This window comes from Pedobacter sp. (assembly GCF_037719805.1).
In the GTDB taxonomy this organism is placed as follows: Bacteria; Bacteroidota; Bacteroidia; order Sphingobacteriales; family Sphingobacteriaceae; genus Pedobacter.
In genome coordinates this window covers 865074-1056569 of the sequence record NZ_JBBJLZ010000002.1, presented here as the reverse complement: position 1 = coordinate 1056569, position 191496 = coordinate 865074, and the positions used below count along the sequence as shown (strand labels likewise).

Genomic DNA, 191496 nt, shown 5'->3' with positions numbered 1-191496 from the left:
ATCAAAATACCCTTCAGATTTCTCTGAAGGGTATTCTTGTTTATAAGCAGTTTTCTGTTTAACACCCCGTCATTCCGGCGAAGGCCGGAACGCCGGCAAATATTTACATGATATCTATAAGCTTTTCATTAGTTTAATGCTATTAGGCACAAGGTTTGTAGGGAATTTTGGTATATTCGAGACAAATTAAAACGACAAGCTAATGACTTTTTATGCAGAGAGAAGAAAGGAAGTAATGCTACATATAGAGAGCTATATGCTTGATATGATGGGTACTTACTTAAAACCAATTGACACTAATTGGCAGCCTTCTGATTTCTTACCTGATTCTACCAGTGAAACATTTTACCAGGATATTAAAATACTGCGTGAGAATGCAAAAGATCTTTCCTATGACTTGGTAGCCGTTTTGATTGGAGATACCATTACAGAAGAAGCATTACCAACGTATGAATCATGGTTGTCCATGGTTGATGGAATTACAAGAAATGAAGAGGGTGGTTGGATGAAATGGGTACGTCATTGGACTGCTGAAGAAAACCGCCATGGAGATTTACTAAATAGATATTTATACTTGTCTGGTCGTGTTGATATGAGACAAATGGAGATATCTACACAATATCTTATTGCAGACGGTTTTGACATTGGTACTGGTCACGATCCATACAGAAACTTTATTTATACGTCTTTTCAGGAGCTAGCTACAAATATCTCACACAGACGAGTGGCTTCACTAGCTAAGAGAGACGGTGATGCATTGCTTTCGAAAATGTGTGGTGTAATTGCGTCAGATGAGGCTAGACATGCTAAAGCGTATAAAGACTTTATGTCCAAGATATTCGAAGTAGATCCAAATGAGGCAATGATGGCTTTTGAAGATATGATGAGAAAGAAGATCGTTATGCCTGCTCATTTCCTTAGAGAAATGGGTATGAAGATTGGACAAACGTTTGGTCACTTTACAGATGCTGCACAGCGCCTAGGTGTATACACGGCTATTGACTATGTCGAAATTATGCAACAACTAATAGAAGAGTGGAAGCTTGAAAGTATGCGTGACTTAAACGAGACAGGTGAAAAGGCTCGTGATTATATTATGAAACTTCCCAACAGGCTTCTACGTGTTGCTGAACGTATGAACAATCCAACTATGGATTATAAATTCAGCTGGATACACGGTTAATTTTTTAATAGATAGTTATACAAAAGGCCTACTTAACGCAAGTTAAGTAGGCCTTTTAGTGTCTATACGTTATTGACTTGTGAGTTCTGTAATGGGCTCCCCAATGCAGCCACTCGGCATCTGGATATGTAGCATTGCAGCTAAAGTCGCAGAAATATCTGTCATATGATGCGTTTTATTTGTTTTACCAGCTTTTACATTCCATCCCATAAATATACAAGGGATATGAGAATCATAAGGATTCCAGGAACCATGAGTAGTTCCAGTTTTGCCACCTCCAAAATAGTTTGACTTTAGGATATAGTAAATGTCTCCACTTCTCTTTGAATTGTAACCATAGGTGACCATTTTTTTGATCTCGTCAGGAAGTGTCTCTTGGCTTAATTTATTTAGGTCTACGGCATCCAGTACCTGATCTTGCTGCTTTAAGGCCTCAATTGCCATCATTTTAATCGCATCAAAGCTCACCTTAGCGTCTGTAATTGCTTTATGATCAAAGTAAAACTGGTTGTTACTTGATGCGATAATGGCTGATTTAACCTTGAATTTATCTTCGATAGCTATGTTTAATGATTTAGCCACTTGATTATCGTTAAACAATCCCCCAGGCAGCTTATTTTCTTCCATAAAGCCTGGAACGTGTGCAGCACCATGATCTGAGGAGAGAAAGAACAAATAGTTGCCTTTGCCAATAGTCTTATCCAAATAAGTTAAAAATTCTTCCAGGTCTTTATCTAATCTCAAATAGGTGTCCTCAATTTCAATTGAGTTTGGTCCGTACTGGTGTCCAACATAATCGGTGGATGAGCAACTCACTGCAAGGAAATCAGTTGATGGACCTTTACCGAGGTCTTCTGATAGAATCGCTAGTTTTGCAAGGTCCAGAGTCATCGTGTTTCCATAGGGCGTGCTTCTGATCATATCATAGTTTTTACCAGCATACAATTTCAATGGATGAGGAAAAGTTGGAGTTGCTTCTCCTCTTGCCTTACCTTCATATGGCTTGTTATCTCCCGTACTTTGTGTATATGTATTTATTGGATATAAAGTATTCCAGTTCTTGTCATAAAACTTATTAGCTAACTTGATTTTGTTATAGTCTTCCAGCCAAGTTGGAAGTTTTGACATATAATGAGTACTTGTAATCCAATCTCCCGTTCCACCATCATACCAGTATGCGGCATTAGCAGAATGCCCTGCGGGCATTATCGAACCACGGTCTTTAAGAGAAATGCCAATTACTTTGCTCTGGAAGTTAGTGGCTAGGCGGAGTTCATCGGTAATGGTTGTCACTAAAAGATTCTTGGGAGACATCTTTCCCGCTGTTGTATTACTTCCAACAGTGCTGACAGATGTGTCTTCTGCACAATACATATTCCTATTCACGCTACGGTCATACCAGTCGTTACCAACGATGCCGTTTATCGCAGGCACTGAACCTGTATATATACTCGCATGACCACAAGCAGTATATGTCGGCGTGTATGGAATAAAGGTATTCTCGGCAGAGAAACCTTCATTAATTAATCGCTTAAATCCTCCGGCAGAATATCTACTATAGTATCTGTATAAATAATCCCAGCGCATTTGGTCGATAACCATTCCCACGACTAGTTTCGGTCGGCTGACCTGGGATGGAGAGATCCCGTTCAATGGAAGTTTTGATTTCTTGGTCTGTGCTACTGTCGCTAAACTTACAAGACAACCTAATGCAAACAGTTTTAAAGCTTTCTTTATCATCTAAATAATTGTTCCTAATTGTGTTTAAAGGTAGAGAGATCAGAATTACTATTGTGTAAAGTTTTTATAAAACTTCGGCTACCACAAAAGTACTTCCACCAACAAAAATCGCATCATTTATAGATGCAGCTTTTTTAGCCATGGAGAAGGCTTCTGCAACGGTGGGATAACTGCCACCTTTTAAATCTTGAAGTACCGCTTGCAATCTAAGTTCCTCTGCGGGCAATGCACGTTCCAGATCAGGATTACAGAAATAATAAAGTGCATCTTTTGGTAGTTTTTTTAGTACTGATGAAATGTCTTTGTCTCTAACCATTCCCAATACAATATGTAGCTTGTTATAAGCTAATCTATTCAAGTTGGCTATGACTTCTTTAATGCCTGCCTCATTATGGCCAGTATCGCAAATTATTAAAGGGTTATGACCTAATGTGTGCCATCGCCCTTGTAAGCCCGTAAGTCTCGTTACATTGTTTAGCCCTGAATACACGTGTTCAGCTTTAATCTCAAACCCTTGCTTAACTAGGCTTTCAACCGCTTCTACCACTGACAGCACATTTTTAAGCTGGTAAGAACCAGTTAGATCTAGCTTGAGATCGTCAAAAATGTTCTTACTGCCGTTATGAATTGTAAGTACTAGCGTGTCGTTCTCATAGCGTACTTCTTTAACGTTATTAATCTGATCAGCAAAACTGATTTCACTGCAAGTTTGCCTGGCTTTCTGTAAAAATATAACTGCTGTTTCTTCATCGAATTCTCCGATGATTACCGGAACTTTGTCTTTAATTATACCTGCTTTTTCTAAGGCGATTTCTTTTAAGGTATTGCCAAGGAGGTTGGTGTGATCAAGACTTATATTGGTTATTATAGATAGCAAAGGAGTGATAACGTTAGTAGAATCAAGTCTACCACCGAGGCCAACTTCTATGATGGCAATATCTACTTCATTTTCGGCAAAGTACTTAAAGGCCATTCCTACGGTAACTTCAAAGAAAGATGGGTCAAGCTTCTCTACAACTGGCTTTATTTGTTCAGTAAAAGTTTGAACAAACTCCTTTTGTATCATTTGACCGTTGATGCGAATTCGTTCTCGAAAGTCAAGAAGGTGAGGGGAGGTGTAAAGACCAACCTTGTATCCAGCTTCTTGTAAGATTGATGCAAGCATGTGAGAGGTAGATCCCTTGCCATTTGTACCACCAATATGGACAGAGTTAAATTTGAGTTGTGGATTGCCAAGATGTTCGCATAAGGCGATAGTATTGTGAAGGTCTTTCTTATACGCTGATGCTCCTATACGCGTAAACATGGGTAATCTGGAGTATAAATAATCCAGAGTTTGTTGGTAGTCCATTGTTTAGTAACTAAAAATTTTGGAAAGCTATTTCACTTTGAAATTGAATACCACAACACCGATTTGCACATCCGGCGCTGATTCTGACTGTGTTAATCTGGCGCCCATTACTGCATCTCTGCACTTTTGCCATAATTCTCTATCATTAAGTGTTGTTCCTTTGACCCCCGGAGTTGCGTCAATTACGACCCCACTCTTGTTGATTTTAATTCTTACAGCGATTTTCCCAGTCTTTTGTCCGTCATCTTGCGGAGTAACCAGGTTGGTGAACTTTCTTAGAGCAATTGGAGTTTCCCCAAAACCTGAACCACCCTCACCATAATTAGTTGCCAATGGATCACCATCTTTATCTCCCTGATTACCTGCAGTTGTTCCGGTGCCATCGCCACCTCCAGTTCCTTTATTGGTTTTACCTTTATACAAGGCATTTTGGTTAACCACCGGTTTAGCAGGCTTGTTGTTAGAGGTAGCAGTGGGAGTGGTGTTCTTGCTAGTTGTTTTACTATTCACCTTTACCGCATCTTCGGTATTTTGAGTCATTATTTCCTTGTCGCTTGATTCCTTCGTCGGCTGCTCCTTGGTTGGCTCCGTTGGAACTACCTTATCTGGTGGCTGATTGTTAGCGTTAGGGTCGGCCGAGGGTTCTTCTATACTGGTATAGTCATCGCCCATACCTTCAGCGGAAGTTCCATAATTAACAATCATTCCTCCCATGCCTGTATCTACAGGTTCAAATTTTCCAATGATTATAAAAAAGCTCAATATCAATAAAGCGCCCATGATACCTGTAGATATCGCAATGGCTTTAGGATAATTGTTTTCTTCGTTTGAATGTGTCATTGCTTTTTAGGTTCTACTGCTAACACAAGTTTTAGTCCTAACTTATTGGCTACATCATATACTACAAAGGTGTTTTCAATTGAAACCTGGCCATCTGCATAAAGCACTACGGATAAGTCTGGAGCTGAAGCTTTGTAACTCTCTAATGTTTTTTGCAGATTCTCCAGAGTGGTTGGCTGCTTGTCAACAAAATAATTTAAGTCTTTATCAATGGATATCGTTACTGTTTTTTGAGCTGTAGATTGCTGTCCTGATTCCGATCTCGGGAGTAGTAGTTTTACAACTTTGGGGTTGACTACAGCTGATGCCAACAGGAAAAACAACATCAGGAAAAACATGATGTCATTCAACGCTGAGGTGTGGACCTCAACAGTACCTTTTTGTCGTTTGCGTAAATTCATTATTTTCCTGGCTCCTCAAGTAGATCTATGAATTCAATTGAATCTGTCTCCATTCTTAGAATAATACGTTCTACCATGTTGTTTAGTATATGATATAAAACATATGCGATGATACCTACGATTAATCCAGTTGCTGAGGTGATCATTTTTGTATATAAGCCACCAGAAATTGTACCTATTTCAATCGCACCTTTTATAGATACATCATGGAAGATAGTGATAACCCCTATAATTGTACCTACGAATCCCAGCATTGGTGCAATACCCGCAATAATTCCAAGTATGCTTATATTTTTTTCCAACTTGGACACTTCTAACTTTCCATTATTTTCAATAGCTGCTTCTATGTCCTTAATTGGACGACCGATACGTTTCAATCCCTTCTCTAACATGCGGGCAAGCGGAGAATTATTGTTTTTGCAGAGTGCGATCGCATTGTCCAATCTGCCATCATGAATGTATTGCTTAATTTGAAGCATTAGATTTGACTCTGTTTTAGTAGCTTTTCTTATGGTGATGTAACGCTCGACAAATATAATAAGACCGGCGAAGGCAAGTAATGCCAATGGGATCATTACCCAGCCACCTTTAAATAGCAAATCTATGAAATGTAATTCTTCTGGCGCTACTGCAACGGGTTGCGCTAGATTATTGGCTGTGTCGACAAGTTGATTGGCCGTATCGGTTACGCCTTGTAATAATGTAATCATGTTTATTTAGGTTTTTGTATGTGTTTGTTTTGGAAAATGTAAAGGTCCTTATTCTTTAACTTCTGAATAAGCAATTTGCGACCCTCTTTAGCACTTTCTTCATCATTAAAAGTTGCTATACTCATCTTAGTTCTCTTGCCTGGCAAGGCAGGCATAGGCTTCGCTATATAGCCTCTCGACTTCATATCCTTGATATACCAATTCACCTCTTTCTTTGTCAATGAGGCGCCAATAATTTCCCATGTAATAGCCGGTGATGATGTGCTGGGAGGTGGTACTACGCTTGAAATCACTCCAGCTGTATCTTTTGCAGTAAGTGGGATAGCCATTTTACTTGAATCAATAACAGCTGCTGTGTCGATTTTTATGGGTGCAACTGGAGGAATTGCTGGTTTTTTAGTTGTCGTTTGAACTGCGGTAACAGGGCTTTCGTTAAACCACTCAGGTCGGATAAAATATGCGACGGCACCAAGTGTGACCAGTAAGATCACAGCGAGAGCCAGTCCTTTAATCCAGGCAGGGATTCCCCGGCCGGTATCTTCTGATGTATCATTAGATTTTTCGCTAGTCGAAGACGTCGATCTTTCCCGGTCAAAGTGCCAAATGTTTGCGGTTCCATTATCAGAACTTGCTGAGTTAGTATTAGGGCGAGCCTTAACATCTACAGGTTCTGACGCAGTTTCTTTTGAAGCTGATTGTTCTACAAAACCCTGAGGGGTTGGCGATGGCTTAGGCTCCTGGACTTCATCACTCACTTTCGAAACTACCTGTTCTTGGTCAATTTCCTCTTGGATCAGCGTTTCTGGAGTCTCAATTTCTATCTGTGGCTCTGAAGTCGTTATTGGTGAAAGTTCAGTAATTTCGTCATAAACGTCTTGGTTATCATTAACAGTGCTCGTAGCTGGGAGATCAACTAAGCTACTGGTTTCGGCGTCCGACGATGAAGTCTCCTTTTCGGTTGTGCTTAGTTTAGGAAGGCCATAATAGTCCGAGCCTAAATCGGGACTGCCTTGTTCTTTCAATATTAAACTGTTCTCTCTATAGGTGAGTATACCTAAGGAATCCAGATCTGCTTCGTTAGAAACTGCCAACTGCCTTCTGATGTCTTCTTTAAACAGACCGATATAGTGTTTCGCTGATTCCGCTGCTATGTTTCCCCGCTCGGAAAGGTAGATGATCAAATTCGAGGTTTCTGATACCTCATCTTTAAAACTCAAGGTGTGCTTAGGTGGTATAAACGAGTGGCTTTCCATGTCATACCGCCCTGGTACTTTCACTTTAACAAACGTGCCCAGTCCCTCGATTCCAACTTCCTTTTTCGTTTTTAATAAATCTGTCAGGTATGATAAGATATCCATTTTTGTAAAAATAAATTTAAATTCCGTATCAACCAATTAATAATTGAAAAGCTACTAGAATGAGTAACTGATGCCACCAAATACGTTAAGGCCGATTGTTTCGTAATACAAAAATCTGCTATACGATGAATTCAGTAAGTTGTTAACCTTGGCAAATGCAGAAAACTTGTTGTTGATCCTGTAGTTAGCTCCGGCGCCCAGATCGACAAATCCCTTCACTGTAACTACCCTTTCTTGGGTTGGATCTGGGATAAAATATGGGTTTGCGGGTGCTGATGTGTATACTTTTGCTTTACTGTCGTCTTGAATAATAACAGAACCCGTTAATGAAAGCTCGTCCGTAACATTTAGCCAGAAGTCTGAACTTATTCTCAGTAGCGGTTTATACCAGCTTTGAGTTTCTGAAGCTGGACTATAGTCATCAAAGTTTACTTTCCCTGTCCATTTCAATGCATCGCTAACCTGAACTGAAAGTTCTCCTTCAAGGCCTATAAGCTTCATTGACCCGAAGTCATAGATGACATCAAATTTATTGAACTGATTGAAGCTGTTTACGAATAATGGCATATCTTCAATCTTTTTGTGGTAGAAACGTGCTTTATAGCCAAATCCGGGTCCTGCGGTTCCTTTTATACCTCCGCTGATACTTAGCTTTTCAATTGAATTTTTGATAGTGATATTATTATTAAGGAACGGGTTTTCATCAGTGAGCTGCTTTAATGAATTTCTGTTTACGTCACCTTTAACTTCCCCAAAGATCTGTAAGTAATCGGGTATCAGGGTGAAATCAGCAGTAATGGCTGGGAAAATACGAGTCGAAGAAAATGTTCCAAATTCTTGTGCAAAATTTATCCCTGCATTAATTTTTACACCGTTAGCTTGAAGTCTTATATACGGGTTTAGTTTAAATAGGTTGTTTCCTACAGAGGTAAGCGAATCTTTTGTGTTTCCAAATTCAGCAGAACTTGACAGACCTACATTAAAGCTACTAATCCTCTTGTTTAAAGAGCCGGTTAATAGTATTGACTTCTCGGTTGCATTGTATTTATCACTCCACACATATCCATTCACCTTGGCTGCATAACTCAGCGCATCAGGATCTTCCACAAATTTGCTTACGATTTCTCCCTCTGCTTCCACGAAATTCAACACTTGTTTTTCCGGGTTAGGATTTAGAGCAGAATTTTCCTTATCAATACCATAAAAGTATAATCCGTTACGTTGAAAATTGATACGGCCATTTAGAGTATATTGATCTCCAATAGTCCTCCCAAAAGCACTTAGTCTTTGTTGATCAGCCTTTTGTTTATTAAGTTTTCCTGACTGACTAAAATGCTGAAAAAACGCACCAGCTTGCAACCCCGGATCATCGCCAATATTAATATAAGCTTCGCCCAAGAGCGTCTTGGCGGTCCCGAATCCACCTTTAACATAATTATTGATGAACTCATGCTGTTTTTCATCTGCCACCTGCTGAGCCTGTAACTTATTGATATCTGAGTTAAGTTCAAGCTTACGGTCTGTAAGGCTATAATTGAATTTTGCTTTAAACGTTTTTAGATCATTTAAATCGGGACTTCGTCTAAGTTTTACAGCTTCAGCTAACACAGGCTTGTAAGGCCTTACCACTTCAATTTCTTCAGTTACGGCTTTGTCATCTGTCTTTTTTTCAGTAGTCTTGGTATCTTGAGCCTTCAACTCGAAGACGCCCATAGTAAGTAAAATGATAGTAGTATATAATATTTTTTGTAATCTCATGTCTTGTTCTTTATTTGATTTTTAGCAATTTTTCTTTAGCCGTTGGAACGATATCGTCTTTCCCGTCATAGTTGTCAATGATACTTAGTAGTGTACTCTTAGCTTGTAAATTGTCTTTGAGTGCAACATAATTATCCGACAACAGAATGAACGACTTTGCTACCCAATAATCATAGGATGGCATATTATTTATCAAATCAAAACAAGTTTTAGTTGATGTCTTGTAATCTCTTTTTGCATACTGCACAACTGCGAGATTATACTTAGCTTCAGCAGCGGCAACGGTTTTTGTTTTATTAACTACGTTGTTGAACGCTTTTACAGCCATTGCGGTATCGGCTTTAAGTAGGTAAGCTTTACCTGCATATAAGTCAGCACTGTTTTTTTCTTCCTCAGACCCTTTCTCAGATTCCTTGATCAGGTTTACATATTTAACAACGTCGTCTGGCATATTTAACGCGTCATAAGCCTTTAACAAGTTATTCAGCGCGAAACTATAGTGTGCTTTATAGTCTGCAGTAGTTTCTAATCTTTTAAGATAAACGATAGCTTCGTTGTACTTTTTCTGGTCAAGGAATAGCTTAGATATGCTCACTAAAGACCTTTCAGTATAGTCACTGGTCCAGTCAGTTAATATAAATTCATAGTCCGGCACTGCCTCCAGCGGCCTGTCCAGTTTAACTAAGGACTCTGCCCTAACAAACTTTGCTTCTTTATCATGTATTGCTTTCGGGAACTTATCGAAATAAGCATTAACCGCTTCAAAAGCACCCTTGAAATCTCCTTTCAAGTACCTGTTGTTCGCAGCCTGGAATACGATATGGTCTTGTTCTGCAACTGAATAATTACCTAGTGGAGTAGAATTGGCGTAGGTAATAAACCCTTCAGAGTCACCTCTGTCTACGTAAATATTTTTTATGGATTCTAGCGCTTGTTTGGCTTCTTCAGTGCTTGCATACTCTCTGATAACCTTTTTGAACGATTCCAGTGCCTCGTCATCTTTGTCTTGATTATACTGAACCAACCCAATTGTAACCAAGGCTCTGGGTACATAGCTACTATTAGGATATTTGCTTACCAAACTAATTAGATCGGATTTAGATTTGTCAAAGTCGCCTTTATTGAAGTAGGTGTATGCAGTTTCAAATCCTGCATCATCGGCGTAATTTGAATTTGGGAATTTATTCAAAAGCCCCTGCATAGTGGCGATTTTTGCATCATTTGCGTTTTCCAAACCTTGGATCATACCTCGTTGAAAAAGCGCATAATCTTCTCCTGTAGCGCCAGCGGCTATTATTCTATTATAATTAGTTAGCGCATTGCCATAACTTTTACTTACGAAATAAGAATCAGCGAGTCGAATGATTGCATCGTTTACTGTTTTTTGATCTTTGTCATTTCCGTTCAAAAACCTTTCAAAGTAATTTGCTGCTTTGCTATATTTTTCATCTTCAAAGGCAGAATAGGCGAGGGCGTAGTTAGCAAAATTGTATACACCAGTCTTTTTAGCTCCTGGCATCTCCAGGAAAGTCTCAAAATGGTTAACGGCCTCTCCAAATTTCCGTAACTCATAGGAGGCCTCAGCCTTCCAATACGTGTTCAAAGCGAGTACTTCTTCATCTTCAGGAAACTTCTCTGATCTAAGGAACATAGAAAGTGCATTGGGAAATGCACGTTCATTATAAAATTCTAATCCCCTAAAATAAGTTACTTTCTGATAGGCTTCTTTTGCTTCGGGCGACTTATTTTGAATAGGCTCAAGGATATCTATTGCTGCCTGATAATTTTTGCTGGTAAGCAAGATCTCACCAAGTAGCGTTTTGGCTTCATTGATCTTTTTTGAATTTGGAAACTGTTTTAGGAAGTTCTGTGTCGACTCCAAGGCCTGTTGATTGAAATCCAGTTCGTAGCTTAATCGCGCATAGTTAATCCATGACTCTTCCTGTACGACCTTATCAAAGTCTAGTCTGGAAGCCCTAAAAAAAGCGCTTCTTGCTTTTTCTTTGCTTTTAAGCTCAATAAATGAACGACCCAGGGTATACATTCCGCTTTGTAAATAAACATCATCGGTATTAAGTTTCTCAAGTACAGAGATTGACTGCGTATACTTTTTTAGTTGGAAAAGTGAATAACCGTATTGATAGGTAAATAGATTGTTCTGAACATTTGACTTATCCTTCGAATAGAATTCAGCAAAGTATTTTTCTGCGTTCGGATAGTCAGACTTTGCGAAGTATGATGCAGCGATTAAACTCAACATCTCTGCTTCATATTGCTGCTTAGAAGACTTTAGAATTGGAATGGCATAACTTAGAACATCATCATATCTTTCATCGAGATAGTACATTGAGGTGATGTAATAAGGATAACTAGCTTCGTAAGTTGGTGATCCCTTCAGTTTTTCGAAATTACTTAATGCTGTTTTATATTCTTTATTAAGGTAATTGATGTAGGCAAAGTAGTAGGTAGCACTTTCTTGAAAAGGTGATTCTTCTTTCTTTACGGCTTCAAAAAGTGGCTCTGCTTTTTCAATATCTTTCAGTTCAAAATAAGAATAGCCTTGCTTGAATTGGTATTCCAGACGTTGTTTTGCAGAAAGAGAAGATGGATCTGTTTTTTCAAACCACTCGAGAGCCTTCGGGTAATTCTTCTGAGCGAAATACGACTTCCCAACATGGAAATAGGCAAGCTTTGCATTTGAATTTAGTGGATATTCTTTAATAAAATTTTGAAAAAGACTTTCCGCATCACTATTTCCAAGCTCTAAAGCACACACTGCAGCATAAAACTTTGCATTTTCTTTCAGTAAGGAAAGTTCTGCATTACTTTCTTGTTGGATACTTGGTTTTTCACGTATTTGTTCGACAAGCCGAAACTGTTGTGCTGCAGCAACATATTTCTCGTTGTGTAAAAGCTCAAGTCCTGTTTGATAGTTTTTATTAAGATTTACTAACCTGCTGCTCTGGGCATAAGTAGCCGTAAAGCCGCCTGCTAATAACAGCGGAATAAAAAGGTAATTTTTCTGCATTTGATTTCAAATATGGTTGGTACTAATATAAAAATAGTATAATGGCTTATTAACAGAAGTAATTAACAACTGTGGATAACATCAGTTTAACGATAAGAAAATCGAATTGTTGTAAGATGGACTAAACCCGTTGTGAAGCCAGAAGATACAAAACGGCCATTCTTACGGCGACACCGTTCTCAACCTGCTCAAGGATAATCGATTGTTTACTATCGGCTACATCGCTGGTAATCTCAACGCCTCTATTTATTGGACCAGGATGCATAATAATAATTTCCTTATCTAGACGATCAAGGATTTGCTTATTCAAACCATACATCATTGCATACTCTCTTAACGACGGAAAGTATTTGATGTCTTGTCGTTCAAGCTGAATTCTAAGCATATTGGCAACATCGCACCAGTTGAGCGCCTTGACCAGATCATGTTCTACTTTAACCCCTAATGATTCAATGTGCTTTGGTATTAAGGTTGTAGGTCCGCAAACCATCACTTCTGCACCAAGTTTTTGTAGGCATAGAATATTAGAAATAGCTACTCTTGAGTGAAGTATGTCGCCAACAATGACAATTTTCTTTCCTGCTACTTCTCCAAGTTTCTGACGAATCGAGTAGGCGTCCAACAATGCTTGCGTAGGATGCTCATGCGCACCGTCACCTGCATTTATTATTTGTGCATTGATATGTTTGCTAAGAAATACGCCTGCGCCCGCATATGGATGACGCATCACTACCATATCCACTTTCATCGCGAGAATATTGTTCACAGTATCAACAAGCGTTTCTCCTTTGCTTACTGACGACGAGGAAGCTGCAAAGTTGACAACGTCAGCAGAGAGTCGCTTTTCAGCAAGCTCAAATGAAAGTTTGGTACGAGTAGAGTTTTCAAAGAAGATATTTGCAATTGTAACGTCTCGTAAAGAGGGAACTCGCTTAATCGGTCTGTTGATTACATCTTTGAAATTGTCAGCAGTTTCAAAGATCAAATCTATATCGTTTCGGTTTATGTCTTTTATACCCAAAAGATGTCGTGTTGATAATTGTTCTACTGCCATACTATTTATTTGTTTCTGAAATCAAAATCACTTTATCTTCTCCCTCGGTTTCCTTCCAGCTCACTTTTACATGCTGAGAGTTTAGGCTGTCAACCTGCTGACCGATATAGTCCGGCTCAATAGGTAACTGTCTAGAAAATCTCCTGTCGATCAGTACTAGAAGCTCGACTTTAGCAGGTCGGCCATAGGCAAGTAGTGCATCCATTGCAGACCTAATTGTTCTTCCTGTCCAAAGTACATCATCAATAAGAATTACTTTCTTTCCTTCAATAATGAAATCGATTGTATTACTGCTAGCAGACACCAAGCTATCTTTCCGCCTAAAATCGTCCCTAAAAAATGTAATGTCGAGATTTCCTTTTTTGATGGTTTGATCGTCGATAATTGCTGAGAGCTCTTGCTGAATCCTATCAGCAAAAAAGCTGCCTCTTGGCTGAATGCCAATCAAAACAGTATTAGAAAAGTCATTATGATTCTCAATTAATTGGTGACACAGTCTCTTAATTGTGATTTGGAATTTATTTCCGTCTAGCAGAGTTCTTTTTTGCATTGACTAATTATTAAGCAAATATAAAAAATCGAATCGAATAAAACTTACTGTTACCAGCTTTTATGCATGGAGCTTTCACATTAACTTTCTGAGTACAGCGCATAAAAAAAGCCCCTCTAAAGAGGAGCTTTTCAATATATTGACTTAAAGATTAGCTCTTTTTAGCTTTGCTTTCTTCACCTTCCATTTGTTGTTTTAGTTGTGCAAGCACGCTTAAATCACCTAATGTAGATTTTTCAACAGAATCTTTAACTTTTTTCACTGCACTGCTAGAAGCCTTAGCTTCTTTTTTCTTACTAGCTCTTTCTTCAGCAACTGCTTCAGCTTTAGCCTCTTCCCAAATACGGGCGTGAGAAACTACGATACGTTTTGCATCCTTGTTAAATTCAATGATTTTAAAATCATTGGTTTCTTCAGCTTTGATCGTTGAACCGTCTTCCTTAGTCATGTGTTTAGTCGGTACGAAACCTTCTACGCCGTATGGTAAAGCAATAACAGCACCTTTATCAGTTACTTTAACAACTGTTCCTTGATGGATTGAATCTACAGTAAAGATAGTCTCAAAAGTGTCCCAAGGATTTTCTTCCAGTTGTTTGTGTCCTAAGCTTAATTTACGACTCTCAACGTCTAATTCAAGTACAACTACATCTAAAGTTTCACCAACTTTAGTGAACTCATTAGGATGGTTTACTTTTTTAGACCATGAAAGATCAGAGATGTGGATCAAACCGTCAATACCTTCCTCAATTTCAACAAATACACCGAAGTTGGTCATGTTTTTAACCACAGCTGTATGTTTGCTTCCGATTGGATATCTTTCAGCAACATTTTGCCAAGGATCTTGAGTCAGTTGTTTGATTCCCAAGCTCATTTTGCGCTCGTCTCTGTCTAAAGTTAAAACTTCAGCTTCGATTTCATCACTAACTTTCAAGAATTCTTGAGGACTGCGTAAGTTTTGTGACCATGACATTTCTGAAACATGGATCAAACCTTCAACTCCTGGGATAATTTCTAAGAAAGCACCGTAATCTGCGACAGTAACAATTTTACCTTTAACTTTAGAGCCAATTGCAAGATTTGGATCTAACGATTCCCAAGGGTGAGGAGTCAATTGTTTTAAGCCTAAAGCAATACGTTTTTTCTCATCATCGAAATCAAGAACAACAACGTTGATTTTCTCGTCTAAGCTTAGCACTTCTTTTGGATGCTCTATGCGGCCCCAAGAGATATCAGTGATGTGAAGAAGTCCGTCAACACCTCCCAAATCGATGAATACACCGAAGTCAGTAATGTTCTTAACGGTACCTTCCAATACCTGACCTTTCTCAAGCTTAGATACGATTTCAACTTTTTGGCTTTCCAAGTCATCCTCAATAAGGATTTTGTGAGATACAACAACGTTTTTAAATTCGTGGTTAATCTTAACAACTTTGAATTCCATTGTTTTACCCACGTACACATCGTAATCGCGGATAGGTTTGATGTCAATTTGAGAACCTGGTAAGAAAGCCTCAACGCCCATGATGTCAACAATAAGACCACCTTTTGTACGGCTTTTAACAAATCCGTTGATGATTCTATCGTTATCAAGAGCTTCATTAATAGTCTCCCATGATCTCTGAGTTTTAGCTCTTTTACGAGATAAAATCAATTGGCCATTTGCATCTTCAGGAGCCTCCACGAAAACGTCAACGGTATCGCCAACTTTTAAATCAGGTGTATCGCGGAACTCAGACGTAGAGACTAAGCCATCAGATTTAAATCCAACATTTAATACTACATCCTTGTTGTTTATTGAAACAACAATACCGCTAATGATTTCACCTTGAGTGATTTGATTGAAAGTATCGGTATACATGTCTTCAAACTTTTTACGGTCTGCGTCACTGTAATTTCCGAATGCTTTGTCGTCTGCATCCCAGTCAAAATCTTGATCTGGAATTGCTAATGATGATTTGATCTGTTCGATCGATACTGAATCAGCTTCTGATTCGATCGTTTCTTTCTCAGCCAGACGAGCGTCTGCGCCTTGTAGTTCGGCTGTTTTAGCCTCTAGTTCTTTTTCTGCTACTTGTTTTTTAGCCATTAAAATTAAATCTCCTTTGTTCCCGTTAGGGATGTCAAAGATAGAAAATTTATATTTTAATAGAAATCTTTTTTTTTTAAATGTTATTGATATTGAACCGATTGTCAAAGTGTTTAGCCTGTCCTGGCTGTAAAATCACAATTCGCCAAATATTCTTCTGCCTAAGTTGCAAAAAACGAAGGAAAGCGTCGAAGTTCGCAAAAAGTAGTTAACTGTCATATGTGTTTATAGATTTGCTAACTAACCAATATAACATGAAGAAAATAAAAATTACCGACTCCATTACAACAAGAGATGAGTCACTTACAAAGTTTTTACGGGAAACTAGCAAGTATCCTTTGCTTCTTGCTGAGGAGGAATTTATTCTACTCCAAAAATCTAAACAAGGAGATACCAAAGCAAAGGATAAACTCATTTTGTCTAATGCACGATTCCTCGTATCAATCGCTAAAAAATATCAGTCAACCGGCCTCCCTCTGATGGATTTAATTTCCGAAGGTCAGTTCGGACTTATTGACGCTGTTAACCGTTTTGATGAAACCAGAGGATTTAAATTAATTACGTTTGCAGTTTGGCATATTAGACAACACATACATAAATATGTTAATGCCCAATTGCGCCAGATTAGGCTTCCTGCAAATCAAATTATCATCGGGTCAAGGATCAACCGCCTGACCCAGGAGTTGGAACAAATACTAGAGCGTATGCCAACTGAAGCAGAATTATTAGAAGCTTCTGATCTGACAATTGCTCAAATCAAAGATATTACTACAAATCCAAGTTGTGTTTTATCTATTGATAAAGTATCCAACCTGGATAACGGTGGTCGGTTGTTGGATGTTCTCGAAAATAAAAATGCGCCAAAGACAGATTATTATTTGGACTTGGAGTCTAATCAAATCAACCTAGACAGGTTATTCAGAATTCTTCCGCAAAGACAAATGAAAATTGTTCAGCATTTCTTTGGAACGAACGGTTACAACCATCTTACGCTTGAAGAGATTGCTCAGACAGTTGGATTAAGTAAGGAGCGTACGCGGCAAATCAAGGATGATGGTATGAAACGCCTCTCCGCTGCGGTCAAAATCACGGGGTTGCTTCGCGATTAAGATCTAAAATATAAGCCGTTTGTGTATCCCAGTGGTATCTGCAAAGGAAAAAGAAGATGGCAGATTGTTAACTTCTTTTTCAATTGCTTATTCCTATGATCTTCAAGACGTCCCTAAAAAATCTGTCCTTTAAGACCCGCTAGCAAAAAACGCTTCCAATTAATGTTTTAGATGTTCACTTACCTCATTCATCGCAAAGGCTAGTTGTTCTGCTGGACTTAGATCTGTATTGTCCAATATGATGGCGTCATCTGCTCTAACTAGTGGACTTTCAGTTCGGGTTGTATCTGCATAGTCCCTATGAGCTATATTTTCAAAAACTTCTTCCAAGGAAGTACTAAAGTCTCCTTTACTTTGCAGTTCTTTAAACCGCCTTTCCGCTCTTATTTTTGGATCAGCAGTCATAAACAGTTTGACCTGTGCATCTTTAAAAACGGTAGTGCCAATATCGCGTCCATCCATTACAATATCTTTGGATTTCCCCATTCGTTGTTGCTGCTTAACCATTTCCTTACGTACAAATCTGTTTGCGGACACAATACTAACGCTATCCGATACAGGCATCTTACGAATTTCGTCAGATACCTCCTCGGCATTCAAGGTAATATGAGACTCGTAATCTCTAGAGTGGAAATTAAGTTCTATATGATGCATAGCATCACAAACTTGTTCATCATTTTGAGCATCGACGCCATTTCTAAGAAAGTAAAGTGTCACTGCGCGATACATCGCACCAGAATCGACGTAAATAAAGCCAAGTTGCTTTGCCAAAGCCTTAGCCAAAGTACTTTTCCCACAAGATGAATATCCGTCGATAGCTATTACGATGTTCTTTCTCATTAACCAAAGATAAAAGTTTATTTTTACGAAATGTTACCCAGTAGAGAAGATATCATTAAGTCTGTAATTTTTAAAACTTCAAGAAGTGGTGGAAAGGGCGGACAAAACGTAAACAAAGTTTCCAGCAAGGTCGAGCTTGTTTTGCACATTCCCTCAGTACCGTTTTTTACTGAACAAGAGAAAATTATATTACTCGAAAAGCTATCTACGAGACTAGACACTGAAAATTATCTTCATACTGTTTCTCAAGAGGATAGAAGTCAGTTGCTTAACAAGGAAAGGTGCATTGTAAAAATGATTTCTCTGCTAAAGGCTGCTTTGAAAGTACAAAAAAAGCGTATGGTTACTAAAATCCCGAAGTCCGTCATAAGAAAACGTCTTGAGACTAAATCCATCGTGTCTGGTAAAAAGGTTTTAAGAAAGAAGCCCCAAATTGATCATTAAGGTTAATTAAATCTATAATTCATACTAATAACACCCCATTGATGTGCTCTTGCGGTACTTTCGATCTCTTTAGTTTGTAAGATTACTCCAAAATCAAAAGTAAAGCGCTTTGAACTGTAATTGAAACCTAGTTGCTGGGCAAATACAATTGGTTTCACATCAAACGTCACGGGACTAGTGTTATTAAACATGCTGCCCTGTACTGTGGCGTCATACCCTACAAAATTTAGTTGCGGCTTAGCATAAAAGAAGATTTCTCTTGCAACAATCCCTTTGGTTTTGGCATTATGCTCAACAGTCGCGTTTAGGTATGAAGAATTGAATAACTGATTGATACTTCCTGCCCTCAGCAAAATACCTGCACCTGCTCCGCTAAATGTCGTACCCACGTTGGCGTAACCTTCAAAAGACAGGTCTGCAGCGTTGTCGACTAGACGGTGAATAAGTTTTGTATATTGAACGGATAAGTTGATTGCGGCTTCATTTCTGATTTGGTATTCCCAGCCTGCAAGTTCGTAAAAGCCAACGGTATTGTGGAGCAATTCCTGACCATCCTCTGCAAGCGAGCCAGGACCTACTGTACCAATCTCCGCAGAAACTCTTAAAACACTTTCGTTAGATTTAAACCAGCTAAGTGCTCCCCCGGCATACAAATACCCGGCAAAGGGTCTGTCATGCCTGGCGGGATCAGGAGCGTAACCAGAGATTGGGTTGTACATTTTTTGACCTAAAGATATTTCATAGATCTTTTTCTCCAGGCCAGCTTTAAGTTTTGACTGATCTAAAGCTCTCCTAAAGTTCAAAAATAATCCATTAGTGTAATACCGGTCAGATCCCTGTGCTAAATAAGCATCATTTTCACTTCTAAAGCCGAACTCGTTTTTATAATCTTGTGAGTAGCCATAATTTGTTACAAGTAAAAAGAAGACCAAAAGTATAAAGTTAGTCTTCTTCATATTAAATGGAGTTTTAAGCATATCACGCTGAAATTAGGCATAAAGAACATTATTAACAACAGTTACCTTTAACCAACAACATGGAACGCTTACTTTTATCTCAAAAGTACCTCTAGTCTGCCTTTATGCCTTGTGTTACAGAAAGATCTTGTGCATTATTAACCTTGTCCTCAGTTAAGGCCAATTCAATTACTTCTTTCATTTCGGTCACATAGTGAAAACGTAGATCTTTAACATAGCTCTCCTTAATCTCCAGTATATCTTTCCTGTTTGATTTGCAAAGTATGATATCTTTAATATCTGCGCGTTTCGCAGCTAGGATCTTTTCTTTTATGCCCCCTACAGGAAGTACTTTACCCCGTAGCGTTATCTCACCTGTCATTGCCAGGTTCGATTTTACCTTTCGTTGTGTAAATGCAGATGTTAAAGCAGTAAGCATAGTTATGCCAGCGGAAGGGCCATCTTTTGGCGTAGCACCAGCAGGAACATGGATATGTATATCACGCTGATCGAAAAGCAAATGGTCGATATTGAATAGGGCAGCATGCGCTCGTAAATATGCAAGTGCAATGATAGCCGACTCTTTCATAACATCTCCGAGATTTCCGGTGAGCGTAAGTTTTCCTTTGCCAGGACTTAAACTTGCTTCAATAAACAAGATATCTCCGCCAACTGAAGTCCAAGCTAAGCCTGTAACGACTCCGGCTACTTCATTACCTTCATAAAGGTCCTTGTCGTAAATGGGCGCTCCTAAAATGCGTTCAACATCATCGTTTGTTAGGGTAGGATCGTAGGTTTCATCCATTGCTATCTTTGTAGCCACTCCGCGGACAAGAGAACCTATCTTTTTCTCTAAACCACGTACACCTGACTCCCTTGTATAGTCTTCAATGACTTTTTCGATAAGATTATTTTTTAGTACAATATCTTTAGTCTTTATGCCGTGTTGTTCCTTCTGCTTTGGCAACAGGTATTTCTTGGCAATTTCTATCTTTTCCTCTATCGTATAGCCATTTACCTCAATAATTTCCATGCGGTCCAGTAAAGCTGGTTGAATAGAACTTAAAGAATTTGCAGTAGCGATAAAAAGAACGCTGGACAAATCATAATCAGTTTCCACATAGTGGTCATTGAATGCACTGTTTTGTTCCGGATCCAAAACTTCTAATAAGGCAGATGATGGGTCGCCACGCTGATCGGAAGCAACTTTATCAATCTCATCTAAGACGAATACTGGATTAGCGGCTCCAGCTTTTTTAATAGACTGAATAATTCTTCCTGGCATTGCGCCGATATAAGTTTTTCGATGCCCTCTAATTTCTGCTTCATCTCTAATCCCGCCAAGGGCCATTCTGACGTACTTTCGATTTAACGCTTTTGCTATCGACTTACCCAAAGATGTCTTCCCTACCCCTGGAGGACCAACCAGGCAAATAATAGGCGCCTTCATGTCCCGTTTAAGTTTCAAAACAGCAAGGTATTCAATTATACGTCTTTTTACCTTTTCCAAGCCAAAGTGGTCTTTATCAAGTATCCGCTGAGCTCGCTTAAGATCGAAATTATCTTTTGTGAAATCACCCCAGGGTAGATCCAGTAACAACTCCAAATAGTTAATTTGGAGGGAATAATCTGGGGCAGCAGGATTCATTCGGCCAAGCTTGTCCAATTCCTTACTAAAATGCTCCTTAACGTCTACTCCCCATTTCTTTTTACGAGAGCGTAATTGTAAAGCTTCATATTCAAGGTCAGATGAGTTTCCACCTAGTTCTTCTTGTATAGTTTTAAGTTGCTGGTTTAAAAAGTAATCGCGCTGTTGTTTGTCTAGATCAGTACGTACTTTTGACTGAATTTGATTTTTCAACTCCAGCATTTGTAATTCAAGTGTAAGTAACTCCATTACCATAGTTGCACGTCCACGTAGATTCGTCATCTCCAGCATTTTCTGCTTGTCAGAAACGTCAGAATTCATGTTCGACGAAATGAAGTTGATTAAAAAAGAAGTGCTCTCAATATTCTTTAATGCAATTCCAGCCTCACTTGGAATGTTTGGCGAAAGTTGAATAATCTGAGAAGACATCTCCTTGATAGAAGCAACTAGAGCTTTAAATTCTTTGTCAACTTTGTTTTTGGACTCGGTGAACTTAGTAATACTCACTTTAATATAGGGCTCAGATTGCACCTCCTCAATAAGCCGGAAGCGTTGTTTTCCCTGAATAATAACAGTAGTGTTCCCATCTGGCATCTGGAGCATCTTGATAATATGAGCGACCGTACCAACGCTATTTAGTTGATCGAAGGTGGGATCTTCTACAGAGACGTCTTTTTGAGAGACCACACCGATGATCTTATCGCCTTTGTAGGCCTCTTTAATTAATTTGATCGATTTATCCCTGCCAACTGTTATTGGAATAACAACTCCTGGAAAAAGTACGGTATTTCTTAAGGGAAGAATCGGTAGTATTTCAGGAGTATCCTCACTATTCATTTCATCTTCATCCTGTTGAGACATTAATGGGAAGAATTCTGTATCTTCATTTATGATTGGTAATGCGGTGTTAAAAACAAATTGATCTTGTTTGCTCATTAAGTATTTCTTTAATTTTCTAACGACAATGTGACAGCCGTGATTTTCCAGATTGGCATTTAATATATATTCAACACAATTTCAACTCCTGTGCCAAAAACGACATTGCCTTTTTTTGTATGTTAAAAAGTCCGAATAAAATATTTATTTCATTTATAATCATATTTTGTCACCTTCAGCGTTGATATGAAAAGATAATGCTGGTACGATAGTTGACAACTTCCAGTTTTTCCAGTAACTTAAAAATAGTTGTAAGGATTATTAAGGAATTAGGTCAAAACTAAATATATTTATTTCTTATTAAGTAAAATTTAATGAACTATTTCAAACAGACTGCTTTATTACTTCTTGTCTTAATCGCTGGGCAGACAATTGCGCAAACTAATAATTACGACAAATTAGGCTTCCAAGCCTTGATGATGAAAGGAGATTTTAAAGCTGCGGTTTCTCAACTAGAGAAGGCTGACGTAAAAGACCCTAACAATGCTAATGTTTTAAAAATGTTAGGCTACTCTTATTATCAATCCGGTAACTTTGAAAATGCCATATCTACATACAGTAGATACATTACCTTAAAACCTGCAGATTATTCCGCCTATTACTATAGAGGAAAAGCCCGGTTGAATGTCGCGAACGATCCGCGTGAATCACTTAGCCAAATGAGAGATAATTTTTACCTGTCCTCAATTAAGGACTTCACAAAAGCGATTGAATTAAACGGTGAGGAAGATTCGCAGTTGCTTCAAAATCGTGCACTGGCCTACAAGGACTACGCAATTTATAAGTCGTATAAGATTAAGAAGTCCCTAGATAAGACAGCATGTATCGCACTGTTTAATAACTCAGTAGTCGACTTTCAGAAGATCTTAGTACAACAGCCCCAACGTTCTGATATTATCAGCTTAGTCTCTTATGTTAAAGCACAGATAGCGAGCTTGAAGTAGTTATCTAAATTTCCCTTCAACCAGAAAATTCTTATCTGAAAAAAATCTAATACTTTGACGTTTCTTAATCAAATAAGATCTGTTTGGGACATAAATTAAACTATCAACTGAGGTGTATAGTAGATTGGCGTTACGTATGACGATTAGAATCTTGTTGACCTTTCCATTACTAAGGCTCACTTCGATTGCCTTAACTGGGACCTTCTCGTTATTGGATAAATAAGTTTGTTTTGTGTCGTTCTTTGATACGGTAAACAATCCCTTCCACGAGACTCTGTTGATTTCCGCATCACTAAAAATACTAAGTTCTTGTTTCCAATTGGTAACCAGTACTGTTTTTTTTTCCAGCACCCCGTTAACTTCAACACTCTTTATGATCCTCGGCTTCACTTTGCTGAGCCTGGCAATTTCTGTTTCGAAATATCCCTTAATATCAAAATAATTTGCTTGTCCAATTTGTTCTTCATTTATAGCCGGTTTACAGCTGCAGACAAGCAAAAATATTAAGAGCAACCATTTAATGTCTCTTGTCATACCAATACGTTTCCAGTCATTATTTCTGGAATTTCGATATCCATAATAGCTAAGATGGTCGGTGCAACATCACCTAATTTTCCGTTTTTAATAGATTTATGATCATTATCTATTAATATGCAAGGAACTAAGTTTGTGGTGTGGGCAGTATTTGCCGATCCATCTTTATTTACCATGAACTCAGAGTTTCCATGGTCTGCCAGGATGATGAATGAATATCCATTTTCTACCCCCGCTTCAACAACTTGTTTAGCGCAATAGTCAGCGGTTTCCACAGCCTTTACCACGGCAGCAAATACACCGGTATGGCCAACCATGTCTGGGTTCGCGAAATTCAGGCATACAAAATCTGGCCAACCAGATTTTAGTTCCTTAACTATGGCCTCTGTAATTCCAGCAGCACTCATTTCAGGTTGAAGATCGTAAGTTGCTACTTTTGGAGAAGGGACTAGAATTCTCTTTTCATCTTTAAATTGTAGCTCCCTACCTCCAGAAAAGAAGAAAGTTACATGTGGGTATTTTTCAGTTTCGGCAATACGGATTTGCTTTCTATGATTGGTTTCAAGTACCTCGCCTAATGTCTGGGACAGATCATCTTTTGTAAAAACTACTTTAACACCCTTAAAACTCTCATCATAAGTCGTCATTGTCACAAAGTACAAAGGAAGTTTATGCATGTTAAATTCAGGGTAATCGCTCTGACTCAATACCGAAGTGATTTCTCTTCCGCGATCCGTACGGTAATTGAAACAGAAAACTACGTCGTCAGGTTGAATCATCGCAGTGGGCGCCCCGGTCGCATTAGTTACAACTATTGGTCTGATAAATTCATCTGTTATGCCCTCCTTATAAGATTTTTGAATAGCAGAAATTGGATCCGTGACATACTCTCCGATACCTTTTGTAAGGAGGTCATATGCCAATTTCACTCTTTCCCAACGTGTATCACGATCCATAGCATAGTACCTTCCTATCAAGCTTGCTATCTTTGCCGTAGAGCCTTCAATGTGCTGGCTAAGTTCTTTTATGAATCCCAAACCAGAATTAGGATCTGTATCCCGACCATCGAGGAATGCATGTATAAACACATCTTGTAATTCTTGCTCACTGGCAGAATCACACAGTGCTTTCAAATGATTAATATGGGCATGAACGCCTCCGTTAGAGACTAGTCCAATAAAGTGAACTGCTTTTTTGTTTTCCTTAGCATATTTAAAAGCCTCTAAAATTACTTCATTATTGTGAAGAGTTCTGTCTGTTATGGCCTTATTTATTCTTCCTAACTCCTGATAAACTACTCGCCCAGCGCCGAGGTTCATATGACCTACTTCGCTATTTCCCATCTGACCTACAGGCAAACCTACCGCTTCACCAGAGGCTTCTAGTTTTGAGTTCGGATAATTTACCAAAAGTTCATCAAAAAATGGAGTTTCCGCTTGGTATGCAGCATCAGAACTATCTTTGTTGCCATATCCCCAACCATCAAGAATAAGCAGGACTACCTTTTTATTATTCATTTGTGTCTTAAAGTTTCATTTACTAGTACAAAGATAAGTCTATTATGTTTTTTAGCGAAACGATTTGCCGATAAAGAAATCTAACTGTGGCATAATTTATGTGCAATTGCTAAGTTAGTTAAGCTTAATTATGAAGTCATTCTTGTTGTCCGTTGTCTTGCTATTCCATCTTCCTACGTTCATGGCTGCTCAAGGGGACATTATTGATGACTTAAGCAGTCAATTTCGGAATGGGAACTCAAAAGAAATTGCCGCTAATTTTTCTTCAACTGTAGACTTAATCATCATAGATGAAGAAGATGTCTATTCTAAAGCACAGGCGGAACAGATAATAAGAAGTTTTTTTTCCAAATATATTCCTGTAAAATCAACTGTTATACACCGTTTGAATACAAACCCTAATTTCAGATATGGTGCACTCTCTTTGGTAACTAAGAACGGGTCATTCAGAGTTTCGATTACCTTAAAGAAAAACGCAAATGCTTTTTTGATTACCGAATTAAAAATAGAAACTGAGAAATAGTTGCAAAATGCTACTTTTGAGTTTAATTTCAAGTTTTGGATAAGCAAATAATAGATCTATTCATAAAAAATGCCGTTGCCGAGGATCTCGGCGATGGTGATCACACTTCACTCTCTACTATCCCCTCCAATGCTCAGGGTAAAGCAAAGCTAATAATTAAAGAAAATGGTGTTCTAGCGGGCATTGAATTAGCACTTGACATATTTGACTATATAGATTCGAAACTTATTGTTAAAACGCTTTTAACTGATGGACAGCAAGTAAATTTTAATGATATCGCTTTAACGGTCTCCGGGAACACGCATAGTATTCTGTTAGCAGAGCGTCTCGTTCTTAACTGCATGCAAAGAATGAGCGGTATAGCTACTAAAACACACAATATAACCACACTTCTTGCTGGGTATAAAACTAAATTACTTGACACTCGCAAAACTAGCCCAGGGTTAAGGTTTCTTGAAAAATGGGCCGTGCGCATTGGCGGTGGTGTGAATCATAGGATGGGGCTGTATGATATGATCTTAATCAAAGATAATCACGTCGATTACGCCGGCGGCATCGCTAATGCCATCAATGCAGCTAATATTTATCGTCAGACAAATGCCAAGGCACTTCAGATTGAGATCGAAGTCAGAAACCTTTCTGAGCTATCTGCTGTAGTGTTAACAGGGAATGTTGATCGTATTATGTTAGATAACTTTGAAATTGAGAATTTAAAAAAAGCTATTGATCTTATAAATGGTCGTTTTGTTACTGAGGCTTCTGGAGGCATCACTGAACTTAATATCGTTGACTATGCTGCATGTGGGGTGGATTATATATCTATGGGCGCATTAACTCATTCCGTTAAAAGTTTAGATATGAGTTTAAAGGCCTTTTAGGTATGATATCAATATTTTCAATCTCAGCGCTCCTGTTCGCGTATCTGTTTGGCTCTATACCTACCGCGGTATGGCTTGGACAGGCTTTTTATGGCGTTGATGTTAGGGAATATGGCAGTGGAAATGCTGGAGCTACTAATACGTTCAGGGTGCTTGGAAAGAAGGCGGGCATTGCTGTAATGATTATCGACATTGCCAAAGGTTACACTGCAACAAACCTTGCTTATTTTATAGGTCTCTCCGTTACGGGTCCCCAACATACTTCTCAGTTCGTAAATTATCAGCTTGCGCTTGGTGTCACAGCGGTGATGGGCCATCTATTTCCAATATTTGCAGGGTTTAGAGGTGGAAAAGGAGTCGCTACTCTTTTTGGAATGATTTTGGCAGTTAACCTACCGGCAGCTATGTTTTGCGTTCTTGTCTTTGTTGTAGTTTTGTTGGCAACTAAATATGTTTCGTTAGGCTCTATATGTGCGGGTTTTACTTTTCCGCTGAGCACTATTTTCATATTACAGTCCACAATTCGATCAGAAGTGTTATACGGTATGTGTGTATGTGTTTTAATACTGGTGACGCACCAAAAGAATCTAGAGCGACTCCTCAAAGGCAAAGAATCAAAAGTTTATCTGTTCAAGAAAAAAACCAGTTAAATCAAGAAATTTATGAGAAAGTTATTAGTTATCGGTGCAGCCATCATGGGCCTCACTATTTCGTCTTGCACAACAGTCCCGTTGACGGGTAGGAGCAGATTAAATTTAGTCAGCGATTCACAAGTGTTGCCAATGGCGTTTCAGGCGTATGGGGAGTTTTTAACCGAGAACAAGGGCGCAGTCCTTTCAACATCCAATGCTCAGGCACAACAAGTAAAACGTGTAGGAAACAATATAATTGCCTCTGTCAAGTCGTATATGAATAATAATGGTTACGCAGAGTTGATTAAAGATTATCAATGGGAGGTTAATGTTGTTCAAAGTAAAGACTTGAATGCCTGGTGTATGCCTGGAGGAAAGATTGTAGTCTACACAGGTATTCTTCCGGTAACAAAAGATGACGCCGGATTAGCTACCGTAATGGGTCACGAGATCGCTCATGCTATTGCAGGCCACTCTGCTGAACGTATGTCTAAGGAAATGGTATCACAAGGTATCGGAGCTGCAGGTAACGTAGCTCTTTCTAAAAATGCTAAAACTCAATCTGTATTCAATACACTCTATGGAGTAGGCACGCCTTTGGTAATGTTAAAATATGGACGTGATCAAGAACTTGAGGCTGACAGATTAGGACTAATCTTTATGGCGATGGCGGGTTACAATCCCCAAAGTGCTACAGCCTTTTGGCAAAGAATGGCTTCAGCTTCGGAAGGAAGTCAGAAACCACCTGAATTCTTAAGTACACACCCAAGTGATGCAACAAGAATAGGACGAATTCAAAATGCACTTCCTGAAGCGCAGAAATACTATAAGTCTACAACAGGAAAACCTATAAAATAATTAGATGCTACCTCAGGGTAGCATTTTTAATTTCCAAGCGTTTGTAAAATGGCGGTTGCCTTTAACATACACTCTTCATATTCATGGCCTGCGTCAGAGGAATAGGTGATCGCTCCACCAACCTGGAATGAGAGATACTTCTTTTCAGCGCTGTACAAAATACTTCGAATAATAACATTCAAATCAAAGTCACCGGAGGGATCAACATATCCCATTGCTCCCGCATAGACTCCCCGCTTTGTCATCTCCAATGACTCGATCAGTTGCATCGCCCTTACCTTTGGTGCACCAGTCATAGAGCCCATTGGAAACGTATTCCTAATCGCCTCAATAAAGTGCAATGCCGGATCAAGATCACAACTTATGGTGGAAATCATTTGATAAACCTGTGGAAACCCATATATGCCAAATAGTTCCTCAACTTTTACCGTACCTTTCACTGCGCTTTTCGAAAGGTCATTTCTAACCAAATCAACAATCATTACGTTTTCAGCCCGTTCTTTAGTACTGTTTTGGAGACTGGTTTTATTCAGTTCATCCTGCAAGGGATTTTCGCTTCGTTTAGCGGTACCCTTAATAGGTTGTGATATTAGTTTCGTTCCTCGTTTACAGAGGAATCGTTCAGGAGTAGCAGATAAAATGTAATTATTATACTGTTTGAAGTACCCTGAAAACGGAGTAGGGGATAGCTTTTTAAGTTTTAAATAAACAGACAAAGGATCGATAGAAGCATGTGTGGCAAAAAATTCCTGACAGAATGTGGCTTCATAAATATCTCCACGTTGGATATATTCGTGCATCTCTGCAACCGAAATCATATAATCTTTTTGCTCCATCCGTACTTTTACTGCTAACGATGCAAGCTCTACAGTATCTTTTATTTGGACTTCATGGATCGTCTCGATGACGTCTGCATTTCCTATAATAACATGAACCTCATTAGCTAATCCAATTATCAAATATTCAGGGATAAAAAAGAAGAGGTCCGGCAATTGCAGCCCATCCGGATTTTGAGAATCAAGTTGTTCAATCTCGTTTTTTAAGTCATAACTTAAAAATCCGAACATCCATGTTTTATGTAGTTCGTAAAACGCTTTCCATGTATCAAAAGCGTTTCCAACAATGCAGCTGATCTCCGCTCTAGCTCCTGCGGCTATGAGAAAGTCATATTTGCCGTATTGGTCGCTATATTCATTTGAATCGAGATAACAACAAACATCAAACCCATCAGCCCAGGTGAGTGCCTTTTGTTTGAATACTTGTATCTCTTCGGCCTTCATAACTTCACTAGATGTATGGATGTGTTTTTAAGTCTATTCAACAAAAAAGGCGACACTATGCCGCCTTTGTATGATCAAAATAAATTAACTAATTCAACGCTAAGGTTTGGGTCCGATCCGGTCCAACCGATAAGTATTTTACAGGTACTTTAAGTTCTTCCTCAAGAAAAGAAATATATTCTGCTAGTTGCTTAGGAATCTCATCTATAGCCGTAATCTTAGTTACATCTGTTTTCCATCCATCAATCTCTTTTAAAATAGGGGTAGGCTGAACGGTGATGATGTCATATGGCATGTAGTCAATAACTTCGCCATTGTGTTCATAGTGCGTGCATACATAAATGGAATCAAATCCATCCAGTACATCTGCCTTCATCATGATCAAATCAGTAACGCCATTTAGCATAATTGCATATTTCAATGCAGGAAGATCAATCCAGCCACAACGACGAGCGCGACCAGTAGTTGCGCCAAACTCATGGCCAACCGAGCGCAGTTTTTCTCCTACTTCATTGTCCAGTTCTGTAGGGAATGGACCTCCGCCTACACGTGTGCAATAGGCTTTGAAAATTCCGTAAACATTGCCAATCTTATTTGGAGCAATACCTAGCCCAGTACAGGCGCCAGCAGTTGTTGTATTTGAAGAAGTAACGAAAGGATAAGAGCCAAAATCCACGTCTAACAAGGTACCTTGCGCCCCTTCGGCTAATACGGTCTTTCCTTCGCTTAAAAAGCCATTTACATAATGCTCGCTATCAACGTGAGGAATACTCTTTATAAATTCGATCGCTTCAAAAAATGCAGCTTCCTTCTCAGATAAATCGTATTCAAATTCATAATGAGATAACAGATCTTTATGCTTTTGAACCAGCTTGTTATAGCGTTCCTTAAAATCAGGAAGGGTGGTATCACCAATTCTCAAACCGTTACGACCAGTTTTGTCCATGTAAGTAGGACCAATGCCTTTTAAGGTTGACCCTATCTTATCTTTACCCATCTTTTGTTCGTTCGCTGCATCAAGCAGCTGATGAGTAGGAAGAATAAGATGTGCCTTCCGGGCAATTACTAATTTACCTTTACCAACAGGGTCATGACCTGCTGCTTTAAGGTTATCTAACTCCCTTTTTAGAATGATCGGGTCTATAACCACGCCATTGCCAATAAGGTTCATTGTTTTTTCGTTAAATATACCTGATGGAATAGTGTTTAAAACAAACTTTTTGCCATCAAATTCTAAAGTATGTCCGGCATTCGGACCGCCTTGAAAACGAGCTATCAAATCATATTGAGGACTTAATACATCAACAATTTTTCCTTTGCCTTCATCGCCCCATTGCAGGCCTAGAAGCACGTCTACTTGCGTCATTCTTAATTTTTAATAAAAATAATTATAATTCGATTTCTAACTCGCATTCTTAATTGCTGTAGTCTGACTGTTCATTGATGCCTTAGCAGCACAATCAAAACAGACACCATATAAGTTAAGGGAATGGTGCTTGATCTCAAACTTCAAAAGATCGCCAACCATGCTTTGTATTTGATGTACACGTGGGTCGCAAAACTCCACAACTTTACCGCAATCAATACATATAATGTGATCATGCTGGTGGTAGCCATAAGATTTTTCAAATTGAGCCATGTTCTTACCAAATTGATGCTTGGTAACAAGGTCACAAGAAACCAACAGCTCTAAAGTATTATATACCGTTGCTCTACTCACCCGGTATTTTTGATTTTTCATGTGGATATATAACGTTTCAACGTCAAAATGATCATCCCTTGAATAAATTTCTTCTAAAATAGCGAAACGCTCAGGTGTTTTTCTAAGACTTTTGTTTTCGAGGTAGGCTTCAAATATTTTTCTTACCAGCTCGCTGTTATGGTTTGTAGACATAGTATTAAACTCCTTTCAAAGGTATCAATTTTTATATTAAACGCTAATCATTTGTTGGTATTTTAAGCATCGAAGCGCGTTACTGCCGTGACTCCTTTTACCAGCAACAGGTTTTCAATCAAGTGGTCCAGATGCTCTTTGTCATTCACGTAAATCATGATCGACCCATCAAAAATACCATTGTCTGTATCTACTGTGATCGAACGCATGTTTACTTTGAAATCATTAGAAATTACTTTCGTGATGTTATTGATTAATCCTACATCGTCAATGCCAATGATATGAAGTCCTGTTAAAAACGTAAGTTCCTGTTGCTTATTCCATTTGGCTTTAACTACCCGATAGCCGTAATTGGCCATAAGCTGCGCGGCATTAGGGCAACTTGTTCTATGAATTTTTATTCCTTCATTTACAGTCACAAAACCAAATACATCATCACCTGGAATCGGATTGCAACATGCAGCTAACGTGTAATCAATTTTTTGCAGGTCTTCACCAATCAACAAAGTATCAGATTCTTTACCCTTAACCTTATTTAGGATCGCATCGATTTTCTGATCTTCGTTTTTTTCTGTCCCTCTATTTTCAATCTCTTTCTCGCTCGCAAGATAGTCTTTGAGGTCTTTCAGTTCTACCTTGCCATGAGCAACAGCTATGAAAAGCTCCTGGGTAGATTGCAGTTTGAAGAAATAACTAATCTTGTTTAGATTATCGGTGTTATAGGTGATTTTAAGTGATTTGAGTTTGCGTTCCAAAGCTTCCTTACCCATCTCTGCAATCTTCCTCTTCTCTTCTTTCAAAGAAGACTTAATCTTTGATTTTGCCTTTGCAGTGACAACGGTATTTAGCCAGTCCTCTTTAGGAGTTTGTTTGCTGGATGTGATAATCTCTACCTGATCCCCGTTTTGAAGCTTATAGGAAAGCGGAACTAATTTGTGATTAACCTTCGCGCCTATACACTTTGCGCCTACATCCGTATGAATTTCAAAAGCAAAGTCAAGGGCCGTAGCGCCCAGAGGTAGTTGTATTAATGCCCCTTTAGGTGTGAAAATAAAAATCTCATCAGAGAACAGATTCATTTTAAAATCATCAAGGAAATCCAATGCATTCGCTTCTGGATTATTAAGCATCTCCCTAACTTTCGATATCCATTGGTCGAGTCCATTATCATTACTGGACTCTTTATATTTCCAGTGCGCGGCAAACCCTTTTTCAGCAATTTCATTCATTCGCTGGGTTCTGATCTGTACTTCTACCCACTGACCCTTCGGGCCCATCACAGTGGTATGTAAAGACTCATAACCATTTCCTTTAGGTGAAGAGACCCAATCCCGTAGCCTGTCTGGATTTGGACGATAAAGATCGGTAACAATGGAGTAGGCTTTCCAGCAATCTGCTTTTTCATGCTCAGGTAAACTATCCAAAATAATCCTCACCGCAAATAAGTCATATACTTCCTCAAATGGGATGTTCTTACTTTTCATCTTATTCCAAATCGAATGGATGGATTTTGGACGACCATAAATATTAGCTGTTAAACCCTGTTCGGCAAGAATCTCATCAATCGGATCTACAAACCTTTTTATGAATAATGAACGCTCCGCTTTTTTTTCATTTAGCTGCGTAGCAATATATTTATACGTATCGGGTTCCAGATATTTCATGGAAAGGTCTTCTAGTTCGGACTTTATTGTATAAAGACCCAATCTGTGAGCCAAAGGTGCATACAGGTAGATTGTTTCAGAAGCGATCTTTAATTGCTTTTGGCGTGGCATGAAATCCATTGTGCGCATATTATGCAACCTGTCAGCCAGCTTAATCAAAATCACCCTAACGTCGTCCGCTAGCGTCAGCAACATCTTTCTGAAGTTTTCCGCCTGCAATGAACTGTTGTAGTCGAATACTCCTGAAATTTTGGTTAAGCCATCAATGATCTTTGCAGTCTTCTTACCAAATTCACGCTCGATGTCCTCTAATGTTATGTCGGTGTCTTCAACCACATCATGTAGCAATGCACAAACAATGGAAGTGGTCCCCAGGCCTATTTCTTCAGCTGCAATTTGCGCTACTGCAATCGGATGATAGATATAGGGCTCGCCAGATTTACGTCGCATGTTTTTATGGCTTTCAAGTGCCATATCAAAAGCTTTTCTTATTTCCTTCTTATCTCCACGTTGCATCGTTGGTTTACAAGCACGTAAAAGGGCCCGGTATCTTTTTAAGATCTCCCGCTTTTCTACTTCTAAATCAATTACTAATGCGTTTTTCATCAACATCTTGTCTTATGTTAGTCAATATAAGTTTTTTATTCGCTGCCCTGCTGACCCACACAATAAAAGTTCGTCTTAGCTGTTCTTTTAGGTAGTCCCGCTAACATATTATTTAAACAAAAAATAAGTTATTTATTTTATTATTAATTACATTAGAGTTCAAATCAAAAGCTTAATATAAATTAGCCTTATCTTTACAGGGTTATAAATTTATGAAATTTTATAGGTTATTTATTCTGTCAATTGTCATTATTAGCAGCATATCCGCGACTGCTCAAGTCTCCGGTTTGCCAGCCAAGATGCCTGTTTTGGGCAAGAATGATACTATTCGTGTGGCTGGAACAAATGACAACGGAGAGATGATTCCTTGGATACCTCTACACGAGGTGGTTATTTATGGCTATAGGATATTTAAGACCCCTGCTGATCAGGTTGCGTTTAATAGGTTAAGATACAACGTCATGAAGGTAATGCCTTATGCTTTATTTGCCAAAAGAAGGTATGAGCAATTAGAGCGGGAAGTAGCCTCCACAGAAGACAAGAAAGAACGAAAGAAATTTGTAAAGCAATGTGATAAGGAGATTAAAGATATGTTCAACCGTGAAATCAAAGAGTTAACGATCACGCAAGGGCAAATTTTAACAAAATTAATAGATAGGGAGCTTGGACGTACAACTTATGATATAGTAAAAGAAACAAAAGGTGGCATCACCGCGTTTCTTTACCAATCTGTTGCCAGGGTTGTTGGTCATAACTTAAAAAGTACCTATGATCCTCAACAAGACAGAGACATTGAATCAATTATTGTCTCTTCTGGCTTTTATCAATAAACCTATGTCTAATCCCTCCAAAAGCATTCATCAATTTAAGGTTAAACGTATCGACGGTGTAGAAACCAATTTTTCATCTTACAAAAACAAAGTCCTTCTCATTGTTAATATAGCCACCGGCTGTGGCTTCGCTCCGCAACTTAAGGAACTTCAGCAATTGAGAGAAGAATTGAATGACAGTGACTTTGAAGTTCTGGCATTTCCTTCAAACGATTTCGGCCGACAGGAACCATTAGACGGTCAGGCAATAGGTGTTTTTTGCCAGCTTAACCATGGGGTGCAGTTCCCCATATTTCAAAAAATCATGGTTAGAGGAGAAGCAGCACACCCCTTGTTTAAATTCCTGTCTCAAACCTCCACCCCGAGGTGGAACTTCCATAAATACCTGATCAACCGAGACGGTGAAGTGGTCGACTACTTTTACCCCTTTACTACTCCGCTTTCCGCGAAAGTGAAAAAGAAAATCCTCAAATTAATATAACGCTCGAAAAATTCATATGAAATTAGATTTATTGGTGCTTGCTGTACATCCCGACGATGCAGAACTCGGTTGTTCAGGTACCATCCTGAAGCACATTGCGGAAGGAAAAAAGGTAGGTGTTGTTGATTTTACACGAGGAGAATTAGGTACACGTGGCACCGCCGAAACGCGTGATGAAGAAGCTAAAGCCTCTTCGAAAATAATGGGACTTGTAGCCAGAGAAAACCTGAGTTTTCGGGACGGCTTTTTCCTTAATGATGAAACTCACCAACTTGAGGTGATCAAGATGATTCGGAAGTACCAGCCGGAGATAGTGCTGAGCAACGCATTACATGATAGGCATCCCGATCATGGGAGGGCTGGTGATCTGGCTAATGATGCTTGTTTTTACTCAGGTTTATCAAAGGTTAAAACCAGCTTGTTAGGTGTACGGCAGCAAGCCTGGAGGCCTTCGTTGGTACTTCAGTACATTCAAGACCGATATATAAAACCAGACATCATCATAGATATCACTCCTTATATGGAACAAAAGATTGCTTGTATTCAAGCATTCAAAACGCAATTTTTTAATCCGGATCAAGAAGACGGACCGGGTACCTATATATCATCTCCGGAGTTTTTCGACAGCATTATAGGAAGGGCCAGGGAAATGGGTAAGTCAATAGGCACTACTTATGCCGAAGGCTTCACTTCGAGGAAACTGTTAGGAGTTAATAGTTTATTTGATCTAAGGTAATAACGCTTAGTTGTAACTATATTGAACTTTACAATGAATTAAGTATTTTATCCATAACAAACAGTCCCTCATCTATATGTTTCGGCTCCATACACAGTGCAGGTCTAAATCGTATGGTCCGATCTCCACAACCTAAAAACATTACATTCCTATCCATGCCTTCTTTAAGAAAGGCATTCCGCATGTCTTTATTGGGTAAGTCAAATGCACACATCAGACCTTTTCCCCGCACATTACTTATCTTTTCAAACCTGCTTGCAAGTTGTTGAAGGCCAGTGTGCAGATAGGAACCTACATTAGCGGCATTTTCGCATAGCCTGTCCTCTTCAATAATTCGTAATATTTGAGAGGATCTAACCATGTCGACCAGATTTCCTCCCCAGGTGGAATTTATCCGGGAAGAAACAGTAAATACATTCCGTTCAATCTCATCCACTTTATTTCCTACCAATATTCCGCAAACCTGCATTTTCTTGCCAAAGGCCAATATATCAGGCTGGGCTTCTTCACTGTAATGTTGATGACACCAGAATTTCCCTGTTAATCCAACACCTGTCTGAACTTCATCATAAATAAGAAAGGCATCGTTTTCATCAGCAAGAGTTTTCAGTTGGATTAAAAACTCTTCCCTTAAATGTTTATCCCCACCTTCAGATTGAATGGGTTCGATAATGATCGCACAAATGTCATCCTTGTGATCAGCAAAAGCCTTTTTAACCTGGCTGATGGAGATCGCTTCAGAATCAATCGCAGTTTGTAAATTCTCACCTATTAAAGGATAGGTTACCATTGGAGTAGCCACTCGCGGCCAATCGAACTTAGCATACCATTTCGTTTTCTCAGGAGAAGTATTGGTCAAGCTTAAAGTATAACCGGTTCTACCGTGAAACGCATTTTCAAAATGCAAAACTTTGAAGCCCTTTTCATGCTGATAACCTTTTTCAAAATTCTTCTGCACTTTCCAGTCCATTGCTACCTTTATTGCGTTTTCTATTGCCAAACCCCCACCAGCAATGAAAAAGGCATGTGGAAGATAGTTTGGGATACCAACCCTTGAAAAGGTATCTACAAATTCAGCATAGTGCTGCGTATAAACGTCAGAATTTGATGGATTAGCAAGTGCTGCCTGCAATAAATGTTTCTTAAAACTGTCGTCGCCAATCATCTTTGGATGGTTATAACCAAGAGGAACAGAAGCGAAGCAAGTGAAAAAATCCAAAAGTCTACGATTGTACTTTGAATCATGAATGTAGACACCCTCACTTTTTTCGATGTCATAGGTTAAGTCGAAGCCATCCGCTAAAACGTGTTTGCTTAAGCTTTGATTAACGTCTGCAGGAGCTATGGTCAGTTTATACATGATCCTTTCGTTTATAACCAAACTTAGAGAAAAATAAGCACACCCTTCTTGTTTAAGCGATCATTTTACACGGTCACGTCAAAGTAAAGACTCTTTTGCAAACTTTTCTTTCCAATACAAGTTTCTAATTTGGACTAAATTTATTTGATGAAAGTATTACTTGTTGAAGATACGCCAGATCTCGTTTCAATAATTTTAAGGGGATTAAGTGAAGAGGGAATGGAGGTGAGTGTAGCAGGCGACGGTGATACGGCTCTTGGAATGGCCTTGAAACATAAATTTGACGTGATCATTCTGGATATTATGCTTCCTGGCATTAATGGTATCCAAGTTTGTAGAGAAATAAGGAAGAAAGATGAAAATGTGGCTATCATAATGCTTACCGCATTAGGTAGTACTGAAAATATCGTCACAGGCCTTGAAAGCGGTGCTGACGATTATTTAGTAAAGCCTTTCAAACTAATGGAGCTTTCTGCAAGAATGCGTACCCTTGTAAGAAGGAGCAGATCAACCGCCGCCCCTCAAGAAAAACTATCAGTTGCAAATCTCGAAATAAACATTTCATCCAAGACAGTCGCCAGAGCAGGAAAATCCATTAGTTTAACCGCAACAGAATATCGTCTTTTGGAGTATCTGATGCGCAATCACAATCGAGTACTTTCAAGAATTCAGATCTTAGAAAACGTGTGGGATATAGATTTCAATATGGGCACTAATGTAGTAGATGTTTACATAAATTATGTCCGTAAGAAGATAGACCTCCCTGATTCTGGCAAACTGATTCATACTGTTTTTGGTATGGGCTATATTTTAAAGGAAGAGGTGATTAATGAAAATTCAAAATAAGATAACTTTATTGTTTTTCGGATTGGGCACCGTAGGTTTAATTCTGCTTACGGCCTCCATCTTTTACTTTGTGTCAGAGTTTAACTTTGAAGATTTCTTTAAACGATTGGAAGCAAGAGCGAACCTTGCTGCGGAAATAAAAATTCATCCAGATGATAAGTCGGCCGCTTATCAGGAGGTAAGAAACCGTTATCTCGAAAAGTTGTCTGCAGAGCGGGACTTCCAGATCAAAGTTGATTCCAATGGCAACTTCAGCCAACCAGCAGGCTTGAAGCTTCCTGAAACGTTTTACAAGTCGGTACTGCAAAGCGGAAAAGCCCGCTACAATGAGAAAAATAATTTTTACTATGGTGGGTTGTATCATACGGACTGGGGTGATTATATCGTAGTCGTTTCTGCAGCAGACCCCTATGGCTTCAAAGAGTTGGACGCACTTAGCAAGATTCTTGTCATTGTTTTCATCGTATTCTTAGTGCTCATCTTCGTCGCTGGACGTATATTCTCACATTACACAGTTAAGCCCATCACTTCTATCATTAAAAGGGTTAATAATATTTCTGCCAACAATCTAAATTCCCGTTTAAAAGAGTTGAAAGGTAAAGACGAGCTAGCAGAGTTGGTTTTCACCTTTAATAATATGTTAAACAGACTGGAAACAGCCTTTGAAACGCAGAACAACTTCGTCAGCAATGCCTCCCACGAATTAAAAACGCCCTTGGCCATCATTAATGGAGAACTAGAACTACTACTTACTCAGGATGACCTCTCCGAACAAACTAAAACAGCTTTACAAGTTGTATCATCTCATGCTGAAAAGCTGAGTCATATTCTAACAAGTCTTCTCGGATTAGCTCAGTCCGGTTTTGACGGGAAGCGTCAGAACTGGCAGAAAATAAGAGTTGATGAACTGGTATTAAATGTGGCAGAAGCAGTTAAAAAAATTGATCCTGAAGGAACGATCCAGATTGACTTCAATGAGCTTCCTCAAGATGAATCCCAACTGCTCATTGATGGAAACCTCAACCTTCTTCAACTTGCATTTAGCAATATCTTCTTAAACGCCTGCAAATACTCTAACCATCAAACGGTAAAGGTTAGCGTTACTTCTAAACAGGGACGTATCAGTGTGAGCGTGGTTGATGTAGGGATCGGAATACCAGACGAGGAACAGCAACACATATTTGAGCCTTTTTTTAGAGCTTCTAATACCACAAATTTTGATGGGCATGGAGTAGGCCTTCCACTCACCTTAAATATCATACGTTTACACAAAGGTTCCATCGGCATCCGTTCAGAAGAAAACGTTGGTACAGAGATTAATTTGATGATTCCTGTTAGCGGCTTCTAATGACTTTCTAATAAAAATATTCCTGATAGCTATCTTTAATGAAATACACCCTTATTTTTAAGAATACCTCTATATCTAAGAAATCATGAGCTTAAATTCTAATGCCAATCTAATGACTATTTAAGCTGGCTCTAATGTTTCCACTGTAGTATTGTATAAGTAATTAGTCAAGGAAATAACCCTTTAAAAACGATACTTATGAAAACAATCCTAGTTCCTACAGATTTCACACAAAATTCTCTCGATTGCATACCAAGCCTTTGTGCGCAATTTGCGACCCAGAAAGTTTCAATTGTGTTTGTTCATATGTTCAAGCTCTCCGACTCTATTGGAGACCTCTTGATGCTTTCCAGAAGATCAAGAGAATTTGAAAACATCAGCGACGAGTTCTATACCACATGTAGCTCCTATAAAGCTCAGCTCAAAAATCTGGAAGCAGTTAAAATTGAATTCTTCTACGGTAGCACCATGAGTATGTTCCGTAACTTTTTGGAAAACCATGAAGTGGATTGTATTCTCAACCCGATTAACTGCTCCTGCGGGAAAATTAATAAGTCGAGTATTGATCCGCTAACACTTATCGAGAAATCAAAACTTCCCATGGTCAGCCTGATGCAAGTACAAAAAGAAGCGCTACCTAAACAACCACGCTTTATTGCCGAGCCGGAATTACAAGAAGCCTAATTTTTCACCATTAACCTATGAAAAATGTTATTAAAAGAAAATATTCCAGTTAAATACATATTCGGTAAGATCAAAGTCGAAGTCATGTTTGTTACCCTATATGCGGTTCTTATTGCTGTATTGTACAATAATTTCCACATCACACGGATCTCTATCCCAATAGCAGTACCCACGATGTTAGGCACCGTAATTTCATTGCTTCTAGCATTCAAATCCAATCAGGCTTATGATAGGTGGTGGGAGGCAAGAACAATTTGGGGCGCAATAGTTAATGATACCAGAACACTAACACGGCAGCTTTTGACCTTTGTTGATGATCCCTATGGTGAAGATAATGAAAGGGCCTTCTGCGAACGAATGGCAAAAAGGCAGGTTGCATGGTGTCATGCGTTAAGTCGCCATTTACGCGGTCATGATCCCTTAACGGGCTTGGATAAACTAATCAGTAAGGAGGACATCGAATTCATAAGCCGCTATAACAATATTCCTCTTGCATTGCAAGAGTTGCAAGGTGTAGATTTGAGAAATGCATTCAAATTAGGATGGATCAATGAATTCCAACAGGTCCAGATTGATAAAACACTAACCGCTTTCTCAAACGAGATGGGCGGGTGTGAAAGAATTAAGAATACAGTATTTCCAGTAACCTATAGTGTATACATCAGGTTTTCCTTGTTTCTTTTTATCCTGCTGCTACCTTTCGGCTTGATTGAATTCTTCGGAATAGTCGAGGTTCCTTTCGTAATTGCGATCGCGTCGTCTTTCTTATTAATTGAAAAGATGGCAATTCATCTTCAAGATCCATTTGAAAATAAGCCGACTGATACGCCTACCACTGCCATTTGTAACACCATTGAGCGTGACATTAAGCAGATGCTGAAGGAGAACTACAGACAAGAGGAGAATCAATCAGGTAGCCCTGCTCAAAAAACAAAAATGTACTACGTTCTTTAAGCTTAGATTTTTTCTTTAATCCCCATTAAACCTAGTAGCCCGCCAGTATGGAGGGCTATTATTTTTTCTTCTGGTTGAAAATAACCTTTGCTTAGTAGATCTTCCAAAGCATAAAACATTTTTGCAGTATAAACGTGGTCTATCAAAATTCCTTCTTCAGCGGTAAAGCTTCTAATAAATTTTATGAGTTCCGGGGTAGTCTTAGCGTATCCGCCAAAGTGGTAATCCATGTGTAGGGTCAACTGAGTGCGGACAGGTACGTATTTATTGATCTCCTCTTTTAGGAAACTTCCGCCTTTAAGAACTGGAATCACGTGAAGTTGGGTAGTTAAACCGGCATCATAGATCCCTTTCAAAAGTCCTGCAGCGGTTGTGCCGGTTCCAGCCGCGCAAAATATATGCTTTACATCTTGTGGCAACTCGGAAATAATCTCCGCACAGCCCATCACAGCCTCCATACAAGCTCCACCTTCATCTACAAAATAAGTATTCAGGTCTTTTTGAAAGTGTTGTTCGTAGAGTGATTTTTTATCTTTGTAAGATTCTCTGTCTACGAAGATTAGTTCCATGCCGAACAAGCGACAGAGCATAAGCATTTCATTTGTAAGAGATTCACCTCTTACAAATGATGTACTTTTTAGTCCAGACCTCGAGCAGGCAGCGGCAGTAGCAACTAAGTGGTTCGAATATGCGCCGCCGAATGTTACGATGTGGTTTTTGTTCTGACGGCCAGCCTCTTTAAGTATATACTTAAGTTTTCGCCATTTGTTCCCAGAGATATAAGGATCAATTAAATCATCTCTTTTGACAAGGACCTGATGTAAGGACGGACGTTTTAGCTGTTCTACTGGGCTAAAAATATTTAAAAACATTTAAACAAAATAACAGCCAGCTTGTTGAGTAATAAAATTAGGGTTTGAAATAGATCTTTCTGATTAGATAGGGAAAGAAATTCAGGACGATTTTTACATTTTGAGTAAAATTTTTCATAATCAAGAGTATTAGGTTGCGTTATTCGCAGGCCCTCAAATAGCAAGCCAATTTCTTTTTTCTAATATGTAATCTGTAAAGATTAGTTTTGCGCATTGGAATCACCCTGCGTTATTAACTTAGAAATAAGCATTAGCGGAAGAGTTAACGATTCCCTAACATGAAAAAAAGGAAAATTTAATGGAAAACCTCAGCAGCTCGACCGAGCTTGATGATCAGGAATTGTACGAACATCTGAACATTGTTGTAGATAAAGGACAGTCTCTTCTTCGCATTGACAAGTTTTTAATGCATCGTGTCGAAAACGCTTCCAGAAATCGCATTCAGAATGCCATAGACGCAGGAAATGTACTTGTGAACAAGACCACGGTCAAAGCAAGTTACAAGGTAAAACCAGCAGATGAGATCTCGGTTGTGTTTCCACACCCGCCGAGAGATACCGAAGTTTATCCAGAAGATATTCCATTAGATATTATTTATGAAGACAAGGATTTACTGGTTGTAAACAAGCCTGCAGGCATGGTAGTACATCCTGGGTATAATAATTATACAGGAACATTGGTAAATGCGTTGGCTTTCCACTTCGAACAACTGCCAGAATTGCCGGGAAATGAAGGAAGGCCCGGATTAGTACACCGTATAGATAAAGATACATCTGGTCTTTTGCTGATCAGCAAGAATGAGATCACAATGACCAAGCTCGCTAAACAATTTTTTGACCACTCCATTACCCGTAAATATATCGCCCTGGCATGGGGTGATGTGCTTGAAAATGGTACAGTTACAGGTTATATTGGACGTAGTCTAAAGAATAGAATCATCATGGATGTATATGATGATGAAGAAAAAGGTAAGTGGTCGGTAACACATTATACGGTTTTGGAACGTTTAGGGTATGTAACTTTAATCAGCTGCCAGCTAGAAACTGGTCGCACACATCAAATCAGAGCACATATGCAACACATTGGTCACCCACTTTTCAACGACACCAACTACGGTGGAGACAAGATCGTTAAGGGTACGACCTTTAATAAATACAAACAGTTTGTGCAAAATACGTTCAACTTGTTGCCGCGACAAGCTCTGCACGCACAAACGTTGGGCTTTATCCATCCAACTACTCAACAGTACATGGAATTTGAAGCACCGTTGCCTCCTGATTTTGACGCGGCATTAAACAAATGGAGAAACTATATCGTACAACCTTAGTTCATGCAACCACAATACATCTTACATAACGACGAATTCTTTTTATCTACCCAAGCTGTTCTAACTGCGCAAAACCGCGCTTTTAGATACGGGGATGGTCTTTTTGAATCCATGAGGATGTGCAGTGGGAAGTTGCAGTTTGCCGAAAAGCATGCAGATCGACTTACTGCGGGAATGAAGGCTTTGAAAATGGAAGGCGCGGGCTTAATGGATGAATATTTTCTTAGGCAAAAAGCTTCAGAGCTGGCTAAACGCAACAAACTAAAGGAGGGCGCTAGGTTAAGGCTTTCTGTTTACCGTGCGGATGGCGGCTTGTATGCTCCCGAAAATAACAAAACCGGCTACTTGCTTGAAGCCAGTGTAATGCCCTCAGATCGTTATGAACTTAACAAAAAGGGTCTGATCGTAAACGTATTCGATGAGATCACCAAACCGACAGATAAACTTTCAAACTTCAAAACAAGTAATTCGCTATTATACGTCATGGCCGGTATCTATAGAAAGCAAAACACCCTTGATGATGCGTTTATCTTAAACAGCAATGGGTTCCTTTGCGAAAGTATCAGCTCCAACGTTTTTGTTGTTTATAACAAGCAAATTTACACGCCGGCGCTCACTGAAGGATGTGTCGCAGGAGTGATGCGGAGCGTGGTCATGGAAATTGCCAAAAATGATGACCTGCCTTTAATTGAGGCACAAATAAACCCAGAGGTGCTAAAAGAAGCAGAGGAGGTTTTTGTAACCAATGCAATAACCGGCATCCAGTGGGTGATGGGCTATGGTAGAAAGCGTTATTTTAATGAAGTATCTAAACTGTTGAGCAGCAAGTTAAATTCGCAATTGTCTTAAGGTCTGATCCCGTTTTAAATTTCCTGAATAAAGTTGCATTAAAGAAAAGCTGAGGTTATGCCAGGCTTCTAGTGATCTCACTGTGTCTACGGTCTGAGCTCACATTGAGCTTTATTACACCTTTGCGCTCCCTATGCGCTTGCTAGTCGGCCTCTGGTCGGCTCTGAGCCGAGGAGGAACCGAAGAGGAAGCGAAGGGCAACCGAAGAGGGACCGAAGAGGGAGCGACATCATACTGAGTTTTCAGTGGCTTCAATGCGTCATCATTAAGAGCCTGTCGCAACGTTGACGTAACGCTAGGTTAGCTCAAAATGTCGCTTTGATCACCAATACCCGGCGCTTACCAAGTAATCAGTTCACAATCTCCGCATTTGGTAATTTTGCAGGCTTAAGATTGAGAGTTATTAGCATATTTATAGAAAATTGATAGTTCATTTCAAGATAAATCATGATGAAAAAGATAGTATTTATATTTATTGCCGTTTTACTGGTTCAATTAAACGAAAATTGTAAAGCTCAGGATCTCAGCCAGCAGAACGAAATATTTTGGCATACTAACACTACTCAGGGAATTACATGGGACATTACTAATGAAAAGCGGTTGCCACATGCAGATAATATTGAAATGTCGGGTTCCATGGTATCAGGAATTATTAGGTATACCGTCAACTCTAATAAGCAAGTAAGTATCGTTAGAGATGTGATTTTTCCTCAACTTCGAAATTATAACAAACCAAATGAGTCCATGTACCGGGCTTATCTGCGTTCTGATTATGGTGATAATGTTCTACCGGTCATAACCTTCGCAGAAAAGAAATATGAAATTGGAAAGCTTGATTCGGTGAAGATCAATGGTAAGATCAGCTTTTATTTTAAAGAAAATGATGGAATTCAGGTGATCAGGTCGTTCTTTCCATCAATGGATAAGCGGGTTTTTGTAGAAAAGTGGACGTTGGTTAATACTGGATCAAAGCCTAGAACATTAGCTATTGGAGCTACGGAATTCAGTCAAAATGAATCAGGATGGCATGGACAATATCATCGTAAAATAACAACAGACGCACAGAAACAGACCACTATTGCTCCTGGAGAAAAATACGAATTTGGAATATTCTTTACAGCTACATTAAACGATGAATCTCAGCCTGAGAAATCATTAGTTGCGGTAGAGCGTACCCGGGATCTCTTTTTAGATAGTGTTTCTAAAAACTTGCAACTCCTATCGCCTGATAAAGAGCTCAACACCTTGTTTTACTTTTCAAAGATCAGAGCCGCAGAGAGCATCTTTAAGTCCCGTTTAGGTTTAATCCATTCTCCAGGAGGCGGAAATTATTACTTAGGTATCTGGGCTAATGACCAGGCCGAATATAGCGGACCTTTCTTTGCATATTTGGGGTATCAAACCGGCATGCAGGCTGCCATGAACACTTACCGGATATTTAAGCAAAACATTCCCAAAGATGGCAGCAAGATATCTGCCTCATTTGAACTGGACGTTACTTTCCCTTTCGGAGACAATGACAGGGGAGATGCCGCCATGATTGCTTATGGTGCCACCCATTTTTTATTGGCATCAGGAGATAGAAATAAAGCGGAAGAGATTTGGCCTTTGATCGATTGGTGCTTGAAATATACTCAGAAAAGGCTGAATGCAGAAGGAGTGGTCGCCTCAGAAAGTGATGAACTAGAAGGAAGATTTCCGACTGGGAAAGCGAACTTATCGACCTCTTCGTTATACTACGGTGCACTGATACAAGCTGCCAACCTGGCGAATGCGATGGGCAAGTCGCCGGCGTTAGGTAAAAGTTATCGGGAACAAGCGAAACAGTTGGCTAAAGCCATTGAAACTTACTTCGGTTCAAACATTCAAGGATTAAATACCTATAAATATTACAAGGAAAACGTAACGCTAAGAAGTTGGATCTGTCTACCCTTGGTTGTGGGTTTAAATGCAAGAAAAGAGGCAACGCTAGACGCTTTATTTAATAAATTGTGGTCTGCAAATGGCGTAGTTACCGAACTGAAGGCCAATCAGGCTGAAGCAAAGGTTTTTTGGGATCGGGGAACGCTGTATGCGTTTAGGGGTGCTTTTAAGGCCGGCGCAGCAGATCAGGCGTTAAAGCGCCTGACTGAATATTCAAAAACCCGTTTAACTGGCTTCCGTGTTCCATATGTGGTTGAAGCATGGCCTGAGAATGGGATGGCCCACTTATCTGCCGAAAGTGCATTGTACTGCCGGATCTTTACTGAAGGTTTATTCGGGCTTGAGCCTATTGGATTTAATGCCTTTTCATTAACACCCAATTTACCGTCCGATTGGAATTTCGCTGAAATTAAGAATATTCATGCCTTCAATGGTATATTCGACATCCGCTTAACCCGGGAGCAAGGTGAATTAAAGCTGGTAATAGTTAAAAGCGGTAAAATTTTAGTTAGCAAAGTAATAAGGAATGGAGCGCAAACAACGATTTCCGTTAACTAATGTAGCAACTTGATTATTTTCTTTATATTGTGGTCACTAACCAATAAAAACCCCCCATTGGACTATAGCAGCCATACCGATCAAGAGTTAACCAGCAGGTTTATCGCTGGTGATGATGCTGCATTCAAAGAAATTTATCTCAGTTACGATAAACCTTTATTCTTATATGCCTATCATAAGCTGGGAAATAGAGAAGAGTCTAGAGACATGGTGCAGGATGTATTTGCCTGGCTATTGAACAACAGAGAAAGTTTTGATCCAAATACTACACTTACAGGCTACCTCTATAAGTCTGTCCTAAATAAAGTTTATAACGTTTATAAGCATAAAGACGTGTTGAAAAAATACGCGGATGAGGGTAATAGGTATCTGGACAGAGAAACGACCGAGACTGATTTTATGATTCGGGAGAAGGATATCCAGGCGATGATTGATAAAGAAATTTCGGCTATGCCGAAAGGAATGCGGGAGGTCTATGAAATGCGACGTATGCAATATCTTTCAATAAAGGCGACTGCTGAACAATTGGGGGTTGCAGAGTCAACGGTCATCACCCAAATGAAACGTGCGATGAAGCATTTGCGGTTGAAACTTGGTTTATTGATTTATTTATTTACTTTTTTATATTGAACTATCTCTGGGCTTTGTCCCCAATTTAAGTTTTTGAATTGCCTTTAATTAAAATGATGACTCTCGAGAAGGATAAGAATGGAAAATAAAGATATCAGGGATGAAGAAGCCACCAAATACTGGTTACATTATTTCAGAAGAAATGATGTCCCTGAGTTAACGGAAGAAGAATTGGATCGAGAAAGCGAATACATGTATTCGGCGTTGATGCAGGCTTCTGAGCAGCCTTATAGAAAGACTACACGTTTTAATTACCCTTTATGGTCTGCTGCTGCTGCGGTACTGTTGGTGATCGGAGTTTCCTTATTCTATTTTAAATCTCCAAAGTCAGTTCATAGCGATCAGCAAGCTAAGACCGCAGCAGTGGACGTAATACCGGGCAAAACCGCCGCCACACTGATTTTAGCCGGTGGCCAACAAATTAAACTTTCTGATGTTCAAAGCGGAAAGATTGCCGAACAGGCAGGAGTTCATATCTTCAAGGCGGCAGAAAACAAATTGGTTTACCAGGCTGCGGACGTCAGCGTAAAAAATACCCAGACAAACACCATTCTTACTGCGAAAGGCGAGCAATATAGCGTAGACCTTCCCGACGGGACTAAAGTGTGGTTGAATGCTGCGTCATCATTAAAGTTTCCGACCACCTTTGCTTCCTTGTCAAACAGAATAGTTGAACTGACGGGGGAGGCATACTTTGAGGTGGCAAGAGACAAATCTCATCCATTTATTGTTAAGACTAATAAACAGGACATTAAAGTTCTAGGGACACATTTCAATGTAAGCAGCTATCCCGATGAGCAAGTCACTAAAACTACCTTAATGGAAGGTTCAGTTAAAGTCGTTTCCAAGAATAACGCCTCTTCTGTAGCGACACTCAAACCTGGGCAGCAGGCCCAACTTTCTTCGAAGGCTTTGAAAGTAAAGGAAGTTGACTTGTCGGAGAGCACAGCATGGAAAGATGGCGACTTTAACTTTGAAAATGAAGAGTTTAGCAGCATCTTGAGACAAGTTTCCCGCTGGTATAATGTAGAAATCATAGACCAGGGCAATCATGATGGATTGAAGCTTTCAGGTATGGTTTCCCGTTCTAAAAGCTTGTTTACGGTGCTGATGTCACTTGAGCGTACTGCCAAATTGAAGTTTAAGATTGAGGGTAGAAAGGTGACCGTCCTTGAATAATGAAATCCCTTAGTGTATTTTTAATTGTTTTCTTGACTATTTCCGGGATGAAAAGTTCCGCCCAGCGCGTTACTTTGCATCGAAAGAACGTCACATTACCGCATGTTTTTAAGGAGATAAGGAAGCAGACTAAATATGATTTTCTCTATAATGCCGACTTATTAAAAGGTGCTAAACCCGTAAATGTAAGTTTCAACAATTCAAGACTAGAGCAGGCCTTAGACAGTCTGCTGAAAAGCAATGCGCTGCAATATACTATTGAGAATAAGGTAGTGCTGATCACCGCAAAAGAGACGTTTATACAGTTAAAGCAGGTTTCTTACTTGATTTCTGGAGTGGTTAAGGACAAGCAAGGGGTGACCCTTCCAGGAGCTAACGTTTTACTGAGCGGTTACCAGATAGGTACGGCGGCAGATAGTGCCGGTCGGTTTGTACTGAAGGGCCTTACACCAGGGAATTATAACCTCTTGGTAGAGATGATTGGGTATCTGCCGTTGACACAGAATGTCATCGTTACCAACAAGGCAAAAGAGGTACAAGTTGTGCTTGAAGAAAACGTAAACCAGTTAACGGAGGTGGTGGTTAGGCCAGATCCGTTTCGCTCAGAGTATTTGGCATCGTTTAGAGAGAACTTTATCGGGACTTCGCCAAACGCCAAGAAGTGTGTGATCATTAATCCGGAAGTGATCCGATTTGACTATGATAAGGACCTGCGAATATTAAAGGCCAGTTCGGATGAATTGCTCATCGTTGAGAATAGGGCCTTGGGATACACTTTAAAGTATTTGCTAAGTTATTTTGAGAAGGACTATGAAACCAATGTGGTCCATTTTTATGGCTACCCATATTTTGAGGAGTTAGAAAGGAAGGAGTCTAAGATTAAACGCTATGCTAAACTCAGGCGATCCGCTTACATTGGCTCTCCCCAGCATTTCTTTAGGGCGTTATACAACAACACCTATCGAGAGCAAGGATTTCTTATCAATAGTTTGGTTAAAATGCCAAATATGAAGAAGAAGCCGGATAATGTGATTGATGAGCGACTCAAACTTCTTTCTGAAAAGATGCGTAAGCGGAGGGATGAGAAGCGCAGGAAGGAATCGCTTTCCTATTGGACATCAATGAAAATTTTACCTGATACGGTTGAGGTATTGCTGCGGGAGGAAGTTGCCAGACATACTTTGGTTCAACAAAAGACTCCCGCACTTAAAACACTTAATTTTGAGGATGCCCTATATGTTATTTTCATAAAAGAAGGCGAGCCAAAGGACTACACGAAGTATTCAGGATACAAAATTCAGCGGCCAAATGACTTTGTAAACTTCCAGATTTCTTTACTTTACAGGTTGAAACCATCACCCGGTTTTTATGAGAATGGGGGTTTGTTTGATCCGGAATCACTGCTTTTTGAAGGTATGTGGGCTTATGAAAAAGTAGCAGATATGGTTCCAATGGATTATGTACTGGATAAATCTGAGAAATAAGACTAATAAATAATTAACGTTAAATTGACGTTTAATTTATCTTTCGTATATTAGCTTCAATTAAGAGGAAAGACTGTGTGTTTTTTTTATTGGTTTTCTAACTAAATACTTGTGATGATACCCATGATGTTAAAAGTAAATGCTTTAAGGCAAACCCTTTTATTTTTGAATTTGACGTTTGTTTTTTTGCTTTTTTCAGCAAAGGTTACTTGTCAGAATAAGTATCCATTTCAACTCTTTAAATCTTCAGAAGTCACTTTATCAGATGGCATGTTTAAGCAGGCTGAACAAACCGACTTGCATTATATGCTGGCTTTAAACGCAGACCGCTTATTGGCTCCATATCTTCGCGAAGCAGGGCTTAACCCCAAAGTTGAAAGCTATACCAATTGGGAAAACACTGGTTTGGATGGCCATATTGGAGGACATTACCTCACCGCACTGTCTCTGATGTATGCATCGACCGGTGATTTGAAAATTGCTGCACGGTTAAAGTATATGCTTTCAGAACTAAAGCGTTGTCAGGACGCAAACGGAAACGGATACATCGGTGGAGTCCCTGGAAGTAAAAAGTTATGGGCTGATATTGCTAGTGGAAATATTGAAGCTGAAACGTTTAGTCTAAATAAGAAATGGGTGCCACTCTACAATATCCATAAAATATTTGCCGGATTACGGGATGCTTATTTACATACAGGGAATTTGGAAGCGAAAACAATGCTGGTCAAATATAGCGACTGGTTTGTTTGGCTGACTGATAAATTATCCGACGATCAAATACAAATGATGTTAAAGTCTGAACACGGAGGGATCAATGAAGTTCTTGCGGATGTTTATGAGATTACCGGCGACAAGAAGTATTTAAAACTTGCTTATCAGTTCTCTGATAATAAAATACTTGACCCGCTCTCTAAGGGGGAAGATCGTCTTAATGGTATTCATGCAAATACCCAGATCCCTAAAATTATTGGTTTTAAGAGAATTGCAGATTTGAGTAAGGACTCTTTGTATGCAAAAGCTGCGTTGTTCTTTTGGAATGAAGTGGTAGGAAAGAGGAGTGTTGCTAATGGTGGAAACAGTGTTAGAGAGCATTTTAATCCAATAAATGATTTTTCAGGAATGATAAATAGCGTTGAAGGTCCGGAAACCTGCAACAGTTATAATATGCTCAAACTGACTAAACTTTTCTACGAATCTGAGGGTACGATAAGTTATATAGATTACTATGAGCGTACCCTATACAACCATATTCTTTCTTCACAGCATCCTGACAAGGGAGGCTTTGTATATTTTACTCCGATGAGGCCAGGGCACTACCGGGTATATTCACAACCTGAAACGAGTTTTTGGTGCTGCGTAGGTTCAGGCTTAGAGAATCATGCGAAGTACAACGAAATGATCTATGCCTATAAAGGGGAAAATCTTTACCTCAATCTTTTTATTCCTTCTAGGTTAAATTGGAAGGATAAAGGTTTGACTTTTGAACAGCAAACACAGTTTCCGGAGAAGGACAAAACGATTTTTACGGTTACCTCAGGTAAAGGAGCAAAGTTTACTTTGAACGTCCGTTATCCGTCGTGGGTTTCAAAAGGAGCATTAAAGATAAGTGTGAATGGTAAAGCTGTAACTGTTAACGTCAATCCTGGATCTTATGCTTCGATCAGTCGGGCTTGGACAAAGGGCGATAGGGTGGAAGTTACTTTGCCAATGGAAACAAAAACGGAGCAAATGCCTGATGGTTCTAAGTATGTCGCCGTACTACATGGTCCGATATTGCTTGCAGCTAAGCCTGATACGGTGGGTATGACAGGTTTATTTGCTAATGATAGCAGGATGGGGCATATTGCATCAGGAAAGCAGCGGCCGCTTCAAGACATGCCTCTTTTTATAGCTAATGGAAGTCCGTTGGCGCAACACGTGAAAGCTGTTCCTGGTAAGAGCATGACCTTTACTGCGGCTCAACTTATTTATCCTGTTAGTTTCAAGGATTTGGAGCTCATTCCATTTTATAAGATCCATGACTCCAGGTATATTATATATTGGCAAGAGGAGACTTTAGCCGAGCTTGCTAAAATAAAGGAAAAACTAGCTGAGGAGCAACGTATAGCTGATGAGCTTTCCAAAATTACCATCGATATGGTTTATCCTGGAGAGCAACAGCCAGAGTCTGATCACTTTTTCAAGGGCGAACAGACGAATACAGGTATCTATAAAGACAGGCATTGGCGAAGTGCTCGTGGTTGGTTCAGTTATGAATTGAATGATCCGAAGAAGGAAGCAGGTTATTTAAGACTCAGTTATTATGGTCGTGATCATAACCGAAAGTTTAAAATTATTGTTAATGAGCAGCTTCTGGCAAATGTGAGTCTGGATGGGAGTAAGGGTGATAAATTCTATACTATAGACTATCCAATATCTTCTAATTTTATCAGTGCTGATTCTGGGAAGTTAAATGTCAAGTTTGTTGCAGAGGAGGGTTCTGAAACTGCTGGTGTTTATGAATTGAGGTTAATTAAGAATTAAAACACACAAGACAAAAGAAATACAGTCTTTCAAAGTTGATTCTGAATCCCGCTTTTACTGTTTTTGTTTAGCGGCATGGCAATCGAGCAGAAATAGTGGTTCCGAAGAATCTATCCGCTTTGCTTTGAGTAATGATGGTTACACCTACAAAGCATTGAATGGGAACGAACCCGTGATAGACTCAAAGAAGATCAGTTCGACTGGGAGTGTGGGCACCGCAGACTATATATGACGCTGTAGCTAAATAGTCTATGACTTATTGGTCAATGAAGCATGGAAACAATCCCGACAAAATCTATTGGGCTTATGCCAATAAGGATTTTACTGACTTGGAGACTGAGCCGAAGCAGCTGTTTTTTAGTCCGACAAACGGTGCTTGCATAGATGGAGATATCATTTTCAATGAGGAGAAATTTCAACTATGAAAAAGATACTGCTGGACTTAACCCTTTTAATCAGTCCCACAATATGTTGTTGAACCGGGCGATGGGCGGATTGAATGGCGGTGATCTGGGTGATACCAAGTTTCCCAACCGCTTCGAGGTTGACTATGTCAGGGTTTATCAGAAATAGACGCCTGTAGCTGCGCGGTAAATCAGGTTATTTATTTTAGTATTTACGGTTTCCTTGTCCCCAATTTGACTTAGTTCGTTGTCTTTAATAGTACTAACCAACTATAAAACATTATGATACGGAAGCGCTCTCTTCTCACCTTTCTGTTCGTTACAGTCTTGGGGTTTCTGGCATTTGTTCCAAGGGATGACGATCCTTTGGACAAGCTGGTTGCTGCTTTACAGAAATGGACGGAGATCAATGCTCAGGAAAAGGTTTATCTCCATATGGATAAGCCTTATTATGCCTTGGGTGATACGATATGGTTTAAGGCATACGTTGTTACCGGTTCAAGACATCAGCTTTCTGCCTTGAGCGGGGCGTTATATGTGGATTTGATCACCGAAAAAGACTCCATAGTTAAAAGCTTGAAACTCCCTGTCAGCGCTGGAATGAGCATGGGCGACTTTACTTTAGAAGACGATCTGAGAGAGGGTAATTACCGCATCCGGGCCTACACCCAATGGATGCGCAATGCAGGAGAAGATTATTTCTTTGACCGGACCTTCACGGTAGGAACACCTGTTAGCAATGAGGTTTTAGTTAAATCCGCCTACAATTATACCACGGTTGAGGGTAAACAGGTGCTAACCGCCTTACTGAATTACACAGATGATGAAGGTAAGGCACTATCCGGTCGGGAAGTGCAGTACGATATTATGGTTGACAAGCAAAGAGTCCATAGCAAGTCTGCCAGAACCGATTCTGATGGCAATATCTCCATCGCTATTTCCAATACTGAACAGTCAGATTTAAGGGGCGCTTACATTAGAACAGTTATAGAAAGCGATGCGAAAAAGAAAGTGGTAAAAGACTTTCCGATTAAGGCTGGCATGACCCAGACTGATGTTCAGTTTTTTCCTGAAAGCGGTAATCTGGTGAATGGGATTTTATCCAGAGTTGCATTTAAAGCTACTGGAATTGATGGAATAGGTTTGTCGGTTAAGGGAAAGGTGTTTGATAATGAGAACAAGGAGGTGGTATCAATTGAAACCATGCATGCAGGCATGGGATCTTTTCTGCTGAACCCCGAAGCAGGCAAGACGTATACTGCAAAGTTGAGCTTTCCAGATGGTTCAGAAAAAGTAATCCCATTACCTAAAGCGAATGACGATGGGTATGTACTGAGTGTTTACCAACCTAATCAGGATAGTATTCTGGTACGGGTGAGTACTTCTCCCGCATTATTGAAAGTAGCAGCCGGAGCACCGATCAACGTTAATATCATTGCTCAAACCGGCGGGGAAACAGTTGTTGCCTCACCAGTTAAGATTGAAAGGCAACTGACTTCATTCTGGCTTCAAAAGAGTGCCTTTCCTTCAGGCATCGTGCAATTCACCTTGTTCAGTAATACAGGAGAACCTTTAAACGAAAGACTCGCTTTCATAAAAACGAAGGACCGGATGCAGCTGAAGCTGAGCAGCGCAAAAAGTAATTATAAAAGCAAGGAGAAGGTAGATCTAGAACTGGAGGCCAGGGATAGGAACGATAAGATGGTCGCGGGAAACTTCTCGGTGACCGTAATCGATGAGAGTAAAGTTCCGATGAATGAGGACAGTGAACATACGATCTTCTCAGATCTGCTGTTGACTTCAGATTTGAAGGGATATGTTGAAAAGCCAAACTACTATTTCAGTAAGGAAACAGAAGAAGTAAACAAGGCACTGGACAACCTAATGCTTACGCAGGGTTACAGGAGGTTTCTATGGAAAGAGCTGGCTGCAGATCCAAGTACCGCCTACCTAACTGACCCTATGTTCAAAAAGGAGAGTTTAGGTACCGATATTTCGGGAGTAGTGAAAACACTTGGGGATAAAATAGTTTCGAATGCAAAGATCACCTTGGTTTCTACAAAAATAGGGGTGTTTGAGACGGCTACCGCTGATGCCAACGGAAGGTTTAAGTTTGAAGGACTGGTTTTGACAGACAGCATTAAGTTTACGGTCCAGGCCAAGACAGAAAAGAACGGCACAAAGGTAGAAGTAGTGCTTGATAGTGTGCCTAAGCTAGTTGTAAATAAAAACAAGAATATTGGCGATGTGAGCACAAACATCCCATATTTGATGAAGGCCTACATTGACAACAGTAAAAAGCTTGATGACTTCTATGAAAAGACTGGTCAGTTGAATAGGGTGCAAAAGCTAAGGGAAGTAAATATAACCGCCAGGAAAAAGCCAGTTCAAACCTATGCTGCCCAGGGACAACTTCGAATTCCTGACGGGCATTCAGATCAAACTTTGGTTATAGAAAGGCCTGAGCTGTGTGCTACTTTGGGAATATGTCTGCAAGGACGTCTGGGGGGTATACTTTTTGGAGAATACAAATGCAGTCCATATTCGACAATTACAAATTATCCGATCTACAGAACGGTCCCTATGCTCACGATTTTAGATGGTCGGTCAATTACAGATTGCGATGAACTTTCAGGAATTTATGATGGCAATGTTTTAGATCCAATGGACATCGTAAAGATAGAAGTTGTTAGGACCAATTTTGCTTTAATGGCGACTGTTAGTCGTGATGGTGTTCCTGTTCCTGCTCTATTCATTTACACACGCCGGGGCCTGCAAAAGAAACAGTACGTTCCAAACGTAGCCAATATTTCGCCTAAGGGCTTTAATAAAGCAAGAGAATTCTATACTCCTCGTTACGACAGACCGGGTAGCGAAAATACGCTGCCCGACTATCGTTCTACCGTCTACTGGAATGCCAATCTAAAGACGTATTCTACAGGGAAAGCGAGTTTCAGTTATTTCAACGCAGATGGTCCCGGTAACTATAAAGTCATTATTGAAGGCATCAATGCCGAAGGAGAGTTGGGAAGAGAGGTTTACAGATACAAGGTAGACGCCGCCGAAAATGAGCCAATTCAAGCATTTGCCTACAAAGCTAAGTCAGATACAATTACAAGTGCTCTAAATATTCTTAATAAAGCGTTACCTATTGAGAAAGTGTATTTACATACAGATAAGCCATACTATTTAGTCGGTGATACAATTTGGTTTAAAGCTTATGTTGCCTCAGGAAGCAACCATTTACCATCGACTCAGAGTGGGACACTTTATGTTGATTTGATAACCGAAGGTGATTCAATATTGCAGACCAGAAAGCTGGAATTGACATCTGGAACCGCTAAAGCCGAGTTTATGCTCGATGACAGCACTGCCCGGGAAGGGAACTACCGCATTAGGGCCTATACCCAGTGGATGCGAAATGCTGGGCCGGAGTATTTTTACGATCGAACATTCATCGTAGGAAACGCTGTCACAAACAACGTATTTTCAAAAATTAGCTACCGCTATAAGGAGGGCGCTGGAAAGGGTAAAATAGCTGCGTTGGTAAAATATGCAGACGAGAAAGGGGAGCCTTTTGCAGAAAAAGAAGTGGACTATCAACTGACGGAAAGCTACAAAACACTGGTTTCGAGCTCAGGAAAGACCAATTCACAAGGAGAGCTCCTTATAGATCTTCCTGAAACCAAGGATGTACAATTGAATCGACCGTACTTATCGACCCAACTAAATGTGAGTAAAAACCAGGTTATTCCAAAGACATTTTCAATTAGAAGTGGTAACCCCGAACCAGATTTTCAATTTTTCCCGGAAGGAGGGGTACTACTTAATGATGTCCGGCACAAAATTGCTTTTAAGGTTGCTGGAATAGATGGATTGGGAATGACAGTCAGTGGCATTGTCGTTGATTCCGATGGTAAGACTGTGGCTCAAATTCAGACACAGCATCTTGGTATGGGAGCTTTTACCATAATGCCTGAGTCCGGCAAAACTTATACAGCAAAAGTTAAGTTTGCAGATGGCAGTGAACGATCATATACATTGCCGGCAGCTTCTGATAGTGGGTATGCCTTGGCAATATCTCCAAAAGGAAGAGATTCGATTGCAGTTACAGTAAACGTAGGTAGGAAGACCTTCCAATTAAATCAAATTCTGAAAGTCGTTGGGCAGTCTAACCAAACGGCTTGGGTTACCAGAGATGTTAGTATGGATAAATCTAGCAGCACCTTATTTCTGCCTGTTAAAGATTATCCATCGGGGTTGACACAGTTCACTTTGTTTAGTCAAGACCTCCGGCCTTTGAATGAGCGACTTGTATTTCTCCAGAACAGAGATACACTTACGCTCAATGTTTTTGAAATGAAGACAGCTTATGCTCAGAAGGAAAAGGTAGCGTTTCAACTGGAAGCTAAGGGAGACGGTTTAAATGGAGTTCCTGCTAACCTTTCTGTGTCAGTAGTTAGTGAAACTTCGGTTCCTAGTATTCCTGGCAACGAAAACTCGATCTTCGCTCAATTACTACTTTCAGCTGATTTAAAAGGCTACATTGAGAAGCCTAATTACTACTTCACAAGTGTTTCAGATACGACCCGGTCTCATCTCGACTTACTTATGCTAACTCAGGGATACCGACGGTTTATTTGGAAAGATGTTATTGCCAGTACATTCAAGCCCGCCCAATACAACACTGAGAAAGTGGTTAAAACTATTACCGGTAGCCTGAGGACGCTAAATAACAAGGTGCTCCCTGATGGAAAGGTCATGCTATTTAACAACAAAAATGGGGCGATACTTACTGCAATCACAAACAGCGAAGGCAGGTTTAGTTTTGATAATGTAAGCTTCACCAAAGATGCAAAGTTCACGATTCAAGGACGCACTACGACTGGAGGAAAAAATGTGATTACGTTAGTAGATGAAGTTGCTGCGCAAAGTGTAACCCCAAATATTAATATCGGAGATCTTAGTAACGATATTGCAGCACAAACCAAGGTTTCTTTAGAGGCGGCGAAGGCACAAGATCTGGAATTGGATAAAGATGGAAAAGTAAGCAAAGCAAGGCAATTGAGAGAAGTACAAATAAAATCGGTTAAGAAATGGAGTTTTGGAAATAAGATCAGCGATAGTCAGGCTGACCAGGTGTTCAGGCCTGATTCAAGCAGGCCTTGTGCGACATTGATGGAATGCCTTATAGAGATGGATAGAAATTCAAGTGTTTCCTTTAAGCAAGAAATGGATGATTCTGAACGGAAGTGCGGAATGCTGAACGTTTTTATGAGTAAGGAAGCGAAAGAGTATACGGTTTTAATTGATAATATGCTGGTTAAAAGATGTGACTATCAAGACCTGTTACTTGGGACTCCAATGAGCATTGAAAAAATACTTTTTTCTCATCAAAGTGCCGCAATTAGCGCCCGACTACTAACAGGTTATTATAGGGGAGGTATACCACCGCCAGTAATCGCAATCTATACGAAAAACGGAAATTTTAGAGCCGGCTACGATCCATCAATTGCCACTTACTCACCGAGGACCTATGACGTGTCAAAGGAGTTTTACCTACCACGATATGATGTTGTTAGCGATAGCACTGTCGCTGATTTGCGCAGTACAATATACTGGAACCCTTCAATAATTACCGTTGCTAATGGAAGAATTCCAGTCAATTTCTTTAATGGAGACCGTCTAGGTGCTTATAGGGTAACCATAGAAGGAATCGGTAAAAATGGCTTTTTAGGTAGAAAGGTATTTCGGTATGAAGTGATGGCGACGCCCTGAAATAGATTACTTTGATGCTTCCTACAACCTTACACCCCTCAAAAACTCCTCAACCGTCATTCTTTTTTTGCCTTCATATTGAATGTCAATCAATTTAATGAAGCCATCCTTTGTAGCAAATTTAAGAAACGTTTTTCCATCTGTTAGGAAGCCTCCCGCAGCAATACCTGGTTCTTTATCTTCTAATTCTGCCTTAAAAATTTTTAGCGTTTTTTCGTTAAGCTTTGTAAAGGCTGTTGGGTATGGGCTTAAGCCTCTAATCTTGTTAAACAAAACTTGTACTGGCTGGTTCCAATCAATAAAACAATCGTCTTTGAAGATCTTTGGTGCATGTTTAAGCTCATCACTTTCAGGTTGAGGTTGCTCTTGATAATCACCGGTAGCAATCGCAGTAACGGTTTTGACCAACAAGTCCGCGCCCACGTTCATTAACTTGTCGTGAAGCTCGCCAGCTGTTTCATCATCAGCTATAGCAACTTTTTCGTAGAAGATGACGTCTCCGGTGTCAATTTCGTGTTTAAGAAAGAAGGTAGTGACTCCACTTTCTTTCTCTCCATTAATAATGGCATGATTGATTGGCGCGGCCCCCCGGTACTGAGGTAGTAGGCTAGCATGAAGATTGATGGTTCCTTTTGCAGGCATATCCCAAACGATCTCTGGTAACATTCTAAAAGCGACTACCACCTGTAGATCTGCACCTAGATTGCTTAAGGCTTCAATAAAAGCTGGGTCCTTTAATTTCAGGGGCTGTAATACAGTGATTCCTTTGGAAATGGCATACTGCTTTACTGCGCTTTCCTGAAGTTTTTGTCCCCGTCCAGCTGGTTTATCTGCCGCAGTTACTACCCCTACGACCTCAAAGCCAGCATCAACAAGTGCAGCTAACGATGCCACTGCAAAGTCCGGGGTTCCCATAAAAACTATTTTCATCAATCTATGTTTATGTGTACAGCAATCAAATTTAGCGGATATTTCCACATTATATGGTACAGACCCTCGATGAAATCAAATTAAGTGGCTTGACGTATTCGAGCGATAGTCAGTCTGGAATATACCGCATAGGTACTCCAGGCAATTTTCATTATGAGACCAAAGATGGCCAAACTGTTACCGATGAAGATAAGCTTGCCAGGATCAATTCGTTAGTTATACCTCCCGCATGGACTCAAGTTTGGATTGCCAATAGAAAGAGCGCCTATTTACAGGTGACAGGCATAGATGCTGCGGGAAGAAAGCAATATAAGTACCATCCTGACTGGACTTCAAGGAGGTCTGAAAGCAAGTACTTCAGGTTATTGGAATTCGGGAAAACCCTTCCATTAGCGCGTAAAAGGATTGCCAGAGATTTAAAGCGTAAGGACTTTGATGAGCGCAAAGTACTGGCTATTTGCATGCAGGTGATGCTTAAAACACTTATCAGGGTTGGTAACGATGCTTACCGAGAACTATATGGTAGTCATGGCTTAACAACGCTTAGAAACAAACATGTCAAGATACAAGGTAATCATTTAAGGCTCAAATTTGTAGGTAAGAAAGGCGTTCATCAAGATGTTAATCTAACCGATAAAACACTTGCCAGGTTGGTTAAGCAATGTATGGAAATTCCAGGGCAAGACCTCTTCCAATATTACACTAAGGGAAAGGAGCACCGTCCAATTGACTCCGGGAAGCTAAACAATTATATAAGAGAGATCACTGATTGCGACTTCACAGCTAAAGACTTTCGGACCTGGGGTGGAACGTTAGAAGCGTTGAGGCAACTGGCAAAATGCGGCGTCGTAACTCCCGCTGAGACTGCCACTGCTAAGAAAAAGGTAATTGTACAGGTCTTAGACTGTGTGGCTAGTAAACTTGGTAATACACGGGCTGTTTGTAAAAGTTCTTATGTGTACCCAGTCTTATTGGAAGCGTTTGAAAATAGCCAGCTCGATAAATACTTAAGAAAAGTAAATATAAAACCAGCTGTTAGTCTTACTGCGATGGAAAATGATGAGAAGGTGCTGATGGCGTTTTTAAAAGCAGTGAAGAATAAAAAGATCACCATCAAAAAAGCTGCAAGTAAAAAAGCACTCGCGAAGAAAAGTGCTTAATCGGTAGGTGGGGTAGTTACTGGGCTAACCGGCTGCTCTTCCTGCTCACGCTTTGCAGCAGTATCTTTAAATTCAGCCTCTTCTTTATTATAATCCTTATCCTCCGGCTTCTTTACGACTTTATCACCCTCCGGCACTTTACCTTTTGGAGCTTCTTCTTGAAAGTTACTACTAGGTTTTTCATTTGTTTTCTTGGATGCGCTGTTCATATTTTTCGTTTTCTATTCGTACAACAGATATTTCTTTCGCATTGTTTTGTATCGGCTCAAACCCGGCTCCCAACTTGCGCGGATTTCATTCTCGGATTTACCGGCTATGATTTGTGTCCTGAAGTCACCTACACCTATCAATCTTTCAATTGTTCCCATCTGGCTACTAAGCTTGGTATTGAAGAAATCTGCTTTATTTGGTGACGCTTTATACAACTCAATAAGCCAGCTCAGGTTTAATTTCTTTTCTTTCCTGATCTTCGAAACATCATAGTTTCTTAAATCTAATCCATAACAGACCTGGTTCATAAACAGGGGTGTTTCCGCCATTCCTTTTATACTAACTGGCTTATAGGAATAGTCAAACTTGCCCTTCAAGAAAGGTGAGCCAATTACAGTAAAAGGAAATTGAGTACCGCGACCATGATTTAGATATGTTCCTTCAAATAGACAGGTGGATGGGTATAATAGGATAGACTGCGCAGAGTTTAAATTGGGAGATGGCTTCACCGGAAGTTCGTAGGGGGTGTCATGGGTATAGTTGGCAACTTTGATAATCTTTAATTTACATTTTAATTTATTGTCCAGCCAACCTTCTCCATTTAGCATTTGAGCATACTCCGCAACAGTTAATCCATGTACCACTGGAATTGGCTTCAGTCCGATACCAGATTTGAACTGTGGATCTAAGATCGGGCCGTCAATATAGAAGCCATTTGGATTGGGCCTGTCAAGGATTAGTACTTCCTTTTTATTTGCCGCACAAGCCTCCATTACATGTTGCAAGGTATTGATGTAAGTATAAAATCTAACTCCTACATCCTGAATGTCAAATATCATCACATCAACATCCGCGAGATCCTCTTTTGTTGGAATGGCATGCTTTCCATAAAGAGAGATTGCTTTAATCCCGGTTTTAGTATCCACATCATCCGAAACACTCACGCCAGCACTGGCATTACCTCTAAAACCGTGCTCAGGTCCAAAGATCTTCACAATCTGAACACCAAGGTTTAAAAGGCTATCAACTGAAGTTTCCTTTCCAATGATGGAAGTTGGGTTAACTACCATCCCAACACGTTTACCTTTTAAATAAGGAACATACAATTGAGTTTGTTCGGCACCCGTGAGCAGTGCACCAGCCTTTGTAGGGGCAATGTTTTCCGGCTTAACTTCGTAAAGATTCGGGACTCCCTGGTTTGTAACAAGTTTGGGAGCATCACAGGCCTGAAAGGTTAAGGCGAGTAATAATGTGTTTGTGATATTTAAAATAGTTGACATCATACAATCAAATATAAAGTTTTCCAAAGAGTTTGCTATATTGTTGCTGCAAAACCAAATAGGAACCATGAAGATCAAATTGCTAGTTTTCGCCGCGGCACTCACCGTGGTCTCTGGATATACTGTAAAGACTCCCCACAATCTTCAGCTGGAAGATAAATATCAGTCTGAACAAACACAGCTATTTCTGCCGGAAGACCTTGAAGCCACACTTTGGGCAGAATCACCGAAGTTTTACAATCCAACAAATATTGATGTAGATGCCAAAGGCAGAATATGGGTAACAGAGGCTGTCAATTACAGGAAGTATAACAACAAGGCGCCTCATTACCAGGATAGAGTGGAGGGTGACCGGGTTGTTATTTTAGAGGATAAAGACGGTGATGGCGTCGCAGAAAGTTCTAAAGTGTTCGTGCAGGATAAAGACCTCCTTGCTCCACTTGGGATTGCAGTTATAGGGAATAAAGTTATTGTATCCTGCGCACCTTCCATTATCGTTTATACAGATGAAAATGGGGATGATAAACCTGATAAGAAAGAAGTTTTTCTTACTGGTTTTGGTGGTAAAGATCACGATCATAGTCTTCATGCGTTAATCTCAGGGCCTAATGGAAAGTACTACTTCAATGCCGGAAATGCTGGTCCGCATATGGTGACTGATAAAGCGGGATGGAACCTGCGTTCTGGAAGTAATTATAATGGTGGTTCTCCATACAACAATAGCAATAAAGGTGGTTTGGTTAGTGATGATGGCAAGGTGTGGGTTGGTGGGATCGCCATGCGTGTTAATCCCGATGGTACTGGTTTAAAAGTACTTGGACATAACTTCCGCAATTCTTATGAATTCACGGTAGATTCTTATGGAAATATGTGGCAGAATGACAACGACGACGATGGTAACAGAGGAGTACGCGTATCCTGGCTTATGGAAGGGGCCAATATGGGGTATGCAAGTGCCGATGGTACACGTAGATGGGAAGCAGATCGTAGGCCTGACCAGAAAACCGCTACTGCGCATTGGCACCAGGAAGATCCCGGAGTGTTGCCTTATGGGGACAATACCGGTGCGGGTTCTCCTACAGGAGTGGCTTTCAATGAAAGTGATTTACTGGGAGAAAAGTATCGGGGCATGCTGCTTGCCTGCGACGCTGGTAGAAACGTAATATTTGCATATAATCCAACCACAAATGGGGCTGGCTACGATTTAACAAGGCAAAACCTCATCACTTCTCTTCCCGATAAGGATGTTGCAAACGCGCAAAGCTATGCTTCAAATGAAGATAAGACGAAGTGGTTCCGCCCGAGTGATGTAGCTATAGGTACTGATGGCGCGATTTACGTAGCCGATTGGTACGATAGCATGGTTGGTGGTCACCGGATGAATGACACGACTGGAAGCGGAAGAATTTATCGCATTGCGCCTAAAGGCAAAAAATTAACAAGTCCTAAGTACAACCTTAAAAATACTAAAGGTCAGATTGAGGCACTTTTAAGTCCTGCTGTAAATGTTCGAAACTCAGGTTTTGTTCTTTTAGCAGCACAAGGATCAAAAGCTGTAAAAGATGTAAAGAAAGTATTAACAAGCACTAATCCTTACCATAGAGCAAGGGCAGTTTGGCTATTATCTAACATGGGCGCTACAGGTATTGCAGAAACGGAAACGTTGCTAAAAGACACTGACCCTAATTTGCGGATAGCAGCGTTTAGGGCATTGAGAGATACGAAGTCAGACTTCATGAAATATGCCTCTCTTTTGAGTAAAGATCCTTCTGCAGCAGTACGAAGAGAAGTCGCTGTTTCCTTAAGAAATGAGGCATTTAATAGCTCAAGCGATGTTTTATTGTCATTGGCTACGGGATACGATGGTAAGGACAGGTTTTACCTTGAAGCCCTTGGTCTGGCCGCGGAAGGAAAGGAGGAAGCTTTATATCCTGTGTTAAACAAAAATCTGGGAGCCGAACCACTTAAATGGTCTTCGTCGTTTGCAGATCTTGTTTGGCGGTTACACCCAAAACTGGCTGTTTCAGCGCTCAAAGAAAGAGCAAGTTCTGATCAGCTGTCGGATGTCTTAAAAAAGCAGGCAATGGTGACTCTTGGTTTTATAAAGGATCAGCAAGCAGTTGACGCCATGCAAAGCTTACTTGCTATTAAGGACCCACGGATCAGCTCACAAGCCATTTGGTGGCTGCGTTTCCGTCAGAGCAACGAATGGAGCGACTTTAAGATGGATTTACCTGCAACGGCTTCTGAATTAAACGCGGAGAGTCAGAAAAAGATGCTTGCTCAAAAGCTAAAATTGGAAAACAACACTTCCTCAGTTAAGGATAGATCTGATGCAATTATCGCTATGGCTAAGGACAAGGTAGGTGGAGAAATGCTGATCGGGTTGGCTGCAGAGAAAAAGCTTTCTGCTCCGCAAATTGCAGAGGTGAGCAAAGTGATTTTTAGCAATCCGGATCAGACCGTTCGTGTACTGGCAAGTGATTACTTTAAAAAGCCAGGAGTTGACGTAGTGCTGTCAATACCGAAGATCGCTAAGTTACAGGGAGATGTAAAAGAAGGCAGAATGATGTTCCAAAATAAATGTATGACCTGTCATAAGGTGGGCACGGAGGGCGCGAATATTGGGCCCGAGCTTACTTTGATCAATAAGAAGTTTGAAAAGAATGGGCTCCTTGATGCCATTGTAAATCCAAGCGCAGGGATGGCCTTCGGTTACGAGTCATGGCTGATTACAAAGAAGGACGGTACAACTGTTTCTGGCTTCCTTCAGGCAGATGGCGAAACAGTTGTTTTAAAAGGAATGGGAGGTGATAGGATGAATGTCAAAGCCTCGGATATTGCTACTCGCAAGCAGTTCTCCACTTCCATCATGCCCGAGCCTTCAGCATTGCAGATAAACGAAAAGAATCTTGCCGATATAGTAGAATATCTGCTCCTTATTAAACAATAATTATTTGCATTTTTGTCGGGTCACCTTAAAAAGCAAATATTGAATACAGAATACTTTATTGCAGGGCGCATTGCCATTAAATCCGAACGAACGTTTTCGAAACTGATCGTTCGGATTGCTATTATTGGAGTAATTCTTAGCCTTGCGGTAATGATGCTTTCTATCGGTATCATTAAGGGGTTTAAAACAGAGATACAGGATAAGATTAGAGGTTACATTGGTGATATCCGGATCTTTAAATATGATTTAAATAACTCCTTTGAATTGTCGCCATTTGTCCCTGCTCCGGCCACAATAAATAATCTGAAAAAGAACCCGGAGGTAGAATACTTCCAGCCTTATGCTACAAAGCCCGCCATCATATCCGCAAATGATGAGGTAGAAGGCATTAATTTTAAGGGTATTGATTCTACATTCAATTGGGATTACATTGAGAAGCATATGGTGAGTGGCAAAGTATTGAACTTTTCCGACAGTGCCGGTGCCACCAAACAGATCATGATCTCCCAATTCACTGCTAACCGCTTAAAGTTGAAGGTAGGCGACAACTTCATTATGCACTTCGTTCAAAATCCCCCACGCAGAAGGCCATTCACTATCGTAGGAATTTATAGCATAGGAGTAGAGGAAATAGACAAGAATTTTGTGCTTGGCGACATCAACCTTATTCGAAGATTGAACGACTGGAAACCGAATGAGATAGGTGGAATAGAGATCCGTATCAAAGATTTTAACAAATTGAAAGCTACTTCCACAGGTATTTACGAAGGTCTGGAGATTAAACTGAAGTCTGAATCTGTACAGGATTATTTTCCTGCTATTTTCACCTGGCTTTCTTTACTGGATGTTAATACCAAGGTGCTGCTGGTACTGATGATGGTTGTTGGCGTCATAAACATGATCACTGCTTTGCTAATCATGATCTTGGAACGCACAAACATGATTGGAATGCTTAAAGCTTTTGGTATGACCGACTTCAGCGTGATGAAGGTCTTCTTATACAACGCATTGTACCTTGTAGGTTTAGGTTTATTGCTAGGTAATGCTTTAGGGCTGGGATTAGCTTTATTGCAAACGCAGACGCATATTTTTAAGCTTGATCAAACTTCCTATTATTTAGCCTATGTTCCAATGGAGATCCACCTTTTAGATGTCGTTTTACTAAATATAGGCATCGGGGCAGTTTGCTTAATCGTGCTTATTTTGCCTTCCTTATTGGTCAGCAAAATAAGCCCGTTAAAAGCAATAAGGTTTAAATAGTCCTTCTAGTTTGCATTCTTAACATACTTGTCTAACCAGGTATTCATTTCCCATAGCATGTGAAGGATGTTTTCCTTTCCACGATATCCATGGGCCTCATAGGGCAGGTAAACGAAACGTGTTGTTCCTCCAAAACCCTTTATGGCATTGAACAGCCGCTCACTGTTAATAGGAAAGGTTCCTTGATTGTCATCCATCTCTCCATGGATTAGAAGAATAGGTGTCTTAATTTTATTGGCGTAACTGAAAGGACTCATTTGGAAGTATAGATCAGGCGCATCCCAATAGGTACGGTCTTCATTTTGAAACCCAAATGGAGTTAAAGTACGATTGTATGCACCGCTGCGCGCAATTCCGGCTTTAAAAAGATTGGTATGTGCCAGAAGGTTCGCCGTCATAAAGGCACCATAGCTATGGCCACCTACTGCCATTCTGTTTTTATCTCCAACGCCCATTTCGCTTAGCTTTTTGATTGCGGCATCTGCGTTCAGTTTCAATTGCTCTACGAAAGTGTCATTAGGTTTCTTGCCATCTTTTGCAACAATTGGCATCTCTGCGTTGTCAAGAACTGCATAGCCTTGAGTGACAAAGAAAATTGGGCCTCCGGAGCTGATCGTGGTAAATTTATCCTGTGATCCGCGAATTTGCGCAGCATCAGCCGCTGAATTAAATTCTCTTGGATAAGCCCAAATTAGTACTGGTAACGGACCATCCTTAGTTTTGTCATATCCTTTGGGAAGATACAAGTCGCCCGTAAGGTCAATGCCATCAGCTCTCTTATAAGATATTTTCTCTTTGCTAACACCTTCCATCTGTGGATATGGATTACCAAAATTCGTAATGGCGCGGTCCGCAATGCGAAGTTTTAAATTTTTTATAAAGTAGTTGGGCGCATCTTTCTGACTTTCTTTACGTGTCAACAAAACCAGTTTTTGCGGGTCTAATACGTCGGTTACCATTTCAAATGAACCGGTTTGGGAACGCCACAGTATTTCAGATTTTTTGGTCTTAAGGTCAAATTTTGCAAGAAAGGGGAGGTCACCCTTGTCTGAGGCACCAGTAGTGTTGTTCAACAGCAGCTTAGTGCCATTGTCTGTAGTTAAGATAACATCTCTTCCAAACTTGTTTTTAGTAGTTACAGGAGTGCCTGGATTGTTATAAGCATCCGTTGTATTTAACTCATAAAGGGTTTCCAAAGATTTTGTCAGTGGATTGAACCTGCTTAGTTTTGATGTCTGTTTTGTTCTAGAGATCTCTCTTACTAAAGCTAAAGTAGAATTACCCCAGCTAATTCCACTAAACCTCATGGCAGTCTTAAATATTTCTTTAGGTGCTGCACTGAAAGGTGCAGATAATGCATAAATCGCATCATGGAAAGGAACATCTTTTTTGATTAACCCACTATCCAGTGGTTGTGCCCAAACTACTGTTGCAGCCTCATCATCACGCCAATCATAACCTCTAGGTACGTTTTGTACATTGTCGTATCCTGAAGGTCTAACTTCCGTTGACGGAAGTTCAACAAGATTCTTAACTACTTTTCCTGATCTGTCTGTAATTTTTATAGAGGATGGAAAGCCACCGGCAGATACCAAGTAAGAGAACGGTTTTCTAATCGTTCTTATCATCATATAAGTGTTGTCAGGAGAGAGGGACACACCGCTATAGATCGCAGGCACTCCAATCAGGCGCTCCACTCCGTTCTTGTTCTCCACCAATTGTGAGGTGGCAAAAAACTCAAAGAGTTGTTCGTCAAACGGAGATTTAATAAGATCCTGCAATGTCGCACTTGGAGCAGCCTTGCCAAGATTCTGTTGAATGGTTGGGCCTTTCGGCATAAGAGGTCTTGCTGGGGCTAAGGTAGCGGCTTTCGTAATCGTTCTGTATAGCAACGTATTGTCGTCAGCCCAAATTACGCCTGTACCCATAATTGCATTAAGAGGCTCTTTGTTCATCTGGGTTGCTTTACCGGTAACCACATCAATTACATACAGGTCAACCTTATCTTTATTCGTTTGAGTAAAAGAAATTTTAGTCTCAGCGGGGTTCCAGCTCACGTTTCCGGCAAATAGCGGGCTAGGCAAACCGGTCACTTCTACCGTCTTGTCAGTTTTGATGTTTTTTAAACTGAAATTGTTAATGAAAGTCTGCCGACTAGGGGAATAGTTATTCGGATTGATCCGCATACCAGCTATTCTGTATTCTGGCATCGCCAGCTCTTCCACAGAAGGGTACGAATTGCGTTCACTAAATAGCATCCATTCGGCTTTGCTGTCTATGCTTACAGTTGGAGTGGGTTTTGCCAGCAGCAATTCAGCAATAGCTTGCGGCGGCATTTGATAGTCTACAGCATCCTGTCCAAATACGGAGCAAGTTCCGGCTACCAAAAACAGGTTAAGTATTAGTTTTTTCATATAAGAACAACTTTTTTGATGATAATCCGACTAATTTACAGAATGTTCATGCGCAGGAGCCTGCATTTGTATCAAAATGTTGATACAAATGTTAAATAATACATTTTCAAGATCAGATGTATCCGACTGTTTTTCTATTTAGATTTGCCCTATGGCTGAACTGAGTACTGCGGAGACGATCTATCAAAAAGTTATTTCTTTTATAGATTCTACCAATCAAAATATCTTCTTGACAGGAAAAGCAGGTACTGGAAAAACAACGCTACTTAAGAAAATAAAAGAACAGAGTACAAAAAAGATAATTGTGGTCGCACCTACTGGTGTAGCAGCAATGAATGCGAAAGGAACAACCATCAACTCCCTATTTCAACTGCCCCCCGGATCGTTCTTTCCGGGAGACATTGACCTTCAAACACTTCAATCTGGTATCGTATCTATTACATCACTCGTTGCCGACCTTTCCTATAGCAGAGATAAGCTAACTCTTCTAAACGAATTGGAGCTATTGGTTATTGATGAGGTTTCTATGGTTCGCTGTGATTTGCTGGATGTAATTGATGCCATTTTACGCTCAGTTAGAAAAAATAGCGCTCCCTTCGGAGGTGTGCAATTATTGTTAATAGGAGACTTATATCAGCTTCCACCGGTAACCAAACGGGAAGAGTGGTCGTTTCTGCGCAATGCATATCCTACGCCGTATTTTTTTGATGCTGTAGTTGTCCGTAAAAATCCCTTGCTTCAAGTGGAACTTACTGAAGTATTTAGACAAACGGAACCAGAGTTTATCAATATCTTAAATGACATTAGGAATAATCAAATTAGTGATGAAAGCCTAAAGCTATTAAACAGGCGATATCAGCCAGATTTTGCTTCTACTGAAGATCTGAATCCGATCATAATTACGTCTCATAACGTAGAAGCGAATTCTATCAATAAGAAAAAGCTTGAAGAATTGGCTGGTATGGAGTACACTTTTGAAGGTGAGATCAGTGGCGAGTTCAGAGATTTAGGAATGCAGGCAGACCAAAGCCTCAAACTCAAGGAAGGGGCACAGGTTATGTTCATTAAAAACGATACGGGAGATGACCGTAAGTTCTATAATGGTAAAATTGGAAAGATAAAATCAATACGTAATAATGAGATCTGGATTTCCTTTCCGCATGAAGACGATTTGTTGCTGGAGAAGTCTTCATGGCAGTCATTTGAATACAAAACTGATACAGAAGAAGCCATTGTTCAACAGCAGGTAGGAGAGTTTTCGCAGTATCCTGTAAAATTGGCCTGGGCAGTTACTATACATAAGAGTCAGGGTCTAACATTTGATCAAGCAATTATTGATGCTGGAAAATCTTTTGTTGCCGGACAGGTTTATGTCGCCCTTAGTCGCGTTCGTACTTTAAATGGCTTGATCCTGCAGTCAAAAATCAGCACAGAGAGTTTACGGTCAAACATTGAAGTGATCAAGTATATGAAGCCATCTTCCGTAGAGGAGATGGAAGATCTACTCATCGTTGCTCAGGAAAAATATATTCTCGATCTTGTGCTCTCACATTTTTCACTTAACAGTCTACAAGTTGGACTTGAAACCATCAGTTCCAATTCAGAGATTCAGAAAGCAAATATTACAGATTTTAAAATGTTGCTTGTTCAGTTGGAGAAGTCTGTATCAGACCTGATCGCCGTTGTGGTTAAATTCCAAAGTCAGGTTAGGGTATTGCATTTGCAAGGTAGTTTCGCTGAGCAGCAGGCTTTGCAGTCCAGAATCGAATCAGCACTAAGTTACTTCACGAAAGAAATCACGATTCAGTTATTGAACCCGCTTAACAAGAATATCCGGGTCAAGCCAAAGAACAAGATCCAGCAACAGATTCAACACATGTTGTTGAAGTATAGACAAATTATTGAAAGCAAAATATCAATGATGCAGTACGCATCTGGCTTACTGAAAGACCCTATTGATAAAAAGAATTATGTTCCCTGGATAGCTGAGCAGAAAGAAAAAGCGAGGCGTAAACCTGGCGCTTCCAATTCCGCTCAGCAAAATATTAGTCTACAATTGTTTTAATTCCTGTCGTAAAAAGCAGGTGGCTCTATCCCTAGACCTCTTAAGTATACCGTTCCCTGTGCACGATGGTGAATCTCATTGTCCTTGAAATACAAGATAGTAGAAAAAACCTGACCTTCATATTGACCAAAAGCTAAGACATTCTCCTCAAATCTTTCTTGAGAAATCTGAGAAAAGTATTTTGTTATCTCTTCAGTTGACTCATCCCATAGTTGCAGCAAACTCTCTTTTGTACGTTGGTTCTCTGCCAAAGTGTGTTCTGAGAACCCTTCGGTATTTTCCCAATTATCCAATGCGATTCCTTTAATTCCCGGACCAGAAAGATCGATAAGCTCCTTCACCATCTCTGCAAAAGGGCGCATTCCACCAATGCTATAGGTGAAAAGTTTATCCTCCGGAAAAGCAGCAATAACTTTTCTTGTTAGCCTGCGGTGGCCTAACCATTCGTTCAAAAAGTTGGCAGAAGAGACGAAAGGAGTAATTTCTGTGTTAATGTCAGCTGTGTTCATAATTAAGTGGTTTATATAATTTCTGATACAAAGAAAAGCATGGCCACTGACAACCCTATGGCAGTCTGAAATCAACTACTTAAATTATTTTATTTGCTCAAAAAAGAACACCCCTTTTTTATTTGAAACTACAATGTCAACTAATTTGTCCTTATTCATATCAATAGCATTGGTTTGTAAACCATTCCCAGAATCGTTGTCTATTTGATGTGGAATCCAAGCAGGGGTTTTTCCAGGATTATACTCAAACCAATACAATACTGCTGGGTCATACTCTCCTGGATCGTGTCCATGATGAGCAAAAAATCGCTTTCCAGTAACAAGATCGAGGTTCCCATCCCTATTCATGTCGACAAGACCAAGGCCATGAGTCTGTGAAAAAGTTTTTGAAATCTCATGGTGCTTCCAGGTGATTGCTCCTTGTGCATCAGCAACCTGCTCATGCCACCATATTCCAAAGTCATGGGCAGAGGCGCTAATTACGTCTACATCTCCATCCTTGTCTAAGTCCATCGCATGCATCTGGGAACTCTCTTCGCCTAGATCTGCTGGATGCCAGGTCCAATTACCTTGGGCTTTGATATCTGCTGGTCCTTCCCACCATCCGATTCTTGTAATGACGTCGGCTCTGCCATCCTTATTCAAGTCCGCATAGCCCAAGCCATGTGTAAATTGATGTGTAGCTCTGTCCTTCACATCGCTGATGACATGAACGGTCCATTCCAGCTCCCCCTTTTTCTTAGGAGACTCCAGCCATACCATTCGATTGCCTTTGGAGTCATTACACAGTAGATCAATTCTGCCATCCCCATCCATATCTACAAATCTTGGGGATTCATTTCCCACAGAAGAATATAATGGATGTACTTTCCAAAGCTCATCTATACTTTTCGGGTTTTCATACCAAACAGCGGCTTCTCCAGGGAAATCAACGCGAATAACATCTATCCAGCCATCCTGGTTGATGTCAATTGCATGGTTAAGAAAAGAGTTGGAATATTCCACCTTCCAGTCATATTTCTTTATCGGCTTTGCAATTTCATGTTGCTTCCACGTAGGCGCTTCAAACCAATAAGCTCCAGCAATGATGTCCAGTTTTCCGTCTTTATTTATGTCACCTATTGCAGAACCCTCTGAAAGAAAATCTGTAGTGATAACATGCTTTTTAAACTTGATCTCTTTGCCTGAAGCAGTCTGGGCAATATTGCTTTCTACTGAAATCAGATTTACAGCTGTAAATAAAATAGCAGTTGCGAGGTTAGAATTGATTCGTATCATACGATTGTTTTAAAACGTTTATGTCGGCCAGCTGAAGGCTGTCCTAATACTGATGGAATGAATCCGAAACAAACTCAAGTACCTTAGGGAGCGATGCACGCCAGTAAGTCCAGGTATGGCCGCCATCACGAACACGAAATTCGTGAGGGACTTCCTTCTTCCTCATTGCAATATGTAGCAAAGCGTTACCCTCATATAAAAAGTCATCATCACCGCAATCTATAAACCAACGTACCGCCTTCTTTTGCTCGTCTGGCATGTTGTTTACTAATGCTACAGCACTATGGCGGTTAAAATAGGTGGTAATCGCCGTATCCGCAAGGGTAGGGTTTGCTCTTGATAAAGACTGTTTTGCATCGGCAGCGGTAAGTGGACCTACTGAGGCGCTCAGCGGACAAGCGGAAGAAAAAAGTTCGGGATGGTGCAATGCATACATCAATGTACCGCCGCCGCCCATTGATAGTCCAGAAATGGCACGACCACGTTTATCTGTCTTTGCTCGGTATTTCTTTTCTACAAATGGAATAAGCTCCTTGAAAAAGAAATCTTCATAATTCCAGTCTCCTTTTACATCATTGAAGTAGCCGCGACGACCAGTGTTTGCATCAGGCATTACGATAATCATCGGAGTCGCTGTGCCGTTTGCAATTGCTTTATCCGTAATGTTTAAAACCTCTCCAAACTGTACCCAGCCAGTCTGATCGTCGCCAGATCCATGCAGTAAATATAATACCGGGTAACTACGGCCAGAGGTTTCGTAGTCTGGAGGCAGGTAAACTGCAAACTTACGGTCGCTTTTTAATATTTTGCTAGGAAGACTGAGATTGTCATACACTTTTCCAGTTTGAGCGCTTAATAATAAAGGACTAAGCAGCGTCACTAGTACTATCGCGGTAAGGAGTTTTTTCATACGGTTGTTCGAGATTATCTTTGGTTTTTGATAGCAATATATGAATTTGTATGCATTAAAAATATAGCTCTATATTTGTGATTTACTTAAGATTCAACAATGAGGAAATCTCTTTTATTATTTGCCCTTCCATTTTTAGCATGTTTTCTTAGTACAGAATTCAGCTCTGCTCAAATAGCCCGAATAAACTCTGGAGCTATTTATACTATAAAATCAAGAGCCAATAATAAATTGCTTACAGTGAGCAATTCCTCGATGGATAATTCTGCGATTGTGAACTCCTGGACGGATACACAAAGTGATGCTCAGCGATGGATCATTAAGCATCTGGGTAAAGGGGTTTATACTTTCCAGAATGTAGCTTCTGGAAAGATGTTACATGTTTCTTCCCATACTGAAGAGTCTGTAAAGATAGACCAATATGAAAACGATAATGGAGATGCTATCAAATGGGTAATTAAAAGTGCCGGTAGTGGTACTTATTATTTTAAGCCTGTTACCAAATCTAAATATTCTCTGAATCTCCAGGGCGCAGAAGAAGCGGATGGAACTACTGTAAATCTAGCTCAGTCATCTACGGAGAGCGTACAAAAGTGGGTGCTTCAAAAAGATCGTCTACCCGCTAAACTTACGAGAAGGAAATTGCTGATAAAACCTTTGAAGCTTGGTTTTTACATTATAAAATGGAAAGTGGTAAAGGATTTTGGGATCGTGCAGAGATGATGGAAGTCGTTCTAGATGCATACGAAGTTACAAAAGACCCGAAGTACATTAATCGTTTTAATACAATGTACACCAATTTTATTGCTGTTAATAAATCGGACTGGATGTATAATGATTTTAACGACGATATAGCTTGGGCAGTTTTATTTTCTGTTCGTGGGTATTTATTTACGGATAAGAAGGCTTATCTGGATAAAGGCAAGGAGCAATTTGATAAGATGTATGCAAGGGCTTTTACCAATACTTATGGCGGTGGATTAAATTGGTTCGAAACAAAAACATCTAAAAACTCCTGTATTCAGGGTCCAGCTATGGTTGCGGCTTGTTACTTAGCACAGGCAACCGGTGATAAAACCTATTACGATAAGGCCATTGCATTGTATAGCTGGTCAAAAAACTACCTGTTTAATGCTGAAACAGGTAAGGTAAATGATAACATTGATTTAGATAAGAAAACAGGATTGATTAAAACCGGAACCTGGAGCTCAACTTATAACCAAGGAACATTTCTAGGTGCAGCCACCATGCTTTATAACTATACAAAAGAGAAGAATTATTTATTAGACGCAGAAAAGATTGCAGTCTATGCGCGTGATGAAATGTACAAGGGAAAAACGATGAATAATGAGGAGGGAGGTAATGATTTGCCGGGTTTCAAAGGTATTTTTGCTCGTTATGCACGTATGTATACACTAGGAACTAAGCATACAGAATTGGTCGAATGGTTGAAATTAAATGGTAAAGTAGCCTATAATAATAGAAACTCTTTAGGAGTAATTCATACCAAATGGGGTACAAAAACTGGTGAGGCAAAACAGGGGTCTGCTTTTGGTGCATCAACAGCTGTTTCATTATTAATTAATACCTTGGGTTTAACAAGTCAGTAAGCGAAAGCTAAAATTGTTAGTAAATTATTTCAATTTGCTAACTAAGTTAGTTTTATATTTGTTCTATTATCAGATATGGAACTAATAAGTGCTAAAAGAGGAATTATCGACCAGCTCCAAAAAAAAATACTTCTTCTGGAAGGCTTTAAAGCGGAGTCATGTCCTTCTTCTAATAGTTTTTCTTTAGCCTCAATAGAAACCGCCTTCCCCAATTCAATCTTCCCAACAGGTGCTATTCATGAGTTTATCAATGCTGCTCCTGAACATGCAGCTGCATCAGGGGGCTTCATTGCTGGCATACTTAAATTTTTAATGGTTAAAGGAGGCGCTTGTTTATGGATTAGCGCATCAAGAACTTTATTTCCACCAGCCTTGAAATTATTCGGTGTAGAACCCGATCGCATTATCTTTATTGATCTGAAAAGAGAGAAAGATGTGCTTTGGGCCATGGAAGAAGCGCTAAAATGTGAAGGGCTGGCGGCTGTTATAGCTGAAGTTTCGGATATTAATCTCACCCAATCCAGAAGACTTCAATTAACTGTTGAAAGAAGTAAGGTAACCGGGTTGATTTTAAGAAATAATAACCAGAAGCTTGCAACAACTGCATGTGTAGCCCGATGGCAAATCAAGCCAATTATCTCCAAGCTGGAAGATGGAATGCCTGGTGTCGGCTTCCCACGCTGGAATGTATCGCTTTTAAAAGTAAAAAATGGTATTCCAGGGTCCTGGGATATCGAATGGTCAGCAGGAAGATTCAATCTTGTAAATGATCGGGAAATTCTTGTTGAAACACTTCAGGTTGGATAGTTATGGCTAAGCGCTATTTATCCATATGGTTTAGGTATTTAACTACCGATTGGCTAATTCTACATCGAACAGCGCTAAAAGAGCGGCCCTTTGTCTTTGCTATTCCTGTGCATGGTAGAAAACTAGTTTCTGCGATGAATGCAATCGCGGAGGCGGAAGGCATTGAAATCAATATGCCTACCGCAGATGCCAAAGCACTCGTTCCCGGGTTAGAAATCATAGATGATAAACCCGGTCGAAATCTTAAATTGTTAAAAGGGCTAGGAGAGTGGTGTATCAGATATGCGCCAATTGTATCCATTGATCCGCCGGATGGCTTAGTCTTAGACATCAGTGGCTGTACTCATCTATGGAATGGAGAACGTGAATACTTAAAAGAAATAGTTAACCGTATCAAAAGCAAGGGATACTATGCACGTGCGGCGATTGCAGACACAGTTGGGACAGCCTGGGCAATTTCAAGGTATGGAAGCTTATCACCGATTATTGCTGAAGGAGAACAGATTGAAGCTTTACTTCCATTAAGTCCTGCTGCTTTACGAATAGAGGAAATAGTACTGCAAAGGCTTCATAAATTAGGTTTAACTCAGATTCAAAGTTTTATAGGTATGCCCAGATCTGTCTTAAGAAGAAGATTTGGTGATGACCTATTGCTGAGGTTAGGTCAGGCATTAGGACAAGAAGAAGAAGTGATTGAGCCCTTACAAGTTCAGCAAGCTCATACGGAAAGATTGCCCTGTTTAGAGCCTATTAAAACCGCAACTGGAATAGAGATCGCAATTAAACGCTTACTTGAAAAACTGTGCGGCAGACTGATACAAGGAGGTATGGGATTAAGGTCCGCTAAATTACTTTGCTATCGGATTGATGGGAGGGTAGTTGAGGTTAGTATTGGTACAAACGCTGCATCTAATTCCCAGGATCATTTATTGGCTTTATTTGTATTAAAGATACCTGGCATTGCACCAGCCCTTGGAATCGAGCTTTTTGTAATTGAAGCCACTAAAATAGAAGAATTGATACCTCCCCAGGAGGTCTTATGGGCTGTTAACCCCGGAGTAAACGACAATAGCGTAACGGAGTTATTGGATAGATTGACCGTTAAAGCAGGGGCAACCATAGTAAACAGATATCTGCCTGATGAGCATTACTGGCCGGAACGTACCACTAAACTAGCTAGTTCTATTGATGAAAAACCCGCTATTTCCTGGCATAATAATCCCCGTCCAACACAACTATTGACAAAACCAGAGCGGATTGAAGTCAGTGTCCCTATACCTGATTATGCACCCATGCTTTTCAGGTATAAAGGAGTCACTCATAATATCCGTAAGGCAGACGGGCCTGAACGGATTGAACGGGAATGGTGGATGGATGAAGGAGAACATAGGGATTATTACCAGGTGGAGGATGAAATGGGACAGCGTTACTGGCTTTTCCGATCTGGTCATTATCAGAATGAAAAAGCTCAGCAATGGTTCATACATGGATATTTTGCCTAATAAATTATGACTGGCTATACAGAACTGCAGGTAACCACCAATTTTACTTTTCTCAGAGGTGCATCACATCCCGAAGAGATGGTGGAGCAAGCGCTTGCGTTTGGCTATACCAAAGTAGCAATTACGGATCGAAATACCCTTGCTGGAGTGGTCCGTGCCTATGCTGCAGCAAAAGATAAAGAAATAGAGATCATTGTTGCCTGTCGTTTAGATCTGCTGGATGGGCCAAGTTTACTTGCTTATCCTACCAACCAGGAAGCTTATAGCAGACTCTCCGGACTGCTAACTATTGGAAATCTTCGGGCTGAAAAAGGTAAATGTTATTTATACAAATCAGATGTGTATACACATGCTCAAGGCATGCTTTTTATTGTCATTCCACCCGAATCACTAAATGAATCCTTTCAATTCGAGCCTGACTTTGAGCAGCAATTAAAAGAGTATAAATCCAGGCTAGGCGCTTCCCTATATCTTGCTGTTACCCGTACCTACCAGAGTAACGATCATAAACGATTATTCCGACTTTCGCAGTTGTCCGGCCAGTTTAATGCGCCATTAGCAGCAACAAATGATGTTCATTATCATAACTTTTCCAGGCGTGAACTGCAAGATGTGCTGACATGCGTCAGAGAAAAATGCACGATAACTAACGCAGGTTTTAGATTACATCAGAATGCAGAGCGACACATGAAGTCAATAGAAGAAATGCATCGGCTCTTTAGACAATATCCTCAAGCCATTGAAAATGCAGCATACATTGCCAGTTGTTGTCAATTTTCTTTAAGCAGTTTAAAATACAATTATCCCGAAGAACTTACAACAGAAGGAAGAACTCCTCAAGAAGAATTGATTTTCCTAACCTGGGAAGGAGCAAAAGAAAGATTTCCTGAAGGTATCTCTGATAAGACCAAAGAATCCATCGCTCATGAGTTAAAGTTCGTGGAAGAAATGAACTACGCCTCTTATTTTCTCACTGTTTTTGATATCGTGAGGTTCGCAAAAGAGCAAAAAATACTTTGTCAGGGTAGAGGCTCGGCGGCGAATTCTACGGTGTGTTATTGTCTTGGAATTACTTCTGTTGACCCCACTAAATTTGATCTTTTGTTTGAACGGTTCATTTCCTCTGCCAGAAATGAACCTCCCGATATAGATGTTGATTTTGAACACGAGCGGAGGGAAGAAGTAATGCAATATATCTATAATAAATATGGCCGGGACCGTGCTGCTATTGTTGCAACGGTGACTCAACAGCATCAAAAAGGAGCAATCAGAGATGTAGGGAAAGTTATGGGATTATCCGTAGATACCGTTAATCGCCTTTCCTCTTCTATCTGGCAGTACTCAGAGGAGTGGTTTGAAAAAGAAAGAATAGTAGAACAGGGCCTGAATCCTGAAGATCCTTTACTCAAAAAGGTGCTGCAACTCACAGGGCAGATGATCGGGTTTCCACGACAGTTAGGTCAGCATACAGGTGGTTTTGTAATTACACAGGGTAAACTTTCAGACTTCTGTCCTATAATTAACGCCCGTATGGAAGACCGTACAAATATCGAATGGAATAAGGATGATATTGATGCACTTGGATTCTTGAAGATCGATGTGTTAGCTTTAGGTATGCTCACCTGCATCCGCAAAGCATTTGATCTTGCAAAACAACATTATGATCTTGACCTCACCTTAGCAAGTATCAATAAGACAGAGGATGCAAAGGTGTACGACATGATTTGCAACGCCGATACCATCGGGGTCTTTCAAATTGAAAGCCGGGCACAACAATCCATGCTTCCAAGGCTTCAGCCCAGATGCTTTTATGATCTGGTCATTGAAGTTGCAATCGTTCGTCCGGGGCCAATACAGGGAGATATGGTTCACCCATATTTGAGAAGAAGAAATAAGGAAGAAGCTACAACTTATCCATCTAAAGAGCTGGAGGAGATCTTAAAACGGACGTTAGGTATTCCCTTATTTCAGGAACAAGCAATGAAGATTGCTATGGTTGCTGCTAAGTTTACTCCAACTGAAGCAGATGAACTGCGTCGAAGCATGGCTACCTTCAAGCTTAAAGGGATGGTAAGCCGTTTTCAAAAGAAGCTGATTGATGGCATGATTGCAAATGGTTATGATGAAGAATTCGCAAATCGAATTTTTAAGCAACTGGAAGGATTCGGGAGTTATGGCTTTCCTGAGAGCCATGCCGCCAGTTTCGCCCTTCTAGTGTATGTTTCCTGCTGGCTTAAATGTCACTATCCTGATGTTTTTGCTACCGCTTTATTAAACAGTATGCCTATGGGGTTTTACCAGCCCGCGCAAATCATTATTGATGCGAAGAACCACCAAGTTGAAGTTCGGCCTATAGATGTGAACTATTCAGTATGGGACAATACCCTTGAAGAAAAGGCCGGGGAATGTCGTGCCTTGAGACTTGGTTTCCGGCAGATTAAAGGAATGAAAGAAGAGGACATTGAAATGCTCCTATCTGGACGGAAATTACCTTTCAGTACTATAACTGGTATCAGAGAGGCCGGTGTTTCTCAGAATGCATTGGAAAGGCTTGCAGACGCCGATGCTTTCAGGTCTTTAGGCCTGGACAGGAGACAGGCACTCTGGGAAGTCTCCGCCCTGCATGACAGACCTGTTGCATTATTTGAAGGTCAGCCTTCAGAAAGTGTCCTGGAACCACAAGTTTCCCTACCATTAATGAGTGCTTCAGAACATGTGGTGCAAGATTATGCTTCTACTTCCTTGTCTTTAAAGGCACATCCTGTAAGTTTTGCACGTGAAAAACTGCAGTTACTACATGTGCTATCATCTCAAGAAACACAGGATTCTCCCGATGGAAAACTGCTTAAAGTTGCAGGACTAGTATTGGTTAGGCAACGACCGGGTACCGCAGGTGGGGTTTGCTTTATTACCATTGAAGATGAAACTGGCTTCTCTAACCTGGTAGTATTTCAAAACTTGTTTGAAAAGTTTAGGAAGGAGATCCTACATTCCCGATTGCTTATGGTAGAAGGGAAGCTACAACGGGAAGGTAAAGTGGTACATGTTATTGTTCAACGCTGTTTTGACCTGTCAAAACTATTACCTGGCTCAAATACAATAAACAATGATGATTCCCCAATACTTTCACAATCAAGAGCAGAGGAAAAATCTCCTTACCCTACAGAAAACAAAAGAACTCAGGTAAGAATTCAAGTGGATAAAGAAATTTTTCCTCCCGCCAGAAACTTCAAATAGCCATGCTACAATGGCCTTAAGACAGTATTTGTTCCGCAAAGACAGATTTGACTCAGGAATGCTTAAATTTGCAGTTTCAATTATAAAATAATAAGAACTGTGTCTTTAGATAAATTAAAATTAAGCAAGCAATTGGTTTCAGCAATGACTGATGCTGGGTATCTTTCGCCGAAAGAAATACAGGCTAAAAGTATGTCCAGAATCCTCGGCGGACAAGACATTATTGCTGTTGGTCCGGATGGCTTTGGCAAAACGACCACCTATGTGCTTGGCGTTTTAATGAAGCTAAAATACAGTACAGATGAAGCCCCTAAAGTTTTAATACTTGTTCCAGATCAGGAGCGTGTATTAGCTGTGATCGAACAGTTCAAAACACTTAGTGGAAATAAGAATCTACGCATTATCGGAATGTATGGAACCGGTGGAATGGAAGAGCAAGTTTTGGATCTCTTAGAGGGAGTAGATATTGTTGTTTCTACACCTACCAGAGCTCGTGCTGTATACCTAAAACTAGGCTTAAACCTAAACAGGTTACAGATGTTCATCGTTGATGATGCAGAAGTTATTGTAAAACAAGGTATGCAATTGCCAGTTTGTGAACTCGCCAGGAGCGCCGGCAAGTGCCAGCATTTGATCTTTACAACTGTGGTTCACGACAAACTAAGTCATATGATTGACCAATTCTTAAGCTTACCAACTTTGTTGGAAGTTGAAGATCTTGGAGAGAAAACTGCTGAAACACATGAACTGCTTTTATACCAGGTTCCCAATTTTAAAACCAAAGTAAATCTGCTTGATCTGATGCTTCGCGATGACGAGGTATTTCAGAAAGTTGCAGTTTTTGTAAACACCCGTTTAACTGCTCAAAAGCTGAGCGAGTTACTACCTTCACGTAAGCCTGGAGACATTTCTGTATTGAATCCTCTGTTTTTTGATGAAGCCGGGTTTGACCATATTGAAGATTTTAAAGAGACACCAGAAGCAAGGATCTTGATTATTTCTAACGAAGGTTCTTCCAATACATTAGACCTTTCTGGAATACCATTTCTTTTTCATTTAGAGGTACCTGAGAATAAAGAAACCTTTTTAAGTAGAGTTATAAAGTCGGGAGACGAAGAAGTGGTGTCCATCACATTTGCAACAGATATGGAGCTTGTAGACGTCAAGAAGTTAGAACAGTCTATTGGTGCGAAGATCCCTGTAATGGAATTGCCAGCTGAACTGACTATCGATAAAGCGGCAAAACCAGCGAAGGTAAAAACTACTAAAGAGAATCCTGAAGAACCTAGAGGTGGTGGTGCGTATCACGATAAAAAGGAAAGCAACACAAAGGACTATAATTATGGCATCGGACAAAAAGCAAAGATGACCATGAAGAAAAAGCATGGTTAAACCTTCTTAGCCTCGTTCCAGTAGACATCCATTTCAGCAAGGGTCATATCTTGTAATGCCTTACCGTTTTCCTTTGCCTTTTCTTCAAGGTACTGAAAACGCTTTATGAACTTTTTATTCGTCTTCTCTAATGCGTTCTCGGGATTGATATTAATAAAACGCGCATAATTGATAAGCGAGAACAACAGGTCACCAAACTCGCCTTCAGCCTTTTCAACGTCTATTTCAGCATCAGATGCGACGTTATATTCGTCTTTGAATTCCTGAAGCTCTTCCTCCACTTTTTCCCAAACTTGCTCCTTGGTATCCCAGTCGAAGCCTACTCCACGCGCCTTTTCCTGAATTCTACTTGCTTTTACCAGCGAAGGTAAGCCCTTTGGAACCCCTCCTAAAACCGACTTATTCCCTTCCTTAAGCTTTAGTTTTTCCCAGTTGCGTTTCACGTCATGCTCGTCTTGAACTTCAACGTCACCATAAATATGGGGGTGTCTGCCAATCAATTTGTCACAAACACCGTTCAATACATCAAGTATCGTAAAATCGTTTGTTTCCGAGGCGATACGGGCATAAAAGACCAGGTGCATCATTACATCTCCCAATTCCTTTTTAACCTCTTGTAAATCGCCTTCTAATATCGCATCAGACAACTCGTAGGTTTCTTCGATGGTAAGGTGACGTAGGGTCTCCATCGTCTGCTTGTTATCCCATGGGCACTCAGTACGTAAGGTATCAAGTATAATCAATAGTCTTTCGAAAGCTGATCTAGGGTTGCTGGCTGTCGCAGGAGGTATGTTATTCGGCATTTATTCTTGTTCTTCTAGTTTGATATTCTTTGTTATCCTGTAAACCTTGCGTTTCTTATTGGGCTTTTCATCTCCACCAAGTAAAATCCCCCAAGGTTTTAGCTGGTCTACGCGGTCAAAGATAATTTTTAACATCGCTAAATAGGGTATGCAAAGAAACATACCTGATATTCCCCAAACCATTTCACCGACTATGATCCCAATAAAAGCAAACAAGGCATTGATCTTAACTTTTGAACCGACCACTAAGGGCATCAGAATATTACCGTCAACAGCATGTACACCAGCATAAACTGCAATGACCAGTAACATCTTTGCTGCCCCGGCAGTTGCGAAAGTGATGATGATACTGATCAGCAGGGCACTGAAGATTCCTATGTACGGAATGATATTGAAGATCCCTGCGATGAGGCCTAAAAGGATGGCGTATTTGACGCCTAGAGCCCAAAGTACCAACATCATCAGGATGGTCACTATGATCATTTGTAGGAAAAGTCCGGTAATGTACTTCTTAATGATGTACTGGATCTTCTGAACGATTTCACTTACCTTTTGGGTATGCTCTTCCGCAAATACCGAGGTTAAGAACCTAAATAAAATCTTTCGGTAATTGAGGATAAAAAAGGTGAATAGCAATAGAAATGCAAGGAATAACAGCGTAGACGACAGTGTCATTAAAGTAGCGCCCAATACGGTAGCACTCGTCGCCAAAGCAGTCGTTGCACTGTCTTTCAAGTAATCAATTTGCTTTTTCGTATTAACATGAAAAGTATTGGAGATCCACAGTTGGACATCATGGAAGGAGCTTTCTGCCTGTTTCTTTAAAAGCGGCCAGTCTTGCCAGAGGTCGGTTAGCTGGTTAACCAGAAAATACAGTATACATGAAATTACTGCAATCATTAATACAACCGAGACAATAGAGGCGAGACTTCTTTTCAACCGGAACTTATTCTCCAAAAAGTTAGACAGAGGAAGCAATAACAAGGCAAGCAAAAAGGAAGTTAATAGAGGTGCAAGTAGCGTCTGACCTAATATCGCCAGGTATCCAAGGCAAACTATAGAGAATAGAACCAGGGCGAGTTTCGCATAAAAAGGAACAAAGTTAGGTCTCATGACTTATTTCCAATCACTTGCATCGTCCAATATTTCAATATCTTCCGTATTTAATTTCAGAGCGGCAGCTCTTGTCAGATCCTCCAATTGAGCTAAGCTGGTTACACTTGCAATTGGGGCAGTTATCGAGTTGCGTTTCATTAACCAGGCCAAAGCAACGCTGCCCTGATTGGCGCTGTATTGTTCAGAAACAATATCTAATGCTTTAAGGATCCTGAAACCTCTTTCATTTAAATACGCTTTAACTCCACCTCCACGTTGACTTTTGCTTAAGTCGCTCTCTGACCTATATTTGCCGGTTAAAAAGCCGCTGGCCAGTGCGTAGTAATTCAAAACACCGAGATTATGATCTAATACAATCTGCTCATATTTGCTTTCATAATTCTCTCTGCTGTACAAATTGTATTCAGGTTGCAACGTTTCATATCTCGCCAGGCCTAGCTTTTCTGAAGTTTCCAGCGACTCCAGTAAGCGTTCCGGTGATATATTCGAAGCGCCGATCCATCGGACTTTACCTTCTTTTATCAGCTGGTCATAGGCTTCCAGTGTTTCTTGAACCGGTGTTTGTTTGTCATCAAAATGTGTTTGATAGAGGTCAATGTAATCAGTTTTAAGTCGTTTTAATGATGCTTCCGCAGCCTGAAGGATGTATTTCTTTGATAAGCCTTTTTGACCCGGACCCATTTCAGATCCCACTTTAGTGGAAATAATGATGTCACCACGGTTTTTCCTTTCCTGCATCCAGTTACCAATAATAGTCTCAGATTCACCTCCTTGATTTCCAGGTTTCCATTTTGAGTACACGTCGGCCGTATCAATGAAATTGAAGCCCGCCTCTGTAAAGCCATTAAGGATGCTAAATGAGGTTTGCTCGTCTATGGTCCAGCCAAAAACGTTTCCTCCGAAGGTAATCGGATACACTTCGAGGTCTGTGTTACCTAGTAATCTTTTTTTCATATGTATTGAAGCTGTTTAGGGAGCTATAGGCTAGTCCACCAGGGCAATTTAACAATTGTATTGACCTGATGTTTCTGCATCCTCACTTATTTACAAACAAAATTCAAATCAGCTACCAATGACAGGACGCTTTTTTGCAATCGTCATTGCGGCGTAGGCCGCAACCTCGGACTGGATGGCATCGCTATGCCGAGGTCCTGATACCGGCCTTCGCCGGCATGACGAATTTAGAATGACGATGCGTAAGGTGTTAGCCTAAAGACTTTGTTGCCCGTAACATCTCTCTTTTGCCGGCCGCACCCGGTAATTTTTCAACAGTATAACCAATGCTTTTCAGAGCACGCTTAAGCTTTCCCGTAATGGCGTAGGTCACAAATATACCGCCTGGCTTAAGGAACTGACAAACCTGAGCAATGATCTCATCTGTCCACATCTCCGGTTGATGCTGAACAGAGAAAGCATCGAAGTAGATGAGGTGATACTGCTCGGGCGACTCGTATCGATGTAGATAAGTATGAACTATTCGCAAACTTTGTCCGGGAAGGATGTCAACTTTCTGCTGCAACGCCTTCCCGTAATTAAGCACCAAACCATTCCAAATTTTAGGCAGCACATACTGATTATATCCAGTTGATTCCAGCTCTTCAGACCGTAGCGGAAAGGCTTCCAGTCCGGTATAATCCAACTTGTATTCATGATAATCGCAGTAAGCAACGCTCATAAGAAAGTTTAGTCCTGTACCGAAGCCCACTTCCAGCACCTTGATCTCTTCCCCGGGAAAACACTCCACTGCATGCGCTAACCCTGCGGCGATAAAAACATGCTTGCTTTCCTGCAAGGCGCCATGCCTGGAGTGGTAATGCTCTCCAACACTTTCATTATAAAGCGTATTTGATCCGTCTGCTGTTGGGGTGATCTTATTCATCCTTGCAAACTTAATAAAAAGGCAATAGCATGGAACAATTACATATATACTTTTAACTTTAAGGATTGGCGGCTATTAGAAATTCTTAAACAAATGAATCATCATGGATATAGAGACTTTTAGAGATTATTGCCTCAGCCTGGAAGGATCCACTGAAGGGATGAAATGGGATCACCTTTGCTTCATGATCGAAGAGAAGATCTTTGTCCTTGTTTCGCTTGATGAAGGTGCCCTTTGCTTTAAATGTGACCCGGATGATTTTGATGAACTGGTCGCAAGAGACGGTATTAGTCAAGCTCCTCATTTTGCACGCAGACAATGGATCGCCGTCGACAGTCTGGAAGTAATGGCAGATAAAGAACTACAAGAGCGTGTTGCCCAATCCAGATTACTGGTTCTTAAAAAGCTAAGCAAAAAAACACAAGCCAAATATGCGTGCTAGATCACTTCTCCGACCCAAAATCCTCATCTTATGCACTGCTCTACTTGTCCTGCTTGCTGTAAATAGTTGCAGTAAGCGCGTTAGCAAAGTGGCAAACACTACTTCACTGATTAAAGGTTTTCTGAATCCACCACCGTCAAGCAAGCCAGGTGTATACTGGTACTTTATGGATGGCAATATGTCCAAAGCATCCATGACCGCAGATTTAGAATCCATGAAGAAAGCCGGGATTGGTAACCTGGTCTTCCTCGAAGTAAACGTTGGAATCCCAAGGGGTAAAGTCGACTTTTTAAGCGAAGAATGGCAAGGAATGTTTGCACATGCCGTGAACGAATGCGAACGCCTGGATATTGCTATGACACTGGGTATAGGTCCTGGCTGGACAGGCAGTGGCGGCCCCTGGGTAAAACCAGCTGAATCTATGTTACATCTCGTCTCTTCGAGCACCCTTGTCGATGAGCGTAATAAATCCAAGATAATTTTACCTGTTCCCAAACCCAAGGCGCCGTATTTTGGGGAGGGTGCTTTCACTGATGAACTCAAAAAGCAATGGAATGATTACGATGAAGATGTGGCGGTATTGGCTTACCCTGCTCAAAATGTACCTGATCTTTCAAAGCTTCCCCTGATCTCTGACATCGCAGAGAAGGCGCTATATACCAGAGCTCCATATTCCTCTGCTCCCGGGGTCAAACCTTACCTATCTTATTCCACAAAATATGAGACGGTCGCCGCTGGCACTGCTGTTTTACGAAAAGATATAGTTGACCTTACCAGTAAAATGAAGCCAAGCGGTGAACTTGACTGGAAGGTGCCACCCGGTAAATGGATCGTGCTGCGGTTTGGAAAACGAAACAATGGAGCAATCACAAGACCTGCGCCTTATCCTGGCTTAGGCTTCGAAGCTGATAAGTTTGATACCCTTGCAATGAAAAATCACCTTGATCATTATACCGGAGTGTTGATCAATAAAATAGGCAAGAACTTCAAAAACAGCGTCGGCGGACTTAAAATGCTGCATATGGACAGTTGGGAGATGGGTGCTCAGAACTGGACAAATCGCTTCAGAGAAGAATTCATTGCGCGAAGAGGGTATGATCCACTGCCATTCTATCCTGTCTATAACGGAACAATTGTTGAAAGTTCTGAACTCAGCGAACGTTTTCTATGGGATCTAAGGCAGACTTCTCAAGAGCTTGCCTTGCAAAATCATGCAGGTTTTGTAAAGCAATATGCCAACAAGAATGGAATGGGCCTGTCTATCGAACCATACGACATGAACCCGAACTCGGACCTTGAACTCGGCGCTATAGCCGATGTCCCGATGGCAGAGTTTTGGAGCGCTGGCCTTGGCTTTAATTCTGCTTTCAGCTGTATTGAAGCTACCTCTATAGCCCACGTAAACGGGATTCCGCTTGTTCCGGCAGAAGCCTTTACGGCCCAGGACAATGAGGGCTGGAAACAGCATCCGGCCTCCATGAAGAATCAAGGAGACTGGGCATTTGCAGCTGGTATCAATCGTTTCGTTTTCCATACTTTCCAGAACCAGGTGTTGCCTGATTCCTTGAAACCCGGCATGACCATGGGGCCTTATGGAGTACAATGGAACAGAAATCAAACCTGGTGGCCGATGGTGGGTGCCTATCACGAGTATCTATCGCGATCGCAATATCTTTTGCAACAGGGTAGTGCTGTTGCCGACCTACTTTATCTAACTCCCGAAGGTTCGCCACATGTATTTAAACCGCCACTTTCTGCCCTAACGAATGATCCAGTTATGCCGGATAGGAAGGGGTACAATTTCGATGGTTGTGCGCCAGGTCAGCTCTATAACGCTAGTGTAACCGATGGTAGAATTGTGTTTCCTGGAGGCGCTTCCTATCGTCTACTGGTACTCCCTGTGGTAAAAACCATGACCCCTAAGTTACTTGCGAAGATCAAGGGTTTAATTGCTGAAGGAGCAGTAGTCGTCGGTGCGCCTCCGGAGCAGGCACCCGGTCTAACCGGTTATCCGCGATCTGATCTTGAGATCAAAGCGGAGGCAACCGCCATCTGGGGCACAATGGTAGTGCCTACAAAACAAACGACTAAATTTTATGGCAAGGGGAAAGTTATCTGGGGTGGGGAACTGGAAACTAAGCTCGATTACTTATATCCTCATTATGACCTGACAGCTGAAATACTTCGCTCGATGAATGTGCTGCCAGACTTTGAATCGGACGGCCCGATTCGCTATACTCATCGTGCCTCGAAGGATTTTGATATATACTTCCTCTCCAACCGTAGCGATAAGCGAGTCAAGGCCAGTGGAAAATTTAGAAGTCACAAATCCCGCAGGCCTATTTTATTGGATGCAGTAACCGGACAGTTAGTAGACCTACGTTTACCGGCTGCGAAAACTGAGCTATCTACGATTAGTTTGAATTTCGAGCCGTATCAAAGCTGTTTTGTTCTCTTTTCAAAAGCGGAGATGAATGGTTTGGTTCCAGATCATGTTATGTCCCGTCCGAAATCTCAAACTATCTTAGAAGGTCCATGGCAGTTAACCTTTGATCCCAAATGGGGTGGCCCAGGGCCAAGAATATTTGAACGTCTTACCGATTGGTCGGTAAATGCGGACAAAGGAATTAAGTATTATTCTGGCATCGCCGTTTACAAGAAGCTGTTTGATGCACCGGCAGGTTTCTTAGCGGGATCGACCGGCTTAAAGGAAAGCTGGCTTCTTAATCTTGGTGAGGTGAAAAACATGGCAAGAGTTACGTTGAACGGTAAAGATCTTGGAGTCGTGTGGACAGCGCCCTGGCAAGTCGATATCAGTGCTGCTTTAAAAGCGAAAGACAATGTATTGGAGATTGAGGTTGCAAACCTCTGGCCAAATCGTTTAATCGGTGATGAGCTGTTACCAGACGACGGTATTCAAAATGGGCAGTGGCCAGAATGGTTACAAAAAGGCCTGCCTAGACCAACTAAACGCGTTTCGTTTACCACTTTTAAACATTATAGTAAAGATTCACCGTTATTTAAGTCTGGCTTGCTGGGCCCGGTATCTTTAGTACAGAAGTATTGATAATAACCCGGTCATTTACACGCCCCGTCATGCTGAATTAATTTCAGGACCTCGGTCAAGCGATGCCACCCGGTCCGAGGTGCCAGCATCCGCCGGCAAGACGTAAAAACGCCCCATCATCTTGGATGACGGGGCGTTTTATTAAAAAAATACGGATTGCTTATAGCTACCTTACCACATCCGTATCCTGTCCTCTGGTTTTTTAAACAATTTATCTCCAGGTTGAACATTAAATGCTTTATACCAGGCATCCATATTTACTGGTGCTCCAATGGTTCTGTATGGTCCAGGAGAGTGCGGATCCGTTTTTATCAATTGAGCGGCAGTTTCAGGAAGAATGTTACCTCTCCAAACTTGTGCCCACGATAAAAAGAAGCGCTGATCTGGCGTGAACCCGTCAATTTTCTCTTCAGACTGGCCCTGTTTAGTCATCTTGAAAGCAGTATACGCTGCATTTAATCCACCTAAATCACCAATGTTTTCGCCCATTGTTAATTTACCCAATACGTGAATGGTATCCAATACGGTGTACGCATCGAACTGCTCGCCCAATGCTTTGGTTTTTGCTTCAAACTTCGCTTTATCTTCATCTGTCCACCAGTTGCGAAGATTACCATCTTTATCATACTGACTTCCCTGATCATCAAATCCATGAGACATTTCATGACCGATTACTGCTCCAATGCCACCATAATTTACGGCATCATCGGCAGCCGCATCAAAAAACGGAAACTGAAGAATCCCTGCAGGGAATACAATTTCATTCATAGTAGGGCTGTAAGAAGCATTCACAGTTGGCGGGGTCATGCCGAAACGTGTACGATCAACAGGTTTACCAAGGCGATCAACCATTTCTTTGTATCCCCAGGCACCTGCATTACGTAAGTTTTGGAAATAAGTTGCTTTGTTAATCGCTAAACCATCATAAGTTCTCCATTTGTCTGGATAGCCGATCTTCGGAACAAACGCATGCAACTTGTCTAGCGCCTTTTGTTTCGTCGCCTCGCTCATCCAATCCAGACCCTTGATTCTAATTTCAAAAGCTTTTCTAAGGTTGGTGATTAACTCGGCCATTCTAGCTTTAGCCTCAGGTTTGAAATACTTGGCAACGTAAAGCTGACCGAGTAACTCTCCAATGGTACCATCAGTTAAGCTAGACATGCGTTGCCATCTTGGAGTCTCTACTTTTTGGCCACTTTGCGCCTGACTAAACGCAAAACTAGCTTTTACAAAAGGAGAGCTTAGATTGCCAGCCGACCCTTTCAACACATTCCATTCCAGATAGGTCTTCCAGTCTGCCACAGGTACCGTTTTTAACATGCCATCCAAACTAACAAAGAACTTTGGTGCAGAAACCAATACGGTATCCTGACCAGCAACCTTGAACTTCGTAAACATGCTTTTCCAATCGATATTTGGAGTCGTTTTGCTGAAGTCTGCAACTGTAAATTTATTGTACGTCTTATATTGATCGCGCATCTCCAATCTTGACATCTGCGCTTCAGCAAATTGCTTTTCTATCGCCATTACTGTTGCAGCCTTTTTTTGCGCGTCGGCAGGACTGCTTCCAGTTAGGGTAAATAAGGTATTCATGTAAGTGTTGTACGCCTCACGTATTTTTACACTTCTGGAATCATCCAATAAATAGTAGTCACGATCCGGAAGCGTTGTTCCTCCCTGGCTTAACTGAGGCAGATATTTGGTGACATTTTTTCTATCCTGGCCAACACTAAAGCCGAACATTGGTCCACCAATGCCTGAAGTTCTCATGTAGGCAACCTGATCAAGAATGCTTTGCAGGGTTTTAATCTGTTTTATTCTCTCCAGATCGGCCTTAATTGGGGTATATCCTAATTTTTCGATAGCAGCGCTATCCATTGCGGCAGCATAAAAATCACCAACCCTTTTCTTTACTGAGCCGACAGGAGCAGATTTATCAGCGGCGGCTTCTTCTACTACGCTTCTTACAGCGTTCGAGTTAAAATCTCTCAGGGCGTTAAATGTTCCCCAGCGTGTTTCTTTTGCGGGCACCGGATTGTTTTTTATCCAGGTACCGCTCGCATAATTGTAAAAATCATCACCAGGCTTAACAGTAAGATCCATATTAGCCGGATCAATTAATTTTGCAGGGAGTTGAGCATTGGCAGAATAGCTTGCCGCTAAAATGCCAAGGACTGCAAAGCAGCCTTTGAAATTGTCAATAATCATAAGTAGTTAAATTATTCAGTCTAAGCGTAAAATTAGGAAATAGGAATTGTCAACACCCCACCTAATGAAAATATTACTTATTAAACCAGTAGTAGATTTTAGCAAGGCCTACCTTTCTGAGGATGGTAGCTGTTATAGAAAAGACATTTACAGTTTTCATGAGTTTGCTTTTAATACCTATTTAACACTTTTTAACATTTTTTATTGTGTAATACCAATATTTAATGTTGTTATAAGTTCTAGCTGTACTATCATTATAACCAGAGGGTATGTTTGGTATTAGGACCAGGTGATACCTGGCTCGGGTCTTGCTTTGGGTGTTGCCGCACTTATCCCGTCGTGCTTTCACTATGAGGCCGCCTTTTCTCTAGCAAAAGGCGGCCTCACCGTGGCCTCACTGTGGCCTCATGGTGGCCTCACCCAAAGCAAGACCCGAGCAGATCCCGAGTGCTATCCTATATTAAACTAAGGAATTTTTGCGGTAGTGCTGAACTTTTTCCGCTGACCCAAATAGAGTCCAAACAAGACAAGTAGCGTACCGGCAATAGTAAATAGGGTGATGGGCTCATTCATCAACCACCAGGCGTAAACAAACCCGAATAAAGGACATAAAAAGAGATACAGCGAAGCCTTGACCGTATCTATTTTGAGCAGGTAGAACCAGCAGATCAAACCGACTACAGAAACGGCTACGCTTAGCCACAGTATCGAGAATATGAAGTGCTTGTCGATTACAACAAATGAGAAATCACCGAATATCAGTGTTATAGGCAGTAAGAGGATTCCGCCGATTGTAACCTGCCAACCATTAATCAGGATGTTCGGTAGTTTCCATTTCACGCTTGCATAGTAGACGCTCGCAAAAGAAACGGAAATCATACTTAAAGCTAACAATAGCAGTCCGAGGAGGGACGTGCTACTGTCTTTCAACAATGGGTAGGTGGCAATCCCAATTCCGGCCATGCTGATCACAATGCTATAAATTTCTTCTTTTGCAGGGCGCCGGCCCATTAACCAGGAGGAAAACAGGACGATCAATAAGGGATTAGTGGATGTGGCAAGGCTGCCAATCCCTGCTGCGGCAAATTTCATGGAATACACATAGAGTCCAAGATAAACGGTGGTATTTAGGGCTCCGAAAATAGCAAGGTGCTCCCATTCAACGCTCTTCGGTAGTTTATACGCAGCATCTTTTTTAAAAAGGTAGCCGTAGCCGAGCAGAATCAGGCCGGCAATAAAGAACCGGATATTGGCAAGTATCAGCGGAGGAGCAGAAAGTATCCCAAACTTTGTTGCTACAGAAGCCGAGGCCCATAACATGGCAAACAGAACACCGATCAAGAAATTTTTCACGCCTCAAAGTTACAATATCTCAAAAGCATACAGATTATTTAAGCGAAACCTCAACTGATCTTTTTTTTCTTAATTTTGTCGTTCAAATCCGATACTTTCTCAAACAAAATGAGCATTTCCACTAAATACGATCCGGCAGCAACCGAAGACAAATGGTACAGCTACTGGATGTCAAAGAACTTTTTCCATTCAGAGCCAGACGAGCGCGAGCCATACACGATAGTAATCCCTCCACCAAACGTCACAGGCGTGCTTCATATGGGGCATATGCTGAACAATACCATTCAGGATGTTCTGATACGCAGGGCTAGAATGATGGGGAAAAATGCGTGCTGGGTGCCGGGAACAGATCATGCTTCTATTGCTACTGAGGCTAAAGTTGTGGCCATGCTTAAAGAGCGAGGCATCAGTAAAAAAGACCTGACCCGGGAAGAGTTCTTGAAGTATGCCTGGGAATGGAAAGAGAAGTATGGTGGAATCATCTTAGAGCAACTGAAAAAGTTAGGCGCCTCATGTGATTGGGAACGTACCCGTTTCACGATGGAAGACGATCTTTCTGATGCGGTTATTGATACCTTCATTCACCTTTATAAAAAAGGCAGAATCTATCGTGGGATAAGAATGGTGAACTGGGATCCGGCAGGTAAGACAGCCGTTTCCGACGAAGAAGTTATTCGTAAAGAGGTAAACCAGAAACTATATTACATTAAGTACCTGGTAGCTGGAACTGACGTTGCAACACCTGAATTCATCACTGTTGCTACCACAAGACCTGAAACGATTATGGCAGATGCAGCGATTTGCATTAACCCTAACGATGAAAGGTATACTCATTTAAAAGGTAAATCTGTATTTGTTCCATTGATCAACAGAGAAATCCCGGTGATTGAGGATGAGTATGTAACCATGGATTTTGGTACCGGATGTTTGAAGGTGACGCCTGCACATGATCTTAACGATTATGAGCTGGGTGTAAAACATAAATTGCCGGTAATTGATATACTCAATGACGATGGAACACTAAATGAACTGGCAGTAGTGCTAGTGGGGGAAGATCGTTTTGTCGCAAGAAAGAAGATTGCGGTATTGCTGGATGAAGCCGGGCACCTCGACAAAGTGGAGGACTATAAATCACAGGTTGGGTTTTCTGAGCGTACAAATGCAGCTATAGAGCCGAAGCTGTCGATGCAATGGTTCTGTAAGATGGATGAAATGGCAAAGCCAGCATTGGAAGATGTATTAAATGGCGATGTTAAACTGATTCCTGAAAAATTCGTTAATACCTACCGCCATTGGATGGAGAATGTCCGCGACTGGAATATTAGTCGCCAGCTGTGGTGGGGTCAGCAGATCCCTGCATGGTATGATGATAAAGGCAACTGGGTGGTAGCCAAAACCAGAGAAGAAGCCTTAGACGAGTTTTTAAAAGTTAAAGATATAGACGGTGTTTTTACAGACGCTGAAGTTGCCGGTTTTAAGCACCAACTGTCACCGTTTTTACATCAGGATCCTGATGTGATGGATACCTGGTTCTCTTCCTGGTTGTGGCCGATATCGGTGTTCGACGGTTTTAAGAACCCTGATAATAAAGACATAAATTACTATTACCCAACCAATGATCTGGTAACTGCGCCAGAGATCTTGTTTTTCTGGGTAGCAAGGATGATCATGGCCGGCCATGAATTTAGAGGTCAGAAGCCCTTTACCAACGTATACTTAACAGGTATTGTAAGGGATAAACTGGGCAGAAAAATGTCTAAGTCACTGGGTAACTCACCTGATCCTATTGGTCTGATCGAAAAGTATGGTGCAGACGGAGTTCGTGTTGGTATGCTTTTGTGTTCTCCGGCAGGTAACGATTTGATGTTTGATGAAAGCTACTGTGAGCAGGGAAGGAATTTTGCCAACAAGATATGGAATGCTTTCAGACTGGTAAAAGGCTGGGAAGTAGATGACTCGCTGGAAAATCCGAATGCGCAGGCGATCCTTTGGTTCGAGAACCGTTTTAATGAGGCTTTAGGCGAGATCCAGGACAACTTTGCGTCCTACAGATTGTCAGAAGCATTGATGGCTTGCTATAAGCTGGTTTGGGATGATTTCTGCGCCTGGTACCTTGAAATGGTAAAGCCAGATTATCAGCATCCGATAGATGCAGAAACTCTGAAAGTCACCGTTGGCTTCTTCGAGAACATCTTGAAGCTTTTACATCCATTTATGCCGTTCTTAACAGAAGAATTGTGGCATGATGAGATCTTTGGTCACAGGGATGAGTTGGACTGCTGTATAGTAGCCAGCTACCCTACAGTTGGAGCAGCAGATGCTGCATTACTTAAGGAAGTAGAAACAATTAAAGGATTGGTAGCAGAGATCCGTAACGTTAGAAATACGAAGCAGATTTCGCCAAAAGAGGCGTTGCCTTTAGCGATTAAACTCAATTCAACTCTGGAGTACGAGAAATGGCTAAACATCGTGTTCAAGCTTGCCAATATCAGTCAGGTTGAGTTTGTAAACGCGAAAATACCGGGGGCGGTAGCCTTTATGGTTGGGAATGACGAATTCTTTATTTACTTGAGTGAGGAGATAGATGTAGATGCAGAGCGCGAACGGTTGAACGCTGAGCTGGTTTATTTACAAGGCTTTTTGAAATCAGTAGATGCGAAGTTAAGCAACGAGAGATTTGTTCAAAACGCCAAGCCGGAAGTGATACAGAATGAGCGAAACAAAAAGGCAGATGCAGAAAGCAAGATGAAGATCATTGAAGAAAGTCTGGCTGCGCTAAAATAGCGCAGCTTACAATTCTGTATAGAGCGGCAATTCTTTGACAAAGGCAAAGCTGCCATTCAAGTGGTCAATCTTTGCATAGCAGTGCTGCAAGCCGTTTGTGACCACCAGCCATCTTGTTTTGTGAATAGAATTGTACCGGGATGCCTGGTCAAAGACCCGCTGCGTGATCTTGATCCCCGGTGCCTTACATTCTATGACCATAACTCTTTCACCGGTTTGGTCGAAAATTACAATATCTGTCCTTTTCTGCAATTGATTGAGGTTAAGTCCTGCTTCAATCTGGATTAATGACCTTGGGAATTTTTTCTCTGAGATCAGGTATTGAATAAAATGTTGCCTCACCCATTCTTCGGGCGTCAGGACCAGATGTTTCTTCCTTACTTCATCAAAAATAAAATGCTGAGAATCCTTTAAAGTGATTCTAAAAGGGTGCTGCGGCAGATTAAGTGGGGTAGGCGTAAATGACATTTCTGTAAAAATAGGCAAAAAAATTATCTAAGTTTGAGGAATATATGAGTGCTGCCGAGATCATTAAAGATATAAAAGCGAGGAAGTTTAAGCCAGTGTACCTGCTGCACGGTGAAGAACCCTATTATATTGACCAGATCATCCATTACATGGAGCAGCATGTGCTGAATGACATGGAACGCGGTTTTAATCAGACCGTTTTGTACGGTAAAGATACCGATATGGCAACCATTATGAACGCGGCGAAGCGCTACCCGATGATGTCAGACTTCCAGCTTGTGGTTGTCAAAGAAGCACAGGATTTGAAGTGGGCGAAAGAGACGGAGGGGAGCAGCAAAGAGGCTGAGTTTGTGCTCAATTACTTTGAGAAGCCAATGCCGACCACCATTCTTGTGCTCGGTTTCAAATACGCCAATTTCGATAAGCGGAAGAAGATTTTCAAAGCCATCAGCAAGAGCGGTTTGGTATTCCAATCTGACCTGGTGAGGGACTATAAACTTGCAGAGTGGATAGAGGGCCTCGTTAAGGAAAAGGGGTATAAGATAGCGCCACAAGCATCTGCCCTGATGGCGGAATACTTGGGAACCGACCTTTCAAAGATCTCTAACGAGGTTGAGAAACTGATCTTAAACATTAGCAAGGACATCACTATTGATATTGATCTGGTGCAAAAGAACATTGGCATCAGTAAAGAATATAATGTTTTTGAACTTCAAAAGGCGCTGGCAGTGAAAAACGTGTTGAAATGCAATCAGATCATCACTTATTTCGGAGACAATCCCAAAGCGAACCCTCTCGTTATGGTCATGGCAAACCTTAATACTTACTTTTCAAAGGTCCTTAAGTATCATTATCTGCAAAACAAAGGAGATGCGGCAAAGGAATTAGGTGTGAACCCATATTTTGTAAAGGATTTTGAGACTGCAGCCCGGAATTACAGCTTAAATAAGACATTTGATATCATTAGTCTGATGCGGGAGTATGATTTAAAGAGTAAAGGAGTGGACAGTACCGGAAATACCACGGACGGCGAGCTGCTGAAAGAATTGTTGTTTAAAATCTTGCACTAATGTAACTGCAAAGTTATATTGGTGACTGTTATTTTAAAATGCTCTGTGTTATCTTTACAGGGACTTACAGAACTTAAATTTCATGAAAAAACTTTTATTGTTAACCTTATTGGGTGCAGCAGCAATTTCCAGTGCTGATGCTCAAACAAGGCCAACTAACCCAACAACCACGCCGGCCACTGGCGACACCACTAAGAGAGCAGCAGGAATGGCGTTTCCGGGAGCTGCTAAAGCACAACCAAAACCTTATGATCAGGTCATTACTAGTAAGGCCATCAGCCGTAAACGGATGATCACCACGCACAAACTGGATGATAAATTCTTTTTTGAGATCGCGGATTCTACGTTAGGTCGTGATATTCTTGTAGTAAGCAGAATTTCAAGAGCAGGTGCAGAAGTGCGTTCTGCTTCAGGTTATGCCGGTGATCAAATTGGAAGTACAGTAATCCGTTTCGAAAAAGGCCCGTCAAACAGGATCTTTATGCGTAAGATCTCTTACAGAACTTACGGTCCGGATAGTACAACGGCAATGTATCAAAACTTACAACGTTCAAACATTCAGGCCATTGCTGCGGCGTTTAATATCGCTGCTTTCTCTCCAAATAAAAGAGGGAGCGTAATTGACATGACTGATTACATCAATAGTGATAATGAGATCTTTTATTTCGGATCACCTGCTGTAAAAACGAACTTTAGATTGGGTACGCAGTTGTCAGATAGAAGTTACATTTTAGGTGTAAGAAGTTTTCCAACTAACGTCGAGATCAATGTGGTTAAAACCTATACTTTAACTGCAGCTCCGAATCCTTTTGGTGCGGCTGCTCCCGCAGGTTTTGGCGGCGGTGCACCATCAGGCGCATCAACGGTTGAATTGAACGCATCTCTGGTTATTCTACCTAAAGTGCCGATGAAGCCGAGGTATTTTGACCCTAGAGTCGGTTATTTCACTGTTGGTTATACAGATTTTGACTCAAACCCTCAAGGGGTAAAAGATATTGACATGGTAAAACGCTGGAGGTTAGAGCCGAAAGCTGTGGACATGGCTAAATACAAAAGAGGTGAATTGGTAGAGCCGGTGAAACCAATTGTGTTCTATATTGATCCTGCAACTCCAAAAGAATGGGTGCCTTATTTAATGGCTGGTGTGAACGATTGGCAGAAAGCTTTTGAGAAATCAGGTTTTAAAAATGCAATCATGGCGAAGATGGCACCTACTTCTAAAGAAGATTCTACCTGGAGCCTTGATGATGCACGTCACTCTGCTATTGTTTACAAGCCATCAGAAATTGCAAATGCAAGCGGTCCGAGTATCTCAGATCCACGCAGTGGTGAGATTATGGAAAGCCATATCAACTGGTACCACAACGTGATGAAACTGGTTCATGACTGGTATATGATACAGGCTTCTGCAATTGATCCAAGAGCGCAGAAAATGAACTTTAGTCCGGAGTTAATGGGCGACCTGATCCGTTTCGTATCTTCTCACGAAGTTGGTCATACTTTAGGTCTGCGTCACAACTACGGTTCAAGTTCAACTACTCCTTCGGAAAAACTACGTGATAAAGCGTTCGTTGAGGCCAATGGCCACACGCCGTCGATCATGGATTATGCCCGTTTCAACTATGTAGCGCAACCTGAAGACAACATTAAGCCGAAAGGAATTTATCCTCGCATTGGTGACTACGATCTGTGGGCAATTGAATGGGGCTACAAAATGCTGCCTGACGCTAAAAATGCAAATGCTGAAATTCCTGTGTTGAATAAGTTGACCATGGAGAAGTTAAAGAACAACCGCCTATGGTTTGGTACAGAGACTAACCCTGATGATCCACGTTCTCAAAGTGAAGATTTAGGTGACAATGCAATGATCTCAAGCGATTACGGTATCAAGAACTTAAAAAGAATCCTGGTTAAATTTCCAGACTGGACTAAAGCGAATAACGAAGGTTATGAGAACCTGACAACAATGTACGGTCAATTAACTACCCAACTTAACAGGTACATGGGCCATGTTTCCAAGAACATTGGAGGTGTATTTGAAACTCCTAAAACTGTGGAGCAAGGCGGTACCATTTATCAGCGTACTCCTGCGGCTAAGCAGAAAGAGGCAATGGTATTCCTGGACAAACAATTGTTCACAACACCTACCTGGTTGTTAGATCAAAATATCCTTGACAAAATAGGTGAGGATCCTACTAGCGTTGTTTCAAGGCTGCAAGGCCCTACACTTAACAGGTTGGTAAGTACCAATACTTTGAATAAACTGATTACTGCAGAAGCTGCTGATGGTGCAGGTGCCTACAAAATCACTGACTTCTTCTCAGACATGCAAGCTAGCGTATTCTCTGAGTTAAAATCGAATACAGCAATTGATGTTTACCGTCGTAACCTTCAGAAGAACTACGTTGAGAAGCTAATTGCAATTGTTAAGCCGGCTGCTCCTTCAACCTCATCGATTTCAATGGTGGGTGGAAGAATCACTGTTAGCAGTGGTGCTCCATCACAGAGTGATGTGATTTCGGTTGTTAAAGGTCAGCTTCGTGAGTTAAATACTGCGATCAAATCATCTACAGCCAGCGCAACTGGACTAAGCAAATATCACCTGGAAGACTTGTCTGACAGGATCGACAGTGCTTTGAAAAGCAAAGATTAATTTCCCCTTAGTTTGATAATTCAAAAGGCAGTCCGGAAGGGCTGCCTTTTTTGTACCTGAATATTTTCAACTGGTCATTTGAGTTCTTAGAACTGGTCGTCGGTAAGCTCTTTGTTCACCATTGCACCGGCAAGGTTGCCACTGTATACAGCACTGGCTACTGCCCTTAACATGGTAGAATTATCTCCGCAAGCATAAATCCCTTTTACGGTTGTCGCCTGGAAGTTGTTCACTTGGATATGGCCGTGTTCCGTCAACTCACAGCCTAATGAAACTGGGATGTTTGAATGTTGTGTGAACTTTACTGCGGCATAAAGGGCAGAGAAGTGTTCGGTGCTGCCATCTTCAAAGATCAGCGTTTCCAGCTGTCCGTCTTGGTGCAGAATCTCCGAAAGCCCCGTCTCTACGATCTTAATCTGATGTGAATTGAGTTTTTGGAGCTCTTCTTCATTGAAATCAGCCTTACCATTTGTAAGGATAGTAAGATCGTTTGTTAGGTTATTTACGAGAGAAGCAAGATGAATTGCTCGTGCGCCATTTGCTAGAATAGCGGTTTTCTGTTTGGCTATTTCGTATCCATGGCAATACGGACAATGGACTACAGAGATGCCCCAGCATTCTAAAAAGCCCTTAATATCGGGCATTATATCCATGATTCCGGATGCCATAATTAACTTTTGTGATGAAAACTGCTGGCCGCTCTTTGTACCAATTACAAAGCCATTTTCGCTTTTGCTTCCGCTTATGGCAATGTCATTTATCAGCTTGACGGTAGGGTACTTTAGGACTTCGGCTCGGGCTTTGTCGGCAATTACGCCAGGTCTTTCTCCATCCTGAGTAAGGAAATTATGGGAGTGGGGCGTCTGTCGGTTGCAACGTAATCCACTATCAATAATAAGAACTTTTCTTAGTGATCGTCCCAATGCCATTGCAGCGGAGAGTCCCGCATAGCTTCCCCCGATTACAATTACTTCGTAGTCTTTAGCGTCTTCCATATCGTTACTTATCTTTAAATATGATTACCATCTTCAGGACAAAGTTAAGCACTTCCTGTTATTTATTGCAACACGATTGCAATAAATAACAGGAAGTGCAGCGATATGGTTTGGCGGTCTACTGGGAAATGCGGTTATCTTGGAAAGCAAGGGAAGGGTGATTGTTTACAAAGGGAAGGTGATCGTAAATTCCGTTCCTACGTTAACGGTGCTCTCAACAGATATCTTTCCTTTCATTGTTTCTACTTGGGTCTTCACCATGAACAATCCCATGCCTTTGCCGTCAACATGCTGATGAAAGCGTTTATATAGGCCAAATATCTGGTTCTTCCTTTTGGCGAGGTCAATACCGATACCATTGTCTTTGAATGTGATCACCAGGTGCTTATCCTTTTTAGTAGACTTTACTTCTATTACGGGCGTTTTGTCCGCCTGGCGATACTTTATGCTATTAGAAATAAGGTTGAAGAAGATGCTGTAGATGTAGCTTTTGAAAGTGAGGAGTTCAGTAGCCTCCACAAAGTCAGTCCTGATTTCCACTCCTTCGGTTTTAATCAGGTTATCGATGCTATGTTTAATATCGTCAATCAGGTCCGAGAGGTTTACCATCTCCTTCTTCAAAGAATGCTCCTTCTTTACTGTAAGGATCGTATTTAGATCAAGGATGACATTATTTAGCAAATTTACAGAAGACGTTAATGCGTTGTTCAACATCTTTTTCGTTTCTGTAGGATGACTTTCTTCCTTCATCTCCATCGCCAGACCCATAATGTTCGCGACAGGTGCTCTTAAGTTATGGGAGATAATGTATGAAAATTGTTCAAGCTCTGTGTTGGAGATAACCAACTCCTTGGTGTACGTGTGCAGATCTTTGTTCAGTTCTTTTAACCTTAAATCTGATAATTTTCGCTGTGTAATATCTTTAAGATAGACAGAAAGGCCATTGCTGGACGGATAGACAGTCACATCAAGCCAGCTGTTTGTCTTTTCATAAAATGCCTCAAAGTGTTGGATTGTGTTTTTCTCGAGGGACTTCCGGAAATTGCTATGAAATGAGGTGTTGTCAGTTTCTTCAAAGACCTGCAGCAGGTTTTTACCAATTGCCTGATTTCTGGCACATTCTAACAACTTTTCTGACTCTTTATTCCAATAGGTCACGATCCAGTTTTCATCCATAGCAAAGAAAGCATCTCCTATACTTTCAAGTATAATATTCTTTTCTTCGAAAGCTCTTAACACTTCTACTTCAGCTTGTTTTCTGGCAGAAATATCTCTAATAATAATAGAAGTACGCTCATTACCCGCACCGTCTTTAAATAAAGCAGAGGTCAACTCGCCCGGGAACTTGCTTCCATCTTTGCGGATACAGGTGACTTGTGCTGAAGTCTTTTCCGATAATTGTAGTTCTACATTATCAGCGGCCACTCCGCTGTCATCGTTTTCCATCAGTCCAGACCTTTCAATAAGACAGATTTCTGCTTCGGTCATTTGGAAGATCGCGCAGGCGGCTGGATTCGCCGCAAGAATATCCCCATTCGTGACGGTGAGCAATATCCCATCCATACTATTTTCATAGAAGGAACGGTACTTCTCTTCGCTTTCGCGGATGATATGTTCCGAATGAATGCTATCCGTTATGTCACGGAAATTGTCTACGATACCCCCGATGGATGGGTCATGCAGCATGTTCGTTAAAACATGCTCTATCCAAATCCAGTTGCCGTTCTTGTGGATCATTCTGGTCGGTTCACCTTTAAAAGAGACCCCCGGATTAGCGATCGCTTTCCGCATCAATCTTTCAAGAACAACCAAATCATCCGGATGTATGATCTTATCAAAATCAAGCTTCATACCCTCTGAATAAGAGTAACCTGATATATTTCTGATCGATGGGGAAACATACTGTGGTCTGCCTTTTTCGCACAGCACCGTTATTCCGTCAGAACTGTTTTCTATAAGCGCTCTAAATCGCTTCTCGTTTTTAATGACATCGTCTATAAAAACTTGCCTTTCTCTTTTAAACCGGTATTTTTCTAATGCGTTTTGAATAGCAATTGGCAGTCTTTTAAGGCGATCTTTCAAGATATAATCATCGGCGCCTTTATTGATTACGTTGACGGCAAACTCCTCAGATACATTTGCTGTAATAAGTATAAAAGGGATGTTTAACTCCGCTTCCTCTAAGATTTCCAGTGCTTCGAAAGAGTTGAAGGAGGGGAGAGAATGGTCGCAAAGGACAATGTCGGGGACGAAAGTACTCAGTGCCTTAAGGTATTCTGTTTTCGTATCGATAAGCAGTCTCTCGAACTCTAGGTTTCCTTTTTTCAGAACTCGCTGTACCAATTCAGCGTCACTTGATGAGTCTTCAAGATGTAAGATTCTAAGTTTATGCATCACAGGTTATTGAGGTGTGTTATTGACAACTAACCAGTAAAAGCCAAGATCGGCTATGGTTTTAGAGAAGTTCTCAAAGCCAACTGGCTTTACGACATAACTGTTCACACCCAGCTCATGGCTCTCAACGATGTCTTTCTCTTCTTTGGATGAAGTCATCATAACGATAGGAATATTCTTAGTTCTCTCATCATTCTTCACCTGACGCAATACTTCCAGACCGTTAACTTTTGGCATTTTGATATCTAAGAAGATCACCTTGGGTTTCTGGTTAATATCTCTACCGATGTACTCACCAAAGGCGAAAATATAGTCAATGGCCTGAGCCCCATCTGTTAGGTGTACCAGGTTGTTGGCGAGATTGTGTTTTTTCAAGGCTCTTATGGTAAGAAGCGCATCCGACCGGTTGTCTTCTACAAGAAGTATATCTGTATTTCCGTTAGGCATAGTATGAAGAGGTTAAGTATGATTCATTAAGTGGGGAGGGAAAAATAAAAGCAGGCACCTTCATCAACCTTTGCTTCGGCCCAAACCTTACCTGAGTGTTTGGCAATAATTCTGTGGATAATAGCCAGGCCGACACCTGTGCCCTCAAACTCGTTATTACTGTGGAGTCGCTGGAATACGCCGAACAACTTATCGTAATAGCGCATGTCGAACCCGACCCCATTGTCTTTCACATAGTAGATCACTTGACCAGCTTCGGTGTATGATCCGATTTCAACTTTAGCTCGCGCCTTTTTACCCGTGTACTTAAAAGCATTAGAGATTAAGTTGATCAATACCTGTTTGATCAGGTTCGGATCTCCTTGACTATTTGTCAAACGCAAAATTGAAACTTCGATTGTGCGGTGTAATTCCTGTTGTTGGAGTTCAGTAACCACTGTGTTTATCAGTGCTTTCATGTTGACATTAGCAATGGACAGCTTTTGCTTACCAATATGCGAGAACTCGAGGAGGTTATCAATCAACTGACCCATCCGTTTCGAATTTGCGATAATCTCTTCCATTACCATCCGGCCGTCATCATCAAATTTATCTGCGTAATCTTCCGCCAATACCTGTGTAAAGCCATTAATCGCCCTTAATGGGGAGCGAAGATCATGGGATACGGAGTAAGAGAATGATTCTAGTTCTTGATTGGCCGCCTCTAATTGGGAGGTCCGCTCGACTATCTTTTGTTCAAGTCCAATATTTAATTCAACTATTTGCGACTTGGCATCCTTAAGTTCTTGATTTGCATTATAGAGCTCTGTGGCACGCTTCTCTTTTTCAAGATTCTGAAAGGCCAGCTCCTCATTTGCAATTACTAATTCCGCAGCACGTTTCTCCTTTTCTTTATTTTGAAAGGCAAGTTCGAGGTTGGCAACAATGAGTTCTGCAGCGCGTTTTTCTTTCTCTTCATTCTGGAAACGCAATTCTTTATTGGCAATTAACAATTCTGCTGCCCGCTTTTCCTTTTCTTCATTCTGGAAGGCAAGTTCAAGATTGGCAATGATCAGTTCTGCAGCACGTTTTTCTTTCTCTTGATTCTGAAACCTCAATTCTTTATTTGCGATGAGCAGTTCTGCCGCCCGCTTTTCTTTCTCCTCGTTTTGAAGAATGAAGCGTTCATCAGCATTAGTTAAATCTTTCGATTCAGGAGTTTCTTTCATACTTAAGTTAGTAGCGCAAAACAAGCTGGAGCTTAAAGCTTTTCGATAGTTGTTGATTACGAAGTTAATATAATAAACTTCAGTGACAAAAGCGTCATTTCTTGCTAGTTAATTCCTAGGAGGGGCTAGCCTATCGTTCCGTTTTTTGCTAAGAAAGTTCCGTAATGGGATATCATAAAGCACCATCACCAGGTAGGCGGCGCCAAGGAGTAGAAAGAGTCCTACTATAATAATGAGCGTCAGTTGCATGGTGCCTGGCTTTTGACTGGTGTAATAGTTGCCGAACATCCATAGCACCGCGTAATGGGTCATGTACAAGGGGTATGAGATCTGCCCTGAAACTATGCAGAGCTTTTTCAATTGAGGAGTCAACTTAGCGCCTGCACCAAAAGCAATCAGCAGGGGAAAGTAGAGCAGTACAACCAAGGGCTCAGATAACCAATTCCATTTGGAGAAAGGCATGATGAATGCAAAGAATAATAATATAGCAAGGCCTACGAAGCCGAGTTTGTTCTTGATGATCCAGTTAGAACGGTAAATAAGCAGACCGGCCAAAAATGAATAGGAAATCCGTGCGCAACCGTCCCAGAAAGTTGGACCACTCCAGCCGCCGAGTAAATTGCCTGAACGGTAGCTGACAAAGCAAATCGCTCCTGCAGAAAGTACGGTCAGCAGTAATAATAAGCTGCGACCAATTTTATAAAGCACCAACACGTAGACAATGTTGGCAATGTATTCCCAAAACAAGGACCATGCGGGCGCGTTGAAGCTGAAGAGATTAAAACCACGATCGGCGATTGCAGGGTATGGAATAAGAAATATTGAGCATAAGAAAGTTAGAACGATCTTGCCGGTGCTATACAATTCTGGGTGGCCGCCAAAAGGGTCGAACAGAAAAGCCAGCAGGCCTAACACGGACCCCGCTACAACAAGTGGGTGGAGCCGGATTATTCTTGCTTTAAGAAAGCCAAGAATGCCCATTTTAGAAATACGATCATCATACGCATACCCGATTACAAAGCCGGAAAGACAAAAAAAGAAGTCTACAGCTAGAAAACCGTGTCCGATGAAGTTCTTGCTGGCATCTGTGTAAGCCCATTCCATAAAATGGAAGGTTACTACGGCCAAAGCGGCAACCCCCCGTAACCCATCGAGAATTTCAAAGTGCTGTTTCGAGCGGGGTAATGTAGCGGTGGTGTCGTTCATTTTTATTTACGGAAAATCCGATCAATGTGGGTATGGCAGCTGATTTAAGGCAGCACCAAGGTATCAAAATCAATGGTTCCATCAAAATCGCCCGGTAGAGATTGTTGCGTTTTAGTGAACACAATCGGCTAAGTGCCACCCAGTCCGAGGTTGCGGCCGACGCCGGCTTGACGATTGTGAAAACCTTAATGGAATCTACCTTGTTAACAGTTCAAATCCGTTTACCGTATAAATGATTTGCAGAAACTATGAATAAAAAAGCTTTAATATTCGATCTGGACGATACCATATATCCTACAAAGTCTGTAGTTGATGACATGTACAAGGAACTATTTTCACTATTGAAAGGACAAGTCAGTGATGAGGTACTTGACAATGTTCGCGCTGATATACTGACTACTCCCTTTCACGTTATTGCCGAACGTCACACAATAGACAAGGAATTAAGCGATCAGGCATTGAAAATGTGCCTTGATATGGAATACAGCGGTACTATGCAGCCATTTGAAGATTATCATCTGACCAAAAACAATGCAGCAGACCGGTTCTTGGTAACCGCAGGTTATACGAAGTTGCAGAAAAGTAAAATACGACAACTAGGTATCGACAAGGAATTCAAGGAGATATTCATACCGGATCCTTACACATCGGAACTAAGCAAAACAGATGTTTTTAAGCAAATTTTAAACACCTATCATTACGAACCCTCTGAAGTGCTAGTAATTGGTGACAATCCAGAAACAGAAATATCAGCCGCTAAAGAACTAGGGATAGAGTCGTTTTTATATGATTATGAAGGTAAGTTCTCACCTGCTTTAGCCGAATATTACGGAACTACTTATCATAATTTCGCCGAGCTCAAGATCAAATAGGCTGCAATCATGGGAGCGGTTCGAATATTATCCTATTAAGCGGGTACTGCAGATAATTTTGTCTCTTTCGAGGGAATCAAGCGATTCAAAAGCTTTTCAATAAATGGAACCAGAGGGATGAAGATCAGCACGCCTGTTGTGTTAAAGATCATATGCGCATTTGCTATTTTTTGTTCAATGCTCGCATTTCCTGAGATGTGTGCTATAAAAGTTGTAAATAGTGGAAGGATCAGAATTCCTATTGTTATAGACACCACATTGAAAAGCAAATGAAACATGCCAGTTTTAATAGCTTGCCTGTCTGAACGGATAGTCGCCAAAAGCGTATCAGAGCAAGTCCCCAGTTCTGCTCCGATCATCACGGCAATTCCTCCCCCTAGGTTGATTAGGCCTTTTTTTGCGAGGGTAAGCACCATTCCAACAGTTGCTGAAGATGATTGTATTACTAAGGTGACTAAAGCGCCGATTGCGGTACCTCGCAAAGGATCATCAAGTTTTTCCATCCATGATAAAAATGCCGGATCATCTTTTAAGGGTTCAACGGCACGTTCCATTGTGTACAGGCCAAAGAACAGGATTCCAAAGAATAGCACAACTTTGCCAGCTTTGGAGATTCTTTCACTTTTAGAGAACAGGCTTAATACGAGACCTAAAAAGATAGGGATTGGGGAATATTGTCCAATGTCTAATGCAATCAGCTGACTGGAAAAGGTAGTGCCGATATTCGCTCCCATCACAATCCCCATAGACTGCCTGAAGGTAAGTGCTTTTGCATTTACGAGCACAATCGTCATGATAATTACAGCAGAGGACGAGTCAAGAATCGTGGTAATCACTATGCCCGTTAGGATCGCTGTAAAAACATTCTTTGTAAAGTAACCAAGCCATTTCTTCGCTTTGTCGCCTAGTAGCTCCTTAAGTGTGTCGGAAAGGTTATTAATTGCGAACAAGAACAACCCAAGTCCTCCAAGTACCATTAGTATAATTTCCCAAACACTTGCCATATACTAAATGTGCTAGATTTATTTTGATTTCTTAAAGGTTATAATCTAACAATAAATCCATTTGGGAGTATAGGATTGCATGTTATGTTTATGTTAACAATGTCAATTAAATGTTCTAAATTCTGTACCTAAAGACTTGACATTAAATTAATCTTGTCTTTATATCAAAACTTCACCTTTGTTATAGGTAAAGCAATTACCCCATGTAGAGTGCCAGTTGGTGGCCAGTGAATGTTCGACTCCTTCCTCTACAACACAGCGCTCAGCTGGTATATATTTGGTTAGAAAGGGGAGCATCCGGATAGAGCTCCCCTTTTTTAGTTCACTCGCCGTCTAACCAGCATCTTTTATTAAATTCGCAGCTCAATAAAGATAAATAAACAATGAACCACTGGTTAGTAAAGTCCGAACCATTTAAATATAGTTGGGATAAGTTTAATGAAGACGGACGAACCATTTGGGATGGCGTACGGAATTACCAGGCGCGTAACAATCTCAGAGAGATGAAGGAAGGCGATTTAGTGCTCTTTTACCATAGCAATGAGGGAAAGAACGTTGTTGGTATTGCCAAGGTGGTTAAAGAATCTTATCAAGATCCAACTACGGATAATGCGAATTGGTTGGTAGTAGATCTTGCTCCGGTAGAGCCACTTAAACACCCGGTTTCATTAGAACAGATCAAAGCGGAAGAAAGTCTGAAAGACATTTCACTGATCAGGCAGGGAAGGCTCTCTGTTATGTCCCTAAAGGCTGAAGAGTTTGATAAAATACTAGAAATGGGCAGCTAAAGCAACTCCTCTGGAAAGAACAAGGCTTTGAGCTCAAGCGCGTCATGAGCTTTCATTTTGCCGCTAAGTATCAGTCTCAGTTGCCGTCTTCTGAGTGCCCCGGCAAATAACTCTTTTTCTTCCTCAGTTTCTGGTACAAGCTCCGGCACCGGAATGGTCTCGTTGTTCTGACCAACCGCTACAAAAGTGTAGTAGGCTTCATTGGATTTTATGCGGTTGCCAGAAGGAATGTTCTCCGCCCAGACATCTAAGCGGACTTCTACTGAAGTATTAAAGGCCCGGGAGACCTTGGCTTCAATCGTTATCACATCGCCAAGTTTGATCGGCTGTTTGAATGATACATTGTCTACCGAAGCGGTTACAACGATTCTATTACAATGTTTTTGCGCAGAGATCGCTGCAGCAATGTCCATCCAGTGCAAAAGTCTTCCACCCATCAGGTTGTTTAAGGTGTTGGTGTCATTTGGTAACACCAATTCATTCATGATGGTAAAAGAGTGGCTCGGGTTTTTTACTTTAAGACTCATATTTTAGCGCTTCACGTTGTTAATGTTTGTAAATCCTATCAATTCTTCCCAGCGTGAGCCTGGTTTGCGGTAATAAACAAACACCTGATACGTATTCTCAGTCTCAAAAAAAGAAGCTTCAAAAATAGTTTCATCAGCCTTGCCGGTGTCTTTGTCCAGCCAAACGTATTTATAGTCGTAAAGCCCTTGTTTCAAAGTGATGTTTCCTAAAAAACGATTCTTTGTAGGATCGTAATTAAGCTTGTTGCTTTCGTTTAGGACATAATTGTTTAAACGCCCCACTACATATGCAGCTCCGTTTTTTGTAGGAGGAGGCGAATTCAAAGTAAACGACACTCCGGTGTAATCCGCATCTGTGATCGGCTCCCGGCCTTCAGTATTCCTGATGAAGAAAGCCCCGTTCTCATCAATCAAATTGCTGTACTTAGCTTTATTTGCTACCGGATCGGGAAAAAGAATAACATTGATTATTGAATCTTTGATGATGTCCTGTACATTTTCTGCTTTATAACGCAAACTTCGGATGTCAAACTTCCTGAACTCATTACCTCCCGGAAAATCATTTGTGTTTAGGTCATTGTAAACCAAAGCACCAGGTTTAATAAACGAAGGTTTAGTATTTATGACTGCCGTCAGCGGGTCTGCATTTTGCATTACAACCGCCTTCACATCAGCATATGCGTTCTGTATAGCTATCTTATGAAAGATCGTAAAGTTCAGTTTCTGATTGCTGGATCTTAAAGCTACCTGCTGACTTGGAACCACCTCAGCTGCAATGTTAACAACCTGCTCCACCACGAAGAATCTTTGAGAAATGACTGGTTTATTCAAGTTGCCATCCTCATAAACCTTCAGTAGATAATTCCCTGAGATCTTAGGTTTGATCTGCCCATTCGGTAGTTGTAGCTGATAATGGGTGAATTTTTGTAAGGTGCCAAATGAATACTTATAATTTTGAATCCTGTCTTCTGATAGACCTTCCAGATAATCCATTGAAGAAAGACGGGAGGGCTTCCAGTCAGATGTGCAATGTTCAATGGCATACCAATACACCTTACTTCCCCCATTCAGATCGTCGAACGAGAAGAGCAGTTGCTCATTGGAATTTAAAGTAATTACCGGAATCGACTGCTCTTTCTGCGTATTGAAACATGTTACCGTTTTGATGTTCGACTGATAAATTTTGTTTTCAAACACAAATTGCTGCTGTGCGGCAGCAATTTGTAAGTTCAATAGGAATAGCAGCAGGAGTCCAAAAGGCTTCATTACTTACTTTCCATGTCCATGATATCAGATGCGAGGTCTTCCCAGGTAGTCTGAGCAGTATCCAGCAGATTCTTCGCAGCGAGGTAACGTTTGTTTGCTTCTGAAAGCTTAGAGGAGTCCGAATACGTTTTTTCATCTGCTATTTCAGATTCAATCACCTTCACTTGCTTTTCAAAGTCTGAGATATCTGTCTCAATCTTTTTAAGCTGCTCATTTAGTTTCTTCAACTGTTGCTGAAGATTCGGACTGGCAGGTTTATCTTCTACTACCTTCTTAACTTCTTTATCAGGTCTTACCGGTACAGGAGTCGGGGCTGCTGGTGGTCTTTTGCTATTCCATTCTTCGTATTCAGCGTACGTACCTGGATATTCTTTAATGTCTTTATCTTCGATAAACCAGATCTTATTGGCTACATGATCAAGGAAGTACCTATCGTGGGATACGGCTATGAATGTACCTTCATACTGCGTAAGCGCTTGAATAAGGATATTCACCGATTGGATATCAAGGTGATTCGTTGGCTCATCCAGGATCAGGAAGTTGGAGTCAGTCGTTAATGATTTCGCTAAAGCAACCCTTGATTTCTCTCCTCCTGACAATACGCGGATCTTTTTGAAAACATCATCACCAGTAAACAGGAAGCAGCCTAAAATGCCACGAAGTTCAGTATCTGTATGTTTTGGAGCAAATGCCTGGAGTTCTTCTAGAATAGTATTCTCCAAATGCAGAGACTCCAACTGATGCTGAGCAAAGAATGTTGTGGTCACATTATGGCCAGTTTCGCACTTTCCTGTGAAGTCTTCAGCACCCGCAATAATTCTAAGCAGGGTAGACTTACCCTTACCATTCGCACCGATAAGTGCAATCTTATCGCCTTTTTCGATCAATCCATCAGCATTGTCTAATATTTCAATGTTCGGATAGCTTTTATAAGCATCTTCTACTTTAATTACGTGTCGGCCAGATGGTTTAGAGAACTTGAACTGGAAGTTAACCGTAGGGTTGTCGTCATCAACATCTTCCACACGCTCCATTTTATCCAGCGCTTTCATTCTGGATTGCGCCATCTTAGCTTTAGAAGCTTTCGCCCTGAAGCGTTCAATCAATCTTTCTTCCTGCTTGATCTTAGCCTGTTGGTTTTTAAATTCACCTTTCTGGATTTCACCTCTCAGGGACTTTTCTTCCAGGTAGAAACTGTAATTACCGGAATAAGGGGTAAGCTTTCCTTTGCGGGATTCAACGATCTTGTTCACTACTTTATCAAGGAAGTACCTATCATGAGATACGATTACAATCGCACCTTCAAAGCTGCCTAAATAAGTTTCCAGCCATTTGATGGAAGGTAAATCCATGTGGTTGGTTGGCTCATCCAATAAAAGGATGTCTGGTGTCTGCAAAAGGATTTTCGCCAGCATCACACGCATTCTCCATCCTCCAGAGAAAGTATTCAATGGTCTGTGTTGATCTTCAGTGCTAAATCCAAGACCTGCAAGAATCTCATTTGCCCTGTATTCTATGCTGTAACCATCTAAAGCTTCAAATTCTTGTTGCTTGTCACTTAGTTTATATAAAACGTCTTCAGAATAGTCGGTCTCAATCTTCTTTAACAATTCTTCTATTTCATCATGGAGCTGATTTTGGCGTTCAAAGGCCTCCATTGCAACATGCAAAATGCTATGGTGCGAGTCGTACGAAAGCAAATCCTGATTCAGGTAGCCTATTTTCAAGTCTTTCGACATAGAAATGCTTCCTGAAGACGGTCCGTATTCACCAACTATTATTTTTAAAAGGGTAGATTTTCCTGTTCCGTTGGCACCAATAAGTCCAACCCGATCTCCAGGTTTAATGTGCCAGTTTGCCTCGTCGTATAAAGCTCTGGAGCCTATAAGGAATGTTAAGTCGTTTATTGAAATCATGTGATTGCAAAAATACAAACAAATGTGCATTTTTGGCATTAATTAATTCCTTCGTTCCATGTACCGTCTGATTAAACCTATATTCTTCCAATTTGACCCGGAGAAAGTCCACCATTTTGTTGTGAAACGTTTAAAGTGGTTCCATGAGCACTTCCCACTGGGAGAAACGATTATAAGAAGTAGCTTCGACGTTAAGATAAAAGGATTGGAGCGAGAGGTCTTTGGCATCAAGTTTAAAAACCCTGTTGGCCTTGCTGCGGGTTTTGACAAGAACGGCGAGTACATTGAAGCATTAAGCGATATGGGATTTGGTTTTATCGAAGTTGGTACGGTAACACCATTGCCTCAGCCGGGTAACGACAAGCCAAGAATGTTCCGCTTAGAGGCTGATAAAGCCATTATCAACCGGATGGGCTTTAACAACAAAGGCGTGGATACGCTTGCCGAAAGATTAAGGCAGTTGAAAAGTAAGAATTCAGAGATCGTTATTGGCGGTAACATAGGTAAAAACAAAAATACGCCGAATGAAGATGCGGTTAGTGACTATATTAAATGTTTCGAGCGGCTTCATAAAGTTGTAGACTATTTTGTAGTGAACGTAAGTTCTCCGAACACTCCTGGTTTAAGGGCATTGCAGGAAAAAGAGCCTTTAATGGATCTACTCAACACTTTAGAGCAACGCAATCAACAGAATCCGGTTAAACGCCCGATTCTTTTAAAAATCGCTCCTGATCTTACCGATGAGCAACTTGACGACATTGTAGAAATCGTTCTTAAAACAGGCATCGCAGGAGTAATTGCTACCAATACCACGGTAGACCGGAGCGGTCTTTACTCAGAAGAAGCTCTTTTAAAGGAAACCGGCGGTTTAAGTGGGAAGCCACTAACTCAACGATCAACTGAAGTTATCAGGTATTTGTCTAACAAGTCAAATAAGGCTTTTCCAATCATTGGAGTAGGAGGGATTCATTCTCCTCAGGATGCGAAGGATAAGCTGGAAGCAGGCGCTTCACTTGTACAGTTGTACACGGGCTTCATTTATGAAGGACCGGGTTTGATTAAGGACATTTGCAAGGAATTGGTTAAGGGCTAAGGTTTTTCGTCATCCCTCCCGTCATTTAAACCGTCCCTTCCCCGCCGTCATTCTGAACTTGTTTCAGAACCTCGGAAGAGAAGTGAGATTATTTAGGGCTGGGGTACCGGCCTGCGCCGGCATAACGTTCGTGCTCCTGCATGACGTTTCGTGCTCCCGCATGACGTTTCACTCGCCCGCTTGACGAGACGATGCGGTGACCAACCACAACTTAACTACATACAAAACCTTCCGCAGGCCTTTCCCATAAAAACAAAAAGCCCTTCTACAACGTAGAAAGGCTTAATATCCTATAGAAAAAACTATGCTCTAGCTGAAAGCTGATCTAAAACAGCATTGTTTTTAGCCAACTGATCTGTTAAAGATTGTCTTGAACGGCTACCTAACTCAATGTTAGTCGCTAGTTTCAAGTTTTTCACATCTAACTTTGCGAAAGTCTTATTCCTTCTGTCTTTTCTTTTTAGTCTTGTAACTGCCATGTTAATGTTTTTTTATTTAAATATTTAAATCCTGAGGTCGAGAGCGGATTCGAACCGCTGTAGGAGGTTTTGCAGACCTCTGCCTAGCCACTCGGCCACTCGACCCTGTTAAAATTCAGGCTGCAAAAATAGTAATTATTAGTTACTATGCAATTTATTTCTGTAAATATCTGCTGATGTCCGAACAAATGATCGCAGCAGAAATAGCAACGTTTAAGGATTCAGCCGCTCCAACGCGCGGTATCGTCACCGGATCAGTGATATAAGTTCTTACTTCCTCTGTTATCCCCTGACCTTCATTTCCAAGAATTACCAAGCCTTCCTTGCCCCATTCCGTCCGATACATACTTTTTCCGTCCAGTAAGGCACCAAAAACCGGAAGCCGGTTTACAGCAAGCAATGCCCTCAGATCCTGATAACAAACCTTCACCCGTGCCAGAGAACCCATGGTTGCCTGTGCCGTTTTGGGATTGTAAACTTCCACGGTATTCAACGAGCAAACAATATGTTTAAATCCAAACCAGTCCGCAGTCCTGATAATCGTACCCATATTGCCTGGGTCCTGGATACCATCAAGAATTAAAGTAAAGGATCCTGCTAAATCCTTCGCCGACAATGTTTCCCCATCAGGAATGTGAACCAGCGCTAAAATTCCCTGCGGCGTTTGCAACGTACTAATCTTGTCCAATTCAGCGTTGTTTACTTCAAATAACTCTATATTTGCTGGCAAAACCGGGAGTAACGACTGGTAATGAGAGAGATAATAGATGCTGTGAATCTTGAATGGTGAGTTGGTAAATTCTACGATAGATTTTATACCTTCAACGATGAATATCCCACTTTCTTTACGGTACTTTTTTTGATGTAACGATTTTATAAAACTTAACTGAGACTTTGAAAGCATATCTTCCTTGTAAACAAAACACCTTTTGTCCTGCAATATTACTATTTATTCTCCTCTTTATATCGGCATGCTCCTCAACAAAATATATCGCAGACTACCAGTCTATCGTTAAAAAGGTAGAAATAGATAGTGTAAATAAATTGTTTGAAGAAGAAGCACTCAACTATATTCAGAAAGACATCAGGCCTACATCTACCATCGGGATCAACGTATTAATTTACAACATCTTCAATACTAAAGACGGTAAGTACAAAACAACAGGCATCAAACCCCTCGGTAATCCGCCACCGATCCTGGATAGTGCATTGGTAGAGATTTCAAGGGACCAGATACAGAAATTCTTAGTCAGCAAAGGTTATTTTAAAGCCAAAGTAACTTCTTCTATCGAGGTCAAAAAGCAAAAGGCCAAAGTTAGGTTTAAAGCAAACCAGGGACCTTCCTTCGCTATCAATAAAATTAGCTTCCAAATACCTGATAGTGCGACCAAAAGCACCTATTTAAACAATAAATCTGTTTTTACGCACTTCAAAGAGGGTATGCGTTATGATGATGACTCCCTGGCTTATGAAAGAGATCACATTTATCAGGTCATGAAAGAGAATGGGTATTTCGACTTCGCCAGACCTTACGTGAAGTTCGAACTGGATACCAATCTAAATGCCAGTAAGGTCAATGTGTCCCTGTTGATCGACAATCCTAAAGACAAAACTGCGCATCAAAAATACGCTATCGGAGAAACCAATCTGATCATCGCTCCAGATGCCGATGGTTTTCAAGCACCGATTGATAGCCTGCTTAACAGTGCCAGCAAAACCTCCAAAGTGTACAGGGGCCTTAAGTACACTGACTATTCCGGTAAATTTAGAAGAGGTCCTATCGCCCGCTATAATTTTTTGCAGGATTCGACAACCTACGATATCAGAAATGAAACGTTAACTTATGATCGGATGTATGAGCTTAACGTTTTTAAAAACGTTAAAATTGACTATGCAAAAGCGCAGGATAGTTCCAATAGAGTAATGCCAGTAATTCAACTGATCCCCCAAAAGATCATGAGCAACAGGGTAGAGGGAGAGGTTCCTTTTAATGGCGGTACTGTAGGTTTCACCCTGAGTAATACCTATACCAACAACAACTTGTTTAGAGGTGCGGAACGATTTGAGTTCCAGGTGAAGGGCGGACTACAATCTCGTGTTGGAAACGGAAGCGCACTTTTCAGTGACATCTATCAAAGGGATTTCTCACTGAGTGCTAACTTAAGCGTTCCACGGTTAATGCTGCCCTTTATTTCCTTGAGACCAGGGCGGCGAGGAGGTATGCCACATACTATTTTCTCTACCAGTTATGCGTATGCCTTGCAAACGGATTTCTTCCAGCGTCATGTCTTCCTCAACTCCGTAACCTACGAATTTGTGGAATCTAAGTCTAAATACCACTCAGTTACCCCATTAAATTTTGAATATAGATTGGGTAATCTAAGCAGTAACTTATCGGATAATATTATCCGGAACAATCAGTATTATGTGCGGCTCCTCAGTAGAAAAGACATCACGCTAGGGATAAAATATACCTACTCCCTGAACTCTGATAAGCTGTTAACCAATAGCGACTTCCTCTATTTTAGGGGTAATATAGATATTGCAGGTAATATGCTACAGCTTGCGTCTAAGCTTTCGGGGACTAAGCACGATCCTCAGTCGGGTGATTTTGCAGAGATATTCGGTTTGCCATTCAACCAGTATGTCCGTCCGGAGGTGGATGTAAGATGGTATAAAGGTCTCGGTGGGGAAAAGCAACTGGTTACCCGAATCAATGCAGGTGTTGGTTTCGCCTACGGAAACTCGACTGCCATGCCATTTGAAAAGTTGTTTTTCGCCGGTGGTTCCAGCGGAGTTCGTGCTTTTCAGGCAAGAACTCTCGGGCCAGGTAATTACAACAGGGGCGTCAGTATTCCTGATTCTGCTACACGAAGGTCGCTTTTTGGTATAGATCAGCTAGGTGATATGCATATCGAAGCCAACCTGGAATACAGGTATCTTCTGCTGAACAAATTCTTTGGCGCTAAACTTAAAGGCGCATTCTTTCTAGATGCTGGAAACGTATGGAACGTCTCCAGCAACAACGCCGATCCATCCACTAAATTCGACTTTTCGAAGCTAGGAAGACAGCTTGGTATCGGTACGGGCGCTGGTTTCAGATATGACGTTCAGTACTTCGTATTTCGTTTCGACGTAGGTTTAAAGCTTAAGGATCCACAGTTTCAGGGTTCAGACCAATGGGTGATCAGTAAACTCTTCAATGGTGGCAGAGATTTTAAACGCACGTATAACGCATTAAACAGCCCGATGCAGTACCGGTTTGTTCAATATAACTTTGGTATAGGAATGCCTTTCTAAAAAGCACTTTTAAGACCGTCAAATATGGTCTCAAAGAAAGTCCCAAGGCTCAAACCATTGCTATGATTGAAGTAGATGAAGATCAGGAATAGTATCACAGCTATAATCAGGAATTTCCGGAACAAGAAGGCAATCACGAAAAGTATTACTGGAAATAGTACCAGCCACATGCTATTGAAAGCGTAGGGAGTCAAGCTTCCTTCTTTTTTATAAACATAAAATAGCTTGCTATGGGTGCCCTGATCGTTCTGATGCTTGATGTAAACGAATGCTGAACTCTCTAAAGGTAGCGGTATAACAGCCACACCATCACTAAACCGTACCTCCTGGGTAAATCCACTTACACTAAACGTATAGATGCCATTAACCTTCTCAATGGGGTTGTCCAACGAATCTGCTGCAATAATAGCGAGCTTGCTATTTTTCAATAGACTCTCCTTCACAATAAAGTTATTAATGTCTGCGCTTTGCGCATAACCGTAAATCGAGGTGCTAAGTAGCAGGATCAGGAGGCGTATTGTTTTCATTCGAAGCTTTGATTTATTCTATTGATCGTTTGTTGTAGATCAGGTATCCCAAATGTAGTAAAACGCCGTTTCTTTTTATCGGGTCGTCGTAGATATTATAACTAAAGCTAATCGGCCCAACAGGAGTGTGATAAACAAGTCCAACTGTAGCCGCATATTGCCATTGCGTTAGCGGAGAAGCATGAGCGACTCCCTGAAAACCTACTTTCTCAAACTTCTCATAAGGTAAAAACGCATAGCCTTCCGCCCTGATATCCAGATGGCGCCGTATGCTGTAAACATTTTTTAAGCCCCCAGCCAGGTAACTTGTGGCCCTGAAGTTTTGCAGAAACAACGAGCGACTGTCCTGCAAGGGATAAAAAGCAGGCGCTGCCAATAAGGTAGAGTAGTAATTTGAGAATAGCGGTTGATTGGAGAAAACTGCTTCAGCAAGATACCCCAGTGAGTACTTCCGCTTATGAATAAAGTAGTTTTCATCACTTACTTTGACATTAAACCATTGTCTGTACTTGCTATCCACTACGAGTTTGTTCACCGGTACTGCTACCACAGAACTTTCCGTGGAGCCAATGCCGCCCGATTGAAAACTCTCTCTGCCCGCGTAGAAGTTAAAGCTCATCAGGAAGTTTCTTCCCCTGCTGGCATATTGTTTTCTATTAAAGTTATATTGCTCAAAAGATAGGGTGGACCGGGAGGCGTTTAAAACCGTCTTATCCAGTTGATCGCCAACAGCATACGAATTAATCGGACTGTATTTGTCGCTGTTGTTAATAAAGGACGTACCTATACTGATTCGCGTATTTCTATTCAAGGGCATGCCCAGCCTAAGGCCAATTCTTCTATCAGCCTGCTCCATGTAGGTCGGATTCGGGTTTTCTATGAAAATAGAACTTGTATTGTAGTAATCAAAGTGGTTATAAGTCAGGTCTGCGGCCAAAAATAAGGGCAGTCGGGAGGGATAATCTACCCTTCCGCTCAGTTGTACCGACTCGTAGAATCTTCCGGAAAACACATTTGTTCCAAAAGTATAGGACTTCTTATTAAGGTAATTATATTGTAGTCCCAAAAACACATTGCTGATCGGTCTGGTAGAAATATTCCCTCCAAAATCAACCGTAAAGCTCTTTTGGGGTTTCGCGACGATCTCAAAGTTGTAACTGTCAGACACCGGGTTATAACTGATCTTCGGGTATACAGTTTCAAACGTTTCGTCTGCAACCAGCTTATAATACCCTTGCTTGATATCGGCCAGGTCGAAGGTTCGCTGGTCGCGTTTAAATAAGCGCTCCACATACTTCTTCTGCTGCGCATTTACTCCAGTTACCGTTACGCCGGTAAACAAGAGGTTAGGCTTTTTGTTGTTAAAGCCATTCCTCCTTTCAATGAGTGTCTCATTTGAAACGCGCCTTGCAATCCGTTCCTTAAGTTGTGGCATCTCAGCCATCGTAGCGTCATAGCCCTGTTTGATTAGCGCTGCTACCGGGTTAAAGTTCGACACAGAGTATCCACTAAGATCTGGTTGAATATAGACGCCGTTCTTGCCAATCAAGGTGGAGTCCGATTTGGAGAGAAACATGAAGACCATCAATCGGCTCATTAGCCTGTCGTCGTTTGCCTTGGGGTATTCATTGAAGATCTTCGCGGATACATTTGCACCGATCATTACGTCAGGATTGAAGTTGGTCTTCATCACATCCGCAGGGAAGTTATTGTACAAGCCGCCATCAAAGACATACTTTTCCTCCAGCTTTATGGGTCTATAGATCAATGGAACAGTCATGGTTGCGCGAACAGCTTCCGCCAGACTTCCTTTGCTTACGGTGATGCTGGTCTGGGAGAGGACGTCGGAAACCATACATCTAAAAGGAACAAAGAGATTATCGAAATTATCCTTTGAGATTGCGGATGCCTGTGAAAACAGCTCTAGAAGCGCAAAATTTAATGGAATATCGTTGACCAGGTTGGAACGGACGTTAAGTCGCAGGTTACTGTCTACCGATAATTTTGCGGTAAGTATGGAGGGGTTAATGCTTTTCTTCTGAAAAAAGAACGAATAGTCGCTCGTATATCTTCCTCCAACCCAATCCTGAAAATCTCTACTTAAGGCAATCTGTTCGATTTGTGCAGGAGAATACCCGGCGGAGTACATAGCTCCAACGATCCCGCCCATGGAGGTTCCTGTAATATAGTCTATGGGTATATTGTTTTCTTCTAGAGCTTTTAGAATTCCGATATGCGCAATGCCTTTTGCCCCTCCTCCACTTAATACTAAACCGACTTTCTGCGCATAAGTCTGAGTCATGCTTAAGGAGAGTAGCAGGTAAAGAAAGTATCTTAGGGATCTCACATCACTAATCTAGGCTTTTTTATCGTATACAAAAAAAGCGCCGGGCCAAACTCTTCTTACTATTGTTAGTTCAATCTCATAATGGTGAAAGTTAAAACGGCAGCGTAGCTTACCCAAATAAAATAGGGAATGAAGAGCAGGCCGGCGGTTTTGTCGATCTTATAAAACACAAGGCCATTTATAACGATCATCACCAATAACGCCAAAATCTCGTAAAACGCCCCGTCAATTTGATGGGAGTAGAAGAAAAAGAAGGACCACAGTAGATTGAGCAACAATTGAATCGCATAAATCGCAACAACACGTGGCAGGTGTTCTATATGCTTTCTCTTTTGCCAAACCAAATACGAAGCAATCCCAATGATCAGAAAAAGCGTCGTCCATACTGTAGGGAAAGCCCAGTTTGGCGGTGTAAAAGAAGGTTTGTTAATGGTAAGGTACCAGGTGTTAACTGATTCCTGAGTAAGAAAACCTCCTAGTGCACCAACACTCATTGGGATAAGTATATTGATCAAGAGCGCTGGAAAGCTGAATTTCGCTGATTGCTGTGTTGTAGCCATAAATTACGATCTGTTTACCCTATAACTCCTGCGTTAAGGTAAAGTTCCGCAATATAGTAAACCAATATTATTTATAGATTTATAGAATCGGAACGGACGAGGAAACCCATTGGGGCTGTTTAAAAAAAATAACATGAGATACATCGTTGTAGTACTGTTTTTAGCCATCACATTCCCTTGCTTTTCACAGCAACAAAACCTATCAAAAGCTTCTTCTACCGAGTCATTTTTCCTTACCTCTGCAGCTTCCCACGGAGGTAAGTACAATTGGCAGATACAGAAAGTAGAGAAAGCGGGGTCTTCCGGCGAAATTATTTCGTCGAATAGTTATAAGGCAGAATCCTGGTCGCAGGGCGTTGTTCCCGGAACAGTACTCAGCAGTCTCGTGCATGACAAGACCTATCCTGATTTCTATTATGGCGACCTAAACAGGCGGTCCAACAAGATTATCCCGGATATCGCAGATGTAGGAAAGCAATTTTACCACTACTGGTACCGTACCAATTTTGAAATACCTGCAAATTTCAGCGGAAAGCGAATCTGGCTGAAACTGCACGGCATCAACTATAAAAGCGAAGTATGGTTTAATGGAAAAAAGCTCGGTAACCTGAACGGCATGTTCAATACCAGGTCTTTTGATATCACTGCGCTCGTAAGCGGCAAGTCAAACTCGCTGGCCATTAAAGTATCTCCAGTGGATGTGCCGGGCAGTAGCGGACCCAAGAATCAAAAGTCTAATGGTGCTGTTGGAGAAAATAGCAATGGTGGTAATGGTGAGATAGGAAGAAACGTTACCATGCTTATGAGCGTAGGTTGGGACTTTACGTTGCCTGATGGCGTCCGTGATCGGAACACAGGGATATGGAGAGATGTAGAAGTTTATACCACCGGAGATGTAGTTCTTGAAAACCCATTTGTACAAACCAAACTGCCATTGCCAGATACGACTTCGGCTAAGCAGACGGTCTCCGTAGAGGTTTTAAATGCTACAAACATAGTCCAGGTTGGTATTTTAAAGGGTGTTATTAAACAAACAAAAGGCACGTTTCAACAGGAATTGCGTTTACAGCCAAATGAGCGTCGAACAATCGTTTTCAGTCCTGAAGAATACACAGCTTTGCAACTGAAGAAACCAAAGCTTTGGTGGCCCATCAACAAAGGAAACCAGTCGCTATATAACCTGGAACTTAGCTTTGTGCAGGGTAGTCAGGTCAGTCATGTCAAGAATGTGAAATATGGTGTGAGGGAGATCACTTCCGATCAAAACACACCAGATAAGTCGCGCAGATTTCTCGTAAATGGTTACCCTGTATTTATCAGAGGAACAAATTGGGTGCCTGAAGCGATGCTTAGGAATTCTGTTAAAAGAACACATGCTGAACTAAAATACACGAAGCAATCCGGTTTAAATTTGTTAAGACTTTGGGGCGGTGGAATTGCAGAGTCAGATTATTTCTTTGATCAATGTGATGAACTCGGCTTTCTCGTATGGAACGAATACTGGCTCACTGGTGATACACAATTTCCGTCGGACGTTCCCTTGTACCTCGAAAACATAGAAAGTACGGTGAAAAGAATTAGAAACCATGCTTCACTGGCTTACCACGTTTCTTCAAATGAGTCAACAGAAGTTAAAGGTGCTGCGAACCTGATCAGATCATTAGATCCTTCGAGGGGATACCAAATGCAATCAGAATGCTGTGGCATTCATGATGGAAGCCCCTATAAGTACGAAAACCCGATGCAGTACTTTGAAAATACAGCATCCAAGAGAGGGAGCAGAGTAGATGGTTTCAATCCGGAGTATGGAACTCCCTGCCTTCCAACAGTAGAATCATTGAGAGAAATGATGCCGGCGAAGGACCTTTGGCCTATCAATAAGAAAGTCTGGGATTACATGGATGGCAATGGTTTTCATCAAATCACAACCAAATACACCGACGCGGTAAATCAGTTCGGAGCGTCCAGTTCAATTGAGGAGTTCGCAAAGAAGGCCCAGTTTGTTGGTGCTTTAAACTACCGGGCCATTTGGGAAGTTTGGAACTATAACAAGTTCGCTTTTGGCGACAGGTGGGCATCAGGGTTTCTGTTTTGGTACCATAATAGTCCGACAAGACAAACAGGCGGTAGGATGTATGATTGGAGCCTGGAGCCGACTGCAGCGCTTTACTACTCTCAGGACGGTCTTGAACCTCTACACGCACAGTTCGATTACTTAAAAAACACGGTTTCTGTTTACAATGACTACCGCAAGGCTTTTAAAGGATATAAGCTGACAGCGGAAGTCTATGACATTCATTCAAAACGGATCAGCACCAGGTCTAAAAACATTGACATCCCGTCTGACGGCTTAGTTAAGGATGCGTTAAGTCTGGAGTTTCCAGAAAGTATTTCTCAGGTGCACTTTATAAAGCTTATCTTGAAAGACCGCAGGGGGAAGATCATTTCTGATTCTTTTTACTGGCGATCTAGGGATAAGTATGCTGGCGCATGGACTTTAACCGGACCAGCTATTTCAGGATTTCAAAGTCTTAAAGATTTAGGAAAGACGCGGTTGAACCTTGCAACGTCTTTTGTAGGAGATGGTTTGGTAGAAGTTAAGTTGTCCAACAAATCTTCCATAATTGCGTTTTTCACTCAATTGAAGTTGCAAAACGCGGAAGGTAAGAGTATCAGTCCTGCATTCTATTCAGATAACTTTTTCAACTTATTGCCTGGTGAGTCAAAAACGGTAAGGGTAAAGTATGATGAAGACGACCTTAAAGGCAGCAGACTAAAGCTAGTTGTTGATGGCTTCAATTTAAGCCCTACGACATTTGGTCGTTAGAAAGATATTGGTCACAACCATGGAATAATACTTTATCAGTATAAGGTGATATCTTGCTGACATAAACCAAACCTTAAGCATTGTCATTTGTTTTCACAGTATATCAAAATAACTCTTATGGAAAATAGCGAAGAAAATAACTCGAAAGAGCTGCTTAATGATGATATTAAGTTCGAAAACGCAGATGTAGATCCTGGATTTTCGCCTCATGAGGAAGAGAGTGATGAATCAAAAGAAGGAGATAGTGGTGAATTGACAGGCCGTGAGGACAAGCGCGAGAACGATATTGATGCGGGTTTAAGCATCAGCGAGATGCGCGAAGGGAAGAAAGAAGGGAAGGAAGTTGAAGACTCGGATGCGCTTAATTATAAGAATGACCGTGAGAATGGCGCCTATAATCCTAAAAACATTTAAAGATCGAAAGACTTGATTAAAGCGGGTTGCCAGTGGCAACCCGCTTTTTTGCGCTTAAGGCGAAGGTAAGCCAGAAGCTTCATTAACTTTAAAAGTATGTTCCTGCCGTCTCATCGGCCTGTACTAGATTCTCCAAATGTTTACTGAAGTCTGGATCTTGCAGCGCAATACATATCCCTTTTGGATACTGTTAACAAACATGTATCTTTATTTAACGTGTACCTATCATGACAAGGAAGTTGACATTAACCGTAGAGGAGGTTGTTATTAAAAAAGCGAAGTCTTACGCCAAGCTAACAGGCAGGAGTTTATCCGAAATAGTAGAAAAGTATCTGGAAACACTCACTGAAGAACACCCTGAAATAAAACAGATTTCCCCTGAATTGAATAAGTTAGCCCGGTCGGTTAGGCTACCTGTAAACTTCGACAAGAAAAAAGAACTTGACGCTTATTTCGAAAGTAAACATTTATGAAGGATGTATTTCTAAATACGAAAATTCTAAGTTTGGATTTAAGAGAGTTGCTTTATAAATTATTAGATTTTATTGAGCTGATTTCTATTAAAGGTTAGGTGAAAATATTCGATATCTTTAATCAATGAAAATAGCGCTGGCATCTCCTTCTTTTCCAAAAAGTATTAAAGATGGATTAACTATGCTTGAAGAACTGACAAAGGAAGCTTCTGAAAAGCTGGCTGAAATTATCTGTTTTCCAGAATCTTATTTACCGGGCTATCCAGGAATGGGTTATTCGCAAGAAGACCGAACCACTGTAAGTTTGCAAAGTGCTTTAGATAAAGTCTGCGAAATTGCGGCTATGTTCTCTATTGCAATCATTGTCCCAATGGATTGGTATATCAATCAACAATTGGTCAATCTGGCATATGTTGTTTCCGGAAAGGGAGAAATATTAGGCTATCAAACAAAGAACCAGTTAGACCCTTCCGAGGATGACATTTGGGTTCCGGGTACAAACAGATCTGTGTTCGAAGTAAACGATGTAAAGTTTGGTATAACTATTTGTCATGAGGGATTTCGTTACCCTGAATCTGTAAGATGGGCAGCGCAACAAGGAGCCAAAATTGTCTTTCATCCCCATTTTAGCGGCAGTAACACAGCGGGCACACTACTTAAGGAATGGGGTGATAAAAGCAATCCTTACTATGAAAAAGCAATGATGATGAGGGCCTTGGAAAATACCATCTTCTTTGCCAGCGTTAACTACTCATCTCTCTATTCTGAATCAGCAACTTCAATTATTGACCCCATTGGCAATTGCATCCTGCATGAAGTTTATGGGAGAACCGGTGTACTCGTTGGTGATATTGATCTTAGCAAAGCGACGGGTCTGTTAGCGAAAAGGTTTAATAACTCATTGTATCATTAAATTCTATTTTGCTAAGCCTTAAAGACATCAATAAACGATACGGTAGCTATGAAGTGCTGAACTTTAGTAACTGGAATCTTGACGAAGGAATACACTGGCTAAAAGGTGGTAATGGTACCGGAAAGTCAACCTTATTCAAAATCATCTCAGGACAAATACCGTTCAAAGGTACGGTGGAATTGAATGGCACTAGCTTAAGAAAAGAACCAAAAGCATTCCGATCTAAAATCAGTTTTGCAGAAGCTGAGCCACAATACCCGCTATTTATAAAAGGAAAAGAACTGATTGAATTTTATACAGAAACCCGCAGGGCTGATCAAGAACAGGCAGATGAGCTTGCAAATTATTTCGATATGACACCGTTTCTTGATCAAGTTGTAGGAAGTTATTCCAGCGGCATGTTGAAAAAACTGTCATTGATCTGTGCTTTTGTCGGCAACGCTGAGCTCTACATTCTGGATGAACCGCTGATCACCATTGATAGTCAATCTGCAACTAAGCTTAATAAACTAATCACTGAGAAAGCCTCAAAAGGGAAGAGCTTTTTGATATCCTCCCACCAGGAAGTTAGCAGAGACCAACTTAAGGTCGATCAAGTTTATCACATTGTCGATAAGCAAATCATTCAACTCTAGATGTTGAAGCTATTGATCAACAGTTTAGCGAAAGAGTTCTATCAGCAGCATGCTGGCTATTTCATCATAGGATTTTATGTTTTGTTCGGAGTAGTGGAACCCTCACAATTAATTGGTTACCATAAAGCTTTGTTATTAGCTGCGGTTTCGTCTCCGATGGGACTTTTGGTTGTATTTACTGCCTGGATCTTATATGGCATTAAAGTTCATTTTTTCATCAAACAAAGATTGAACGGTACGACCTATAATTTTATAAAAGAAGTAGGCACTATGAGCAGACATCGGCAGATCAAGTTATGGCTGGCATTATATGGCGTATTACTTTTGCCGATCCTTATCTACGTTCTGGCTTTGGTTGGCATCAGTGTTTATAGCCACCATTTTACGAGCCTTATTTACATTATAATTGTTTTTTCCGCTCTGACCTTTTGCTTATCCTACCTATCTTATCGATCCGTAACATTCGGTTTTCTAAAGCGAGAAAGGCAGCAAATCACTTTGTTTACAAAGCTGAAAAGGCCATTCTTTAGCTGGCCATTATTCTATTTGTTAAATGAACAACCGCTAATGCTGTTGATGTGCAAAATCGTGTCGCTCGTTTTCTTCAAAAGCATACTCTGGATGTTTGCAGACGTAGGGACAGATATCCGGGTGTTGTTAGTCGCCTTACTGGCATCAGTTTTATGCCATTCAACATTGGTCTTTACCCTGTTGAAGTTTGAAATCAAGTGCTTAAGCTTTAGTAAAAGCCTGCCGATTTCGATTTACAAACGGTTAGGCTGCTGGTTATTGACTTCCGCTATTATTCTACTGCCTGAATGGATGTTTTTGATGATCGCATCGGAGTACGACTTATATTCAATTGCAAATGGATTTTTGTTTGGTCTGGCTGGATTGCTATTTCTGTTAGTCGTATTGTACGTTGTAAAACTAGACATGGATATCTATCTCCGGTGGTTGCTTTTTTTCTTCTTTATCTCAATGTGGTCAATTCTTGGGCATTATTATCTGTCATTCAGTTTGGTATTACTGGGAAGTTGCACGCTGTACTATTTGATCAATTATGATAAAGTTGACCTGAGCACAAATTAATGGGGGATTTTAGAAATTTCCCCCATTAATTAAGTAATATGTTATTGCAATGTACTTGTAAGGTCGTACTGCAACATCCTTTAAAATTAGTTTAACAGCTCATCTGTGGATGGCTTTGAAGTCCATTTATAACAGTACTATTAATAGTTAATCGTAATTGGAAAAGACTTAAAGGCACTCATATTGTGTGTCGTGTTAGTGTAAACAATTACAATGTTGTAATTGCCCGATTCCCAACTTTTACCTCCGTTTATGGCATTAGCGACAGGGGAATTATTGTCATTTGCAGCTCCAATTTTTATGTTTACAGGATAACTACTAATGTTAGGGTCTTTATTCCAAATATAAGTGGAAAAGCCCGAGACTTTAAGAAAGCTGTGTTCTCTATTGAAAATTACTATGGCTTTAGAAAAATCTAACTTTGCTGCAGTTTCAGGACGGTAATTCGCATTTTGTTTAATCAGTAAGACATATGCTACGCCATCATCTTTTATGTTAGTAATTTCGGCATTTACAAATAGGGAATCACCTTTATTAATTAGGCCGCCCTCTTTAAGTTTCTCTCCTTTAAACATTAAGTTCATATTTCGGGTAACAGTAACCTTAATGGCAGGGTCTACTGGAAGCTTATCGGGATGATAAATCCGGAAATCTTCTTTTATTTCCAGTGTGGATCCGTTTTGGTCGATTACAAGAAATATAAAGTCATACTTCCCTTCCGGTGCGTCTTTAGGGATATCAAAATGCTTGTGGACATTTGTATTTTTTGCGCCTTTGTATTGGCTCCAGGTAAGTTCAAATGTCCATGGTTGAGCGTAAGTCTCGGTATTTTTTTGCAAAATCTTCACCTGTACGCTTTCAATTTTATCACCCGCAATAATATCCGCATTTAGATGAAAATCTTTACCTTGAACACCCATTTTGTTGTTATTGTAACCAATTTCTATTAGTTCAACAGTGGGTTTGGTTGCCTCTGGTATAGGACTTTCGTCTTTTTTACAAGCTGAAAACAGGCTAATTGCCAAAAGGAAAGCTGTAGTATATTTTATAATTTTCATTCTAGATTTTAATGGTATACGTTTTTGTAATCAATGTAATAGGCTGTATCTGGTCATTGCCAAATGACAAAGCCTGAAAGGCCATGTAAGACAGCCGCTATAAATATTTGTTGTAGCATGAATTGCACGCAAGTATCAGTAGAGTTTATTCCATAAGATTAAACCAGCCCAATAGCAAGTTTTTGAAATAAAGGAGGGCCTTTGTTGGTAAGGCCTTGCAGCGTAAAAATATAAATGCCAAGAATAACTTCTGGCAGCTTTACTGTAAAAGTTCGTACTGGAGCCGTTAAAAGCTGACGTCCCGATATCAGGTATTTTTCGTGTTGATAATGTGTTAAAATTGTGCAGATTGGACACTTCTTAATTTCAGATTCAATTTCCTTTTCAGTATGCTCAACTAAACCTTCATTGTAGTGCGCATGAAATACCGGAACAGCAAAAACAAAACCCAACAGCATGACCAGTATCATAGATACTGCCTTCCAAATGCAATTTAATCTTTCTTGTTTGTTTTGCCTCACAATGCATCAAAGTTGCATAAAACAATCTGTTTCTGCAATATGGCCTTAAACTATTTAAATCAAAAGACGAATCTATCTAACTTGTCAATCGCCCTAATATCAAGGGTAGTAAAAAAAACTTCGTTTTGCTGGCCAATAATCGAACCTGTTCTAACTGTTACATCATCGTTAGCTAATTTTTCACAACTTGCAGTCCCTACAGGCCTTTACATGAGAACTGAACTGACTAATGAAATGGCCACAAAGCCACACTATCCCATACTAGACGGCCTCCGTGGTGTCGCAGCACTTATAGTTGTCACATTTCATCTGGCCGAACCTTTTTCAACAAGTAACCTGGATAAATTCGTAAATCACGGCTACCTGGCTGTCGACTTCTTTTTTCTACTATCAGGCTTCGTGATCGGCTATGCTTACGACGATCGCTGGACTAAAACCACTGTTGGCAATTTTTTCAAACGCCGCATTGAACGTCTCCAGCCAATGGTCGTGTTAGGTATGACCCTTGGAGCCATTGGATTTTATTATACTGATTCTACGTTATGGCCACTCATTCATACTGTTCCCATCTGGAAGATGATACTGGTGATGCTGATCGGTTATACCATTCTTCCAGTACCATTATCGTTGGATATACGTGGCTGGCAAGAGATGCATCCCCTGAACAGCGTGGGATGGTCATTGTTCTTTGAGTACATTGCAAACATTCTTTATGCCGTTTGGATCAGGAAATTTTCTACTATGGCATTAAGTATTTTAGTCGGTATTGCTGCTATCGCACTTGCACATCTGGCAATTTCCAATGGAGACGTAAGTGGTGGCTGGACGCTGAATGTGGAACAGGTACGCATTGGGTTTACACGTACCATGTACCCTTTCTTTGCTGGTCTGTTACTTTCACGTCTAGCAAAGCCTACTCAAATCAAGAATGCTTTTTTATGGTGCAGTCTCTTAGTGGCTATAGTGCTTTATATGCCACGGATTGGTGGTGGAGACCTTCTTTGGTTGAACGGTATCTATGACGCTGTCTGCATCATTATCGTATTCCCGCTTATTGTTTACCTTGGCGCCAGTGGCGTGATGCAAACCAAACGGGAAAACAGGCTTTGCAAATTCTTAGGTGATATCTCGTATCCGCTATACATGGTACATTATCCGCTGGTTTACTTTTATGTGGCCTGGATCAGTAACAACAAAGGAATGACGATTACCGATGCATTGCCTTATGCAGTCACCATTTTTATAGGTTCAATCGTTCTGGCTTATGTTGCATTAAAATGGTATGATGAGCCGGTCCGCAAATGGTTACGAAAAAAGCTGGCCTAGGTTTCGACAGCTCCGGGACTGATCCACGGGTTATTATTGTAATGGAAAATAGTGTCCGAATGGGCTTGATGGTCGCTATGAAGCCTTCAAAATTGTTCCTTGAGTACTATTATTTTTTTATTTCTTAATAAAGTTTCTGTAACGAATCTGTTTTTTCATGGTAAATTATTCTGTAAGTTTGAGTAAACCAGTACTCCATGCTTAAATTCCATAAATTAGTTTTCTCTATGCTTCTTGCAACTGCATTCTTAAGCTGTAAGAAAAGCAGTTCCAATTCCCCTCTAGAGCCTATAGACCCGGTTGTCGTAACTCCCTTCGTCTCCGCTACAGCAGCAGGATCCTTAACGAAAGTAGAAATGCAGCAACAGGCCAGTTTAATGGGATTTGGAACGGCATTGAATCCCTTAATAAATTATTCCACAGACTTCTTTAAGATTGTTTACAGGACAACTTATCAGGGAAAAGTAATAGAGGTCTCAGGATTGATTGGATTGCCAAAAAATGGTCCTGCAAACCCTTCCATAATCAGCGGTCAGCATGAAACACGTTTCCTAAAGAGTTCCGCGCCTTCTCGTTTTTCCACAAATACTTCTACTGGGTATGAACTGCTTGCTGCTATGGGTTATGTAGTTGTGATACCAGATTATATTGGGTTTGGAAGCTCTGAGAGTGCTTTTCATCCGTATTATATAAAAGAAGCCACAGCCGCTGCGGTTGTAGATATGATTAAGGCTTCAAAGGAATATCTTGAAAGTAAGAAATTTACAACCAGCAGCAGGTTATTTTTGGTCGGATATTCTGAAGGTGGTTATGCCACTTTAGCTGCACAGCATGAGATTGAAACCAATCCAGCCCTTGGGTTAACCCTCACTGCCGCTGCAGCCGGTGCCGGCGCCTTTGACCTCAGTACAATGCTCACTGAAGTTGCAAAAAGCGAACAGTCGATGGGCGCTGCTTACCTCACCTATCTATTGATGGCATACAATACCCATTACGGTTGGAACCGGTCACTTAACACTATTTTCAGCGAGCCTTATGCAGCGGCAATTCCGAATTTATATAAGGGCGATATCGATGGTCCGGCCATCAACTCAAAACTTACTGTAAACCTCAAGACCCTGTTTACACCTACTTTTAGTGCTGATTTAATTACTACAGGGAAAGAAGCAGTGCTGAAAACGGCATTGAGGACAAATAGTTTTTTTGACTGGTACCCTAAAAGCCTCACCCGTTTATATCATGGTACGGAAGATGAAATTGTGCCTTACAAAAGTAGCCAAACCACCTATGATGCGTTTATTGCTGCTGGAGCAACCAAAGTAACACTCACGCCGGTTCGTGGTACACACGTTACAGCAGCCAGCAGTATGATGGTGGATGTGTTGCCATGGATCATGTCTATCGATAAATAGGCCTGATCTATTTCACCCTATTGAATAAGAATAGGTCCTTAAACACCCACTTACCCTCCTGAAGGTTACCTCTGGCAATAACAAATTGATTGGCGCCGCGTTTTTCGTATAATATTCGGAGATCTTCACCTTCTTTCTGAAATACTGCGCGGTCTTTTGCGGATTCTACAAAAGCGTAACGGTCCTGCTTGTCTTTATCTTCTGAACCAATCAATCCAGGTTGGAAATGTTTTACCAGGGAAACGAAGCCCTTGTCTTGTTGTTCGTAGGCCAGCATTTCATAAAGGGCAGCTTTACCGTCCTTCATAAAGCGCATAAAACCTAAAATATTGTCTCCTACCGGAGCAAGCCAAACCCCGTCTATGGTCTGGCCTTCTGCTGTCTTAGCTTGCCAGTGACCTTCAATGAAACTGACATCAGCCACTGAACCGACTTTTCCGGCTGTTTGCGCATTTGAATTTAACGCAAGGCAAATCATTAACAGGGGTGTTAGGTATAAGGAATGCTTCATAACAGTGGATTAATTTGGTTGATCTTAAAGATACAAAAAGCCTGGGATGAAGCATTCATAAAGCTAATTTTATTGAGAATTATGTGTGTGTATAGCTATGTTAGGATTTGCATTTGTCCGAGGTTTCCAGGGCCTTGCTAGGGCGTTGCTAGGGGGTTGCTAGGGCCTTGCTAGGGCTAACGGCCCTAGATACGCTTTAGCAATACTTTGGAAAGGGCTTCGTAGAGCTCCACTTGTCTCAGACAGATATAGGGTTCGTTATTAAGAAATGCTTAAATTAGGGATGGGACTCGTCAGGACAGTGCATGACGGCTTTATGGAAATTATTATGGATACTAGTGAAGTTATAAGTTACTTTATTCTAAATACTAACCAATTATGAACCAGCACTCTAACAGGCTCGTGACCTTACTGAGCTTACTTTTCTTGTTCAATTTTTCAGGTAACGCGATGGCACAAAAGCTTTCTCTATACGATTTAAAGGTCGAGCATCTGGTAAATCCACTTAATATTGATAATCCCCAACCGCGTTTTAGCTGGAAAATAAATTCTAGTGTAAAAAGTACGGTACAAACGAACTATGAAATCAGAGTAGGTAAGACTGCTGCAATCGGTAAGCCCTTTTGGGCCAGTAATAAGGCTGTTGACCAGTCTGTTTTAATTGCCTATTCAGGACCTAACCTCAGTTCAAAAACCCGTTACTTCTGGCAGGTACGGATAAAAGATAACCATGGAAATACTTCCCCGTGGTCGGCCATACAACACTTTCAAACCGGATTGAAAGCGGCAGACTGGACGGGTAAATGGATTACCGTGGAAGGAAAAGACAGTTCGAAGATCAGTCCATTGTTCAGAAAAGAGATATCTTTAACAAAGACTGTACGTTCTGCAATGGTCTATATGACTGCAAAAGGACTCTACGAAGCTCATATCAATGGAAAACGAGTGAGCGATTATTATTTTGCACCGGGTTGGACCAGTTATAGGAAGCATTTGCAGTATCAGGTTTATGATGTTACCAACTCCCTACAGAAAGGAGCAAATGCAATAGGGGTTACACTTGGAGATGGCTGGTATAAAGGTAGAATCGGTTTTGGTGGTCAGCATAATTTTTATGGAGACACCAGGGCATTACTATTCCAGCTGGAAGTTGAGTTTACCGACGGCACAAAAGAAACCATAAACAGCGATGAGAGCTGGAAGTCTAGCAACGGACCTATACTGGCCTCTGATGTGTATGATGGGGAAACCTATGATGCGAGGCGTGAAAAAGAAGGATGGATGGTAAGCGGATATTCCGAAGATGCTTCTTGGAAAGGAGTAAGGATCTTAGAAAAGGGCACCGAACAGTTGGTTGGTATGAGTGGACCACTTGTAAAAAAACACGAGACCTTTAAAGCGCTTAAGATCTTTAAGACGCCAAACGGCGAGACTGTTGTCGACTTCGGACAAAACATGGTGGGTTGGGTCATGTTGAAGGCAAAAGGCCCGGCGGGTACAAAGATCACTTTAAGTCACACAGAGGTTTTAGATAAAGCCGGTAACTTTTATACCGAGAACCTTCGTACAGCTAAGGCTCAGGATCACTATATACTTAAAGATGGGGCGGAGCAAGTGTTTGAACCACATTTTACCTTCCAGGGTTTTAGATATGTTAAGGTGGAAGGTTATCCCGGGGAATTGAAGCTCGATGATCTAACCGGAGTAGCGTTGTATTCTGATATGCACACAACTGGTAAATTCAGTACTTCAAATCCTTTGCTAAACCAATTGCAACACAACATCCAGTGGGGACAAAAAGGGAATTTCGTTGATGTGCCGACTGATTGCCCACAAAGAGATGAAAGACTTGGTTGGACTGGTGATGCTCAGGCATTCGCTGCTACAGCGGCCTATAATATGGATGTGTCAGGGTTTTTCACCAAATGGCTGAAAGACGTTAAGGCTGATCAAACACCCACGGGGGCTATTCCGCATGTGGTTCCAAATGTAATGGACGACGGTCAGAGTGGTGCTGCAGGTTGGGCCGACGTAGGTACAGTGATTCCATGGGACATGTACGTGTTATATGGGGATAAACGGATTTTGGAGGTGCAGTATGAAAGCATGCAGAAATGGGTTGGCTTCATTACTTCAAAAGCAAAAAACGATTTATGGAACACCGGATTCCATTTCGGAGACTGGTTGTTTTATCGTCCGAATGACGACAATGACGGCCGTGCCGCTGTGACCGATAAGTATATGATCGCTCAAACGTTCTATGCCCACTCCACTCAGTTATTGATCAATGCGGCTAATGTGTTAGGTAAGAAAGAAGACGTTGAAAAGTACAGCAATTTATTGCAAAATATTAAAGCAGCGTATGTTAAGGAATACATGACCCCTAGTGGCAAACTGGTATCCAACACACAAACCGCTTATGTTCTCGCACTGCAATTTGACATGCTTCCAGAGAATTTGAGAGCTCAGGCTTCGGATCGCCTTGTTGCCAACATAAGAGATTACGGCAACCACCTGACAACCGGTTTCCTTGGAACACCTTATCTGTGTCATGTACTCAGCAGATTTGGACATGAAAACGTTGCTTATGATCTGCTCATGCAAGAAAGTTATCCTTCATGGTTGTATCCGGTAAAAATGGGAGCGACCACAATTTGGGAGAGATGGGACGGGATTAAGCCTGATGGAAGTTTTCAAACGCCAGATATGAACTCATTCAACCATTATGCGTATGGCGCCATTGGGGACTGGATGTAAAAAAATGTAGCGGGGATAAATGCTGTTGCAACTGCCCCGGGCTATAAAGAAATCCTGATCAAGCCCATCCCGGGAGGAAAGCTGACCAGTGCCTCTGCTGAACTGGATACTTCATACGGCATTGTTAAGTCGGCATGGACGCTTGCTGATGGTCTCTTTAAATTAGATGTTAGCATTCCTGCAAATGCAAAAGCAACAGTTGTGCTTCCAGTTAGTGGCAAAAAGGAACAAATCGGCTCTGGGAAATATCACTATGAATATAAGTACTAAATGTCTTAACATTGTATAACAACGAAATACACAAAATGAAACCTACTTTACGGAGAACCTTCCATGCTTCACTGCTATTCGTGTGCATTGCGTTGTCGACGCAGGCATACGGGAGGGCGCAAACAGAACCGATTGACTTGCAAACCGAACACCTTGTTGCTCCTTTGGGAATAGATGTTCCTAGTCCACGTTTATCATGGATGATGAAAGACCTGCGTCAGGGTGCAAAGCAGTTGGCTTATCGCGTTTATGTGGGAAAGGATTCTGCGGAGGTCGTGAAGAAAAAAGGCCTCACCTGGGATACAGGTAAACTGCTGTCCTCCATTAGCCTGGTTGTTTATAAAGGGAAAGCATTGGAACCGTACACAAAGTATTATTGGTTGGTAGAAATTTGGGGCAAAGATGGGTTAGCGAGCTCCACCACTGCGTTGACCAATTTTGAAACTGGGTTAATGTCGATGACGAACTGGAAGGGTTCATGGATTTCAGACAACAATGGAGTGGAGGTTAAGCCTGCTCCTTACTTTAGAACGGTTTTTTCTGCAGAAAAGAGAATTAAAACAGCGAGGGCTTACATTGCTTGTGGCGGCTTATATGAACTGTATTTAAACGGCAGGAAAGTTGGAAATCACAGGATGGATCCGATGTATACCCGTTTCGACAGGCGTACGCTTTACGTTGCCTATGATGTAACTGCTCAACTGCAGAACGGAAAAAATGCCGTAGGCGTTTTGTTGGGAAATGGCTGGTACAATCACCAATCTACGGCGGTATGGGACTTTCATAAAGCACCCTGGAGGAACCGGCCAACGTTTTGTCTGGATCTAAGGATTACTTATACAGATGGTACGGTGGAAACAGTGACTTCGGGGAGAGAATGGAAAACAGCTTTAAGTCCTGTTACCTTCAACAGCATCTATACTGCCGAGCATTATGATGCGAGACAGGAACAACTGGGATGGAATGTTGTCAATTTTGATGATTCGAAATGGGGCAACTGCACTTTCAGAAGTGCGCCTTCAGATAACATCGTTTCACAGTCTTTGCATCCGATAAGAAACGTAGAGAAGATCCCCGCGAAATCCTTGAGTAAAGTAAATGATACGACCTACATATTTGACCTTGGAAGAAACATCTCCGGAGTTAGTCAGATTAGTCTGAATGGAGAGTCAGGAACAGTTGTGAAACTGAAACACACGGAGCGATTGTCAGCAAATGGCAGAGCAGATATGTCTAATATTGACCAGCACTATCGTCCGACGGATAATACAGACCCTTTTCAGGTAGATATTTTGACTTTAAACGGGAGGGGAGAAGAAAACTTTACTCCGCATTTCAACTATAAAGGCTTCCAGTATGTGGAGGTTACGAGTAGTAAACCGATTACATTGACTAAAGGAAGTTTGGTTGGATATTTTATGCACAGCGATGTTCCTCCGATTGGGGAGATCAAATCCTCCAATCCAACGTTGGATAAAATCTGGTTTGCGACTAACAATTCCTACTTGTCTAACTTTTTTGGTTATCCAACAGATTGTCCGCAGCGGGAGAAAAACGGATGGACTGGTGACGCACACATTGCGGTGGAAACAGGTCTGATGAACTTTGATGGCATTACGATCTATGAGAAATGGCTGGCCGATCACCGTGATGAGCAACAACCGAATGGGGTTTTGCCTTCTATAATTCCGACAGATGGTTGGGGATATGAGTGGGGCAATGGCCCGGATTGGACCAGTACTATTGCGATCATTCCATGGAATGTGTATTTATACTATGGTGATGATAGAATTCTTCGGTCCAACTATGACAACATTAAAAGATATGTTGACCATATCGGGGATATCAGTCCGTCGGGCTTAACCACCTGGGGCCTGGGAGATTGGGTGCCGGTAAGCACTAAACCGCCTGTAGAATTCACTTCATCTGTATTCTATTATGTCGATGCTGTGATTCTTTCAAAGACCGCTAAACTATTGAATAAGACCGATGACTATACTAAATATGCGGCGTTAGCGCTCAAAATAAAAAATGCATTTAATACCAAATATCTGAATACTACAACTGGAATGTATGGTACGGGTTTACAAGCTGAATTTGCTATGCCTTTGTATGCGGAGATGGTTCCGGACAATCTGAAGGCCAAAGTGGCTGCAAACCTTGCGAAGAAGGTTGGCGAAAGCAATAATCATCCTGATGCAGGAATCCTGGGTGCAAAAGCGTTATTACATGCTTTAAGTGAGAATGGTTATTCTGATCTTGCCTATAAAGTGGCTTCACAAGAAACCTATCCTTCCTGGGGTTGGTGGATTGTAAACGGTGCGACAACACTTTACGAAAACTGGAGAATTGATGCGAAAAGTGACATTTCGCTCAATCATATTATGTTTGGTGATATTGGTGCCTGGATTTACAAAGGAATCGGCGGTATTAAAACCGATGAACAAGGTGCAGGATTTAAAAACGTCATATTGAAACCTAATTTTGTGGTCGGACTAGACCAGTTTGAGGCGAAGCATAAAGGACCATACGGAGAGATTATTTCTTCCTGGAAACGCAATGGCGATGCGGTTACCTACAAAGTGACTATACCTGCAAACTCCACTGCCACCGTCTATTTGCCGGTAGCTGCTGGCAAACAAGCCTACAGTGGGGGTAAAATTGTGGCCAATAAGCTTAGTATTCCGTCTGGACAGTATTTGTACGAAATCAGATAAGATGAAACCCGTTCCTTTCTTTGAATTCATTAGTATTGACGAATACTCAGCAACCCCAAAATACTTACAGTTGGGAAGCGCGATCATCAATGCTGTCGAAGAGGGGAAGCTGGATAAGGCGCACCTGTTGCCATCGATCAACGAATTAAGTATACGGCTCGAGATTTCAAGAGATACAGCCGAGAAGGGTTACAAGTACCTGAAGAATCTTGGCGTGATTAATTCTGTTCCCGGTAAGGGCTACTACATCTCTAATTTAGAGTTTAAGCAAAAACTCAAGATCTTTCTGCTTTTTAACAAGTTAAGTGCGCATAAGAAAATAGTTTACGATGCCTTTATTGCCGCTTTGGGCGATGAGGTGTCTGTAGATTTTTACGTTTATAATAACGATTTTAGGTTGTTTAAGCGGTTCTTGAACAATAAAAAGGAAAATTATTCTCATTACGTAATCATTCCCCACTTTATTGAAGGAGAGGAATATGCCCGTGATATTATCAATCAGATCCCTAAAGAGAAGCTAATCCTTCTGGATAAAAAGATTGCTGGCGTTGATGGGGAGTATGGTGCTGCTTACGAAAACTTTGAGAAAAACATTTATGATGCCCTGGAGGAGGCGAGGGAAGAGTTAAGCAAATACCATACGCTTAAGATCATTTTCCCTAAGAAGAGCTATTTTCCCAAAGAGATTCTTGATGGATTTCACAGGTTTTGTCAGCAATACGCCTTTTCGCATCATGTGGTCAGCAACATCATTACCGAGCCGATCAATGAGGGGGAAGTCTTTATCAACCTGATGGAGGCAGATCTGGTCACTTTGCTGGAGCGATTGATCAGCTTGAACTTTCAGATTGGGAAAGACATTGGGGTGATCTCTTATAATGAGACCCCGCTGAAGAAGATCTTGCTGAATGGAATCACTACGATCTCCACTGATTTCAAGTTTATGGGCACCGTAGCAGCAGATCTGATCCTTGACAACTCTAAGAGACATGTAGAAGTACCTTTTTATTATACCAAGCGCGCTTCATTATAACAAAAAAGGCACGAATGGCCTGCTTTCATGATAGTACAGGACGGTTTAGCAGAACCGTTCGTTTAAATTAGTAACTAATATCTAACCAAATTATAAAAACGGTATGCCAGTAATCTTCGGAGTAATATTTCATTTTATAGGAGGCTTTGCTTCCGGTAGTTTCTACATTCCTTTTAAAAAGGTAAAGGGCTGGGCTTGGGAAAGCTACTGGATAGTAGGTGGATTGGCCTCGTGGCTTATTGTGCCGCCGATTGCGGCCTATCTGACCATTCCAGGATATATGGACATTATCAAAGCAACTGATGGACAGGTACTTATTCTGACCTACTTCTTTGGCTTGCTTTGGGGAATTGGCGGACTGACCTACGGATTGGGCGTCCGTTACCTTGGTGTTTCGCTTGGAAGTTCGATTATTTTAGGGCTATGTTCTGTATTTGGCGCGATCATCCCATCTATCTATTATAATTTTAATCCGAAAGCTGGAAAAGACAGTTTCAATGATATGATCGGAAATCCCTGGGGCCAATGGGTCTTAGCGGGTCTGGTTGTTTGCGTGATCGGGATCATCATTTGCGGTAAAGCAGGAGGAATGAAAGAGAAAGATCTTATTGCATCCGGCAAGGCTGATCCATCAAACAAGGAGTACAAATTGGGAATCGGACTGATCGTTTCCATCGTGTCAGGGGTTCTAAGTGCTTGTTTCGCCTTTGGTATTGATGCGGGAAAAGTGATGGCAGATACGGCCAATGAATCCTGGAAAGCGCTTCATCCGGGACAAGGAGCGTTCCTCTTCCAAAACAATGTGACTTACATCGTCATCTTATGGGGCGGATTGACGACTAACCTCTTCTGGTGCATGCTGTTGAATTTCCGCAATAAAACGTTTGGAGATTACACTAATAACCAAACACCACTTTTAAAGAACTACATTTTTTCTGCTTTGGCGGGCACCACCTGGTTTTTGCAGTTCTTCTTTTACGGGATGGGCGAAAGTAAATTAGGTAATGGCGCTAGTTCCTGGATCCTTCACATGGCATTTATCATACTCGTTGCAAATGCCTGGGGTTTGGTTTTGAAAGAGTGGAGCGGAGTACAACGAAAAACATTTATTACCGTTATAGCTGGCATCGGGATCATTATCCTATCAGTGCTGATTGTGGGCTATGGTAATTCTCTAAAAATATAATATAGACAAATTATGACTGTTAGAACGACTGACTTCAAACATGTGAGTTATTTATGGAACGATGCAAAGGCTGCTGAACTAGCAGGAGATGAAGTTGCATTGTTGATCTACCGTTCCAATTTATTGGGAGCGGACTTGCGTCTGACTAACTACGGAGGGGGGAATACCTCTTGCAAGGCGATGACCAAACACCCCTTAACGGGTGAGCAAACTCGTGTTATGTGGGTAAAAGGATCTGGTGGAGACATAGGTACGTTGAAGAAAAGTGGATTAGCAGCCTTGTACGTGGATCGGTTGGAAAGCCTGAAGAATATCTACCGTGGATTGGAGCATGAAGATGAAATGGTAGAGCTCTTTAACCACTGCATTTATGATCTAAGCTCCAAAGCGCCTTCTATCGATACCGCCTTACATGGTTTCCTGCCTTTCAATCATATTGATCACTTGCACCCGGATGCAGCCATAGCGATCGCTGCTGCTAAAGATGGTAAGGCAATTACAGCCGAATTGTTTAATGGAGAGATCGGTTGGGTGGAATGGCAGAAGCCAGGTTTTGATCTCGGTTTGCAATTGAGACAGTGCCTGGACGAGAATCCAGGGATCAAGGGCATTATGCTTGGATCTCATGGGTTGTTTACCTGGGGCAATACAGCCTATGAAAGCTATATCAATACACTTGAAGTGGTTGAGAAATGCGCAGAATACCTTGCCGGTAGTTATGGTAAAAAAGGACCTGTATTTGGCGGACAAAAGATTGAAAGCTTACAAGAGGCAGATAGAAAGAAGCAAGCGGCCGCTTTGGCGCCTGTTCTGCGAGGTTTATGCTCGAGCAAGAACCATATGATCGGTCATTTTACTGATGACACCCGCGTATTGGAATTTATTAATTCTAATGACCTGAGTACTTTGGCACCATTAGGTACCAGCTGTCCGGATCACTTTTTAAGGACGAAGATCAGTCCTTTAGTACTCAACCTGGATCCTTCGGAGGATCTAAGCGATGTCACAGCTTTGAAAGCCCGACTACTTCCTGAATTTGAGGGCTACAGAGAGATGTACACCTCATATTACGAGACTTGTAAGCATGAAAATAGTCCTGCTATAAGAGACACTAATCCCGTAATTATTCTTTATCCTGGAGTTGGAATGTTTTCTTTCTCCAAGGATAAGCAAACGGCCAGAGTTGCAGCAGAGTTTTATATCAACTCAATAAACGTGATGAAGGGGGCAGAAGCGATTTCAACTTACACTTCATTACCTCGTCAGGAGGCTTTCAACATCGAATATTGGTTGTTAGAAGAGGCTAAATTACAGCGTATGCCTAAGCCAAAGGCATTGTCTGGAAAGATTGCTTTAGTAACCGGTAGCGCCGGTGGGATTGGAAAAGCGATTGCGAAGAAGTTCATCGACGAAGGTGCGGTAGTGGTGGTCAATGACAATGACGCCGGTCGACTTTCGGAGGCCGAGTCATGGTTTGCCGCAACTTACCCGAAAGATAGTTTCAGCACTGCTTTGCTGGATGTAACGCATGGAGAACAGATTCGTGAGGCTTTTGATAGTGCTGCTCTTGCTTTTGGAGGAGTAGATATTGTGGTAAATTGTGCTGGTTTGTCTATCTCTAAGCCTATTGAAGAGCATACAGAGAAAGATTGGGACCTCCTTTATGACGTTTTAGTGAAAGGACAGTTTTTTATCACTCAAGCAGGTGTTAATGTAATGAGGAAGCAAGATATTGGTGGCGACGTCATTAACATTGTCAGCAAAAATGCTTTGGTATCCGGGCCGAATAACGCCGGTTACGGATCAGCTAAGGCGGCGCAGTTGCATTTAAGCAGATTGAATGCCGCTGAATTAGGTGTGGACCGGATCAGGGTAAACGTCGTAAACCCGGACGCTGTTATTTCAGACAGTAAAATCTGGGCTGGGGCATGGGCAGAAGGAAGAGCTAAAGCCTACGGAATTACTGTGGCCGAGCTCCCTGCGTTCTATGCAAAGCGTACGTTATTAAATGAAGTGATCTTGCCTGAAGATATCGCTAACGCTTGTTTTGCGGTAACTGGAGGTCTATTAAATAAGTCAACAGGAAATGTTTTGAATGTAGACGGCGGCGTCGCTACTGCATTTGTTCGCTAAAATTAGGGTTATGAAACTAGAAAATTATCAGATTGCATCACACAATACGGACCTTGTTGCAGCTCATCAGCGCAAGCTGGATTTTATCAGCGCTGAGATCCCTGGATCTTCTGCAATTGTAGACAAATTAGTCGATTTTCAAATCGCTATCCCCAGCTGGGCTTTAGGCACAGGGGGCACCCGATTTGGTCGTTTTTCGTCGGGTGGAGAGCCACGGAACATAGAAGAAAAGATTGAAGATATCGGTTTGTTGCATAAGTTAAACGGGTCGAGCGGTGCGATTTCACTGCACATACCATGGGATACGGCTGATAATCCGACGGCAATCAAAGCATTGGCAGCACAGCATGGTCTACGTTTTGATGCCATGAATTCCAACACTTTTCAGGATCAGCCGGATCAGGAGCTCAGCTATAAATTTGGCTCATTACAACACGTTGATAAAGCCGTTAGGCAACAGGCGATTGATCATAATATTGAGGTCATTAGGCAAGGTGTTGAACTCGGTTCTAAAGCTTTGACCATTTGGCTGTCGGATGGATCCTGTTTCCCTGGCCAGTTGAACTTTAGAAAAGCGTTTCAGAATACACTGGAAAGCTTAAAAGAGATTTACGCTGCTTTGCCGTCAGATTGGAAGGTTTTTGTGGAGTATAAGGCATTCGAGCCTAACTTTTACTCTACAACGGTAGGGGACTGGGGACAATCGTTGCTATTTACCAGCAAACTCGGTCCGCAGGCCTACACTTTGGTCGACCTTGGTCACCATTTACCTAACGCAAACATTGAGCAGATCGTTTCTTTATTGCTAATGGAAGAAAAGTTGGGTGGGTTTCACTTCAACGATTCTAAATATGGTGATGACGACTTGACTGCTGGCAGCATAAAACCATATCAGCTATTCTTAATTTTTAATGAATTAGTTGAGGGAATGGACGCTCGTGGCATGAACCATGCAGCCGATTTAGGTTGGATGATCGATGCTTCGCACAATGTTAAAGATCCGTTGGAAGATCTTTTGCAGTCGGTCGAGGCGATAATGATTGCCTACGCCCAGGCGTTGTCCGTAGATCGCGACGCCCTGGTGTCAGCACAAGCGATCAGTGATGTGGCGCGTTGTCAGGAGATCTTACAAGAGGCCTTTAGAACAGATGTGCGTCCGCTGGTAGCTGAGGCTCGATTACGCAGTGGTGCAGCCCTCAATCCTTTGAGTGTATACAGACAATATAAGGTTAGGGAACAGTTGATTGAGAACCGTGGTAGCAAAACCGTTGCAACAGGATTATAGGAATGACGTTAAACCTTGATGCGATACCTGTCATTGCTGTTTTCGACGTAGGTAAAACTAATAAGAAACTGTTTTTATTTGACGAGAATTACAAGATCGTATTTGAACGAACGGCACGCTTTATTGAAACGGTGGATGAAGATGGAGAGCCCTGTGAAAATCTGGAGAGCTTAAGATTATCCATTTTTGACTCTTTGCGTGAAGTGTTTAAAAACCCTGCTTATGCCGTTAAGTCGATTAATTTTGCGACTTATGGCGCAAGTTTCGTATATATTGATGAAGACGGTAAACCATTGGCCCCTTTGTACAATTACCTTAAGGCATATCCTGAGTCGCTGAAGGCAAAGTTTTATGCCGACTATGGCGGGGAAGAAGCCTTTAGTAATCGCACGGCCTCACCTGTGTTGGGAAGTTTAAATTCAGGGATGCAGTTATACCGCTTTAAAAAAGAGCAGCCAGAGCTGTTTAAAAAGACAAAGTACGCATTACATTTACCACAATATCTAAGCTATCTCATCTCTGGAGAAGCCTATTCTGACATCACCAGTATTGGCTGCCATACCAACCTTTGGGATTTCCAGAAACATGACTATCATGAATGGGTTTATACAGAAGGGATAGCTGAAAAGTTAGCGCCTATTGTGCGCGCCGATCAAGTGATGCCGGCCGCTTTTCCAGGTAATAACTATGCGGTTGGTGCGGGGTTTCACGACAGCTCTGCGGCACTTATTCCTTATCTCGTTAGTTTCGCCGAGCCTTTTATTTTACTATCTACAGGTACCTGGTGTATAAGTTTGAATCCGTTTAATGCATCGCCATTAACCGCTGAGGAATTAAAAAACGACTGCCTTTGCTACTTGCAGTATGAAGGGAAACCTGTGAAAGCTTCCCGTCTTTTCGCCGGATACGAACATGAGCAGCAAGTAAAACGGATTGCCACACACTATGGAACGGACATCATTAGCTATCGTGCGGTTCCTTTTGACGCTAAAATCATTGAAACTTTAGCAGGTGTTAATGGCGCTACTCAAATATCTGAAACTGGAAAAACGCTGAAGGAGTCTGCTTTTGGAGACCGAGACCTTTCAGAGATTGAATCAGATGTTGTTGCTTATCACCAGCTTATTTTAGATTTAGTGAATGCACAATATATCTCAACACAAATGGTGTTATCAAGTACCAACGTTAAAAGAATATTTGTGGACGGTGGCTTTAGCAAAAATGTGATCTTTATGAACCTGTTAGCCAGAGCCTTTCCTAAAGTTGAGGTTTTTGCGGCTCATATGGCACAGGCAACAGCAGTTGGAGCTGCCATTGCCATCCATAAATCCTGGAACACCAAGCCGATGCCTAACGACATTATTGGCTTAAAATATTATTCCGTATTGCAATCTTAATAAGTTAGTTGTACACGACTTTTGAATAGCCCCTTTTTCCGTCAATCGAAAGTTGTGGCAAGCCATCACTTGATACAGCAACATAGGTTAGTGTAAAATCGGCTTTACTTCCCAAACCTGCTGCTCCTGACATACTGTTGAAATTTCCGGTAATGTGGATTTTCGGGGTTGAAGAACCGGCATCTTCGACCGTGTATTTAAGCTTCGCTTTACCGGCTGCGGTCATGAGTTTGCTTGCCGAGAATGTTGTATAGAAGCTTACTTCTGAGCTTGACGTAAATTCAAGCTTTTCAAATTTAATGACCGCGTCTTGTTGCGGAGTTAAAGAGGTTTCCCAGCTGGTGCCATTGAGTGTCATTGCAGTGGCCACTTCTTCTTTTTTGCAGCCTAAGGCCACAATGCACAATACTAAAATAGTAATGATTCTTTTCATAATAATAGGGTTTAATAGTTAAATAGCAAACTTAAATGATTACTGTAAAGGTACATAATCAATTTGAAACTAGTATTAACGCCCTGTTAAATGAATAATGAAATAAACGTATATGGAATATTCTTAAATTTTTATAAATCCCGCAAGATCAGTCTTTATTCAAGTAGTTACTTATGACGGGAACCAGTTTATGCTGTAGTTCCTTGTGAACTGCTTCTTCGTTGATTTTGCCTCCTAATGCGTAGTATCTTATTTTTCCGGTTTTGTCAATAACGAGGGTTGTCGGATAACCGAATAGGTGAAAAGTTTTATTTCCAATTGCAGAATTAGGGTCTGCAATCGTCTGGAACAGAAAAGAGGTAGACTCCAGATGTTTTTTAAGATCGCTTTCTTTTTCTCTTGCGATAGACAAGAAAACTACATCTTTCCCTTTGAATTGTTGAACGACTGTATTCAGAGGTGTAATTTCTAACCTACATGGGACACAAGCAATAAACCAAAAATTCAGGACTACAACCTTCCCTTTTAGTTTCGAAAGCCGAATAGGCTTTCCGCCAAGGGTAGTGCCTTCAAATTCGGGGGCAAGCACACCATCCATTGAACCTGGAAGCTCTATATCATATTTTCTATCTCCTGTAAATTTTGATATCGCCTTATCATACTCGTTATTCTGGGCATATGCAGAATTCAGTACTATAAAGCCAAAAATGGAAAGCCTAAAGACGCTTCTAATCAAAGAAGTGCCGATCCCCTTAGCCCTCCTGCCGTTTATACTGATGGAGGTATTTTTTATCTCTTTAAGCATTGCTTTAAGTTATGGTTTGAATTTCATTGATCATTCTGTTGATTTCATCTGCAGCTTTACATAAATATTAGATAGTAGCAGCTCCAGAGCGTAGCAAATATATATATTAATGCAATTAGCAAACTTAGCTTGCTAACCGCCTTATGTTTAAAGAATAAAATGCTAACAGCGACACAGGAACTCAAGCTCAGCGCCACGCCGGTATAGCTTAAAATATGCTCGAATGTGCCGGTGAACAACAACAACACAGTTATCCCGTATTGAATTATTACTGCATGCAAGGGCACCGGTTTCTTCTTTAGCCGAGGTAGCATAGCATCGATGACTCTCGGACCGGTCCATACCATTGCACTTATTGTTGAAACTAGTAATAAGCTAATAATTGCGGAAGCAATTTTACCTCCAATTGTCCCAAATATGGAAGAAGCGGCAAGCGCTCCAATTTCAATGACTCCAGTAGTGTTTGCTAGTGGGATAACTTTTAAAAAGATGACGTTTAAAAAAATATAAAGTACAGTAACGATCAGCGTTCCCCAAACTATTGATTTTTTGATGTTTTTAACAGGGCGATCAATCTCATTGAATATGTAAATGCTCGCATTCCAGCCGGAGTAAGCAAAAGAAACATATACAAGGGAGGAAAGAAAGCCCTTGCTTATTAACAGTTTTTGGTCTGTCTCTCTGAATGATAGGTCCAGATAATTAACTGAACTAAAGTAACCACATATAATGAAGATGACTATTAGCAAAAGCTTTAAAGTGGTACTCAGTAATTGGAAACCGCTAGCTATTTTAAGATTGAAACAATGAAACAGCGTGACAAAGCTGATAGCGCAAAAGGCGATCAATTTAACATTTATGTGGGGGTAGAGCTGGCCAACGTGTGCTCCGAGAGCTATTCCCGCTAAAGCGACCGGACCTGAAAACCCTGCGATAATTGAAACGAGGCCAACTATTTTTGCCGCATTGATAGAATATGTGTTACTAATGTAATGATATTCACCGCCGGAGCCGGGAAAAAGCCTTGCGAGTTCAACATAACTCAGTCCGCCGCAAATTGCAATTACCCCTCCACATAACCACAGCAGTAGTACTACAGTCACTGATGGAAGCAGAGCTGTTTGAAAACCTAAACTGGTAAACACTCCTGTTCCTATCATATTCGCAATTACCAATGCTGTTGCAGTATAAAAGCCGATCTTATTTTTTACCAGCATCATTTAATAGTGCTAACATTAAATCGTATGCTCTTAGCGTGCCGTCTTCCCGAAGGTATTTCTTCCGAAGGTTTTGATACTTCAGCAATGCATATTCAGCCCTCGCTTTGGTAAGTTCATCTACCTTTGTTGGCTTTTCTCCCTTAGACAACGCGTAGACGAAGTGCCCGGTTGTGCCACTAAAAACAGGGATTTGGTAGAAGTCTCGCTTTACAAATTCTCCTGTTTTGTCGTTACTTATTGATGCTGCCACGAAAAATTCGACTGCATGATCTGGATAGCCAAATAGATACCCATACGACCTGAATCGGTCATATTTGTGTTCATATTCCGTTGTGTTTATAACAAACTGACCGCTTGCTCCAGGCACGTACCCGAATTGTCCATAGAATGCGGCGTTGGCCGTCAATAAAGAATCCACCAGGCTTTGACGGTAAATATTGATCTGTAGGATACGCTCACCCTTGCTTTGCATTTTGAATGGGAGCATGATAAATTTAAGGTCACCAAATTGTAGTGCATTTATAACTTTCTGATACCTTTCCAGTTTTAGATAGTCTGGCGACTCAACGTCAGTAACTTTTGCAACACCAGCGACTGCAGTGTCTGGCTGAGCAATTTTTAGGACAAGATCTGATGCACTGCTCATTGGTTTCAAACTACTGATCACCGTATATAAACCTTCATTGTCTAATACCCTTTTGATAAGAGTATCGGCTAGTTGTTTGTCAGGGACAGAAAGTGACTGATATTCTGAACTTACATGCCGGTTCAATGAATAGTGTTGTTTGCTGCATCCGGCTATAAGGATAGACAGCGTAAAGATAATTATAGTGTATTTTTTCATCTTAAAAAATAATTGATAGTGATGTTTGAAACAGGGTTCTTCTGTTGTTGCCGCTCATTTGCTGCGGTGTAGAGACCTTGTTTCCATAACTTAAAGACCAGCGGTAGTTGCTTTGTTTAAAGTTTAAGTCAGCTAATATCGCGGCCTCCGCTACGAAGAAGTCGGCGGTACTAAATATGAAGTCGGGTTCTGTGATCAGTCCCGAAATGATGGAAGCGTTGCCGACAAAAATCTCTTTCTGCAAATTTTTATAGTAGCCTATTAAAGGCGTTCCCGTCAAGGCCAGTTTGCTGGAGACCTTGTACCTTAATGCCATGCTAATTTTGGTATAAGCCATTAAAGTTGTCCAATCCGTTTGCGCTACGCTTTCTGCATAGTTGGCATAGCTCAAGCCTGGATATAGATTAAGCGCCAAATTACTTTTTCCTGAGGATAAGGAGTACCAGCTGAACCGGCTGTCCAGACCTGATAGGTAGTAAGTTGGATTGACGGCGTTGAAATATCCATCATATCCAAGCCCGTCCCTGAACCAGGCAGTGGCTGAGGCAGACATTCCCGATTTACTTTCATTTTGGTAGCTCAGATATACGCTTCCCTTAGTTTCATCAAGGGAGCCAACTAAAAGGGATAAAGAGGGATCATTTTTTTGCACTCCTTCATTCACGTTTTCGGTACGCTTTGCATATCTGGCACCTATAAGAATAGACGTATTTCCTGATTTGTGTAAATAATCTCCGCCGGATTCCCATCCAGAGCTGTTAACAAACCGCTCTGCACTTACAATTGTCGTTGGCACCGCTGTGCCGTATCCCCTAAGGTCATATAGCATCGCGTTATCCCTTGAATACATTCCGGTTTCTATGACCTGGCGAGAGCCGGTGAATCCTCCTGTTATACTTACTGTGTTTTGTTTGTTGAAATTAAATCCGATAGCAGGCATGAGCCGGTAATCCATGAAGCGATACAGCGGCCTGGGGTGATTGTCTCGGGCGCTTTGCTCGGCCTCATATTCCAATGACAAGCCCAAAGTCAACTTTCCTATTGCCGGTGCGGTCATATTCAGACCTGCACGAATTTGATCACCTTTCCAGTTGCCGCCTTGAAGATCGGCCGTAATAAAGGGATTGCCGCTGAAAGGCCTTGCGACATTCGAATATTTAACGCTATCGTTGAATAGTTTTTGATATTGAAAGTCGCCAAGAAATTGCCAGTTCTTGTATTTTGTGATTCCGCTTGCTTTAATACCTCCACGTTGTCCCTTCAGGTAATCCTGGGGTCTTTTGAAGCGTCCGTTCTCAATACTGTAAAATATACCAGCCTCAGCAAATTGGGGCAAACTACCATAGGAAAGGAAAATTGGATTTTTACTTACTTGCCATGAATTCGCCCTCAGCTGATGCTGAAAGTAAAACAAACTATCTGCCTTTGACTGCGCAAATAACGCAGTCAAGGGAGCAAATAGCAAGATTGTAAATAACGAAATAAGGTTCGCTTTCTTGTTGATACGCTTCATTTCGGTTAAAAACCTTTTGGGGTGGGAATTGTCAGTTTCTCAAAGTCAGATCCACTGTTATTGGTGTCCTGTAGAATCTTGCGGCCGTTGATGGTTGTCGTCGATTTGCGCCTAAAACTTTCGCCTGTGTAGGTGGAAGTAGCAAATGCAAATCCTGCATCCAGGGCGACAGGAACACGTTTGTAGCTTCCGCTTCCAGCATCCTTTAATGCCTCAAAAGCATCAATTACCAATGCGTTTGGTATTTTTATGTATTCTGTTGTTCCACCTGTTACTGTAGCTTTTTCTAGTTTGGTAAATTCATCGGTACGGAAAATTACGATTCCAGGGCCGAATACAGTAATCAGCCAATCAAAACCTCCTGTGAAGTGTAATTTTTCAAGGTTTGGCACACTAGGAGCATCAGCGTCCCGGTTATCCGGACGTTCATTGTAGGTTTCCCAGTCTGCTTTTGAAAGATCTACTGGGCTCGCGGGATTTAAGGTAGCTTCTTTATGGTTTACCCCATCTTGAGCAACAACTATGCTGGCACCGGGATTTAATGGGTGCTGTTTTCCAGATCCTGGGATTTTCCAGACATTACTTGCAAACGAATTGTTTTGATCCGATCCGAAGGGTGTAGTAGGATTGTTCGGATTTATTAATCCGGAATTTCCAAAAATGTCTGCGATGCAAAGTTGGTCAAGGTAAATCACTTCTGTGGAGTTGTTATAGATTTCAATAAACTGATCTGAAAAGTAATTCCCACCGCTTGGGGTTTTAGACCCGGTGTAATAGATCTCCTTGATGACTAAGCTGCCCGCTGGCGAACCCGCAAGTTTTAAAACAAGTTGATTGCTTGTAGTAGAGGAGATGTCAACTTCTGTTTTCGAAGCATTAAGTGTGATCACCTGACTGATTCCGGTTAACTGGAAACTTTCTGTAGCTGTTAGTGTCCTGGTAACTGATACATCATACGCTCCTGGAATGATCTGGGTAAAAGTTGCAATTCCGGTGCTATTAGTTTTAACGGTGACCACCGATCCTGTGTTTTTACTGGTTAGCTTTACCTCTGAATCGGTCGCTGTTGCAATGCTGTAATTTTCGGGGTACTCAACCTTGACTGTTAATGTTGCCTGCTGGATTTGGGCACCTTCCCGCTTCTTGCAACCAAAGAATGCTGAGGTGAGCAAGAGTAATAGTACTGCTGTTTTTGTTGTTGTTTTCATGTTCTATTATAATTTGATAGTAAATTCTGCACTGAAAAATAAGTTCTGGTTACGTTGGATATAAGTTGCTCGGGAGGGGTCATAGTACCTGCCAAGTTCAGCTGGAACGTTATTGATCTTGAAAGAAAAGCTGCTGTTGTTTTTAAGCTCTTTTGTGACCTCAATGTTGAAAAGCCACAACGGCGGTTGTTTAACTATAAAGCGCAACGAAGAGTTCAATGGTCGCATGATATCTTGGTACTCAGGGCGCATTGATTCCTCCTGCGAAAGGAATACGGTGTTGCCCGTCTTATCCATATATCCGATTGCATAAGGGCTTAAGTCTATTCCCGAGCTTGTATTGAGCCAGATAGTCTGTGCCAGCCCGCTTAGAAGAAAATTTAACCCTGGTATACGAGTAACAAATCCAAGTGTCGTATTAAATCTTTGCCCTTTGTTCCCATAGCCGGAACTGAATATACCAATTCTGTTTGGGGCAACATTTGAGAAGACTGCTCGGGTAGCATCTGCCGCGTTACCTTCATCATAGGAGACCGTACTAATATAGGCGCCACTAAAGTCAAATGAGGTGTTGATCCAGCTGATAGGCTTCGTTCTAATCTGAAATTCTAAGCCGGTGTTTTCAATTCTGCGGTTATTTGCACTCACGTCCATCGCGGCATAGAATGGGTCAACACGGGATGGTGTAGGACTAAGCACCGGAGGTTTACCTGCTGGAAATTCGATTGCTTCGTATTTTTCCACATTTAACACCGTCACCGTACGATCGGTACCATAGGCACCGCGACTAATTTCATGGTATCCGGTAACATAACCATCAAGATATTCGTTCTCCAAATCAAGACCTACCTCAAACTTTTGAGCTTTATATGATCTGATATTTTCATTGATCGTGTCAAATACCCGTGTCGTCATCACTACAAGGCGTTCGTCAGGGTTCTCTGCATGATAGTTAAAATTGACAAGGTCAAAATATCTTTTTCCTGGATAGAGGTAAGAAAGAGTGGGGGATTTGGAGGTGATGCCATAACCACCTTTGATCTTTAAGGTGGGGATTGCTTCAATAGCAAAGTTTACTCTTGGTGCAAGTACGTTGCCGAATTTCCCTACAAATGGATTTTGAGGAGCAATATTATCATATCGCAAACCGGCGACCATTTGATAGCTGCGATTGAAGAGCTTTCCTTCAAGTCGCTTTTCTATGTAATAGGCGATCTGGTCGAGGGCCGGTATTTCATCATAGCTGCGCGGCCGGTCTCCTACACTGTAGTTTTGACGGGGCGGTCGTGTGGCATCAAACATCCTTCCTTCGCCTCTGTTTCCGTCATAGCGGTATTCAGCACCGACCATTATGGAATTTAAGATCATGCCCTCAAGTCGGCCGTATAGTGAAAGCGCTTTCCCCGAGACAGTAACTTTGCTTAAATACTCACTTTCACCATATCTGGCAGGACCGGTGTAATCTTCCTCGACGGCAGTAACCGGAAAAAGGTCTCTAACAGTAAGCTCCTGGACATAGCTCTTTTGATGGCTGTAACTGACACCGATGTCATAGTTCAAATACTTTAAAAAGTTCTCTGGGCTATTCAACTTGCCATTTGTGCTGAAGCGAAAACCATTGTCCCGGCTATACACTTTCCGCTGATAGGTAAGGTCATCGGGATCCTGTTTGTTATTGTCTAGTGTATTCAACAAGGCTAATTTGGTGGTGGTAAAGAAGTTTTTTTGCCAGGGCTTGGACCATGTGAGCTGAGAAGTCAGCCTGGTGTATTGCGATAAGGTATTTCTAGGATCTTCGACAGCATAAGTTAAATCGTTGTCTATGTTGATTATGCCGCCTTTGCCACCAAGCTTAGTACCAAAGCCTGCTGTTTGTTGGATTAAGGTAGGATTTACCCTGGTCGTAAACTGCGGACCAAACACTCCAGCACGGGTGTTGACCAGTACGACCCCAGTAGTCAGGTCGCCGTACCGAACCGATGGGATTCCCGTAATCACTTCTATGCTTTCTATTTGGTCGGCCGGGATCTGTCTTAGATCATTTCCGCGCCCTGCGACTGAAGAAAAGGGGGCAAGGCTTCCAGGGCTACTGTTCAGAATGTTTACGTTAGACTGCATATTGCCATTGTTGGAAAGTGGTATGCCGTCTAAAACGATAGCTGTACCAAGCGAATTGGCACGAGCAGCATCCTGGTTAGTTCCTGATGCGGAAGGTACCTGTCTTAATATGATTTGCTGTGCGCTGGAAAGATCTGGGTTTATTGCAAGCTGCCCGGGCACAAGTTGTAACGCATCTGATAAGCTGGTCGGCTGACGGTGTTTAATTGCCGATTTATCCAGTATAGACGAGGATCCAATTTTCCGTTGACGAGACAATACAGATATCTCTTTCAGTGCCAGCGAAAGTATTTCCATGGTGATATTAAGCGTCGTGTCTGCTTTGGGATTTATAACGATCTGAACCGGCTTTCTGCCGAGCAGAGAGACGTTGAGTATGGTTGGCCCGAAAGGTTGACCTTTAAGTGCAAAACTCCCATTGACTGAGGTTAAAGCATAATTGTTAGAGTTGGCCGATTGAATGAAGACGCCTTCCAGCGCTTCACCATCTTCAGCCTTTGATACTTTGCCGGTAATGGTGATTTTCCCTTGCTGAGCGTTAGCCGCAAGAAACCATCCGCTTAGCAGCAAGCCAAGTAAAAATTTATACATTGATGTAATGAAGTAATCAGGTAATAGCCGTAGCCATTAGAGAAATGAAGAATTAGAAAGAAGTTGCTAAACTTCTGGGGGTCCTTTGTTGGTAAAGTGTAGAACTTCTGTCTGGGGAATTAGGTAGATTGAGAGAAGACGAGGTTGTCTTAATATTTTAACGGGAGATGCGTATTCATAATCATTTGAACCGCTGAGAAATTTACTTTGACTATGAATCATGTAATCGCAAACGGCACAATTCTCTGTGCTACCACTTACGCTTGAATTTGTCTTAGCCTTCCGCGTTTGCCTATGATGGTGCAAGTTTTGAATGAAGTTCACTGACAAAAACAACAGGCATAGCAGGGCAGCAGAAACTTTTAGGATTCTGCATATAGGAGAGTAAGATGCCGTAGTTAAGTTGTTCAACGTGCAGCAAAGTTGCAACTATTAACTTCAAAATCAAAGTGGAATTTATTTAAATCGACTATAGGTGATTAATGGAAGTGAATATTATTGCTAATAAGAACAAAAATCATGGCTTATTAATCGCAACTTTGCTGCAGCTAAATAAGTCATGAATTAAAGTTCATGGCTAAAGGTTAAGATTAATGATTACCTGATATGAAGTATATTTTATTCGGCATAGTTATTACTATAACTGGCATAGTGCTATCTATAATTGAACACCATGAAGTTCCTGCCGAACTGAACCTGGATTCGCTGGAAAGACCAGGCATTAGTTATAAAAAGTTTCTTTTTCCGTACCTGATCCCAATTGGAATCTTTGTAGCTACGATAGGATTCGGAGAAATTCTTTCTAAAACCAAAAAGAAAAAAAGAAATTATTATACTATGAAAAGTGTATTATAACTGTTGTAAAAGAAATTATTAAGAAATTTTAACGTTGCTTTGCATCACCAATGAAGAAAAAGGCTGTTATAAAATATGTTGCTTACTTATTGCTCTTTGCAATACAGTTTGCTGCTGTGCCTTTTCATCAGGTATTTCACAAACATAAAGCCTCTACTTTTAACAAATCCGGTCTCACTAGTTTAAAGAACTTTGAGAAAGCATGTTGCAAACCTTTCGATGGTATCTTCGGAACTACGGAGCCTGCAGAGCTGGAATCTTCAAAACTTAGTTTTGTTCGGGTAATATATCTCGAACCTACAAGTCAGTTTACATTTTCCCGATTTGTTCAATCCGCTAATAAAGCCCCGCCTGTAGTAATAGCATAATCTTTTAGATCATCTATTAACTATTTACAGGAAAATGAAAAATTGCTTAAGGCTTCTTTTGCCTTTACTTATCTATATTATGCCGTATGCTGCAGTAGCCCAGAACTGCAATAGCATGGTCTTTGGCGCTATTCGCGACAGCCAAGATCGTTCTTTGCTGCCTGGGGCCGGAGTAGTACTTAAAGAAACCGGAGTAAGTTCGGTGACTGATACCGACGGTCATTACCACCTAAACAACCTTTGTCCCGGTAAGTATACCTTGGTTATATCTTACGTAGGGTATCAGACTAAAGAGGTAGCGATAACAATTAGCACGCAAAAAGAACTTAATATTTCGCTTATTAATGAGTCACAGGGCTTGAAGACCGTAAGCATTGAAGGGCAGAGGACAGAACTTAAACCCTTGCAGCTTAGCGCGAGGTTAGACGGAAAATCCCTGGAAATGACAAGAGGCGAGTCATTAGGGGAGTCTTTGAAAGTTATTCCAGGCGTCAACTCAATTCAGACAGGCCCTACGATTTCTAAACCCGTTATACAAGGGCTTTACGGTAACAGGGTATTAATTTATAATGCGGGCGTAAGGCAAGAGGGGCAGCAATGGGGCAGTGAACATGCACCGGAAGTAGATCCTTTTATTGCAAGTCAGATCACTGTTGTTAAAGGCGCAGCCAGTGTAATGTATGGTGCTGAAGCGATTGGTGGGGTTGTGCTGGTAGAACCAGCTCCCTTGGAATACACACCCGGTGTAACGGGGAAAGTAAACCTTGTAGGTATGACCAACAGCGGCCTTGGTGCTTTGTCTTCTATGTTAGAAGGCAGTCCGGATAAAAATCACCATTTCAGTTGGAGGATACAAGGAACTGGCCGGATTGCTGGAAATTCAAAGACGGCAGACTATTACCTTAAGAACACCGGACTTAGAGAATACAATGGCGCATTCTTATTAGGCTATCGAAACAAGGCGCTCACTGCCGATTTATATGCCAGCACTTTCAATACCAAACTGGCTATTTTTAGTGGCTCAAATGTAGGTAGTACGGAAGACAGAAACTCGGCAATTGGACGGGATGAGCCATTAGCAATTTATCAATCCGATCTCAATTATACGATTGAACGTCCGTATCAAGATGTAAATCATCATCTGGTAAAGCTTAGGGCAGGTTATAACCTTCCAAACACAGGAACCCTCAATCTACAATACAGCTACCAGCAGAACTACCGGAAGGAATATGATGTGGTTCGCGCCTCCAGCGAGGATAACTATCAATACCGATTTGATTTGAATACCCAGGTGTTGGATGCATCTTTTGATCATCAGCCGGTGCTAGGGTTTAGTGGTCGGGTGGGTGTAAATGCAATCTCCCAACACAACTATTATGACGGTGCTTATTTGATTCCTTTTTTCAAAAGCTATAGCGGTGCGGCTTACCTAATTGAACGCTGGAGCTGGCAGAAGCTTGAAATGGAAGCAGGTTTCAGATATGACAAGAAGTGGATGGAGGCGACAAAGCGAATTAGTCCTCGCGACAATAACAGTCCGATTGAAAAGCCTGAGTTTAACTTTAATCAACTATCAGCTACATTGGGTGCGGCTTACAATCTTCCAGGGGATTATCGTTTAACCGGAACCTTTTCTAAAGGCTGGAGACCGCCTTCTATTAACGAACTATTTATTGAAGGTGTACATCAAGGTAATGCTGCATTTGAGCGCGGTGACAGAAGTCTGCAAGAAGAAAAATCATTGAACCTCTCTGCGGGAATCAGCAAGCAAATTGGCCACTTAACAGGAAGTGTTGAAGTATATCGCAACCAAATTGATGGCTATATTTATCTTCAGCCGCAACTGGACGCATCTGGAGTACCAATATTTGAGATTACCCAACGCGGAGGGTTTTTAGCTTACCAATATGTGCAGATCAATTCCCGGTTTACAGGAATGGATGCTACAGTTAACTATGATTTGAACGATAGGTTTAGGTTGACAGGGAAGTTTGCTTCCGTAAGGGCATACAATACAGACAATGACGAACATCTTATTTACATTCCTGCAGATAAGTTTACTGGCGCCCTGCGGTATAGTTTACCCGATACGAAGAGATTTAAGACCACAACCATTGATTTTGAGGCCACACATGTTTCGCGTCAATCTAAAGTTAGGGACAATCAGGATTTTACACCAGCTCCTGACGCTTATACGCTTGTCGGTGCCTCCGTTGCTTCTTCCTTACCTGTTAAGGGCTATAATTGGAACTTATCGTTAAGTGTGAATAATTTATTCAATGCTAATTATCGCGATTACTTAAACAGGTTCAGGTACTATAGTGCCGACTTGGGTCGTAACATCATTCTTAGATTGCAAATACCTTTTGGAAATAAACAATAATAAAACAATTAAAAACACGATCATGAAAACAAACAATGTAAAATTTGGAATGATTGCAGCAGCTGCAGTCCTAATGAGCTTATCAGCATGCAAGAAAGATAAAGACTTGCCAGAGGCTGATGAAAACGAACTGATTACGAAAGTATCCCTTAAGTTCACTAATGTTACAAACAGCGGCGACGTCGCGACGGTTACCTGGGCCGATCCTGATGGAGAGGGTGGTGTTCCAGCGACAATCGGTACACTAAATTTGAAAGCTAATGCGACTTATACCTTTGAAATATCCGAGGTGTTGAATGAAACTGCTTCAAACGCAGATGACCGCAATGTGCTTGCAGAAATTAACGAGGAATCCGATGAGCACTTATGGGTGTATAAGCCTAATACTGGCCTAAATATTAACCTTGTTAGAACTGATAAAGACGAAAATAATTTCCAGATAGGTTTGAAAGGTGCCGCCGCTACTGGGGCAATATCTACTGGACAATTGCAGGTAACCCTTCGTCATCAACCAGAGGGGAAAAATGGGACAGAAGCCCCAGGAAGTACCGACTTCGATGCGGTATTCCCCGTTACAATCAAATAGACTACCGCTTGTTAAAAGTAAGTAGTTGACATTTTAGCCTTGCAGTTTGGTTTAGTTAATAGTAGAAGTTCCGGACGGATGTCCGGACTTCTTTGTTTTAAGCTAAGGGATACGGTTCAAGAAGTATACATTGTATCAGATTACCTTTAGTAATCAAGTCTTGCCAGGTCATCTGAATATAATAAAACAACAAAGACTATAATCGCAACATGGTTGCAATTATATTTGAGACATGAAATCACTTATTAAAGTAGAAAGGCTAGACCAGTGGGGAATGACCGCTTCTATAGCCTGCGCTATTCATTGTGCAGCGTTACCCTTAGTAACCACCGCTCTGCCGCTTTTAGGGCTAGAATTTCTTGCAAATGTATGGGTTGAAATCATAATGATAATTCTTTCTTTGGTCTTAGGAACATGGTCATTGCTCGGTACTTTTGGAAAACACAAAGACATTATGCCTATACTAATATTGACTATTGGGTTCCTCTTTATTTCAGGTGGGCACTTTATATGGCATGATCTGGAAGCGATCCTGATCCCGTTAGGTGGGTTTACACTTGCAGGGGCACATTTCATAAATTGGAAACTCGTCCGCACCTGCAGTCATAATCACAGTCCAAATGTTGGCAATGAACTCAAATAAAATAATTATTAATGCCATTCGTTGCATTGGCATGATGCTCTTGATTTGCCTCCTTACTTCTAGCAATGCTAATGCTCAACATAGTGCTAGCGATCTTTTGCGTTCCGATAATTGGGACATCATTAATACTCTCGAGTATAGGTTGGAAAAGAACGCTGACATTTTTCCTATATTCTCTGAGAAACTAAAAACACACGCTAATAAGGAATTTGAACTTACCGGATATCTTATACCAATTCGTGAAGGTCTGAATCAGACGCGGTTTCTTCTATCTACTTTGCCAATTAATCAATGTTACTATTGCGGTCAGAATGGTATTCCAGCTATGATCCTTGTGGAGATGACTGAAGGGGTTAAGTTCACAAACCGTCCTATAAGATTAAAAGGCAAATTGAAATTGAAGAATGTCAATCTGAGGGACTATCCCCCAATTACCTTGACGAGTGCGGTTGAATACAAGTAGTAATGAATTCATGCCTTAAACAACTTAACATATGAAAAGAAAACTAGTATTTGGAACTCTGATACTCTTTATAAGTATGGTTAATCCTGGTTGCCGTCACGAAAAGGTTGATGGCATGAAGCTATATCAACTATACCTGAAAAGCAAGATCATTCGCTAGGAATTTTCCTCAAGGATGCTATTCTGTACACTTATATTATTCGTCTATCTGATTGACGAATAAAGCCTCGTAAATTATGCTAGTAGACATTAAGAACAGATAGTCTGTGAAATTAGTTACTTAGTAACCCTGAGGTTACTGTTACTTTTTGTAACAAAGTAACCTAAGTAAACTAACCTGTGCTAACTTCGCATCATAAATTTTAAAAATCTAATCATGGACTTTACAAATAAAAATGTAGTAATCACAGGTGGAACTACTGGAATAGGACTAGCGACAGCAAAAGCATTTATCACCGCAGGCGCTACTGTTTGGATTACAGGTAGAAATGCTGGCAATTTGCAAAAGGCAACCGCAGAAATAAACCATCCAAGATTGTTTACTGTAGTGTCGGACGCTTCAAAACTTGAAGACATTTCGATCCTGGAGAAAGCTGTTGCAGAAAGTGGAAATAAATTAGATGTCCTTTTCTTGAACGCAGGAATTGCCGCATTTGAGCCAATTGAAAATGTGACTGAAGCAAGTTTTGATGCACAATTTAATACCAATGTTAAGGGCCATTTCTTTACATTACAAAAATTAATTCCACACCTTGCAGATGGAGCGTCAGTAGTGTTCACATCTTCCACGGTTGCAACAGCTGCAAATTCAGGAGCAAGCATTTATTCTGCAACTAAAGGCGCATTAAATAAAATTGCCCAGATTGCCGCAAACGAATTGGCAGGAAGGAAAATCCGTGTAAACTGTGTTAGTCCGGGGCCAATTTTAACGCCTGGTTTGGAAGGCGCAGTACCTGCAGAAGCACATGAGTATTTGGCTGGCGCTACTGCTCTTCAGCGGATTGGTAATCCGGATGAAGTTGCAAATACAGTGCTGTTTCTGGCTTCTGATGGCGCGAGTTTCATTACCGGAACAGAGATCGTAGTTGACGGTGGTTACCTGAACTACGCGGTAAAATAATTATTGGCTACTTAGCTCATTAAGATGCAACATAAAAAAGCCTTTAGATTTTATCTAAAGGCTTTAATTATTTGTTGGTAACATCCCCTGAGGGATGTACTTTGTGTCCTCGAAGGGATTCGAACCCCCATCATCAGAACCGGAATCTGACATTCTATCCATTGAACTACGAAGACTTAAGGTCGGCAAAGATATAAAAAGATTGAATAAATCGGTTAATCAACTTAAACCTAAACTTTGGAACAACAAGCGCTGATTTAACATCCAGTTAAACCCATCCGCCCGTTTCAATTCCTCGAATCAAGTATTGTGGAATGGTAATTGGGCTCCCCGACTAATATTTAATGAGCCGGGGACCTTTTATTTAAAAATAAAAGGCAATTTTGAAGCGGTAAAAAACTGATGATAGTATTTAAACCTGCGTATGGAAGAAACCGTTGTTGAAGAAATCGAACGTTTACTGGCCTTAGAGGACGATAAACAATTGAAAATCTATCTTGATGATCTGAATATATCAGACGTCGAACATTTAATAGATGAACTCCCTCAACATGCGGTAAAGTTTATAGATACGCTTTCTGTTAAAAGAGCGGTTAATGTTTTCAGGATCCTGGATTTCCCAACACAGGAAAAGATCATTAAGAAGCTGTCCGGCGACAAGCTTGCTCAACTAATTAATTTACTGCCTCCGGATGACCGGACTTCATTGTTTAGTGAGCTTAAAGGTGATGCCGTTGCAAAATTAATTAAACTCTTACCTGCTAAAGATCGGGTAGAAGCGTTGTCTTTACTCGGTTATGAAGAAGATAGTGTTGGTAGGTTAATGACTCCAGATTATGTAGCGGTAAAAATTGATTGGACCGTTAACCGGGTACTTGAGCACATCAGGCGTTACGGTAAGAATTCGGAAACTATTGATGTGGTTTATGTGATTGACAAGGATGGTATTTTGCTTGATGACATTAGAATACGCGAAATATTACTGGCAGATCCGGAAGCAATGATAGGGGATCTAACGGATCAGCGCTTGATCGCTCTGAAGGCTGACGACCACCAGGAAGAGGCTATTAATACCTTTAGGATGAACAACCGTGTAGCACTGCCCGTGGTGGATGACAGCAATGTTCTCTTGGGGATCGTGACGGTAGACGACATTCTTTGGATCGCCAACGAAGAATATACCGAAGATATGCACAAGATTGGTGGTACACAAGCACTTGATGAACCTTATCTGGATATGCCCATCTTTGGGCTATTTAAAAGGAGAGTAGGTTGGCTTGCGGTACTTTTTCTTGGCGAGATGCTTACGGCTACTGCTATGCAACATTTTGAAGCCGACATAGCTAAGGCAGTCGTTCTGGCAATGTTTGTTCCTTTGATTATTTCAAGTGGTGGAAACAGTGGTTCTCAAGCTTCCACGCTAATTATCCAGGCTATGGCCCTCGGTGAGATCACTATTACAGATTGGTGGCGTGTAATGCGACGGGAAATTATTTCCGGCTTAATGCTGGGAGTAGTGCTCGGTACAATGGGCTTTCTTAGGATACTTGTATATGCCTTTCTTTTTCCAGCAATGTACGGACCGCACTGGGTACTCATCGGCGCAACTGTGGGAGTTTCATTAGTTGGCGTTGTGCTCTGGGGATCGCTGGCAGGATCAATGCTGCCGTTACTCCTTAAAAAACTAGGAGCCGATCCTGCTACGTCATCGGCTCCATTTGTGGCAACCCTTGTTGATGTAACAGGGCTGATCATATATTTTTCGGTTGCGGTATTGTTCCTTACCGGTGTGCTCTTATAAATGTTAAACGTTGAATCTGAAGTGCATAATGTCGCCATCTTCCACGACGTAAGTTTTACCTTCTATACCCAACTTGCCGGCATCCTTACATGCTGCCTCAGAACCTAGGGTTACAAAGTCAATGTACTTAATGACCTCAGCGCGGATAAAACCTTTCTCAAAATCGGTATGGATCACACCAGCAGCCTGAGGAGCAGTAAATCCTTTAGTGATTGTCCATGCTCTAACTTCCTGTACACCCGCAGTAAAGTAAGTGTAAAGGTCTAACAGGCGGTAAGCAGCTACGATGAGCTTATTTACTCCTGATTCTGTTAATCCAAGATCTCCAAGAAACTCCTGGCGCTCTTCGTAACTGTCCAGCTCAGCGATCTCAGACTCGATCTTTGCAGAGATGACTAACACTTCCGCATTCTCATCTTTTACAGCTTCTTTTACCCGGTCTACGTAGGCATTTCCATTGATTACAGAAGCCTCATCTACATTACAAACATACATCACCGGCTTCTGGGTAAGTAATCCTAGGTCTTCGATGAAAGCGAAGTCCTCTGCGTTTACTGCGGCTGATCTGGCAGATAATCCAGCTTCCAAGTGTGTTTTGATTACGCTTAGAATCTCAAAAGTTCTTTTGGCATCCTTATCTGTCTTGGCCAACTTCTCCACCTTCTGGATGCGTTTGGTCACCGTGTCCAGATCCTTCAATTGCAATTCTGTATCAATGATCTCTTTGTCACGTATTGGGTCCACAGAGCCATCAACGTGAATTACGTTTCCATCATCAAAGCAACGCAAAACATGGATAACAGCATTGGTAGCTCTAATGTTGCCTAAAAACTGGTTTCCTAGTCCTTCACCTTTAGAAGCACCTTTCACCAATCCAGCGATATCTACAATCTCAATGGTATTTGGAACCACACGATTCGGTTTAACCAGTTCCTCGAGCTTAGTTAATCTCTCGTCCGGCACAGTGATTACGCCGATATTGGGTTCGATAGTACAAAAAGGAAAGTTTGCCGCTTGTGCTTTTGCGTTAGATAAACAGTTAAATAAGGTGGATTTTCCAACATTTGGTAACCCAACTATACCACATTGTAATGCCATGTATGATTATTTTCTTGATTTGCCCGCAAAGGTATCAAATTTTTAAAAATAATCTTTATGTTTAGAAACCGAAAACCTAAGGATTTAGTCTACAATGGAAGAGATATACGACAATACATCAAATGAAAATCAAGAGCCGGAGCCCGTTCTATTAACCATTACTGAAGACGTTAGGAGTTTTATTTATGAAACTTCCAAGTGGACAAAATTCCTCTCGATTGTGGGCTTTGTTTTTACAGGACTTATGATCCTGCTGTCGTTAAGCGTAGGTGCGATTATGTCATCTATGAACACGATGGTAGGGGCTCAAAATAACCCCTACGCGGCTATGGGTACAGGTTTTCTTACAGTTTTCCTGTTGATTACTGCTGCGATCTACTTTTACCCGAGCTTTATCTTGTTCAAGTTTAGCACTGCTGCTAAACAAGCGGTGCTTTATGGTGACCAGGAAAGTTTAAGTGTGGCAATGGGCAAGATGAAATCCTTCTTTAAGTTCTGGGGAATCCTGCTGATCGTTCTTCTTGGATTTTACGCACTGGCACTAGTTTCGGCAATTGTAGCCGGAATTGGCGCAGCGAACATGGGCTAACGCTTGTATTTAAACGTTTTGAGTTCTTTCATCAACAGACCCTGCAGATAAGGATTAATTAGTCTTGCAATTCCCATACCGATTGCTCCGACTGGGGGCTGATAAGAAAGGACAACCTTTAGTTTAGTCCCAAGTCCATCCTGGCTCTCCGCGAAGGTAACGCGACCAACATGGTGTATGAACGAATCCTGACTGGAGCTCCAGCCGATTAGTTTTCCCGGCTCGTCCTTTACCATCTTAGCATCCCAGCTTACCGAAAAGAATTTACCGAGGATGTTGGATTTCCAGTGAGATTTTTCTCCATCAACCACATCCACATCAAGCAAATGTTTTATGCTTCCCGGAAGATTTTCCAGGTTTCTCCAATAGGCATAAACGATTGCAGGGGGACTGTCTACTTCGAACTCTCCTCTGATATTAATTGCCTTAGTCGTATGCGCATCTATTCCCATTTGCTCATACAAAAAACACCTCCCTGTTCCCCCCCGGTAAGTCAGATAGGCTCCATATATAAACGGTGCTTTGAAGGGTCTCGTGATTCCTCTGCTTAATAGCACTCCGCCAAGAAATACGGAAAACAACCGTTCTGATATGCCAAGATTCTGATAGTGTTCTTTTTCGATAGAGAAGTCTGCAGAGCGAAGATTTAAGTTGTGATGTTTGATTTCCATGACAGATTTAGTTTCTAACATAATATAAAGGTTTAATTTTAACAGTTTGCGGTATTAAAAGTTTACGATTTGCTTAAAATGTTCTACTTTGGTTATCAGCAAATCCTTTAGATATGAATAGGTTTTCTTTATTTACACTCTTTGCTTTACTAATTTGTGGTACTATATATGCTCAAAAACTTCCACAAGCAGTAGGCGCAGTCCCTAATAAATACCAGCTGGAGTGGCAGGACCTGGAGTATTACATGTTCATCCACTTTGGTCCGAACACTTTTACTGATAAAGAATGGGGGCATGGCGATGAGGATCCGAAGGTATTTAACCCTAAGAAGCTGGATGCCCGACAATGGGCCCGCACTGCTAAGGCGGCAGGTATGAAGGCGATTATCATCACCGCGAAGCATCATGATGGATTTTGTCTTTTCCCGAGCAAATTCAGTACACATACCGTAAGAGAAAGTGCCTGGAAGGATGGTAAGGGGGATGTGTTAAAGGACTTGTCTGCAGCCTGCAAGGAGTATGGTTTGAAGTTTGGCGTTTACTTATCGCCATGGGATAGAAATCATCCGGACTATGGAACGCCGAAATACAATGACATTTTCGCTAAAACACTTAATGAGGTACATACGCAGTACGGGCCGATCTTCGAGCAGTGGTTTGACGGTGCAAAAGGGGAAAAGGAAAAGAACCAGCAGTACGATTTCCCTAAATTCTATGAGGTGGTTAGAAAGAATAATCCACAGGCGATTATATTTAGCGATATCGGGCCTGATGCAAGGTGGATGGGGAATGAGAATGGAGTTGCAGGCGAAACCAACTGGTCTACCTTAAATACAGATGGCTTTGGCGTTGGGGCAGACGCACCGCCAGCCAAAGTTTTGAATACTGGCAATGAAGGTGGCAAACATTGGATCCCTGCGGAAGTGGACGTATCTATCAGACCGGGCTGGTTTTATAGCGCAGCCACTGATGACAAAGTGAAAACGTTGAAGGAACTGGTGTCAATTTACAATACCTCAGTTGGCAGAAACAGCAATTTGTTGCTAAATGTGCCGGTCAATAGAGATGGGTTAATTCACCCTGCTGACTCTTCAAGGCTGATGGAATTTAAGCGGTATTTAGATCAGGCCTTCAAGACAAATCTTGCTAAGGGAATGAAAGTCAGTACATTTCCGGCGACAAAGCCGACGGTTACCTCAAACCTGACAGATGGAAATACAAATACTGTATGGACTATTCAAGGTCAGGTGAAAGGTTTGAATGTGACCATTGACCTGGGGAAACCAACTACCTTTAATTGCATTGTTCTCCAGGAATACATTAAAATCGGTCAACGGATTAAGGAGTTCGGCATATTCTATTGGGACGGAACAAAATATCAAAGTTTAGGAAACCATACCACGGTTGGTCATAAAAGAATTCTTTCTTTTCCAACGATAACCAGCAGCAGGATCATGATTATGTTTAATGAGACACGTGGTGTAAATCCAGTACTTTCTGAGGTGGGTGTCTATAAAACACCAGACCTCTAGGCTCAGACAAAGGCTGTGGTCGCATTGCTACTGCAGGATTCATAAATAATTGAAAATTAAATTGATCGAATAGTAATTTTCCGTATCTTTGCGCAAATTTTATGAAGAAAATAGTAGATTACAGGAAGTTATTAGGTGTGCAAAAAGATGCCGAGTTGAAAGAACTAAAGACCATTTACAGGAATTTAATGAAAGACTGGCACCCGGATAAATTTCAGGATAGTGAAGAAGCTAAGGTTGAGGCCGAAGTTAAAAGTAAGGAAATAATTGAGGCTTACCACTTTCTAGTAAGCATCGCTCCAGAAACTCTTGCGCTTACTAAAGAGGAATATGATCAGACTACGGCAATGTGCGGAATAGCAGATTACAATTGGGCTGGCCTTGTGCTTACCGTAAAGTTCCTTGACGGCAGCGCTTATGAGTATTTCGGTGTTCCAAAACAAATTTACGTGAAACTAGTAAATGCTGACTCCCCAGGTAGGTTTGCACGCAGACACATCTTTACTTCATTCCCATACAGAAACATTGCTAAACTCGCAGAAGCTTAGTAAAAACGCTGGTTTAAAAAAGTATTTATTATCTTTATAAAAGATAAAATTTATACTCTTGGCCGAAAATATAGTAAACATTCAAGCTGATATAGAAGCCGTTGGTCGCATAGAAGCTGTAGATTCCATTTTGGAGATCATTTGTCGCAGTACCGGAATGGGTTTTGCAGCAGTAGCTAGAGTGACTGATACGAGTTGGGTTGCCTGCGCTGTCCGTGACGAAATCGATTTCGGACTTTTGCCTGGAGGCGAATTGACTCTGGAAACTACCATTTGTCATGAGATCCGTCAGAATCACAAATCTGTAGTTATTGATCATGTGAAGGAGGATCCTGAATTTGCCGCACATCATACTCCAGCGATGTATGGCTTTCAAAGCTACATCTCCGTGCCTATCTTTAAAAAAAATGGTGTATTTTTTGGAACTCTTTGTGCTATTGACCCCTCGCCGGCGAACCTAAAACATTCAGAAATTCCAGCAATGTTCAAAATGTTTGCTGAACTGATCGCTTTTCACCTGGATGCAATTGAGAAGCTCGCGCTAAGCGAACTTAGGCTAAGGGAGGAACAGCAAACTGCAGAACTTAGAGAACAATTTATAGCCATACTTGGCCATGACCTCCGTAACCCGATTGGTGCGATTACAAATGCGGCTCAACTCCTGGTTCGGAAAGACCCAGATGACCTTACTAAAAAGCTGACAACCATCATCCAGAATTCTTCTTATAGAATGAAAGGATTAATAGATAACATTCTTGATTTCGCACGCGGCCGTCTGGGTTCAGGTATAGTCGCAACTTACGGCGAGCAAGGAAAGATAGGTGATATCTTAGATCAAGTTGTGACGGAGCTTAGGATGGTGTGGCCTTCCAGGCTAATTGAGACTGATTACAGAATTGCGCTACCTGTTATGTGCGACGAGACAAGAATGTCTCAGCTTTTCTCCAACCTTTTGAGCAATGCCCTAAGCCATGGTGATGCGGCTTATCCGGTAAAGATCCAGGCGTATACGAAGGATGATGAATTCTACCTTTCGACAGTTAACCGCGGAGAGCCGATTTCAGAGGCGACCAAGGCACGTTTGTTCCAACCATTTTATCGGGGCGAAGTAAAAGCCGGACAAGAAGGATTAGGTCTTGGCCTATACATTTGTGCTGAGATTGCGGCAGCTCATTCCGGTACACTTGAAGTAACTTCAACTTCTGATCAGACTTGCTTTACCTTAAAAATGCCTGTGTCTAAAACAGCTTAAAACCGAATACCTTCTTCGGGTGTTGTTTTCCATATTTATCGAAAACTAATTTATGAGTAACATCTATTCGGGGACAAGTGGCCTTCTGTTACCGGTTAAGAATAAGTTTTTCTATCCGGAAGAATTCAAAGAAAAGAGCCGGTTGTGTTACTACGGATCACTTATGAATTCTATTGAAATCAATAGCTCCTTCTATAAAGTTCCCATGGCTTCTACCGTTCAAAAATGGGCTGACGATGTCCCATTCGATTTCAAATTTACGTTTAAACTGTTTAGAGAAATTACCCATAACAAGGAGCTGCTCTTTAATCCTGATCAGGTGTATCATTTCATGAATATCATAGACCGGGTGGGAGATAAGAAGGGTTGTCTGTTGATTCAGTTTCCTCCAAGTATCAAGATTAATAGCTTCAGACAGTTTGGTTTATTACTTAACCACCTAAGACTAAGTGACCCCGATGGAGCTTGGCATATGGCTTTTGAGTTTCGCCACAATTCCTGGTATTGCGAAGAACTCTATGAACTTTTGGCTGAGCATAAGATGAGCTTAGTTGTTCATGATAAAACACCGGCAAATACACCAATGATCGAGATGGAATCCTCCTTTGCTTATCTTAGGTTTCATGGACCCGGTGGGAGCTACCGTGGTAGCTACAGTGATGATGTGCTGTATGAATATGCTACATACATTCGGGAATGGCAATTAGAAGATAAAAAGGTGTACGTTTATTTCAATAATACCATGGGAAATGCGATTGACAACAGAAACACCTTACTGGCGATGCTTGCGGAGTTATAGGCATAAAAAAAGGAGCTTTTAAAGCTCCTTTTTTTATAATGTTGTGGATGTTACTCCGATATAGTCTTTAAAGTCTGCGGCTTCAGCATATTCTTTGAAATTTTTAATGTCTTCACGGATCATCTTTTCAAATACCCCATTGAATAACGATACTACTCCTCTGCCTACGCTACCTGCTGGTGGGAAATAATCGATTTCAATGTGAATATCAGTCCCCATTCCATTTAAAGTATCACGGAACTCTACCTTGCCCGCATTCTCAATCATAGAACCTTCTATCGACTGCCATCCAAGGTAACTTCCTTCATCCTCTCTGGTGATCTCCGCATTCCATGCTAGCTCAATTAAGTTGCCGGGAATATTTGCCACCCAATGACTTTCTGTGCCGCTGGTCTCATAAACAGTTTTTAGGTGCTTCATGAACCTCGGAAGGTTTGAAAGTTCTCTCCAGAAGGCGTATACCTTATCTTTTGGAGCGTTAACCGTGATGTCTTCGGTAATATTGATCGCCTCAGGATCAGTTGTGTCTTTGCCTAGTCGTTCGTAGATCGGGCAAACACCGGTTGCACCACGGTATATCAGATAGCCGCCAGCAGCTGCCCCCTGTAAAGCCAGAAAGGGATGATGTATAATATTTTTTAAACCTTTATACAGCAAGTATGAACCTGCTACAATAGAAAGGGCGCGTTCACCTTGATCTATGTTTTCTTTTCCTGTGGGTTGGATGCTAAGATCTTTTAGCCCACTTACTACTTTGCTTTTTAGTTCGTTGTTCATGTTTTTTAAGATTGTACAATTAGGAACAATGATGAAAACCTAAAGTTTAAATTTTCTTTTATTGGCACTGCCCGCTTTAGGCTTACCTGGGCAACTCCATCAAGTCTAACCGGATCAGTTGCGATTCTTCGACGCCCAGGATCTCGGCGATCTCGAAAAATCTATTAAGGGTGATTTTACTATAGCCTAGTTCTATCTTGCTATACGCATTTTGCGAAATATGTAGTTTGGTCGCTATGAAGTCTTGAGAGTAATTTCTAAAATGACGAACCTTCTTTAAAAATGTAAAAACTTCAACAAGTAGGCGTTAAATTTGTTTACACATAAAATACACGATTAGCTCACCAGAAGTCATTTTGGTATTTGCTTTTTTGGTTATTTTTAATATTTTTAGGAAAAAAAATACAAACATTAAATTTATTATGAAAAACGGTACAGTAAAATTTTTTAACAGCGAAAAAGGATTTGGTTTTATTAAAGAGGATAACGGTAATGAAATTTTCGTTCATGTTTCTGGTCTGATTGATGAGATACGTGAAAATGATCAGGTTGTTTATGAAGTTCAGGAAGGCAAAAAAGGCTTAAACGCTGTTAAAGTTAAGTTAGCTTAATCATCGCCCTAAAACGATACAACAATGCCTCTTAAAGACTAAACTAATAATATTAGTTTAGTCTTTTGTTTTGCTATAAATATTAGCTTACTTTTGTCGGGTAAGGTATCCATATTATGGCAGACGACAAGCATATTATACACATGGATCAGGATGCTTTTTTCGTTTCTGTTGAGCAGCGAAAAAATACCAGTCTTGTAGGTAAGCCCGTGATTATAGGCGGGACCTCTGATCGGGGGGTGGTTACTTCCTGTAGTTATGAGGCCAGAAAATATGGCGTCCATGCGGCAATGCCTGCACGTATGGCAAAAATGCTATGCCCTCATGCCATCTTTTTAAGAGGGAACATGGATGAGTACGCTAAAGCGTCCCTCGAAATTACTGACATCATAAGGCAACGTGTTCCTCTATTCGAAAAAGCAAGCATCGATGAGCATTATATTGACATGACCGGAATGGACCGTTTTCACGGCTGCATGAAGTTTGCCCAAGAGCTTAAAGACGAAATCACCAGAGAGCTTTCTCTTCCCATTTCCTTCGGTCTGTCTGTGAACAAAACGGTTGCCAAGATGGCCACGAATGAATGTAAGCCTGATGGTGAATTGAACGTCCTCCTACATGAGGTTCAACCCTTCCTAAACCCGCTGTCCATTAGAAAGATACCAGGACTTGGTGAAAAATCCTTCGTGAAGCTAAGTGATATGGGTATAAAGAAAATTTATACCCTCGCGCAGATCCATCCGGATCATATGAGTGCATTACTTGGAAAGACAGGACTTCATCTGCTTCAAAAGGCAAAAGGTATCGACTACAGCCCTGTTGTTCCTTTTAGTGAACAAAAAAGTATCGGCACGCAATGCACCTTTAAGTCAGACAGTATCGATGTCAACATGATCAACAACTTGATCACGGCCATGGTGATGGACATTGCGTTTCAACTTCGCCAAAAGAAGAAGCTAGCGGCCTGCATCACTGTTACCATCAGATATTCCAACTTTGAGGATGTTACCAAGCAGGCTTCCATTGGATATACTTCATTGGATGACACGCTGATCGAGAAAGCTAAACAACTATTTAAACAGCTCTATACCAAACGTATGTTGTTAAGGCTGGTAAGTGTGCGGCTATCAAATCTTGTTAGCGGCTTTGAGCAAATAAATCTCTATAGCGGTTCTCAGCAGAAATATAACCTGATACAGGCTATGGATAAGATCAAAAATAGATTTGGAGAGAAGGCGGTAACAAGAGCCGCTACGCTGGATGTAAAGTTGTAAGTAATGTATTTGAATGTTCATTCCCAATACAGCCTCCGCTATGGAACGATGTCAATCGAAACACTCGTGGCTGAGGCCTCTTCGCGAGGTATCACTCAAATGGCATTAACTGACATCAATAACTGTACAGGGATGTTGGAGTTTATGAGGGAGTGCGACAAGAGAAACATAAAACCGATAGCAGGCATGGAAATCCGGAGGGATAATCGCCTCATGTACATCTGTATTGCTAAAAATAGGGAGGGCGTGCGGGAGATCAACGAATTTCTTAGTCAGTACAATCTAAGTCAGACAGAGAAGCCAGAGGAATGCCCTGCTTTTGCACACGCGTTCTGCATTTATCCGTTCTCTTACAAAAAAGAGCTGAAACACAATGAGTTTATTGGTATTCGGTACGACGAGCTTCACTTTCTATACAGGCAAGATATCTCTAGGTTTAAACATAAAATGGTTGCATTGCAGCCAGTTTTTGTGAGCAATAAAGTAGAGTACAGGCTCCATCAATACCTGAGGGGCATAGACACCAATTCTCTTTTGACCACGCTTGATCCCGGCGAAATGTGCAGTCCTAATGATTTATTTTTACAGCCAGGTGAATTGGAATCCAGGTTTGCTAAGTATACGTTTGTCTTAGATCAAACGCGGGAGCTTATGTCGCAGTGTGTGATGGATTACCCTCGTGGTCAAATCAAACTCAACCGCAAAACGTTCACTGGTAATGCAAATGACGATCGGGAACTGTTAAAGAAACTTGCCTTCAGTGGGGTGGTTAGTCGGTATGGGAAAGACAACAAGGAAGCTGTTAAAAAAGTGAAGGAGGAGTTAGCCGTCATCTTTGAGATGAATTTCTGTTCTTACTTTCTCATCACCTGGGACATTATCAGGTATGCAAGTGACCAGGGCTACTATCACGTTGGGCGCGGATCAGGTGCAAATAGTACGGTTGCGTATTGTCTGCGCATTACAGACGTAGACCCTCTGGAACTGGATCTTTATTTTGAGCGGTTTCTAAACAATAAGCGAAGCTCATCACCGGACTTTGACCTTGACTTCTCCTGGGACGAGCGTGAGGATGTTCAGGATTATATCTTCAAGCGGTATGGAAAAGCACATACCGCACTCTTAGGCACCATGTCAACGTTTAAAGACAGGTCTATCATTCGAGAGATTGGTAAGGTGATGGGTTTGCCGAAATCGGAGATTGATGGATACATGGACCCAATGAAATCTACAGAACTCAGAGACAATAGCACGTTTAACAAAATCAATGCAATTCGTGAATTGCTTAGTGAGATGCCCAATCAACGGAGCATTCATGCAGGGGGAATTATTATTTCAGAAGAGCCGATCTATTATTATACTGCTTTAGATCTTCCGCCTAAGGGAATGCCGACTGTACAATGGGATATGTATGAAGCAGAGGCGATTGGCTATGATAAATATGATATTTTAAGTCAGCGGGGTATAGGTCACATCAAAGAAGCAGTTCGGCTGATTAGCGAGAATCAAGGTAAAAAGGTTGACATCCATGACACTAAGAGATTCATGAAGGATGACAACCTCAATGAGAAACTTAAAGTTGGTGACACGATCGGATGCTTTTACATTGAATCTCCTGCTATGCGCCAACTTCTTGGCAAGCTTAAATGTGAAAATTACCTTACCCTTGTTGCTGCAAGTTCGATTATCCGGCCTGGCGTAGCACAATCCGGGATGATGAAGACATATATCCGGAACTACCATCGTCCGGATGAAGTAGTTTACCTGCATGATGTAATGAAAGATCAGCTCGGGGAGACGTTTGGAGTGATGGTTTATCAAGAGGACGTGATCAAGGTATGTATTCATTATGCAGGGATGGACGGGACTGATGCCGATATTCTTCGTAGGGGGATGAGCGGCAAATACAGGTCACGTGTGGAGTTTGATAAGTTGGTAGAGAAGTTTCATGAGGGAGCAAAGCTTCTAGGCAGACCTGAACAGATCACAAGGGAGGTGTGGCGACAAGTATCCAGCTTTGCAGGCTATAGCTTTAGTAAGGCACACTCCGCGAGTTTCGCGGTTGAAAGTTACCAGAGCCTTTTCTTAAAAACCTACTATCCGAAGGAGTTTATGGTAGCCGTTTTAAATAATTATGGAGGCTTTTATAACCGTTCGCTTTACGTACATGAGCTCCAAAAGGCAGGCGCTACTTTGCACCTCCCATGTGTAAATCGTAGTTCTGCAGTGGTGTCTATTGGTGATGATGAGGCCTATCTGGGTTTTATAGGTATTCAGGGACTCGAAAATAAGTGGGTTAATGTCATTCCAACGGACCGGAATAGAAACGGTGAGTACTTAGACCTGGAAGACCTGATAAAGCGTTTGGGAATTGGTCTGGAACAATTAATTATATTAATTAGGGTGGGTGCCTTGCGGTTTACCGGAAAAAGTAAGAAGACACTATTGTGGGATGCTCATCTTTTCCTCGGCCAAAAGGTGAAGCAGGGTCATCATACGGAGCTCTTTCTAACGAAATCTAAAACGTATACCCTACCTGAATTTGTAAATACAGATCTGGAAAACGCTTTTCATGAGCTTGAACTTCTAGGTTTTCCTGTTACATTGACTATGTTCCAACTATTAAAAACCTTGTATCGAGGGGAAGCGAGGGCTGGAAGTCTAAAAGTATACTTAGGTCAGACCATAAAAATAGTTGGGATGTATGTTTGCGAGAAAACAGTTCGAACTAAAAACGGCAAGAAGATGTGGTTCGGTACGTTTTTAGATGTTGATGGAGATTTCTTTGATACAACACACTTTTCGACTACTACACCAACCTATCCCTTTAGGGGAACGGGTTGTTATTTGATTTTAGGGAAGGTGGTGGAAGATTTTGGCTTTCCTAGCATTGAGGTAAGCCGTTTTGCGAAGCTTCCGATACTTGAAAACCCGGTGCTCAGCTAAAAGACTACAGGTTCTTAAGCTTGTGTTTAAGTATTCCGGCGGCATGAGTATATCCACCTTCGGATCCGTCTACAAAATGAATGTGACCATCTTCCAGATCTCTGACATAACAAGACATTACCGCACTCGGACTTACAAATATCCCATACCAAATAATCCCATCGTTTTCGAGGGAATCTAGCGCAGTCTTAAGTTTCAAACGTTGAGCTTCTGTGCCTGAAATCACAGTGTTGATTCGACCATCAATGACTAAAGTGTCAGACATTTCTACCAATTTTCTTAAGTAGCGTCTGCCTTTACTGGTCCGGAAATACAGATAACCATAAAGATTGGTAACCCATGTCTTTAAGAACTCCCAAGTTGGAATGTTTCCAATCCTGGTTTTCATTTCAACGCCTAACCTGCTCAGAGAAGTATTGAGCTTGAGTTTAGAAACCGAGATTGGTTGTCGAAGTTTAGGAACCCCATATATCTCGTCCATTTTAAGAAAGACTTTTCTAAAGGCATCTGTTTGTTCTACGCCTTCCGCTGCCATGATTAAGATGCTGACTACCTCGTTATCTTTCTTCGGAGGACTGATTTTATCCCACCGGCATTGCATTCCATTCAGATCCGGTTCGCCATCTTCATCCTTATCACATTGAAAAAGATAATCTTCGTCTTTAATGACACTTTCGGCATAAGCAAGACCATTACCGAGCAGAATAGGAATGGAAAGTGTAGCAGATATTTTGGTCTTACTTAAGAGAAGTTTATGCCCTTTTTCATAGATCTGTTTTACAGATACTGTTCCTGCTCGCAGTTCTAGCCCTACTCTTTCCAGTGTGTTGGTGCTATACAGCTGAAGTGCCTGCATGGCGGCCTGGAGAATTGAGTCGGGAACTATAAAGGTTGCCCCATCTCCACCGAAGAAAAAAGGTACAGTGATGTTTGCTTTGTAAGCTAAATTAAGAACGGCAACAATACTTCCGGTTGCAATGAAGTTAACCGTTTCGTGAAGACCGTTAGCTACAGCTTTAGTGGAACTCTTAATGTCTGTAATGATCACATGCCAATCACCGGGGACCTCTTTAAAAAGGTTTTTTTGTAGCATCATTTCAGCAAGTGAGGCCTTACTATCCTTTAAGTGGTTATAAAAATGATCTGATATAGATTCCAAGGACAAGATTTTTATATGAACTTTAGGCTATTTGCGTTACTGCTGCGGTAACCATTAATTGGCCTACGTGCCTCATAGTGTGTTCTGCCGCATGTACTAAAAGGCCGATGACTGTAGATGGCAGACCAGCTCTTCCAACCCCGCGGTAATCAGCTAACGAATTGCCATCAGTAGTTTTTAGTTGCTGCAAAGCCATATCAACTTGTTGGTTAAAACGTTCTACCAAATCGGCTACCTGGTAGCCATCAGCTGTATCACTGCCTTCTTCTGCAAGTTGAACAAATTGAAATTCAGACAATAGTTCGCCTTTCGCATACGTAAATACCCGGTCTAATACACCGCTTAAATGTTGCAAATGAAAACCGACAGAGGCTAATCCTACCGGGCGTATCCATAATCTTTCGACCGGATAGCCGTTCATGTAGTCTTCTATCTCTTCACGGGCTTGAAGCAGTGCGTGGGCGATAGGCTGGAGCATTGGAATGATATCCGGCAGGGGACCTCTCTGCCATACTTCTAGTTTCTGAGACATATCTATCAACTGAGACTCAAATATGCATATAAATGATTTTACAAACGATTCTATAAGATTGTCGAAACCGGTAATCTTTCCGTCGGAAATCATAACAGGCAAAAATAAATAGATTGCACTCGTTATAGTTGCTAACTGTATTAAGGGAATTGTAGAAGATGAGCATTAAAGCTAAGCAAGCACCGCTTAGTAAAAATATTTTCAGTTCTTTTTTATTGGGTTTGCGTACCCGTTAAGTCTGTTTTTGATCCTTAAAACAACAGGTTTGGGGACCCCCGGGGACTGCCACATAAAAATCCAATAACGTTCCTTTGGCAAATGCTTCTTTGAAATGACTATGTACAATGTCGCAACCGAGAAGCTTATATGAAGTTAACAGAGCAACGACTTAAGAACGACTTTGCAACGACTTTGAACGACTTGAGAATGACCTTTGTCATTTCAGAGTGATTTGAAGTCTTACATATTCAGTCAAAAGTCCCTGCCGGGGAGACTTCACATTATTTAATTTCACTCATTTAACATGACCATTTATCATGGCAAAAATCAGAAAAGGGATTCTCGGCCCAGTATCCGGAACTTTAGGTCCAATCGTTGGTGGAACCTGGAAGGGAATCCCCTACATCAAAATGATTTCACAAAAGAAACCAAAAAGTTCTCCAGGACAAATCGCGGCTAGGAAAAAGCTGGTCTTTATTAACGACTTCCTAGTTCCATTCCATTCCTACCTTACGGTAGGTTTTGCTAATCATGCAGAACAACGCACTGAAATCAGTGCGGCGTTAAGTATCAACTATTATGACGCTTTCCCCTGGAAGGAAGCCGAAATAGAAGTCGACCTTTCCAAATTTTCAATCAGCAAAGGCACCTTGCCGACTTTGAATAGCCTCAGGGTAATACATTCAGCCGAGGCGATCGATTTCAATTGGGAAAGTACGTCCAAGGGCCATGCATCTTTAAGTGATCAGGTGATGCTTGTCGCATATTGTCCAAAGCTTCATGAAACCTTTGGTTGTATTGGAGGCGCTACGAGAGCTCAAAAACATTGGCAACTGGTAATCGACACCGAGCTTGCTGGTAGACTAGTTCACATTTATGTGAGCGTGGCCTCGGTAAACAGAAAATTTGTTGCTGATAGTATCTATTGGGGATCGCTTCCGCTTTAAGCTATTTTCGTTACTGCTGCGGTAACAATAAATTGGCCTACGTGCCTCATTGTGTGTTCCGCAGCATGTACTAAAAGGCTGATGACTGTGGATGGCCCAGAAATAGGAACCGGTAATATTTCCGTCAGGAATGATAAGCGTCGATAATAAAGTCGATGCGCTCGTTATATTTGCTAACAGTGTTAAGCAAACCAAGTAGTATGGGTATCGTAGAACGGAAAATCAGAAAGAAAGAAGAATTCAAAGCGAGTATTCTCGAAGCAGCATGGCTTCAGGTCTTGACTGAGGGTTGGCAGTCCTTGTCCATTCGTAAAATTGCGGATGCTATAGAATATAGCGTTCCAGTAATCTATAGCCACTTTGAGAACAAAGAAGCTATTTTGTTAGAATTCACCAAAGAGGGTTTTCAAAAGCTTGCTGAGCGTCTACAGGACGTGAAAAACAATACTTCTGGTCCAGCCAGTCAATTAGAGCAGATCGCTCATTCCTATTGGGATTTTGCTTTTGACCATAAGGAATATTATCAGTTGATGTTTGGTCTGGGGATACCGGCTTGTGATCGAGTAAACCAGGTTGCCGAAATGAAATCGATGACGATGGTAATGATTACTACAATTAAAGAAGCTATTGCGAAAAGTAATAACCCTGATGCAGACTCTTTTTTAAAGTTTCACACGTACTTGTCAATACTCCATGGGCTCGTTTCCATACAGATGATTGAAAAGGAAGGGAAGCCGGGAGCGGATAAAAAAATGATTCTTCAGGATGCCATCTCCGGATTTATACAGTCCTTATCTATTAAATAGTTTTAAAAATTGTTATGTTTACCCTGGTAAAACGAAAATTCTATGAAGCAAATATTCAATACTAATTTCAATCACAGTGCTTTAAACCTGATGTTCCTTTTGTTGAGAGTAGCGATAGGTGTTATGATGTTGACTCACGGATACGGTAAGTTGCAATCTGCGTTGGCTGGTGGCGAAATTCAGTTTATGGATCCCTTTGGTCTGGGACAAGCCGCTTCCCTGTATTTGGCAGTTTTTGCAGAGTTCTTTTGTTCTATTCTTTTAATAATTGGTGCTGCTACAAGGCTTGCTACAATCCCGTTGATTGTGACTATGCTAGTCGCTGTTCTGGTTGCACATGCCAGCGATCCTTTCCAGAAAAAGGAATTGGCTTTGCATTATCTTCTTGTCTACATTGTAATACTGGTCTGTGGTGCAGGAAAATATAGTATAGACTATATTATTAGTCGCAACTACGGTAAACGCAGACGTTAATCATATCAATAGCACGCTTATTGCGTTATAGGTACTATGAAAAGAATCGTATTATTTTCCCTCTTGATAATAGCGGCTTCTAGCTGTGGCATAAACAGACAGGCGCAGCAGATCAAAGCGCTGGAGAAGTGTACTTACAAAGTAACCTCTGCAGATGAGATCACAGTTGGCGGTACAGATGTAAAAAAACTGTTTGCTGGTCAGGAACTAAATCTTGCCAGTCTCCCTGGCCTCGCTTTTGGCTTGCTTAGGCAGGATGTGCCCTTAAAAGCCCGGTTGAATCTGGAAATTAAGAATCCCTCCAGTGAAGATGCTGCGATCAATCAATTCGAGTATAAAATTCTTGTAAATAACACAGATCTTGCAGAAGGCGTTGTTAATCAGGAAGTCAACGTTCCAGCCGGACAATCGACTGTTGTTCCAGTGAATATGATTGTGAATCTTTATCCGTTTGTTTCTAATAAGAAAGTTATGGATGAGATAGCGGCATTTGTTAAGGCAGGTAAAAGTGGTAGTGCCGAGAAAAAAGGGTTACTTACTTTAAAGATAAGACCGAGCATTAAAGTTGGCAATAGCCTGGTGAAATATCCCGGATTTATCACCATTGATAAAGAGATAAGCAGTAAGATTCTCCTATAAGAACCGTAGTACTTTTGCAGCATTGTTACTGATTTAACTTGAATTTCAAGTAAGGATTCCTATTTTTTGGTTAATTTCGAAAATCAAGATCCAAACATGAAATCTAAAATAGTCTGCTCTGTTGTCCTGTTTTTAACTCCCTTTTGTGTGTCTGCCCAACAAATGCCGCAATTAAATGCAGCGGAAATTAAGCAAGGCATAGAAAGCTTGGAAGTGACAGGAAGTGTGCTTTATATAGCTGCTCATCCTGATGATGAGAATACAAGACTCCTTGCCTATCTGGCTAAAGAAAAGAAAGTCAGGACCGGTTATCTATCGTTGACAAGGGGAGACGGTGGACAAAACCTAATAGGTAGCGAGCAAGCGGAACTTCTGGGTTTGATTCGTACGCAAGAGTTATTGTCGGCAAGAAGAACAGACGGTGCAGAACAATTCTTTACCCGGGCCAACGACTTCGGCTTCTCCAAAAACCCAGAAGAAAGTTTCAAGATATGGGGCAAGGCAAAAATCTTATCTGACGTCGTATGGGTCATACGAAAGTTTCAACCAGATGTAATTATTACTCGCTTCCCTGAAGATTCACGGGCCGGCCATGGCCATCATTCCGGATCAGCGATACTTGCCAGGGAAGCCTTTTCAGCTGCGGCAGATCCTAAGCAATTTCCTGAACAGCTTGCATTCGTTAAGCCATGGCAAGCGAAAAGAATTGTGTGGAATACTTTTAATTTCGGCGGCACAAATACAACATCAGACGAGCAACTTAAGATTGAAGTGGGTGGTTTCAATGCACTTTTAGGCAAAAGCTATGGCGAGATTGCTGCAGAAAGCAGATCAAATCACAGAAGTCAGGGCTTCGGTTCGGCGAGACAAAGGGGTGGAGGACTTGAGTTTTTCAGTCCGACTGCAGGCGACAAAGCCAATAAAGATTTGTTTGAAGGCATTGATTTTACCCTAGGGAGAAATCAGGGATATACTGCCATTCAAGGATTGCTAAACGAGATCAGCTCAGAATATGAAGTCTCAGCGCCTTCCAAATCGATACCGAAACTTTTAAAACTTAGACAACTCGTAAAAGATAAGACGTTTAAAAAAGACTTACTTGACAATTTGATTCTGGCATGTGCCGGGATATGGCTGGAAGGAGCCGCAGTGAATCCTTCTTATGCTTTGAATGAGCCAGTGAATGTACGACTGCAAGCCATCTCGCGGGCAGGAAAATCGTTTGCATTGCCGATTATTGTTACTGAAGAAACAACAGGTACACTGCTGGATTTGAAACCAAATCAACTATCTTCAAAAGAGGTAAGCTTGACGGGACGAACTACTCTTTCACAACCCTATTGGTTAGAAAAGCCACATGCACTGGGCGCTTTCACTGTTGACTCCCTGTCGAAGATAGGACTTGCAGAGAATCCAGTTGGATTAAGTGTGCTATTTAAGATTAAAATTGGTGACCAGCAAATTCTGAAACGCATGCCTGTAGTTTACAAATACACCGATCAGGTAAGAGGAGAATTGTACCAGCCACTGGTGATCGCTCCGCCTGTAACGGCCACGATGACAGAAAAGGCTTTTGTATTTAACGGTAACGATTCGAAAGTAATTAGTGTTCAGCTTAGGAGTTTTAAAAATAACGCATCCGGCAGTTTAAAGCCAAAGCTGCCTGTGGGCTGGAGAGCCTCTCCAGAAAGTTTAAACTTTATGATGGCAAACAAGGGTGATGAACAACTGGTCACCTTTACAGTAACCCCTGCAGGAAATACCACGGGTGGCAAAATGGTTTTAGATGTTGTCGTGGATGACAAAACTTATAATTATGGACTGCGTGTTATTGATTACGATCACATACCATTGCAAACATTGTTTCCACCTGCAGAAGCCGGAGTGGAAAAGGTTGATCTTAAACTTGCAGGGAAGCGGATAGGGTACATCGCTGGAGCTGGAGATCTTGTATCAGAATCTTTAAAGCAGATAGGATATGATGTAACCAACCTGACCGAAAGCCAGGTTGTAAATTCAGACCTTTCCCAATTCGATGCAATCGTAACCGGAGTACGGTTTTATAACGTAAATGAGCAGGTTAAAAGCCTTCAACCGAAGTTAATGAAATACGTTGAAAATGGTGGCGTGCTGTTGGTACAGTATAATGTCAACTCACCACTTAAGGTCGATGATCTCGGACCGTATCCGTTCAGACTAAGTCGTGATCGGGTAACTGAAGAGGATGCTAAGGTATCCGTGCTGGTCCCTGATCACGCCGCGTTTAACTATCCGAATAAGATTACTGAAAAAGATTTCAATGGCTGGATTCAGGAACGAGGTTTATATTTCGTGACAGACGTCGATCAGCATTATACGCCTTTAATCAGTATCCATGACACCGCTGAACAGGGCAATACCGGAGCTTTGATCGTGACCAATTACGGAAAGGGAAAATACGTTTATACCGGGCTTTCCTTCTTTAGACAGTTGCCGGCAGGGGTGCCTGGGGCTTATCGTTTGTTTGTTAACCTACTTTCTGTAAGCAAGTAAAAGCGATGGAAAAGCTTCAATACAAAAAATATTATTTCTTTCTTATTGGCTGGTTGATATTCCTGATATTGATGTTTTATGCATTTACTAAATATTTCGCATGAGCAATCTTGACTGGGTAGTATTGGTGCTAACACTCGTTGTAATTGTATTTTACGGCGTTTACAAAAGTCGCGGAGCCAAGGACATTGACGGCTATTTATTGGGTAATCAATCTTTACCATGGTACCAGGTATGTTTATCGGTGATGGCAACTCAGGCTAGTGCAATTACTTTTCTATCTGCGCCAGGCCTCGCATATACTTCGGGAATGAGCTTTGTCCAGTTCTATCTCGGCCTGCCTCTGGCAATGATTGTCCTTTGTATCACTTTTGTGCCTATCTTCCATAAGCTGAAGGTCTATACTGCTTATGAGTACCTCGAACAGCGGTTTGACTTGAAGACCAGAGCACTTACTGCATTTTTGTTCCTTATTCAAAGGGGCCTTTCCACTGGAATTACCATATATGCACCCTCCATTATCTTATCTACCATCCTGGACATCAACACGACATATACGACCTTATTTATTGGAAGCCTGGTCGTGTTTTACACTGTTTATGGAGGAACAAAAGCTGTTTCTTATACACAAATGCTTCAGATGAGCATCATTTTCTGTGGCCTTTTTGCCGCTGGGATTATGGTCGTTCATTTGCTGCCGGATAATATCGGTTTCATAAAAGCAATCAGCATTGCAGGGAAAATGGGAAGGACGAATGCCATAGACTTCAAACTTGATTTAAATAATCAGTATACGGTCTGGTCTGGATTGATCGGTGGATTTTTTTTGCAACTGTCTTATTTCGGAACCGACCAAAGTCAGGTCGGGCGCTATTTGTCTGGCGCCTCAGTGAATGAGAGCAGGAGGGGATTGCTGATGAATGGATTGGTTAAGATTCCAATGCAATTTTTGATCTTGCTAATTGGTGTCTTAGTTTTCACGTTTTACCAATATAACAAGCCGCCCATCTTCTTCAATTCTTTCGAGCTTAACAAATTGGAAAGCAGTAAATATAAGCCGCAACTCGATCTGATAAAAGGGGAGTATAATGCTGCGTTTAGCGCAAAACAGAAAGAGATCGTCAAAATGAATGATGCGCTTGAGTCGGATGACCATACACGCATTGATGCGCAGCGAAAAGTGCTACAGACCGCAGATCAGCGAGATAAGGACATTCGGGCAAAGGTGGTGAAGTTGATGGAGAAAAATGATATTCAGTCGAATACGAAAGACAATAACTATATATTTTTAAGCTTTGTAACGCAGTACCTTCCAAAAGGCTTGGTAGGACTACTCATCGCTATCATCTTTTTAGCTTCAATGGGATCCACTGCAAGCGCATTGAATTCATTGGCTTCTACAACAGTTATCGACATTTATAAGAGATTGATAAGGAAAAGTGGCACTGATAACGAGTATTTACAGGCGTCTCGGTTGGCGACGGTATTTTGGGGAGTCATTTGTATTGTTATGGCGCTGTACGCAAGCAAAATAGGTAACCTATTGGAGGCGGTTAATATTTTGGGATCATACATTTATGGAACAATCTTAGGCGTTTTTCTGGTTGCTTTCTATGTTAGGCACGTCAACGGAAAGGCCGTGTTTATTGCGGCTATTCTGGCAGAGATTGCGGTTGTCGCAATTGGGCAATCCGATAAGATTGCTTACCTCTGGCTAAATCTAATTGGTTGTTTACTCGTAGTAGGCTTAGGAGTGGTGATACAAACGCTTGTACGTAGCTCGCCGAAAGACTAAACTATCGCCTCACCTGTTTCCGTGGGCAAGACGATAGTAATTGGAAACCTAATCTTTATTTCTTTGCTTCAGCAAGCAAAGCTGAGTTTAAACGAACATACTCTGCATTCTTAGCTTCTTCGGCAACTTTGACGCCTTCAGTTGCACTGATCGCTGCTCCTTTCTTATCTCCCATTTTTAGTTGGATGCGTCCTTTCCACAGTTTGAAGTATGGTGCTTTTGGATCCGAAGCTTCCGCTGCTGTAGCCCATTCTAAAGCTTTATTAAGATCTTTCCCGTTTTCAAAATAATATTGCGCAGCTGCGAAATATGGTTTCTTTTCACCCTTCATCGCTTCTTCGATACCTGCCATAACTTTTGTATCAACATCAGTTGTCAGGTTAATATTAAGTGCAGTATTCTCCCACATTAACTGCAACTTGGCGGTCGTTGGATAAACGTCTGCCAATTGAATGCTGAAGGTTTCGGTTTTATCTTTCAATTTTACAGGTTTCACTGTCACTCTGAACAAGTCCTCTTCTGGTTTATACTCATATGCGCCCCATTGTTTCGCACCTTTGTTGATGATGACTGTCCACTCATTTGCTCCAGGAATGGTAAACAACCCGTATGTACCTGCAGGAAGATCCTTTCCTTCTATTTTAATCGCTTCTGTTGTAGTGATCGTGGTAGCGGAGTTAGCGCCAGTACGCCAAACTGAACCGAATGGTTCGAGGGCGCCAAAGATTTTTCTTCCCTTAGTATTTGGGCGTGAGTAGTTAACTGTAATAGTTCCTAATCCAAATGCCTGGGTTAACGTTTGGGACGTGCTTGGTTGTGGCATTTTAAGTCCTTGTGCATTCAGACCGGTGTGTAAGGTGGCCGAAACTGCAAGTAACAACATCGTTTTTAAAATCGTTTTCATTGTCTTGTTTAATTTAAGTTTTGTGTCTACAAAATTACGTTTATTATTAGCAATCATTCCTAAATTAGCCCCTATGCTTAATTGTCGTATTGCTGTGCTCTATTTTTCTGTTTTAATGATGTCCTGTTCCGGATCGAAATACCTCAGTGACCCGGGGCTTGAAAGCGGAGTGTCAAGAAAATTAGCTTCCTATAGAAAATCAGTAGTATCTGATATCAATTACAATTTGTTTTTTGAGATACCATCTGAAAAGAGTGAGGATATTCCTGCCACAGAAGTACTGTCGTTTAAACTTCTTAAGGTGAAGCATCCTTTACAACTCGATTTTAAAGAACTTGCTTCGAAGCTTAAAACCGTAACTGTAAACGGTAAAACAATTAGCATCAAACATCAGGAAGAACACCTTGTCATCGCAGCAGAATTCCTGAAAGCTGGAGGCAATGAGATAAAGATTGATTTTATAGCAGGGAACGGCGCCTTAAACCGGAATGCCGATTATCTATACACGCTCTTTGTGCCAGACCGCGCGAGGACGGTTTTCCCCTGCTTTGATCAACCGGACTTAAAAGCGACCTACACATTGAGTTTGGGGATTTCGAAAACATGGAAGGCGTTGGCGAACGGCGCATTGCGGGATTCGATTATACGGGGCGAAAGGAAGACCATGAACTACAACACATCAGATACCATCAGTACTTATTTATTTGCTTTTGCTGCAGGGAATTTTTTTCATGCGAAAGGAGCAACGGGTAACTTTGTATCTGACTTTTTATACCGTGAAACTGATACGGCAAAGATCAAAAGTAGTGTTCGCGAGGTCTTTTCTTTACATGATTCAGCACTGAAATATCTTGAAAGCTGGACTGGCATACCATATCCCTTCCAAAAGTTTGGTTTTGTTGCTATCCCTGATTTTCAATTTGGCGGGATGGAACATGTTGGGAATATACAGTATAAATCTTCTGCACTATTTTTAGATGCAGGTTCGACAAAAGATCAGTTCAACTCTAGAAGCAATGTGATCTCACATGAAACTGCTCATATGTGGTTTGGGGATTTGGTAACGATGAACTGGTTTACCGATGTTTGGATGAAAGAGGTCTTTGCGAATTTTATGGCCGATAAAAGTACTGAGGCGCTGACTGGAAAAGACATGTTCGACCTGAAGTTCCTTGTCGACCATTTTACACTTGCTTATGGAATAGACCGCACGACCGGCGCTAATCCGATCAGGCAGGATTTAAATAACTTAAAAGACGCAGGCACGCTTTATGGAAATATCATATACCATAAGGCTCCCATTATGATGCGGCAACTGGAGAGATTGATGGGCAAGGATAAGTTTCAGGAAGGCGTTCGGGTTTATCTTAAAAAATTCCGGAATGGTAACGCCTCCTGGCCTCAACTTATTGGTATTCTTGACGAGTATACCCCAGAAGATCTTCAGAAATGGAATAAAGTTTGGGTTAACGAACCCGGGCGGCCATTAATTGAGTACAAACTGGAGACTGCCGGAAATAAAATTACGAAACTCACGGTATTTCAACGGGCTGAGTTTGGAAAGGACAGGCTTTGGCCCCAACTCTTTGAATTTGAAATGTTCTTTCCCGGCGGTAGTAAAGAGATTACAGTGAATCTGAATGCGGCACAGGTTGTGGTACCGCAGGCTGTCGGACTTGATGTTCCCGCTTTTATACTGTTTAACAGTTCCGGGCAAGGTTATGGCGTCTGGCCGGCAGATCAATCCATGTTTCAGTATATCACAAAGATGGAAAAGCCGTTACATCGTGCTTCGGCATACATCTCTGTTTACGAGAATATGCTTATTGGACGAACAATCAACCCGAAAGAGGCCCTTAATCTTTTTGTAGCAAACCTGGATACGGAGAAAGAGGAGCTTAATGTGAAGTTGCTTAGCAATTATATAAATAACATTTACTGGGGTTTCCTGACGTCAGAGGAGCGCCTTAATTTGGCAGGTAGCTTAGAGACGGCACTTTGGAATGCAATGGAAAAGCAACCGGCCGCAAACATCAAAAAGCTATTATTTAAGACCTATCAAGACATTTTTACTACTAATACGGCCAGAGACAGAATCTATACTATATGGGCAGATTCATCTCCAGCTTCTGGCATCAAATTGACTGAGGATGATTACACTTCAATTGCCTTCTCACTGGCGCTTCGGAATGATAAAGACACTACCATACTCGCTAAGCAATTAGGACGAATTAGCAATGCGGACAGAAGAAGACGGTTCGAATTCATAATGCCTGCCTTGGCTGCTAACGAAGTGATTCGAGATGCATTTTTTAAAAGTTTATCTATCAAAGCAAACAGGGAAAAGGAAGCAAATGTCACAACTGCGCTGTTTTATTTACATCATCCGCTTAGACAGTCATCCGCTATTAAATACCTTCCGGAAAGCTTAAATTTACTATCAGAAATACAGGCTACGGGTGATATCTTCTTCCCTCAAAATTGGCTTCAATCCACTCTTGGGTCTTATCAAAGCAACCAGGCGGCGGATATAGTTCGTAAGTTTCTTTCGGAGCATCCTGATTACAATCCGAAGTTGAAAGCAAAGATCTTGCAGACCGCCGATAACTTGTTTAAAGCGGAAAGATTGCTGAAACACAAGTGATTATTTTAGCTCGGTATAAGTGATTTTGTAGGTTTTAGAAATGCCACTATGTTTGATTCTAACTTCAGTAGGATAGTCGTCAGTTCCGTATAGGTATTCGTAGGCGACGTGTTCAGTCAGAAGTTTTGGGTTTGTAAAACTGAGGATGTTATTTATTCCAGGATTGAGAAAAACTTCATTGATCTCAATCCTCAATAACTGACAGAATAATACAGACTGAAATATATTGTTTTTAATGTCGTAGCTGTAATTATAGTCACTTACTGAACCGCTTGCGGTTACGGCAGAGCTCAGCAGGTTGCCATTTGCTTGATATCCCAATGTATTATCTGTAAGTAAGGAACCGCTAACTGCATAAGTTTTGATGTTGTTTATTTGAGACGAGGTGTTGTAAGTCAGATAATACTTTTCGGTTGGGGTTGAGCGTTGTCCGCTGATGTCAAATCTCGATGCTCGTGTAATCTGGCCGTTTGCGATCAGGTAATCTACAGACTGCGAATTTACCTTGTCTTTGTATTTCTGAAGCTTTTTAAGAACATTATCCGCATAGGTCATCAGGTAAACTATTCCACCTGAAAACTTCATTTCTGTAATCAGTGCGGTGTTTTCCATATAAACGAGGTCTACTGTTAAATCACTGGTTGTAATCTTTACAGGCAGCATGTTCTTCTTTTTTGGTGGAATTACTACAGCGGGTTTTTCCACCTCTTCGGTCTCCGTTACCGGTGTTGGTTTACCAGGTTTCATTTTCTTGCAACTTGCAAAGGCAAGTACTATCATTAGAGGAAGAATGCCGGTTCGAACGAGTGATTTTATCATGATGAAATATGCTGGTGTTATGCTAACATCAGCAGGATTTTTTTATGAAGCCAAACTGCCTCGCGGTTTTAGTGTTGGTGGATACAATAAACTGGCAATGATATGTTTAAAGCCAAGTCATCCTGAATTTATTTCAGGACCTTGGCATAGCGATGCCACCCAGCCCAAGGTTGCGGCCTACGCCGCAAAGACGGGGGGGTAGGATAACTTGTCATTGCCTTTTCTGCATTCGGCACTGGTTCGTCATACGTTGTATGCTACGCCGGTCTTGGCAGGGTATTGAGCTGGGGTTGAACCGGCTTAGGACGAACCAATACCGGATCAACCCCGGTCCAACCTACCATTGTCTTATACTGAAATAAGTTTACATAAGAAGGTTTTATTACTACGCTGTGTTTACAAATATCATTGGCTTTTTTCAAACAATCGACCCTCCTTAACTCTTTGTATAAGAAATTTAAATAGCTTAATTATGGACAGGTTAGTCATTGAGTCTGCTTTATCAGATGTAAACGAAATATTTTTATCAGGGGTGAACGACCCCACTTCACAGCGCCTTGGAATTGTATTGGGTTTTAAAGCCGCAAATATTGATCAGGTACTCAATGCGTTTACAGGTCTTAAAGATATCGTGTGCGATAAAGAAGTCCTATTCGTGATTTGCCAAACACGGATGGCTGGTATCTACGATTTGGAAATTAAAACGGAAGGTTTGGATGAACCTATCAGAATTATGAATAAAGCGATTGACAATGAAACTTTAGGCGGAATTGAAGATAAAGTGAATAGTGGCGCCCAAATTATATTGACTACTAATGTATCTGAAGACGATAACATGATTGAGCTTACCCAGGTGCTGATTAAGGCCTGCAATGAAGTTGCTTAATTGTAACAATTTAAATGCTTTTCAATAAGTGAATTTTGCTTCCGCCAGCAATAGGCGGTGAATTTCATTAGATCGAACCTGTCAGGAGCTGCCCTTGTGCAGCGTAGGCACAATATCGTTGTAACAATATCTGTTTACTTCATCTAAATGACTACAAAATTGCAGCAAGTGTGGAACGGTATAAGTGCCGAAAAATTGTTTTGAGGATTAAACCTAACCAATGGTACTCAGTCATAACGTAAACAAAGCGGCAATTCTAGTTATTATATTATGAAATCAAAATTCTTAACAGGTGCACTCACCGGGTTCTTCTTAACAGGAACTTTAACCTTTGCCCAGGCGCAAAAAATTACCGAATTACAGGAAGTAAGCATTTACGCTCCACAGCTTACAAAAGCTGATGGAAGGAATAGTGAGTGGGCTAATGCCACATTTGCACAAAATAAGGCTACCGGGATCTCCTATCTGATCAGTAACGATGATAAAAACCTTTACTTAATCGTCAGATCAACTGAAGTAGGTAACAATACCAAGATTATGGCTGGTGGAATTACTTTCTCCGTGAATCCTGATGGGAAAAAGAAAGAAAAAGAAAGTATCACATTAACATACCCGCTTATTAACCGCGCTCAATTTAGACGTGGTGGCCAGGGTGGTGGCGGCGGCGGTCGGCCGGCATTTGGCGGAATGGGTGGTGGTATGGGTGCTGGGGGCGTTCAACTAACACCTAAGCAACGCGACTCTACAATGGCGGCAATGCAGAAAACCCAGCTAGCTCTGGTTAAAGAAATTAAGATTAAGGGATTCAAAAAAACTACTGATACCCTTGTGTCAATTTATAATGATATGGGTATTAAGGCTGCAGCCAGCATAGATAAAGACAATGTGTTCTTCTATGAGGCAGCGATTCCCTTTGAGGAATTGGGCCTGACCCTGGACAATGCAAAAGAGTTCGCCTATAATGTAAAATTAAATGGTTTACAACTGCCTGGCATGGACTTCAACCGTGGAGGTGGCGGCGGCGGCGGCGGATTTGGTGGAGGCGGTGGCGGCGGCGGCGGTCAAGTCCAAGTAAGAATGGGCGGCGGAGGTGGCGGTGGACCACGAGGTGGAGGAATAGACTTTCAGGCACTAATAAGTCCAACTGACTTTTGGGGTAAATACACTTTGACTAAAAAATAATCCCAACGGACACCATACCATTTATATCACACATACACACAAATGAATAATTTTTCTAGGACATTAAGATCAGGCTTCGTACTGGTTCTTCTGGTATTTTGCGCTTCAAATCTTTTTGCCCAAACCCCACCACCCCCTCTCCCAACGAGGGAAGTCAGCGGTATAGTTAAGGACAGCACTGATCTGGGCGTTATCGGTGCAACTGTAAGCTTGACTTCTGATAAAGACACCTTGAAAACCAGCACTAACAACGACGGTATATTCATTTTTAAAAACGTCAAGTCTGCAACCTATACGATTTTGGTAACCAGCATAGGCTATACGAATTCCAAGCCAATGCGTTTTAAGCAAAACGATACTACGCCTAGAATCGTCATGGACCCAATTGTTCTGAAGGATGAAAGCAATACGTTGAACACGGTGGTGATCAACGGAACGCCATCTATAACTTACAAGACGGATACAGTAGAGTATAGAGCAAGTGATTATGTGGTTAGAAAAAATGCCACAGTTGATGAACTGTTGAAAAAGATGGAAGGGATGGAAGTCGGGACTGATGGTTCGTTAATTCATCAGGGCCAGGCCGTAACTAAGGCAAAGTTGAACGGAAAGGATTTTGTGGGTGGGGATCTCGCCAATGCGATTAAAAATCTTCCGGCAGAGATCGTAGACAAAATTCAAATGGTTGATGACTATGGTGACCAGGCAGCCCGTACAGGAGTAAAGGATGGTGATCCTCAAAGAATACTAAATATTACGACGAGAACAGATAAGTCGGTTGGTAATATGGCAAATATCAATGTTGCAGGAGGTAGCAACGAACGCTACGACGCCGGTATATTTGCGACCCGTATCAATGGAAACCAAACTATTGGCTTAAACGGTAACTTTAAAAATACTGTTAATGGAGTGAACGGTTCTGATGGGGGAGGCGGCGCTTCCGGAGGTACTACGAGGTCTGGAAACGGATCTCTAAGCGTAAGAGACAAGTTAGGGAAAATAGTAGAATACAATTTGAACTACGGCATCACTGGGAATGACGTAAATGCCATTAGTGATATAGAATCGCTATCATTCGCCATTGATAGTGCAGGTAACCGTGTTCCCATTAATAGAGCGATCACAAGAAACGGTGATAACGACAACAGAACTCACAATTTTAGGCTAGAGCTAGAAGCTAATCTAGATTCACTTAACTTTTTACGGGTCATTCCAACGTTCAGATTCAATTCAACAACGAACATGAATGAGTCGTTTACATTACAAAGAAGTCCAATAGGTAATCAAAATCAGAATACGAAAAACAACAGTAAAAATAAGACTCCTGAATTTGGGGGGTCGTTATTCTACCAACATATTTTTAAGGGAAATAGAAGAAGGAACTTCTCTCTCCAGGCGGATCTAAATTCAAATGATTACGAAGCAGAGCAGAACCAACTGCAAAGAATTGAATACCTCAATGATCCTGCTGATGCGGTTATCAGAGATTCGCTGGTAAATCGCATTGTTGCACGGAACAACTTGCGTAGTAACTACAGGGGAAGCGTTACTTACGTCGAACCACTTTCAGTGAACACACAACTAGAGTTTAACGGGCAATTGAACTATAATGGCTATGACAACAGCGCCGTTACAAGAAACGTGACAGCGACTGGATTCTCGTCAATCATTGATTCATTAAGTAATATCTTCAAATATTCCTTCACACAAGGACGTATTGCTTTAAACTTCAGGTATGGCCTGAGCAGTACCTCCAAGGTTCGCTTTTCAGCGGGAGTAACTGGAGTACCAGCAGTATTATCTGGAACGAAAGTAAGCTTAGGAACTAACATAAATAGAGAGAGTTTTAATGTTATCCCTATTGCGAGATTTGAATATCTTTGGTCAAGGCAACACCGGATGTCGCTAAATTATTCAGGTAATGCCAATGAACCAAGTTTTGAGCAGATTCAACCTGTGCGGGATGTTTCCAATCCGCAAAACCCAGTAATTGGTAATCCAAATCTGCGTGCTACGTTTACACACACGATCAGAGCTGATTATAACAATTACATCGCAAACTCCAGGTTGAACTACAGCGTTAATCTAAACGCCAACTTTACAGAGAACGCTGTTATTAGAAACAATAGTTTAATTAACGATCCGAGCTACATTCCAAGAGCCGGTGAACGTGCTCAGCAAATTACAGAAACTCGCTTTGAGAATGCAGATGGCGTATATCGTCTTAATGGTAATTATTCAATTAGCAAACAACTTGACAATAGAAAGTATAATCTGACCTTTGCTGGTAGAGTTACTTATGACAATGGAGTTTCGGTATACAGAGGGGTTCGAAATCTTTCTAAAAATGTCACTTTTTTCGAGCGGTTTGGCCCTCGAATCAATCCAACCGAATGGTTTGAGATAAACCCTAATATTTCTTACAACCATACTAAACAAACAAACACAGTTTTCTCGAATAACGAGGTGAATACATTGGCTTTAAACGTTGATGGAAGGGTTTACTTATGGCAAACCAATTTGTTCGGTTATAGCGCAAGCAAGAACTTCATTACCGGAATAAGTTCAAACGT

Annotated in this window: 155 protein-coding genes, 2 tRNA genes and 1 pseudogene (1 of these 158 cut by a window edge); 88 read left to right on the top strand and 70 right to left on the bottom strand. The window is 41.3% G+C overall.

Annotated elements, in window-relative coordinates:
* The first annotated feature begins 202 nt into the window (after positions 1 to 202).
* The gene (locus WKF66_RS09570) at positions 203 to 1183 is read left to right on the top strand and encodes an acyl-ACP desaturase (RefSeq protein ID WP_489674211.1); all 981 of its coding nucleotides are present in this window, start codon (positions 203 to 205) and stop codon (positions 1181 to 1183) included.
* A 69-nt stretch (positions 1184 to 1252) separates the two neighbouring features.
* Here WKF66_RS09570 and pafA read toward each other — a convergent pair whose 3' ends face one another.
* The 11 genes from pafA to rpsA form a co-directional block, all read right to left on the bottom strand.
* Complete coding sequence (pafA, locus tag WKF66_RS09565) at positions 1253 to 2923, bottom strand: alkaline phosphatase PafA (RefSeq protein WP_489674210.1); 1671 nt, start codon at positions 2921 to 2923, stop codon at positions 1253 to 1255.
* 64 nt (positions 2924 to 2987) lie between these two features.
* A complete protein-coding gene (locus WKF66_RS09560; RefSeq protein ID WP_489674209.1) occupies positions 2988 to 4274 on the bottom strand; it encodes a bifunctional folylpolyglutamate synthase/dihydrofolate synthase in 1287 nt (428 codons plus the stop codon).
* A gap of 27 nt (positions 4275 to 4301) precedes the next feature.
* Positions 4302 to 5114, bottom strand: a complete 813-nt coding sequence (locus WKF66_RS09555) for an energy transducer TonB (RefSeq protein ID WP_489674208.1) — start codon at positions 5112 to 5114, stop codon at positions 4302 to 4304.
* Entirely contained in the window at positions 5111 to 5515 is a 405-nt protein-coding gene (locus WKF66_RS09550) for an ExbD/TolR family protein (protein WP_489674207.1), read from the bottom strand. The genes WKF66_RS09555 and WKF66_RS09550 overlap by 4 nt, the downstream gene beginning before the upstream one ends.
* Entirely contained in the window at positions 5515 to 6225 is a 711-nt protein-coding gene (locus WKF66_RS09545) for a MotA/TolQ/ExbB proton channel family protein (protein ID WP_489674206.1), read from the bottom strand. The genes WKF66_RS09550 and WKF66_RS09545 overlap by 1 nt, the downstream gene beginning before the upstream one ends.
* Positions 6226 to 6227: 2 nt before the next feature.
* Positions 6228 to 7583, bottom strand: a complete 1356-nt coding sequence (locus WKF66_RS09540; protein ID WP_489674205.1) for an HU domain-containing protein — start codon at positions 7581 to 7583, stop codon at positions 6228 to 6230.
* Between the two features lie 54 nt (positions 7584 to 7637).
* A complete protein-coding gene (locus WKF66_RS09535; protein WP_489674204.1) occupies positions 7638 to 9341 on the bottom strand; it encodes a hypothetical protein in 1704 nt (567 codons plus the stop codon).
* Between the two features lie 10 nt (positions 9342 to 9351).
* On the bottom strand, positions 9352 to 12369 hold the full coding sequence (locus WKF66_RS09530; protein ID WP_489674203.1) for a tetratricopeptide repeat protein: 3018 nt from the start codon (positions 12367 to 12369) through the stop codon (positions 9352 to 9354).
* 121 nt (positions 12370 to 12490) lie between these two features.
* Positions 12491 to 13423, bottom strand: coding sequence for an aspartate carbamoyltransferase catalytic subunit (locus tag WKF66_RS09525; RefSeq protein ID WP_489674202.1), 933 nt, complete (start codon positions 13421 to 13423; stop codon positions 12491 to 12493).
* Between the two features lies 1 nt (position 13424).
* Positions 13425 to 13973 (bottom strand): bifunctional pyr operon transcriptional regulator/uracil phosphoribosyltransferase PyrR, encoded by a 549-nt coding sequence (pyrR, locus tag WKF66_RS09520; protein WP_489674201.1) that lies wholly within the window; start codon positions 13971 to 13973, stop codon positions 13425 to 13427.
* 151 nt (positions 13974 to 14124) lie between these two features.
* Entirely contained in the window at positions 14125 to 16059 is a 1935-nt protein-coding gene (gene rpsA / locus WKF66_RS09515) for a 30S ribosomal protein S1 (RefSeq protein ID WP_489674222.1), read from the bottom strand.
* A 254-nt stretch (positions 16060 to 16313) separates the two neighbouring features.
* Between rpsA and WKF66_RS09510 the strand changes: the two genes are divergently transcribed.
* Positions 16314 to 17168, top strand: coding sequence for a sigma-70 family RNA polymerase sigma factor (locus tag WKF66_RS09510; RefSeq protein WP_489674200.1), 855 nt, complete (start codon positions 16314 to 16316; stop codon positions 17166 to 17168).
* A gap of 159 nt (positions 17169 to 17327) precedes the next feature.
* Here the strand turns inward: WKF66_RS09510 and cmk are convergent, their stop codons facing one another.
* Entirely contained in the window at positions 17328 to 18008 is a 681-nt protein-coding gene (gene cmk / locus WKF66_RS09505; protein ID WP_489674199.1) for a (d)CMP kinase, read from the bottom strand.
* Positions 18009 to 18038: 30 nt separating this feature from the next.
* Here cmk and WKF66_RS09500 point away from each other — a divergent pair, with 30 nt between their 5' ends.
* Positions 18039 to 18452, top strand: coding sequence for a peptide chain release factor-like protein (locus WKF66_RS09500; protein ID WP_489674198.1), 414 nt, complete (start codon positions 18039 to 18041; stop codon positions 18450 to 18452).
* A gap of 2 nt (positions 18453 to 18454) precedes the next feature.
* On the opposite strand, the gene WKF66_RS09495 is transcribed toward WKF66_RS09500, so the two are convergent.
* Positions 18455 to 19408: a lipid A deacylase LpxR family protein gene (locus WKF66_RS09495; RefSeq protein WP_489674197.1), complete on the bottom strand. Its 954-nt coding sequence runs from the start codon at positions 19406 to 19408 to the stop codon at positions 18455 to 18457.
* Between the two features lie 112 nt (positions 19409 to 19520).
* A complete protein-coding gene (gene lon, locus WKF66_RS09490) occupies positions 19521 to 21992 on the bottom strand; it encodes an endopeptidase La (protein WP_489674196.1) in 2472 nt (823 codons plus the stop codon).
* A 314-nt stretch (positions 21993 to 22306) separates the two neighbouring features.
* Between lon and WKF66_RS09485 the strand changes: the two genes are divergently transcribed.
* The gene (locus WKF66_RS09485; RefSeq protein ID WP_489674195.1) at positions 22307 to 22936 is read left to right on the top strand and encodes a tetratricopeptide repeat protein; all 630 of its coding nucleotides are present in this window, start codon (positions 22307 to 22309) and stop codon (positions 22934 to 22936) included.
* Here WKF66_RS09485 and WKF66_RS09480 read toward each other — a convergent pair whose 3' ends face one another.
* Positions 22937 to 23470: a hypothetical protein gene (locus WKF66_RS09480; RefSeq protein ID WP_489674194.1), complete on the bottom strand. Its 534-nt coding sequence runs from the start codon at positions 23468 to 23470 to the stop codon at positions 22937 to 22939.
* Positions 23467 to 24987: a 2,3-bisphosphoglycerate-independent phosphoglycerate mutase gene (gene gpmI, locus WKF66_RS09475; RefSeq protein ID WP_489674193.1), complete on the bottom strand. Its 1521-nt coding sequence runs from the start codon at positions 24985 to 24987 to the stop codon at positions 23467 to 23469. Before gpmI ends, WKF66_RS09480 begins: the two co-directional genes overlap by 4 nt.
* Before the next feature lie 130 nt (positions 24988 to 25117).
* On the opposite strand from gpmI, the gene WKF66_RS09470 reads away from it, so the two are divergent.
* Genes WKF66_RS09470 through WKF66_RS09455 form a run of 4 tightly spaced genes read left to right on the top strand, consistent with a single transcriptional unit; the run spans position 25118 to position 27878 of the window.
* Complete coding sequence (locus tag WKF66_RS09470) at positions 25118 to 25510, top strand: DUF4783 domain-containing protein (protein WP_489674192.1); 393 nt, start codon at positions 25118 to 25120, stop codon at positions 25508 to 25510.
* Between the two features lie 35 nt (positions 25511 to 25545).
* Positions 25546 to 26388, top strand: a complete 843-nt coding sequence (gene nadC, locus WKF66_RS09465; RefSeq protein ID WP_489674191.1) for a carboxylating nicotinate-nucleotide diphosphorylase — start codon at positions 25546 to 25548, stop codon at positions 26386 to 26388.
* A 2-nt stretch (positions 26389 to 26390) separates the two neighbouring features.
* Positions 26391 to 27038 (top strand): glycerol-3-phosphate 1-O-acyltransferase PlsY, encoded by a 648-nt coding sequence (plsY, locus tag WKF66_RS09460; protein ID WP_489674190.1) that lies wholly within the window; start codon positions 26391 to 26393, stop codon positions 27036 to 27038.
* A gap of 12 nt (positions 27039 to 27050) precedes the next feature.
* Positions 27051 to 27878 carry a M48 family metallopeptidase gene (locus tag WKF66_RS09455; RefSeq protein WP_489674189.1) on the top strand — a complete coding sequence of 276 codons (828 nt, stop codon included), beginning with the start codon at positions 27051 to 27053 and terminating at the stop codon, positions 27876 to 27878.
* A gap of 26 nt (positions 27879 to 27904) precedes the next feature.
* Here WKF66_RS09455 and WKF66_RS09450 read toward each other — a convergent pair whose 3' ends face one another.
* From WKF66_RS09450 to WKF66_RS09435, 4 genes are all read right to left on the bottom strand, one after another.
* Complete coding sequence (locus WKF66_RS09450; RefSeq protein ID WP_489674188.1) at positions 27905 to 29158, bottom strand: anthranilate synthase component I family protein; 1254 nt, start codon at positions 29156 to 29158, stop codon at positions 27905 to 27907.
* Between the two features lie 88 nt (positions 29159 to 29246).
* Entirely contained in the window at positions 29247 to 30524 is a 1278-nt protein-coding gene (locus tag WKF66_RS09445) for an adenylosuccinate synthase (protein ID WP_489674187.1), read from the bottom strand.
* Between the two features lie 36 nt (positions 30525 to 30560).
* Positions 30561 to 31052, bottom strand: coding sequence for a Fur family transcriptional regulator (locus tag WKF66_RS09440; RefSeq protein ID WP_489674186.1), 492 nt, complete (start codon positions 31050 to 31052; stop codon positions 30561 to 30563).
* A 62-nt stretch (positions 31053 to 31114) separates the two neighbouring features.
* Positions 31115 to 33322 (bottom strand): RelA/SpoT family protein, encoded by a 2208-nt coding sequence (locus WKF66_RS09435; RefSeq protein ID WP_489674185.1) that lies wholly within the window; start codon positions 33320 to 33322, stop codon positions 31115 to 31117.
* A 212-nt stretch (positions 33323 to 33534) separates the two neighbouring features.
* On the opposite strand from WKF66_RS09435, the gene WKF66_RS09430 reads away from it, so the two are divergent.
* The 3 genes from WKF66_RS09430 to bshB1 are packed head-to-tail and all read left to right on the top strand — an operon-like array spanning position 33535 to position 35369.
* Positions 33535 to 34152 (top strand): DUF4294 domain-containing protein, encoded by a 618-nt coding sequence (locus tag WKF66_RS09430; RefSeq protein WP_489674184.1) that lies wholly within the window; start codon positions 33535 to 33537, stop codon positions 34150 to 34152.
* Positions 34153 to 34156: 4 nt separating this feature from the next.
* Complete coding sequence (locus WKF66_RS09425) at positions 34157 to 34633, top strand: glutathione peroxidase (protein WP_489674183.1); 477 nt, start codon at positions 34157 to 34159, stop codon at positions 34631 to 34633.
* A 16-nt stretch (positions 34634 to 34649) separates the two neighbouring features.
* Positions 34650 to 35369, top strand: coding sequence for a bacillithiol biosynthesis deacetylase BshB1 (gene bshB1, locus WKF66_RS09420; RefSeq protein WP_489674182.1), 720 nt, complete (start codon positions 34650 to 34652; stop codon positions 35367 to 35369).
* A gap of 28 nt (positions 35370 to 35397) precedes the next feature.
* On the opposite strand, the gene lat is transcribed toward bshB1, so the two are convergent.
* Positions 35398 to 36729 (bottom strand): L-lysine 6-transaminase, encoded by a 1332-nt coding sequence (lat, locus tag WKF66_RS09415; RefSeq protein WP_489674181.1) that lies wholly within the window; start codon positions 36727 to 36729, stop codon positions 35398 to 35400.
* Positions 36730 to 36876: 147 nt separating this feature from the next.
* On the opposite strand from lat, the gene WKF66_RS09410 reads away from it, so the two are divergent.
* The 4 genes from WKF66_RS09410 to WKF66_RS09395 all read left to right on the top strand — a co-directional run bounded on the left by WKF66_RS09410 (position 36877) and on the right by WKF66_RS09395 (position 40561).
* Positions 36877 to 37575 carry a response regulator transcription factor gene (locus WKF66_RS09410; protein ID WP_489674180.1) on the top strand — a complete coding sequence of 233 codons (699 nt, stop codon included), beginning with the start codon at positions 36877 to 36879 and terminating at the stop codon, positions 37573 to 37575.
* Complete coding sequence (locus WKF66_RS09405) at positions 37559 to 38923, top strand: HAMP domain-containing sensor histidine kinase (RefSeq protein ID WP_489674179.1); 1365 nt, start codon at positions 37559 to 37561, stop codon at positions 38921 to 38923. The genes WKF66_RS09410 and WKF66_RS09405 overlap by 17 nt, the downstream gene beginning before the upstream one ends.
* Positions 38924 to 39121: 198 nt before the next feature.
* A complete protein-coding gene (locus WKF66_RS09400; RefSeq protein WP_489674178.1) occupies positions 39122 to 39607 on the top strand; it encodes a hypothetical protein in 486 nt (161 codons plus the stop codon).
* Between the two features lie 24 nt (positions 39608 to 39631).
* Entirely contained in the window at positions 39632 to 40561 is a 930-nt protein-coding gene (locus tag WKF66_RS09395) for a bestrophin family protein (RefSeq protein ID WP_489674177.1), read from the top strand.
* Positions 40562 to 40563: 2 nt separating this feature from the next.
* Here the strand turns inward: WKF66_RS09395 and WKF66_RS09390 are convergent, their stop codons facing one another.
* Positions 40564 to 41433 carry a 1-aminocyclopropane-1-carboxylate deaminase/D-cysteine desulfhydrase gene (locus WKF66_RS09390; protein ID WP_489674176.1) on the bottom strand — a complete coding sequence of 290 codons (870 nt, stop codon included), beginning with the start codon at positions 41431 to 41433 and terminating at the stop codon, positions 40564 to 40566.
* 298 nt (positions 41434 to 41731) lie between these two features.
* Here WKF66_RS09390 and WKF66_RS09385 point away from each other — a divergent pair, with 298 nt between their 5' ends.
* The 10 genes from WKF66_RS09385 to WKF66_RS09340 all read left to right on the top strand — a co-directional run bounded on the left by WKF66_RS09385 (position 41732) and on the right by WKF66_RS09340 (position 58088).
* Positions 41732 to 42760, top strand: a complete 1029-nt coding sequence (locus WKF66_RS09385; protein ID WP_489674175.1) for an RluA family pseudouridine synthase — start codon at positions 41732 to 41734, stop codon at positions 42758 to 42760.
* A gap of 3 nt (positions 42761 to 42763) precedes the next feature.
* Positions 42764 to 43609 carry an aminotransferase class IV gene (locus WKF66_RS09380; RefSeq protein WP_489674174.1) on the top strand — a complete coding sequence of 282 codons (846 nt, stop codon included), beginning with the start codon at positions 42764 to 42766 and terminating at the stop codon, positions 43607 to 43609.
* 447 nt (positions 43610 to 44056) lie between these two features.
* Positions 44057 to 46090, top strand: a complete 2034-nt coding sequence (locus WKF66_RS09375) for a six-hairpin glycosidase-like protein (protein ID WP_489674173.1) — start codon at positions 44057 to 44059, stop codon at positions 46088 to 46090.
* 57 nt (positions 46091 to 46147) lie between these two features.
* On the top strand, positions 46148 to 46720 hold the full coding sequence (locus WKF66_RS09370; RefSeq protein ID WP_489674172.1) for an RNA polymerase sigma factor: 573 nt from the start codon (positions 46148 to 46150) through the stop codon (positions 46718 to 46720).
* Positions 46721 to 46798: 78 nt separating this feature from the next.
* A complete protein-coding gene (locus tag WKF66_RS09365) occupies positions 46799 to 47899 on the top strand; it encodes a FecR family protein (RefSeq protein WP_489674171.1) in 1101 nt (366 codons plus the stop codon).
* Positions 47900 to 47946: 47 nt separating this feature from the next.
* Entirely contained in the window at positions 47947 to 49383 is a 1437-nt protein-coding gene (locus WKF66_RS09360) for a carboxypeptidase-like regulatory domain-containing protein (RefSeq protein ID WP_489674170.1), read from the top strand.
* Between the two features lie 114 nt (positions 49384 to 49497).
* Complete coding sequence (locus tag WKF66_RS09355) at positions 49498 to 51906, top strand: beta-L-arabinofuranosidase domain-containing protein (protein WP_489674169.1); 2409 nt, start codon at positions 49498 to 49500, stop codon at positions 51904 to 51906.
* Between the two features lie 266 nt (positions 51907 to 52172).
* Positions 52173 to 52331: a hypothetical protein gene (locus WKF66_RS09350; RefSeq protein WP_489674168.1), complete on the top strand. Its 159-nt coding sequence runs from the start codon at positions 52173 to 52175 to the stop codon at positions 52329 to 52331.
* Positions 52309 to 52479, top strand: a complete 171-nt coding sequence (locus WKF66_RS09345) for a hypothetical protein (protein ID WP_489674167.1) — start codon at positions 52309 to 52311, stop codon at positions 52477 to 52479. The genes WKF66_RS09350 and WKF66_RS09345 overlap by 23 nt, the downstream gene beginning before the upstream one ends.
* 113 nt (positions 52480 to 52592) lie before the next feature.
* On the top strand, positions 52593 to 58088 hold the full coding sequence (locus tag WKF66_RS09340; protein WP_489674166.1) for a carboxypeptidase-like regulatory domain-containing protein: 5496 nt from the start codon (positions 52593 to 52595) through the stop codon (positions 58086 to 58088).
* Between the two features lie 21 nt (positions 58089 to 58109).
* Here WKF66_RS09340 and fmt read toward each other — a convergent pair whose 3' ends face one another.
* Positions 58110 to 59018, bottom strand: coding sequence for a methionyl-tRNA formyltransferase (gene fmt, locus WKF66_RS09335; protein ID WP_489674165.1), 909 nt, complete (start codon positions 59016 to 59018; stop codon positions 58110 to 58112).
* Positions 59019 to 59071: 53 nt separating this feature from the next.
* Between fmt and WKF66_RS09330 the strand changes: the two genes are divergently transcribed.
* Complete coding sequence (locus WKF66_RS09330; protein WP_489674164.1) at positions 59072 to 60178, top strand: DNA topoisomerase IB; 1107 nt, start codon at positions 59072 to 59074, stop codon at positions 60176 to 60178.
* On the opposite strand, the gene WKF66_RS09325 is transcribed toward WKF66_RS09330, so the two are convergent.
* Both WKF66_RS09325 and WKF66_RS09320 read right to left on the bottom strand, forming a co-directional pair.
* On the bottom strand, positions 60175 to 60387 hold the full coding sequence (locus WKF66_RS09325) for a hypothetical protein (RefSeq protein ID WP_489674162.1): 213 nt from the start codon (positions 60385 to 60387) through the stop codon (positions 60175 to 60177). The genes WKF66_RS09330 and WKF66_RS09325 overlap by 4 nt on opposite strands.
* Positions 60388 to 60399: 12 nt before the next feature.
* A complete protein-coding gene (locus tag WKF66_RS09320; protein ID WP_489674161.1) occupies positions 60400 to 61671 on the bottom strand; it encodes an exo-beta-N-acetylmuramidase NamZ family protein in 1272 nt (423 codons plus the stop codon).
* 64 nt (positions 61672 to 61735) lie between these two features.
* Between WKF66_RS09320 and WKF66_RS09315 the strand changes: the two genes are divergently transcribed.
* Positions 61736 to 64621: a PVC-type heme-binding CxxCH protein gene (locus WKF66_RS09315; protein WP_489674160.1), complete on the top strand. Its 2886-nt coding sequence runs from the start codon at positions 61736 to 61738 to the stop codon at positions 64619 to 64621.
* Between the two features lie 39 nt (positions 64622 to 64660).
* Positions 64661 to 65881, top strand: a complete 1221-nt coding sequence (locus tag WKF66_RS09310) for an ABC transporter permease (RefSeq protein ID WP_489674159.1) — start codon at positions 64661 to 64663, stop codon at positions 65879 to 65881.
* Positions 65882 to 65886: 5 nt separating this feature from the next.
* On the opposite strand, the gene WKF66_RS09305 is transcribed toward WKF66_RS09310, so the two are convergent.
* Positions 65887 to 68295 carry an alpha/beta hydrolase family protein gene (locus tag WKF66_RS09305; protein ID WP_489674158.1) on the bottom strand — a complete coding sequence of 803 codons (2409 nt, stop codon included), beginning with the start codon at positions 68293 to 68295 and terminating at the stop codon, positions 65887 to 65889.
* A gap of 151 nt (positions 68296 to 68446) precedes the next feature.
* Here WKF66_RS09305 and WKF66_RS09300 point away from each other — a divergent pair, with 151 nt between their 5' ends.
* On the top strand, positions 68447 to 70360 hold the full coding sequence (locus WKF66_RS09300; protein ID WP_489674157.1) for an ATP-dependent DNA helicase: 1914 nt from the start codon (positions 68447 to 68449) through the stop codon (positions 70358 to 70360).
* Here WKF66_RS09300 and WKF66_RS09295 read toward each other — a convergent pair.
* From WKF66_RS09295 to WKF66_RS09285, 3 genes are all read right to left on the bottom strand, one after another.
* Positions 70357 to 70869 carry a DinB family protein gene (locus tag WKF66_RS09295; RefSeq protein WP_489674156.1) on the bottom strand — a complete coding sequence of 171 codons (513 nt, stop codon included), beginning with the start codon at positions 70867 to 70869 and terminating at the stop codon, positions 70357 to 70359. The two genes, WKF66_RS09300 and WKF66_RS09295, sit on opposite strands and share 4 nt — an antisense overlap.
* Before the next feature lie 84 nt (positions 70870 to 70953).
* Complete coding sequence (locus tag WKF66_RS09290; protein WP_489674155.1) at positions 70954 to 72147, bottom strand: FG-GAP repeat domain-containing protein; 1194 nt, start codon at positions 72145 to 72147, stop codon at positions 70954 to 70956.
* A 43-nt stretch (positions 72148 to 72190) separates the two neighbouring features.
* Positions 72191 to 73057, bottom strand: a complete 867-nt coding sequence (locus WKF66_RS09285) for an alpha/beta hydrolase (RefSeq protein ID WP_489674154.1) — start codon at positions 73055 to 73057, stop codon at positions 72191 to 72193.
* Between the two features lie 99 nt (positions 73058 to 73156).
* Between WKF66_RS09285 and WKF66_RS09280 the strand changes: the two genes are divergently transcribed.
* The 6 genes from WKF66_RS09280 (at position 73157) to WKF66_RS09255 (ending at position 81605) form a co-directional block, all read left to right on the top strand.
* Positions 73157 to 73780: an RICIN domain-containing protein gene (locus WKF66_RS09280; protein ID WP_489674153.1), complete on the top strand. Its 624-nt coding sequence runs from the start codon at positions 73157 to 73159 to the stop codon at positions 73778 to 73780.
* Positions 73741 to 74667, top strand: a complete 927-nt coding sequence (locus WKF66_RS09275; protein ID WP_489674152.1) for a glycoside hydrolase family 76 protein — start codon at positions 73741 to 73743, stop codon at positions 74665 to 74667. The genes WKF66_RS09280 and WKF66_RS09275 overlap by 40 nt, the downstream gene beginning before the upstream one ends.
* A 75-nt stretch (positions 74668 to 74742) precedes the next feature.
* The gene (locus WKF66_RS09270; protein WP_489674151.1) at positions 74743 to 75474 is read left to right on the top strand and encodes an ImuA family protein; all 732 of its coding nucleotides are present in this window, start codon (positions 74743 to 74745) and stop codon (positions 75472 to 75474) included.
* Between the two features lie 2 nt (positions 75475 to 75476).
* Positions 75477 to 76976, top strand: coding sequence for a Y-family DNA polymerase (locus WKF66_RS09265; RefSeq protein WP_489674150.1), 1500 nt, complete (start codon positions 75477 to 75479; stop codon positions 76974 to 76976).
* A 6-nt stretch (positions 76977 to 76982) separates the two neighbouring features.
* Positions 76983 to 80213, top strand: coding sequence for an error-prone DNA polymerase (locus tag WKF66_RS09260; protein WP_489674149.1), 3231 nt, complete (start codon positions 76983 to 76985; stop codon positions 80211 to 80213).
* A gap of 99 nt (positions 80214 to 80312) precedes the next feature.
* Positions 80313 to 81605 (top strand): DEAD/DEAH box helicase, encoded by a 1293-nt coding sequence (locus WKF66_RS09255; RefSeq protein ID WP_489674148.1) that lies wholly within the window; start codon positions 80313 to 80315, stop codon positions 81603 to 81605.
* Here the strand turns inward: WKF66_RS09255 and mazG are convergent.
* From mazG to mnmC2, 4 genes are all read right to left on the bottom strand, one after another.
* Positions 81602 to 82408, bottom strand: a complete 807-nt coding sequence (gene mazG / locus WKF66_RS09250) for a nucleoside triphosphate pyrophosphohydrolase (protein WP_489674147.1) — start codon at positions 82406 to 82408, stop codon at positions 81602 to 81604. The two genes, WKF66_RS09255 and mazG, sit on opposite strands and share 4 nt — an antisense overlap.
* Complete coding sequence (locus tag WKF66_RS09245) at positions 82409 to 83521, bottom strand: AI-2E family transporter (RefSeq protein ID WP_489674146.1); 1113 nt, start codon at positions 83519 to 83521, stop codon at positions 82409 to 82411.
* A 3-nt stretch (positions 83522 to 83524) separates the two neighbouring features.
* The gene (locus tag WKF66_RS09240) at positions 83525 to 84478 is read right to left on the bottom strand and encodes an aldo/keto reductase (RefSeq protein WP_489674145.1); all 954 of its coding nucleotides are present in this window, start codon (positions 84476 to 84478) and stop codon (positions 83525 to 83527) included.
* A gap of 250 nt (positions 84479 to 84728) precedes the next feature.
* A complete protein-coding gene (gene mnmC2, locus WKF66_RS09235) occupies positions 84729 to 85403 on the bottom strand; it encodes a tRNA (5-methylaminomethyl-2-thiouridine)(34)-methyltransferase MnmC2 (protein WP_489674144.1) in 675 nt (224 codons plus the stop codon).
* A 103-nt stretch (positions 85404 to 85506) separates the two neighbouring features.
* Here mnmC2 and WKF66_RS09230 point away from each other — a divergent pair, with 103 nt between their 5' ends.
* Both WKF66_RS09230 and WKF66_RS09225 read left to right on the top strand, forming a co-directional pair.
* Positions 85507 to 85845, top strand: a complete 339-nt coding sequence (locus tag WKF66_RS09230; RefSeq protein ID WP_489674143.1) for an MmcQ/YjbR family DNA-binding protein — start codon at positions 85507 to 85509, stop codon at positions 85843 to 85845.
* 88 nt (positions 85846 to 85933) lie between these two features.
* Positions 85934 to 88912, top strand: coding sequence for a glycosyl hydrolase (locus WKF66_RS09225; protein WP_489674142.1), 2979 nt, complete (start codon positions 85934 to 85936; stop codon positions 88910 to 88912).
* A 171-nt stretch (positions 88913 to 89083) separates the two neighbouring features.
* Here WKF66_RS09225 and WKF66_RS09220 read toward each other — a convergent pair whose 3' ends face one another.
* Positions 89084 to 91120, bottom strand: coding sequence for a M13 family metallopeptidase (locus WKF66_RS09220; protein ID WP_489674141.1), 2037 nt, complete (start codon positions 91118 to 91120; stop codon positions 89084 to 89086).
* 465 nt (positions 91121 to 91585) lie between these two features.
* Entirely contained in the window at positions 91586 to 92473 is an 888-nt protein-coding gene (locus WKF66_RS09215; protein WP_489674140.1) for a DMT family transporter, read from the bottom strand.
* A gap of 108 nt (positions 92474 to 92581) precedes the next feature.
* On the opposite strand from WKF66_RS09215, the gene WKF66_RS09210 reads away from it, so the two are divergent.
* Complete coding sequence (locus tag WKF66_RS09210; RefSeq protein WP_489674139.1) at positions 92582 to 95257, top strand: valine--tRNA ligase; 2676 nt, start codon at positions 92582 to 92584, stop codon at positions 95255 to 95257.
* Between the two features lie 6 nt (positions 95258 to 95263).
* Here the strand turns inward: WKF66_RS09210 and WKF66_RS09205 are convergent, their stop codons facing one another.
* Positions 95264 to 95725, bottom strand: a complete 462-nt coding sequence (locus WKF66_RS09205; RefSeq protein ID WP_489674138.1) for a type I restriction enzyme HsdR N-terminal domain-containing protein — start codon at positions 95723 to 95725, stop codon at positions 95264 to 95266.
* A 44-nt stretch (positions 95726 to 95769) separates the two neighbouring features.
* Between WKF66_RS09205 and holA the strand changes: the two genes are divergently transcribed.
* Positions 95770 to 96795: a DNA polymerase III subunit delta gene (gene holA / locus WKF66_RS09200; RefSeq protein WP_489674137.1), complete on the top strand. Its 1026-nt coding sequence runs from the start codon at positions 95770 to 95772 to the stop codon at positions 96793 to 96795.
* Positions 96796 to 96877: 82 nt separating this feature from the next.
* Positions 96878 to 99448, top strand: a complete 2571-nt coding sequence (locus tag WKF66_RS09195) for a zinc-dependent metalloprotease (RefSeq protein ID WP_489674136.1) — start codon at positions 96878 to 96880, stop codon at positions 99446 to 99448.
* An 86-nt stretch (positions 99449 to 99534) separates the two neighbouring features.
* Here WKF66_RS09195 and WKF66_RS09190 read toward each other — a convergent pair whose 3' ends face one another.
* The 5 genes from WKF66_RS09190 to WKF66_RS09170 form a co-directional block, all read right to left on the bottom strand.
* Positions 99535 to 100443, bottom strand: a complete 909-nt coding sequence (locus WKF66_RS09190) for an NAD(P)/FAD-dependent oxidoreductase (protein ID WP_489674135.1) — start codon at positions 100441 to 100443, stop codon at positions 99535 to 99537.
* 165 nt (positions 100444 to 100608) lie between these two features.
* Entirely contained in the window at positions 100609 to 102837 is a 2229-nt protein-coding gene (locus WKF66_RS09185) for a PAS domain-containing sensor histidine kinase (RefSeq protein WP_489674134.1), read from the bottom strand.
* Positions 102838 to 102843: 6 nt separating this feature from the next.
* Positions 102844 to 103284 carry a response regulator gene (locus tag WKF66_RS09180; RefSeq protein WP_489674133.1) on the bottom strand — a complete coding sequence of 147 codons (441 nt, stop codon included), beginning with the start codon at positions 103282 to 103284 and terminating at the stop codon, positions 102844 to 102846.
* 26 nt (positions 103285 to 103310) lie between these two features.
* Positions 103311 to 104492 (bottom strand): sensor histidine kinase, encoded by a 1182-nt coding sequence (locus WKF66_RS09175; protein WP_489674132.1) that lies wholly within the window; start codon positions 104490 to 104492, stop codon positions 103311 to 103313.
* A gap of 108 nt (positions 104493 to 104600) precedes the next feature.
* Positions 104601 to 105698 carry an acyltransferase family protein gene (locus tag WKF66_RS09170; RefSeq protein WP_489674131.1) on the bottom strand — a complete coding sequence of 366 codons (1098 nt, stop codon included), beginning with the start codon at positions 105696 to 105698 and terminating at the stop codon, positions 104601 to 104603.
* Positions 105699 to 105946: 248 nt separating this feature from the next.
* Here WKF66_RS09170 and WKF66_RS09165 point away from each other — a divergent pair, with 248 nt between their 5' ends.
* Positions 105947 to 106570 carry an HAD family hydrolase gene (locus tag WKF66_RS09165; RefSeq protein ID WP_489674130.1) on the top strand — a complete coding sequence of 208 codons (624 nt, stop codon included), beginning with the start codon at positions 105947 to 105949 and terminating at the stop codon, positions 106568 to 106570.
* 35 nt (positions 106571 to 106605) lie between these two features.
* On the opposite strand, the gene WKF66_RS09160 is transcribed toward WKF66_RS09165, so the two are convergent.
* Positions 106606 to 107574: a Na/Pi cotransporter family protein gene (locus tag WKF66_RS09160; protein ID WP_489674129.1), complete on the bottom strand. Its 969-nt coding sequence runs from the start codon at positions 107572 to 107574 to the stop codon at positions 106606 to 106608.
* Positions 107575 to 107957: 383 nt separating this feature from the next.
* Here WKF66_RS09160 and WKF66_RS09155 point away from each other — a divergent pair, with 383 nt between their 5' ends.
* Positions 107958 to 108362, top strand: a complete 405-nt coding sequence (locus WKF66_RS09155) for an EVE domain-containing protein (protein WP_489674128.1) — start codon at positions 107958 to 107960, stop codon at positions 108360 to 108362.
* Here WKF66_RS09155 and WKF66_RS09150 read toward each other — a convergent pair.
* The 3 genes from WKF66_RS09150 to WKF66_RS09140 are packed head-to-tail and all read right to left on the bottom strand — an operon-like array spanning position 108359 to position 112071.
* Positions 108359 to 108889 (bottom strand): acyl-CoA thioesterase, encoded by a 531-nt coding sequence (locus WKF66_RS09150; RefSeq protein WP_489674127.1) that lies wholly within the window; start codon positions 108887 to 108889, stop codon positions 108359 to 108361. The genes WKF66_RS09155 and WKF66_RS09150 overlap by 4 nt on opposite strands.
* A 3-nt stretch (positions 108890 to 108892) precedes the next feature.
* A complete protein-coding gene (locus tag WKF66_RS09145) occupies positions 108893 to 110155 on the bottom strand; it encodes a type IX secretion system plug protein (RefSeq protein ID WP_489674126.1) in 1263 nt (420 codons plus the stop codon).
* Complete coding sequence (locus WKF66_RS09140; protein ID WP_489674124.1) at positions 110155 to 112071, bottom strand: ABC-F family ATP-binding cassette domain-containing protein; 1917 nt, start codon at positions 112069 to 112071, stop codon at positions 110155 to 110157. The genes WKF66_RS09145 and WKF66_RS09140 overlap by 1 nt, the downstream gene beginning before the upstream one ends.
* Before the next feature lie 58 nt (positions 112072 to 112129).
* On the opposite strand from WKF66_RS09140, the gene WKF66_RS09135 reads away from it, so the two are divergent.
* Positions 112130 to 113164 (top strand): quinone-dependent dihydroorotate dehydrogenase, encoded by a 1035-nt coding sequence (locus WKF66_RS09135; RefSeq protein WP_489674123.1) that lies wholly within the window; start codon positions 112130 to 112132, stop codon positions 113162 to 113164.
* A 302-nt stretch (positions 113165 to 113466) separates the two neighbouring features.
* Here the strand turns inward: WKF66_RS09135 and WKF66_RS09130 are convergent, their stop codons facing one another.
* The 3 genes from WKF66_RS09130 to WKF66_RS09120 form a co-directional block, all read right to left on the bottom strand.
* Positions 113467 to 113643, bottom strand: coding sequence for a spore protein (locus tag WKF66_RS09130; RefSeq protein WP_489674122.1), 177 nt, complete (start codon positions 113641 to 113643; stop codon positions 113467 to 113469).
* Positions 113644 to 113677: 34 nt separating this feature from the next.
* Positions 113678 to 113748 (bottom strand) — tRNA-Cys (locus WKF66_RS09125).
* A 49-nt stretch (positions 113749 to 113797) separates the two neighbouring features.
* The gene (locus tag WKF66_RS09120; protein ID WP_489674120.1) at positions 113798 to 114547 is read right to left on the bottom strand and encodes a TrmH family RNA methyltransferase; all 750 of its coding nucleotides are present in this window, start codon (positions 114545 to 114547) and stop codon (positions 113798 to 113800) included.
* Here WKF66_RS09120 and tamL point away from each other — a divergent pair.
* A complete protein-coding gene (gene tamL, locus WKF66_RS09115; RefSeq protein ID WP_489674119.1) occupies positions 114538 to 116943 on the top strand; it encodes a translocation and assembly module lipoprotein TamL in 2406 nt (801 codons plus the stop codon). The two genes, WKF66_RS09120 and tamL, sit on opposite strands and share 10 nt — an antisense overlap.
* On the opposite strand, the gene WKF66_RS09110 is transcribed toward tamL, so the two are convergent.
* From WKF66_RS09110 to WKF66_RS09100, 3 genes are all read right to left on the bottom strand, one after another.
* Complete coding sequence (locus tag WKF66_RS09110) at positions 116940 to 117470, bottom strand: hypothetical protein (RefSeq protein WP_489674118.1); 531 nt, start codon at positions 117468 to 117470, stop codon at positions 116940 to 116942. The two genes, tamL and WKF66_RS09110, sit on opposite strands and share 4 nt — an antisense overlap.
* Positions 117471 to 117483: 13 nt before the next feature.
* A complete protein-coding gene (locus tag WKF66_RS09105; protein ID WP_489674117.1) occupies positions 117484 to 119817 on the bottom strand; it encodes a patatin-like phospholipase family protein in 2334 nt (777 codons plus the stop codon).
* A gap of 65 nt (positions 119818 to 119882) precedes the next feature.
* Positions 119883 to 120377: a TspO/MBR family protein gene (locus tag WKF66_RS09100; protein WP_489674116.1), complete on the bottom strand. Its 495-nt coding sequence runs from the start codon at positions 120375 to 120377 to the stop codon at positions 119883 to 119885.
* Between the two features lie 133 nt (positions 120378 to 120510).
* Between WKF66_RS09100 and WKF66_RS09095 the strand changes: the two genes are divergently transcribed.
* The 6 genes from WKF66_RS09095 (at position 120511) to WKF66_RS09070 (ending at position 126731) form a co-directional block, all read left to right on the top strand.
* Positions 120511 to 123204 carry a glycoside hydrolase family 2 protein gene (locus tag WKF66_RS09095; RefSeq protein WP_489674115.1) on the top strand — a complete coding sequence of 898 codons (2694 nt, stop codon included), beginning with the start codon at positions 120511 to 120513 and terminating at the stop codon, positions 123202 to 123204.
* Between the two features lie 117 nt (positions 123205 to 123321).
* Positions 123322 to 123618: a hypothetical protein gene (locus tag WKF66_RS09090; RefSeq protein ID WP_489674114.1), complete on the top strand. Its 297-nt coding sequence runs from the start codon at positions 123322 to 123324 to the stop codon at positions 123616 to 123618.
* A 227-nt stretch (positions 123619 to 123845) separates the two neighbouring features.
* Positions 123846 to 124091, top strand: coding sequence for a DUF6364 family protein (locus tag WKF66_RS09085; RefSeq protein ID WP_489674113.1), 246 nt, complete (start codon positions 123846 to 123848; stop codon positions 124089 to 124091).
* A gap of 124 nt (positions 124092 to 124215) precedes the next feature.
* Positions 124216 to 125004, top strand: coding sequence for a carbon-nitrogen hydrolase family protein (locus WKF66_RS09080; protein WP_489674112.1), 789 nt, complete (start codon positions 124216 to 124218; stop codon positions 125002 to 125004).
* Between the two features lie 8 nt (positions 125005 to 125012).
* Complete coding sequence (locus tag WKF66_RS09075; protein WP_489674111.1) at positions 125013 to 125639, top strand: ATP-binding cassette domain-containing protein; 627 nt, start codon at positions 125013 to 125015, stop codon at positions 125637 to 125639.
* Entirely contained in the window at positions 125640 to 126731 is a 1092-nt protein-coding gene (locus WKF66_RS09070) for a hypothetical protein (RefSeq protein WP_489674110.1), read from the top strand.
* A 140-nt stretch (positions 126732 to 126871) separates the two neighbouring features.
* On the opposite strand, the gene WKF66_RS09065 is transcribed toward WKF66_RS09070, so the two are convergent.
* Together WKF66_RS09065 and WKF66_RS09060 are read right to left on the bottom strand one after the other, a co-directional pair.
* Positions 126872 to 127789, bottom strand: coding sequence for a DUF4625 domain-containing protein (locus WKF66_RS09065; RefSeq protein WP_489674109.1), 918 nt, complete (start codon positions 127787 to 127789; stop codon positions 126872 to 126874).
* Between the two features lie 158 nt (positions 127790 to 127947).
* Positions 127948 to 128310: a hypothetical protein gene (locus WKF66_RS09060; RefSeq protein WP_489674108.1), complete on the bottom strand. Its 363-nt coding sequence runs from the start codon at positions 128308 to 128310 to the stop codon at positions 127948 to 127950.
* 210 nt (positions 128311 to 128520) lie between these two features.
* Here WKF66_RS09060 and WKF66_RS09055 point away from each other — a divergent pair, with 210 nt between their 5' ends.
* Both WKF66_RS09055 and WKF66_RS09050 read left to right on the top strand, forming a co-directional pair.
* A complete protein-coding gene (locus tag WKF66_RS09055) occupies positions 128521 to 129636 on the top strand; it encodes an acyltransferase family protein (protein ID WP_489674107.1) in 1116 nt (371 codons plus the stop codon).
* Between the two features lie 197 nt (positions 129637 to 129833).
* Positions 129834 to 131048 (top strand): alpha/beta hydrolase, encoded by a 1215-nt coding sequence (locus tag WKF66_RS09050; RefSeq protein ID WP_489674106.1) that lies wholly within the window; start codon positions 129834 to 129836, stop codon positions 131046 to 131048.
* Between the two features lie 7 nt (positions 131049 to 131055).
* Here WKF66_RS09050 and WKF66_RS09045 read toward each other — a convergent pair whose 3' ends face one another.
* The gene (locus WKF66_RS09045) at positions 131056 to 131559 is read right to left on the bottom strand and encodes a DUF6265 family protein (protein ID WP_489674105.1); all 504 of its coding nucleotides are present in this window, start codon (positions 131557 to 131559) and stop codon (positions 131056 to 131058) included.
* Positions 131560 to 131937: 378 nt separating this feature from the next.
* Between WKF66_RS09045 and WKF66_RS09040 the strand changes: the two genes are divergently transcribed.
* The 8 genes from WKF66_RS09040 to WKF66_RS09005 all read left to right on the top strand — a co-directional run bounded on the left by WKF66_RS09040 (position 131938) and on the right by WKF66_RS09005 (position 144337).
* Positions 131938 to 134316 carry a family 78 glycoside hydrolase catalytic domain gene (locus tag WKF66_RS09040; protein WP_489674104.1) on the top strand — a complete coding sequence of 793 codons (2379 nt, stop codon included), beginning with the start codon at positions 131938 to 131940 and terminating at the stop codon, positions 134314 to 134316.
* Positions 134317 to 134331: 15 nt separating this feature from the next.
* A complete protein-coding gene (locus WKF66_RS09035; RefSeq protein ID WP_489674221.1) occupies positions 134332 to 134586 on the top strand; it encodes an alpha-L-rhamnosidase C-terminal domain-containing protein in 255 nt (84 codons plus the stop codon).
* 35 nt (positions 134587 to 134621) lie between these two features.
* Positions 134622 to 137303: a glycoside hydrolase family 78 protein gene (locus tag WKF66_RS09030; RefSeq protein ID WP_489674103.1), complete on the top strand. Its 2682-nt coding sequence runs from the start codon at positions 134622 to 134624 to the stop codon at positions 137301 to 137303.
* 1 nt (position 137304) lies between these two features.
* Complete coding sequence (locus tag WKF66_RS09025) at positions 137305 to 138336, top strand: GntR family transcriptional regulator (protein ID WP_489674102.1); 1032 nt, start codon at positions 137305 to 137307, stop codon at positions 138334 to 138336.
* Between the two features lie 103 nt (positions 138337 to 138439).
* On the top strand, positions 138440 to 139522 hold the full coding sequence (rhaT, locus tag WKF66_RS09020) for an L-rhamnose/proton symporter RhaT (protein WP_489674101.1): 1083 nt from the start codon (positions 138440 to 138442) through the stop codon (positions 139520 to 139522).
* Positions 139523 to 139534: 12 nt separating this feature from the next.
* Entirely contained in the window at positions 139535 to 141655 is a 2121-nt protein-coding gene (locus WKF66_RS09015) for a bifunctional aldolase/short-chain dehydrogenase (protein ID WP_489674100.1), read from the top strand.
* A 10-nt stretch (positions 141656 to 141665) separates the two neighbouring features.
* On the top strand, positions 141666 to 142940 hold the full coding sequence (locus WKF66_RS09010) for a sugar isomerase (protein ID WP_489674099.1): 1275 nt from the start codon (positions 141666 to 141668) through the stop codon (positions 142938 to 142940).
* 2 nt (positions 142941 to 142942) lie between these two features.
* Positions 142943 to 144337 carry an FGGY-family carbohydrate kinase gene (locus tag WKF66_RS09005; RefSeq protein WP_489674098.1) on the top strand — a complete coding sequence of 465 codons (1395 nt, stop codon included), beginning with the start codon at positions 142943 to 142945 and terminating at the stop codon, positions 144335 to 144337.
* Between the two features lie 4 nt (positions 144338 to 144341).
* Here WKF66_RS09005 and WKF66_RS09000 read toward each other — a convergent pair whose 3' ends face one another.
* The 7 genes from WKF66_RS09000 to WKF66_RS08970 form a co-directional block, all read right to left on the bottom strand.
* Entirely contained in the window at positions 144342 to 144770 is a 429-nt protein-coding gene (locus WKF66_RS09000) for a hypothetical protein (RefSeq protein ID WP_489674097.1), read from the bottom strand.
* A 148-nt stretch (positions 144771 to 144918) separates the two neighbouring features.
* Positions 144919 to 145575: a peroxiredoxin family protein gene (locus WKF66_RS08995; RefSeq protein ID WP_489674096.1), complete on the bottom strand. Its 657-nt coding sequence runs from the start codon at positions 145573 to 145575 to the stop codon at positions 144919 to 144921.
* A gap of 56 nt (positions 145576 to 145631) precedes the next feature.
* Complete coding sequence (locus WKF66_RS08990; protein ID WP_489674095.1) at positions 145632 to 146795, bottom strand: APC family permease; 1164 nt, start codon at positions 146793 to 146795, stop codon at positions 145632 to 145634.
* Positions 146776 to 147639 (bottom strand): hypothetical protein, encoded by an 864-nt coding sequence (locus WKF66_RS08985; protein WP_489674094.1) that lies wholly within the window; start codon positions 147637 to 147639, stop codon positions 146776 to 146778. The genes WKF66_RS08990 and WKF66_RS08985 overlap by 20 nt, the downstream gene beginning before the upstream one ends.
* 1 nt (position 147640) lies before the next feature.
* Positions 147641 to 149152: a DUF6850 family outer membrane beta-barrel protein gene (locus WKF66_RS08980; protein WP_489674093.1), complete on the bottom strand. Its 1512-nt coding sequence runs from the start codon at positions 149150 to 149152 to the stop codon at positions 147641 to 147643.
* A gap of 5 nt (positions 149153 to 149157) precedes the next feature.
* Positions 149158 to 150360: a DUF4876 domain-containing protein gene (locus tag WKF66_RS08975; protein ID WP_489674092.1), complete on the bottom strand. Its 1203-nt coding sequence runs from the start codon at positions 150358 to 150360 to the stop codon at positions 149158 to 149160.
* A gap of 6 nt (positions 150361 to 150366) precedes the next feature.
* On the bottom strand, positions 150367 to 153069 hold the full coding sequence (locus WKF66_RS08970) for a TonB-dependent receptor (protein ID WP_489674091.1): 2703 nt from the start codon (positions 153067 to 153069) through the stop codon (positions 150367 to 150369).
* A 606-nt stretch (positions 153070 to 153675) separates the two neighbouring features.
* Between WKF66_RS08970 and WKF66_RS08965 the strand changes: the two genes are divergently transcribed.
* The 8 genes from WKF66_RS08965 to WKF66_RS08930 all read left to right on the top strand — a co-directional run bounded on the left by WKF66_RS08965 (position 153676) and on the right by WKF66_RS08930 (position 159487).
* Positions 153676 to 153924: a hypothetical protein gene (locus WKF66_RS08965; RefSeq protein ID WP_489674090.1), complete on the top strand. Its 249-nt coding sequence runs from the start codon at positions 153676 to 153678 to the stop codon at positions 153922 to 153924.
* A gap of 50 nt (positions 153925 to 153974) precedes the next feature.
* On the top strand, positions 153975 to 154292 hold the full coding sequence (locus WKF66_RS08960; RefSeq protein ID WP_489674089.1) for a hypothetical protein: 318 nt from the start codon (positions 153975 to 153977) through the stop codon (positions 154290 to 154292).
* Positions 154293 to 154326: 34 nt separating this feature from the next.
* Positions 154327 to 156675 (top strand): TonB-dependent receptor, encoded by a 2349-nt coding sequence (locus tag WKF66_RS08955; RefSeq protein WP_489674088.1) that lies wholly within the window; start codon positions 154327 to 154329, stop codon positions 156673 to 156675.
* Positions 156676 to 156697: 22 nt separating this feature from the next.
* Complete coding sequence (locus WKF66_RS08950) at positions 156698 to 157261, top strand: hypothetical protein (RefSeq protein WP_489674087.1); 564 nt, start codon at positions 156698 to 156700, stop codon at positions 157259 to 157261.
* Between the two features lie 232 nt (positions 157262 to 157493).
* Entirely contained in the window at positions 157494 to 157904 is a 411-nt protein-coding gene (locus WKF66_RS08945; protein ID WP_489674086.1) for a MerC domain-containing protein, read from the top strand.
* Complete coding sequence (locus WKF66_RS08940) at positions 157891 to 158367, top strand: hypothetical protein (RefSeq protein WP_489674085.1); 477 nt, start codon at positions 157891 to 157893, stop codon at positions 158365 to 158367. Before WKF66_RS08945 ends, WKF66_RS08940 begins: the two co-directional genes overlap by 14 nt.
* Positions 158368 to 158398: 31 nt before the next feature.
* The gene (locus WKF66_RS08935; RefSeq protein ID WP_489674084.1) at positions 158399 to 158527 is read left to right on the top strand and encodes a hypothetical protein; all 129 of its coding nucleotides are present in this window, start codon (positions 158399 to 158401) and stop codon (positions 158525 to 158527) included.
* 216 nt (positions 158528 to 158743) lie between these two features.
* The gene (locus WKF66_RS08930; RefSeq protein ID WP_489674083.1) at positions 158744 to 159487 is read left to right on the top strand and encodes an SDR family oxidoreductase; all 744 of its coding nucleotides are present in this window, start codon (positions 158744 to 158746) and stop codon (positions 159485 to 159487) included.
* A 104-nt stretch (positions 159488 to 159591) separates the two neighbouring features.
* On the opposite strand, the gene WKF66_RS08925 is transcribed toward WKF66_RS08930, so the two are convergent.
* Positions 159592 to 159663: transfer RNA gene (locus WKF66_RS08925), tRNA-Arg, on the bottom strand.
* A 248-nt stretch (positions 159664 to 159911) separates the two neighbouring features.
* On the opposite strand from WKF66_RS08925, the gene mgtE reads away from it, so the two are divergent.
* Positions 159912 to 161288: a magnesium transporter gene (gene mgtE / locus WKF66_RS08920; protein ID WP_489674082.1), complete on the top strand. Its 1377-nt coding sequence runs from the start codon at positions 159912 to 159914 to the stop codon at positions 161286 to 161288.
* Between the two features lie 3 nt (positions 161289 to 161291).
* Here mgtE and ychF read toward each other — a convergent pair whose 3' ends face one another.
* A complete protein-coding gene (gene ychF / locus WKF66_RS08915; protein WP_489674081.1) occupies positions 161292 to 162386 on the bottom strand; it encodes a redox-regulated ATPase YchF in 1095 nt (364 codons plus the stop codon).
* Between the two features lie 94 nt (positions 162387 to 162480).
* On the opposite strand from ychF, the gene WKF66_RS08910 reads away from it, so the two are divergent.
* The gene (locus WKF66_RS08910; RefSeq protein ID WP_489674080.1) at positions 162481 to 162975 is read left to right on the top strand and encodes a hypothetical protein; all 495 of its coding nucleotides are present in this window, start codon (positions 162481 to 162483) and stop codon (positions 162973 to 162975) included.
* Here WKF66_RS08910 and WKF66_RS08905 read toward each other — a convergent pair.
* On the bottom strand, positions 162972 to 163667 hold the full coding sequence (locus tag WKF66_RS08905; RefSeq protein WP_489674079.1) for an SRPBCC family protein: 696 nt from the start codon (positions 163665 to 163667) through the stop codon (positions 162972 to 162974). The two genes, WKF66_RS08910 and WKF66_RS08905, sit on opposite strands and share 4 nt — an antisense overlap.
* A gap of 92 nt (positions 163668 to 163759) precedes the next feature.
* Here WKF66_RS08905 and WKF66_RS08900 point away from each other — a divergent pair, with 92 nt between their 5' ends.
* The 4 genes from WKF66_RS08900 (at position 163760) to WKF66_RS08885 (ending at position 167777) form a co-directional block, all read left to right on the top strand.
* Positions 163760 to 165178: an alpha-L-fucosidase gene (locus tag WKF66_RS08900; RefSeq protein ID WP_489674078.1), complete on the top strand. Its 1419-nt coding sequence runs from the start codon at positions 163760 to 163762 to the stop codon at positions 165176 to 165178.
* Positions 165179 to 165279: 101 nt separating this feature from the next.
* Positions 165280 to 165726: a KTSC domain-containing protein gene (locus tag WKF66_RS08895; RefSeq protein WP_489674077.1), complete on the top strand. Its 447-nt coding sequence runs from the start codon at positions 165280 to 165282 to the stop codon at positions 165724 to 165726.
* 58 nt (positions 165727 to 165784) lie between these two features.
* The gene (locus WKF66_RS08890; protein ID WP_489674076.1) at positions 165785 to 166978 is read left to right on the top strand and encodes a GAF domain-containing sensor histidine kinase; all 1194 of its coding nucleotides are present in this window, start codon (positions 165785 to 165787) and stop codon (positions 166976 to 166978) included.
* A 52-nt stretch (positions 166979 to 167030) separates the two neighbouring features.
* Complete coding sequence (locus tag WKF66_RS08885; RefSeq protein ID WP_489674075.1) at positions 167031 to 167777, top strand: DUF72 domain-containing protein; 747 nt, start codon at positions 167031 to 167033, stop codon at positions 167775 to 167777.
* Positions 167778 to 167810: 33 nt separating this feature from the next.
* Here WKF66_RS08885 and WKF66_RS08880 read toward each other — a convergent pair whose 3' ends face one another.
* The gene (locus WKF66_RS08880) at positions 167811 to 168554 is read right to left on the bottom strand and encodes a YgaP-like transmembrane domain (protein WP_489674074.1); all 744 of its coding nucleotides are present in this window, start codon (positions 168552 to 168554) and stop codon (positions 167811 to 167813) included.
* A gap of 82 nt (positions 168555 to 168636) precedes the next feature.
* Positions 168637 to 168825: pseudogene (locus WKF66_RS08875) on the bottom strand (helix-turn-helix domain-containing protein); the annotation flags it as partial.
* A 151-nt stretch (positions 168826 to 168976) separates the two neighbouring features.
* Between WKF66_RS08875 and WKF66_RS08870 the strand changes: the two are divergent.
* The 3 genes from WKF66_RS08870 to dnaE all read left to right on the top strand — a co-directional run bounded on the left by WKF66_RS08870 (position 168977) and on the right by dnaE (position 173385).
* Positions 168977 to 169165, top strand: coding sequence for a cold-shock protein (locus tag WKF66_RS08870; RefSeq protein WP_458970864.1), 189 nt, complete (start codon positions 168977 to 168979; stop codon positions 169163 to 169165).
* 116 nt (positions 169166 to 169281) lie between these two features.
* Positions 169282 to 170439, top strand: a complete 1158-nt coding sequence (dinB, locus tag WKF66_RS08865; RefSeq protein WP_489674073.1) for a DNA polymerase IV — start codon at positions 169282 to 169284, stop codon at positions 170437 to 170439.
* A gap of 3 nt (positions 170440 to 170442) precedes the next feature.
* A complete protein-coding gene (gene dnaE / locus WKF66_RS08860) occupies positions 170443 to 173385 on the top strand; it encodes a DNA polymerase III subunit alpha (RefSeq protein ID WP_489674072.1) in 2943 nt (980 codons plus the stop codon).
* 4 nt (positions 173386 to 173389) lie between these two features.
* Here dnaE and WKF66_RS08855 read toward each other — a convergent pair whose 3' ends face one another.
* Both WKF66_RS08855 and WKF66_RS08850 read right to left on the bottom strand, forming a co-directional pair.
* Entirely contained in the window at positions 173390 to 174544 is a 1155-nt protein-coding gene (locus tag WKF66_RS08855) for a DUF3095 family protein (RefSeq protein WP_489674071.1), read from the bottom strand.
* A 22-nt stretch (positions 174545 to 174566) separates the two neighbouring features.
* Entirely contained in the window at positions 174567 to 175076 is a 510-nt protein-coding gene (locus tag WKF66_RS08850) for a DinB family protein (RefSeq protein ID WP_489674070.1), read from the bottom strand.
* Between the two features lie 536 nt (positions 175077 to 175612).
* On the opposite strand from WKF66_RS08850, the gene WKF66_RS08845 reads away from it, so the two are divergent.
* The 6 genes from WKF66_RS08845 (at position 175613) to WKF66_RS08820 (ending at position 182488) form a co-directional block, all read left to right on the top strand.
* On the top strand, positions 175613 to 176242 hold the full coding sequence (locus WKF66_RS08845) for a DUF6266 family protein (protein ID WP_489674069.1): 630 nt from the start codon (positions 175613 to 175615) through the stop codon (positions 176240 to 176242).
* Between the two features lie 200 nt (positions 176243 to 176442).
* Complete coding sequence (locus WKF66_RS08840) at positions 176443 to 177048, top strand: TetR/AcrR family transcriptional regulator (protein ID WP_489674068.1); 606 nt, start codon at positions 176443 to 176445, stop codon at positions 177046 to 177048.
* Between the two features lie 42 nt (positions 177049 to 177090).
* Positions 177091 to 177522 carry a DoxX family protein gene (locus WKF66_RS08835; RefSeq protein WP_489674067.1) on the top strand — a complete coding sequence of 144 codons (432 nt, stop codon included), beginning with the start codon at positions 177091 to 177093 and terminating at the stop codon, positions 177520 to 177522.
* 36 nt (positions 177523 to 177558) lie between these two features.
* A complete protein-coding gene (locus WKF66_RS08830) occupies positions 177559 to 178161 on the top strand; it encodes an LEA type 2 family protein (RefSeq protein WP_489674066.1) in 603 nt (200 codons plus the stop codon).
* A 96-nt stretch (positions 178162 to 178257) separates the two neighbouring features.
* Positions 178258 to 180693: a PIG-L family deacetylase gene (locus WKF66_RS08825; RefSeq protein ID WP_489674065.1), complete on the top strand. Its 2436-nt coding sequence runs from the start codon at positions 178258 to 178260 to the stop codon at positions 180691 to 180693.
* Between the two features lie 100 nt (positions 180694 to 180793).
* Positions 180794 to 182488, top strand: coding sequence for a sodium:solute symporter family protein (locus WKF66_RS08820; RefSeq protein ID WP_489674064.1), 1695 nt, complete (start codon positions 180794 to 180796; stop codon positions 182486 to 182488).
* A 55-nt stretch (positions 182489 to 182543) separates the two neighbouring features.
* On the opposite strand, the gene WKF66_RS08815 is transcribed toward WKF66_RS08820, so the two are convergent.
* Complete coding sequence (locus WKF66_RS08815; RefSeq protein WP_489674063.1) at positions 182544 to 183392, bottom strand: DUF2911 domain-containing protein; 849 nt, start codon at positions 183390 to 183392, stop codon at positions 182544 to 182546.
* A 73-nt stretch (positions 183393 to 183465) separates the two neighbouring features.
* Here WKF66_RS08815 and WKF66_RS08810 point away from each other — a divergent pair, with 73 nt between their 5' ends.
* Positions 183466 to 186036 carry a M1 family metallopeptidase gene (locus tag WKF66_RS08810; RefSeq protein ID WP_489674062.1) on the top strand — a complete coding sequence of 857 codons (2571 nt, stop codon included), beginning with the start codon at positions 183466 to 183468 and terminating at the stop codon, positions 186034 to 186036.
* Here the strand turns inward: WKF66_RS08810 and WKF66_RS08805 are convergent, their stop codons facing one another.
* Positions 186037 to 186699, bottom strand: a complete 663-nt coding sequence (locus WKF66_RS08805) for a hypothetical protein (RefSeq protein WP_489674061.1) — start codon at positions 186697 to 186699, stop codon at positions 186037 to 186039. It lies immediately after the preceding gene.
* Between WKF66_RS08805 and WKF66_RS08800 the strand changes: the two genes are divergently transcribed.
* The 4 genes from WKF66_RS08800 to WKF66_RS08785 form a co-directional block, all read left to right on the top strand.
* Positions 186698 to 187057: a hypothetical protein gene (locus WKF66_RS08800; RefSeq protein ID WP_489674060.1), complete on the top strand. Its 360-nt coding sequence runs from the start codon at positions 186698 to 186700 to the stop codon at positions 187055 to 187057. The genes WKF66_RS08805 and WKF66_RS08800 overlap by 2 nt on opposite strands.
* Before the next feature lie 270 nt (positions 187058 to 187327).
* Entirely contained in the window at positions 187328 to 187741 is a 414-nt protein-coding gene (locus tag WKF66_RS08795) for a hypothetical protein (protein WP_489674059.1), read from the top strand.
* Between the two features lie 270 nt (positions 187742 to 188011).
* Positions 188012 to 188923 (top strand): hypothetical protein, encoded by a 912-nt coding sequence (locus tag WKF66_RS08790; protein ID WP_489674058.1) that lies wholly within the window; start codon positions 188012 to 188014, stop codon positions 188921 to 188923.
* Positions 188924 to 188965: 42 nt separating this feature from the next.
* On the top strand, positions 188966 to 191496 hold the 5' portion of the coding sequence (locus WKF66_RS08785; RefSeq protein ID WP_489674057.1) for an outer membrane beta-barrel protein. Its footprint extends 271 nt past the window's final position; 2531 of the gene's 2802 nt are visible here — the first part of the coding sequence; it begins with the start codon at positions 188966 to 188968; the stop codon falls past the right edge of the window.

Excerpts from the sequence above, each read along its gene's own strand:
- WKF66_RS09570 (WP_489674211.1), top strand. The coding sequence starts at position 203 with ATGACTTTTTATGCAGAGAGAAGAAAGGAAGTAATGCTACATATAGAG.
- pafA (WP_489674210.1), bottom strand. The coding sequence starts at position 2,923 with ATGATAAAGAAAGCTTTAAAACTGTTTGCATTAGGTTGTCTTGTAAGT.
- WKF66_RS09560 (WP_489674209.1), bottom strand. The coding sequence starts at position 4,274 with ATGGACTACCAACAAACTCTGGATTATTTATACTCCAGATTACCCATG.
- WKF66_RS09555 (WP_489674208.1), bottom strand. The coding sequence starts at position 5,114 with ATGACACATTCAAACGAAGAAAACAATTATCCTAAAGCCATTGCGATA.
- WKF66_RS09550 (WP_489674207.1), bottom strand. The coding sequence starts at position 5,515 with ATGAATTTACGCAAACGACAAAAAGGTACTGTTGAGGTCCACACCTCA.
- WKF66_RS09545 (WP_489674206.1), bottom strand. The coding sequence starts at position 6,225 with ATGATTACATTATTACAAGGCGTAACCGATACGGCCAATCAACTTGTC.
- WKF66_RS09540 (WP_489674205.1), bottom strand. The coding sequence starts at position 7,583 with ATGGATATCTTATCATACCTGACAGATTTATTAAAAACGAAAAAGGAA.
- WKF66_RS09535 (WP_489674204.1), bottom strand. The coding sequence starts at position 9,341 with ATGAGATTACAAAAAATATTATATACTACTATCATTTTACTTACTATG.
- WKF66_RS09530 (WP_489674203.1), bottom strand. The coding sequence starts at position 12,369 with ATGCAGAAAAATTACCTTTTTATTCCGCTGTTATTAGCAGGCGGCTTT.
- WKF66_RS09525 (WP_489674202.1), bottom strand. The coding sequence starts at position 13,423 with ATGGCAGTAGAACAATTATCAACACGACATCTTTTGGGTATAAAAGAC.
- pyrR (WP_489674201.1), bottom strand. The coding sequence starts at position 13,973 with ATGCAAAAAAGAACTCTGCTAGACGGAAATAAATTCCAAATCACAATT.
- rpsA (WP_489674222.1), bottom strand. The coding sequence starts at position 16,059 with ATGGCTAAAAAACAAGTAGCAGAAAAAGAACTAGAGGCTAAAACAGCC.
- WKF66_RS09510 (WP_489674200.1), top strand. The coding sequence starts at position 16,314 with ATGAAGAAAATAAAAATTACCGACTCCATTACAACAAGAGATGAGTCA.
- cmk (WP_489674199.1), bottom strand. The coding sequence starts at position 18,008 with ATGAGAAAGAACATCGTAATAGCTATCGACGGATATTCATCTTGTGGG.
- WKF66_RS09500 (WP_489674198.1), top strand. The coding sequence starts at position 18,039 with ATGTTACCCAGTAGAGAAGATATCATTAAGTCTGTAATTTTTAAAACT.
- WKF66_RS09495 (WP_489674197.1), bottom strand. The coding sequence starts at position 19,408 with ATGAAGAAGACTAACTTTATACTTTTGGTCTTCTTTTTACTTGTAACA.
- lon (WP_489674196.1), bottom strand. The coding sequence starts at position 21,992 with ATGAGCAAACAAGATCAATTTGTTTTTAACACCGCATTACCAATCATA.
- WKF66_RS09485 (WP_489674195.1), top strand. The coding sequence starts at position 22,307 with ATGAACTATTTCAAACAGACTGCTTTATTACTTCTTGTCTTAATCGCT.
- WKF66_RS09480 (WP_489674194.1), bottom strand. The coding sequence starts at position 23,470 with ATGACAAGAGACATTAAATGGTTGCTCTTAATATTTTTGCTTGTCTGC.
- gpmI (WP_489674193.1), bottom strand. The coding sequence starts at position 24,987 with ATGAATAATAAAAAGGTAGTCCTGCTTATTCTTGATGGTTGGGGATAT.
- WKF66_RS09470 (WP_489674192.1), top strand. The coding sequence starts at position 25,118 with ATGAAGTCATTCTTGTTGTCCGTTGTCTTGCTATTCCATCTTCCTACG.
- plsY (WP_489674190.1), top strand. The coding sequence starts at position 26,391 with ATGATATCAATATTTTCAATCTCAGCGCTCCTGTTCGCGTATCTGTTT.
- WKF66_RS09455 (WP_489674189.1), top strand. The coding sequence starts at position 27,051 with ATGAGAAAGTTATTAGTTATCGGTGCAGCCATCATGGGCCTCACTATT.
- WKF66_RS09450 (WP_489674188.1), bottom strand. The coding sequence starts at position 29,158 with ATGAAGGCCGAAGAGATACAAGTATTCAAACAAAAGGCACTCACCTGG.
- WKF66_RS09445 (WP_489674187.1), bottom strand. The coding sequence starts at position 30,524 with ATGACGCAAGTAGACGTGCTTCTAGGCCTGCAATGGGGCGATGAAGGC.
- WKF66_RS09440 (WP_489674186.1), bottom strand. The coding sequence starts at position 31,052 with ATGTCTACAAACCATAACAGCGAGCTGGTAAGAAAAATATTTGAAGCC.
- WKF66_RS09435 (WP_489674185.1), bottom strand. The coding sequence starts at position 33,322 with ATGAAAAACGCATTAGTAATTGATTTAGAAGTAGAAAAGCGGGAGATC.
- WKF66_RS09430 (WP_489674184.1), top strand. The coding sequence starts at position 33,535 with ATGAAATTTTATAGGTTATTTATTCTGTCAATTGTCATTATTAGCAGC.
- WKF66_RS09425 (WP_489674183.1), top strand. The coding sequence starts at position 34,157 with ATGTCTAATCCCTCCAAAAGCATTCATCAATTTAAGGTTAAACGTATC.
- bshB1 (WP_489674182.1), top strand. The coding sequence starts at position 34,650 with ATGAAATTAGATTTATTGGTGCTTGCTGTACATCCCGACGATGCAGAA.
- lat (WP_489674181.1), bottom strand. The coding sequence starts at position 36,729 with ATGTATAAACTGACCATAGCTCCTGCAGACGTTAATCAAAGCTTAAGC.
- WKF66_RS09410 (WP_489674180.1), top strand. The coding sequence starts at position 36,877 with ATGAAAGTATTACTTGTTGAAGATACGCCAGATCTCGTTTCAATAATT.
- WKF66_RS09405 (WP_489674179.1), top strand. The coding sequence starts at position 37,559 with ATGAAAATTCAAAATAAGATAACTTTATTGTTTTTCGGATTGGGCACC.
- WKF66_RS09400 (WP_489674178.1), top strand. The coding sequence starts at position 39,122 with ATGAAAACAATCCTAGTTCCTACAGATTTCACACAAAATTCTCTCGAT.
- WKF66_RS09395 (WP_489674177.1), top strand. The coding sequence starts at position 39,632 with ATGTTATTAAAAGAAAATATTCCAGTTAAATACATATTCGGTAAGATC.
- WKF66_RS09390 (WP_489674176.1), bottom strand. The coding sequence starts at position 41,433 with ATGTTTTTAAATATTTTTAGCCCAGTAGAACAGCTAAAACGTCCGTCC.
- WKF66_RS09385 (WP_489674175.1), top strand. The coding sequence starts at position 41,732 with ATGGAAAACCTCAGCAGCTCGACCGAGCTTGATGATCAGGAATTGTAC.
- WKF66_RS09380 (WP_489674174.1), top strand. The coding sequence starts at position 42,764 with ATGCAACCACAATACATCTTACATAACGACGAATTCTTTTTATCTACC.
- WKF66_RS09375 (WP_489674173.1), top strand. The coding sequence starts at position 44,057 with ATGATGAAAAAGATAGTATTTATATTTATTGCCGTTTTACTGGTTCAA.
- WKF66_RS09365 (WP_489674171.1), top strand. The coding sequence starts at position 46,799 with ATGGAAAATAAAGATATCAGGGATGAAGAAGCCACCAAATACTGGTTA.
- WKF66_RS09360 (WP_489674170.1), top strand. The coding sequence starts at position 47,947 with ATGAAAAGTTCCGCCCAGCGCGTTACTTTGCATCGAAAGAACGTCACA.
- WKF66_RS09355 (WP_489674169.1), top strand. The coding sequence starts at position 49,498 with ATGATACCCATGATGTTAAAAGTAAATGCTTTAAGGCAAACCCTTTTA.
- WKF66_RS09350 (WP_489674168.1), top strand. The coding sequence starts at position 52,173 with ATGAAGCATGGAAACAATCCCGACAAAATCTATTGGGCTTATGCCAAT.
- WKF66_RS09345 (WP_489674167.1), top strand. The coding sequence starts at position 52,309 with ATGAGGAGAAATTTCAACTATGAAAAAGATACTGCTGGACTTAACCCT.
- WKF66_RS09340 (WP_489674166.1), top strand. The coding sequence starts at position 52,593 with ATGATACGGAAGCGCTCTCTTCTCACCTTTCTGTTCGTTACAGTCTTG.
- fmt (WP_489674165.1), bottom strand. The coding sequence starts at position 59,018 with ATGAAAATAGTTTTTATGGGAACCCCGGACTTTGCAGTGGCATCGTTA.
- WKF66_RS09330 (WP_489674164.1), top strand. The coding sequence starts at position 59,072 with ATGGTACAGACCCTCGATGAAATCAAATTAAGTGGCTTGACGTATTCG.
- WKF66_RS09325 (WP_489674162.1), bottom strand. The coding sequence starts at position 60,387 with ATGAACAGCGCATCCAAGAAAACAAATGAAAAACCTAGTAGTAACTTT.
- WKF66_RS09320 (WP_489674161.1), bottom strand. The coding sequence starts at position 61,671 with ATGATGTCAACTATTTTAAATATCACAAACACATTATTACTCGCCTTA.
- WKF66_RS09315 (WP_489674160.1), top strand. The coding sequence starts at position 61,736 with ATGAAGATCAAATTGCTAGTTTTCGCCGCGGCACTCACCGTGGTCTCT.
- WKF66_RS09305 (WP_489674158.1), bottom strand. The coding sequence starts at position 68,295 with ATGAAAAAACTAATACTTAACCTGTTTTTGGTAGCCGGAACTTGCTCC.
- WKF66_RS09300 (WP_489674157.1), top strand. The coding sequence starts at position 68,447 with ATGGCTGAACTGAGTACTGCGGAGACGATCTATCAAAAAGTTATTTCT.
- WKF66_RS09295 (WP_489674156.1), bottom strand. The coding sequence starts at position 70,869 with ATGAACACAGCTGACATTAACACAGAAATTACTCCTTTCGTCTCTTCT.
- WKF66_RS09290 (WP_489674155.1), bottom strand. The coding sequence starts at position 72,147 with ATGATACGAATCAATTCTAACCTCGCAACTGCTATTTTATTTACAGCT.
- WKF66_RS09285 (WP_489674154.1), bottom strand. The coding sequence starts at position 73,057 with ATGAAAAAACTCCTTACCGCGATAGTACTAGTGACGCTGCTTAGTCCT.
- WKF66_RS09280 (WP_489674153.1), top strand. The coding sequence starts at position 73,157 with ATGAGGAAATCTCTTTTATTATTTGCCCTTCCATTTTTAGCATGTTTT.
- WKF66_RS09275 (WP_489674152.1), top strand. The coding sequence starts at position 73,741 with ATGGAAAGTGGTAAAGGATTTTGGGATCGTGCAGAGATGATGGAAGTC.
- WKF66_RS09270 (WP_489674151.1), top strand. The coding sequence starts at position 74,743 with ATGGAACTAATAAGTGCTAAAAGAGGAATTATCGACCAGCTCCAAAAA.
- WKF66_RS09265 (WP_489674150.1), top strand. The coding sequence starts at position 75,477 with ATGGCTAAGCGCTATTTATCCATATGGTTTAGGTATTTAACTACCGAT.
- WKF66_RS09260 (WP_489674149.1), top strand. The coding sequence starts at position 76,983 with ATGACTGGCTATACAGAACTGCAGGTAACCACCAATTTTACTTTTCTC.
- mazG (WP_489674147.1), bottom strand. The coding sequence starts at position 82,408 with ATGCCGAATAACATACCTCCTGCGACAGCCAGCAACCCTAGATCAGCT.
- WKF66_RS09245 (WP_489674146.1), bottom strand. The coding sequence starts at position 83,521 with ATGAGACCTAACTTTGTTCCTTTTTATGCGAAACTCGCCCTGGTTCTA.
- WKF66_RS09240 (WP_489674145.1), bottom strand. The coding sequence starts at position 84,478 with ATGAAAAAAAGATTACTAGGTAACACAGACCTCGAAGTGTATCCGATT.
- mnmC2 (WP_489674144.1), bottom strand. The coding sequence starts at position 85,403 with ATGAATAAGATCACCCCAACAGCAGACGGATCAAATACGCTTTATAAT.
- WKF66_RS09230 (WP_489674143.1), top strand. The coding sequence starts at position 85,507 with ATGGATATAGAGACTTTTAGAGATTATTGCCTCAGCCTGGAAGGATCC.
- WKF66_RS09220 (WP_489674141.1), bottom strand. The coding sequence starts at position 91,120 with ATGATTATTGACAATTTCAAAGGCTGCTTTGCAGTCCTTGGCATTTTA.
- WKF66_RS09210 (WP_489674139.1), top strand. The coding sequence starts at position 92,582 with ATGAGCATTTCCACTAAATACGATCCGGCAGCAACCGAAGACAAATGG.
- WKF66_RS09205 (WP_489674138.1), bottom strand. The coding sequence starts at position 95,725 with ATGTCATTTACGCCTACCCCACTTAATCTGCCGCAGCACCCTTTTAGA.
- holA (WP_489674137.1), top strand. The coding sequence starts at position 95,770 with ATGAGTGCTGCCGAGATCATTAAAGATATAAAAGCGAGGAAGTTTAAG.
- WKF66_RS09195 (WP_489674136.1), top strand. The coding sequence starts at position 96,878 with ATGAAAAAACTTTTATTGTTAACCTTATTGGGTGCAGCAGCAATTTCC.
- WKF66_RS09190 (WP_489674135.1), bottom strand. The coding sequence starts at position 100,443 with ATGGAAGACGCTAAAGACTACGAAGTAATTGTAATCGGGGGAAGCTAT.
- WKF66_RS09185 (WP_489674134.1), bottom strand. The coding sequence starts at position 102,837 with ATGCATAAACTTAGAATCTTACATCTTGAAGACTCATCAAGTGACGCT.
- WKF66_RS09180 (WP_489674133.1), bottom strand. The coding sequence starts at position 103,284 with ATGCCTAACGGAAATACAGATATACTTCTTGTAGAAGACAACCGGTCG.
- WKF66_RS09175 (WP_489674132.1), bottom strand. The coding sequence starts at position 104,492 with ATGAAAGAAACTCCTGAATCGAAAGATTTAACTAATGCTGATGAACGC.
- WKF66_RS09170 (WP_489674131.1), bottom strand. The coding sequence starts at position 105,698 with ATGAACGACACCACCGCTACATTACCCCGCTCGAAACAGCACTTTGAA.
- WKF66_RS09165 (WP_489674130.1), top strand. The coding sequence starts at position 105,947 with ATGAATAAAAAAGCTTTAATATTCGATCTGGACGATACCATATATCCT.
- WKF66_RS09160 (WP_489674129.1), bottom strand. The coding sequence starts at position 107,574 with ATGGCAAGTGTTTGGGAAATTATACTAATGGTACTTGGAGGACTTGGG.
- WKF66_RS09155 (WP_489674128.1), top strand. The coding sequence starts at position 107,958 with ATGAACCACTGGTTAGTAAAGTCCGAACCATTTAAATATAGTTGGGAT.
- WKF66_RS09150 (WP_489674127.1), bottom strand. The coding sequence starts at position 108,889 with ATGAGTCTTAAAGTAAAAAACCCGAGCCACTCTTTTACCATCATGAAT.
- WKF66_RS09145 (WP_489674126.1), bottom strand. The coding sequence starts at position 110,155 with ATGAAGCCTTTTGGACTCCTGCTGCTATTCCTATTGAACTTACAAATT.
- WKF66_RS09140 (WP_489674124.1), bottom strand. The coding sequence starts at position 112,071 with ATGATTTCAATAAACGACTTAACATTCCTTATAGGCTCCAGAGCTTTA.
- WKF66_RS09135 (WP_489674123.1), top strand. The coding sequence starts at position 112,130 with ATGTACCGTCTGATTAAACCTATATTCTTCCAATTTGACCCGGAGAAA.
- WKF66_RS09130 (WP_489674122.1), bottom strand. The coding sequence starts at position 113,643 with ATGGCAGTTACAAGACTAAAAAGAAAAGACAGAAGGAATAAGACTTTC.
- WKF66_RS09120 (WP_489674120.1), bottom strand. The coding sequence starts at position 114,547 with ATGCTTTCAAAGTCTCAGTTAAGTTTTATAAAATCGTTACATCAAAAA.
- WKF66_RS09110 (WP_489674118.1), bottom strand. The coding sequence starts at position 117,470 with ATGAAAACAATACGCCTCCTGATCCTGCTACTTAGCACCTCGATTTAC.
- WKF66_RS09100 (WP_489674116.1), bottom strand. The coding sequence starts at position 120,377 with ATGGCTACAACACAGCAATCAGCGAAATTCAGCTTTCCAGCGCTCTTG.
- WKF66_RS09095 (WP_489674115.1), top strand. The coding sequence starts at position 120,511 with ATGAGATACATCGTTGTAGTACTGTTTTTAGCCATCACATTCCCTTGC.
- WKF66_RS09090 (WP_489674114.1), top strand. The coding sequence starts at position 123,322 with ATGGAAAATAGCGAAGAAAATAACTCGAAAGAGCTGCTTAATGATGAT.
- WKF66_RS09085 (WP_489674113.1), top strand. The coding sequence starts at position 123,846 with ATGACAAGGAAGTTGACATTAACCGTAGAGGAGGTTGTTATTAAAAAA.
- WKF66_RS09080 (WP_489674112.1), top strand. The coding sequence starts at position 124,216 with ATGAAAATAGCGCTGGCATCTCCTTCTTTTCCAAAAAGTATTAAAGAT.
- WKF66_RS09070 (WP_489674110.1), top strand. The coding sequence starts at position 125,640 with ATGTTGAAGCTATTGATCAACAGTTTAGCGAAAGAGTTCTATCAGCAG.
- WKF66_RS09065 (WP_489674109.1), bottom strand. The coding sequence starts at position 127,789 with ATGAAAATTATAAAATATACTACAGCTTTCCTTTTGGCAATTAGCCTG.
- WKF66_RS09055 (WP_489674107.1), top strand. The coding sequence starts at position 128,521 with ATGAGAACTGAACTGACTAATGAAATGGCCACAAAGCCACACTATCCC.
- WKF66_RS09050 (WP_489674106.1), top strand. The coding sequence starts at position 129,834 with ATGCTTAAATTCCATAAATTAGTTTTCTCTATGCTTCTTGCAACTGCA.
- WKF66_RS09045 (WP_489674105.1), bottom strand. The coding sequence starts at position 131,559 with ATGAAGCATTCCTTATACCTAACACCCCTGTTAATGATTTGCCTTGCG.
- WKF66_RS09040 (WP_489674104.1), top strand. The coding sequence starts at position 131,938 with ATGAACCAGCACTCTAACAGGCTCGTGACCTTACTGAGCTTACTTTTC.
- WKF66_RS09030 (WP_489674103.1), top strand. The coding sequence starts at position 134,622 with ATGAAACCTACTTTACGGAGAACCTTCCATGCTTCACTGCTATTCGTG.
- WKF66_RS09025 (WP_489674102.1), top strand. The coding sequence starts at position 137,305 with ATGAAACCCGTTCCTTTCTTTGAATTCATTAGTATTGACGAATACTCA.
- rhaT (WP_489674101.1), top strand. The coding sequence starts at position 138,440 with ATGCCAGTAATCTTCGGAGTAATATTTCATTTTATAGGAGGCTTTGCT.
- WKF66_RS09015 (WP_489674100.1), top strand. The coding sequence starts at position 139,535 with ATGACTGTTAGAACGACTGACTTCAAACATGTGAGTTATTTATGGAAC.
- WKF66_RS09010 (WP_489674099.1), top strand. The coding sequence starts at position 141,666 with ATGAAACTAGAAAATTATCAGATTGCATCACACAATACGGACCTTGTT.
- WKF66_RS09005 (WP_489674098.1), top strand. The coding sequence starts at position 142,943 with ATGACGTTAAACCTTGATGCGATACCTGTCATTGCTGTTTTCGACGTA.
- WKF66_RS09000 (WP_489674097.1), bottom strand. The coding sequence starts at position 144,770 with ATGAAAAGAATCATTACTATTTTAGTATTGTGCATTGTGGCCTTAGGC.
- WKF66_RS08995 (WP_489674096.1), bottom strand. The coding sequence starts at position 145,575 with ATGCTTAAAGAGATAAAAAATACCTCCATCAGTATAAACGGCAGGAGG.
- WKF66_RS08990 (WP_489674095.1), bottom strand. The coding sequence starts at position 146,795 with ATGATGCTGGTAAAAAATAAGATCGGCTTTTATACTGCAACAGCATTG.
- WKF66_RS08985 (WP_489674094.1), bottom strand. The coding sequence starts at position 147,639 with ATGAAAAAATACACTATAATTATCTTTACGCTGTCTATCCTTATAGCC.
- WKF66_RS08980 (WP_489674093.1), bottom strand. The coding sequence starts at position 149,152 with ATGAAGCGTATCAACAAGAAAGCGAACCTTATTTCGTTATTTACAATC.
- WKF66_RS08975 (WP_489674092.1), bottom strand. The coding sequence starts at position 150,360 with ATGAAAACAACAACAAAAACAGCAGTACTATTACTCTTGCTCACCTCA.
- WKF66_RS08970 (WP_489674091.1), bottom strand. The coding sequence starts at position 153,069 with ATGTATAAATTTTTACTTGGCTTGCTGCTAAGCGGATGGTTTCTTGCG.
- WKF66_RS08965 (WP_489674090.1), top strand. The coding sequence starts at position 153,676 with ATGAAGTATATTTTATTCGGCATAGTTATTACTATAACTGGCATAGTG.
- WKF66_RS08960 (WP_489674089.1), top strand. The coding sequence starts at position 153,975 with ATGAAGAAAAAGGCTGTTATAAAATATGTTGCTTACTTATTGCTCTTT.
- WKF66_RS08955 (WP_489674088.1), top strand. The coding sequence starts at position 154,327 with ATGAAAAATTGCTTAAGGCTTCTTTTGCCTTTACTTATCTATATTATG.
- WKF66_RS08950 (WP_489674087.1), top strand. The coding sequence starts at position 156,698 with ATGAAAACAAACAATGTAAAATTTGGAATGATTGCAGCAGCTGCAGTC.
- WKF66_RS08945 (WP_489674086.1), top strand. The coding sequence starts at position 157,494 with ATGAAATCACTTATTAAAGTAGAAAGGCTAGACCAGTGGGGAATGACC.
- WKF66_RS08940 (WP_489674085.1), top strand. The coding sequence starts at position 157,891 with ATGAACTCAAATAAAATAATTATTAATGCCATTCGTTGCATTGGCATG.
- WKF66_RS08935 (WP_489674084.1), top strand. The coding sequence starts at position 158,399 with ATGAAAAGAAAACTAGTATTTGGAACTCTGATACTCTTTATAAGTATG.
- WKF66_RS08930 (WP_489674083.1), top strand. The coding sequence starts at position 158,744 with ATGGACTTTACAAATAAAAATGTAGTAATCACAGGTGGAACTACTGGA.
- mgtE (WP_489674082.1), top strand. The coding sequence starts at position 159,912 with ATGGAAGAAACCGTTGTTGAAGAAATCGAACGTTTACTGGCCTTAGAG.
- ychF (WP_489674081.1), bottom strand. The coding sequence starts at position 162,386 with ATGGCATTACAATGTGGTATAGTTGGGTTACCAAATGTTGGAAAATCC.
- WKF66_RS08910 (WP_489674080.1), top strand. The coding sequence starts at position 162,481 with ATGGAAGAGATATACGACAATACATCAAATGAAAATCAAGAGCCGGAG.
- WKF66_RS08905 (WP_489674079.1), bottom strand. The coding sequence starts at position 163,667 with ATGTTAGAAACTAAATCTGTCATGGAAATCAAACATCACAACTTAAAT.
- WKF66_RS08900 (WP_489674078.1), top strand. The coding sequence starts at position 163,760 with ATGAATAGGTTTTCTTTATTTACACTCTTTGCTTTACTAATTTGTGGT.
- WKF66_RS08895 (WP_489674077.1), top strand. The coding sequence starts at position 165,280 with ATGAAGAAAATAGTAGATTACAGGAAGTTATTAGGTGTGCAAAAAGAT.
- WKF66_RS08885 (WP_489674075.1), top strand. The coding sequence starts at position 167,031 with ATGAGTAACATCTATTCGGGGACAAGTGGCCTTCTGTTACCGGTTAAG.
- WKF66_RS08880 (WP_489674074.1), bottom strand. The coding sequence starts at position 168,554 with ATGAACAACGAACTAAAAAGCAAAGTAGTAAGTGGGCTAAAAGATCTT.
- WKF66_RS08870 (WP_458970864.1), top strand. The coding sequence starts at position 168,977 with ATGAAAAACGGTACAGTAAAATTTTTTAACAGCGAAAAAGGATTTGGT.
- dinB (WP_489674073.1), top strand. The coding sequence starts at position 169,282 with ATGGCAGACGACAAGCATATTATACACATGGATCAGGATGCTTTTTTC.
- dnaE (WP_489674072.1), top strand. The coding sequence starts at position 170,443 with ATGTATTTGAATGTTCATTCCCAATACAGCCTCCGCTATGGAACGATG.
- WKF66_RS08850 (WP_489674070.1), bottom strand. The coding sequence starts at position 175,076 with ATGTCTCAGAAACTAGAAGTATGGCAGAGAGGTCCCCTGCCGGATATC.
- WKF66_RS08845 (WP_489674069.1), top strand. The coding sequence starts at position 175,613 with ATGGCAAAAATCAGAAAAGGGATTCTCGGCCCAGTATCCGGAACTTTA.
- WKF66_RS08840 (WP_489674068.1), top strand. The coding sequence starts at position 176,443 with ATGGGTATCGTAGAACGGAAAATCAGAAAGAAAGAAGAATTCAAAGCG.
- WKF66_RS08835 (WP_489674067.1), top strand. The coding sequence starts at position 177,091 with ATGAAGCAAATATTCAATACTAATTTCAATCACAGTGCTTTAAACCTG.
- WKF66_RS08830 (WP_489674066.1), top strand. The coding sequence starts at position 177,559 with ATGAAAAGAATCGTATTATTTTCCCTCTTGATAATAGCGGCTTCTAGC.
- WKF66_RS08825 (WP_489674065.1), top strand. The coding sequence starts at position 178,258 with ATGAAATCTAAAATAGTCTGCTCTGTTGTCCTGTTTTTAACTCCCTTT.
- WKF66_RS08820 (WP_489674064.1), top strand. The coding sequence starts at position 180,794 with ATGAGCAATCTTGACTGGGTAGTATTGGTGCTAACACTCGTTGTAATT.
- WKF66_RS08815 (WP_489674063.1), bottom strand. The coding sequence starts at position 183,392 with ATGAAAACGATTTTAAAAACGATGTTGTTACTTGCAGTTTCGGCCACC.
- WKF66_RS08810 (WP_489674062.1), top strand. The coding sequence starts at position 183,466 with ATGCTTAATTGTCGTATTGCTGTGCTCTATTTTTCTGTTTTAATGATG.
- WKF66_RS08800 (WP_489674060.1), top strand. The coding sequence starts at position 186,698 with ATGTTCTTCTTTTTTGGTGGAATTACTACAGCGGGTTTTTCCACCTCT.
- WKF66_RS08805 (WP_489674061.1), bottom strand. The coding sequence starts at position 186,699 with ATGCTGCCTGTAAAGATTACAACCAGTGATTTAACAGTAGACCTCGTT.
- WKF66_RS08795 (WP_489674059.1), top strand. The coding sequence starts at position 187,328 with ATGGACAGGTTAGTCATTGAGTCTGCTTTATCAGATGTAAACGAAATA.
- WKF66_RS08790 (WP_489674058.1), top strand. The coding sequence starts at position 188,012 with ATGAAATCAAAATTCTTAACAGGTGCACTCACCGGGTTCTTCTTAACA.